Consider the following 226406-nt stretch of genomic DNA (forward strand, 5'->3'; position numbering starts at 1 on the left):
CTCCGGCGGCTGGTGATAACAATAATGAGCAGGCACTTCACGACATGGCATTACTGACTGAACACGAACAACGCAAGGTCGCCGAGGCCATCGCCCGGGTCGAGCGCGACACCGACGCCGAACTGGTGACGGTGCTCGCGGCCCGCGCCGACGACTACGCGTACATCCCGCTGCTGTGGGCCAGCCTGCTGGCGCTGGTGGTGCCGGGGATCGTGCATTACCTGACCGGCTGGCTGACCATGCACAGTCTGTTGCTGGTGCAGTGGGTCAGTTTTGTCGTGCTGTGCCTGGTGTTTCGCCTGCCCAGGGTCACCACTCATCTGATCCCGCGCCACGTCCGGCACTGGCGCGCCTCGAACCTGGCGCGGCGGCAGTTTCTCGAACAGAACCTGCATCACACGGTGGGCAGCACCGGCATGCTGATTTTCGTCTGCGAGGCGGAGCGGTATGTGGAGATTCTGGTGGACGAAGGGATTTCCAAAAAGCTGGATAACAAGAGCTGGGACTCGATTGTCGCGGCGTTTACCGAGCAGGTGCGGCAGGGGCAGACGTTGCAGGGCTTTGTTACCTGTATCGAGGCGTGCGGCGAGTTGCTCAAGGTGCATGTGCCGGTGACGCAGGTCAGGAATGAGTTGCCGAATCGGTTGGTCGTTTTGGGGTAGCTTTGATTTTTGCGTTCGGCTTGAAAACCACCCCTCACCCCAGCCCTCTCCCCAGAGGGGAGAGGGGGAAGGGAGCCGATTTTCTTGGGTTTCAAATCTTGAGTTCGACCCGGTATTTCAGGTCGGCGTAACTCAAGAAAACAACTCGGTCGGCTCCCTCTCCCTCCGGGAGAGGGTTGGGGTGAGGGCCGCTTTTAGAAGCCGTTCGGTAAATAAGAGCGTGTCCCCAACCCCCATCCCCCCTAAACTAGCGGCCATTCCCGATTTGCCCGTCCGAGGCCGCTTTTTCCCATGTCCGTTACCGCTCCTTCCGCATCCGCCAAACCGGCGCCCGATCACCACGCCCGGTTCATCGAGCTGCTGCAAACCAGCCTCGAACTGAATGGTTTCATCAAACTGGTGCTGGCCAAGTACGTCGGCGAAGAAGCGGATCTGCAGCGGATCATCATCAAACCGGTGACGGTCAAGGCGCAGCCGTGCCTGTCGTTCGTTTATCGCTACAAGACTCGCGACATCACCAAGAACCTGCCGCTGGACGAAGCGGTGGCGACGATTGCCGGGCTGCTGCCGGCGGCGTTCAAAAATGCGCATTTGCTGGCGCTGACGGACGAAGCCCAGCTCGAATACAGCAAAAAGGGCAAGAGCTCGCTGTTCATGAGCAAACCTCAGCAATTGCGTGAAGTGCCGTCCGCTGAGCACAACCGCGAGAAAAACCGCTTCCTCGATCTGAACCGGCCGTTCCTCAACGATCTGGGCGTGACCAACGCCCAGCACGAGCTGATCCCGGCGATGTCGCGCAAGTGGAAGCAGATCAACAAGTTCATCGAAGTCTTCAGCCACGCGCTGACCTCGTCGCCGCTGGCCCTGGACAAACCGGTGCGGGTGGCGGATTTCGGTTCGGGCAAGGGGTATCTGACGTTCGCCATTCATGACTATTTGCGCAACACCCTGAAGGCCGAAGGCGAAGTCACCGGCGTCGAGTTGCGTGAAGAAATGGTCAACCTGTGCAACACCGCCGCGCAGAAACTCGAACACCCGGGGCTGGTGTTCAAATGCGGTGATGTGCGCAGCGTGGCGCCGAGCGAGCTGGACGTGATGATCGCCCTGCATGCCTGCGACATCGCCACCGACTACGCGATCCACACCGGCATCCGCTCCGGCGCCTCGATCATCATGTGCTCGCCGTGCTGCCACAAACAGATCCGCTTGCAGATCCAGAGCCCGGCGCTGCTCAAGCCGATGCTGCAATACGGTCTGCACCTGGGCCAGCAGGCGGAAATGGTCACCGACAGCCTGCGCGCGCTGTTCCTGGAAGCCTGCGGTTACGAGACCAAGGTGTTCGAGTTCATCTCGCTGGACCACACCAACAAGAACAAGATGATCCTCGCCGTGAAGCGCGCCGAGCCGGTGGACCCGACTCAGTTGCTGGTGAAAATTCAGGAGTTGAAGGCGTTCTACCAGATCAGCGAGCACTGCCTCGAAACCCTGCTGCTCGCTGACGGTTTGCTGAAGCTCAAGGCTTGAGCTGAACCCCGGCCGGCAATGTGCCCGGTTGAGCCGGGCGCACCGCGGTCTTGCGCCCGAGCATCACTGTCGCGATCACCCCGCAGGCGAACAGCCAGGTGATCGGCTCCACGTGTTCCCCAAAGAACAGCGCGGAAAACGCGATGGTGAAGAAGATCTGCAGCAACTGGATCTGACTGACCCGGGCAATGCCACCCATGGCCAGCCCGGCGTACCAGGCGAAGAACCCCAGAAACTGCGAAAACAGCGCGACATAACCGAAGGCCCACCAGGTTTTTGCCGATACCGCGCCCTGATGCTGCAACGCCAGATACAGCACCGGGCCGATCAGCAGCGGCGTCGACAGCACCAGCGCCCAGCAGATCACCTGCCAGCCGCCCATCTCCCGGGCCAGACGCCCGCCCTCGGCGTAACCCAGACCGCCCACCGCAATCGCACCCAACATCAACAAATCCCCGGCCTGAATGCTGCCGGCACCGGTGTACAGCGCGTATCCCAGCACCAGCGCACTGCCCAGTGCGGCGCAGGCCCAGAAGGCTTTTGAGGGACGTTCATGGGACAACCACGCCGCATAAAGCGCCACGCACAACGGCTGCAAACCGTTGACCAGCGCGCCATGGGAGGCCGGCAGGGTCTGCATGGCCCACGCCGACAGCACCGGGAAACCTAGAATCACCCCGGCGATCACCAGGCTCAGGCCTTTGACTTGCTTCCAGGTCGGCCACTTTTCCCGTCGCCACAACAACAGCGCTGCTGCCGGAATCGCCGCGAACAACGCGCGGCCGAGGCCATTGAGCAGCGGGTGCAGTTCCTGCACCACGATGCGGGTGAAGGGCAGGGTGAGGCTGAAAATCACCACGCCGAGCAGGCCGAGGGCCATGCCGGTGTTTTCGCGCGAAGACATGAGGGCAACCAGATTCGAAGATGACAGGAAGGTGTCTTCATCTAGCCACAAACCACGGCAGTCGGGCTGTTACAGCTGAGCGCAGAGTTATCCATACAGTTTGCGAACGCCATCGCGGTCCTTGGGCTACTGTGAATATTCCTGCGCATTCACCAGAGGAGCCCTGCCCATGGCCGCGAAAAAGATTCTGATGCTGGTCGGCGATTACGTCGAAGACTACGAAGTGATGGTGCCGTTCCAGGCCCTGCAAATGGTCGGTCACACCGTGCATGCCGTGTGCCCGGACAAGGCCGCCGGCAAGACCGTGCGCACCGCAATTCATGACTTTGAAGGCGACCAGACCTACAGCGAGAAGCCCGGTCACCAGTTCGCCCTGAACTTCGATTTCGCCAAGGTCGATGCCAAGGATTACGACGCCTTGCTGGTGCCCGGCGGGCGTGCGCCGGAATACCTGCGGCTGAACGAAAAAGTCCTCGAACTGGTGCGTGCTTTCGACAAGGCCGGCAAGCCGATTGCCGCCGTCTGTCACGGCGCGCAACTGCTGGCGGCGGCGGGGATTCTCGAAGGTCGCGAGTGCAGCGCGTATCCGGCCTGCGCCCCGGAAGTGCGCCTGGCCGGCGGCACCTACATCGACATCCCGGTCACGGACGGCCATGTCCAGGGCAACCTGGCCACTGCGCCCGCCTGGCCGGCGCACCCGAAATGGCTGGCCGGTTTCCTCGGGTTGCTTGGAACCAGAATCACCCTGTGACACATCGAAAAGGAGAAACACCATGTCTGGATGGTATGAGTTGAGCAAAAGCAGCAACGGCCAGTACCGGTTCGTACTGAAAGCGGCGAACGCCGAAACCATTCTGACCAGCGAGCTGTACACCAGCCGCGCGGCTGCCGAAAACGGCATCGCCTCGGTGCAGGCCAACAGCCCGCTGGACGAATGCTACGAGAAAAAATCGACGAAGGACGGTCACCCCTACTTCAACCTCAAGGCGGCCAATCACCAGATCATCGGCAGCAGCGAATCCTATTCATCGGACGCGGCGTGTGACAAGGGCATCGCCAGCGTCAAGGCCAACGGGCCGTCCAAGGTGATCAAGGACAAAACCCTGCCGGTGCTTTGAACCACCCATGACGTTCAGTCGCCAAATCTTTGGCGACTGAATTCTGGCTATGTGCCATCATTTCGCTTATCCTCCGCCGCCAATCCAAGGAAGGGGCGCGAGATGACTCTTTCGCGGAATTTTTGAACAACTGCCGCCAGAGTTTTCCCACTGATGATCCGCCTTTTCGCTGTCCTGACCCTGCTGCTCGGCTTGAGCGGCTGCTATAGCCTGTCCCCGACCCAAATCGATGATGAACTCGCACCGAGTGCCGATTCCGGCACGGCTTATCTGGTGGGTGTGGTCGGCATCTGGCCAAAAGCATCCTATGCGGCCCAGGAACAGATGCTGCTGATACGCAAGAGTGGCAGTGACGAATTCGCCAGCGCGCGCCTGCACAACGAGTTCTATGCCCGTACCGCACGAGACGTGCGCGAGACAGGTCATGGCATCGGCACGCTGTTCGTGATGCCGCTTAAACCCGGTCGCTACGAGATCTACAACGTGCGATTCGATCGCGGCAGATCGGTGTCCTGGAGCCGTGAAGACTTCACCATCGGCATGCAGCTTGAAGCGGGCAAGGCTTACTACATCGGTGACTTCCGTGCCGGCTGCGTGTCCCCCAGCGACAGCACCTGCCTGTTTCTGCACAGCGATCATCTCGAACGCGACGCCGCGCTGGTCCGCGCCAGATATCCGCAAGTACCCGGCCTGCAACGACTGGACATGCCGAACCTGTACACCGCCACACCGTTTATTCGTGAAGAGAACGGCACCAGCGCCTCCGTCTACAAAGCCATGCTCTCGGGGAAATTCTAATGTTCATCAAACGTCTGCTTCTGGGCTTGCTTCTGCTGCTCGGTGGGTGCCAGGCCACTCATTCGCTGAAGGCGCCGGACGTCGATTACAGCAGCCAGCAATTGCCGGCCATCAACGTCAGTGTGATCGGCATGCCGAGCTGGATGCTGCGTGACGAATTGCGTCGGCGTGGCACCTTTGAAGAAGTGAAGGCCGGCCGCAGCGAAGACGGCTACAACGTTTTGGTGATTGCCAACAGCGATGTCGGCGGGATTCAGCCGCAGATGCTTCTGAGCGCCTTCACTCTGTTTCTGGTGCCGGTGCCGGTGAGTTTCGACAGCACGGTGGTGTTCAGCCTCAGCCATGGCAAGCAGATACTGGGCGTGTACACCGTGAAGAATCACACCGAATCCTGGCGCGGCGCATTCAATGCCTCGGGCGGTCAGTTCGAACACATGCGCTTGATCAGCGACACGTTCATCGCGCAGATTCTCAAGGATCAGCCGTTCCACCGCGAAGCCATGAAACGCGCCGCCAGCCTCTGATCGACGGCCACAAAAAATCCCGCCCGGCGTAAACCGGGCGGGATTTTTTTCGTTCAGCGCAAGGTGTTCAGCAAGGCCTGCAATTGCGTACGCCCGGCCTCAGCCAGCGGGAACACCGGCAAACGCGGATCGCCGACTTCCAGACCGGTCAGGCGCAGACCGGCCTTGATCGTCGCCGGCAAGCCGCCCTTGAGGATGAAGTCCAGCAGCGGCAACTGGCGGTAGAACAGCTCTCGCGCCTTACCGAGATCCCCCGCCAGCGTGGCTTCGTACAAATCCAGGTTGAGCTGCGGGATCAGGTTCGGTGCCGCCGTGCACCAGCCCTTGGCGCCGGCGGCGAACGCTTCCAGCGCCAGCGGGTTGCAGCCGTTGTAGAACGGCACCCGGCCTTCGCCCAGCAGTTGCAGCTTGTGCATGCGCTGGATGTCGCCGGTGCTCTCCTTGACCATGGTCACGTTTTCCACGCCGTTGACGATGCGTAGGATCAGCTCCACGGACATGTCGGTGCCGCTGGTGGCCGGGTTGTTGTAGAGCATGATCGGCACGCCGATGCTGTCGCCGATGGCGCGGTAGTGGGCGAGGATTTCCGCCTCGGTGAGTTTCCAGTAGGACGTCGGCAGCACCATCACCACGTCGGCGCCGTGAGCTTCGGCGAAACGGGCGCGGCGTACCGCTTTGGCGGTGGTCAGGTCGGACACGCTGACCACGGTCGGCACGCGTTTGGCGACGTGCTTGATGCTGAATTCGGCGATCTGGTCCCACTCCGCATCGCTCAGGTAGGCACCTTCGCCGGTGCTGCCCAATGGCGCGATGGCGTGGACGCCGCCGGCGATCAGACGGTCGATGGAGCGGCCGAGGGCCGGCAGGTCGACGCCTTCGCCATTGGCGCCGAACGGGGTGATGGTGTAGCCGATGATGCCGTGAATGTTGGACATGAGAGTGCTCCGCGAGGATGAGGTGTTCAGTTCAGGCAATCGGCGTACTGACGCAGGTTCTGCCGGGCGTAGTAGTTGAAGGCCGCGGCGTGGCGTTTGGGTTTCGACACCCAGTCATGCGCCTCGCGACCGAGCTCGGGAATGATCGGTTTGATCGTCCCGGCGGCCATTGCCAGCAGTTGCAGTTTGGCGGCGCGTTCGATCAGTTGCGCGATGACACAGGCTTCCTCGATGGTCGTGCCGGTCGACAGTTGCCCGTGGTGGGAAAGCAGGATCGCCCGTTTGTCGCCCAACGCCCCGGCAATCAGTTCGCCTTCTTCGTTACCCACCGGCACACCCGGCCAGCCTTCAAGGAACGCGCAATCGTCGTACAGCGGGCACAGGTCCATGTGGGAAATCTGCAGCGGCACTTCTAGCATCGACAGCGCGGCAATGTGTGTCGGGTGGGTGTGGATGATGCAGTTCACGTCCGGCCGGGCGCGGTACACCCAGCTGTGGAAACGGTTGGCCGGGTTGGCCATGCCGTGGCCTTCGAGTACTTCGAGGTCTTCGTTGACCAGCAGCAGATTGCTCGCGGTGATTTCATCGAAACCCAGTCCCAGTTGCTGAGTGTAGTAAGTGCCTGGCTGCGAGCCACGGGCGGTGATCTGCCCGGCGAGGCCCGAATCGTGGCCGTTCTCGAACAGGATCCGGCAGGTCAGGGCCAGCTTTTGCCGGTCTGTCCACGTATTATCCGCCAGGGTTTTTTGCATCTGGGTCAGCGCTTGCTTGACCAGTTCGTCTTTGGGTAGTGCTAATGTCTTCGCCATATCCGTGTCCTGTGGTGGTTGCCATGGATGACACTTAAAAGGCTATATGACACTTTGTGTCATTGGCAAGGACAAATCGTCTTTCCTTTGCTGGATTAATCGCTTCGCATGTCTATCCGTTTGAAATTATTGAGAAAAAAACTTGGCGTAACCCTTGAGGCGCTGGCCGAGAAATCCGGCATGACCAAGAGTTACCTGTCGAAGGTCGAGCGCGGGTTGAACACGCCGTCGATTGCCGCTGCGCTGAAACTGGCGAAGGCGCTGAACGTGAAAGTCGAGGAGCTGTTCTCCGAAGACAACGTCAGCCTCGACAGCTACAGCCTGGTGCGCAGCCATGAGCGCCAGTCGCTGGCGGCCAACGACCACAGCCCCGGCTACGCGGTGCTGGCCCATCAGGTCAGCGAGCGCAGCCTGCTGCCGTTCATCATTTATCCGCCGAGCGAATTCACCGACAAGACTTTCAAGGAACACTTGGGCGAGGAATTTCTGTTCGTCCACGAAGGCCAGGTCGAAGTGGACTTCGTGAACGAACGGGTGCTGCTGGAGCGGGGCGATGCGCTGCACTTCAATGCGCAGAAACCCCACCGCATCCGCTCAGTGGGCGAGGTGCAGGCGCAGTTGCTGGTGGTGGTGCACAGCGGCGAGGAGTGATCAGACCTCAACCGGTACCGACAGCTTCGGGTTGCCCAGCGCATGGCTCTTGGAATCAAAAAACCGCAACTCGACGGCCGTGCCCTCGAACACCTTGGCGTAGTGACGCTTCTGATGCTGGATGAACGCCGCGCTGCGCGGGTAGATCGAGATCGCCACGGTCTTCGGTTTCGCCAGGCGCAGAGCGCGCACGAGGTGGCTGTCCTGCTCGCCGAGGGCGTGGCCGAAGATGCACAGATTGTCGCCGTGGCCGAGTAACTGGTCGTAGCAGAACGACAGGTAATCGGAACTGCGGATGGTTTTGAGCTTGTCGGCGCTGGGTCCTTCATTGACGAACAGCGGCACGTCGTCGAGCGTCTTGATCGTGTTGTTGATCGCGAAACTGCCGAGCAGCGTGCCCTCGGTGGCGGTCAGTTTGCGCGCGGTGCCGTCCTGGTTGCGCACCAGATGCAGGCCACCGTGCAGGTACAGCAGACGCGGTTTTTCAGTGTTGCTGTCGCACAGATCGAAACTCGCATCCGGGCCGTTGAACAGGTCGTCGATCGCCTCGCCCTGATGTTGCAGAGCCCAGTAATTGAGCAAATCGTAATTGGTGGTGAACACCGTGCGATAACGCGCCAGTTCGCTGTTCAGGGTCGTCAGGGTCGAGGCTTCGATGAGCCGCCACGGGATGTGCACCGCGTGCACCGTGTTGATCAGCGCTTCCTTGATCGCGTAGTAGCGGTTGCGCGGCGCGGCCGAGCTGACGGCCAGCGCCTTGTTGACCCGACTGGTGGTTTTCAGCGCGCCGAGCACCTGCTCGAAACTGCGCGTTTGCAGGGCGTCGAACACGCTCAGTTCCGACGGGCTCAGGGGCTTTTCTTCCACCGTGCGGGCGTTTTCGAACAGCGAGTCGTAGCCGAAATCGTCCCACACCGCGCGACTGGCTCCGTTGCCCAGCAGCAGGCCGCTGAAATCGGTGGTGGCGCGCAACGCGTTCCAGTCTTCGAGGGTGGCGTCGACATCCAGAAAATCGCTCATTGCAGGGCACGTCTCAAAACAAAGGGGCAGATGGACGGCGACTTTATCACGAGCGGGCATTGAGCCAGATCAACATCCGCGGTGACCGATCGGTCGATCCTGTGTGCATCCGCCGAATTGCACGAGTCGATTCGGCTCCAGTCAGGAGACGCGCCATGAGCAGCACCTTTTTCATTCCCGCCGTAAACATCATGGGCAGCGGCTGCCTTGACGACGCCATGAACGCGATCCGCAACTACGGTTTTCGCAAGGCGCTGATCGTCACCGACGCCGGGCTGGCCAAGGCCGGGGTGGCGACGATGATTGCCGAGAAACTGGCGATGCAGGACATCGATTCGGTGATCTTCGACGGCGCCAAACCCAACCCGAGCATCGCCAACGTCGAGGCGGGGCTGGCGCTGCTCAAGGACAGTCGCTGCGACTTCGTGGTGTCGTTGGGCGGCGGTTCGCCCCACGACTGCGCCAAGGGCATTGCGTTGTGTGCCACCAACGGCGGGCAGATCCGCGACTACGAAGGCGTCGATCAATCGACCAAGCCACAACTGCCGCTGATCGCCATCAACACCACCGCCGGCACCGCCAGCGAGATGACCCGGTTCTGCATCATCACCGACGAAACCCGCCACGTGAAAATGGCCATCGTCGACCGCAACGTCACGCCGCTGCTGTCGGTCAACGACCCGGCACTGATGGTCGCCATGCCGAAAAGCCTGACCGCCGCCACCGGCATGGACGCGCTGACCCACGCGATCGAAGCCTACGTCTCCACCGCTGCCAACCCGATCACCGACGCCTGCGCGCTGAAGGCAATGACCCTGATCAGCAACAACCTGCGCCTGGCCGTTCGCGATGGCAGCGACCTGGCCGCGCGGGAAAACATGGCCTACGCGCAGTTCCTCGCGGGCATGGCGTTCAACAATGCGTCCCTCGGCTACGTGCATGCGATGGCGCACCAGTTGGGCGGTTTCTATGATCTGCCTCACGGGGTGTGCAACGCGGTATTGCTGCCGCATGTGCAGACATTCAACGCGCAGGTCTGCGCCGATCGTCTGACCGACGTGGCCCACGCCATGGGCGCCGACATTCGTGGTTTCAGCCCGGAGGAGGGCGCCAAAGCCGCGATCGATGCGATTCGTTGCCTGGCCAGGGACGTGGAGATTCCCGGTGGCCTGCGTGATCTGGGCGCCAAATGCACCGACATCCCGGTGCTCGCCGCCAACGCCCTGAAAGACGCCTGCGGCTTCACCAATCCACGGGCGGCGGATCAACGGCAGATCGAGGAGATTTTTCGCAGCGCGTTTTAAGCGGGCAGGCGAACGGGCGTGCCTCTCGTACAGAGCAGCGCGCCCATCGCCAGAATGCAGCACAGCAACGACAGCGGCCACGCTTGCGGACTGGCGAACAGACTGGCCACGGCGCCGATCAGCGCCGCCATCAATTGGTGGATGAACCCGCTCAGGGCCATCGCGTAGGCGCCGGCAATCGGCGCGCCATCGTTGGCCCGTGACAGGCTGATCGGATAGTTCAGCGACTGGCCGAACACGGCAACGCAATAAGGCAGCCAAAGCAGCCAGGCCATCGAGCTGGCCAACAGACTGCCAGCCAGCATCACGCCAGTGCCGGCCATCACCAACGCGACCCCCAGTGTCATCAACCGGTGCTGACCGATACGCAGTACAAAGCGATTGACCGCCAGCGCCCCCAGAAAATATGCGGCGCTGATCGGCCAGCCCAGCAACCCATATTCAGTCGCCGACCAGTTGAACGGGCCTTGCAGAATCAACGGCGCAGCGCTGTTAAATGCGATGATCACGCCATAACCCAGACCGCCCGCAAGCGCCGACAGCAGAAACGCCCGATGGATCAGGATCGTTCGATAGACCGCCCAGGGTGAAGCGGTTGTGGGCGCTTCGACGAGTTTCGGGAAACTCAGGCGCGAGACTATCGCGGCCATCAACAGACTGACCGCGCCCAGCAGATAAAAGATCGCCTGCCAGCCCAGCGTCACCTGAATGAGCGAACCGGCGTATTGCCCGATCCCGAGCGCGACAACGAATGAAATCGAAATCCACGACAACGCCTTCGCCAGCAGATCCCCCCGAAAGCTGTCACGAATCAGCACCCGCGCCATCACCGAAATGCCGCTGGCGCCGATCCCCTGAAGCAGTCGCAGCAGCAGGAACGACTCCAGCGTCGCACCCAGCGGCAGTGCCAGATTCGCCACGCCATAAATTCCCAATGCCGCCAGCAGCACCGGTTTGCGGCCGATGCGCTGGGCCAGACTGCCCCACAGCAGCATCGGCAGCGCCATGCCGATCAGGTACAGCGACAAACCCCAGGCCACTTGCGATGCATCGACCCGCAAATGCCCGGCGATCTGTGGCAGCGCCGGCAGATAAATGCTCATGCCCAACTGGGCGAGGAACACGGTGGAGCAAGTGATGAGCAGGATGAGGCTGGGGTTCATGAGTCGTCCGTAAAGGTTCAGCGGTGGCGAGGGTGACCGCGCGTCATTAACAGACCGGTGATCAAATCACAAAAGCGGTGGATCAGGGTCGATTCCATGTCGGCGCGCAGGGTCACGCGGATCGCGGCTTTGCCCTGGGCTACCACCGGGAAAAACACGGCGCTGGTGAAAAAACCGTGTTCGGCCAGTTCAACGGCGATTTGCGTGGCCAGGGCGGCCTCGCCGCAGTTGATCAAACGGATGGCCATGGAGCTGCCGTGCTGCTCGGTGCTCAAGAGGCTGTCGAACAGGTGGATGTTGGCCTGGAGCCGAACCTGCAGTGCCCTCAGTTCTGCGCTGCGATGCACCTGGATCGACGCCAGGCCCGCACCGATGGCCGCGCAATTGAGACTTTGCGACCAGTTGCTCGGGCCGCCGTAACGCTGGATCAGTTTCTTCTGTCGCGGATTGCCGAGCATGACCAGACCGCCGCTTGCCCCGAACGATTTGGCCAGCGAAGCGACGATCAGGCAGTCCTCCTCCAGCGCCGGCATTCTTGGTCGAACAAGACCTGCGCCGTTGCTGCCGACCGCTGACAACGCATGAGAATCATCCAGATAAAGGAACAGGCCGTAACGCTCCTTCAGATACAACAGACCGTCCAGATTGGCGACGCCCCCCATGCTGTAGGCGCCGTCGGCGATGTAGGCGACGGTGGAGTGGCGCTGGCACACCGATTCGAGAAAATCCATGTCGTTGTGGGGGCAGGTCAATACCTGGGTCTCGTCGGCGCAACTGGCCTTCAGGTGATTCATCGAGTAATGGGCCAGGCGATCAAACACCATCACCGGCGGGCGGTTCTGGGTGAACACGCCACTGGCCAGCAGTGGCAGGATACCGGCGCTCGCGGCGCTGCAGGACAGAGTGGTCAGACACACCGCGCCAAACAATTGCGACAACTCGCTTTCGTATTGCTCGAGCAGCGCCAGCTTGCAGCGGTTTTTCGAGTTGGCAACGCGCAACGTACCGGTTTCACGCAGCGCCGTGATGGCCCCCTCAAGCAGCGCGGGGTGGTGATCGAGGCCCAGATAGGAGGTGGTGCAGAAATGATGGAACTGGCGCCCGTGCTGATCGAGCAAGTGATTACAGCCTGTGACCTCGACGTTGAGGGCGGCGATTTTTCCAGCTTCCGCAGCCTCCCAATCGTGGTCTGCCAAAGCGATGACCTTGCGGTAATTGGAGAAAGTGTTGGCGGATTCCGACAGGTGATTCATAGGCAGCTCTCCTTGAGCAGGGCAATCCATGGGGTGTTGCAAATTGTGTGTGTTGCCAGACTTTACAGAGAGCTATGCAGGGTCAGAATAGGCTGCGTCCGATAGCATTGACGGCTGTTGGAGATTTGCTTGTAGGGCGAAGCCTTGCCCGGCTGTGAGGCGATGAAATGCCCGACAAGTCCGGTGCTGGAGAGCCTACGCTTGAACCCTTATCCAACGGCTGTGGCGCTCTTTTCCAGTGTCGGGGAGAACTGGATCAACGCCACTCCCGCCATCAACAAGACTGCGCCGAACAGGCGCGGCAATGTCAGGTGCTTCTCCACCAGCCCGAACAGGCCGAAGTGATCCAGCACGATTGACGTGATCATTTGCCCGGCCAGGGCCAGCGCCAGAAATCCCGAAGCCCCCAGCTTCGGCAGCAACACCACCGCCAATGCGACGAAGCACACCCCGAACGCCCCGCCGGTCCACATCCACAGCGGCAGCTTGCCGAGCGGGGCCAACGACGGCAGTGGCAAGCGCAGGACGATAATCACCGGCAACAACACCAGCACGCTCACCACCAGCGAGGTGAACGTCGCCCACAGCGGATGCCCCAACCCCCGCGCCAGATTGATATTGATCGCACTTTGAAACGGCACCACCGCCCCGGCAAATACCGCCAATAGCAGCAAACCGACCCACTGCATCGTTCCCATGATCGTTCTCCGGCAAGGTTTTGCTGGACTCTAGGGTATTCGTCGCGCAGATTTAAATTCTGTTTTGGTATTCGGAACATGCATCGAATGAATGATCTGCGCCGCATCGACCTCAATCTGCTGGTGATCCTCGACGCCTTGCTCGGTGAACAACACGTGACCCGCGCTGCCGAGCGCCTGCACCTGAGTCAACCGGCGGTCAGCCACGCGTTGGCGCGTCTGCGCGACTTTCTCGGTGATCCATTGTTGGTGCGTGCCGGTTCGGGGCTGGTGCCCACCGCGCGGGCGCTGGAGCTGGCGGCGCCGCTGGCCGAAATTCTGGCCCAGGTGCAATCGCTGCTGGCGCCGAACACCTTCGATCCTGCCAGCGCCCGTCGGACCTTTCGCCTCGCGATGTCGGACTACGGCGCGGCGATCATCCTGCCCGGGCTGATTCGTACTCTGCGCGCGGAAGCGCCGGGCATCGATCTGCAAATCAGCCATGCCAGCCGCGAAGGCATGGTCGAAGGCCTGCTCAACGGCGACATCGACCTCGCCGCCGGCGTGCTCCCCGAATTGCCCGGCGAACTGCGTAGCACGCCGCTGTTCGAGGAGCGCTACGTGTGTTTGCTGGATCGCCACAGCCTGCCGGCCGACGGCCAGCTCGACCTGCCAACCTATCTCTCCCGTCCCCATGTCTTGCTGGAAATGCGCGGCAGCGGCACCCCGGAAATCGAACGCACCCTGACCGCCCTGCGCGAACGCCGCCGCGTCGCCATCAGCCTGCCGCACTGGAGCGCCGCGCCACGTTTCATCAGCGGCACGGACCTGATCCTGACCGTCGCTTCGCGGGCGTTGAATGAGGTGGATGACCAATCGCTGATCGTCGTACCGCCACCGTTTGAAATTGCACCGTTCACGTTTGTCTCGGCATGGCACAAACGGCGGGGCGGGGATCAGGCGTTGAACTGGTTGAATCGGCGGATTGAGCAGGGGATAGTGCGCGGCTGAAAAACATCAAGGAGCGGGGCGTGACAGTGAAGTCTGGGATTGTTGTGGGGCTGGCGCTTTGTGGGGCGCTGATGGCGGGGCAGGTGTTGGCTGATTGTGTGCCTGCGCCGGTGGCGGGTGATCTGGATTTCTCCGTGTGCAAGGAGTGGCCGGCGTATCCGGGGTTGATCATCAGCGCGAATGCGAAATTTGAGCGCAGCTCCGTGCCGGATAGCACCGACACGAGCGGCACCTATGATTTCAATTTATCGGTCTTGAAAAGCGACCAAACGAAACCGGTTGCCACTTATCACCAACCCTCCGCTTTCTTCTCGGGTGGGGTGGCATTGCGAGATCTCTCGCTCGATACCGCGCGCTACAAACTAACCCCAGAAGTACGGGCGTTTGGCGTTCGCGTGCAATTCACCAATGCCTCTCGCCTCAACCCGCTTGAAGAAACGCACCTCTCTCTTTATGTGAGAGAGGGCGATAAGTTACGTCCCGTGCTCAGTCAATTAGTGGTTTATGAGTACGGCGGTGAATGGGACGGTGATTGCGCCGGCGAGCGATATGAGACGACCAGAACGGTAGAAATTGCCAAGACCAGCTCCCATGGTTATGCCGATCTGATCATCAAAACCAAGACGACAGGGACGACCAATGTCGTCGAAGGCGATACTTGTGAAGACAAAATCAGCGTCAGCAGCCCTGAACTGACAACCCTTCACTACGACGGAAAATCCTACGTCCTGCCTAAAGGTTTCAAAGCCATCGAGTGATACAGAGCCAACGCGACTTATTTCAAGGAAGAACAATGCTCATCCCAACCCGACTTTTCATCGCCCTCGGCTTGCTGGCCATCACCGCTCCAGCCCAGGCCCAGGTTTCCTGCGTCACCAAGGATTACGACGACCAGTCATTGGCCCGCTGCAAGGCATGGCCGGCGTTCAAGGATCAGGCGATTGCCCTCAAATCCACCTACGTGCCGGATGCTGGTAGTGACGATGCCGGTGTGTTTGATCTGGATCTGGCGATCATCGACACCAGCAACTGGAAGACGCTGGCGACGTATGCGAAACCCGGTGCCTACAATTCCGATGCCATTCGTTTCACCGATCTGCTGGTCGATACCGCTCGCTATCGGCTGGCCCCGGATGTTCGCGCGTTCGGGCTGCGGTCAAAGTTCTCGCACAATTCAAGCGCCATTCCCTACGAAAAAACCGACCTGACACTTTATGTGCGCGAGGGTAATAAACTGCGCCCGGTACTTGATGGCCTGGTGGTCTACAAAAACAACGGTGAGTGGCTGGAAAACTGTGTGGGTGAAGGTCAGCAAATTCGCCGAACCGTGGAAATCGGCCCGACCAGCCACAATGGTTATTCCGACCTGATCGTCACCTCAAGCGGCACGGCGATGAAAACCGTCAAGGCCGGCAAGGAGTGCGTTTCCCGGGATTCCCCACTGAAGAAAACCCAAATCACCCTGACCTACGACGGCAAGCAATACACCATTCCCGAAGACCTCAGAGGTTACTGACCGATGCTCACCGGCCTCAACCACCTGACCCTCGCCGTCACCGACCTGGACCGCAGCCTCGCGTTCTACCGAGACGTGTTGCAGCTGCGAGTCGAGGCCACGTGGGATGCCGGTGCCTACCTGTCGCTCCCGGGCCTGTGGTTGTGCCTGTCCCTCGATCCGAAGCGCCATCCCGAGCCCGCCGCCGACTACACCCACTACGCCTTCAGCATTGGCGCGGCGGATTTCCCGCGGTTCGTGCAACAGCTGCGCGCCGCCAACGTGCAGGAATGGCGCGACAACCGCAGCGAAGGCGCGTCGTTCTACTTCCTCGACCCGGACGGTCACAAGCTCGAAGCCCACGTCGGCGATCTGGCCTCGCGACTGGCCGCGTGTCGGCAAAAGCCCTACGCGGGCATGGGTTTTTTCAACGAGCCGTGAATATTCACAAACTGCTGGGATAGACTGGCGGCCACGTTTTCCGGGACTTGCAGGTTTTCCATGACTCCATCGTTGCTAATGGCCGTGCTGGCTTCGGGTTTCATTTACGGCATCACGCCGGGGCCGGGTGTGCTGGCGGTTTTCGGCATCGGCGCCGCACGTGGGCGGCGGGCCGGGGCGGGGTTTCTGTGCGGGCACCTGCTGGGCGATGTGATCTGGTGCAGCACCGCGCTGATCGCGATTGTCGGCGCCCGGGAAATCGGCAGCACCGCGTTCGATGTGCTCGGCGTACTCAGCGGCCTGTACCTGTTCTGGCTCGGCTGGCGTGCGGTGCGGGCCAAACGCAGCAACGGCGATCAACCCCAGGGCGCGGCGCGTCAGCCGTTCTGGCACGGCATCCTGTTCGGCCTGACCAACCCCAAGGCCTACCCGGTGGCGGTGGCGACCTTCACCGCGCTGCTGTCGAGCCGCGCCGAATTGCTCAACTGGTCGATGCTGCCGATGCTGATCGCCTTGAGCTTCCTCGGCGGATTGCTCGCCTACGCTATCCTCATTGGCATCGTCGGGGCGCGACAGGTGCGTACGTTGTACCAGCGCCATGAACTGGCGATCACCCGGTTGTGCGGGATTATGTTCATCGGTTTTGCCATCAACGCGCTGGTGCATGCGCTGCCAGGGTTGATGCCGAACAAGGCTTGAAAACATTCGCTGGGATGCGAGTTCGAGGTCACGGATGGTTGAACAGTGCTGCATTGTCCGGACACCTTTTCTGAACCATGGAAAGCCGAAATTCCGCGCCGCTGGCGAGTTACATCGATCTGTTGCTGGACGCCGTCTGTGCCGTGGACAAGCAGGGCCGTTTCGTTTTTGTCAGCGCAGCCTGCGAGCGGATTCTCGGCTACACGCCTGACGAGCTGATCGGCCAGTCGATGATCGACTACGTCTACCCGGCCGACCGTGAGCGCACCCTGGCTGCCGCGAACGACATCATGGGCGGCGAACCCAAGCACAATTTTGAAAACCGTTATGTACGCAAGGACGGCAGCGTCGTGCATATCCTGTGGTCGGCGCGTTGGTCGGAGGTCGACCAACTGCGCATCGCCGTGGCCCGGGACATCACCGAGCGCAAACTGGCCGAGTCGCGCCAGGCGGCGCTGTACGCCATCTCCGAAGCGGCCCATGCGGCGGAGGATCTGCTGGCGCTGTTCAAGCGCATTCACATGATTATTGGCGAGTGGCTGCCGGCGCTGAATTTCTCCGTGGCGCTGTACGACGAACATTGCGCGCAGCTGAATTTCCCCTATCACGTTGACGATGACGAGTTGCAACCGGAGCAACCCGGGACAGTCACCGGGCGTCTGTGCGCGGAAGTGATCCGCAGCCGCCAGCCAATCCTCCTGACCCCGGATTGCCCCCACGCGCCGCCGGAGTTCGCCGCGCTGGTGGCCGGGCAGCAATCGCCGTGCTGGCTTGGCGTACCGCTGAGCTCGAAAGACCGCACCATTGGCGCGCTGATCGTCAAAAGCCTGCCCGGCGGCGAGCGCTACACCGAACGCGACAAGGAACTGTTGCAATACGTCTGTGCCCAGGTCGCCACCGCCATCGAACGCCAGCAACTGCACGCCCGCCTGCGACGCATGGCGCAATATGACCAACTGACCCAGTTACCCAACCGTGAGCTGCTGCGCGAACGCCTCAAGGCTGCCCTGAACCATGCGCGGGAACAGTCCGGGCACATGGCGCTGCTGTACGTCGATCTGGACCGCTTCAAACAGGTCAACGACACCTTCGGACACACGGTCGGCGACATGCTGTTACAGGCGGTGGCCAACCGGCTCAAGGGCTGCGTGCGCGAGACCGACACCGTGGCGCGAATCGGTGGCGACGAATTCGTGGTGCTGCTGCACAGCGTCCACGCCGCCGACGATGCCGACAGCGTGGCGGAAAAGATCCGACAGGTATTGGTGCAACCCCTCCGCCTGGACGGGCACAACCTGCACATCGAACCGAGCATCGGTGTGGCGCGGTATCCCGAGCACGGACGTGAGGAACAGCAACTGTTCCGCCACGCCGACCAGGCCATGTACGCCGCCAAACGTTTGAATCATCGGGCGCTGGACCACTGACTGGCAGCTCACCGTTCGTCGCGGCGACGGCAACTTTTCTAAACCTTTGGCGGTCAGGAAATTCTCAATCTAGGCGGGCACCTGCTCGCCGCGATCAAATACCAAGGGGTAGAGAATCATGCCTAATTCAAGAAACTCGAACTCGGGAAACTTCGCCAACGATAAGACCAAGGCGTCTGAAGCCGGTCGCAAAGGTGGGAAAACCACCACCACGACGGTCGACAAAGAGCCTAAAACCGAGATGGGCCGCAAGCCTGCTCAAAAGTCGAAGTAGTCGGTGAAGGTTGTTTTGATTGAGAGGCGGGGGCGCAAGCTCCCGCTTGAATCTGCAAAGAAGGAGGGCGCGACCATGAGCCGGATGGCCACCCGAGTACGCCACATCAGTTTTGTCAGCCTGCTGGGGTTTTTCGCCAGCAGCGCGTTTGCCCAGTCGCCCGCCGACTTCATCAATGAGGCCTCGGCCAAAGGCATGGCCGACATCGAGGCCAGTCGTCTGGCGCACAGCAAGGCCGAGTCCAAAGAGGTCAAGGATTACACCATCGTCGTCATCAACGACCGCACCACCGCCAACCAGCATCTGGCGAAAATCGCCAAGAAACTGGACCTGCCGGTGGCGCCCCGCGAAGAAGTTGCCGACAAAGCCAAAGCGCTGATGCCCGAAGTTAAAGAAGGCGCCAGCTTCGATCAGGCCTACGCCGCCAGCCAGGTCAAAGCCACGGAAGAGGCCATTCAGCAGATCCAGCAGGAGGCTCAGACCACCGACGTGCCGGAGATCAAGGCGTTTGCCGACGAGACCCTGCCAAAACTGCAGAGTCATCTGGAAATGGCCCGAGCCCTTCAGGCCAGTCGCTGAATCCGCAGCAATGAAAACGGCGCTTTTTTTGCGCCGTTTTTTTTGCCTGTCAGCATTCATTCAGATCCTGCTTCGGCTTGCTCTTATCTCCCAGACCTTCCAGGTCAAACACCTCATTCTCACCCATCGCCCGGTAATGCCGACGCAGCGCCTCCAACTGCTTGAGATCCAGCGACTCCAGCCCGAGCATTGCGTTCTGTGCCTCCTTGTTCACCCGCAGCAGTTCATCAAGTTTCAAATGCAGGATGTCGGTGTCGCGGTTCTGGGTGTTCTGGATCAGGAACACCATCAGGAACGTGATGATCGTGGTCGAGGTGTTGATGATCAGTTGCCAGGTATCGTTGTAATCGAAAATCGGCCCGCTCAACCCCCAGAGCCCGATCAGAATCAACGCCCCCATGAACGTCTTGGGGCTGCCGGCCCAGAGGGCGAGCTTCTGGGAGATTTTTGCGAATTTCATGGTTGTGTTCCTTGTGGGGGGCGCTTGAAATTCAGACATCGGAGGGGGGCGGAAAATTCTACTTACAGTTTTCTGAGTCCCTGTAGGCACGGCCGAAGACAGCGTTCCCGGCGATATCGGACCTACGTAGGGGAAGGCAGATAAACACGATCGCTGTATCGTGACGGCAGCCGCTTTTCCACGTTTCGCCAGAACGTCCAAGACAGGAGAACGCAATGACCTGGTCCGCCAAGCAATACGTCACTTTCGAAGATGAACGCACCCGCCCGGCCCGCGACTTGCTGGCGGCGATTCCCACGCCCGAGGCACGTTCTGTGGTCGATATCGGATGTGGCCCCGGCAATTCGACCGAGTTGTTGGTGGAGCGTTTTCCGGGGGCGAAAGTGCAGGGGCTCGACAGTTCGCCTGACATGATCGATGCCGCGCGCAAGCGTCTGCCGCAGTTGCAGTTCGAGGTGGCGGACATCGATAAATGGGCCGATGAAGGGCCGTTCGATGTGATCTTCGCCAACGCGGTTTTGCAGTGGGTGCCGGATCACGCGACGTTGCTGCCGGCGCTGGCGGGCAAGTTGGCGCAGGGCGGCAGTCTGGCGATTCAGATGCCGGACAACCTCAACGAGCCGTCCCATCGGTTGATGCGTGAAGTGGCGGCCAACGGGCCGTGGGTCAGCAAACTGGCGGACGCGGCGGGGCAGCGGACCGAGATGGCGGGTGCCAGTGCCTATTTTTCGATGCTGCGGCCGCATTGCGCGCGGGTCGATGTGTGGCGCACGACGTATCACCATCAGTTGGCGGGCGGGGCTTCCGGCGTTGTCGAGTGGTTCAAGGGCAGCGGTCTGATTCCGTTCCTCAGTCCGTTGACGGAAGCGGAGCGGGCGGAGTATCTGGCGCACTATCTGGCGGAGGTCGCGAAGGCGTATCCGGCGCTGGCGGATGGTTCGGTGCTGTTGCCGTTTCCGCGACTATTTATTGTCGCGACTCGATGAACGCTAGTAGATTATTTGTTATGGGTATTCTTATTGGTGCTGGTGGAGAAGGGTGTGTGAGCAATATTGCGTTGAAGAAATTTGATTCCTTGGCAATAGAGTTTTCTAAGGTTTTTTTTCATCGATCGGTAAAAGGTGCATGGAGGTATCGGCACTTTAAATTCGCTATTTTTATGTTTGCTTGTATGTTGATTAGTTGTGCGCTTTTTTCATTTTCTGGCCTTTTTATAAAGCAAGGTTTGTTTGATTTTATATCGTTGATTTTTTTGTTTTTGATGGTATTTTTTGAGATTGTTGCAATTGTGATTCTTGAAAAGTGGTATGAACCAATATGGCGCTCGATAAGCCTTCGCAAGGCGGGTTTGCTTGGTTATGGGGCAATTTATAGTCGGCGAGACCTGCATCATTACAAAGAAAAGTGGTTGAAACGGGCGTTTTCTGTAACTCCTGACCGATATATCGAGTTGGTCAAGGCCGTTGTTGAGGCAGAGGAGCTGAGAAAAGCTTCTAAAGGACGTATGAAGCATTTAGGGGATAGGTTTTTGTCTGGATTTTTTAGCCTTAAACCACTAGGCGGGTTGTCGCTTTTCTCTATTCTGTTTGTGGTTGGAAGTGTGTTGTTAAAGGTTGCTGGCTCTAATTATAAGATGGTAGTGGAGAATGTTGAGTTGATTTTTTCAGAGTTTTGGGTTCGGTTTGCTGTTTGGGGGGTGATGTTTGTTTTGGGTGTGATGTGTGTTGGTATACTCCTAATGGTAGGAGGTGGAGTTTTGCAAATGATTTTAGAAAGAAAGATGGGTATCTGTTCTCCTACATCTAGAGAGCGCCTCATTTGGCAGTTGATCAATTCGTCTGTAGTGGTCCTTAAATAAATCGAGTTGTGGGTATGTATTCTTGACTGACACCACGTTTCGTGGTGTTCGAGAGTGAAAGGCTCATTTTTTTCTACGAAACTTTACGGAAAGGGGAGAGCACTATCGCAATTCTCCCCGTGACGGTTTAACGCTCCACGGAAATTAACATCATCATCGGCCGCTCACGCTCCTCGGAGAGCGCCGGTTGTGCGGCAACCTCGGCATCGCTCGGCCCCCATTCATTGACATGTTGAATCGAGAATCCGGCGTCGATCAACGCGTTGAGCAATGTCCCGACCGTGCGATGCTGCTTGATCACCCCGTCGGCCAGCCAGTTCGTAACTCGCTCGCCTTCCATCTGATAACTGTCCAGCGGCCATCGCTTGTTGCCTTCGCTGTCGACCAGCCAGCCCGGATTGCGCGGCGCCATGAAGATCGGGTGCTCGATGGAAAACACAAAGTGCGCGCCGGGTTTAAGCGCCGCATGCAGTTTGTTAAACAGCCCCGAAAGATCCTTGATGTAGTGCAGTGCCAGCGAGCTGTAGGCCAGATCGTAAGTGCACGAAGGCAAGTCGAGGTGTTCCAGGTCGGCGCGTTCGTAGCGGATGTTTGCAGCTGAGGTGGTTTCTTTCGCCCGCTCGAGCATTTTCTCCGAGACATCCAGACCCAGCACTTGGGCAGCGCCGTGTTCGCTGGCCCAGCGGCAGAACCAGCCATAGCCGCAGCCCAGGTCCACCACCTGCAAACCGTGCAGGGAGGGCAACAAGGCTTTCAGCGCCGGCCATTCTGGCGCGGCATCGAGGCCGCCGATGGAGCGGTTCATCTGGCTGTAGCCGTGGAAAAATTCGGGGTCGTCGTAGATGTTCTGGGTCATGGATTTGCTGCTCTTTTGAATTTGATTTGGGTGGCTCAACGGCCACGATTTGAATCCCTCGAAACGTGATGGCGCGTATTCGTCGATGGCCGCGCAGGGGGAGGGTGGTGGGCGATAGGGAAATGCTAGCGGGTCGTGGCGAGTGTGAGAACCGGGGGAGTGTTGGGGATCTGTAAACGCGGTTTTTCGCTACGGGATGTTTAAAGTATTAGCCCTGTTTACTGAACCTTCCCACAAGGTTTTCAGGTTGTCCGTCGGAAGTGCGGGCTCTAGCCTGTGAGTGTCGCTGATGAATCGGCGATCGGGATTGGAACCCCGGCGACTTCCCAAAAAAGCAAAAGCAGCTTTCATGACGTATGCTTGCCCGCCTTCATGGTGTGCACTCTGTTATGGCGGCTGTGCGCGAGAGACTTCGAGTCTGTCGGGCTTTTGGCTTTTTTCGCCCGGGTTCCAACTCGTGTACAGCTGCCACCTCTTCGATTGGAACCGAGTAGGTCAGCTCCACCTATCGACTAGAAAGAAGCCATTATGAAGAAGCCAACCCCGAATCCCCCCGAAGTCGAAACCGACCCAACATCCCCGTACGTCTCGATCGACTGCAGAAAACTCCACGACGCCGCCAACCGCGCCCTCGATCATTACCTCTGCCCCGGCGCCCATGTCATGGGCACGACCAACCAACCCGAACCGATGTACTTCGCCAACCCGGCCTACGACACCGAATCCCTGCTGGCCAACGCCAGCGAGTCCCTGGGCTCGGCCTGCGAGATGCTCAACAACTTCGCCGCCATCCTCGACCCCACCCACCGCAGAACCGCGATAGGCATTGCGCAGTTGGTGATGCTGGGGGAATTGGCGGTGAATCAGGCGCTGGATCATGTTGAGGTGAAGAGTTAACTGCGTTGATGCAATGTTTCAGAAGGCATAAAAAAAACCGGCTCATTGAGCCGGTTTTTCTTTACGAAGGTTGTCTCGTATAAATCTTCAAGGTGCGCAGGGCTCCAGCTGATCGACATCAGTGCCACTGCCAGCGCTACGGTCAACCTCGCCATTGTGCCCGATATGAATTTTAGTCGTGGGCCATTTCGGGGTGATCCTGATGCAATGGTTTTGCCCGGCATTACGCCAATCAAACTCCATAAAAAAGTCATCATCGGGAAACAGATGCCCTGGCCCGCCCGTAGACTCTCCGGGGGCAAGGTTTCCGCGAAAGATCTCATTTTGCGTATTCAGCACAAACCTCAAATCACCTGTGCCTTCTTTCGAGAAATCAATCTCGACGCGTGGCACTGCGACGTACCAAACCAGATACGTCAACACCACAAGAATAAGTAACCGCATAACGAGATAGAGCGGGCGTCGCTTACTTGCATTCGTGGACACTGACTCCATCTCCCCAATTTTCAGGTGCTACGGCGAGCACTTCATCCATGACGATTTTTGCTGTAATTCCACCGTGTGGGTATCGCTTGTACAACTTCACACCAATGCTGATGGAAACCCTGTCGGCGACGTCATCCCAAGCCCGCAGCCCTTCGACACCCGGTGACTGACGTGGCCCGGGTTTGTTCTTCCAGTCCTGGGCTTTACGAATCGAGTCAGATGCGATCTGTTCAAGTCCTGCGCCATCCAGCAAAAGGCTTTCGGATAATCCCCCAGCTCTGCCGACATAACCGTAATGGATGTTCGACCAGATGTCGTAGAAGTAATCGTATTTCCCGTGTTTGTAGTAATACGAGCCGAACCGCTTCTTGATAATCGGCTTGTGATCCCAAGGGCGATTCTGTCCAACCCGCTCCGTCCACAACGTCAATGCCGCTGCTTTCTTTCCCAGAGCCATGGTGTAGTAGTTCGGCGGTTCCCCGATTCGGGCATACCACGGCAGCTCCCGGTATTTCCTTGTCTCCGCTGCCGGATCGAAGCTGTTGGCATTTTTCATTTTCACGACCGACGGATGCAGAATGTTCCGGTTCATCTCATCGGCAATGTAAGCCGCCACGGGCTCCATGTTATCGGGGTGAGTGCAGGCGGCAGGTTTCTTTTCTTCCTCAGGTTTGGCCTTCTTGGCTGGCGGTTTTTTTGGGGCGTTAGGATCGACAAGGGCACCCACAGCCGTTGCCTTGGTTTTCAACTGAGGATCGGCCAGCAGTGTGGCCATTCGTTCCTCATCAACCTTTCCGTCAGGGCGAATCGCACCCATTAAGGCGAAATCGATAACAGGACTACCAACGGCGCTCCCAAGAACAAAACCACCAAAGGTGTCGTCACTGCCGGTGATGATCGTTCCACCGTGACTGGTGGGGCTGGAGAGGTGAGCCATTGGTCGGCCGTTAATCAGAATCGATGGAAAACCGGTGGTGATCACTGCGCCACAGCCGCACGTATCGCCAACGCGAGCGGCGCCCATGAAATTGATATTGGTATCAGCTGAGGCTGAGGCAATCGGGGTTGTGCCATGTCCTGGCAGCGGGCAAACGTGTTTATCGCCCAACCGTGCGGAAGAAAGCATGAGTCGTCCTTGTTGAATACATCCGTTAACCCCAAGCGTCCTCTTGGGTGTGCTAATGCTAGCGGAATCTCAAGGACTGGTCGCTGGGAAACGTCTGAAAACATGGCGAGCATCACGCCAATTTTGTGTGCGGCGAGAGATTACTCACGAACCCAACATACGCAACGCAGCCGAAGCCAAAAACGCGGAACGACACTTTTCCTCCGGATGCTGGCTGACGTGAAGGTCTATGGCAGGCATAAAAAAACCGATCATCGCGACTGGTTTTTCCATTTTTGGCGCTTTGGCAGAGCAATCTCAGCGAAGCCGCTCGACGTTTTCATCGATTCGTTTCTGGATGGTCTGCAACGTGTCCTGAGTGATGACGCCGGGGTACATCGTTTCTGCCATCGTCGCGAACTGATCAGCTACCTCGCAGAATCGGGCGATGATGCCGTCGGCCGTTTCAGCCGAAACCTCTGCTTCCTCTGCAAGATCGAGCATGGCTTTTCGGCCGATCTCCAAAGCTTCGCCCATAACGTCCATCTGGTGGTATCCGCCGGGACCCTCGCAGAAGGTCACATCGTAGGCTGGCGCCAGCGTCCACTGGCCGGATTTCGACATTATGTAGGCGAAGTTCTTCGGGTGGTCATCGCGATTGTTGAACGCGACGTTAAAAACTACACGCTCAAACGCGAGCGCTTTCTCCCGAACGTCATTAGTGCACAGGTGGGTCGCACGCAGGAAGTTGACGTAGTCCAGCGCACCGGCATTCTGGAAATCGGCGGCCGTGAAGGCTGCGAGACTTTGCATCGGCACGCGTAAGTCGTCTTCGCGATCAAAGCGTTTGGTAGCAAACGCTGCCAGCCCGTTCGGCAGGCTGAAGTACTGAGTGTCAGGTGTCTTTATTCCACACATCCGCAAGCATTCGGCGTAGACCATTTCGATGGCACATACCTCGGGATGCTCCTGCCGGGCGGGAAACTTGACCAGCCAGGCCTCGAAGCCTGATCTGGCTATGGTGGTAAAGGTGCCTGTTCGCGGATCGCGATAGACCAAGGCTTTTGGTCTGGCACCCTGCGGAGATCCACCCACCAGCAACAGCTGTTGCAAGAACTCGCCACCCTCACCCTTGAGGACTTCCTGCACCTCGGCAGCCAGCAGATCAATGGAGACCTCAACTTGCGGCTCCAGCGCCTCGGGTGCCACCGGCTCGAATGACATTGCGCCCATGGCATTGTTGCCGATGTAAGCGAGGCGCTCGAGCGGGCCGATGCGTGCAGAGTTAAGGCCGCGTCGCTTGAACAAGCGATCCATCAGAAGCATGCCCCACCCATCCGGCAGTGCATCGTAGACCGGTCCAGGCAAACCCAGTTGATGGAGCGGAAAGTCACGCCTTAACTTGGGGCCTTCCAATGGAAGTCTGTACGCCGACAATTCCAGGCCTCTACTCTTTGCCTCGTCGCTGTACTCGAACACGATCAATGGGCGACCGGTGATAGCCGTCGTGGAAACGAGCGTGCCCCACCGCCAGTGTTCACCCCAGCCGTCGTAGTAGACGTCCACTCGTTCAAGCATTTCCTGATTTCCTTTTTATGCGCTGACGCCTGGAGCTGTCTTCGTAACGAAGGATGTCGTCCAGGCTGTCCAGTTTTGGCAAGAACAGGTCTTCGATTTCCTGGACGCGCCCCACAACCATGGCCACTCGGACTACGGTTTCGAAACTGACATTCCGCCCGGCTTCAAGGTTGGCCACCGTATTGGTGCCGACACCGGCGCGAGCAGCCACATCGGCTTGTGTCATCTGCAGGGCTATCCGCTCTGTGCGCAGGCGTTGGCAGAGCCGTTTGACGATCTCGCTTGGTTTGCTGAAGCTTAATTCCAGCATGGTGTGCCTTATATCGCATAAAGGTCGGTTAATACCCAAAATTATAGAGTTAACCTTCATGCGTCAATTCAGTTAACTCCATTCTGATATGAGTTAACTGCAATTTATGTTTATAAGCCACAATAATGCAGAATTAAATTTTTGATGGTCAAACCGCTCCAGCCTGGCTTTACGTTGAGCACTCCATCGAAACCATTTCAATCTCATACCCTTGATCGTCTCCGGACGAGACGCAGCCGGGGAGGCATGCGGATCTCTCCCCGAATCTCTCCCTTGAGGCCGAACGCTTCGATAACGAGCGCTCACGACATGAGTGACTGACTGTCAGGAGCGTAAGCGCAGACGGAGGGAATTCAATCAACGTGTTGTTTCTGAATGGTTCAAAGCTGGCTGCTCGGTACCAAATCCCGGACACAAAAAAACCGGCCATCAAGGCCGGTTTTTTCTGTTTGCGCATCCCCCGTCAAACCACGACGCAGGACATAAATTCGATTGGAGCGGGTGAAGGGAATCGAACCCTCGTTATCAGCTTGGGAAGCTGGAGTAATGCCATTATACGACACCCGCTCAGAGCGGCTGACTTTGTACCAGACTCGGCCACGGATTTGAAGTTTTCTTTGCACGCGAACTACGGAAAGTCTTGAAACAGAGCCGAAGTCGGTCAATCGCGGGCAAGCGCTGCGGGCTGGAGGACGGCTGAATCTCAGCCTCGCAGGCTTGCTCGCGACGACACTGTTTCAAATGGCCAATGCATGGTGATCCTGGACAAACGGGTAACGCGTTCGGCTGGCCTGTTGCGCCGGTTTCAGGAAACCGAGCAGGGCGTTCTGGCTGTCCCGGCAGGCGGATTTGTGTTCCATGTCGAGGAAGTGCCCGGTGGCCTGCAGGGTAGTGAAGGTGCTCTGTGCGACATGGTTGCCGAACAGTCGGGCGTCTTCGGCGGCGGTGTATTCGTCCCATTCGCCGTTCAGGAACAGCACCGGTACGTTGATTTTCTTCGCCGCGTTCAAATAGCACTGACGGTCGCTGTGCAGCACGTCGTTGATGTGGAAATGCATCTGCCCGTATTCGTGCTCGGCCAGGCTGCTGACGTGGCGATAGTTGAAGCGCTTGAACAGTGACGGCAGGTGTTTGCCGATGGTGTCGTTGACGAGGTGCCCGACTCGGTCGCCGTCGCGTTTGCCGAGGCATTCGACGCCGCGTTCGAGGTAATCAAGCATGTGCGCGTTGATTACTGGCGAGAACGAGCTGATCACGGCTTTTTCAATGCGCCGAGGCTGATGCGCGAGGGCGACCATGGTCGCGGCGCCACCCCAGGAGAACGACAAAACGTGCTCGGCGGCGAAGTGATCGATCAGCTCCAGCAGGATCAGACCTTCGACTTCTTTCGTCAGATGTTTCTCGTGGCGGTTGTGGACTTTCGACTTGCCCGCGTAGGGCTGGTCGTAGCAGACCACGTTGAATTGCGGGTGCAGATTTTTCACGGTTTGTGCAAACGACGCAGTCGTGGCCATCGAGCCGTTGACCAGGATGATGGTCTTTTCTGCGGCGTCTGCGCGATAGAACTCCGTGTAAACCCGATACTGACCCTGTATATCCAGCACAGCGATTTCTGGCCTCATGTCATAAGACTCCTGGCAAGCAAGCGGGTATGCGCGCAAATGAGATTGCACGAGCTTTGTGACAGGTAGGCATATGCCTGGAATTTTGTGGCCCATGTCGATCCGGAACGGCAGGTCGACGGGTGTTGTTATTGGCGGGCAGTCTGCCGGCTGAGGCGCAGCCCTGATGGGCTGTCTACCGACAAAAAGTTTCTTGGATGTTATGTGTGACTCATCGGTCACAATTTGGCCGACGACCTGATTCAAGCAGGGGGATCCGGATCGCGCAAGTGCCGTTGGTAAATTGTTCGACAACTTCTGCTGAGCGGTCGGCTGCTTAGAACAAATGAATCTCTTCGGTGCGCAAAGCGCGGTACTCGCCCGGTTTTAGCGCGTGATCGAGCGGCAGCGGGCCCATGGATTCGCGGTGCAGGCGCAGCACTTTGTTGTTGAAGTGGCCGAACATGCGCTTCACCTGATGGTAACGACCTTCGACGATGCTCAACCGCGCAGTTCGCGGACCGAGCACTTGCAGCTGCGCCGGTTGGGTGGTCAGGTCTTCGAAGGCGAAGTAGATCCCCTCGGCGAACTTGATCGCATATTCCGGGCCGATCTCCTGTTCGGTCTCGACGTAATAGACCTTCGGCAGTTTGGTCTGCGGCTGGGTCAGGCGCCGCGACCAGCTGCCGTCGTTGGTGATCAGCATCAGCCCGGTGGTGTTGAAATCCAGCCGCCCGGCGATGTGCAGGTCGTCTTTGTCTGGCTCGTGGATCAGGTCGAGTACGGTCGGATGCTCGGGATCGCGGGTGGCGCTGACGCAGCCCTGCGGTTTGTACAGCATGAAGTAGCGCGCCGGTTTGCCGGGTTGCAGCACTTCGTCGTCGACCTCCACGCGGCTGAACTCAAGGACTTCGCTGTGGGGATCGCTGACGACTTTTCCGTCAATGCGCACGCGCTTTTCCACCAGCAACAGGCGAACCTGCTTGCGGTTGTAGCGGGGCAGGTTACTCAGGAAACGGTCGACACGCATGATCAGCAATCGGCAGGAAGCGGGGCGCGCATCTTACGGGATCGACGGCCTGGCCGCTTGCAGTTGCGCCTCGACCTGGGCGCAGCGCGGGCACAGGCAGGACTTGTCGCGCAGTTCCGGCGGCAGGGCTTCGAGCACTGCCGGATCGATGGAAACGCCGTAGCACCAGCAGGCACGGTCGGCGGTGCGCGGGTCGGCCAGGGTGCAGTCGTTGCGGGCGCCGCAGGCCGGGCAGAGGTCAGGTATGTTCTTGGCGTCAGGCATAGGTCGAGTGAGGCATTTCCACGCAGGTGCGGTTACGGCCGGTCTGTTTGGCCCGGTACATTGCATGATCGGCCCGGGACAGCAGACTGTGCAAGGTGTCATCCGGTTGCAGGGTGGTGGCGCCGATGCTGACGGTCAGATTCAGGGTGTGACCGTTGTACGCATATTCATGCTGTTCGACGTGCTGGCGGATCTTCTCGGCAATCTTCTGACCGGTTTCGCCGTCGGTGTCCTTCAGCAGCACGATAAATTCCTCACCGCCCCAACGGCAGACGATATCGGAATGCCGCAGACAACTTTGCAGGTCCCGGGCGAACCCGATCAGCACCTGATCGCCGGCCATGTGCCCGTAGGTGTCGTTCAAAGCCTTGAAGTGGTCCAGATCCAGCAGCAGCGCGGTCAGCGGTTTCGGCTCACGGTGCGCTTCGTGCAGCGCTTGCACGGCGAGCAGGTCGAAGCCGCGGCGGTTGGGCAGTTCGGTGAGGCTGTCAAGGGTGGCCTGGGCGTGGATCTTTTCCTGATAGCGGCGGATCAAGCGGTTGACCAGGGCCAGCACGATCAACGTCACCAGCAGGCAGATCAGCAGGTTGAGGTACAGCGACTGGCGGATTTCGCTCAGCGCGCCGTCTTCGCGTTTGTCGACGAACAGGTACCAGTTCAACTCCGGAATAAACCGCACGTTGAGGAAATGCCCCTGGCCGTGGGTGGAATATTCATAGCTGCCGCTGTGGGGTTTGGGCAATTGGCTGACCAGGCTTTTCATGCTGTCGAGGTCGGTCAGGCTTTTCCCGACCCGCGCACCTTCCGGCCCGCCCTCGGCGCCGGTCAGCACCAGTCGGCCGAAGGTGTCGACGAAGTACACACTGCGTTGATAGCGCTGCTGGTACTTGTCGATCAGCTTGATTACCGCGTCCACCGTCAGCCCTACGCCGGCGGCGCCGATGAAGCGTTCGTTGTAGTCGTAGACCTTGTAGTTGATGAAGAAGGTCATGTTGTCTTTGTTGGCCAGGTCCGGGTCGACGTTGATCTCGTACGGATCCTTCATGTCGCGCACGCGGAAGTACCAGGCGTCGCGTGGCTCGTCGATCTTCACCTGCTTGAGCACGCCCTTGGCGTGGTAGTAGGTGTGGGTGGTATTGGAGACGAAAAACGCGGTGTAGGCGCCGTAGTGGGTCATGACCTCGTCGAGGTAGCGGGTCATCTGGTCGCTGTCTTTCTCGCCGTTCACCACCCAGTCACGCATGAAGGTGTCGCGGGACATCATCGAGGAAATCAGGATCGGTCTGACAAGGTCTTTCTGGATTTCCGAGTACACCGTGTCGGATGTCAGCGGCAGTTCGGTGTTGACGATGTTGTCGCGGATCGACGCCCGCGAGGCGTAGTAGCTGAGCAGCGAAGTAGCAAGGAAACCTGCGCCGAGCAGGGCGACCAGGGTCAGGACCAGCGAACGTTGGGAGTGAAACGCAGATCTGAGCGGCATTGGCAATTCCGTTGACAGTGACCCGATGGGCAGCATTCTAGTGGCACGGCGGGGAAAAGACTGCGGGATTTGTGCCTGAAATGCGGGGGGATCAGCCGGGCAGGGGTGTCTGGAGAATGGCTCACTCATCCAGCCCCCTCCCGGAACGAGAGGGGGCGGTGTTCGGATCAGTTTCCGGTTTGCAGATATGCTCGCCACCCACCCAAATGGCTGATGTCGGTTGCACCTTCCAGGCCGTAGGGTTCGCAGATGAATCCGCTCTCCCAGCGGCCGTCCGCCAGTTGCACCTTGCCCAGTCCCAGCGGTGCCGGGATGCCGGTCAGGAACGAGCCCAGCTCACGGCTCGGCAATTCCCAGACTTCCACCTCGATGGCCACGCCACCTTCGGCCAAGCGCAGCATCCCCGGACGCAACGGAGGGCCGCCGGCCAGGGCATAGAGTTTGTAGTCCTTCGAGCTGTAGGTGGCCTCGATCAGGCGTGCGCCGCGCTGGCGCAGTTGCCAGTTCAGGGCCAGACCGTCCAGGTGCGCACCGCAGACCACCAGTCGTGCACGGTCATGGCGCGCCGGGTTGTTCGGCGTCGGCAGCGCGAGATCATGCTGGCGTTGCAAGGCATCGGCAACACCCAGCAGATACTGATCGGTAAACGCCCGGCCAAACAGCGTCACACCCCACGGCAGCCCGTTGGCCATGAAACCGCTGGGCACGGCGACGGCGGCGTAATCGAGCAGGTTCATGAAGTTGGTGTAGTAGCCCAGTTCGGAATTGCGCCGCACCGGTTCGGCGTCGAGTTCCGCCAGCGTCACCGGACGACCGATAGTGGGCGTGAGCACGCAGTCGAGTCCTTCCAGCGCTTTATCGCAAACGGCTTTCAGCGCTTGCAGTCGGTATTGCGCGCGGAACGTCTGCACGCCGCTGACGGCCGGTGCTTTGGCCAGCACCGCGCGGATCACCGGCAGCACTGCTTCGGGATTTTCTTCCATCAACTCGCCGGCCACGCTGTAGCGCTCGGCCACCCAGGGCCCTTCATAAAGTAACCGCGCCGCTTCGAGGAACGGCGACAAGTCCAGCTCGACCGCTTCACCGCCCAGAGCTTTCAGACGGTCGATGGCGTCGCCGAACAGCAGCGGGCCTTCCTCACAGCCGAAAAATTCCAGGTCTTGCGCACGCGGTACACCGAAGCGAAACGGCCGTGGCACACCGAACGCGGAGCCGTCGTTCCATAACGGATTGCTGCGGCTGTATTCGTCCCGTGGATCGAGGCGCGCGGTCAGTGCCAGTAGCTGACTGGCTTCCCGCGCCGTTGCGGTGAACGTGGTGACGCAATCGAGCGTGCGACAGGCCGGCAGCACGCCGGCGGTGGAGATCAGGCCTTTGCTGGCTTTCAGACCCACCAGGTTGTTCAGCGCCGCCGGCACCCGGCCGGAGCCGGCGGTGTCGGTGCCGAGGGCAAAACTGGCAACGCCGAGCGCCACCGCCAGCGACGAACCGGCGCTGGAGCCGCCGGACGGATATTCCGCCAACACGCTGTTCGGGCAGGCGCCGTAAGGCGAACGGCTGCCGTTGAGGCCGGTGGCGAACTGGTCGAGGTTGGTCTTGCCCAGCGGGATCGCCCCCAGCGCCAGCAGTTGCTCGACGATGGTCGCCGAACGCTCCGGCACATAGGCGAACGCCGGGCACGCGGCGGTGGTGGGAATGCCGGCGAGGTCGATGTTGTCCTTGATCGCGAACGGCACGCCATACAACGGCAGGCTGTCGAGGTCGCGACCGTCGAGGGCGGCCAGATACGGTTCCAATTCTTCGACGCTGAGCAAGTGGATGAACAGGTGGTAGTCCGGGTTCAGCGCCGCCGCCTTGTCCCGCAGCGCCAGCAGCAGTTGCCGCGGTGTGGTGTCGCCATTGCGGTAGGCCTGGCGCAGGGCATCGAGTTGCAGATTCATGGGTTGATCCTTTGGCAAATGGTTTCAGTCGAGTTCCAGCACCACGACCCGTTGTCCGGCACGCACCGCCGATCCCGGCTGCACGCGAATGTCCTGCACCACCCCGGCCATGGGCGCGAGCACGGGGATTTCCATCTTCATCGACTCCAGAATCACCAGCACATCACCGGCCGCCACGCGGCTGCCGACCTCGACCTGCACCTGCCAGAGGTTGCCGGCAATGTGGCTATCGATACTCTGCTGGCCGCTGGTCAGCGGTGTGTCTTCGCTGCTGTCCGGCACGGCTTCTTCGCTGTCGAAGTGCGCCTGGCCACTGGCGATCCAGCGTTCACGCTCAGCCTGGAAGGCACCCTGTTGCTGCGTCCGGAAGGCGTCGATGGTCTCGGCTTCGCGTTGCAGAAAGGCCTGGTAGTCGGCGAGGTTGAGCTGGCTCTGTTCGATGTCGAGGTCGAAGCGGCCGAGAGGAAAGTCGCGGCGGATGCGCAGCAGTTCTTCGGCGCTGACCGGGTAGAAACGGATCTGATCGAAAAACCGCAGCAGCCACGGTTTGCCGTCGAACGCGGCGACTTCGCGATAGCGGTTCCACATCTGCAAGGTGCGCCCGACAAACTGGTAACCGCCGGGGCCTTCCATGCCGTAGACGCACATGTAGGCGCCGCCGATGCCCACCGAGTTCTCGGCGGTCCAGGTGCGTGCCGGGTTGTACTTGGTGGTCACCAGCCGATGGCGCGGGTCGAGCGGGGTGGCGACCGGCGCACCAAGGTAGACATCACCGAGGCCCATCACCAGATAGCTCGCGTCGAACACCGTGCGTTGCACCTCGTCGAGGTTCGGCAGGTCGTTGATGCGGCGGATGAACTCCAGGTTGCTCGGGCACCACGGCGCGTCCTTGCGTACGGTGGTCATGTATTTCTCGATCGCCAACTGGCAGGCCGGATCGTCCCAGGACAGCGGCAGATGGACGATGCGCGACGGTACTTGCAAGTCCTGGGCGGCGCACACCGCATCCCATTCACCGGCGACGATGCCGAGCAGATCGGCCAGCGGCAATTGTTCGGGCTGGTAGTGGATCTGCAACGAACGAATGCCCGGTGTCAGGTCGATCACGCCGTGCAGGTTTTTGCCTTCCAGCGCTTGCATCAGGGCATGGGCGCGAAAGCGCAGGACCAGATCCAGTTCCGGCGCGCCGATTTCCAGCAGCAGATGGGTATCGCCGGACACACGCCCGACCAGCCGCTTGTCGTCCTGACCCAACTCCAGAACCACAGGCGAAACCAGACCCTGTGGGAGCTGGCTTGCCAGCGATGGGGCCCGAGCAGACACCGCGTCAACTTCATCGCTGGCAGGCCAGCTCCCGGAGGCATCCCATTTCAGGGCGAGATCGCGGGCAGTCTTGAGATCGACCGGTTCAAACTGCACCTTATCCCCGGCCTTCAGTTGCCCGAGCTGCCAGAGATCCGCTTCGATCACGGTCACCGGGCACACGAAACCGCCAAGGCTCGGGCCGTCCGGACCGAGAATCACTGGCATGTCGCCGGTGAAGTCCACCGCACCGATGGCATAGGGGTTGTCGTGAATGTTCGATGGATGCAGCCCGGCTTCACCGCCGTCGGCGCGCACCCATTCCGGCTTCGGTCCGATCAGGCGCACGCCGGTGCGGCTGGAGTTGAAGTGCACTTCCCAGTGCGTGGCGAAGAACGTATCGATGTAGTGTTCGGTGAAATATTCCGGCGCGCCGTGGGGGCCGTAGATCACCCGGATCCGGCGCACGGCGGGCAATTCGCTGACGTGATGCGGGGCCAGGGTCTGCCCGACGCTGCGGTCGCTCAGTGGGGCCAGGTGCAACACGTCCCCGGCGCGCAGAGCGCGCCCGCCATGACCGCCGAACTGACCGAGGGTGAAGGTGCTTTTGCTACCCAGATAATCCGGCACCTGCAAGCCGCCACGCAGGCACAGGTAGCTGCGGGCGCCAGCGTCGAGCAAACCGCCGAGATGTAACTGGCTGCCTGCTTCGATCAACAGCACGGTATTCATCGGCACCGCTTCGCCGTCGAGTGTCAGCGTCAACGGCGCCCCCGTCACCGCCACCACCGCGTCGCAATTGAAGCGCAGCAGCGGCCCGTTCATGGTGATTTCCAGTGCCGCTGCGCCTTCGTCATTGCCCAGCAAGCGATTGCCCAGACGCAACGCGCGGCTGTCCATCGGCCCCGAGGGTGGCACGCCCACCGCCCAGTAGCCGAGGCGACCGGGGTAGTCCTGGACGCTGGTCTGGGTGCCGGCGCTCAGCACTTCGAAGGTGTTGGCCCGGTACACCAGGCCTTCCAGGCAACGGGTCCACGGCTCGCCGCTGGCAAACGGCGCATCGAGCAGAATCTGCCGCAGGTAGTCGCGATTGGTTTCCACGCCGTACAGCAGGCTGTCGCCGAGGGCCTGATGCAGATCGGCGCGGGCCTGTTCGCGGGTCGGCGCCCAGCTGATGACTTTGGCGATCATCGGATCGAAGTAGGGCGGGATCTCGCAACCGGCCTCGACCCAGGTGTCGATGCGCAGTTGAATGCCGTTGGCCGCAGGAAACTCCACAGCGGTCAGCAGCCCTGGGCTCGGCTGGAAATCGCGCCCCGGATCCTCCGCGTACAGCCGCGCCTGAATCGCGTGGCCGTCCGGTTTCAGGCCCTCAAACAAAGTGCTCAGCGGCGGCAGATCTCCCGCCGCCAGTTCAATCATCCAGCGCACCAGATCAACGCCCCACACCTGTTCGGTGACGCCGTGTTCGACCTGCAGCCGGGTGTTCACTTCCAGAAAATAGAAGCGCTGCGCATCGCTGTCGAAGACGAATTCGACGGTGCCGGCGCTGCGGTAATTCACCGCTTTGGCCAGTTTGATCGCCGCCGCGCACAGCGCATCGGCCATGCCGTCGGGCAGGTTCGGCGCCGGGGTTTCCTCGAGGACTTTCTGATTGCGCCGCTGCACCGAGCAGTCGCGCACGCCGAGGGCGATCACTGCGCCTTGGCCGTCGCCGAACACCTGGACTTCCAGATGCCGCGCACGCTGGATGTACTTCTCGATGAACACTCCGGCGTCGCTGAAGTTGTTCTGGCCAAGGCGCTTCACCGCTTCGAACGACTCGCTCAGTTCGCTGGCGTTGCGGCACACGCGCATGCCGATGCCGCCACCGCCAGCGGTGCTTTTGAGCATCACCGGATAACCGACCTCTGCGCCGGCAGTCAGCGCGGCGTCGAGGCTGTCGAGCAGTTCGGTGCCTTCGAGCATCGGCACGCCGTGCTGTTTGGCCAAGGCGCGGGCGGTGTGCTTGAGGCCAAACACCCGCAGCTGTTCCGGAGTCGGGCCGATGAAGGCAACGCCGTGGTTGGCGCAGGCTTCGGCAAATGCGGCGTTTTCCGAGAGGAAGCCGTAGCCGGGATGGATCGCTGTGGCGCCAGTGGCTTTGGCGATGGCGAGGATCTTTTCGACGGCCAGATAAGTGCCGGCCGCTGCGCCTTCACCGAGGCTGTGGGCTTCGTCCGCTTGCAGGATGTGCAGGCTGGCGGCATCGGCTTCGGAGTACACCGCAACGCCTTCGACGTGCAGTTCACGCAAGGTGCGCAGAATGCGGCAGGCAATCGCGCCACGGTTGGCAATCAGGACTTTTTCGAACATGGCAAAACCCCTGAAGGGGATGCGGGCCGTCCCGCAGTTTTTCGATGAGCGCCGGGGTCGTCCCCGACGGCAAAATCACAATTTCGAAAGTCACCATTGACCTTGTGGGAGCGGGCTTGCCCGCGATGGCGGTGTGTCAGTCATCATCAATGTTGGCTATGCCGACGCCATCGCTGGCAAGCCAGCTCCCACAGGGTTTAGGGGTGTTTTGGGGATTTCAGGCACTGGCCGGAACGGGCCTGGCACAGGGCGAAAACCCAACGGCGCAGACGGGCGAATGTCAGTTCCATACCAGTAGCTCCGCAGGCGTCGGGTTGTAGGCGTTGCACGGGTTGTTCAATTGCGGGCAGTTGGAGATCAGCACGATCACGTCCATCTCCGCGCGCAGGTCGACGTATTTGCCGGGGGCGGAAATCCCGTCTTCGAAGGTCAGGCCACCCTCGGCAGTGACGGGCACGTTCATGAAGAAATTGATGTTCGGCCCGATGTCACCTTTGCTCAGGCGTCCGTCGTGGACGCAGGCACGCAGGTAATTATCGCGGCAGCTGTGCATGTAGCGTTTTTCCAGGGCGTAGCGCACGGTGTTGCTCTCCTGCGCGCAGGCGCCGCCGAGGGTGTCGTGGCGGCCGCAGGTGTCGGCGATGATGGTCAGCATCGGTTTGCCAAGGTTGGAATACAAAACGCTGCCGGTGCTCAGGTACACGCTGTTCTGCCGGCGCAAAGTGCGTTGCACGTCGTAGCGTTCACGGGGATTGGCGAGGCTGTAGAACAGCGTATCGACTGCCTGATTGCCCTCAAGATCGAGGATACGCAGAGTCTGGCCGGCCTTGACCTCCATCAGCCAGGGTTCGCCGGCGGGAATGGTGGCGCGGTACACCGCAGCGTCGGGTTGTTTTTGCGAAGTGGCGATAGCAACTGACATGGCGATGATCCTCAGGCGAACAAACGGTCGGTGTTGATAAAGCCGCGCTCGTTCTCCGGGCGCGAGGTACGGCAGTGTTCGGCGACGCTGGCGTCGGCGTTCATCCAGCTCAGCTTCAGTGGTTTTGGCGCGTAGTCGGGCGACGGATCCATCGGGTGTTGCAGGGCAGTGAGGACGACGAGGGTGTCCATCGGCGCGTACAGCTCGATGTAGTCGCCGGCCTTCGAATGGCCTTCGACGAAATGGAATCGCCCGGCTTCATCGACGTTGACCCGGCTGAACAGGTTGAGGGTCATCAGCAGGTCGGACAGGCCCAGGCCCCACTTGCCCAGTTCTACCAGCAGGTTGTCGGTGCCGTTGCGAAAGAAGCCGTTGCGCAGTTCCTGATAGCGGCCCTGGCCGTATTTTTCCGCGACCTCTTCAGCGCACAGCACACCGCCGAGGCTGTCGCTCCAGCCGCAGGTGTCGGCGGTGATTGCCGCCAGCACCCGACCCATGTCCGAGTACAGGCAATGGCCGGTGGTGAGCTTGGCGGTGTGTTGGCACTTGAGGCTGTCGGGCAGGTTCAGGCGCTCGGTTTTCTCGTTGGCGTTGAGCAGGGTCAGGCTGACGTTGGCACCGCCGCGCAGGTCGGTCAGGCGCAGCAACTGGCCGCGTTTAAGGACGAAGGAACGGTGACCGCCACCGGGCAGGGTTTCTTCGGCGAAGGGTGGAAACAGTTGGGTCGAATCAGTCATGGGAGCAGTCCTCTCAGGCAATACGAAGCGTGCCGGCCAACGCGGCGGGCAGGGCGTCGACGGCGGCGCGTTCGGCGCGGCGGTCGCTGTTCAAAGGGATGTCGTAGGTGATGCGGGCGCCATAGGCGCCGGGGGCGTGCGGGTCGAGGCGGACCTTGTCGAACACCAGCAGGCGGGTGCCGAGGCTGAAACCTTCGGACAGGTCGTGGGTGACCATGAACACGGTCAGTTGCGTTTCGCGCCAGAGCGCCAGCAGCAGCGCGTGCATGTCCTTGCGAATGCCCGGATCGAGCGCGCCGAACGGTTCGTCGAGCAGCAAAACCCGCGGTTTCATGATCAGCGCCTGGGCGATCGCCAGCCGCTGTTGCATGCCGCCGGAGAGCTGCGCGGGGTACTTGTCCAGCGCATGGCCGAGGCCGACTTTGTGCAGCAGCGCCGAGGCCTGTTCGCGGGCGTCTTTTTTCGCGCTTCCGAACAAGCGCCCGAGCAGCGGAGCGCGCGGCAATTCCAGGCCGATCGCAACATTGTCCAGCACGCTCAGATGCGGGAATACCGAGTAACGCTGGAACACCACGCCACGGCTGGCATCCGGCTCTCGGGCCAGCGGCTGGCCGTCGAGCAGAATTTCGCCGCGACTGGCAGTTTCCTGCCCCAGCAGCAGGCGCAGGAAGGTCGACTTTCCGCAGCCCGAAGCACCGACCAGCGTGCAGAACTCGCCCTCGTTGACGTTGAGGTTCAAGCCTTCGAGCACCACTTGGTCGGCGTATTGCTGCCAGACGTTTTTCACCGTGATGAAGCTCATTTGGCCGCCCCCTCATACCAAGGGAATGCCCGACGGGTCAGGTATTTGAGGCCCCAATCCATCAGCCAGGCGAGCAGGGTGATCCAGACCACGTACGGCAGGATCACGTCCATCGCCAGGTAGCGGCGCACGAGGAAAATCCGGTAGCCCAGACCGTCGGTGGAGGCGATGGCTTCGGCGGCGATCAGGAACAGCCACGCCGAACCGAGCATCAGCCGCAGCGAGATCAGCAGACGCGGCAACAGTTGCGGCAGCACCACACGCAGCATCAATGTCCAGGTCGAGGCGCCGAGAGTCTGCGCCTTGATCAGCAGTTCGACGGGGATGTCCCGGGCCCGCTGTTCCAGATCTCGGGCCAGAGCCGGGGTGATGCCGATCACGATCAGCATCACTTTCGACAGTTCGCCGAGGCCGAAGACGATGAACAGGATCGGCAGGATGGCCAGTGGCGGCACCATCGACAGCACCGTCAGCATCGGCGACAACGGTGCGCCGAACAGCGGCAGGGTGCCGGCGGCCATGCCCAGGCATAACCCGGCCAGTGCGGCGATGCCGAGGCCGATGGCCAGGCGTCGCAGGCTCGACGCGGTGTCTTGCCAGAGCAGGTATTCACCGGTGCGGCTGTCGGCGTTGAAGGCCAGGCGTTTCACCGCGTCGGTCATCTGCACCGCGCTGGGCAGCAGCTTGTCGTTGGGATTGTCCGCCAGGCGCTCGGCCGAGCCCATGAAATAGGCGAACAGCACCAGGGCGAACGGCAGGATCACCAGCAACAGGCGACTCGGGCGATCCGGGTGGCGATTGATCAGGCGCATGGCCAAATCCTCCGTATCTTACAGCTTGGCGTCAGCGGCCATCTGCACGTAGGTCGGATCGAAACGCAGCTTGAGGTTGCCGGTGTCGCCGCTGGTCACGCCGTTGGCGAATGCCATGCCGACCGCGCTGGTGTCTTTCGCGCCTTCACCGAGCAAACCGTGCTGGAACGAGAACTCGGCGACCCTGCGCATGGTTTCCGGCAGTTGCTTGCTGGTGGCGAACGCCAGGGCTTCTTTCGGTGTGGCGAACAGTTTGGTGGTGTCCAGTTGCGCCTGGAATCCGGCCAGGTCGGTGCCCGAGGCTTTGGCCATGTGCTCCAGCGCGGCTTTGCTCGCCGCGTTCTTCGCGTTCATCAACTCGACCACTTCGAACCACGCGCCGGTCAGCGCCTTGCCCAGGGCCGGGTTGTCTTTGAGGGTGGTGCTGTTGACCACCATCATGTCCATGATTTCGCCGGGGATCTGGCTGGAGTTGAAGACTTCGGTCACCCCGGGTTTGGCTTTGATGTCCGAGAGCATCGGGTTCCAGGTGGTGACGGCGTTGACCTGCTCGGTGTTGAAGGCGGCGGAAATGTCGGCGTCGGAGGTGTTGACCACTTTCAGGTCTTTCTCGGTCAGGTCGACCGAGTCCAGCGCGCGGGCCAGCAGGTAATGCGAGACCGACAGTTCGACCAGGTTGACGTCCATGCCTTTCAGGTCGGCGACTTTCTTGCCGTCACCCTTGAGGACGATGCCGTCGTTGCCGTTGGAGAAATCGCTGACGATCAGCGCGGTGCTGTCGACGCCGCCAGCGGCCGGAATGGTGAGGGCATCCATGTTGGTCATGGTGCAGCCGTCGAACTGGCCAGCGGTGTACTGGTTGATCGACTCGACGTAATCGTTGAGTTGCACGACATCAATCTTGATCCCGTACTTCTTCGCCCATTTATCGACGATGCCCTGGCTGCCGGCGTATTCCCATGGCATCCAGCCGGCATAGATCGTCCAGCAGACACTGAAGTGGTCTTTCTGCGCGGCGGGGGATTGAGTGCTGATGAGCGCGGCGAACGCGGCGGCGAGCAGGGCGGGCAAACGTGGTCGGGACATGGTGGCTTCTCCAGTTGATCGAGGGCGGACAGGAAGGCAACGCGGCACCGCGAACGGTGGCTTGTCTCCCGGGCTTTTGTCCCGCCGTGTAACCTCAACTGGAGGTCGCCAACTCTCGGACCAGCCACTCGCAGATGCGAGCCGGAACCCTAGTCAGCCATTGCAAATTGTGGTGCCGCGAACCTGTGATGACTCCTGCACGGGTTTGCTAAAGCGAGAGGCGTGCCAAGTCGGGTCGGGCGCTCTGTTACGGGCTTTCGTGACGTTACGGCGGATGGCGAACGCCTGTGGGCGCTTTGTGTTGGTGCGCGGTTGCACCGTCATGCAGCGTCCGCTGCCGCTGATCCGAAGCCCCTGAGGGTTGGGCACTCGGTAGCGGTCAGCCAGTCAAATCTGATGTCAGCCGGTCTGTGCCGACTGCTGTCACAGGTCTTTCAGGAGGCCGCCATGCGTATTTCAAAATTGCTACGTCGGGTGCTGCTGGGAGCAGTGCTCGGTCTAGGGCTGTCCGGCTGTTACTACTACGCCGGCGGCTACGATGTTTACTCCACGCCCTATTACTATCCCGGCTATTACTCGCCCTATTACTACGGTGGTTATTACGGTCCGCGCTACTACGGTGGCGCCCGCTATTACTACGGCGGCCATGGCTATCGCGGCGGCTACGGACGGGGTTATCACGGCGGCGGATACCACGGTGGGCACCACTAATCAGCGGCTGAATGACGGCGTTTCTGCATGAACAAGGTTTCATGAATCACTTGTTTCAAGTTGTTGCAGAAACGCACCGGATGCCGAAATCGCTGTCAGATATTCCGTCAGTCGCCGAATGAAAGACTGACGCCTGCCAGCGTCGCTGGTGTGGCTACCCGCGGTCCAGGAGGCCGCCATGTATCGCCGAATTCTTCTGTTTACCGTGATGCTTTTTTCCCTTGGCGGATGCGTCCCTTATTCCTACGGAGATGGCTACTACAGCTCAGAGGTCTACACATCGCAGGCACCTTCGTATTACAGCGGTGGCACTTATTACACCGGCGGCAGCACGTATTATTCGGCGCCGCGCTACTACCAGCCTGCACCACGCTATTACCAACCGGCTCCACGCTATTACTCGGCGCCTCGTTACTACCAACCGGCCCCGCGCTACTACGAGAACCGTCGCTGGCACGGTCATGATCGCGGACGCTGGGACGACCACCGTCGCAGTGGCTGGGATGACCGCCGGGGTCGTGGCAACTACGACCGTCACAGTGGACGCGGCGACTACAACCGACACGGCAACCGCTGGTAACCCCCCGCAAAAAAGCGGCGCATTGAGCGCCGCTTTTTTTGTGCCTGTTTTTTGCGTTGGTGTGGTTTCGCACCATCTCCTAGGGGGTTCTCGGAACCCTCCTACAGTTTTATTTCTGGGCATTTGTTAGCGTTTGTATGCACATGTTGATGTTGAAAAACTTCAATTTCATGGAGGTGTATAAGCGCGGGATATTGCTCGGATATGAATCTTCTTATCATTCATCAGAATTTTCCCGGTCAGTTTCGTCATGTGGCGTTGGACGCATTGCGCAGGCGTCTGGGCGTCATTGCAATTGGGCGCGATACAGCGCCAGGTATTGCCGGGGTAAAGTTATTTCGATATCGACCATCAAGGAAGATGATTAATGGCGTTCATAACTATTTGTACAGATATGAAGAGGCTGTTTCGGACGGGCAACAAGTTCAACGAATATTGAAGAGACTCAGCCAGGCAGGCTTTCGGCCTGATGTAGTTCTTGCCCATCCTGGGTGGGGTGAAACGCTATTCGTCAAAGATGTTTACCCCGATGTGCCGCTAGTTCATTTCTGTGAGTACTATTACCGAGCGCGTGAGGCAGACTCTGGTTTCGATCCTGAATTTCCCTGTGCGATGGATGCGTCTTCAAGGCTTAGAGTCTTGAATTCGATGCATCTTGTGAATGTCGAGCAGTGTGATGTCGGGATTGCACCTACACAATGGCAGCGCGGTCTTTTTCCGAAAGTATATCAGTCTAAAATTCGCGTCATTCATGAAGGGGTTGTTCAATTTGCAGAGTCGGAAAAGGTCGAATCTGTAACTCTGCCGAGTGGTCGCGTGTTAAGAACAGGTCAGCCTATCGTGACTTATGTCGCCAGAAACCTCGAGCCGTACCGAGGCTTTCATAGTTTTATGAGATCCATTCCCTATATTCAGGAAAAGTGCCCGAGCGAGCAGGTCATTGTAGTGGGTGGGGATGATGTCAGTTATGGGCGGATGCCCATTGGATACCCCAACTGGCGAAGCAAGATGGTCGCGGAGGTGGATATTGATATTTCCAATGTTCACTTTGTTGGGAAGTTGCCTTATCAAACATACAGATCGGTTCTGAGTCTTTCAAAAGCTCACGTGTATTTGACATATCCATTTGTTTTGTCCTGGTCTCTGTTGGAAGCAATGGCATCTGGCTGTGTTGTCGTAGGTTCAAATACCGCTCCCGTGCAGGAAGTTATCGAAGATGGATTTAACGGGATACTTGTGGGCTTTTTTGACGCTGAGGAAATCGCCACGGCAGTGTGCAGGGTTTTAAAGTCTTTCGGTGGTTTTGAGTCTATGAAGGATGCGGCGAGGTTGAAGGCAAGCGAATTCGATGTGGTTAAAGGAGTAAGCGGTTACTTTGAAGTGTTTAAGGAGTTGATGAGGTGAGTTGTTTCGAGTGATGTGATTGGTCATTTTAAAATGGAGATTTGAAATGCTTAAGATGTCTCGCAAGGAAGTTTTTCGCCAGTGCAGAAGGGGGATTAAATATGGAGTGTTACTAGCGATCTGTTATTGGGTCGTTGATTTCTGTATCCGATGGGAGGAGGCCGCAGAGGCGCGGGAGATTTATCAGAAGAAACAAGGGGAATGCAGCAGGAAGCTGGCGGGTATGGAGCAGGTCCCGATACTTGGCGGCAGCCTGCTGGATCGTACAAGGATTCCCGGGTTCTATTTTGGATCGACATTAAGGAGCGACGGTTCCTGTATTGCCGATCTTCTTGATGGGTCATTCTGGTGGACGGGAAAAGAACTGGTTCCTGTATATGAAACTCTTGGGGTAGAACCACCCACCAGCTGGACGCATTACCACGTTACCGCCAGGCTTTACACCAGAAGGGATACCACGGAACCGCACAATATGGGCGGACGGCATGGGGATTGGCCGGATGAGCTGGTTGTAAAGCTGAAGAACTACCCAGGCCTGGAACTTTGGCTTACCGCATCACCACCCAGTATCAAAAATGAATTCTCTGTTCGAACGTTTGTTATGCACGACTGGCGCCGGCGTGATGGAACACCACGGACGATAAATTGTGATGGTTTAAATTCGCCAGAATCTAAAGCTTCGGCCAGTGGTTTGAGTAAAGCATATCTTCTGAAAATGAATAAGGAACAGTTGGAGAATTTGGAGTTTGGCAGTTTGCGTGCGTACTGTACGGTCGAGTTGCATAGTTTTGACTTTGCAGGTGGGGATGGCCGTATACATTTGGGTACAGAAGGATTACGGGGTGCTCCTGAAGCGCTTAAGTCTGTTAGTGACTATCTTTCACGTTCAATTATTACAGGGAAGTAAATGTGACTTATATATTCAGCGATTTGGAAAAGACGGCAATTTTGCAGGCTGCAAATGTTTGTGATGGGATGGAATTCAATGTCGAGCGGCAAGAGTATCGTGCTGTGGCGGTAGAGGGGCGAAACTGTGCTGTACTTTACCGCGCATTGTCAAATATTTTGGGTGAAAAGTTTTTAGATTGTTCTGCGTTCGATGAGAACGTAATGGGCATTTTTAAAAATGCCAAACTCTGGCTCGATGTAGCAATTGATGCGAATGGCGGGGTGGGCGCTTACTCTACGTTGATCCGAGCCTACACCCTGCGGCAGGGGGAGTTGAGGCTAAATAAAAAGTTTAGCGATTTCAAGATGCAAGAGTCATCTAATCAGGTGGCTGTCAATTTCATGAACGCGCTGATAAAAGGGTCCGTTGAACATGATTTGGCGCCATGGGCTGTGCCCTCCATAAGCCAAATTGCAGCAATCGATGCGAGCGCTATTGGTAAAGTATTATTTCGTGAAGATGTTGGTGACATTGATACAGCTACCAGTCGTAATGCGGGATGGTCTGGAACAATCGGCTTTAGCCTGCTGGGTGGAGAAAGACCCTATGAAACCTGGCGATTGATCTCCGCCGGTGATCCGGATTCCCACATCAAAGGTAATCATGACCTCGCCAAGTTCAATAGGCTCGATGACCTAAAGAATATTCTGTTTTCCGTGGACTCATACAGTGTTGCATTGCAGGCAGTGATTAAAAACTTCGGGTCGAATATGGTTGAAAGCCTGTTTTCAGTCCTGCCCGAACAGATAAACATCGCTCTTGCCAGTGGCAGCATCAATCCGCTGATTCAGCATGTGGTGAAAGGTACGCCCATCTCACCTATTGTCAGCCTGATATTGCGATATAACCTGAATGATTTCTTTGACATGCTCAGGCGAACCTACGACGGAAACTCGGCCGCCACGCCTACCACCGACGAAACCTTCGCCTCCAATGCCTACACATTTTTCTCCGCACTTTCTCCGTCTCAATCGCAAAGCATCGTTACCAGAACCATTGGCGAGTATGGCAGTGCCAAGGACTGGGCAACGTTGGCCAGTCAGGCAACGCCAATCGGCGCCGCATTACGCAATTCCCTCAAGCAACTAAGCGAAATAGTGATTGAGCGGGCCGACGGTTTCTCCGGACGCGAACTGGAGCTTTACGATCCCGAAACGGGGGAGGGTTTCATCACTGAGCAGTGGCTTGCCGATCGTTCTGAAATGCTGGCCCGGCTGATTTCCCGAACCAATGGATCGTTCGGTCGAAACACTGTCCAGACCTTTTCCTATTCGGATTTGGCTTCAGGCAGACAGGCCCCGATGACCACAGGCGTCTCAAACCCTCTGGTCATGTTTGGTGATGACGGCGGACGATCATTTGGTGGCGGAACGAATACCGATCATCTTTACGGCGGTGGCGGCAACGATTCAATCAGCGGACTTTCCGGTAATGATTTTATCCAGGGGGCTCGCGGTAACGACTTTTTGAGTGGAGGCGATGGGAATGACGCGTTGCACGGGATGGTTGGTGATGATGTTTTGGTGGGTGGTAAGGGTAACGACTCTCTCACTGGCGGGCCGGGTAACGATCGATACGAGTTCTCCAGCGGAGATGGAGTCGACGAAATTTTTGATGCGGACGTTGGGGGCGCGTTGCTGATAAATGGACTTCCGATCCCACCTCTCGAACGCAGTGCTCCGCTCAGCAATATCTGGCTTACGGAAGATCGAGCCATCAGCTTGACGCTCATTGAAGATCTGGCTGAAAACACGCTGAACATTAAATACGGACTGAGTGATCTCATCGTCGTAAAGAATTTCAAGCCAGGGATGCTCGGCATTGATCTTCCTGATTACCAAAGCCAGACCCTCTCCGTCCCCGACCTGGTCCTTCAAGGCGACTGGAAAGTTAAAGATAACGACCCAAATGTTCGCGGAGATCAGCCTTCTTACGATGAGTTGGGCAACGCCGTGCATTTGCCCAATGTTAAGCAGAGGAACAAAGCCGACCTGCTTTATGGATCACCGAAGGATGACCTCATCGTTGGTCTTGGCGGGTCTGATCGATTGTTCGGCAAGTACGGCAATGACCGTTTATTCGGTGACAAGCAGTCGACGCTGGAAAATGCCTTTGCCGATGCAACAAAGGGAAAGGCCAGCCGTGGCGACTGGCTGGATGGTGGGCAGGGTGATGACCTGCTTGTCGGCACTGCCTCGCGAGACGTGCTGCTCGGCGGGATCGGTCGAGATACCTTGGTCGGGGGAGCTGGTGATGACAATTTATCCGGTGATGAAGCAACGGGCGCACATGAGCAAAATTGGGAATACAAGCAAATCAACGTTCAAATCCCCGGTGGAGTCACTAGCTTTCGTACCGTCTTCGAGAACTCCTCTTTGAACCAACCCTTGGAGGGGGGCAATGACGTTCTCTATGGCCAAGGGGGCCGGGACTTTATCAATGGAGGCTGGGGAGATGATCTGCTTGACGGCGGAAGTGAAGACGACACGTTGGCCGGGGAGGGAGGTAATGACACGCTGGCTGGCGGGAGTGGCGATGACACATTGTTTGGAGACAACCTCGATTGGGGTGGCGGTCTCCACGGCAGCCACCATGGCAACGATTTTTTGCAGGGCGGCGATGGCGATGACGCTCTAGCCGGCAACGGTGGTAACGACGTGCTGTACGGTGGCGCTGGCAATGATGTTCTGAACGGAGATGACAGCGTACTGCAAGGAATTTCGGGTGATGCGGCGCATTTTTTCGGGATTGATTTTCTGGATGGCGGCGCGGGGGACGATACCCTCTGGGGCGGAGGTGCGGATGACTTACTTTTCGGTGGCAGCGGTAACGACGAATTGGTTGGTGATTACCATGAGCACCCAATTCGTTACCACGGTGATGATTATCTCGATGGCGGTGCGGGTGACGACACACTCCGTGGCTTGGGTGGTTCGGACACTCTGATAGGCGGGACAGGCGCCGACGCTCTGGATGGCGATGAGCCCAACTTGAAAGCGGGCGGAACCAACGATGACCACATTCAAGGTAATTCAGGAAACGATACGCTCTGGGGAGGTTTGGGCGCCGATACGCTTTTGGGCGGTGCCGATGATGACTTTTTGATGGGGGACTACGAGCAAACATCCGAAGCAGAACATGGCGCTGATTATCTTGATGGCGGTTCAGGCAACGACACTTTGCTGGGCGGTGGCGGAAACGACACGCTGGTTGGCGGGGAGGGAGTCGATTATTTGCGCGGCGGCCCTGGCGATAACGTGTTTGAGGGTGGCGCCGGCAACGATTATCTGGAAGGGATGCAGGGCAACGATGTTTTCTACTTCGGAGTGGGCGATGGACTGGATGTTGTTACTGATACAGGTGGCAACAACGTCGTAAGTTTTGGCGATGGATTTTCTGCGGAGAACTTGCAAGCCAAGATCGTTAATCTTGATGCGGGCACGGCGTTGCGGCTGTCGAATGGTATTGGTGACGCGCTTCTGATTCGTCACCATGAGAAATGGGCAGGTTCGACGTTCAGGTTCAACGATGGCGTGATCCTGAATTTCCAGGATGTAATCAAATTAACGGTGCAACCGGTAGATGTAAGAGATCCGTCCGCGACAATTGCTACGGTGCCCGATGCCGGAAAAATGCAGGACATTGAGAGCGAAGCAGTCGTCCAGACACTGCCCGATGACTTAGCCGCTTCTACTGAGAGGGAAGGTAGTGAAACCAGTCGTCACATCGACTGGGATAGCCTTTTTCTTTCGGAACTGAAAGCAAAGCGCTCAGCGGACAGGCAGGCATCAGGATTTGCACTGAACGATCAGGGTGTTTGGGTTAGAAGTCATATTGCTACCGACGAAAGTGGTTATGCCATCAGCGCCGAATTGATCCATGAGGACGTTGAAGCCGGGGTCTTTTCCAAGACACCTGAGTGGATGGGAGCGATTGCCGCTGACGCCGTGGTGACTGAAAGGCAGTCAATTTCTGCAACGAAAACCACGTTCAAGTTTGTAAAAGCTGAAACTGCGCAATTACCGAAACAAAAGCCAAAATATTACCCATCTGGCTCCAGTTATTCGGGGTTCTCGTTCAACGTGGGAGATGCTGTAGTCGAAGATATAGACCACTCGGGCGCCATTAAGGGTTGGTATGTGTATCCCGCTGGCAGTTTTGAAAATCATGAAACTGTTCGTAAAGCGTTTCGCTGGGGCTCTACTACCCAAACGATCAAGCATAAAGTTGTTCATGGTAATGACGCTGGCGGCAGGGTAAATCTCGAAGTGGGAAATCTCTTTCATGGCGGTGCAGGAGATGACTTGGTGGTTACCCATGCTGGTTCAGTGCTTGATTACGGCGGGGTGAACGACAGGATCCCAGGCGCATTTTTATCAGCTGGCGCAGGCAACGACACACTGCTCGGCTCCGCGGGGGCCGATTATTTGATCAGTGGATCGGGAGAAGATTGGCTTTACGGTGAAAACGGCCCCGACACTTACATAGTTCAAGCGCAGGATGGTGCAACCACCATTATTGCGGACGTGCTTAACCCTGTTTTTTCGAGTCCTGAGGTTGGCGCTTCCGGGTGGAGTGAAGAGTTTGGTGCGCTTGATATTGATACCGTCGTTCTTCCGGAAGAGGCGAAACCAGATAAGTTGAAGCTAACCTGGGGCGCTGTGTTGGTTGAGACGGTAAATATCGAACTCTCACCCGCCCCACCACGTAGCGCTCATCGTCAACCGCCTCGGGCCCAGATGTTGTACACCACACTCGATATCGAATGGGGCGGAACTCAAAAAGTACGAATCGTTTTGCCCAATCCGGATGACATCGGTGGTTCCGGTATTGAACGGGTGAGGTTTTCTGACGGGTCGAGCATCAGTTTTAAAGATCTCGTTAGCCGATTAGGCATCGCTCCCGATACTTATCATCACGGCATCAACGTTCAGGACGCTACTCAGGTTAAGTCCTTTCGAGACAACCGTTTTCTCCCCCTCGTGGGCGGTCGCGGTAATGACACCCTCAGAGGCGCTGGTGAAATAAGAGGGATGCAAGGCGATGATCTGCTTTGCGGTGGCTCTGGCGATGATGTGCTTTACGGTGGGCAGGGCAATGACACTTTGTCCGGTGGCGGGGGTAATGATGTGTATAAATATGATGGTCTCGGACGAGATCTGGTAGTCAATGCCGGTGGCGGAACTGACGGTATAGACTTTTCAGAAGTCGGACTGTCCATTGACCATCTAAAGTTCCACCGTGAACGGGATGATCTCGTCATCGTAGTCAGTTATGGCATGTCGCCAAAGATTCGTGTCTCCGAACACTTTTCAGGAGGCGATGCCGCTATCAGCTTCATCAGCGTTCAAGGAGAAGAGGGAGCTGTTGAAAATTACACGGCGAATCAACTCGCTGAGCTTTTGCACCCTCTACCTCCGTTGCGGGACGTAGAGGATATCTTGCCGAGAAATGATGAAGAGGCGTTGCGGGCAATGAAGGAAATAATCGCGTTTTACGAGTTGAATGTTTGATCGCAGATAGTTTTGCAACTGGCTCAAACTTCCCGCGACAGAGCTCAAGAGACTGCCATCGCGGGCAATGATCGGTTTTAGTATTGCGACAGATCCGCCAACGGATGCCGCCCCTCCCAGACCTTGTGAAAGTGCGCCTCGACCACCGCGTCCGGCACCCGGGCGATGTCCGGCCAGTGCCAGTGCGGTTTTTGATCCTTGTCGATCAGCCGCGCCCGGACCCCTTCGCTGAATTCCGGATGCCGGCAGCAATTGAGGCTCAGGGTGTATTCCATCTGAAAGACTTCGGCCAGCGACATGTGGCGGGCGCGGATGATCTGTTCCCAGACCAGATGCGCGGTAAGCGGCGAACCTTCGCTCATGGTTTTCGCGGCACGGGCAATCAACGGGTCGCTGCTGTCGCGATGCAGGCTGATGGCTTTCCAGGCGCAGATCACGTCGCTGACATCCAGCCATTCATCGATCTGCTGCCGACGCGGCAGCCATTGCGCCTCAGGCATCTGCGCCACGGCTTCCTGCTGCAGTGCCTTGAGCAGGCTGTTGAGCTGCATGGCGGTCTGTTCCTGCCAGTTCAACTGCAACAAGCCGTCGATCAATTCCTGCTGCTGTTCGTCGAGCAGGAAGCGGTCGGCCAGGTCCAGATCAATCGCATCGCGACCGTTCATGTGCGCGCCGGTCAAGCCAAGGAACAAACCGAGCTTGCCCGGCAGCCGCGAGAGGAACCAACTGGCGCCGACATCCGGGTACAGGCCGATGCTGATTTCCGGCATCGCCAGACGACTGCTCGGCGTGACGATCCGGATGCTCGCGCCTTGCAAGAGGCCCATGCCACCGCCCAGCACATATCCGTGTCCCCAGCAGATCAACGGTTTCGGATAGGTGTGCAGGCTGTAGTCCAGGTGGTATTCAGCGTTGAAAAACTGGGCGGCCAGCGGCGGCACCTCGCCGGGATGGGCGCGACAGGCTTCCACCAGGCTGCGCACTTCGCCGCCAGCGCAGAAGGCCTTGGCGCCGTTGCCGCGCAGTAGCACGCAGACGATTTGCGGATCCTTGGCCCAGGCGTTCAGTCTGTCACTCAGGGCGTGGATCATCGGCAGGGACAGCGCATTGAGCGACTTTTCGGCATCCAGCGTGGCCACGCCGATGCGCGCGCCGTCGGTGCCGGTGAGTTCTTCGAAGTGCAGATTCATCGTGACCTCGATCGGGAATTTGAACGATCAGTATGATCGCTGTGTGGGAAAGTGCCGGATCTGCGTCAGATCAATTGACAAGCGTGGTCGGCTTTCCTAGGGTTCGCCCCATTGTTTTTGCCGGGTATGACCATGACTGCTGACGACCGTATCAAACTCGAACCGAGCTGGAAGGAGGCACTGCGTGCCGAATTCGACCAGCCCTACATGGCAGAGTTGCGCACTTTTCTGCAGCAGGAGCGGGCGGCCGGCAAGGAAATCTATCCGCCGGGCCCGATGATCTTCAACGCGCTGAACTCGACGCCGCTGGACAAGGTAAAAGTGGTCATCCTCGGCCAGGACCCATACCACGGCCCGGGCCAGGCCCACGGCTTGTGCTTCTCGGTGCAACCGGGCGTGCCGGCGCCGCCATCGCTGGTCAACATCTATAAAGAGTTGAAGCGCGACCTGAACATCGACATCCCTAATCACGGCTATCTGCAGAGCTGGGCCGATCAGGGCGTGTTGATGCTCAACACCACCATGACCGTCGAACGCGCCAACGCCAATGCGCATAAGGACAAGGGCTGGCAGTTCTTCACGGATCGGATCATTGAAGTGGTCAGCCAGAAACAACCGCATCTGGTGTTCATGCTCTGGGGCGCCCATGCGCAGAGCAAGCAGAAGCTGATCGATGCCACCAAACATCTGGTGCTGACCTCGGTGCACCCGTCGCCGCTGTCGGCCTATCGCGGCTTTCTCGGTTGCGGGCACTTCAGCCGCACCAATAAATTCCTGGAGCAGAACGGCGAAGCTCCGATCGAGTGGCGCCTGCCGTTGGTAGTCTGAAACTCAGGGCTGGCGGTTCCAGTATTTGAACAGCGGTTCCGCCAGAAACAGCACAAACAACAACCGCATCACCTGCATTGCCGTCACCAGCGGCACCGACAGTTGCAGGGTCTCTGCCGTCAGGCTCATCTCGGCGATCCCGCCGGGCATCATGCCCAACGTCAGCGAGCGCAGATCCAGATGGGTCAGCGCACTCAATCCCAACGCCGCCAGTGTCGCGATCAACATGGTCAGCGCCGTGCCGATCAATGTGCGCCCCATGAACGACGGGGCGCGGCGGAAGAACTGGCGGTTGAAGTGGCAACCCAGCCCACTGCCGATCAACCACTGGCCAATCTGACTGCCGCCATTGGGCAAACCGATGTGCAGATCCCAGCCGATGCTCACCGCCGCGCTGACCAGCAGCGGACCGAACAGCCAAGGGTTGGGTTGACGCAGACGTTGCCAGAGCCAGGCGAGCAAGCCACCCGCCGGAAAAAGAATCGCCAGCCAGCGCCAATCGACGCTGCCGGCGTGTGAAATCGGGGTGCCGTCACCCAGCAGATACTTGAACGCCGCCGGAACACACAACACCACCACCAATACCCGCAGACTCTGCCCGGCCGCGACATGGCTGAGCAGCGCGCCGTTGCGGGCGCCGAGGTTGACCATCTCGCCGGAGCCGCCGGGCATGCTGGAGAAAAATGCCGTGGCGCGATCCTCGCCGGTGCGGCGCATCAGCCACACGCCGACCACCGCCGAAAGGCTGGTGACCAGCGCGCCGAAGAAGATCAGGCCGAAGTGGCCGAGCACCTGCTCCATCACCAGCGGGGTGAAGTGCAGGCCGATGCCGATCCCGACGATCCACTGGCCGCACTTGCGGCCGCCAGGGATTTCAGCCAATTGCCACGGGGTCAGGCAGCGCACCAGGATGATCGCCAGCAACGAGCCGACCATCCACGGCAGCGGCCAGCCGATCTGGCTGGCGATGTAGCCGCCAAGCAGACCGACCAGCGGGGTTCCCCACCAGGTTTTGAGGGAGAGCCGATCAGACATCGGCAACGGCGCGTTGCGCGGCCGAGCGTTTGCGCCAGATGCGCAGCAGCGGCATCAGCAACATGATGGCAGTCAACACCCAGACGCCGAAGGTGATCGGACTCGACCAGAGGATTTCCAGCGCACCGTTGGAAATCGACAGCGCCCGGCGCAGGTTCTGCTCCATCAGCCCGCCGAGGATGAACCCCAGCAGGACTGGCGACAGCGGGAAATCCAGTTTGCGCAGGATGTAGCCAAAGATGCCGATGCCGACCATCAGGAACAGGTCGAATGTGGTCGCGTGTACGGCGTACACACCGATCCCGGTGATGATCGCGATGACCGGCACCAGAGCCCAATTCGGCACGGCGAGGATACGGGTGAAGATGCGGATCATCGGGATGTTCAGGATCACCAGCATGATGTTGGCGATGAACAGCGAAGCGATCAGGCCCCAGACGATGTCCGGCTGTTGCTGGAACAGCAGCGGGCCGGGGGTGATGTTGTACAGCGACAGGGCGCCGATCATCACCGCCGTGGTGCCCGAACCCGGAACGCCGAGGGTCAGCATCGGCACCAGCGCGCCGCAAGCGGAGGCACCGATGGCGGTTTCCGGTGCGGCGAGGCCGCGGGCGTCGCCCTGACCAAACTTGCCGCTGGCACCGGCGATGCGTTTTTCGGTCATGTAGGCCACGGCGCTGGCCAGGGTCGCGCCGGCACCCGGCAACACGCCCATGATGAAACCGAGCAGGCCGCAACGGATGTTCACCACGAACACCGACGCTGCTTCCTTGAAGTTGAACATCATCCGCCCGGTGGCTTTCACCGCTTCCTGGCCGCGATGGGTTTTTTCCAGCAGCAGGAGGATTTCGCTGACCGAGAACAGGCCTAGTACCAGCACCACGAACTGAATGCCGTCAGTCAGGTGAATGTTGTCGCCGGTGAAACGGTAAACACCGCTGTTGGCGTCGATGCCGACGCTGGACAGGAACAGACCGATCAATGCCGCGATAAAGGTTTTCACCGGTCGGTCACCGGCCATGCCGCCGAGGCAGACAATCGCGAACACCATCAGTACGAAATATTCCGCGGGTCCGAAGGCAATCGCCCATTTCGCGAGCAGCGGGGCGAACAGCACCATGCCGCAGGTGGCGATGAAGGCGCCGATGAACGAACTCCATGCCGACAACGACAATGCCACGCCGGCCAGGCCTTTGCGGGCCATCGGGTAACCGTCGAGGGTAGTCATCACGGTGGAGGCTTCGCCCGGAATGTTCAGCAGGATCGAGCTGATCCGGCCGCCGTATTCGCAGCCCAGATAGACCGCCGCCAGCAGGATCAGGGCAGATTCCGGCGGCAGTCCGAGGGCGAACGCGATCGGGATCAGCAACGCCACACCATTGATCGGGCCCAGGCCCGGCAACAGACCGACCACGGTGCCGATCAACGTGCCGGTCAGGGCCGTGACCAGGTTGTACGGACTCAGCGCGACGCCGAAGCCCTGACCCAAATAACCGAGAGTATCCATATCAGTTCTCCAGAACGTCGAGCAGGCCGAGGGGCAGCGGTACGTCCATCACGCGGTCGAACAACACGTACAAACCAATCGCCATCAGCGTCGTGACAATGACGCTGGGCACCCAGCGCCCGCCATACAGGCGCGCCATCGGGATGCCGATCAGAATGCTGCTGAGGATGAAGCCCAGCGGTTCGAACAAACCGGCGAACACCAGCAGCAAGGCGACGCAGATCGCGATCTTGGTCAGGGTTTCGCGATCCAGCGGCGGTTCGTCCTCGCTGTGTTTGATCGGTGCCGGGCGGAACACCATGTACAGCAGCGCCAGGCCCATCAGGCCGAGCATCAGCAATGGAAACGCCCGAGGGCCCACCGGTTCGTAGGAAAAAGCCGCCTGATACGGCCACGCCATCAGTGCCAGGCCGGCACAGGCCAGCAAAAGCACCGAGGCAAAAATGCGTTGAATAAGCATGAGGGAACTCCTGCCATGGCCCCGGTGAGAGGGCCATGGACGCTAGACAGAGACGATCACTGAATCAGGCCGAACTCTTTGGCCAGCACCTTGTAGTCCGCCACCTGTTTCTTGACGTAGGTGTCCAGCTCGGGACCGGTCATGGCGAACGGGAACAGCTCACGCTGATCGCGCAGCTTGGCGAAGTCGTCGGAGGCCAGGAGTTTGTCGAAGGAGTCTTTCCACCAGGCGTAGTCTTCATCGCTGACTTTTGGCCCGAGGTAGAAACCGCGCACCACTGGCCAGACGATGTCGTAGCCTTGCTCGCGCGCGGTAGGGATGTCCTTCATTTCCGGCTCGTCCAGGCGTTTCTCGGCAAACACGGCCAGCAGGCGCATGTCGCCGCTCTGGATATGCGGCATGGAGTCGGAAATGTCGGTACTGCCGACCTGGATATGACCGCCGAGCAGGGCGGTGGCGATCTCGCCGCCCCCTTCGAGGGCGACGTAGCGCAGGTCGCGCGGGTTGATCCCGGCGGCTTTGGCGATCAGCGCAGTCTGCATCCAGTCCTGGCTGCCAACGGTGCCGCCGGAGCCAATGACCACGGAACTCGGATCTTTCTTCAGCGCCTGCACGAGATCATCGAGGGTTTTGTAGGGCGAATCGCTTTTCACCGCGATGGCGCCGTAGCTGGTGCCGACTGCCGCCAGCCAGCGCACGTTGGTTTCATCGAACCGACCGAACTTGCCCTGGGCCAGGTTCAACAGCGATCCGCTGGACCACGCCACCAGCGTGCCGGCATCGGCCGGACGCTGCGCCACAACGGCGTTGTACGCCACCGCACCGACGCCACCGGGCATGTAGGTCACGCGCATCGGTTTGGTCAGCAGTTTTTCGTTGACCAGCGCGCTTTGCGCCAGTTTGCAGGTCAGGTCGAAACCGCCACCGGGGGAGGCCGGGGCAATGCATTCGGGGCGTTTCGGTTCGGCCATCAGTTGGCCGGCGAACAGCACGCAACCGGCAGCGAGGGCGAAACGGCGCAGGGATCGGTTCATGAGTGTCTCCACGGGAGTTGTTGTTTTTGGGGATGTTTCAGGTGCGGCGGTTTCGCGCGCGCAGGCTGACAGGCTCAGACCCGGACGGGTTGAACGCCGCGCAGCCGACGATGGCGCTGACAAGCGAAAACGGGGAAATTCGAAAGGAAGAATGAAACAGGTCAACCTGAAGCTGTGTGGACAGCATGGTGCAGTACCTCGTTATTGTTCTTATTGGCGAAAACGCATCGAGGCGTTTTTCGAGAGCTACGTTTTGAAACTACGGTGTATGAACAGGCAAAACGGCGAAGGTCGGCAGTCTGGACCTTCGGTGAAACGACTCTAACGGCCCAACCTTTCGCTAACCTTTCAGTATTCTTTCGCGTGTTTTCGGGCTTCACAGTGGCGGTTGCGGCTGTAAACTCCGCCGCAAAGAATGGCGTCGGCCATCCCTGAATGAGGTAGAGATCCATGCGTGTCCTGCTCGTCGAAGACCATTTGCCGCTGGCCGAAAGCGTCGCCCAGGCGCTCAAGAGCACCGGTCTGACCGTGGACGTCTTGCACGACGGCGTGGCTGCCGACCTGGCCTTGGGCAGCGAGGAGTACGCGGTGGCGATCCTCGATGTCGGCCTGCCGCGCATGGACGGTTTTGAGGTGCTGGCGCGCCTGCGGGCCCGGGGCAAGAATCTGCCGGTGCTGATGCTGACGGCCCGCAGCGACGTCAAGGATCGGGTCCATGGGCTCAATCTCGGCGCCGATGACTACCTGGCCAAGCCGTTCGAACTCACCGAGCTCGAAGCACGGGTCAAGGCGTTGCTGCGCCGCAGTGTGCTTGGCGGCGAACGCCAGCAGCGCTGCGGTGTGCTGGCCTATGACCTCGACACCCGACGCTTCACCCTCGGCGATGAATTGCTGACGCTGACTTCTCGCGAACAAGCGGTGCTCGAAGCGCTGATCGCCCGTCCGGGTCGAGTGATGAGCAAGGAGCAACTGGCTGCACAGGTGTTCGGTCTCGACGAAGAGGCCAGCCCCGATGCCATCGAAATCTACGTGCACCGCCTGCGCAAGAAGCTCGACGGCCATTCGGTGGCCATCGTGACGTTCCGCGGTCTGGGCTATTTGCTGGAAAGCCGCGATGCATAAGCCCAGCAGCCTGCGCTGGCGGTTGCTGTGGAACCTCGCACTGCTGCTGGTGGTGTTGATGCTCGCCAGCGGATTGAGTGCGTACTGGAACGGTCGCGAAGCTGCCGACACCGCCTACGACCGCACGCTGCTGGCCTCGGCGCGGACCATTGCTGCCGGTCTGTCGCAGCGCGATGGCAGTCTCAGTGCCGATGTGCCGTACGTGGCGCTCGATACCTTCGCTTACGACAGCGCCGGGCGCATCTATTACCAGGTCAACGACATCAACCAGAAGTTGATTTCCGGCTACGAAAATCTGCCGGGCCCGCCGCCGGGCACGCCGAGAACCGACAGTTATCCCGCCCTGGCGCGGTTTTACGACGCGAAATATCAGGGCCAGAACGTGCGTGTGGTCAGCCTGCTCAAAGCGGTCAGCGAGCCGAACATGAACGGCATGGCTGAAATCCGCGTTGCCGAAACCGATGAGGCGCGCGTCAGCATGGCCCGCAGTCTGGCGGCAGATACCTTGCTGCGGCTGGGCATGTTGGCGATTGGCGCGCTGTTGCTGGTGTGGTTTGCAGTGAGTGCTGCGCTACGGCCGATCGAACGTCTGCGCACGGCAGTGGAAGAGCGCCAACCTGACGACTTGCGTCCGTTGCCGCTGGTGGAAGTCCAGCATGAGTTGTCGCCGCTGGTGCGTGCGCTCAACCATTTCACCGAACGCCTGCGTGGCCAGTTCGAGCGGCAGGCGCAATTCATCGCCGATGCAGCCCATGAGCTGCGCACGCCACTGGCGGCGCTCAAGGCGCGACTTGAACTGGGCTTGCGCTCGAACGAGCCGCAGACCTGGCGCGAAACGCTGGAATCCTCGGCACAAAGCACGGATCGCCTGACCCATCTGGCCAATCAGTTGCTGTCGCTGGCTCGAGTGGAAAACGGCGCCCGGGCGATTGCCGAGGGCGGTGCGCAGTTGCTCGATCTGAGTCAGTTGGCGCGAGAACTGGGCATGGCCATGGCTCCACTGGCCCATGCGCGGGGTGTCGCGCTGGCGCTGGAAGCGGACGAGCCGGTATGGCTGCGTGGCGAGCCGACATTGCTCAACGAGTTGCTGAGCAATCTGGTGGACAACGCGCTGGCCCACACGCCGCCGGGCGGCAACGTGATTCTGCGGGTCAGGGCGCCGGCGGTGCTGGAGGTTGAAGACGATGGGCCGGGCATTCCGCTCGAAGAGCGGGATCGGGTTTTCGAGCGTTTTTACCGGCGCAACCAGCAGGTGGCCGGTTCCGGGCTGGGGTTGGCGATTGTCGGGGAAATCTGCCGCGCGCATCTGGCGCAGATCAGTCTGCACGATGGTGAGCAGGCGGGTTTGAAGGTACGGGTGAGTTTTGTCGCCGGTGATCAGTAGAACATCGACCGCGATTCTTCCAGATCGGCGCACAGCGCCTTGTTTTCCGGATCGATGCCGAGCTTGCGGAATGCTGGCACGCTGAATGGATCGATGCGGGCCAACGGATGGTCGGTGTCCTTGTGGCAATACAGGCTGGCCACTTGCACGATGTCGACGTAATCGATGTGCTGCGATTCGCGCTTGAGGTCCTGATACAGCCCCGGCAGCTCCACCAGGCGCTCCGGAAACTCCCAGACCCGCAGCAATTTGTCGCCGAGCAACGGGTGAATGTGATCGATCACATGGTTGAGGCTGACCGGGTCGGACAGCAATTCGTAGTGGTCTTCGGCGTAGGTCAGGATCGGCAGCACGCCGATCTGATGAACCAGTCCACCGAGCGCAGCCTGATCGGGCTTGAGCTGGGTGTAACGGCGGCACAGGGCGTAGCTGACGCCGGCGATTTCCAGGCTTTTGCGCCAGACTTCGCGCATCTTCTGTTCGACCACGTCGGAGCGGGCGTGGAAGATCTGCTCCATCACCAGACCGATCGCCAGGTTGCTGCTGTAGTTGACGCCGAGCCGGGTGATGGCGGTGTGCAGGTCGGTGACTTCCTGGGTGGCGCGCAGCAGCGGGCTGTTGACCACTTTGATGAGACGCGCCGACAGCGCCGTGTCACGGCCGATCACTTTGCTCAGGTCGCTGACGCTGATGTCCGGATCTTCCGCGGCCTTGCGAATCTGCAGGGCCACTTCCGGTAACGTTGGCAGAACCAGGTCATCGTTATCGATGGCCTCAACCAAATCCTGTTGGACCTTATCCGCCAGCTCACTCATGTCGTTTCTCTAGGGTGTTGCAACAAATGCTGCGATCAACGCTGGATTTCGCGGTCGCGATCCAGTTCGTATGGCAGGTCGAGCAAGTGCAGCGCCGGACCTTCGGCCGAGCCCAGATGCAAGTCGCCCGCTTCGGCAGCTTCGGCCTGCAACACCGCCAGCAGTTCAATATTCTTTTCGGTACGGGCGGCCAGCACCACTTCGCCGATGGAACTGCCGTGGCTCGGGGCGAACAGCGCGGTGCCGGGCTCCGGCAACTCAGCAGCGTCCAGTTGCACGCGATACAGGCGACGCTTGAGTTTGCCCAGGTATTGCATGCGCGCGACGATTTCCTGGCCGGTGTAGCAGCCTTTCTTGAAGCTCACGCCGCCGACGGCTTGCAGATTGAGCATCTGCGGGATGAACAGCTCGCGGGTGCTCGGCATGACCTGACCGATCCCGGCGCGAATCTGGCCCAGCAGCCATTGATTCAGTTCGCCTTCGCTCAATTGCGCGGACAGTTTGCCTTTGACGGTGTCGGCCTGATCGGCGGGCACCCAGAGTTCGGCACGGTTCGGGGAGACGCGAATTGCGATCAGCCCTTCGTGGCGGGCCACGCTGTCGGTTTCTGCCGGCAGTTCCAGACCCAGGTTGCTCAGGGCCGCATTGTCATGATCGAGGCCGAAGCGCACCCAGGAGGCGCTTTCGTCGGTCAGTTTCGATTTGGAGAACACCGCGTACTTTTTCAGGTCCGCCAGTTGCGGCTCCAGCAGTTCACCCGCCATCGCCAGCAGCACGCCGTCGCCTTCAAGCACGATGCGGAAGCTCGACTGCATCCGGCCTTTCTGCGTGCAGCGGGCGCCGAGGCTGGCTTGGGTATCGCTCAGGTAATTGATGTTGCAGGTCAACTGGCCTTGCAGGAATTTGCCGGCATCCGCGCCGCGAACCGCGAGAACGCCTTCATGAGACAGGGTGCAGAAAAAAGCAGAATCGGCCATGGGTCATCGCAGGGTAAATAGACTGGGGCACATCATAAGGGGGTGGTGTTGAAATGGGTAGTTCATAAAGGATCTATGGTGCCCGACCAAAGCCGACTGTTCGGGCCGCTTCGGGCCTGTATACTTGCGGCCTATTTGAGGAGGGCTCCATGGTCGAACAAGTTGAACTGAATCGCCTCTTTTGGCACAGCCGTCGCGGCATGCTGGAACTCGACGTGTTGCTGGTGCCGTTCGTGAAAGAGGTCTACGCCAATCTGAACGAGGTGGATCGCGCGCTGTATGTCCGCCTGCTCGAGTGCGAGGATCAGGACATGTTCGGTTGGTTCATGGAGCGCAGCGAATCGGAAGATCCCGAGCTGCAACGCATGGTTCGCATGATTCTGGACCGTGTCCAGCCCAAGTAATACGTTCGAGTGCCGCTGGCATGCCTCACGGCAGTTGCTGGCGGCGTATCTGCTGGCCCAGGCATTCGCGCTGGGTTCTCTGTTTCTATTGTCGATTCCGTTCTGGACCGTTTTGCTCGGGGCGTTCGCGTGTCTCGGCCATGCGGCCTGGGTGTTGCCACGGCAGATTCTGCTGAGTCATCCCAAGGCATTTTGCCGATTGCGCCGGGACGCCGATGGCTGGCAATTGTGGAACCGGGCCGATGGCTGGCAAGCGGTGCAATTGCGCCCGGACAGCCTGGCGCTGCCGCTGATCGTGGTGCTGCGCTTTCGATTGCGTGGTGAGCGGCGAGTCAGATCGATCTGCGTGCCGCGGGATGCGCAGGCGGCGGATCTGCACCGGCGCCTGCGGGTTCGCCTGAAGTTCAGCCGGCGTAGGTGGGCGGCACCAGAATAGTGTCGAGCGCTTCGGGCAGCAGGTTCGGGTAGTCGAGGGTGTAATGCAGGCCTCGGCTTTCCTTGCGTTCCATGGCCGAACGGATCATCAGTTCCGCCACTTGCGCCAGGTTGCGCAGCTCGATCAGATCGCGACTGACTTTATAGTTGCTGTAGAACTCGTCGATTTCGTCCAGCAGCAGACGCACCCGATGCTGTGCCCGTTGCAGGCGCTTGTTGGTGCGCACGATGCCCACGTAGTCCCACATGAAACGCCGCAATTCGTCCCAGTTGTGGGCGATGATCACGTCTTCGTCGGAGTCGGTCACCTGGCTGGCGTCCCAGGCCGGCAGGGCGTGTGGAATCGCCACATCGGGAAGTTGCTCGAGAATGTCCGCCGCTGCCGAGCGGGCGTAGACGAAGCATTCGAGCAGCGAGTTGCTGGCCATGCGGTTGGCACCGTGCAGACCGGTGAAGCTGGTTTCGCCGATGGCGTACAGGCCGGGCACATCGGTGCGGCCCTGTTGATCGACCATCACGCCGCCGCAGGTGTAATGCGCGGCCGGGACGACCGGGATCGGTTGTTTGGTGATGTCGATGCCGAATCCGAGGCAGCGCTCGTAGACGGTCGGGAAGTGCGATTTGATGAAGGCTTCGGGTTTGTGGCTGATGTCGAGGTAGACGCAATCGACACCCAGACGCTTCATCTCATGGTCAATGGCGCGGGCGACGATGTCCCGTGGCGCCAGTTCTGCACGTGAGTCGAAGCGCTGCATGAAGCGTTCGCCATTCGGCAACTTCAAATGGGCGCCTTCGCCACGCAGAGCTTCAGTTACCAGAAAACTCTTGGCTTGTGGATGATAGAGGCAGGTGGGGTGGAACTGGTTGAACTCCAGGTTCGCCACCCGGCAGCCCGAACGCCACGCCATGGCGATGCCATCACCGCAGGCGCCGTCGGGGTTGCTTGTATATAGATAGACTTTGGCAGCGCCGCCGGACGCCAGGATCACGAAGCGTGCGCCGAAGGTATCGACTTCGCCGGTTTTGCGGTTGAGCACGTAGGCGCCCAGGCAACGTTCGCCCTCCAGCCCCAGCCGGCGTTCGGTAATCAGATCGACCGCTACCCGCTGTTCGAGCAACTCGATGTTCGGGCGTTCTTTGGCCTGGGCCAGCAGGGTCGTGAAAATCGCGGCGCCGGTGGCGTCGGCGGCGTGGATGATGCGGCGATGGCTGTGGCCGCCTTCGCGGGTCAGGTGAAATTCGAAACCGCCGTCTTCAGTGCCGGACTGATCGTCGCGAGTGAAGGGTACGCCTTGATCGATCAACCACTGGATCGCTTCCTTGCTGTGCTCGACGGTGAAACGCACCGCGTCTTCGTGGCACAGGCCGCCGCCGGCATTCAAGGTGTCATCGACATGGGATTCGACGGTGTCGGTGTCGTCCAGCACGGCCGCGACGCCACCCTGGGCCCAATAGGTCGAGCCGTTGGCGAGGTCGCCTTTGCTCAGTACGGCGATGCGCAAGTGACCGGGCAGGGTCAGCGCGAGACTCAAACCGGCAGCGCCGCTGCCAATCACCAGGACATCGTGTTGAAACTGTTGGCTCATTTCAGGATTCCGCTCAAAGCGACCCGGGTCGGGGTTGGCGCAGGACAGGCGAATGGGCGAGTCGAGACAGCCACACAGCCCACTAGTATATAGAGGGGTTGGGCGGCACAATAGCCGGGCCGATATGGCATTGTGAAACTACCGTGACGGAAATATACGGACGCTTTGTCGGGAAGTTTTCTTCACCGGTTTTGGGGAAAAGCGACTGTATCGCAGATGAAACACGCTTTTTCCGCTCACGGTTGCACAATGTCGGCGCGGCACGTCTATAAATATTTGGAACTTTTGCCAGAGGCTCAAGATCAATAGACAGTTGCCCGAAACAAGGGACAGTGTCGGCTTCAATGCGGAACCTGCGATTGGGTTCTTGCCGGCGAGCCGATGACAAGATTATTCGCGCAGCCGGTTCATCCCGCGCTGCGTTTTTCGTGCGTGCCAAATCAGAGCCCGCAGGAAACTTGCTTGGAGGGGGAGAACTTTTGCGAAAAGCCCGAGTCTATGTTTGCAAGTCCGGTCGTTTGGTCATGCAAGCCTCCTTCGAGTTTATCGAGGAGTGTTCATGCTAACCCAGGAAGAGGATCAGCAGCTGGTCGAACGCGTTCAGCGTGGCGACAAGCGAGCTTTCGATCTGCTGGTGCTGAAGTATCAGCACAAAATTCTCGGGTTGATCGTGCGTTTTGTGCACGACACCCATGAAGCCCAGGACGTCGCACAAGAAGCCTTTATCAAGGCGTATCGAGCGCTTGGAAATTTCCGCGGCGACAGTGCGTTTTATACGTGGCTGTACCGCATCGCCATTAACACGGCGAAGAACTATCTGGTTTCACGCGGCCGCCGGCCGCCGGATAGCGATGTAAGTTCCGAAGATGCAGAGTTCTATGACGGCGATCACGGCCTGAAAGATCTCGAGTCTCCTGAACGGGCATTACTGCGGGATGAGATCGAAGGCACCGTCCATCGAACCATTCAGCAACTGCCGGAGGATTTGCGCACAGCGTTAACTTTGCGCGAATTTGATGGTCTGAGTTACGAGGACATCGCGAGCGTCATGCAATGTCCGGTTGGTACCGTGCGCTCCCGGATTTTCCGCGCCCGGGAGGCCATCGATAAAGCCCTGCAGCCGTTGTTGCAGGAAAACTAAAGACAGCGGCGACAGCCAAGAGAGGAACGCCATGAGTCGTGAAGCCCTGCAGGAATCGCTGTCCGCAGTGATGGATAACGAAGCGGACGAACTGGAACTGCGTCGAGTGCTCAATGCACTGGACGATGTTGAAACCCGTGAAACCTGGGCTCGTTACCAGATCGCTCGGGCAGCCATGCACAAGGATCTGTTGCTTCCACGTCTGGATCTCGCTGCGGCGGTTTCTGCTGCACTGGAAGATGAAGCCACCCCGGCCAAAGTGTCTCGTGGCCCATGGCGCAGCCTCGGTCGTCTGGCCGTAGCCGCTTCGGTGACTGTTGCCGTTCTGGCGGGTGTTCGCCTGTACAACCAGGACGAAATCGCCGGCGTCGAACTCGCTCAGCAATCCAATCAGCCAGTGTTGGCCACACCTCAGGTGAAAGGCCCGGCGGTATTGGCAGGCTATAGTGAGAGTTCGGAAGCTACTGGCCCAATGGCCAATGGTGTATTGCAAGGTCAGCCAGGCTGGCACGATCAGCGTCTGCCAGGTTACCTGCGTCAACACGCTCAACAGGCTGCCTTGAAAGGCACCGAGAGCGCGCTGCCTTATGCACGTGCAGCAAGCCTGGAAAACCGTTAAGGGGGATCATGCGCGCCATACCTCTACTTTCGCTTCTGCTCAGCGGCTGGTTCATCGTTCCAGCCCACGCCGACGAGGCTCAGGACTGGTTGACCCGCCTGGGCCAGGCCGAGCAGCAGCAAAGCTTTCACGGCACATTCGTTTACGAGCGTAACGGTAGTTTTTCTACCCACAACATCTGGCATCGCGTCCAGAATGGCCAGGTCCGCGAGCGTTTGCTTCAGCTCGATGGTTCGGCTCAGGAAGTCGTGCGCATTGATGGACATACTCAATGCGTCAGCGGCACCCTGATTGCGGGTCTGGGAGATTCTCCCAATTCCGCCGCTCGGCCTCTCGATCCTCAAAAGCTGAAGAACTGGTATGAGCTTGCCGTCATTGGCAAGTCGCGTGTGGCCGGGCGTGAAGCGGTGATCGTATCGCTGACGCCACGGGATCAGCACCGCTACGGTTTCGAACTGCATCTGGACAAGGAAACGGGGCTGCCGCTCAAGTCGCTGCTGTTGAACGACAAGGGGCAGTTACTCGAGAGATTCCAGTTCACGCGACTGGATACCTCTGAAATTCCATCCGACAAAGACCTGCAAGCCAACTCCGATTGCAAGACAGTCACCCTCGACAGCGACAAGGCTTCTGCGGTCAAGACCGCACAGGTCTGGCGTTCCGACTGGCTGCCTCCTGGCTTCGAGCTCACCAGCAGCTCCTCGCACAAAGATCCGGAAACCAAGACCCAGGTCAACAGCCTGATGTATGACGATGGTCTTGCCCGCTTCTCCGTGTTTCTCGAGCCGCTGAACGGCGCAACCGTCACCGATACCCGGACTCAGTTGGGCCCGACCGTTGCCGTATCCCGCCGTTTGACTACGCCTCAAGGCGAAATGATGGTTACGGTAGTTGGCGAGATTCCAATCGGGACCGCCGAACGGATTGCCCTGTCGATGCGCAATGATGGCGCTGCAACCAGCAAGCAGTGAGCTGATTCCAGCTATCTCCACTTCGTCTTCGAGACGTGAAATGTTTGCTGAGCATTTTCATTTGCAAAACAGCCAAAAATTTTTTATAGGTCAGAGCCTCTCGGCTCTGGCCTTGTTTGTTGTTCCCGGAACAAAAATGCCGGCCTGTGGTTCCCGGTGTTCCTTGCTCCATATCGCTTAACCCTGCTCGTCGTAACGGGAGCTGTATGTCGATACCAAGCTTGAAGTCTTATCTCTCCATTTTCGCCACGGTGCTGGTGCTCGGTCAGGCTGTTCCTGCAGCCATGGCGGCTGAAGCGGTCAGCCCGGCCAGCCTGCCTGATTTCACCCAACTGGTCGAACAGGCCTCGCCTGCGGTGGTGAATATCAGTACCACGCAAAAGCTGCCGGATCGCAAAGTGAACCAGCAGATGCCTGACCTTGAAGGCTTGCCACCGATGCTGCGCGAGTTCTTTGAGCGCGGCATGCCGCCGCAACAGCGTTCTCCGCGTGGTGATCGCCAGCGTGAAGCGCAATCGTTGGGTTCGGGCTTCATCATTTCGCCGGATGGCTACATTCTGACCAACAACCACGTGATCGCCGATGCCGACGAAATCCTAGTGCGTCTGGCAGATCGCAGTGAAATGAAGGCCAAACTGATCGGCACCGACCCACGTTCCGACGTCGCGCTGCTGAAAATCGAAGGCAAGGATCTGCCAGTGCTGAAGCTTGGCAAATCCCAGGACCTGAAGGCGGGCCAGTGGGTCGTGGCAATCGGTTCGCCATTCGGCTTTGATCACACCGTGACCCAAGGCATCGTCAGTGCCGTCGGCCGTAGCCTGCCGAATGAAAACTACGTGCCATTCATCCAGACCGACGTGCCGATCAACCCGGGCAACTCCGGTGGCCCGCTGTTCAACCTGAACGGTGAAGTGGTCGGGATCAACTCGCAGATCTACACCCGTTCCGGTGGCTTCATGGGCGTGTCGTTCGCCATTCCGATCGACGTGGCCATGGACGTTTCCAACCAGCTGAAAAGCGGTGGCAAGGTCAGCCGTGGCTGGTTGGGCGTTGTCATCCAGGAAGTGAACAAGGATCTGGCCGAGTCGTTCGGTCTGGACAAACCGGCCGGTGCGCTGGTTGCACAGATTCAGGATGACGGCCCGGCTGCCAAGGGCGGCCTGCAAGTGGGTGACGTGATCCTGAGCATGAACGGTCAACCGATCGTCATGTCCGCTGACCTGCCACATCTGGTGGGTGCGTTGAAGGCCGGCGCCAAAGCCAATCTCGAAGTGATTCGTGACGGCAAACGCAAGAATGTCGAGCTGACTGTCGGCGCCATCCCGGACGAAGACAAGGAGCTGGATGCGCTGCCCAAATCCGGTGCCGAGACCAACAGCAATCGCCTGGGTGTATCGGTCGCCGAACTGACCGCCGAGCAGAAGAAAACCTACGACCTGAAAGGTGGTGTGGTAATCAAGGAGGTGCAGGACGGCCCTGCGGCTCTGATCGGTCTGCAACCGGGCGACATCATCACGCACCTGAACAATCAGGCCATTGGTTCTTCCAAGGAGTTTGCCGAGATTGCCAAGGCGCTGCCGAAGAACCGTTCGGTGTCGATGCGCGTTCTGCGTCAGGGTCGTGCCAGCTTCATTACCTTCAAACTGGCTGAATGATCCGATTGTTGAAGTAAAAAAAACCGCCTTGAAAGAGGCGGTTTTTTTGTGTCCGGAATTTGTCTCGGCGCGAACTTAACCCATCATGTCCTTCACCATGCGCTCCTGCTCCATCAGTTCGCGCTGGCGGGCATCGATGCGTGAGGACAGCGGGAAGTTGCTGCCGGCCTTGCGCTTGGCGAAGTCCAATTGCTGGATCGCCTGGCGGTAATCGCCGACCAGCGCGAAATACTCGGCACGGGCCTGATGCAGGCCAATGATGTTGCCGGACAGCCCGCGAGTTTCTGCGACCTGATACCAGACGTCCGGATCGTCCGGACGCGATTTCAACAAGCCCTCCAGCGCTTTCTCTGCATCGGCGGTACGGTTCTGTTTCAGCAGCAGATCGACGCGCACCTGATTCAGCGGGTAATTGCCGGGGTACTGACCGAGCATCCGGTCAACCCGGGACTGGGCATCGGCCAGCTTGTTGTTGGTGATGTCCAGATCGACCTGCGCCAGGTTGTAGATGATCTCGTTCGGTGATTTGGCCAGCAGTTGCTTGAGATTTTCTCGGGCTTCATTCAACTGACCGCCCTTGATCTGGGCGATCGCCAATCCGTAACGGGCCACATCGTTGTTCGGATTATCGTCCAGTTGCGCGCGAAAGCGCTTGGCGCCGAGCCCCGGCGTTTCTTCGTAGGTCAACTGCACCCGCGCGCGGATCAGTTGATAGCGCTTGCTGTCTTCGATACCGCCGGGTTTTGCCTGCTCGGCGCGGTTGCGGGTGTCGGCGATCCGCGATTCGGTGACCGGGTGAGTCAGCAGGAATTCCGGCGGTTTGGCATCAAAGCGATACTGGCGCATCAAACGCTCGAACATGGTCGGCATCGAGCGCGGATCGTAGCCGGCCTTTTCCAGGTTGAGGATGCCGATGCGGTCGGCTTCCTGTTCGTTTTGGCGCGAGAAACGCCGTTGTTCCTGGATCGCCGCGGCTTGGGTACCGGCTATTGCTGCAATGCCGGCGTCACCGGCGCCGGCAGCGGCGATCACGATGCCGGCCAGCAGCGCCGCCATCATTGGCACCTGCATCCGCTGCGAAGCCTCGACGCCACGGGCGAAGTGGCGCTGGGACAAGTGAGCCAGTTCGTGGGCCAGTACCGAGGCATATTCGCCCTCGGTCTGGGCATTGAGGAACAAGCCGCCATTGACCCCGACAATCCCGCCCGGTGCCGCAAAGGCGTTGAGCTGCGGGCTGTTGATCAGGATGAATTCCAGGCGTCGGTCATTGACCTGGCTGGTTTCCACCAGCTTATAGACACTGGACTCGACGTAGTCCTTGAGTTGTGGATCGTTGAGCTGGGAAACCTGGCTGCGCAGCAATGCCAGCCAGGCGCGACCCAGTTGATATTCCTGTTGTGGCGAGACGATGGCAGAGCTGGCGTCACCGAGTGACGGCAGGTCGTCGGCGAAGCCCGGTGAGGCGAGCAGGCAAGCGAGCGTCAGCAGGGTAGGGCGCAGAAATGTCATGCACAAAGCCTTAGTCGACAAAGACCTTACTGTAGCCGGACACCGGGCCTGCGACCAGATATTCTAGGCAGCCTGACCACCTGATCCGGAGTGACGCATGACCGACGCTGTAGCCCATGACTGTGAACTGGACGCCAGTGGCCTGAATTGTCCGTTGCCGTTGCTCAAGGCCAAAATGGAGCTGAACAAGCTGCCCAGTGGCGCAGTACTCAAGGTGATTGCCACGGATGCTGGCTCGCAACGCGACTTTCGCACCTTTGCCAAATTGGCCGGTCATACGCTGCTGCGTGAAGAGGACGAGGCGGGTGTCTACCGTTACTGGCTGAAAAAAGCCTGAAACCGACCGCGTAAATGACCTAAGGAAAATTGATGTTCAAAGTGTTGCGCGACTGGATTCAGCGCTACTTCTCCGATGAAGAAGCCGTGGTGCTGGCGGTGCTGCTGTTTCTCGCCTTCACCGCGGTACTGACGCTTGGCGGAATGCTCGCGCCGGTGCTGGCCGGGATGGTGCTGGCGTATCTGATGCAGGGGCTGGTGCTCACGCTTGAACGTCTGCGCGTGCCCGGTGGGGCGGCGGTCGGTCTGGTGTTTGCACTGTTCATGGGCGTGCTGATGGTGTTCATCGTCGTGGTGCTGCCGCTACTCTGGCATCAGTTGATCACGCTGTTCAACGAGCTGCCGGGCATGCTCGCCAAGTGGCAATCGCTGCTGTTGTTGCTGCCGGAGCGCTATCCGCATCTGGTCTCCGATGAGCAGGTGCTTCAAGCCATCGAAGCGGCGCGAGGCGAGATCGGCAAGTTCGGCCAGTGGGCGTTGACGTTCTCGTTGTCGAGCCTGCCGCTGCTGGTGAACATCATGATCTATTTGGTGCTGGTGCCGATCCTGGTGTTCTTCTTCCTCAAGGACCGGGCGATGATCGGCGAGTGGGTGCGCGGCTATTTGCCGCGTGAGCGGGCATTGATCACCCGGGTCGCCGAGGAAATGAACCGGCAGATCGCCAACTACATTCGCGGCAAGGTCATCGAGATCGTGATTTGTGGCGGCGTGACCTACATCGCCTTCGTCGCCCTCGGATTGAACTACGCAGCACTGTTGGCGTTACTGGTGGGCGTGTCGGTGGTGGTGCCGTATGTCGGGGCGGTGGTGGTAACCGTGCCGGTGCTGCTGATTGCGCTGTTCCAGTGGGGCTGGAGCGATCAGTTCATCTATTTGATGGCGGTCTACGGGATCATTCAGACCCTGGACGGCAACGTGCTGGTGCCGTTGCTGTTTTCCGAGGCGGTCAACCTGCACCCGGTGGCAATCATCTGCGCGGTGCTGTTGTTCGGCGGGTTGTGGGGATTCTGGGGCGTGTTCTTCGCGATTCCGCTGGCGACGTTGTTCAAGGCTGTGCTCGATGCGTGGCCGCGCAAGGAGCCGGTGGTGGCGCCACTGCTCTAGAAACCGGATTATTCGTTGGCTCTTATGGCCCCTTCGCGAGCAAGCCCGCTCCCACATTAGACCTAGGTCAACTGTGGGAGCGGGCTTGCTCGCGAAGGCGTCAGTGAAGTCGACGCAGAAATATCAGGCCTTGTTCAGCGCCTGAGCAGCAGCCAGTACTGCATCCACGTGTCCTGGCACTTTCACGCCGCGCCATTCCTGACGCAGTACGCCGTTCTTGTCGATGAGGAAGGTGCTGCGATCAACGCCCAGGTATTCCTTGCCGTAGAGCTTTTTCAGCTTGATCACGTCGAACAGCTGGCAGACGGCCTCGTCCTTGTCGCTGATCAGCTCGAACGGAAACTCCTGCTTGCACTTGAAGTTCTCGTGGGATTTCAGGCTGTCGCGGGAAATGCCGAAGATTTCCGTGTTGGCAGCCTTGAATGCTGCGTATTGATCACGAAAGCCCTGGCCTTCGGTGGTGCAGCCCGGGGTGCTGTCCTTCGGATAGAAGTAGATCACCACTTGCTTGCCCTTGAGGGCCGACAGGCTGACAGTCTGCCCGCTGGTGGCAGGTGCTTCGAAATCCGTAACCGGTTGGTCGATGACAACGGCCATGAAAGCTTCCTTACATTGGGTTCTGTGGGCGCCACGGTTCGATCAGTGCATCCAGGTTCATGGCGTCGGCGAAATCCAGGAACTGGTCGCGCAGCCAACTGATCTGGGTGCCGGCGGGCAGGGTCACGGTGAACGTGGCGTTCAGCATGGTGCCGCCGGTCTGCGGTGCCTGATAGGTATCGCAGGTCAGGTTTTCCAGCTCGACATTGTGATCCATGAAGAACTGGCACAGCTCGTTGATGATGTCCGGGCGGTACGCCGAAGACACGTAAGCTACGTACGGCAGGGCTTGCGGACGATTTTCCAGGGCGGCGCTGCGCACCACATTGACGGTGAACGCATGACGCTTGGCCAGCACTGGCAGGCTGCCTTCCAGGCGGGCCAGGGCGTCCCAGCTGCCGGAGACTTCGAGCACCAGCGCGCTGCACTCGCCGTGGCGGGTCAGGCGCGAGGTGACGACCGCACAGCGGTTTTCATGGCTGGCGCGGCACAGGACGTTGGTCAGCTCCATGGGATTGGCGCCGAGGGCACTGATGACAAGGAATTGTTCGCGAACTGTGGGGGTGGACATGCAGCATTCCTAAAGCGATGAGCGGTCGGTAGGGAGAGGGCGTTGATTGCCGGGGCAATGCCTGTCCGGAAGACCCGATTCGTGTGGCGCTACGGCTCCATGAACAAGCAAGCGTACGGCAACGACACTGGAACGGGGCCTGGGAGGCCGAAACGGGAGACTGGAACCCGGCGTACAAGCTGATCAGTACCGATCAAAGTCTGAAGGGTAGCGAAAAGCGGCGCCAAGGGGAATGGCGGCACAGTACTTCGCTTGTGCAAGCATCTTGGCGCCAGTACCATTACCGCTCTCTTTTTCCGGCAGGAGCGGTTTCATGATTGCGGGCAGTATGGTGGCACTGGTCACACCCATGGATGCACAAGGGCGTCTTGACTGGGACAGCCTCAGCAAACTCGTGGACTTCCATCTCAAGAACGGCACCCATGCCATTGTCGCGGTCGGCACCACCGGCGAGTCGGCAACCCTTGATGTAGAAGAACACATCGCCGTCATCAAAGCCGTGGTCAAACAGGTTGCCGGTCGTATTCCGGTGATCGCCGGTACTGGCGCCAACTCGACCCGCGAAGCGGTCGAGCTGACCCGCAATGCCAAAGAAGCCGGTGCCGATGCCTGCCTGTTGGTCGTTCCGTACTACAACAAGCCGACCCAGGAAGGCCTGTACCAGCACTTCAAGCACATCGCCGAAGCGGTCGACATCCCACAGATTCTCTACAACGTTCCTGGCCGCACCTCCTGCGACATGCAGGCCGAGACCGTGATCCGCCTGTCCACCGTGCCGAACATCATCGGCATCAAGGAAGCGACCGGCGACCTGAAGCGCGCCAAGGCGATCATCGACGGTGTGAGCAAGGACTTCATCGTGCTGTCCGGCGATGATCCGACCGCCGTCGAGCTGATCCTGCTGGGCGGCAAGGGCAACATCTCCGTCACCGCCAACGTCGCCCCGCGCGAAATGGCCGACCTGTGTGAGGCCGCGCTCAAGGGCGACGCCGAGACCGCACGGGCCATCAACGAAAAACTGATGCCGCTGCACAAGGACCTGTTCATCGAAGCCAACCCGATTCCGGTGAAGTGGGCTTTGGTCGAAATGGGCCTGATGCACCAAGGCATCCGCCTGCCGCTGACCTGGCTGAGCGCTCCTTGTCATGAAACGCTGCGCTCGGCCCTGCGCCAGTGCAACGTCCTGGTTTAATTGAGGAAGTACAACGCATGAAGCGAATGGCCGGACTTTCCGCACTTGCCTTGATTATCTCCAGCACCAGTGGCTGCGGATGGATCTGGGGCCCGGAAGGTTATTTCCGTGACCGTGGTAGCGATTACCTGGAAGCGCAACAGACTGCACCGATGCAACTGCCACCGGACGTCAGCACCTCCAAGCGCCTGGATCCGCTGCTGCCGATCCCGCGCAACGTGGCCGACGACACCGCCAAGGGTGAGTACATCGTTCCGCGTCCTCAACCACTGTCGACCGTGGCCGACGCCAGCGACTACTCGCTGCAGAAGAGCGGTGATTCGCGTTGGGTCATGGCCCAGCACCCACCGGCCGAAGTCTGGCCAGTGGCGGTGCAGTACTTCCAGGACAACGGTTTCCGTCTGGATGAACAGCGCCCGCAAACCGGTGAATTCACCACTACCTGGCAGCATTCCGACGAACTGTCCGCCGCCATGGCCAAGCGCCTGAGCGCCGCCGGCGTCAGCACCGACAGCGAAACCCGCGTGCGGGTGCGCATCGAACCTGGCGTGCAGCGCAACACCAGTGAAGTCTATGTGGTCAGCGCCGAGCGTCCTGCCGGCAGCACCGCCAATGTCGATTTCACCAACCGTTCGGTCAACACCGGCCTCGACGCCGCGCTGGTCGACGACATGCTCGCGAGCATGAGCCGTACCTCCGAGAAGGGTGGTTCGGTGTCGATGCTGGCTTCGCGTGATTTCGATACCCCGAGCCGTGTCAGCCTGAGCGAAGACGGCAGCGGCAACCCGGTACTGAACGTCGGTACGGACCTGGATCGTGCCTGGTCGAGCGTCGGTCGTGCGCTGGAGCAGGGCGAATGGCGCGTTGAAGACATCAACCGAAGCCTGGGTCTCTACTACATCAACTTGTCCGAGAAGGCCGAGAAGAAAGACGAGAAGCCTGGTTTCTTCAGCAGCCTGTTCGGCAGCGCGCCGACCAAGGAAGAAGTTGAAGCCCGCGCCGAGCGTTATCAGGTTCGCCTGAGCAAGGTCGGCGAGAACGTTCAGGTGACCGTCGAGAAAAACATCAACACCGTTGCGCCAGCCGATGTGGCCCGCAAAGTGTTGAGCGTGATTCAGGACAACCTGGGCTGATCCAATGCGTTTTGCCGTTCTCGGCAGCGGTAGCCAAGGGAACGGCACGCTGATCGCCAGTGCTGATACGTATGTGCTGGTGGATTGTGGTTTTTCCCTGCGGGAAACCGAAAAACGCCTGTTGCGCCTGGGTGTGAACCCGGCGCAACTGAGCGCGATACTCGTAACCCACGAACATGCCGACCACGTGCATGGCGTGGGTTTGCTGTCTCGGCGCTACAATCTGCCTGTCTACCTCAGTCGCGGCACACTGCGCGGGATGCGCAAACCGATTGAACCTGCCGGTTTCGTGACCGGTGGCGAGCAGTTGCAGATCGGTGCTCTGAACATCGGGGTCATTGCCGTGGCCCATGATGCACAGGAACCGACCCAGTACGTATTCAGCGATCAAGAGCAGCGGCGCTTCGGCCTGCTGACCGACCTGGGTTCATACTGCGAGCGGGTGCTGGACGGCTATCGGGATCTCGATGCGTTGATGATCGAGTCCAACCATTGTCGCGACATGTTGGCCCGTGGTCATTACCCGTACTTTCTCAAGCAGCGGGTCGGCGGCGAGCTAGGACATTTGAACAACCATCAGGCGGCATTCCTGGTGGCCGAGTTGGGCTGGCAAGGCCTGCAACACCTGGTCCTGGCCCATCTGAGCAGCAAGAACAACCTGCCGCAGCTGGCCCGGCAATGTTTTGTCGACACCCTCGGGTGCGACCCGGACTGGCTGCAACTGGCCGATCAAGATTCAGGGCTCGACTGGCGCCACATCGCCTAGCCCATCTACTTAGCAAGCGGAGCCCATCATGGAAAAACGTGAAGAACTCTACCGCGGCAAAGCCAAATCGGTTTACAAGACCGACGACGCTGACCGCTTGATCCTGCTGTTTCGCAACGACACTTCGGCGTTCGACGGCAAGCGCATCGAGCAGCTCGACCGCAAAGGCATGGTGAACAACAAGTTCAACGCCTTCATCATGCAGAAACTCGAAGCGGCCGGCATTCCGACCCAATTCGACAAACTGCTGGCCGACAACGAAGTGCTGGTGAAAAAACTCGACATGATCCCGGTCGAGTGCGTCGTGCGTAACTACGCCGCCGGTAGCCTGGTCAAGCGTCTGGGCGTCGAGGAGGGCATGAAGCTCAACCCGTACACCTTCGAACTGTTCCTGAAGGACGACGCCAAGGGCGACCCGTTCATCAACGAATCCCACGTCGTTGCCTTCGGTTGGGGCACCGCCGAGCAACTGGCGCGCATGAAAGAACTGTCGCTCAAGGTCAACGAAGTCCTGAGCAAATTGTTCGACGACGCAGGCCTCTTGCTGGTGGACTTCAAGCTTGAATTCGGCGTGTTCAGTGACGGCTCCATTGTCCTGGGTGACGAGTTCAGCCCGGACGGCTGCCGTCTGTGGGACAAGGACACCAAGAAGAAGATGGACAAGGACCGCTTCCGTCAGGGCCTCGGTGACGTCATCGAAGCCTACGAAGAAGTCGCCAACCGTCTGGGCGTACCGCTTTAATCGACGCAAGCATCTGATAGCACGGAAAAAATTTCGTCTGGGGGTTTCCCATTCAGCGAAAGTGTTGTTATGATGCGCGCCGTTGGAGAGATGCCAGAGTGGCCGAATGGGACGGATTCGAAATCCGTTGTACCTTCACCGGTACCTAGGGTTCGAATCCCTATCTCTCCGCCAAACATAGAAAAGCCCCGTAGCTGAGAAGCTGCGGGGCTTTTTCGTTTCTGATCCGGCGCAATTCGACACCCCAACTACTTCTGCCCCAAATCCACCACCTCCCAACTATCATCCGGATCAAACCGCGTCATCGCCTTCGCCACCTTCTCCCCATCCGGCCCCAGATCCTTCTGAAAAACCTGGCCCTCATGGCTGATCATGAAGCTCATCACCCCGGTGTCGGCATACTTCGCTGGCCAGGCGATCAAGGCGAATCCGCGGCTCATCTTGTCTCCAATCAGATAGCTGTAGGCGCCGCCCGGGGCTGACGGGCCTTGGGCGTCGAGGATGCGGAAGTGGTAGCCGTGCCAGTCTTCGTCGTTGATGGCCTGGCCGAAGGCGGGGCCGAGGGGGCTGATCTGGCCGCTGTCGTCTTCTGGCCAATAGAGGCCGTCGTGTTTGCCGGGGGAACTGAAGATTTTCTGTGCGTATTCGAGGGCGCCGTCGCCGTCGCGGTCTTCCGAGGCGTAGTCCATTTGCGCGTCGTGGTAGGCCAGCGCCGATTGCACTGCCGCCAGTTCGTTGCGGCCGATGCGACGGGCACGGATTTCGACCTGCGCGGCTTTCATGTCGAAGCGCCAACCGGTTTTGTCTTTGATGAGGGGGATGGGCAGCGTCCAGTGATCGGGCCCGACGGAGAGTACGGCCTTGTTGTCGCCGGTCTTTTCCAGGGTGTGCTGTTCGCGGTATTGCTGCAGGAAGGCATCGACATCGCTGCGCTGCACGCCTTCACGGGGGATGAAACTGTGCCATTCCTCGCCCAGCAGTTCGGTCAGGCGTTTTTGGTCGGCGTGTTGCGTGCCGAGGGCTTCGACGAAGGCGTCCGCGGCTTTTTCCGGGGTTGGAAATACCTGCTGGGCCGAGGCGAAGGTCGACAATGCGAGGCCGGCCGCGAGGGTCAGGCAGTTTTTGACCAGAGAATGGATGTTCATCGACGGCCACCTCCTCTCTGACGCATGCCCCCGCCGGATGGCCGGCTGATCTGATGTCCGGCGGCGCGGGAGGTATTGGGACGTTGCGCAGAAATCTGGCTGGCCCGGCCGCGATCGGCCTGGACGCGGGTCTGGGACGGAGAGCGCGCGCCGGCGAAGGCGTTGTTTCGCGCACTGCCCGCGGCGGGTCGGTTTTGATTCGCACGGGTTTCACGTTGATTGACGCCGGGCTGGCGCGCCTCCCGCGTGTTGCCTTGAGCGCGGTCGGCGGCTCGGGGCCTGTCCGCACCGCCCTGCATCCGGTTGCCGGTATTGGCAGATTGCGCTTCGCGGACTTGATTGCGGGCTTCCCGATTGCTGGAGGCGGGGCGTTCGAAACCGGCTCTGTCCATCGAACTGCGCGCCCGTTCCCGCGCCTGCGTCCGCTGCGCGTTGTCCCCGCGATAGGCATCACGCTGAGCCGCGCCATCCAGCTGCCGGCCATATTGCGTACGGCTGCGGTTGTCACGATAGGGCACGCCATCGCGATGCACGGTGTTGTGCTGCCACTTGTTCTGGTTGTTGGTGATCCGGTTGTTGGCGTTGATGTTGTTGTAACGGTTTACATCGATGTCGATATCGTTATTGCTCCAATCGCAGTCGCCCCACAACGACGCGACGACCGCCACGCCCGTACCGAAAGCCAATCCTGCCACCAGTGCCTGACCCGGGTAATAAGCGGGCGGCGGTGGGTAATACACCGGCGGCGAGGCCGGATAAGGCCAGGTGCCGTAAGTGGTCGTCGGGTTATAGGTCGGAACGTAGACCACCTGCGGATCGGCGGGCTGAATGATGATGGTCGTGTTGTCGGCCGGCTTGGTTGTCCCGGCAGAGATGGGCGGCGTTACGTTCTGCACTGTCACATTCTGATATTGATTGCTCTGCAGATTGCCCGCCGCCTGCGCCTGACGCCGCAAGCGCTGAACGCCGGCCATGAGTTCGTCAGGCTGGGCCAGGAAGGCATCCCCCAGACGCTGCACCCAGACCGGATCCTGCCCCAGTGTCGCCAATACCTGCGGAAACGCCACCAAGGCCTGCACGCTCGGGTCCCACGTCTGGCTGGCCACTTGCTTGACCGCGTCATCGCCCTTGGCATCCGGATGGGCCTTGGACCAGGTCACGGCTTCGGCGACTTCTCCCGGATAGGTGGCGGCCATCAGCACTTGAGCGAGCAGTGGATCGGGATACAGCGCAATCGACGCGAGCATCTGGTCGAGCTGCTCCGTGGTAAACACGGCATCTTTGGCCGGAACGGTAGCCGCCGCTTGGGCCTCAGGCGCATCCGCGGCCTGCACCAGGACCGGTGCAGCGCTCAAGGCGAGCATGAGCGACGCGGCACCCAAGAGCGAACTGTGCATGACCTCTTCCCCACATCCAGATGGCAGGTTTGCAACACGCGAGGCATCAACGGCCGACATCGGAAGCTGCGCCGTGATGGAGAATGGTTGGCGATTGGCGTTCCGTCAAAAACTGCACAGGCTTTTTCGCAATAAGCACGTTGCCTGAGCGTTACCGCCCGTTTGCTTGCGTTTTGCGATAAATGACTAAACTTTCCGGTTCCAGGTCATGCATTGCCGACGAGCCTGGCTGTCGTTCCAACCCGAGAGGTCTGGTCATGGCAAAGGGAAAGAAGAAAGACTCGCCCCGAGAAAAACCTGACGAACATATAAAACTGTCGAACAAGGACTACCTTGCCGAGTTGCGCCGCCTGCATATCGAACTGGTGAAAATGCAGGAGTGGGTGAAGGCCGAAGGCATCAAGATCTGCATCATCTTCGAAGGCCGCGACGGTGCAGGCAAGGGAGGCACCATCAAGGCGCTGACCGAGCGGGTCAGCCCGCGAGTCTTTCGCGTCATCGCGTTGCCGGCCCCGACCGATCGCGAGAAGAGCCAGATGTACCTGCAGCGCTATCTGCCGCATTTGCCGGCGGCCGGCGAAGTGGTGATCTTCGATCGCAGTTGGTACAACCGCGCCGGCGTCGAGCGGGTGATGGGTTTTTGCACGGACAAACAGGTCGACAAGTTTCTCAAGACCGTGCCGCTGGTGGAGCGCGCAGTTGTCGGTTCGGGGGTGATCCTGCTCAAGTACTGGCTGAATGTCAGTCAGGAAGAACAGACCCGGCGCCTGGAGGCGCGCATTGTCGACGGTCGCAAGATCTGGAAGCTGTCGCCGATGGACCTCAAGTCCTACAGCCGCTGGTATGACTACTCCCGGGCGCGGGACGACATGATCGAAGCGACCGACACCGATTACGCACCGTGGCTTGTGGCCAACTCGAACGACAAACGTCGGGCGCGGCTCAATATCATCTCGGATCTGCTCAGTCGCATCCCCTACAAGGAGGTGCCGCGAGAGAAGGTGACCTTGCCCAAACGGCAGAAACCGGGCGGTTATAAAGAGTCGGATTATCCGTTCAGGCACATTCCCGAGAGGTTCTGAAACCGCATTCGTTCAGTCGCCGGAGCTGCCAATACAGGCAGCCCGGCGTTTTGGGTTTTCCTCAGATCTCCTTGACCGGTGTCTCACCCTTCACACCTTTGATCAACTCGATCACATGCAGACAATCCGCCTTGTTCACGTACGATTCGCCACTGGCGACCGTCTCGTGATTCCCCGCCCTTAATCTCCAGCGCCATTGGCCTTTACCGGTGCTCGGGGTGCCTTTGGATTGCCTGTAAATCTCGAAATACATTCAATTCGCTCCATGCGATGCGTTTGTGCGACAACCTGTCGCTTCGACGCAAGCCTAGCGGAGCGCGGTTTTTTGGCTATCGAGGATTTGTTTCCAATCGTTGGAGAATGTTTCCGTCAGGTGCGGGGCAGAGCGTCGGGATCGACCTTTGGATTGGCAGGTACGTCCTCGCTGCGCCCTTGCGTGACCTGGTTGGGTGCTGCTTAATACGGCGAGGCTCATGGCGTCGAATCCGTTTCGGCGACCCACCAACACTATAAGAAAAGAGCACTCCATTGACCCATCCGCACGGAACGCAACACGCGGGCCCGGTGACGCTGTCGCTGGTAGTGCCCGTATTCAATGAAGAGGACAGCCTCGACGGTTTTCTCCTGCGCATTCGGCAGGTTTTCGAGCAAGAGACGCTGGTCGAGCTGGAACTGGTGTTCGTCAATGACGGCAGTTCCGATACAACGCTGGAGCGCTTGCTGCACTGCCAGCAGAGCGACTCGCGCATCCGTATCGTCGATCTGAGCCGTAACTTCGGCAAGGAGGCGGCGCTGTCCGCCGGTTTGCAGACGGCCACCGGGCAAGTCGTGGTGCCAATCGATGTCGATCTGCAGGACCCGCCCGAGGTCATCCTGCAAATGATCGAGCGCTGGCGCGAAGGTTTTGAAGTGGTGCTTGGCCACCGCATCAGCCGGCGCAACGACTCCTGGGCCAAGCAGACTTCCGCCGGTTGGTTCTATCGCCTGCACAACAAAATTGCCGAACAGGCATTACCGGAAAACGTCGGTGATTTCCGGCTGATGGATCGCTGCGTGGTCGACGCGCTGCTGACGCTGCCCGAATCCCGGCGCTTCATGAAAGGTCTGTTCGCCTGGGTCGGATTTCGCACCACCCAGGTCGAGTACGAACGCGCGGAGCGGGCGGTGGGGCAGAGCAAGTTCAATGGCTGGCGGCTGTGGAATTTCGCCCTGGAGGGCATCACCAGTTTCAGCACCGAACCGTTGCGGATCTGGACGTATCTGGGGGCGCTGGTCTCTCTGGTGTCGTTCGCCTTTGCGATGTTCATTGTGCTGCGCACGCTGATTCATGGCGTTGACTTGCCCGGTTACGCCTCGCTGATGGTGGCCGTGACGTTTCTCGGCGGTTTGCAGTTGATTGGCATCGGCGTGCTCGGCGAGTACCTGGGCCGCACTTATATCGAAGCGAAGCGCCGGCCGGTTTTCCTGGTGCGCCGCATCTACGAATCCAAGGACTGACAGATGGACCTCAAGGAAACCGACATCCTCGGCGACAGCATCGGCGAGCATTGGTATTACTGCTCCAAAGCGGCCGCCACCCGCCGCTTGCTGGGTGAAACGCCGATCAAACGAATTCTCGACGTCGGCGCCGGTTCAGGATTCTTCTCCCATCATTTGTTGAGCCACACGGCGGCGCGCGAAGCGTGGTGCGTGGACATCAGCTATCCGGCCGATTCGAGCGCCACCACCGCCGGTAAACCGGTGCATTACCGTCGCTCGATCGACAACGTCGACGCTGATCTGGTGTTGCTGATGGATGTGTTGGAGCACGTCGATGACGACCTCGGCCTGCTCAAGTCCTACGTCGATAAAGTGCCATCCGGCAGCCGCTTTCTGATGACCGTGCCGGCGTTCCAGTTCATGTGGAGCGGGCACGATGATTTCCTCGAACACAAGCGTCGCTACACACTGACGCAGTTCGAAAACCTGGCCGCCGATGCCGGGTTGCAGGTTGAACGAGGTGCCTACTATTTCGGCGCGGTGTTCCCCATTGCGCTTGCCTCCCGTCTGTTGCCTGGTACTGCCCATGGCTCGGCCCCCCGTTCGCAGCTCAAGCGCCATCATCCGCTGGTCAATTCCGTCCTGAAGACGCTGTGCCGACTTGAGCTGCCTTTGATGGGCACGAACCGTCTGGCGGGTCTGAGTGTCTTCGTGCTGGCGCGCAAACCGTGACATCCACCGAAAGATCCGCCTTGATTCAGCGCGGCTTGCGCTTTGCCGTGACCGGTCTGTTTGTCACCGCATTGCATGCGTTGGTGGCGGTGCAGTTCATCAACTTTGTCAGCCCCCTGCCTCCGTTGGCCAACGGTGTGGCTTTTATTGTGGCGACGTTGGTGTCCTACGTGATCAACACCACCTGGAGTTTTTCGGCCCGACTGCACGGTAAAACCCTGCTGCGTTTCATGCTGGTTTCGGCGGGCGGTTTCCTGTTGGCGATGTTCGTGGCCTGGGCGGCACAGATGGCCGGGCTGCACTATCTCGCCGGAATCGGTGCCGTGGCGCTGACGATTCCGGCATTCACCTTCGTACTGCATAACTTCTGGACGTATCGATGAAGGACTCACAGGAGCACCCGGCACTTTCCCTGTTGCCATTGTTTTTGGGTGCTCTGGTGTTTTTTCTGGTGGTCGGACCGCAAGCGCTGAACCCGCAGAACATCGCCTGGCTGGAGCAGGGCGATCCGGCCACGCATTATCTGGGCTGGGCGTTTTTCCGACATTCGCCGTGGACTTTCCCGCTCGGGCTCAATCCGTCATATGGATTGGAACTGGGTAGCGCGATCATTTTTTCCGACTCCAATCCACTACTGGCGCTGTTGTTCAAACCATTCAGTGCCTGGTTGCCGGACACCTTTCAGTATTTCGGATTGTGGCTGCTGGCCTGCTGTGTCCTGCAGGCCTGGTTTGGCTGGAAACTGATGGGGCTGATGACGGCCAATCCCGTGATTCGACTACTGGGTGCCGGGCTGCTGGTGTTCTCGCCAGCGATGTTCTTGCGCATGGGCGGGCATCTTTCACTGGCCGGCCATTTCCTGATCCTGGCTGCGTTATACCTCGCGCTGCTGCCGAACCTGCGCCGACGGCGCTTGGCCTGGGGCACCTTGCTGGCGGTGACGGCATGGGTGCACGCCTATCTGCTGGCCATGGTTGCGCTGATCTGGGTGTTGGATCTGCTGGGCAAGACTTTCATTCATTCTTTGAGTCGGCGTCAGGGTTTGATCGAGGGCGGCATGCTTTTCGCCCTGGTGAGCATGTGTTGCTGGCAGGCCGGGTACTTCAGCATTGCCGATGGTGCGGCCTCGGGCGGTTTTGGTTTGTACCGGATGAATCTGCTGTCGCCCCTCGACCCGGCCGGCTGGTCATTGATCCTGCCCGACCTGCCGAAGGCTGACGGAGATTACGAAGGTTTCAACTACTTTGGCCTGGGCGTTCTGTTGCTGGTGCCGCCGGCTTTTTTGGCCTGGCTGCGCAACCGGCATTCCTTGAAGGATGAAGTACGTGCTCGTCCATGGCTGTTGCTGGTCATGCTCGGTTTATGGCTTTTCGCGCTGTCGAACCGAATAGGCATTGGGGCGTTGACGTTCGAGTATCCGCTGCCGGATGGCGTCATTGCCCTGGCCAGTATTTTTCGGGCCTCGGGGCGGATGTTCTGGCCGGTGTTGTATGCCTGCATCCTGACCATGATTTTTCTGGTGATACGCGGTTACCGGCCACGCATCGCCATCGCTCTGCTTGCCGTCGCGTTGTTGATCCAGGTTGCCGACACCCGCAGCGGATGGATGGCTATCAGGCAGGGGAAAATGCTCGCGCCGTCATCGGTCTGGAGTAGCCCGATGGTTGATTCCTTCTGGGCCAGTGCTGCTGCGCGTTACGCCAATGTGCGCAGCCTGATGCCGCAGAATCAGAGCGATCGCTGGCAGATGATCGCCGGTTTCGCAGCGACCCACGGGATGAAAACCGATGCGGTGTATCTGGGACGCATGAGCACTTCGGCGCTGACGCAAGCACAACAGAAAGCACGCGCGATGTTCGATTCGGGGCAGTACGACGCGGACTCCTTGTACGTTCTTGATGACGACGCTCTGGTCGATGCCGCATGGAGCATCAGCAGTGAAACCGATCTGTTGACGCGCGTGGACGGGGTAGCGTTACTGGCGCCTGGCTGGAAGCGCTGCAGGGAATGCCTGCAGATGCCTGATGAAGGGCAGCAGATATTGCTCACGCCGCTCACTCGTCCAGGGCAAACGCTCACCTTCAACTATCGCAACCGACAACTGACCGGCGGCTGGTCGAAGCCGGAAAGCTGGGGGACGTGGACGGAAGGACAACAGGCGAAAATCCAATTGAGAGTATCGCCACCGGCACGCTCGATCGTGATCGACGCATTGGCATTCATTCAGCCCGGGCACCCCGGCCAGCGGGTGATCGTCAGCCTGAATGGCCAACGGGTACTGGAGACCCGTTTGACGCAGTTTCAAGGCAACCGCCTGGAGATTCCGATCAGTGCCGCGCTCAACCAGCGCCTCGGGAGGGATGACCGGCTCGACATCGAATTGCAGCTGCCGGATGCCGTCAGCCCTCGGCAGCTGGGTATCAACGACGATTCGCGGATTATGGGCCTGGGGCTGAAGACGTTAACGGTGCAATGATGCAGCGTTTCGATGGACGCCGCCCCCACGGCCTTTCTACACTGCCGCCATCTGGGGATCGGGGGGCAATGGATGAACCGCAATGAACTTCGCAAGGCCGACATCAACCTGATGGTGGTGTTCGAGACCTTGATGCTCGAACGCAACGTGACGCGGGCCGCCGAGAAGCTGTTTCTCGGCCAGCCGACGATCAGCTCGGCGCTCAACCGTCTGCGCACCCTGCTTAACGATCCGTTGTTCATTCGCGTTGGCCATCGCATGGAGCCGACTGCCCGTGCCGAAGACATTTATCGCCATCTCAAGCCCGCGCTCGATTCTCTGTCGGTGGCGCTGAGCCTGACTCGTGATTTCGACCCCGCCGTCAGCACCATGACGTTTCGCATCGGCCTGTCGGACGACGTCGAATTCGGCCTGCTGCCGCCGCTGTTGCGCGCCTTGCGTCAGGAGGCGCCGAGCGTGGTGTTCGTCGTACAGCATGTCGATTACTGGCGGATTCCCGACTTGCTGGCGGCGGGCGATATCACCGTCGGCATCAGCCAGACCCGCGGCCTTCCGGCCAATGCCAAGCGCAAATTGTTGCGACACATTCAGCCGAGCATCCTGCGTGCCGACAAGTCCGACACGCCGCTGACCCTCGATGAATATTGCGCACGTCCTCACGTGCTGGTTTCCCACACCGCCAATGTCAGTGGCTACGCCGATGAGTGGCTGGCGGACATCGGTCGCACCCGTCAGGTGGTGCTGTCGGTGCCGCAGTACAGTTCGTTGCCGGCGCTGTTGGCCGGCACCGACCTGATCGCCAGCCTGCCGGATTACACCGCCGACGCCATGGCCGCTTCCGGGTTCTTGTTCAAGGAGCCGTTCCCGTTCAAGACCCCGACCCTCGACCTGTCGATGGTCTGGCTCAGCCACGTCGACAGCGATCCGGCGGAGCGCTGGCTGCGTTCGCGGCTGGAGCAATTCATGAGTGAGCGGCCGGTGATGTCGTCGTTGGAGTGAGTCAGACGATGCTGTGTTATATGTACGACCTTTCTGCCGAACCGCTGGAGCACCGAGATGCCACATCTGCACCTGGAATACACCGCCAACCTGCCGCAACTGAACGCCGACGTGGCGTTGATCCGGCTCAACAACACGCTGGTGGGTTCCGGTCAATTCTCGGCGGAGTTCGATATCAAGAGTCGTGCCACCAAGGTTGAAACCTTCAAGGTCGGTACCGCCATGAACGAGCGCGCCTTTGTGGCGGTAAGGCTGGCGCTGCTCAGCGGTCGTTCCTCGGAGATCAAGACGCAACTGTCGCAGAGCCTGTTGGCGGTATTGCAGGATCTGTGTGAATGGCCGGCCGGGGTTGAGGTGCAGTTGAGTGTGGAGCTGCTCGACATTGACCGCGGGGGCTACAACAAGATCGCCATCGGCGTGTAGAACTCAGGCCGTTTCCAGTTCCGCGCAGGTCTTGATGACCTGCTCGCGCAGCCAGAGGTTGGCGCTGTCCTGATCGACGTTGTGGCTCCACTGCATGTCGAGGGTGAACCCAGGCAGGCCGTTCGGCGCCTCGCAGTGATTGAACACCGCGTCGTTGGTCAGTAAACGCTGAATGCGCCGGGGCAGGGTCAGGATGAAATCGGTGCCGGTGATCATCTTCAACGCCGCGCTGTAACTGTTGGAGCGGGCGACGATCTGGCGTTTCTGCGCCTGGCGCGCCAGCCAGCCATCGACCATGTTGGTGGTCGACGTCCACGGTGTCGGGAACACATGCCGGCGTTCGGTGAAGGCTTGCAGGCTCAGGCGCGGTTCCAGCGGCGTGGCGCGTTTGTCGAACACGCAGACCAGGTCATCTTCCAGCAGCATGCGTGATTTCAGATCGGCGTGGCTGCGATGGAAGTGCGGGCCGAAGCAGATCACCAGATCGAGGCTGCCGTCGCGCAACTCTTCGACCGGCACGTCGGTTTCGAACTTGTGCATGTTGACCATCACCGGCAAGTCATCGAAGTCGAAGCGCTTCAACATTCGCGGCAGGATCAGTTGTTCGAAGTATTCCGGGGCGCAGATGTTGAAGGTCACCGGTTGCGCCATCGGGTCGAAGGTCGGGGCGCCGGCGTGGCACAGGTTGATGCTTTCGAGGATTTTCTGCACATGGCCATACATGCTGCTGGCCTTGTAGGTCGGGCGCATGCCCGTGCGGGTGTTGACGAACAATTCGTCTTCGAAGCTGGTGCGCAGTTTTTTCAGGCAGTAACTGACAGTGGACTGACTGACGAACAGCGCCTCCGAGACGTCGGTGACGCTGCTTTGCTCATACACGGCGACAAACACCATGAGATCCTGCATGTCGAGCTTTCTAAGCAAGTTACTGTTCAGCATCCGTTCTGTCTCGCTGTGCTCCTTGCGCCGAATCCGCGCAAACGTGTGCGCATGATCGTAACGGAACGATGGTGCCAGGAGAAAGCCCTGTAGGACGTTTCACGGTCAGTTGTGGGACAGAAAGTTTTAGTAACACGACGTGCCCAATCAAACCCGGCAAAGATGGCCAGAAGCCTTTATCCAGACGGGTCTGCCAGATTAACCCATGTGCCGCGCGTAATGCCGCGGGTTGAAACGCAGCACCATCAGCAGCATCAGCGCCATCACTGCCGTCAGTGACCACCACGCCCACTCGAAGCTGCCCAGTCGATCGCGAACCACGCCGGCCATCAGGGGCGAGAGCCCGGCAATCAGATAGCCGATGCCTTGTACAAATGCGGTCAGCCCGCCGGCTCGTTGCGGTTCGTCGAGGTGATCGAGGGATACGATCAGGCTCATCGGGAACAGTCCGCCGATGCCCAGCCCGAGCAGGCAGGGCCACAGCAGGCTCAGGTGCTGCGGGCTGAGGATCAGACCCAGGAATCCGGCGATGATCAATCCGAGCAGAGCGCCGAGCACCAGGCGTCGGTCACGGCTGCGATTGGCGATGGCGGGCACCACCAGCCCGGAAATCACCTCCATGGCCGTCAGAAAACCCAGCATCAGGCCGGCGTTTTGTTCGCTCCAGCCTTTTTCCACGTAGTACGGCGCCAACCAGGCGAGCACGCAGGTGTAGGACGCGGTGCCCAGACCGAAGAAGATCGCGAGCAACCAGGCGCGGGAATTCGTGAAGAAAGATTCTTTTCTGACGACGGTCCGGATGGTGTCCGGTGACGTGGCGCGGGTTGTCCACCACACAGGAATGGCGAGCAGTGCCAAAACCGCCCAGACCGCCAGACCTGCCCGCCAGTTGCCGGTCTCCACCATCACCCACGGTGCGAACGATGCGGCCAGCGCCGCGCCGCCCATGATCGAAGTGACGTAAAGCCCCATGCACAGCGCCACGTTGTCGGGAAACCGCGATTTGATCAGCGCTGGCATCAAGGCCTGGATCAGTGCAATGCCGATCCCGGCCAGCACGGCGCTGGCGATCAATTCCCCCGCCGAGTCGAGAAACCACCGCGACAGCGTTGCCACGCCAATGATCAGCAACGACAGCAGCACCGTGCGTTGTTCACCAAGGCGCTGGCTGACCGCCATGCCGAAGAACATCGCCAGCCCCATCGCCATCACCGGCAGCAGCGTCAGCAACGCTGCGAGGCTGAAACTCAGCGGCATATCGCCGCGAATGGCCGAGAGCAAAGGACCCACCGCCGCCATCGACGGGCGCAAATTGAGGGCGACCAGGATGATGCTGAGCATCAGCCAGAGGGCGGGGCGGGCAGCGGCGCGAACGTTTTCCATCTTCAAACCTTTGAACCAGAGACTGTCGATTAGGCGGGCAGGCGAGCGGGGCGGCAAATCAGAAAGTCGGGAGCGCTATCGAGAAATTCGATACGGCGTTTTCGTTGCCCGCGACTGAACCACAGCTGAATCATTCTCAAATACGCTGCAAGTTTCATGGTTATTTCATGTGCCAACTAATCGTTGGCTTCTTTTTCACAAAAAATTGATGGTTGCCTGCATAAAGTTTGTGTGGTCTGAGTCAATGAAATTTTCACAATTGACGACGGCACTTATTTCAAGGAAATCGCCCCTCGCCATGTTCAAGTTAAAAGCCGTGCGCCCGGAATGGGTGACGTTGTTTGCCAGCGCCTTTCTTTTGACCGGATTCAATTTCGTTCTCTGGCAACACCTGTTCGACATCACCGCTGCGGACGGCAAGGGCATTGCCATGCGTATTGCGTTCGGGGTGATGATCTTCGCGGCATATAACATCGTGTTGACGTTGCTGGCGTTTCGACCCGTATTGAAACCCGTATTGACGTTGTTGTTCATGGTCAGTGCCGGCGTGGCGTATTTCATGAGCCAATACGGGGTCATGATCGATGCCGGCATGTTTCGCAACTTTGCCGAAACCAATGCCACGGAAGTTCGCGACCTGCTGTCTTTGAAGTTGCTGGCTTATATCGTTTTTCTGGGTGTCTTGCCGTCCTGGTTGTTATGGAAAGTTCCAGTCAACTATCGTCGCTGGCATCGCGAGTTATTAAGCAAAGTTGTGGTGAGTGTCGCGTCGGTTGCCGTCATTGGCGGCGTGGCGCTGGCCAACTATCAGGGGTTGTCCTCGCTGTTTCGCAATCACCACGAAATTCGCCTGATGCTGGTGCCGAGCAACTACATCGGTGCTTCGGCCGGTTATCTGCGCGAGCAGGTGGCTTCGGCGCAGCAACCGTTTGTCACGATCGGCGAAGACGCCCAGCGCAATGCCGCCGTGCAGAATCATCCGCGCAAATCCCTGACGGTGCTGGTGGTGGGGGAGAGTGCCCGGGCGGAAAACTTCGGCATCCTCGGTTATGGCCGCGACACCACGCCGAAACTGGACAAGGAAGCCGGCCTGATCGCTTTCACCGATGTGCATTCCTGCGGCACGGAAACCGCCGTGTCGGTGCCGTGCATGTTCTCCAACATGGGCCGCAAGGACTACGACGCCAGCAAGGCGAAGAATGAGGAAGGGCTGCTGGACGTACTGAAACGGGCCGGGATCGACGTGATCTGGCGCGACAACCAGTCCGGCTGCAAAGGCACCTGCGATCGCGTCACCCTGCAGGACGTCAGCAACCTCAAGGATCCGGCGCTGTGCGCCAACAGCGAATGCCGCGACGAAATCCTGTTGCAGGGCCTGCAAAGCTTCATCGATCACCTGGACAAGGACACCGTGCTGGTCCTGCACCAGATGGGCAGCCACGGCCCGGAGTATTTCAAGCGTTATCCAAAGGAATACGAGCACTTCACCCCGGTATGTGAAAGCAATGCGCTGAACAATTGCAGCCGCGAGAGCATCGTCAACGGGTACGACAATACGCTGGTGTACACCGACCATGTGTTGTCGAGCCTGATCGACGTACTGCGCAGCAATCAGGACAAGGTCGATACCGCCATGCTGTACCTGTCCGACCATGGCGAATCCCTGGGCGAATACAACCTGTTCCTCCACGGCACACCGTACATGCTGGCGCCGGAGCAACAGAAACACGTAGCGATGCTGGCGTGGTTCTCCGACAGCTATCAGAAGTCCTACTCGGTCGACACCCATTGCCTGCAAATGAGCCGCGACAAGCCGCTGAGCCAGGACAATCTGTTCCACTCGATGCTCGGTCTGCTGGAAGTGCAGAGCAAGGTCTACCAGCAGGATCTCGACCTGTTTGCCGGCTGCCGGGGCGCGGTGATCGATGGCGTGTTGGCCAAGGACTGAGCCGGCAGACTCACTCTGTAAGACTATTCTTTCCCTCAGGCAGGAGATTTCATCAAGCTCTTGCCCTGTAGAGGCGCGGAAAGCGCCGGTGGCGATATATACTGCGCGCCATTCTTGAAGGGAGAGCCGTGTGGCCATCGATATTCACTGGATTCGCGACAACGATAGCCTCGCGCAGTTTTGCGCCGAGTGGCAGCAGCTGCCGTTCGTTGCCCTCGACACCGAATTCATGCGGGTCGACACCTTCTACCCGATTGCCGGGCTGTTGCAGGTCGGCGACGGCAAACGCGCCTACCTGATCGACCCGCTGACCATCAACGCCTGGCAACCCTTGGCCGCGTTGCTGGAAAACCCGGCGGTGCTCAAAGTCCTGCATGCCTGCAGCGAAGACCTTGAAGTCCTGCTGCGCCTGACCGGCAGCCTGCCGGCGCCGCTGTTCGACACGCAACTGGCCGCTGCCTACCTGAACCTCGGGTTCTCGATGGGCTATTCGCGTCTGGTGCAGGAAGTGCTCGGCATCGAACTGCCGAAGGGTGAAACCCGTTCCGACTGGCTGCAGCGTCCGTTGTCCGACACGCAAATCAGCTATGCCGCCGAAGACGCCGTGCATCTGGCGGAGGTTTTCGTACAACTGCGTCCGAAACTGTCCGACGACAAATACGCCTGGGTGCTGGAGGACGGCGCCGAACTGGTCGCCAACCTGCGCCGCGAAACCGATCCGTACGAGGTGTATCGCGAGGCCAAACTGGCGTGGAAACTGTCCCGCGCCCAACTGGCCGTGCTGCGTGAGCTGTGTGCCTGGCGTGAACGCGAAGCCCGCGCCCGCGACTTGCCGCGCAACCGCATCGTGCGTGAGCATTCCCTGTGGCCGCTGGCCCGGACCCAACCGGACAACCTCAGCGCGCTGGGCAAGATCGAAGACATGCACCCGCGTACCGTGCGTCAGGACGGCGAGTTTCTGCTTGATCTGATCAAGCGCTCTGGCAGTGTGGGGCCTGATCAATGGCCGCCAGCCGTGCCGGAGCCGTTGCCGATCGAAGCCGCCGCGCTGATCAAACAGCTGCGGGCGCTCGGTCAGGCTGAAGCGGAACGTCTGGGCATCGCGCCGGAACTGATGCTGCGCAAGAAAACCCTCGAAGCGCTGGTCAAAAGCGGCTTCCCCGAGGGCCCTTACCAATTGCCTGATTCGCTGCGTGGCTGGCGCCGCGAATTGATGGGCCAGAAGCTGCTCGACAGCCTGGCCACCGCCGGAGAACAGCCTTGAAACGTATTTGTTCCATTTATCAAAGTTCGAAGAAAAGCGGCATGTACCTGTACGTGCTCAAAAGCGATGCGCTGGAGCGCGTGCCGGAAGGCCTGATGGCGGCGTTCGGCAAGGCCAAGCATTCCTTCGATCTGGTGCTGACCCCCGAGCGCAAGCTGGCCAGCGAAGACATCGCCGTGGTCCTGGAAAACCTCGAAAAGCAGGGCTATCACCTGCAAATGCCACCGGCCGAGGAAGAGTACATCGAACACTTGCCCGAAGAGTTGCTGCGACGCAACGATCCGGTCTGATCCGCGAGGCCCTGTCCTGGGCCTCTGGTAACCCCTGGAACGGTTTTTACGGCGACGGCTGCCACGAAGTGGACGGCCGCCTGCACGGTTTGCGAAAGGTTTGAAGATGCGCGTTCTGATTGCTGAACACGACCACGCGATATACGCCCGACTGCTGCGTCAGGCGGCCCCCGAGCTTGAAGTGCTGACCAGCGGCGACTCCGCCGAACTGGCCCGCCAGGCTGCCGATTGCCCGGTGTGGCTGGGCCAGCCGGATCTGTTGGCGACCCTGTTGCGTCAGGGCTACGAGCCACAATGGCTGCAATCGACCTGGGCGGGCATCACGCCGCTGCTGGCCGACGGCCTGCGCCGGGATTACCGCCTGACCCGGGCGGTCGGCATTTTCGGTCAGGTCATGGCCGAGTACGTGCTGACCTACATGCTCGGCCACGAGCGCGAAGTGCTGGCGCGGCTGGTCAGCCAGGTCGAGCGCAAGTGGGACAACCGCACCGGCCAGAGTCTGGTCGGACGCAAGGTGCTGATCGTCGGCACCGGTGACATCGGCCAGAGCGTGGCGCAGTTCCTGCTGCCGTTCGGCGTCGAGTTGTATGGCATCGCCAGCGGCGCCCGCGAACAGGCGCCGTTTGTCGAAGTCGGTTCGATGGCGGACTTGCCGCGTCTGGTCGGCGAGGTGGATTACGTGGTCAATCTGCTGCCCAACACCGAGCACACCCACGATATCTACGACGCTGCGCTGTTCAAGCAATTCAAGCCGACCGGGTTGTTCATCAACGCCGGGCGCGGTGTGGCGGTGGTCGATGCAGATCTGGTCGAAGCGTTGAAGGAAGGCCATCTGGCCGGCGCGGTGATCGACGTTTGCCGTCAGGAACCGCTACCGCAACGGCACCCATTCTGGACCGCGTGGGGCTTGCTGCTGACCGGGCACAGCTCGGCGCCGACCTCGCCGCCGATGATGGTGCAGTTGTTTCTGGACAACTTGCGGGCGTATCAGGCGGGAGAGGCGTTGCGCGGGGAAGTGGATTTCGCACGCGGTTACTGATTCACCGCAGTGAAAAATGTGGGAGCGGGCTTGCTCGCGAAAGCGGATTATCAGTCAGCCAAGTCGTCGACTGGTAAGCCCTCTTCGCGAGCAAGCCCGCTCCCACAGTTCGTTTTGCAGTGTGGCTTAGAGGGTGAAGTCGCCTTCAGCCGCCAGTTCGCTCAGCGGACGACGCGGGCTCGGCGTTTCCCGTGCTTGCAGGTAATCCGCCAGGGTTGCCTTGTCACCCAGCTTGCCCACCGCAACAGCGGCGTGCAGCGCATAACCCTCCGGAATGTTCAGCTCCTTGCGGGTCAGCTCCTGATCGAAGCCGGCCATGCCGTGGGTGTGCCAGCCGCTCAGGCTCGCTTGCAGCGCCAGATGGCCCCAGGCCGAACCGGTGTCGAAGGTGTGCCACAGCGCTGGCGTTTCCTCGGTCGCACCCGGTGCGGTGAAGGTGGTTTTCGAAATCACGATCACCAGCGCCGAAGCGTGCTGTGCCCAGCTGCGGTTGAATTCATTGAGCAGGCCCAGGTAACGCTCCCAGTTGGGCGTGTCGCGACGGGCGTAGAGAAAACGCCACGGCTGCGAGTTGTATGCCGATGGCGCCCAGCGTGCAGCTTCGAAGAAGCTCAGCAGGGTTTCTTCCGGGATCGCTTCGCCGGTGAAGGCGCGGGGCGACCAGCGATCGGTGAACTGCGGGTGAATGGCGTATTCGGCAACGCGAGGGTTGGCACTCATCGAAAGATTCCTTGCTACGTTTGAGGACAGGTTGGAAGCGAAACCCGGCGGGATCAGTTGGGCTGAACGATGGGGTTGTGGCGCAAGCCTGCAGTTCACCGGATGCGACGCGGTCGAGCGTTAATGGCATCCGGCAAAGGCCTGGTGTGACCGGCAAAGCTACTTGGCCGTGCAAAAACTGACAAGCCCCGCACAACCGGTAGTCGCCAGCGCTTGGATCACGGGGCCTTGGGCACTAGACTGGCGGCCTTTTCACCACCTGATGTTGATGCTTGAGCCATGGCCGCCAAAGTCGAACCGTTCTGGATACGCAAAACCCTCGATCAACTCGATCACGAGGAATGGGAATCGCTGTGCGACGGTTGCGGTCTGTGCTGCCTGCAAAAGCTCGAGGATGAAGAAGACAACAGCGTCTATTACACGCGCATCGCCTGCAAACTGCTGGACCTGAAAACCTGCCAGTGCAGCGATTACCCGAACCGCATGCAGTTTGTGCCGGACTGCATTCAGCTCACTCCGGGCCAGGCCGAAGCGTTCAAATGGCTGCCGCCGACCTGCGGTTATCGGCTGGTCAGCGAAGGCAAGGACCTGCCGCTGTGGCATCACCTGGTCTGCGGTGATCGCGACGCGGTGCACCACGAACGGATTTCCCAGTCCGGGCGCATGCTCGCCGAAGGCAGCGTGCCGGAAGACGACTGGGAAGATCACCTGATTTTCCGCGCAGGTTAACGATTGACCAAGGAGCAGGTATGGCGACGGGATTGCGCCGGGCGCTGATCGTCACGCTGCTGGCGCTGAGTGCGCCGGTGTGGGCGGCGAAGAAAGTCGATCTGGATTATCAGGTACGCCTGCTGCCGCAGAGCGATCAGGCCGAAGTGCGCCTGACCCTCGCCAAGGGCGAAGCGGTGCGCAGCCTGGATTTCGACCTCGGCGATGGCAGCCACTACAGCGACTTCAAGGCCGACGGCCAGTGGCAACTGACGCCGGGCAAACCGGCGCGCGGGGTCTGGCGCCCGACGGCGGACAAGGCCAGCCTGACCTACCGCGTACGCATCAGCCACGGCCGCAAGAACGGCAGCTTCGACACGCGCATGACCCCGACCTGGGCGCTGATGCGTGGCGATGAACTGGTGCCGCCAGCCAGGCTCGATCAGCAGGACGGCATCGAGCTGGTCGCGCGCCTGCACTTCGAATTGCCCGACGGCTGGAAGAGCGTCGAAACCGCCTGGCCGCGCATCGGCAAGAACAAATTCCGTATCGACAATCCGTCACGCCTGTTCGACCGCCCGACCGGCTGGATGCTCGCCGGCCACCTCGGCAGCCGCCGCACGCGGTTGGGGGAAACCGAAGTCACCGTGGCCTCGCCGCAAGGGCAGGGCATGCGCCGGATGGACGTGCTGACGCTGCTGACGTTCGTTTGGCCACAGGTGCAGGCGGTGTTTCCCCGCCATCCGAGCAAACTGCTGATTGTCGGCGCCAACGACCCGATGTGGCGCGGCAGTCTGGCGGCGCGGGAGTCGATCTACCTCAACACACGGTTGCCGCTGGTCAGCGAAAGCGGCAGCAGCGCACTGGTGCGCGAGCTGGCGCAGGTGTTCGGACGGATCAACGACGAGCAGCGCAGCGACTGGATCAGCGAAGGGTTCGCCGAGTATTACGCCATTGAACTGGTGCGCCGTGCCGGCGGCATGAGTGACGAGCGTTATCAGAGCTTGCAGGCGAAACTGACCAAGGACAGTCAGAAAGTCACGACCCTGCGCGGCGAGCAGATCAGCCCGGCGCAGCTGTCGAAAGCGGTGTTGCTATTGCAGGAGCTGGACGGCGAGATTCGCCTGAAGACCCGCAACAAGCGCTCGCTGGACGACGTGCTGCGCGGGGCGATGCATCTGGGGACGGTGGACACCAAAGAGTTTGTGCAACTCGCCGAAAGCGTTCTCGGCGAGTCGTCCAAGGTCCTTGATAGCGGGTTGCTTCGGTAGCGGTCAAACCCCGGCTTTCGGCGATTTCACCGAGTCATTGCCGGTCACGGTGACGGTGTTGGTCGCCGCCTCGGCATTGGCCTTGAGCTTGCTCAGCTCTTCACCGGCCCGCTCGATCTTCGCCCGCACGTTGTTCATGTCCTGACGGCTTTTCTCCAGCAGGCTTTTCACCGAGCTGTGGCCGGTGATGCCGCGGGCCATGGCCACGCCGCCAATCGCCACCTGAATCAGCCCGAATACGCCGCCACGGCGCAGGCCCTTGCCGACCATGATCACGCCGCCGGCCAGCGAACCGATGCGCTCCCAGCCTTCGACGTTCTGCTCAGGACGGCTCTGAAACGGGGTGGATTCGATACGTTCGACACGTTTGAGCTCGGTCATGATCTTTCTCCAGGCAATGAGTAATGGATAAACAAGCTGACTGCGCAGGCGGTCAGCTCGTTCCATCGGATGTGCGGCGTTTCAGCGGAATTTCGGTCCGGAGCGGGTGTTCAGGCCTTTGGCCATGCGGTCGTAGAGCACGACGTTGACCGTGGCGGCGAGATTCATGCAGCCGGTGGTCGGGATGTACACGACGTCTTCGCACCAGTCGCGGATCTCCTGATCCAGCGAGCCGTCTTCGGGGCCGAAGATGTACAGGGCGCGATCCGGGTGGGTGTATTCCGGCAGCGGGCGGGCGCCGTCGACCAGTTCCACGGCAACCGGGACGCAGTTGAGCGGCAGGATCTTTTTCAGGTCGTCGATGCCGATCAGCGGGATGTCGTAGTGCACGCGCTTGGTATCGGTGACGAAATCGGCGGCGCGCTCATAGCGCTTGCCGGTGTAGAACACGGTCGACACGCCGTAGCAGCCTGCGGCGCGCATCACCGAACCGACGTTTTCCGGTGATTTGGGGTTATACAAACCAATGCAGCTGTACCGTTTGTCTGCCACGAGCGGGGTGCCTTCGGGAAAAAGAGGGCGATTATACGGGGATTGGGGGAGGGCGGGCAGATTCAAGACTTTTAGTGCCTGTCCCGGCCCATTCGCGGGCAAGCCCGCTCCCACAGGTTTCTCTGGTGTACTCAGAATTTGTGATCGGCTGAGATCACTGTGGGAGCGGGCTTGCCCGCGAAGAGGCCGGTGTGGCCAATGAAGATCTTCAGTCTTCTTTCTTCATCAACCCCGCCAGCGCCGCAAACGGATTGTGCGTGGCCTTGGCGATTTTCGGCGTGCTCAGCGAGCCTTCGCCGAAGTACTGCTGGTCGGTGTAGCGCGAGTGTTCGTTGTCGTGGCAGTACAGGCACAGCAGCTCCCAGTTGGAACCGTCCTGCGGGTTGTTGTCGTGGTTGTGGTCGCGGTGATGCACGGTCAGCTCGCTCAGGCGCTTGCCGGAAAACTCACGAGCGCAGCGGCCGCACACGTGCGGGTACATCTTCAGGGCCTTGTCGCGGTAGCCCATTTCCTTGTCGCGCTGGTTGTCGGCGAGGATGCGATCCAGCTTCGAGGTGTTGGTCGGGGTGGACGAACTCATGGGTTCACCTTTGCAGAAGACTAATGACGGTTATGACGCAAGTTTAGCTCAGCCCTTGAGCTTCTCGGCAATCCAGATTGTGTGGCGCGTGCCCTTGTTGCCGTGGGCGAAGACCTGGACTTCCTCGGCCTTGAAACCGGCCTTCTTCAATTTGTCGGAAAACTGCCGGTCGGCACTGGCCGACCACACCGCCAGCACGCCTTTGGGCCGCATCGCTTTGGCGCAGGCGGCCAGGCCTGCGGCGGAATACAGCCAGCTATTGGCCTTCTGGGTCAGGCCTTCGGGGCCATTGTCGACATCGAGCATGATCGCGTCGAAGCCGTTCGGCTCACTTTGCAGCACCTTGGCTACGTCTTCCTGACGGATCACCGTGCGCGGGTCGAGCAGCGGGCGCCCGGACTTTTCACCGAGCGGGCCGCGATTCCACTCGACCACGCCGGGTACCAGCTCGGCGACCACCACTTCGGCGCTCTTGCCCAGATGCTTGAGCGCGGAGGCGAGGGTGAAACCCATGCCCAGGCCACCGATCAGCACGCGCGAGTTCGGCCGGCCGGCGACCTTGCGACACGGGATCTCGGCCAGCGCGTCTTCGGAACCGTGCATGCGGGTGTTCATCAATTGGCCGCCGTCGCCGCCCTGGATCTTGATGACGAAGTCCTCGCCATACTCGAACAGGCACAGGGCGCCACCGTTGTCAGGGATCGGCGTGGTGTCGAGCAGAACGAAACGTTTCATGGAAATCTCTACAGGGGGGAAGGCAAGCCGGCGCGTTGGGAGTAGCCTGAAGGCAGACTTCAGGCCAACGGAGCCCTTGATGAAGCGCACCATTCTAACGGTCATTACCCTGGCCGCGCTCTCGATAACTGCCGTACAGGCGCAACAGACGATTCCCGTCAGCCCGACACCGCAACCGGGCTCGCCCGGCACGGCGACGCCAACCCCGTATCCGCAGATCAGCCCGGTGCCGATTCCCAAGGCCGGCCCCGGCAGTGGCGGCCCGCCACTGGTGCCGATCGAAATGCCCAGCCCGCCGACCAAGGATCAGCCATTGCCGGGCCTGGAACAGAACGACAGCAAACCCAAATCCCCGGGGGGCTAGATCTGTTGGGCGGCGAGCTGGCCGTCGGCCATGCGCAGGCGTTTGGACAGGGAGACGGCGAGGGCGCGGATGATCTTGGCGGCGATCTTCGGCGCGTCGTTGAGCATTTTTTCCAGCGAGTCCTTGCCGAGGTTGAGCAACTGACAGTTGCTCGCCGCCACGCAAGTCGCTGAACGGCGTTCGCCGTCGAGCACGGCCATTTCACCGAACGCCCGGCCGCTGCGCAGGGTGGCCATGGTCACGACCTGGCCGTCGCCGCCGGTTTTCTGCACGGCCACCTGGCCGGTGTGGATGATGCACATGAAACTGCCGGCATCGCCTTCGCGAAAGATCGCTTCGCCTTCAGCCACGGTGCTGATGCTGAAGTAACCCGAAGCGGCGGCGAAATCCGCCAGTTGCAATTGATCGAACAGGCCGCAGTCCATCAGCCAGTCGCGGATTTCGTTGTTCAGTAGGGTTGGTTCTGACATGTCATGCGGTCTTTTTGTTGTGTCGGGTGGCAGGCTCGCCACCGGGGGCCGATCTGCTTATCGGCTCCCGGTGCCCGGAATTAAGACCTGACTGACCGGCGGAGTTCCTCAGGCAATGCCCAGAACCTTGAAAACAAATGCATATTCGAGCGCTACGTCACGTAATCCCTGATAACGCCCGCTCATGCCGCCGTGGCCGGCGCCCAGTTCGGTCTTGAGCAGCAATGGATTGTCATCGGTCTTGGTCGCACGCAACTTCGCCACCCACTTGGCCGCTTCCCAATACTGCACGCGGCTGTCGTTATAGCCGGCGATCACCAGTGTTGCGGGATACGCCTGTGCAGTGACGTTTTCGTACGGCGCATAGGCCTTGATCCGCTCGTAGACCTCCGGCTCTTCGGGATTGCCCCACTCGTCGTATTCAGTGACGGTCAGCGGCAGATCCGGATCGAGCATGGTGTTGAGCACGTCGACGAACGGCACTTCGGCAATCGCCACACCGAACAGGTCCGGACGCTGGTTGAGCACCGCGCCGATCAGCAGGCCACCGGCGCTGCCGCCGCTGATCGCCAGTTGTGGCGCGGTGGTGATGCCGTTGAGGATCAGGAATTCGGCGCAGGCAATGAAGTCGCTGAACGTGTTGTGCTTGTGCTCCTGCTTGCCGGCGCGGTACCAGGCTTCGCCCAGTTCACCGCCACCGCGCACGTGGGCGATGGCGAACGCCATGCCGCGATCCAGCAGGCTCAGGCGAGCGTGGGAGAACCACGGGTCGAGGCTCGAACCGTAGGCGCCGTAACCGTACAGGTACAGCGGGACTGGTTTGCCAACCATTTCCCGTTTCATCACCAGGCTGATCGGCACCTGGGTGCCATCCGGCGCGGTCGCCCACAGGCGCTGGCTGACGTAGGCGTCGGCGTCGAACGGGCCGAGCACCGGGGTTTCCTTGAGCACAGTCTGTTCGCCGGTGGCGAGGATCAGTTGCCGAACCTGGGCTGGACGGTTCAGCGCTTCATAGCGCAGGCGAATGCGGTCGCTTTCGAATTCCAGGCTGTTTTGCACATAGAGGCTGTAGGCCGCGTCCGGCAATTGCACGCGATAAGGCGCCAGACCGTGTGGGCGAACTTCGATGATCGGCAGACCACCTTCGCGCAGGCTCAGCGTCAGGGCTTCGGCGTTGAGGGTCACGCCATCGAGCATCACCGAATCGCTGTGCGGGATCAGGTTCTGCCAGTCGGCTTCGCTCGGTGCAATGCCGGTGTCCGGCGCCTGATACAGGGCGAAGTTGATGCCGTCGCGGTTGGTGCGGATGAACCAGGTCCATTCGCCATCGAGCTTGCCGTGATCGACGTCGTATTCGTGATCCTCGACCCGTGGCGCCAGGCAAGTGAATGGCTGGTGCGGCTGATGGGCGTCCAGCGCCCAGACTTCGCTGGTGGTCTTGCTGCTCAGCGACAGCAGCAATTGCTGCTCGGAGCTGGCGCGGTAGCAATGCAGGAAGAAACGCCCGTCTGGCTCGTGGAACACCTCTTCGGCGGCCGTGCCGTCGAGGCGATAGCGGAACAGCTTGTGCGGGCGATGGGTGTCGTCGAGCACGCCGAAGAACAGGGTCAGGCTGTCATTGGCCCAGGTCATGCTGCCGTCGCAGTCCTGGAATTCCAGTTCGCTGACACGCTCGCTGGACAATTCCTTCACGAACAGCGTGTAAATCTCATCGCCCGAGGCGTCGACGCTGTAGGCCAGACGCTGGTGATCCGGGCTGATGCTGAAGGCGCCGAGGGAGAAAAAGCCGCCGTTGGCCAGAGCGTTCGGATCGAGCAGCAGTTGTTCGCGGCTTTCGTCGAGGGTCAGGCTGTCGTCGGCCGGACGCGGGCAGCGGTAGTGACGGGCATATTCGTCACCCGCTGTGGTGCGGGTGTAATACAGGTACGGGCCCCATGGCGAGGGAAGGGAAAGGTCGGTTTCGAGGATCCGGCCCTTGATCTCTTCGAACAGGGTTTCGCGCAGTTCGGCCTGATCGGCGGTCTGTGCCTGCTGGTAGTCGTTTTCAGCCTTGAGGTAGTCGAGCACCGCGTCGGTGTCGCGTTCCTGCAGCCAGGCGTACGGGTCGTGACCGGCGGCCTTGTGGGCAATCGGGGCGCTGCTGACGTTGGCGGATACGGGCATGGAAAGCTCTCGGACATGACAAATAAGGGCCGCACGGACGGCGGGGAAGCCTGACGTGCGAAAAGTCGTTACTATAAGCGCCTCTTTGCCTGCCTTGCCATGGACACCATGACCGAGAACGACTATCTGATCGCCTGGGGCCTTTACGCCTTTGCCGCCGTGGGCTGCCTGCTGGTGTGGATGCGCATGACCCGCTGGATGTGGCGCTGGCTGCGCGAGCCGCTGCGTGTGTTGATGGCGGTGTTGCTGTTCAGCCCGACCATCATTGACCCGGTGAAGGAAAAATTCGCCCCGGCCATCGCCATCACGGCGCTGGATCTGGCGTTCAAGGTCGGCAATAACGCCTGGCGCGCGATCTCCGAACTGCTCATGTACGCCATGATCGCATTCGGCCTGTACCTGATTTTCGTGCTGATCCGCCTGCCGATCGAACGCGCCTCCAAGGCCCGCCGGGAGCAGGCTGAAGCCGCCCGCGCAGCGGCCCGTGCCGATGACGAGCGCGACGCCGATCAACCGTTCGGCGGTGCCGGCGATGACCGCTACGGTCGCCCGCCGGTGCCGAGCAATCCGCAGCGCATGCGGGTCGAGCCGCGTCTGTAATCACGAGAGTCCGCACATGTGTGAATTACTGGGCATGAGTGCCAACGTGCCGACCGACATCGTGTTCAGCTTCACCGGGCTGATGCAGCGCGGTGGTCGCACCGGGCCACATCGCGACGGCTGGGGCATTGCCTTCTACGAAGGGCGCGGGTTGCGCCTGTTCCAGGACCCGGCGGCCAGCAGCGAATCGGAAGTGGCCAATCTGGTGCAGCGCTATCCGATCAAGAGCGAAGTGGTCATCGGCCATATCCGTCAGGCCAACGTCGGCAAGGTCTGCCTGTCCAACACCCACCCGTTCGTCCGCGAACTGTGGGGGCGCAACTGGTGCTTCGCGCACAACGGTCAACTCGCCGATTTCACCCCGATCAAGAGTTTCTACCGTCCGGTCGGCGATACCGACAGCGAAGCGGCGTTCTGCGATTTGCTCAATCGGGTACGTGCAGCGTTTCCGGAACCGGTCGATATAGAAGTGCTGCTGCCGGATCTGGTCGCGGCCTGCGCCGAATATCGCAGCAAAGGCGTGTTCAACTGCTTGCTCAGCGACGGCGACTGGCTGTTCTGCTATTGCTCGACCAAACTGGCGCAGATCACCCGACGCGCACCGTTTGGTCCGGCACGGCTCAAGGACGTCGATGTGATTGTCGACTTCCAGGCCGAAACCACGCCCAACGACGTGGTCACGGTGATTGCCACCGAACCCTTGACCGAAAACGAAACCTGGACCCGCTACGAACCGGGCCAATGGAGCCTGTGGCGACGCGGCGAATGCGTCAGCCAAGGCACGACCGAATAAGGATTGCACCCCCATGTTGCTCAGTTATCTACGGCTGGTGTTGTTTGCGGCGGGCCTGTTGATCGGTGTCCAGGTGCCGGGCTTCATCAACGATTACGCCAAGCGGGTCGAAGCGCACCTGATCGAGGCGCAGACCGGTCTGCGCGGCTTCCAGGGCACCGCCGAGCAGTTTTTCAAGGGTGATATCCAGGCGCTGGTCGCCCACTATCGAGCCAGCGAAGATCCGGTGTTTCGCAGCGATGCCGACAGCCTGAGCACCTTGCTCAACCGTCAGCTGGCGCTGGACAAGCAATTCCAGGCGATGCAGGGCCCGTGGTACATCCGCTTCCTGCAAGTGGTGCTGGCCGCCGACCCGGACATCCGCAAGGAAACCTGGAATGGCTACAGCTACCAGATCCTGCTGACGCCGGAAGCGATGATCTGGGGCATGAGCGGCGCGATGTTGCTGTCGTTCGGCCTTGAATGCCTGTTCCGTCTGATCGACTGGGTGGTGCTGGGCGGCAAGCGCCTGCGCCAGAGCCGGCCGATCGAAGACCGGGATGTGCGCGGGCTCTGAGCCTCAACGGATACTCCGCGCTGGGCTTGCGAGGGACGCGGAGCGTCCCGGGCTGCATTCCCACGCAGAGCGTGGGAACGATCAAGGGGCGAGCACGACGTAGTTCTCGCCCACCTTGCGCGCATATTCCTCCAGCACCTGCTGACACAGCGTCACAATCTCCTCGACCCATTCCACGCCGACCCGCCACGACACCACCACCTGCAGGTTCGGCGGACGCTGTTCGATGTCAAGCAGGGTCAATTCCCCTCGCGCCAGTTCCTCGGCCACCAGTACCGGCGGCAACGCGCCAATACCGAAGCCGTCGCGCAACAGACGGGTGATCGCCGATACCGAATTCACACAGTTCAACCGTGGCGCCAGCACGCCCTGGGCCTGCATCAGCGCCAGAATGTCCTGATGCGGCCGGGAGTTTTTCGAGTAGGTGATGATCCGTTCCTGCGCCAGGTCGGCGAGGCTTTGGTAGTCGCGGTTGTAGATCGAATGGCTGGCGACGATCCAGCCGATCGGGTGGCTGGCCAGCTCCAGGCTGCGCACGCTTTCCTGGCGCACCAGGTCGGTTTGCAGGATCAAATCGAGAAAGCCTTTTTGCAGCTGATCGCAGAGGTTCAGCGAGGTATCCGCCACCAGCTCGATTTCCACCCGAGGGTACAGATCGGTCATCTGCGCCACCAGCGGGCTGAGCCAGGTGTGGATCACCGTGTCCATCACGCCGATACGTACCCGGCCGACCTTGCTCGATCGGGTCTCGATCGACTGCTTCAGCGCCTGCATCGTGTCGAGCATCTGCTCGGCATAATCCAGCACTTTCAAACCTTCGGGCGTCAGACTAACGCCGCGTGAATCACGCAGGAACAGCTTCACCCCGAGCTCGCCTTCGAGCACCGCGATCCGGCTGGAAATCGAAGCCTGGGTGGTGAACAGCTTGTCGGCGGTCAGGCGAAAACTTTTCAGCCGGGCGACCCAGACGAAGGTTTCGAGAAACTTCAGGTTCATGGCAACAAATTTTTCTTATGTCTTGGGCGGGTTTTTATTCGTTGGACGCGACCGGGTGACGCACCCAAGAATCGACGCATCCGGTTCCCACGATAGGCGTCGTCGGAGCTTCGAACAAGACCAATAAAAGCCTGCGGAGACATGCCATGAGTGCGCCCGACACCCTCGACCTCCCCAAGACTGCGGCCCGTCCCGGCCCGTTCGACTGGTATCGCAACATCAATCAGCAGGAGCGCCGGACCTTCTGGAGCTGCAAGATCGGCTACGGTCTGGACGGCATGGACACCCAGATGCTCAGCTTCGTGGTGCCGACCCTGATCGCGATGTGGGGCATCACCACCGGCGAAGCCGGCCTGATTCACACCAGTACCCTGATCGCTTCGGCCATCGGCGGCTGGGTGGCGGGGATTCTCTCCGACCGCATCGGCCGCGTGCGCACCCTGCAACTGACGGTGCTGTGGTTTGCCTTCTTCACTTTTCTCTGCGGCTTCGCTCAAAACTACGAACAGCTGCTGATCGCCCGCACACTGATGGGCTTCGGTTTCGGCGGCGAGTGGACGGCTGGCGCCGTGCTGATCGGTGAAGTGATCCGCGCCAAGGATCGCGGCAAAGCGGTGGGCATGGTGCAATCCGGCTGGGCGCTGGGTTGGGGGCTGACGGCGATTCTCTATGCGCTGCTGTTCTCGGTACTGCCGCCGGAGGATGCCTGGCGCGCACTGTTTATCCTCGGCATCGTGCCGGCGGTGTTCGTGATTTTTGTCCGGCGTCTGGTGAAAGATCCGGAGATTTATCGCGAAGCCAAAGCCAAGCAAACCCCGGACAGCCCGTCGAAGTTCTACGAGATCTTCGCCCCCGGCATGCTCTTCACCACAATTCGCGCCTCGTTGCTGACCACCGGCGCCCTCGGTGGTTATTACGCGATCACCTCCTGGCTGCCGACTTTTCTGAAGAACGAACGCGGCTTGAGCGTACTCGGCACCGGCGGTTATCTGGCGATGGTGATCATCGGTTCCTACGTCGGTTATGTGATCAGCGCCTATTTGACCGACCTGTTGGGCCGCAAGAAGAACTTCATCCTGTTCGCGGTCGGCTCGTTCACCATCGTTCTGCTCTACACCCAATTACCGGTCAGCAATGGCGTGATGCTGTGGTTGGGTTTCCCGCTGGGCTTCTTCGCCTCGGGGATTTTCAGTGGCATGGGAGCGTTTCTCACCGAACTGTTCCCGACCCGGATTCGCGGCTCGGGGCAGGGCTTCTGCTACAACATCGGCCGGGCACTGGCGGCGTTGTTCCCGCTGTTGATCGGGTTGCTCAGCCAGAAAGTGCCGCTGAGTGTAGGCATCGGTGCCTTTGCGGCAGTGTCCTACGGCGTGGTGATCCTCGCGGCATTGAGCCTGCCGGAAACCCGTGGCAAACAACTGGACGCGCAGTAACTGATAACCTGCGGGACACTGCCTGTCCCACAGCAAAAAAAGAAAAGAACTACAGGAGTGTTCACCGTGAGCCGCCTGCTATTGAACTGTGACATCGGCGAGAGCTTCGGCAGCTGGACCATGGGTCTGGATGCGGAAGTCATGCCCTTCATCGACTGCGCCAACATTGCCTGCGGTTTCCACGCCGGCGACCCGAGCATCATGCGCAAGACCGTCAGCCTGGCCCTGAGCCACGGCGTGCAGATCGGCGCGCATCCGGCCTATCAGGATCTGGTGGGGTTCGGCCGACGTTCCATGGCCTACACCGCCCAGGAGCTGCAAGACCTCCTGCATTACCAGATCGGCGCCCTCGACGGCATTTGCCGTGCCCAGGGTGGCAAAGTCAGTTACGTCAAACCCCACGGCGCGATGTACAACGACATGATGGCCAACCCGGCGCAGTTGCGGGCGGTGATCCAGGCCGTCGCGGCTTACGATCGCAGCCTGCCGCTGATGCTGATGGCCATCCGCGATAACACGGCCGCGCAACAGCTTGGCGACGAATACGGCGTGAGCCTGTGGTTCGAAGCCTTCGCCGACCGCGCCTACGACAGCGCCGGCCGACTGGTTTCGCGACAACTGCCGGGCGCGGTGCATCACGATTCCGAAACCATTATCGGGCAGGCGCTGACCATCGCCCGTGGTGACAACCTCACCGCCAGCGACGGCAGCGCGCTGCACCTGCAAGCCAACACGCTGTGCGTACATGGCGACAACGCCAGTTCTGTGGCGGCCGTGCAGCGCATTCGTCAGGCTTTGAACGAGCAGAGCGCGCCATGAATCCGCGAGTGGAAGTGGTGGCACTGGATTGCCTGATGCTGCGCCTGTTCGATGAAATCGCCGAAGCCAACATGCCGTGGATGCTCGCCGCCAGCGAGCGGCTGCGCGCGGTGTTCGGCGAGCATTTGATCGATCTGGTGCCGTCGTACACCACGTTGATGGTGCATTACGATCTGACCGCGTTGAGCCCGAATCAGGCGCGGGAGTTGATCGCCGAAGCGCTGATCGACCTGTCGCCGAACGCGCGCACCGGCGGCCAGTGTCATGTGCTACCGGTGTGGTACGACCTGAGCGTCGGACCGGAATTGAGTCTGCTGTCACAACGCAGCGGTTTGGCGGTGGAAGAAGTGATCCGCCGTCACAGTGCTCGTGAATATCAGGTGTTCGCCCTAGGCTTTGCGCCGGGTTTCGCGTTCATGGGGCTGGTGGAAGAAATTCTGGCAGCACCACGTCTGAATACCCCGCGCAAGAAAGTCGCCGCCGGCAGCGTCGGCATCGCCGAGCGGCAGACAGCGGCGTATCCGGTGCTGTCCCCCGGTGGCTGGAATCTGATCGGTCGCACACCGGCAAAACTGTTCGACCGTGAACGCGATGGCTACAGCCTCATGCAGCCCGGCGATACCGTGCGTTTCGAAGCGGTGAGTCATGCCGAATTCATCCGCCTCGGCGGTGACGACACGCCTCTGGAGGCCCTGGCATGAGCCGACTGACGATTGAAGCGAGTACGCCGCTGTGCCTGTTGCAGGATGCCGGGCGGTTTGGCGTGCGCCATCTGGGCGTGACTCAGGGCGGCGCGGCGGACTGGCGGTCGATGGCCTGGGCCAACTGGCTGCTGGGCAATGGCCTGGACTTGCCGGTGATCGAAATCACCCTCGGCGGGTTTACGGTGGTGGCGCAAGAGGATTGTCTGCTGGCAATGGCTGGCGCGGATCTTGGCGCGCAGATCGACGGTGAGGGGTTGGCGCCGTGGCGCAGTTTCAAACTGCGCAAAGGGCAGACCTTTAAGTTCACTCAGCCGTTGCTGGGCGCGCGGGCCTATCTGGCGGCGCCCGGCGGTTTCAGTGCGCCGAAAGTGCTGGGCAGCAGTGCTACGGTGGTGCGTGAGGAGCTTGGCGGCCTTGATGGTTTTGGCTTGCCGCTGGCCAAGGGCGCTTCGCTGAGTTATCAGGGCGAAACCCTGTTGGTGCGTGAAGTCCCGGCGGAGCATCGACCGGACCTGCGCCTTGACGCGCCGCTCGATCTGGTGCTGGGCGCGCAGATCGGTCAGTTCAGCGGGCAGAGCCTGTTCGATGCCTTCAACCGTGCCTGGACGCTGGACAGTCGTGCGGACCGAATGGGCATTCGCTTGCTGGGGACGGCGTTGCAATATCAGGGCAAACCGATGATTTCCGAGGGCATTCCGCTGGGTGCGGTGCAGGTGCCGCCAGACGGGCAGCCGATTGTGTTGCTCAATGATCGGCAGACGATTGGCGGCTATCCGCGATTGGGCGCGTTGACGCCGTTGGCGCTGGCTCGACTGGCACAGTGTCTGCCGGGGGCGAAGGTCAGATTGCGCCCGGTGGTACAAGAAGTTGCACACCGGGAGCATGTCGAATATCTGAAGCGCTTTTGATTGTTTCCCCCGCCGCTGGCGGGGGAGCCATTGCGGATTACTTGGACAGAAACCGCATCCCTTCTTCCAGCCCGCGCAACGTCAACGGATACATCTGGTCCTCGATCAGATCCCGCACGATGTTGGTCGACGAGGTGTAACCCCACGTATCTTTGGGGTACGGATTGATCCAGATAAGCTTCTTGTACTTCTCCATGAAGCGCTGCATCCACACGTAACCCGGCTCTTCGTTCCAGTGCTCGACGCTGCCGCCGGCCTGGGTGATTTCATAAGGTGCCATTGCGGCGTCACCGATGAAGATCACTTTGTAGTCGGCACCGTACTTGTGCAGCAGGTCCTGGGTCGAGGTGCGCTCCGAGGTGCGGCGCATGTTGTTCTTCCACACCGATTCATAAATGAAGTTGTGGAAGTAGAAGTACTCCAGATGCTTGAACTCGGTCTTGCAGGCCGAGAACAGTTCCTCGCAGATCTTCACGTGGGCGTCCATCGAGCCGCCGATGTCGAACAGCAGCAACAGCTTCACCGTGTTGCGCCGTTCCGGGCGCATCTGGATGTTCAGCAGGCCGGCGTCCTTGGCGGTGTGGTCGATGGTGCCGTCGATATCCAGCTCTTCCGCCGCGCCCTGACGAGCGAATTTGCGCAGGCGACGCAGGGCGACCTTGATGTTGCGGGTGCCCAGCTCCACGGAATCGTCGAGGTTCTTGTACTCGCGCTGATCCCAGACTTTCACCGCTTTGCCCTGGCGCTTGCCGGCATCGCCGACCCGGATGCCTTCCGGGTTGAAACCACCGGAGCCGAACGGGCTGGTGCCGCCGGTGCCGATCCATTTGTTGCCGCCGGCGTGGCGTTCCTTCTGTTCTTCCAGACGTTTCTTGAACTCTTCGATCAGCTTGTCCAGACCGCCGAGGGACTGGATCTGCGCGCGTTCCTCGTCGCTCAGCGAACGCTCGAATTCCTTGCGCAGCCAGTCTTCGGGGATCAGCGCCTGCAAGTGATCGTCGAGCTTTTCCAGGCCATTGAAGTAGGCGCCGAACGCACGGTCGAACTTGTCGAAATGCCGTTCGTCCTTCACCAGAATCGCCCGCGACAAGTAGTAGAACTCGTCCATGTCGGCGAAGGTCACGCGCTGTTTCAGCGCGTTGATCAGGTCGAGCAGCTCACGCACCGACACCGGCACCTTGGCTGCACGCATTTCATTGAACAGGTTGAGCAACATGGCGTCAGCCTCTTAGCGGGTGCCGCGACGGCTCATGAACGCCAGGCGCTCAAGCAGTTGCACGTCCTGTTCGTTCTTCACCAGCGCACCGGCCAGCGGCGGGATGGCTTTGGTCGGATCGCGTTCGCGCAGCACCGCTTCGCCAATATTGTCGGCCATCAGCAGTTTCAGCCAGTCGACCAGTTCCGAGGTCGACGGCTTCTTCTTCAGGCCCGGCACCTTGCGCACGTCGAAGAACACGTCCAGCGCTTCGCTGACCAGATCCTTCTTGATGTCCGGGTAGTGAACATCGACGATTTTCTGCAGGGTGGTGCGGTCGGGGAAGGCGATGTAGTGGAAGAAGCAGCGGCGCAGGAAGGCGTCCGGCAGCTCTTTCTCGTTGTTGGAGGTAATGATGATGATCGGACGTTTCTTGGCCTTGATGGTCTCGTCGATCTCGTAAACGTAGAACTCCATCTTGTCGAGTTCCTGCAACAGGTCGTTGGGGAACTCGATGTCGGCCTTGTCGATTTCGTCGATCAGCAGAATGACCCGCTCTTCGGACTCGAACGCTTCCCAGAGCTTGCCCTTCTTCAGGTAGTTGCGTACGTCGTGGACTTTTTCATTGCCCAGTTGCGAGTCGCGCAGACGGCTGACCGCATCGTACTCGTACAGGCCCTGATGGGCCTTGGTGGTGGACTTGATGTGCCAGGTGATCAGCTTCGCGCCGAACGATTCGGCCAGTTGCTCGGCGAGCATGGTCTTGCCGGTGCCCGGTTCGCCCTTGACCAGCAGCGGCCGCTCCAGGGTGATGGCGGCGTTGACCGCCAGCTTCAGGTCATCGGTGGCGACGTAGGCCTGGGTGCCTTCGAACTTCATCTGCTAATCCTCGAACGGTAACGCCGACCTGAACGGGCAGGGCGGGGGCGAAATAATCGGATGCCCGACTATAACGCGGGGCCCGGTCGACTGTGAACGCAGACGGCTTATTCAGTCTCTGAATGGGGCGTCACATGTTGACTCAGTTTCGGCACGAGGCCAGTATTCCAGGTATCGCCGATTTGGCGATAGCCTTCGGGCATGACTACCAAATACCGATTTCGCGAAAAATACCGCATTCAGTTGCGCGAGAAGGATCACCCGCCACCCCATGTTCACCTGACCGGTGGTGGAGTGGATGTGATGCTGAGCCTGGAAACCGTCGAGGTCATGATGGGCAAGGCACCGCCACTGATCGTCAAGGAAGCGTTGGCGTGGGTTTCGGCCCATCAGACGCAATTGCTGGAGGACTGGAAACGATGTTACCCATGAAGCGGCCACGATTGGCCGCAGTGCAGGCTGTTGGCGATGCTTGCCTGTCGCTGACCTTTATTGATGGCCAACGGCTGAACCTGGACTTGAGCCGCGATCTGCAAACCTATCCGGGGCTCGCTCCGCTACTGGACGCTGAAGTGTTTGCAACCGCTGAGTTGGGTGACGACGGCTGGAGCGTGGAGTGGCTGGAACCGGATATCCAGATTGGTGCCGATACCTTGTATCGGGACGCGCTCGCGCAAAATGCACCGGACGAAAACACACGGATTTTCATGGATTGGCGCGCTCGCACCGGACTACCGTTGAATGAGGCGGCCGAAGCATTGGGTGTCAGCGCCCGCAGCATCAGTCGCTACAGTAATGGTCGGGAAGCGGTGCCGCGATCATTGGCCCTGGCCTGTCTGGGTTGGGATTCGTTGCAAGAGAAGCCTGCACTGATCGCGGCAGAGGTTAACGGGCGTTACATCGTCAACCGTAAAACTTAGCCCGCGTCCGGCTTCGGCCGTTCATACCGGGCATTGAAGGCCTGGATGAATCCGTTGCGCAAAATCTGCAAAAACGCTTCGAACGCGTTGATATCTTGCTGGTGCACGCTGCCGCTGAGTTCGACTCGGGTGGCAAACTGGTTTTTGCCCTGGTTTTTCAGCACGGTTTCCGTGCCGCCGACCAGTGCTTCCCAGATCGAGCGGAAGATCCCCTTGTTCTTGTTCTCGACATCTTGCTGCCAGTTGAACACGTCCACGTCGCGCAGCAGCGGTTTGATGTAGCCCTTGAGCTGGCCCTTGTTGGCGGCGGCTTCGATGACCACGTCGCCGTGGCCGGCGTTGAAGTCGAATTTGCCGTAGGCCGAGGCGAAATCGTTCATGCGCTTGAGTTCGATGTCGCGGGCCCGCAGGCGAAATTCGAAGTCTTCGAAATTGCTCAAGGGGTCGAAGGTGGCTGTGGTTTCCAGCGGGGCATGCCCCAGCAGCAGAGCCTTGCCTTCGAAGCGAGCATCGCGTTTGCCCTCCTTGTCGACCACGTTGGTCAGGTTGTAAATGCTGGCGTCGACGTTGGTTGCATTCATGTTTACCGGTGGTTTGGAGTTGAAGTTGCGAAAGCTGATCCGCCCATCGCTGATCTGCACTTCGTCGAGCGTGATAGGCAACAGTTTGCCCAGTTGCTCACGCCAGTCGGTGCCCTGACCGGTCTGGGAGTTCTGCTTGTTGGCACCACCATCGACGAAGTTCACCTGAGGTTTAAAGAATTTCACCTGTGCTACGACAGCATGGTCGTACCAAAGCGAGTGCCAACTGACAGACAGGTCGATAACCGGCGCATCGACGAACGGCACCGGCACCTTGCCGTCGGCCTTGACGATTTTCAGGCCATTGATCTTGTAGGCCCCGCGCCAGAGCGCCAGGTCCACGTCGGTGATCTGGCCGCGGTAGTCGCCCATGTTGGCCAGCTTGTCATTCAGATAGTCGCGCACGAGGTAGGGCAGGGCGATGTGCAGGGCGACCAGTAATACAACGAGAGTGGCGAAAATCCACAATGGCCAACGGTAGCGACGCTTCATGGCAGCAAATTCCGAACGGTATAAAGCGATTGACTGCCGCCTGGCGCAGACGTTCGGCCCGACTGGACTGACAAGAGCAACAGGCTTACCTTGGAGAGCTGAATTCAACGCTGCACAAGGACCCAGCCATGAGCCGTATTTTTGCTGACAACGCCCATTCCATCGGCAACACGCCGCTGGTGCAGATCAACCGCATCGCGCCCCGTGGCGTGACCATTCTGGCCAAGATCGAAGGTCGCAACCCGGGCTACTCGGTCAAGTGCCGGATCGGCGCCAACATGATCTGGGACGCCGAAAGCAGCGGCAAACTCAAGCCGGGCATGACCATTGTCGAGCCGACCTCCGGCAACACCGGCATCGGCCTGGCCTTCGTGGCGGCCGCGCGCGGCTACAAGTTGCTGCTGACCATGCCGGCCTCGATGAGCATCGAGCGGCGCAAAGTGCTCAAGGCGCTGGGCGCCGAGCTGGTGCTGACCGAGCCAGCCAAGGGCATGAAAGGCGCTATCGAAAAGGCCAACGAAATCGTAGCCAGTGACGCGGGCAAATACTTCATGCCGGCCCAGTTCGATAACCCGGCCAACCCGGCCATTCATGAAAAGACCACCGGCCCGGAAATCTGGAATGACACCGATGGCGCCATCGATGTGCTGGTGGCGGGCGTCGGCACCGGCGGAACCATTACCGGCGTGTCGCGGTATATCAAGAATACGGCGGGCAAACCAATTCTGTCGGTGGCGGTGGAACCGGTGTCGTCGCCGGTGATTACCCAGGCGTTGGCGGGTGAAGAGATCAAGCCGAGCCCGCACAAGATTCAGGGCATCGGCGCCGGTTTTGTGCCGAAGAACCTTGATCTGTCGATGGTTGACCGGGTCGAGCTGGTGACGGATGACGAGTCCAAGGCCATGGCCCTGCGCCTGATGCAGGAAGAGGGGATCCTGTGCGGGATTTCCTGCGGTGCGGCCATGTCGGTGGCGGTGCGTCTGGCGGAGACCCCGGAAATGCAGGGCAAGACCATTGTGGTGGTGCTGCCCGACTCCGGTGAGCGTTATCTGTCGAGCATGCTGTTCAGTGATCTGTTCACCGATCAGGAGAACCAGCAGTAAGGGGGCGCGTTGATTCAGGTCAGCCAGGGTTCAGGATCGTTATGTTAATAAGTGCTTTGTTGCGCAATTCTTAACACTGAATGTTGGGTCGGGCGGGTTTTTCCCGGAGCCGGTAGTGTTTATCATGGCCGGCCGCCATCTCGGGTAAATGGCATGGCGTGGCGTTGTCTTATTTCAAGGAGTTGTTGATGACCTTTTCGTTAGCCGCCAAGGTGTCGGTGTTGCTGCTGTTTGTGGGCAGCATCCTCTACGTGCATTTGCGCGGCAAGGCGCGTTTGCCGGTGCTGCGGCAGTTCGTCAACCACTCGGCGCTGTTCGCCCCGTATAACGCCTTGATGTACCTGTTCTCGGGCGTGCCGTCCAAGCCGTATCTGGATCGCAGCAAGTTTCCGGAGCTGGACGTGTTGCGCGATAACTGGGAAACCATTCGCGACGAAGCCATGCATCTGTTCGACGAGGGTTATATTCGTGCCGCCGAGAAGAACAACGACGCCGGTTTCGGCTCGTTCTTCAAGAAAGGCTGGAAGCGTTTCTACCTCAAGTGGTACGACAAACCGCTGCCATCGGCCGAAACCCTGTGCCCGAAAACCGTGGCGTTGGTCAGTGCCATCCCCAACGTCAAAGGCGCGATGTTCGCGCTGTTGCCGGGCGGCAGCCATTTGAACCCGCACCGCGATCCGTTCGCCGGCTCCCTGCGTTATCACCTGGGTCTGTCAACGCCAAACTCCGACGATTGCCGAATCTTCGTCGACGGTCAGGTCTACGCGTGGCGCGACGGTGAAGACGTGATGTTCGACGAGACCTACGTGCATTGGGTCAAGAACGAAACCGAACAGACCCGCGTCATCCTGTTCTGCGACATCGAGCGGCCGCTGAGCAGCCGCCTGATGACCCGCATCAACCGCTTCATCAGCGCCTGGCTGGGCCGTGCCACGGCACCGCAGAACCTCGACGACGAGCGTGTCGGCGGGATCAACCAGGCTTACGCCTGGAGCAAGAACTTCAGCGACAGGTTCAGTGGTGCGGTCAAACAGTGGAAACGCCGCAACCCGAAGGCCTACCGTGTGCTGCGGCCGGTGCTGGCGGTGGTGGTGTTGACGTTGCTGGGGTATTGGCTGTTTGGTTGAGGCTGGAAGCAGAAACAAAAAACCGCTCCTTGTGAGCGGTTTTTTTATGCGGGGAAGGTAAAGGATGCGCCGGCGAGAACACCTCCCGGCTCTTCCGCTGCTGGATTAGCCAATGCCTCTCTAATTCGGAGTAACTCCTTTTCAGATAATTCTCCAGCAGAGCGCTTTCCTTTGGCCCTCATCGATTTGGCGCCTGGCGCTTTGTTCTCGGCGACAGTTTTCATGGCGTCTCCACTATGGTCGTTGCAATTGCAAACGAGCCTATGCGCCTGCCTCCTGCCTGTCGCTACTGGCCCTTTGTCCAAGTCGTTGCAATCCATGTCGCGGGCTGGTTATAGTCGGCGCTCGTGAGTCGCACGACTCATTGTCCAACCCTTCAAAAAAGATCAGCCCAGATGCCTGCATCCCTCATCAACGCGGTAGTCGATTCAGCGGTCAACGCTGGCGTCGTGCCGTGCGGGAATCAGCAGCCTGTGCAGATCAGTCATTACCCTCCACCTGTCAGTAGCACGCCGGTGTGCGCAGTCGTATCACCGCCGGGCGTTGGTGTTTCGGGCTGATCAGCGTTTGCTGCTGACCCCTGTGCCCGCCTGAAAAAACCTACTGAATTTCAGCTTCGGCTGAGTTGGCTATTTGCCTGACTACAGGTGGTATTCATGTTTGTCCTTTCGAAAAAGTCCGCGCTCGCGGCGGCGTCCACGAGCCTGTTCGTTCTGCTGTGGAGCAGCGGGGCGATCTTCTCCAAGTGGGGGCTGGCCCACGCTTCACCCTTCGCCTTTCTGCTGATCCGGTTTGTGATTGCCCTGTGCGGGCTGGTGCTGCTGGTGCCGTTGCTCAAGTTGAAGTTGCCCAAGGGCGGCAAGCCGATGCTGTACGCGATGGCCACCGGGGTGGTGTTGTTAGGGGCTTATCAGATCTTCTATCTGCTGGCGCTGGATCTGAAGGTCACGCCCGGGGTGATGGCGACCATCATGGGCGTGCAACCGATCCTGACGGTGGTGCTCATGGAGCGGCAGCGTTCGGCGAGCCGAATGTTTGGGCTGGCGTTGGGACTGGCCGGTCTGATCATGGTGGTTTACCAGGGCATCGGTCTGGCCGGAATGTCGCTGGCGGGGATGTTGTTCGGGCTGCTGGCGCTGGCGAGCATGACCTTCGGCTCGATCATGCAGAAGCGCATCACCGACAATCCCCTCGGCACGCTGCCGGTGCAGTATCTGGCCGGTCTGCTGCTGTGCGGGATTTTCGTGCCGTTCCAGCCGTTTCACTTCGAGCACAGCGCCGGTTTCATTGTGCCGGTGCTGTGGATGGGACTGGTGGTTTCCGTGCTGGCGACGTTGCTGCTGTACCGGCTGATCGCCCGGGGCAATCTGGTCAATGTCACCAGCCTGTTCTATCTGGTGCCGGCCGTGACGGCGGTGATGGACTACCTGATCTTTGGCAATCGCCTGGCGGCGTTGAGCGTGCTGGGGATGCTGCTGATCATCGTCGGTCTGGTATTCGTATTCCGTAAATCGGCGTAACAGCCGCGCATGAAAAAGGCCCGGGAGGAAACTCCCGGGCCTTTGTGCATCTGCCAATCAGCGGGCGGTGGCTTCTGCCGGCTTCACCACAGCGGGTTTCAGCACCAGCCACAGCGCAATGGCGATCAATACCCCGCCATACACGTGGGCCATCGACAGCGGCTCATCGAGAAAAAGCGCCCCCCACAACACGCCGAATGGCGGAATCATGAAGGTCACGGTCATCGATTTCACCGGCCCGATGGAACTCAGCAGGCGGAAGTAAATGATGTAGGCAAACGCAGTGCAGCCCAGCCCAAGGCCCAGCAGCGACAGCCAGACATTCCAGCCACCCCAGCTCACCGGCGGCGCAGTGATGACGCTGTAACCGAACAGCGGCAACAGAAACAGGGTTGCACCGAGCATGCTGCCCAGCGCCGACAGACGACTGTCGAGGCCGCCGGCCTGATCCAGCCAGCGTCGGGCGAGGAACCCGGCGAAGCCATAACAGGTGGTTGCGAGCAGGCAGGCCACCGCGCCCATCAGCAAGTGCAGATCGAACGCGACCGGGCCGGCGCGGGTCAGCACCCCCACCCCGAGCAGGCCGAGGAACACCCCGGCGAGTTTGGCCAGCGTGAGTTTTTCACTGAAGAACAAACCGCCGATCAACACGCCCATCAATGGCGTGGTGGCATTGAAGATCGCCGAATAACCGGCCGGCAGCACCTGGGCGGCGACCGAATACAGCGTCGCCGGCACGCCGGAGTTGATCACGCCGAGCAACATCACAGTCTTGAGCTTGCCTTTGAAATCCCAGCTGATGCGCATCAGCCCGAGGATCACCAGCAAGCCGACGGTGGCGATTGAAACGCGGAAGAATCCGGTCGGAACCGTACCGATCGCGGGAGCGATGATGCGCATGAACAGGAAGCTCGCGCCCCAGATGGCAGCCAGCGACAACATGCGGAAAATATCGACAGGGCTCACGGGCCACTCCTTCCTTGATCGGGACGAGAGTGTTGCCGAGGGCCCCGGCGATGGCAACCGCTAATCGGGCATTTAATTGTCTGATCAGATCACGAAGCGCGTGACCAGTGCGTTCAGGTCGACGGCCAGCCGTGACAGTTCCTGACTGGCGGCAGAGGTCTGGGTGGCACCTGCTGCGGTTTGTGTCGACAGATCACGGATGGTCACCAGGTTCTGATCGACCTCCCGAGCCACCAGCGCCTGTTGCTCGGCGGCGCTGGCGATTACCAGGTTGCGCTGGTTGATCTGCGAAATCGACGCGGTGATTTTCTCCAGTGCATGGCCGGCACTGTTGGCGCGACGCAGGGTATGGCTGGCCTGCTCGGCGCTGTTTTGCAAGGCGCCGACGGTGGCACTGGTGCCTTGCTGAATGCTGCTGATCATCAGCTCGATTTCTTCGGTGGAGTTCTGCGTGCGCTGGGCCAGCGAACGGACTTCATCGGCAACCACTGCAAACCCACGTCCGGCCTCGCCGGCTCGCGCGGCTTCAATCGCAGCGTTCAGGGCCAGCAGGTTGGTCTGCCCGGCGATGCCGCGAATCACCTCCAGCACCTTGCTGATGTCCTGGGCCTGGGTCGCAAGGCCCTCGGCCTGTTCGGACGCGCCCAGCACCGCGCTGACCAGTTCCTGAATCGAACTGATGGTCTCGCTGACCTGCACATGCCCGTGCTTGCTGTCCTCGTTCGAGGCTTCGGAGGCTTCGGCACTGGATACCGCATTGGCGGCGACTTCATCGACCGCCGTGCTCATCTCGGTGACCGCCGTGGCGGCCTGCTCGATCTGGTCATTTTGCTGCTGCAACCCGCGAGTACTTTGTTCCATCACCGAACTCATTTCCTCGGCAGCGGAGGCCAGTTGCTGGGCCGACTCGCTGATGCCGCGAATGGTCGAACGCAGATTGCCCTGCATCTGCGCCAGCGCCGTGAGCAATTGCGCCGCTTCATCACGACCCTCACTGTCGATGCGACCGCTGAGGTCTCCCGAGGCAATCTGCCGCGCCGCGTTCAGCGCCTGATTGATCGGCGTGATGATGCTGCGGGTCAGCAACCAGGCCAGCAACAACGTGGCAATCAGGGCGATGACGATGATCGCGGCGACGATCCACAGCGCCTGCTGGTACATCGCCGCCGCGGACTTGGCGGCGGCATCCGCGCCTTGCTGATTGAGGCTGATCATTTGCTCAAGGGTCTTGTCGAGCACCGTGCCCTGGGGCGCCAGTTCAGTGGTCAGGCGCGCGTAGGCTTGTTCGTTTTGTCCGGCATCGATCTGTTTGATGATCTGGTCGAGGATGCTCAGGTACTTGGCCGTGTCGGCGCTCAAACCTTCCAGCATCGCTCGCTCCTGGTCATTGGCGATCAGGGCCTTGTGGTCGTCGAGGCGCTTGAGCAATTCCTGACGTTGCGCCGTGAGAATGCCTTTGCTGCGTTCGCGAACGGCCATCTGGGTGCTGGTGATCAGGCGCAGGGATTCAAGACGGATGCTGGCGATATTCGCCGCTGCGTCATGGATGCTTTCGATGCTGGGCATCCACGATTCCTCGATCACCGCCGCGCTCTCGCGCAGGGTTTTCATCTGGCCCAGACCGAACAGGCCGACCACCACCAGCAGACTGGCCAGAACGGCAAAACACAAACTGGCGCGCAAACCTATGCGCAGATTCCGGATAGACATCAATGTGCTCCTTGGGGATTGGGGGAGAGGTCGTCCTCGTGGACCGAGGATCTTGTTGTAAGGCGGGTGATGGCGGGCTGTATATCAAAGTGCCACTATCTTGGTAAGGCCATTTTTAACCGGGATGGCACGCGATGGACGAGAAGGAACTAGCCGGGAAAAGCGCGGATTAGAGACGTCGCTACCGGGTTGGATCCGAAACCCAGAAGAAACGCGGGCTGGCGTTCAGCGATAGGGAGAAGCCGAAGGGACGTTTATTGACCGAACGGTCGATTAAAAAAACTTTGATAAAAACTGTGTCGTTGTACAACCCGCAAGAGGATTTGGCCGAAATTGCGCTTCTCCTGCGCCTGCTTCCGTGGCTAAGCTCAGGCCTTCGAGCACAGATTCTCCAATTCCCGCAGAGGTCTCATCTATGCCGCAGCAATGGCCAGCCACCGACATCGCCCGCCTGATCCTCGATGGCTTTGACGATTACCGCGAGCATTTCCGGCGGATCACCGACGGCGCCCGGGAGCGCTTCGAGCAGGCCCGCTGGCAGGACACGCAAACCGCGTCGGCGGCGCGGATCAACCTCTACGAAGAAAAGGTCGGTGAAACCGTCGCCCGTCTGCGCGAGTACTTCGAGCCGGACACCTTGATGGATGTCACCTGCTGGCCACTGGTGAAAAGCGCCTACATCAGCATCATCGACCTGCGCTTCGACGATGAGCTGTCCGAGACCTGGTACAACTCGATTTTCTGCAGCCTGTTCAGCCACGACCTGATCAGCGACGGCTGCATGTTCATCCACACCACGCGCCCGAGCCTGCGTCGGGCACGGGCCGCGCAAACCCGCACCTACAAGCCCCAAGGGCAGATCTCGGGCATGCTTGCGAGCATCTTTGCCGATTACCGCTTCAGCGAGGCCTACGCCGATTTGCCCGGCGACTTGCTGCGTCTGGAAGCGCAACTGCGCGAGAACCTGCCGGACTGGGTGTGCAAGGACCCGGAGCTGAGCGTCGAGCTGTTTTCCTCGGTGCTGTACCGCAACAAGGGCGCGTACCTGGTGGGGCGCATCTACACCAACGACGATCAGTGGCCGTTGGTGATTCCGTTGCTGCACCGCGAAGGGCGCGGGATTCAGATCGACGCATTGATCACCGACGAAGCGGAGGTGTCGATCATCTTCTCCTTCACCCGTTCGTATTTCATGGTGGATGTGCCGGTGCCGGCGGAGTTCATCGGTTTCCTCAAACGCATCCTGCCGGGCAAGCACATCGCCGAGCTGTACACCTCGATCGGTTTCTACAAGCACGGTAAATCGGAGTTCTACCGCGCCCTGATCAATCACCTGGCCAACACCGATGACCAGTTCATCATGGCGCCGGGCGTGCGCGGCATGGTCATGAGCGTGTTCACGCTGCCGGGCTTCAACACCGTGTTCAAGATCATCAAGGACCGTTTCTCCCCATCGAAAAACGTCGACCGCGCCACGGTGATCGAGAAGTACCGACTGGTGAAAAGCGTCGACCGCGTCGGGCGCATGGCCGATACCCAGGAATTCGCCGACTTTCGTTTTCCCCTGAGCAAATTCGAGCCGGCGTGCCTGGCGGAGCTGCTGGAAGTCGCGCCGTCCACGGTGTCGCTGGAAGGCGAAACCGTGCTGATCCGCCACTGCTGGACCGAGCGCCGAATGACGCCGCTTAATCTCTATCTGGATAACGCCAACGAAGCCCAGGTGCGCGAAGCGCTGGAGGATTACGGCCTGGCGATCAAGCAACTGGCGGCGGCCAACATCTTTCCCGGCGACATGCTGCTGAAGAACTTCGGCGTCACCCGCCATGGCCGGGTGGTGTTCTACGACTACGACGAGATCTGCTTTCTCACCGAAGCCAACTTCCGCCACATTCCGGCACCGCGTACGCCGGAGGACGAAATGGCCTCCGAACCGTGGTATTCGATCGGGCCACTGGATGTGTTTCCCGAGGAATTTCCGCCGTTCCTGTTTGCCGATGCAGCGCAGCGCAAGCTGTTCGATCAGTTGCATGGCGAGTTGTACAACGCCGATTACTGGAAGGGGCTACAGGAAGCGATTCGGGCGGGAAAAGTCATTGATGTCTTTCCGTATCGGCGCAAAGGCCTGGATAACGAATAAAGCAGCCGCAAGCAGCAAGCTACAAGCCTCAAGTCAAACGCCGCTTTCAACTTGCGGCTTGTAGCTTGCCGCTTGTAGCTGCTTTTCTGCGACAATCGCGTCCTTGCGCCACTAGACGACCGAATTGCGTACCCGATGACCGACGAATCGCCCTCCATCGACAAACTGCTGAAAAACCTCGATCACGCCATGCTCGCCGACCGCCACCGGCTGCGGCGGCAGTTGCTTGAGCTGCGCAAGAAACCCGACGAGGCCAAGCTGGCCCAGTGGGTGGTGCGCATGCAGACGTCCTGCGACCAGGTGCTGGCACGCAAGGCCAGCCTGCCGGTGATCCGTTACGACGACAGCCTGCCGATTGCAGCCAAGCGTGACGAAATCAAGAAGGCCCTGGAAAAGCATCAGGTGCTGATCATCGCCGGTGAAACCGGCTCGGGTAAAACCACTCAGCTGCCGAAAATCTGCCTGGAGATCGGTCGCGGCCAGCATGGCCTGATCGGACACACCCAGCCTCGGCGGATCGCGGCGCGCAGCGTGGCCAGCCGGGTTGCCGAAGAACTCGGTACACCGCTGGGCGCGCTGGTCGGTTATCAGGTGCGCTTCGAAGACCAAAGCGATTCGAACACCCTGATCAAACTGATGACCGACGGCATCCTGCTGGCGGAAACCCAGAACGACCGCTACCTCGAACGCTACGACACGATCATCGTCGACGAAGCCCACGAACGCAGCCTCAACATCGACTTCCTGCTCGGTTACCTGAAAACCCTGCTGCCGCGTCGTCCGGACCTGAAAGTCATCATTACCTCCGCGACCATCGATCTGGAGCGCTTCTCCAAACATTTCGACGATGCGCCGATTGTCGAAGTGTCCGGCCGCACCTTCCCGGTGGAAACCTGGTATCGCCCGCTGACGCTGGAGCAGGACGAAGAAGGCAACCGCGTCGAGGATGACCTGACCGTGGATCAGGCGATTCTCGCCACCCTCGACGAAATCGCCGCCTATGAGCGCAGCGAGCGCCGCAGTCCCGGTGATGTGCTGGTGTTCCTGCCCGGCGAGCGCGAGATTCGCGACGCCGCCGACATGCTGCGCAAGGCCCAGCTCAAACACACCGAAATCCTGCCGTTGTACGCGCGCCTGTCGCCGGCCGAGCAGCAGCGGATCTTTCAGTCCCATCCGGGGCGTCGTGTGGTGCTGGCGACCAACGTTGCGGAAACCTCGCTGACCGTGCCAGGAATCCGTTATGTGATCGACAGCGGCACCGCGCGCATCAGCCGCTACAGCTATCGCGCCAAGGTCCAGCGGCTGCCGATCGAAGCGATTTCCCAGGCCAGCGCCAACCAGCGTAAAGGTCGCTGCGGCCGGGTCGAGCCGGGTATCTGCGTGCGCCTGTACAGCGAAGAGGATTTCCTTGGTCGTCCGGAATTTACCGACCCGGAAATCCTGCGCACCAACCTCGCGGCGGTGATTTTGCAGATGCTCCATCTGCGCCTCGGTGAGATCACCGATTTCCCGTTCATCGAGCCGCCGGACGGCAAGGCGATCAGCGACGGTTTCAACCTGCTGCAAGAACTCTCGGCGGTGGATCGCAACAGTCAGTTGACCCCGCTCGGCCGTCAGCTGGCGCGTCTGCCGGTGGACCCGCGCATGGGCCGCATGCTGCTGGAAGCGGCGAAACTTGGCAGCTTGCAGGAGGTGCTGATCGTCGCCAGTGCCATGTCGATTCAGGATCCGCGCGAGCGTCCGCCGGAGCGTCAGCAGGCCGCTGACCAGGCCCACGCTCAGTGGAAGGACGCCGATTCGGACTTCGCCGGGCTGGTCAATCTGTGGCGCGGTTTTGAAGAGCAGCGCCAGGCGCTGACCGCCAGCCCGCTGCGCAACTGGTGCCGCAAGAATTTCCTCAACTACCTGCGCCTGCGCGAGTGGCGCGATTCCCACCGTCAGTTGAGCCTGATCTGCCGCGACTTGCAGCTGAGTCTGAACAAAGAGCCGGCGGATTATCCGAAATTGCACAAAGCGGTGCTGGTCGGCCTGCTCAGCCAGATTGGTCAGAAAACCGAGGACGGCGATTACCTTGGCGCCCGTCAGCGGCGGTTCTGGATTCACCCGTCATCGGGTATCGGCAAGAAACGCCCGCAGTGGGTGATGACCGCCGAACTGGTGGAAACCACCAAGCTCTACGCGCGGATGGTGGCGAAGATCGACGCCGACTGGATCGAACCGCTGGCCGGGCATCTGATCAAGAAGAACCACTTCGAACCGCACTGGGAGAAGAAGCGCGGCCAGGTCGTCGCGTTCGAACAGATCACTCTGTTTGGCCTGATCGTGGTCGGTCGCCGGCCGGTGCATTACGGCCCGGTGGATCCGGTGGTTTCGCGAGAGCTGTTTATCCGCGAAGGCCTGGTGCGCGGCGAGATTCAGTCCCGGGCCAAATGCCTGACTGCCAACAAGCAATTGCTCGAACAACTCGACGAACTGGAAGCCAAGGCTCGTCGTCGGGACATTCTGGCCGACGAGGAAACCCTCTACGCGTTCTACGACGCGCGTTTGCCGGCGGAGATTCACCAGACCGCGACGTTCGATAGCTGGTACCGCGTCAACAGCCAGAAAGATCCGCAACTGCTGATCATGCGCGAGGAGGACGTGCTGGCGCGCGAAGCCAGCGAAGTCACCGCCCAGCATTACCCGGACACGCTGCACATCGGCGATCTGGAACTGGCGCTGAGTTACCACTTCGAACCGAATCACCCGCGTGACGGCGTGACCCTGCGTGTGCCGGCGCCGCTGTTGCCGATGCTGCCACCGGAGCGTCTGGAATGGCTGGTGCCGGGACTGATCGAGGCCAAGTGCATCGCGCTGGTGCGCAACCTGCCCAAGGCTTTGCGAAAAAACTTCGTGCCGGTGCCGGATTTCATCAAGGCCGCGCTGCAACGCATGACCTTCGCCGAAGGCTCGTTGCCGCAAGCGCTGGGTCGCGAACTGCTGCGCATGACCGGTGCGCGGGTCAGCGATGAAGCCTGGGCCGAAGCGGCGCAGCAGGTTGAAAGCCACCTGCGGATGAACCTGGAAATCGTCGACGGCCAGGGCAAGTTCCTCGGCGAGGGCCGGGATCTGGCCGAGCTGACCGCACGTTTCGCCGAAGCCAGCCAGGCCGCACTGGCGGTGCCGCAAAGTGCGAAAAGCCAGCAACCGGTGGAGGCCAAGGTCTTTGCGCCGGTGGCGGAAAAGACCCAACAGAAGATCGCCGGGCTGTCGATGACGGTGTATCCGGCGCTGGTGGAAGAGGGCGGTACGGTCAAGGAAGGGCGATTTTCTACCCCGGCGGAAGCCGAATTCCAGCACCGCCGCGCCTTGCAACGTCTGCTGCTGCAGCAACTGGCCGAACCGGCGAAGTTCCTGCGCGGCAAGTTGCCGGGCCTGACCGAACTGGGCCTGCTGTACCGCGAACTGGGGCGGGTTGATGCGCTGGTCGAAGACATTCTGCTGGCCAGCCTCGACAGCTGCATTCTTGACGGTGAAGACCCGTTGCCCCGTGACGGCGCAGGGCTGGCGGCACTGGCCGAGCGCAAGCGCGGCAGCTGGACCGAGCACGCCGAACGGGTGGCACGCCTGACTCTGGAAATCCTCAAGCTCTGGCACGGTCTGCAAAAGCGCTTCAAGGGCAAGATCGACCTGGCTCAGGCGGTGGCGCTTAACGATATCAAGCAGCAGCTCAGTCATCTGGTGTATCCGGGCTTCGTCCGGGAAACGCCGATGCTCTGGCTCAAGGAGTTGCCGCGTTACCTGAAAGCGGTCGAGCAGCGTTTCGAGAAGCTGGGCGCGCAAGTGCAGAAGGATCGGGTCTGGAGCGGCGAGCTTGCCGGGCTCTGGACGCAATACCAGACCCGTGCCGCCAAACATGCCCAGGAAGGCAAGCGCGATCCGCAGCTCGAGCTGTATCGCTGGTGGCTGGAGGAGTACCGGGTTTCGCTGTTCGCCCAGCAGTTGGGGACGAAGGTGCCGATCTCCGACAAACGCCTCAACAAGCAGTGGACGCAGGTAGAACCCTAGCGAGTGCCTGATCGCTCCGTGGGAACGATCACAAATTCCCCTTGTGGGAGCAAGGTCGCTCCCACATTGGGAAGGTCGTGACGCTTGGGAAAGGCGCCAAAACCTCGGGTTTATGGCAAACTTCGCCACCATAAATGCCGTTTTCGCGTCCCAGAGCCTTTGCCGGGCCGCGTAACGGAATAAAGCGATGCCAGGTTTTTGCGTCCCTGATACGGGAATGGACCCTTTGCGTGTTGGCACGTCGGTGCCAGCACTTTCTGCCTGAACAGATTAGAGAAACGACCATGCATAACGTCGTCATCAGCGGCACCGGCCTGTACACTCCGGCCAACAGCATCTCCAACGAAGAGCTGGTGCAGTCTTTCAATACCTACGTCGCCCAGTTCAACGCGGACAACGCCGACGCCATCGCCAGCGGCGAAGTCCAGGCCCTGACCGAGTCCAGCGCCGCGTTCATCGAAAAAGCTTCCGGCATCAAGAGCCGCTTTGTCATGGACAAGGACGGCATCCTCGACCCTGCGCGCATGGCGCCACGGCTGCCGGAGCGTTCCAACGACGAATGGTCGGTACTCTGCCAGATGGCCATCGGCGCTGCCGAACAAGCTCTGCAACGTGCCGGCAAGACCGCCGCCGACATCGACGGCGTGATTGTCGCCTGCTCCAACCTGCAGCGCGCCTACCCGGCCATCGCCATCGAAGTCCAGGAAGCGCTGGGCATCCAGGGTTTCGGTTTCGACATGAACGTGGCCTGCTCGTCGGCGACCTTCGGCATCCAGCAAGCGGCCAACACCGTGCAACTGGGCCAGGCCCGGGCGATCCTGATGGTCAACCCGGAAGTCTGCACCGGTCACCTGAACTTCCGTGACCGCGACAGCCACTTCATCTTCGGTGACGCCGCCACGGCGGTGATCATCGAGCGCGCCGATCTGGCGACGTCGAAACACCAGTTCGATGTGGTCAGCACCAAACTGCTGACCAAGTTTTCCAACAACATCCGCAACAACTTCGGCTTCCTCAACCGCGCGGCGGAAGAGGGCATCGGCGCCCGCGACAAACTGTTCGTGCAGGAAGGCCGCAAGGTGTTCAAGGATGTCTGCCCGATGGTGGCCGAGCTGATCGGCGAGCATCTGGAAGAGAACAAGCTCAACGTCGGTGACGTGAAGCGCTTCTGGCTGCACCAGGCCAACCTGAGCATGAACCACCTGATCGTGCGCAAGCTGCTGGGCCGCGAGGCCACCGAAGAAGAAGCCCCGGTGATTCTCGACACCTACGCCAACACCAGCTCCGCCGGTTCCGTGATCGCGTTCCACAAATATCAGGACGATCTGGCGGCCGGTTCGCTGGCGGTGCTGAGTTCGTTCGGTGCCGGTTACTCGATTGGTAGCGTGATTCTGCGTAAACGCTAAGAGCGAGTTCATTTCCTCTTAATCGCGCTGACGTTTCCTACATCCGAATCGGCGCGAGCGCTGTAATTTTCGAAACTGGCGGCAGGAGAGATCCTGCCGCTATCATTTTCGGAGTCAGGAAAAGGGGATTGATGGATGGCGGTTGACGACACACAACTGCTCGAGCGGTTGTTGGCAGGCGAACAGAAAGCCTTCAAGGAACTGGTCAGCACCTATCAAAGCCCCATGCGCGCGGTCGCCTACGCGATTGTCGGCCAGCGCCATGTCGAGGAAGTGGTGCAGGACGCGTGGCTGTCGGTGGTGCGTAATATCGGCCGTTTCGAGGGGCGCTCCAGTCTCAAGACCTGGCTGCTGACCATCACCGCCAACTCGGCCAAGAGCCGCTACAAACTCAATCGTCGCGAAGTGTTGCTGGATGATCTGCCGTCCCCCCACGGCACCATCGACGACAATCGCTTCTCTCCCGGCGACGGTCACTGGCTGGTCGCACCGTTCGCCTGGCACCAGGACACGCCCGAAGCGTTGCTGACAGAAGGCGAGCTGCGTGAATGCCTGGAGCATACGTTGCTCAGTCTCTCCGAACTTCAGAGCAGTGTGCTCACGCTGCGCGAGCGTCAGGGTCTGGAGCTGGAGGACATCTGTAATCTTCTGGAGATCTCGCTCTCCAATGTCCGCGTGTTGCTGCACAGGGCACGCTTGAAGGTCTTCGCGACCGTGGAGCATTTTGAGGAGACGGGAGAATGTTGACCTGCAAGGAGCAAGTGGCGCGATCCAGCGATTATCTCGATGGCCAGTTGAGCTTTCGCGAGAAGTTGATGGTGCGTCATCACCTGATGTTCTGCCGCAATTGCCGGCGTTTCATTCGCCAGATGCGTTTGATGCAGGCGACATTGCGAGCGATGCCGCAAAAGCCTGAAGAGGGCGTGGACGCGTTGGCCGAGCAGCTGGCAGCGCTGCGGCGCAAGGATCGATCCTGAAATCACAGACTGGCGCGGCCGCAGCGAACGGATGATGGGGATCGCTGCGGCCGCGCCAGTCTGTTGAAGCCTCTTCAAACGATGGAACCGGATGTAAACCCATCGTTTGAAGTCTGTTGCCGGGTTGCTTAGAACTTCGCTTCCGCGTCCAGCTGCAGGGTGTTGGTGTCTGCATCACGCTGGGTACGGCTGGAGAAGTCGGCCTTGGTCAGGAAGTAAGTCGCACCAATGGCGAAGTTTTTGTCGATGTCGTAGCCGACCTTGAACTTGTGGCCACGGGAACCGGTGGTGCCGTTGGCGAAGTCCGAATCGGTGAAGGCGCCGACCACAGCGTTACGCTGCACGTCACGATAGTTGTAGTCGAGGTTCAGGCCGAAGACCTTCGACTTGGCACCTACCAGCCACGCGGTGTCCTGATCGGTCACTGCATCGTTGTTCTTCACGTACTGACCGTAGAACGACAGCGGCATTGGCAGGCCGCCGATGTCGACCTGGCTGAAGCCTTCGTACAGACGGAATTCGTTGTCGGCCGAGTTGCCGTTGACGGCCAGGGCGCACGGCGTGGAGGTGCCGGTGCAACGGCTGTCTTCGTCGTTCTGGTAGGCGTAGACGCTGCCGCCCAGGGTCAGTTTCAGGTTGTCGGTGATGGCGAAGCGGCTGCCCAATTGGCCGGCGGTCAGGCGCAGGTCGTGACGGAACTGCACGCCGTCGCCATCGACGTTGTCCTTGAGGTTGTAGTTACCCAGGCTGCCGAACAGTTCGACGCTGCTGCCCAATGGATACTTGTAGGTAACGGCCAGACCTTCCGGGTTGATGTCGCTGTCCCAGATCACGTCGCCCATGCTCACCCACGGTTGCAGCATCTTGCCGCCGATGATGTGCAGGTTCTTGATCTGGTCCGGGTGGTAGTCGATGTAGCCCAGGTCGAGCCAGATCTGCTTCTTGTCGAAGTAGTTGTCCTGGTCCTGGTTGGTCGAACGGGCGTCGTCGCCGCCGCCGGTGGCGATACGGATGCCGGTGTCGACTTGCGGGTTGATCTCGGTGTACGCACCCAGACGGGCACGGATGCGCTGGCGATCCTTGTCGCGGCCGCCGTTGTTCGGCTCGCCGTCGATCTTGATGGTTTCCTGACGGATACGCACGTCACCCTTGAACTGGGTCTTGGCGGCCCAGGCCAGTTTCTGGTCGAAACTGGTGAGCTCGTTGGTTTTCTTCGCGGTCGCCGCGATTTGCTCGTTGGTCTCTTGCTGCGCTTGTTGCGCGATCTGCTGGGCCTTCTGATCCTTGGCCAGTTCAGTTTGCAGTTCAACGTACTGCGCCTGGGAAATAGAACCGTTAGCCTTGAGCATGTCGAGCAGTTTGGCGTCGACTGCGGCACTGGCCGGAACACTCATGGCCAGCAACAGGCCACCGCACAGGGCCGCCGCAGTTTTCGTGGAAGCAAGACGCATAGCAATCTCCGAAGATGAAAAGGGGATGGCTGAACCATCCTGGGCACAACCGACGGTTTGACGGTCGGAAAACAGTGTCCGGGGTAGAACCCGGCGCTCTAAAAACAGGCGCCAGTATCGCGATGGTTTATGACAGAGCAGTGGCACGATGATGGCAGGTTGATGACGATACAAAACTGCCGTGAACTATTGATTTAGAGCGCTGTCGCGTAATCGGACGTGGGCAACGCCCCGCCGATCAGCGATACTCGCCGGGCGTTCACGCCCGAAAGTGGAGAGGAAAATGCCGCTGCAACGTCTGCATAAACTGTCGGAAATTCCAGCGTCCGACTGGGATGTTCTGGTCCCGCAAAACCAGCCGTTTCTGCGCCACGCCTTCCTGGCTTCGCTGGAGGACAGCGGCAGCGTCGGCCCGCACACCGGCTGGCAAGCGGAGCATTTGCTGCACGTCGAAGCGGGGCGCGTGATCGCCGCGTTGCCCGGTTATCGCAAGTGGCACTCCTACGGGGAATACGTGTTCGATCACGGCTGGGCCGATGCCTGCGCCCGGGCCGGCATCGATTACTACCCCAAGTTCCTCAGCGCCGTGCCGTTCAGCCCGGTCAGCGGCCCACGGTTGTTGGCAGCGAATGTCGAAGATGGATTTGAACTGCTCAAGAGCCTGCCGGGGTATCTGGAAATCGAAGAGCTCTCCAGTGCTCACATCAACTTCACCGACGCGTTTACCGATGCCGCGATGGCCGAGCAGCCGGGCTGGCTGCAACGCATCGGCTGTCAGTACCACTGGCAGAATCGCGGCTACCGCGACTTTCAGGACTTCCTCGACGTGCTCGCCTCACGCAAGCGCAAGCAGATGCGCAAGGAGCGCGAACAAGTGACGGGACAGGGCTTCGAGTTCGAATGGCTGGAAGGCCGCGAACTGGACGAGGCGCAGTGGGATTTCGTCTTTGCCTGTTACGCCAATACATACGCGGTGCGTCGGCAGGCGCCGTATCTGACCCGGGAATTCTTCAGCCTGCTGGCCGAGCGCATGCCGGAATCGATTCGCGTGGTACTGGCCCGGCAGGGCTCACGGCCGGTGGCGATGGCGTTCAGCCTGGTGGGCGGCGACAGCTTTTACGGGCGTTATTGGGGATGCCTGGCCGAGTTCGACCGGCTGCACTTCGAGACCTGTTTCTATCAGGGGATGGATTATGCGATTGCCCAGGGTTTTCAGCGCTTCGATGCCGGTGCCCAGGGCGAGCACAAACTGATTCGCGGCTTTGAACCGGTGATCACCCATTCCTGGCATTACCTGCGTCATCCCGGTTTGAAAGCCGCGGTCAAAGACTTCCTGCACCAGGAGCGCGCCGGTGTACTGGCTTATGCGGAAGAGGCGAGGAGCGCCTTGCCTTATCGGCAAGTCTGATCCTCGCCGACTCCCTCAGTTGTCTTCCTTGCCTAACCAGCGATAGATCACGCCACCAACCACCGCACCGAGCAGCGGCGCGACCCAGAACATCCACAACTGCGCGATGGCCCAGCCGCCGACCATCAGCGCCGGGCCGGTGCTGCGGGCGGGGTTGACCGAGGTGTTGGTCACCGGAATCGAGATCAGGTGGATCAGCGTCAGGGCCAGGCCAATGGCGATAGGTGCCAGTCCCGCCGGAGCGCGTTTGTCGGTGGCGCCGAGGATGATCACCACGAACATGGCGGTCATCACCAGCTCGGTGACGAAGCCGGCGGCCATCGAATATTTGCCCGGCGAGTGCTCGCCATAACCGTTGGAGGCCAGGCCGGCGGCGATGTCGAAGCCTTCCTTGCCGCTAGCGATGTGGTAGAGCAGTGCCGCTGCCAGAATCCCGCCGATCACCTGGGCGATGACGTAGGCAGGCAGTTCCTTGGCCGGGAACCGACCGCCGACGACCAGACCGACCGACACGGCCGGGTTGAGGTGACAGCCGCTGATGTGGCCTATGGCAAACGCCATCGTCAGCACCGTCAGACCAAACGCCAGGGCGACCCCCAGCACGCCGATTCCCAAGGGTGAAGACGCGGCAATTACGGCACTGCCGCAACCGCCCAACACTAACCAGAACGTACCCAACAACTCAGTGACTGAACGTTTGAACAGAGACATGAGAGTGTCCTTGATAGACGTACTATCGAGACTGGATCGAGTGGTGCTTCCTTGCAGATTTACGACAGGTTCCGTTCCGGAGCCTTGGGTCAGTACAGCAGGGTTCATGCGAATTTCCAGCAGGCGATAAAAAACCGCCAGAGCCCGTAGTTAAAGGGCTGTGGCGGTTTTATCTCACATTGATCATTCCCACGCTCCGCGTGGGAACGATCAGAAGCGCGGTTCAATCGATGCCGACAAACCCTCCGGTCTGGTGCGCCCACAACCGCGCATACAACCCGCCATGGGCCAGCAGTTCGGCATGGTTGCCGCTTTCGGCGATCTTGCCGTTCTCCAGCACCACCAGCCGGTCCATCCGGGCAATGGTCGAGAGGCGGTGGGCGATGGCGATCACGGTCTTGCCCTGCATCAGGGTTTCCAGGCTTTCCTGAATCGCCGCTTCCACTTCCGAGTCCAGCGCCGAGGTCGCTTCGTCCATGATCAGGATCGGCGCGTCCTTGAGTAGCACCCGCGCAATGGCGATCCGCTGACGCTGACCGCCGGACAGTTTCACCCCGCGTTCGCCGACATGGGCGTCGAATCCGGTGCGTCCTTCGGCGTCCGACAGCAGCGGAATGAACTCGTCGGCGCGGGCCTTGCGCACCGCTTCCCAGAGCTCGGCGTCGGTGGCGTCGGGCTTGCCGTACAGCAAGTTGTCGCGGATCGAGCGGTGCAGCAGCGAGGTGTCCTGGGTGATCATGCCGATCCGCGCACGCAGGCTTTCCTGGCCGACTTCGGCGATGTCCTGGCCGTCGATCAGGATCCGCCCACCCTCGACGTCGTACAGGCGCAACAGCAGGTTGACCAGGGTCGACTTGCCGGCGCCGGACGGGCCGATCAGACCGATCTTCTCGCCGGGTTTGATGGTCAGGTTGAGGTCGCCGATGATGCCTTTCTTCTTGCCGTAGTGAAAATCGACGTGCTCGAAACGCACTTCGCCACGGGCCACGGCCAGCGGTTTGGCCTGCTCCCGGTCGGTGACGCTGACCGGTTGCGAGATGGTCTGCAGACCATCCTGGACCATGCCGATGTTTTCGAAGATGCCGGTGACCACCCACATGATCCAGCCGGACATGTTGACGATGCGGATCACCAGGCCGGTTGCCAGGGCGATCGCGCCGACGCTGATCAGCGATTGCGTCCACAGCCACAGCGCCAGCGCGGTGGTGCCGACGATCAGCAGGCCGTTCATGGTGGTAATGACCACGTCCATGCTGGTGACCACGCGACCGGCCAACTGGGCTTTTTCGGTCTGTTCCTGAATCGCCTCGCGGGCGTAGTGCTGTTCGAAGTTGGTGTGGGCGAACAGCTTCAGGGTGGCGATGTTGGTGTAGCCGTCGACGATCCGGCCCATCAACTTAGAGCGCGCATCGGAAGCCTCCACCGAGCGGTCCTTGACCCGTGGCACGAAGTAATAGAGCGCGCCGATGTAGGCGGCGATCCACGTCAGCAGCGGGATCATCAGACGCCAGTCGGCCTCGGCGAACAGCACCAGCGAACTGATCGCGTAGATCAGCACGTGCCACAGCGCATCCACCGCTTGCACGGCGGAATCGCGCAGCGAGTTGCCGGTCTGCATGATGCGCTGGGCAATGCGCCCGGCGAAGTCGTTCTGGAAGAAATTCAGGCTCTGCTTGAGCACGTAACTGTGGTTCTGCCAGCGAATCAGGCTGGTCATGCTCGGGCTCAGGGTCTGGTGCACCAGCATGTCGTGCAGCGCCAGGAACAGCGGGCGCAGCAGTAACGCTACCACCGCCATCCACGCCAGTTCGACGCCGTGCACCTTGAAGAAGTCGACGTTCGGCGTGCCCTGGGCGAGGTCGATGATGCGGCTCAGGTAGCTGAACAGGGCCACTTCGATCAACGCGCCGAACAGGCCGACGATCAGCAGGGCGACGAAACTCGGCCAGACCTGCTTCAGGTAATAGGTATAGAAGGGCAGAACGCGGTCCGGCGGAGACGCCGTCGGGGCGTCGCGGAATATGTCGATCAGTTGTTCGAAACGGCGATAGAGCATCAGATAACCGCCCGGAGCACGGGCTCTCCTTTTATCAGTGTGAGCGGCGTGACATCAGGTCAGCGCCGCTCGATATGCCCTGTAAAGCTTAGTCGATGCGCTTGGCCGACTTGATGATCACAGGGTCGACCGGCACGTTTTGCATGCCCTGTTTGGTGGTGGTCTGGGAGTTGACGATGATGTCGACCACGTCCATGCCCTTGACCACTTTGGCGAACACCGCGTAACCGGCGTCACGGCCCGGATCGAGGAAGGCGTTGTCGGCGACGTTGATGAAGAACTGGCTGGTGGCCGAATCCGGGTTGGAAGTACGGGCCATCGACAGGGTGCCACGAACGTTATGCAGACCGTTGCTGGCTTCGTTCTTGATCGGGGCCTTGGTGTCTTTCTGTTGCATCTGCTGGGTGAAGCCGCCGCCCTGGGCCATGAAGCCCGGGATCACGCGGTGAAAAATCGTGTTGTTGTAAAAGCCGCTGTCGACGTACTCGAGGAAATTCTTGGTACTGATCGGCGCCTTGACCGGATCCAGCTCGATTTCGATCTGGCCGTTGGTGGTGTCCAGCAGCACGTGCGGTGCTTTTGCCGGCGTGGCAGCCATCAGGTTGGCAGCGAACAGCACGGTGCCGGCGGCGAGGGCGAGTTTTTTCAGCATGGGTCAGTGATCCTGAGGGTGATTTTCGGCTGTGGCGAGGAACTCCAGCAGCGTTTGATTGAAGCGTTCGGGCTGGTCGAGCGGGGTGGCGTGGCGCGAATCGGCGATCACCACCAGCCGCGCATCGGGCAGCAGTCTGACATAGGTTTCTTTCAGCGAAACGGGGGTGTAGTCCCGGTCGGCGCTGACGACGAGGGTTGGACAGGTGACCCGGGAAAGTCGTTCCTGGACCCCCCAGCCAACAATCGCATCGAAGCTGGCGAGATAAGCACGTTTGTCGTTTTTTGCCCAGCGTTCGGCCATCTTCTGACGCAAATCCGCCTGCTCCGGTTTGGGGAACAGCTTGGCGCCAAGGGCCTTGCCGATGGTGGCGAGGCTGAGCACACGCATCAGGCTCCAGCGCTTGAACCACTGCCAGTAATCGTCGCGGGTACGCACCTTGACCTCGGGCGCGCTGTTGACGATGGTCAGGCTCTTGAGCATCCGCGGCTGATCGACGGCGAGCTGAAAGCCGATCATGCCGCCCATGGACAACCCGGCGTAGTGCACCGGGCCGAGTTTCAAATGCTCGATCAGGGCGACGATGTCGGCGCTGAACCCGGCGATGCTGTAGCGCTCGCGGGGCTTGTCGGAGCGGCCGTGACCGCGCACGTCCGGGACGATCACCCGGTAATGCGCGGCCAGGGCGGGAATCTGCATTTCCCAGTCCAGGGTGCTGGAGCCCAGACCGTGAACCAGCAGCAACGGATCGCCGTGGCCATATTCCTCGTAGTGCAGGTTGCAACCTTCATGCTCGAAATACGCCATCGGTGAACTCCATGTCAGGCTTGTTCGGGGGCGGCGAACGGTGCGTCCAGCGGCAGGGTGTCGAAGGTGCGCAGCAGTTCGATGAGGATTTGCGTGGCTGGGCCCAAGGGTTTGTCCTTGTTCGAATACAGATAGAAACTGGAGTTGCGGTTGCCGCCTCTGTCCAACGGTAGCAGCTTGAGCGAGCCGTCTTTCAGTTCCCGCTCGATCATGTGGCGTGGCAGCCAGGCGAATCCCAGGCCACTGCTGACGAACGTCGCAGCCGTGGCGAGACTGCCGACGGTCCAGCGCTGCTCGGCGCCGAGCCAGCCGACGTCCCGAGGTTGCTGGCGGCCGGAGTCGCGGATCACCACTTGCATCTGGGTTTCCAGGTCCTGAAAGCTCAGCTCGCGGTTGAGCCGATGCAGCGCATGATCAGGATGGGCGACGGCGACGAATTCGACATCACTCAATTCCGCGCCAAGGTAACCGGGAATGCTCAGCCCGGTGATGGCCAGATCGGCCACGCCTTCGAGCAGCACTTCTTCGACGCCCGACAGCACTTCCTCACGCAGACGCACCCGGCAGCCACGGCTCTGCGGCATGAACGCGGTCAATGCGCGCACGATACGGGCGCTGGGGTAGGCGGCGTCCACCACCAGCCGCACTTCGGCTTCCCAACCCTGCTCCATATGATGGGCGAGGTCTTCCAGTTGGCTGGCCTGTTTCACCAGTTGTCGCGAGCGGCGCAGCAACACGCCGCCGGCTTCGGTCAGCACAGCCTTGCGGCCGTCGATGCGCAACAGCGGCACGCCGAGCTGATCCTGCATGCGGGCGACGGTGTAACTCACCGACGATTGCGAGCGGTGCAGGGCCTCGGCGGCCTGGGCGAATCCGCCGTGGTCGACCACGGCCTGCAACGTTCGCCATTGATCAAGGGTCACGCGGGGCGCTTTCATCAATAGCTCCTCTTGTCCTAAGCTGGCGGTCCCTCATGGAGACTGCCGAATGAAAAAATTCTGTTGTGTGTTGCTGGCGCTGCTTCCGCTGACTGCGTTCGCGTACCCGATCGATGTGGAGAAAGATCTCAACGGCCTGAAGATCGACTACAACGCGTTCGACACCGATAACGACATCGGCTCCATCCAGGTCAACAACTACGGCGACGTCGACGCAACCTGCAAGGTGGTATTCACCAACGGCCCGGAGGCGCCGCGCACGCGCAATATCGAGGTGGCGGCGGGCAAGCATAAAAACGCCACGGCCAAGTTCACCCGGACCATCATCAAGCTGCGCATCAAGCTGAGCTGCACCCCGAAATAGCGTCATGGGCCTGTGGGAGCGGGCTTCCACAGGCTAAGGCTTGCATCTAAACGAATTTTTCGATGCTTTGCAGCAATTATTTGCGCTTTTTCATCGATACGACACTGTTTAACCTTCACTCCATCGACTTACAACATTCTCGGATGGAGGCTACACAACATGTCCCGCGTTCTGATCATCGAAAGCAGCGCCCGCCAGCAAGACTCGGTTTCCCGTCAACTGACCCAGACCTTCATCAGTCAGTGGAAAGCGGCGCATCCGGCCGATCAGATCACCGTACGTGACCTCGCCGTGAATCCGGTGCCGCACCTGGACATCAACCTGCTGGGCGGCTGGATGAAATCCGCCGAGCAGCGCAACGACAGCGAGCAGGCCTCGCTGGACCGTTCCAACGAATTGACCGATGAATTGCTGGCTGCCGACGTGCTGGTGATGGCGGCGCCGATGTACAACTTCGCCATTCCGAGCACCCTGAAGGCCTGGCTCGACCACGTACTGCGTGCCGGCGTGACCTTCAAGTACACCGAAACCGGCCCGCAAGGCCTGCTCAGCGGCAAGCGTGCCTACGTGCTGACCGCTCGCGGCGGGATCTACGCTGGCGGCCCGGCGGATCATCAGGAACCGTACCTGCGTCAGGTGATGGGCTTCATCGGCATTAACGACGTGACCTTCATCCACGCCGAAGGCATGAACCTGGGCGGCGACTTCCAGGAGAAAGGCCTCAACCAGGCCAACGCCAAACTGTCCCAGGTCGCTTGATATGTTAATCGCCAGATAATCGCCGATTGTTCTAGTGACCTGGCGCAACCCCTTCAAGGCTCTACGCGCATCGAACCTCCCTTTGCACTTGTTGCTCCTGAGTGCTGCAGCCCGATTGAACGCTTTAGCGAGATCGGGCTTTTTTTTGCCCGGGATTTAGCGATGGCTGGCAAAAAACGCTATCGTCGCCGCCATTCGAAATCGAGGCGAGCATGGGCTATCTACTTTTTGTCACGCTGATCCAGGCGTTTTCCTTCAGTCTGATCGGCGAATACCTGGCCGGTCATGTCGACAGCTACTTCGCGGTGCTGGTGCGGGTCGTGCTGGCCGGGCTGGTGTTCATTCCGCTGACCCGCTGGCGATCGGTGGAACCGGCGTTCATGCGCGGCATGCTGCTGATCGGCGCATTGCAGTTCGGCGTGACCTACGTCTGCCTGTATCTGAGCTTCCGCGTGCTGACGGTGCCGGAAGTGCTGCTGTTCACCATCCTCACGCCGTTGCATGTGACGCTGATCGAAGACGCGCTCAACCGACGCTTCAATCCGTGGGCGCTGATCGCCGCACTGGTGGCGGTCGCAGGCGCGGCGGTGATTCGCTATGACCGGATCAACCCGGATTTCTTCATGGGCTTTTTGCTGCTGCAACTGGCCAACTTCACCTACGCCGCCGGGCAGGTGCTGTACAAACATCTGGTGGCGAAACACCCGAGCGATCTGCCGCACTACCGACGTTTCGGCTTCTTCTACCTCGGTGCACTGGCGGTGGCGTTGCCGGCGTTCCTGCTGTTCGGTAAATCCAACTTCCTGCCCGAAGCGCCGCTGCAATGGGGCGTGCTGGTGTTCCTTGGTCTGGTCTCCACCGCACTCGGTTTGTACTGGTGGAACAAGGGCGCCTGCCTGGTCAACGGCGGCACCCTGGCGGTGATGAACAACCTGCACGTGCCGGTGGGGCTGCTGCTGAACCTGCTGATCTGGAATCAGCATGAAGAGCTCGGGCGGTTGTTCCTCGGTGGCAGCGTGATTCTGGCGGCGGTGTGGATCAGCCGGTTGGGGATTCGCAAGCCGGCGCCAGTTGCCCCACCAGAAACTCGATAAACGCCCGGGTCTTCTGCGGCACCCGTCGCGCCGACGAATACACCGCGTTGATGGTGATCGCCGGGGCTTGCCATTCGCACAGCACCGGCACCAGCCGCCCGGCCGCCAATGCCTCTTCGACGATGAAGTCCGGCAGCAGCGCAATGCCCATGCCGGCCTCGGCCGCTTGCGCCAGCAGGTCGCCGTTGTTGGCGTGCAGCGGCCCGGTCACGTTGACGCGCTGGGTCTCCTTGCCGTTGCACAGTTGCAGGCTGACACCGCTCTGCAGATAGCCGTAGTTCAAGCATTGATGTGAGCGCAGATCCTGCGGGGATTGCGGCGTGCCCGCGCGTTCGAGGTAAGCGGGGGAGGCGACCATGATTCGTGGGGCCGGCGCCAGTTGCCGGGCGATCATGGTCGAGTCGGGCAGGCTGGCGATGCGGATGGTCACGTCGAACCCGCCGCGCACCGGATCGACCTGCTGGTCGCTGAGCACCAGTTGCAGCTCGATGTTCGGGTGCTGCTCGTGGAACAGCGGAATCAGCTTGCCCAGCCGTCGCAGGCCGAACGACATCGGTGCGTTGACCCGCAACACCCCGCGCAATTCGCCCACCCCGTCCCGCGCTCGCTGCTCGGCCTCGTCCAGTGCCGCAATCACTTCCCGCGCCGCTTCGAAATATTCGGCACCGGCTTCGGTCAGGTGCAGGCTGCGGGTGGTGCGTTGCAGCAGCTGCACACCGATGGCTTCTTCCAACGCCTGAATCTGTTTGCTGACTTTCGAGCGGGGCACGTCCATGGCCCGGGCGGCGGCTGCAAAGCCGTTTTCGCCGACCGTCACCACGAACGCGCGCATGCATTCGATGCGATCCATGATTGTCCCTATTTTAGAATCAATGATTCTCGATTTTAGGGAATTGTCCCTTTATAGGCTAGCCCCTAAAGTGACATCCAAGCCGAGACAACAACGCCGCAGACGGCAAAACGCCTCGACTCACCAATACCTAATCGAAACTTTGAATCGACATCAAAAGGAACGCGCCATGTCTATCCGTGAACTGCTGAACCCAACCAACTCCGCCCTGATCCTGATCGACCACCAGCCGCAAATGGCTTTCGGCGTACAGTCGATCGACCGTCAGACCCTGAAGAACAACACCGTTGGCCTGGCCAAGGCTGCCAAGATCTTCAACGTGCCGACCATTTACACCTCGGTCGAAACCGAAAGCTTCAGCGGCTACATCTGGCCGGAATTGCTGGCAGTACACCCTGAGCAGAAACCGATCGAGCGCACCTCGATGAACTCCTGGGAAGACAAGGCGCTGGTTGACGCCGTGAAGGCCACCGGGCGCAAAAAGCTGATTATCGCCGCGCTGTGGACCGAGGTCTGCCTGACCTTTCCGGCCCTGGAAGCCCTGGCTGAAGGCTACGAGGTGTACATCGTCACCGACGCGTCCGGCGGCACTACCAAAGAAGCCCACGACATGTCGGTACAGCGGATGATTCAGGCGGGCGCAGTACCGGTGACCTGGCAGCAAGTGCTGCTCGAGTACCAGCGTGACTGGGCGCACAAAGACACTTATCAGGCAGTGATGGACCTGGTGCTGGAACACAGCGGAGCGTACGGCATGGGCGTCGATTACGCCTACACCATGGTGCACAAGGCGCCGCAGCGGCAGGCCTGATACATCGGCGGGACAAAAAAAGACGCAACCGGGGTTGCGTCTTTTTTTGCGTTTGAAGAAAGCGTTACATCAGATGTTTTTCGGCTTCCGGAATATGGCTCGCGCCAAGGACTGCCGGCAATATCCCGGAACGCAAATCCCCACCACTCGGCTGCTGATACAGACTCAACCCAAACTCCGGCAGCACCGCCAGCAGGTAATCGAAAATATCCCCCTGGATCCGCTCGTAATCGGCCCACACCGTGGTGGTGGTAAAGCAGTAGATTTCCAGCGGAATGCCCTGGGCGGTGGTCTGCATCTGGCGGACCATGCAGGTCATGTTCGGCTGGATCTCCGGATGACTCTTCAAGTAAGCCAAGGCATAGGCGCGGAAGGTGCCGATGTTGGTCATGCGCCGGCGGTTGGCCGACATCGCCGCGACGTTGCCCTGCGCCTCGTTCCAGGCCTTGAGCTCGGCTTTCTTGCGGCCCATGTAGGCGGTCAGCAGGTGCACCTGGGACAGTTTTTCTTCTTCGTCGTCGCGGATGAAGCGCACACCGCTGGCATCAATGAACAGGCTGCGCTTGATTCGTCGACCGCCGGACTGCTGCATGCCGCGCCAGTTTCTGAACGACTCGGACATCAGGCGCCAGGTCGGGATGGAAACGATGGTCTTGTCGAAGTTCTGCACCTTGACTGTGTGCAGGGTGATGTCGACCACGTCGCCATCGGCGCCGACCTGCGGCATTTCGATCCAGTCGCCGACCCGCAGCATGTCGTTGCTGGTCAGTTGCACGCTGGCGACGAACGACAGCAGGGTGTCCTTGTAGACCAACAGAATCACCGCCGACATCGCACCCAGACCCGACAGCAGCAACAGCGGCGAACGGTCGATCAGGGTGGCGACGATGATGATCGCGCCGAACACGTACAAGACCATTTTCGCCAGTTGCACATAACCCTTGATCGAGCGGGTGCGGGCGTGTTCGGTGCGGGCGTAGATGTCCAGCAGTGCGTTGAGCAGGGCGCTGACCGACAGCAGCAGGAACAGAATGGTGAACGCCAGGGCCACGTTGCCGAGGAACACCATGGCGGTCTTGCTCAGTTCCGGCACCAGGTGCAGGCCGAACTGGATCACCAGCGATGGCGTCATCTGCGCCAGACGCTGAAACACCTTGTTATGGCGAAAGTCGTTGATCCAGTGCAACGCGGGCTGGCGACCGAGCATGCGGCTGGCATGCAGGATGAGGTAGCGCGCCACTCGTCCGAGGACCAGCGCGATCACCAACAACAGGAGCAGCGCCAGGCCGGCGTGCAGGAGCGGGTGCTGATCGAGGGCACCCCAGAGGTCTTGGGCGTTGAGCCAGAGCTGTTTGAAATCCATGAGCGAAACGATTCTTCTGTAAGACGCGACGGGCGATTAGAGCATTTAAGACGCTGTGTATTACCGTTGGAGACAAATCGAGCAACAAAAAAGCCACTGATTACCGTGGATTTCACAAAGAAACTCGGCCTGAGCGCTCGAAACCGGTAACCTATGCAGCTGATTTTTTGCATATCTTCGAGGTAGCACCCGTGTTTTCCCAATTCGCCCTGCACGAACGCCTGCTCAAAGCCGTGGCCGAGCTGAAATTTGTCGAGCCAACGCCTGTGCAAGCCGCGGCCATTCCGCTGGCGCTTCAGGGGCGTGACCTGCGGGTGACGGCGCAAACCGGTAGCGGCAAGACCGCCGCTTTTGTCCTGCCGATCCTCAACCGCCTGATCGGCCCGGCCAAGGTTCGCGTCAGCATCAAGACCCTGATCCTGCTGCCGACCCGCGAGCTGGCCCAGCAGACCCTGAAGGAAGTCGAGCGCTTTTCGCAGTTCACTTTCATCAAGTCCGGCCTGATCACCGGCGGTGAAGACTTCAAGGTCCAGGCCGCCATGCTGCGCAAGGTGCCGGACATCCTGATCGGCACCCCGGGCCGGATGATCGAGCAACTCAACGCCGGCAACCTCGACCTGAAAGAAGTCGAAGTGCTGGTGCTCGACGAAGCCGACCGCATGCTCGACATGGGTTTCGCCGAAGACGTGCAGCGTCTGGTCGATGAATGTCCGAACCGTCAGCAGACCATGCTGTTCTCCGCCACCACCGGCGGTTCCGGCCTGCGCGAGATGATCGCCAAGGTGCTGAACAACCCCGAGCACCTGCAGCTCAACGCGGTCAGTCAGCTGAACGACACCACCCGTCAGCAGATCATCACCGCCGACCACAATCAGCACAAAGAACAGATCGTCAACTGGCTGCTGGCCAACGAGACTTATCAGAAGGCCATCGTCTTCACCAACACCCGGGCCATGGCCGACCGCATCTACGGTCGCCTCGTCGCCCAGGAATACAAAGCGTTCGTGCTGCACGGCGAGAAAGACCAGAAGGATCGCAAACTGGCGATCGACCGTCTGAAGCAGGGCGGCGTGAAGATTCTGGTGGCCACCGATGTGGCGGCCCGTGGTCTGGACGTTGACGGCCTGGATCTGGTGATCAACTTCGACATGCCACGCAGCGGCGACGAATACGTGCACCGCATCGGTCGTACCGGCCGTGCCGGCAACGACGGTCTGGCGATCTCGCTGATCTGCCACGGCGACTGGAACCTGATGTCGAGCATCGAGCGTTATCTGAAGCAGAGCTTCGAGCGCCGCACCATCAAGGAAGTCAAAGGCACCTACGGCGGACCGAAAAAGGTCAAGGCCTCGGGCAAAGCCGTCGGCGTGAAGAAGAAAAAGACCGACGCCAAGGGCGACAAGAAGAAAACTGCCGCCAAAACCCCGACCAAGCGCAAGAGCGCCAACCGTCCGAAACCGGACGCTCTGGTGAGCAGCGACGGCATGGCCCCACTGAAACGCCGCAAACCGGCAGCGCCAGCGGCTGAGTAAGCCGTTTCAGGCAGACAAAGAAAAACCCGGACATGGTCCGGGTTTTTTATTGCCAGCGTTTATTAGCTGCCCAGCAGGCCAGTGGTGTCGGCATCAAAGCGCCGCTTGGCCTGATCGGCTGCCGGTTTGAGCTGTGCGAGCAGGGCGGCCTCGCTGTACAGCCCGGTCAGTGCCAGTTCTTTTGGCGTTGGCTCAATCGGAATCAAAACGTCTTCACCCGCCGCATGCAGCCAGATCGCCACAAAGTGCAGCGCCGACACAAACAGCATCCGCAGCTCAACGGTTTTGCCCTTCAACTGCGGCGATTGCTCCGCCAGTTTCAGCGCATCGACCGTGGCGGCCGCCAGGTTGCCGTGGTTCAGCGAGGCGAACTCGACGTGACCGCGTACTTCGGCCAATTGCGCATCGGCAATCGACACCCCGCCGGAAAACACCAGGTAATGCCAGTCGCCCACTCGGGCGTTTTTCAGGCCTTTGCCCTGGCTCAAGTCGTCCAGACTGAGCGAGTAGCCGCGATAGGCCTCGCTGAGGCTGATCCCGGCGGGCGCGGCGCTGGCGAACTGGCGATTGACGCCAAAGCCCTGGGTCTGCAACGCGGCCTGCAGGGCCGGACGCAAAGTCTGCACGCCGTTGGAAGGCGCCTTTGGATAAGTCAGTTTCATGATGCCGCCCCCTGGTTTTTCGCCGTGAAGTAGGTGTGGGTCCAGTTGCCGCCGCCGTTGTAGGAGCCGGGGAACGAGTTCAGGGCGCGGGTCGAATAGCCGTAGATCGAATCCGCAACCAGCACGTAATTGCCGTTGGTGCCGTAGATCGCCAGAAAGTGCGCACCGCCGCCGTACCAGGCGCAACGCAGGCCGATCGGGCGGCCCATGTTGATCTGGTTCTGGATGGCCGACATTTGCAGCGAGCCCGAATTCATACCGTTGAAACTGCGGGTGATCTTCAGCGCAACGTCCAGATAGCCGTAGACGTTGCACGGCCCCGGTTGATTGCAGCAGTTGCGGTCCAGTGCGGCGCTGGCAACGGCGCATTGGGTCCAGGACCCGGGGCCGTAATAATTGCCGACCGAGGCGGAAGCGGCGGCCCAGCACCAGTTGGTCTGGGTCTGTTGCTGCATCATGAAGTTCAGGCTGGCGGCCGCGAGGGCGCGTTGTTGTACAGCCGCCTCGACCTCGACCAGTTGCGGGTCGAGCAGATGGCTGATCAGACATTCGGGCAGGGTGTTGCCGGTGAATGCCGTTGTTTCAGTGGTTAACATTTTTCAATCCTCCATGAATGAAAACAAACGTTCCGCGTTTGCGGGATAACGGTACTACCGAGCGATCGGTGGGTAAGGGTTGCCATCTCCGATGGCGGGTTCCGATCAGGCTCGGGGTAACCCTAGGTGTGAATATGCATTTGTGCAAATAACAAAATGCACTAATGCAAATTTCCGAACAAAAGGAAGCAGGCTTTGGTATCGATCCAGCCCGATCGATGCCAAAGCCTGCCGTTGTCTGAGCGGGTGTTATCCCTCGGTTTTCTTCTCCGCCGAACCCAGTTCCTTCAAGCGCTGATCGATCAACTGGCATTTGTCCGGCAGATCGGCGGAGGCAGTGCCCAGGTCCATTTTCTGCAACTCGGCGTTGATCTCCTTGGCCTTGGTCGGGTTTTGCTCGGTGAGCTTCGCGACTTCCTTGGCCAGTTGGTCGCGTTTGGCGGTGGCTTCTTCCGGCGTACAGGCCCAGACGGGCAGGGCGCAGGCAAGCGTGGCGGCGAGGGTGAGCTTGAGCAGGGTTTTCATGGGAGCAGGCCTCAGTTCCGGTTAAGGCGGGTTAACCGGTTGAGGGTTTTCAACCGTGAAAAGTTCAGTGTGTTAGCGGCTCAGTCTCCATGGCAGCAACTGGATTTTGCGGCGCCATCGTAGCGGTCATGATGCCGCACCCATTCCATGATCTCGTCCTCGTTCCGGCCCTTGGGCGTGAGGTCGAGGTAGTTGTAGGCGCCGACCAGCATGTCCAGGCCGCGGGCATAGGTTGAGTAGGTGTGGAAAATCTCGCCGTTGTCAGCGCGATAGAACACGCTCAGCCCGGGCATTTCTTCCTCGGCGCTGTCGGTCTTTTCGTAGTTGTACGTAGCCTTGCCTGCTTCGACATCCTCAGCGCGGGCACACACGCCAAAGTCGTAGTTGAAATCGCAGCCGTCCGACGACACCCAGTCGAATGTCCAGCCCATCCGGCGCTTGAAGGCCTGGAATTCGGCGAACGGTGCGTGGGACACCGCCACCAGCGCAATGTCGTGATGGGCCAGGTGTTGGTTGGCGCCGTCGATGTGGTCACTGAGGAATGAACAGCCCGGGCAGCCTTCCTCCCAGCCCTTGGCGAACATGAAGTGGTAAACGACGAGCTGGCTGTGTTTGCCGAACAGGTCGGCAAGTTTCAATTCGCCGTTCGGGCCCATGAAGCGGTAATCCTTGTCGACCTTCACCCAAGGCAGGGCGCGGCGTTTGGCGCTGAGGCGGTCGCGTTCCCTGGTGAAGGCCTTTTCATCGGCCAGATGCTGCTTGCGGGCGGCGAGCCATGCTTCGCGCGACACCACCGGATGATTCTCAACGTTCATGATGATTTCTCCTGCGGGGTTGAAACCGTCTGTCTCAGACTAGTCGTTCAACACCCCACGAAATCGACAGACCGCCGGTCGGTCGGGGCGCGGAATAATCCTGAACGCTGACGCAGCGCTCCGGTCACAACCTGTGAACGCGCCAAAAAATCACGCGCACCGGAGGTTGAATCAGGATGACGACTTATAACTGGGATTTGATTGAGCGCCTGCTGCATGAAGTGCAGAACGGCGCGGGCCACAGCTTCGCGCCACGGTCATTCGCCGAAGACTATGCGGCAGAAAAAGCGGCAGCGGGCGAGCCGATCGAGAATCTGGATCACCTGAAAACACTCGCCTGCGACTACGAAAAGCTGCTGCTGGAGCGCGGCTACATCGAGCCCCGTGGCGAAGATGAAGGCAGTACCGGCAACAACTTCAGCCTGACCCCGCGTGGCTCCAGCCTGTTGAGCCTGATCGACAGCAGCATTCCCGGCAACGATCATCCGCGTCAGGTGCTCGATGAGCAGGAAGATGCTCTGGATGAGCTGACATTCGATGAGGTGGCCTCCAAGGCGCAGATTGCCTGAGGCTTTGCACAAAAAAATGTGGGAGCGATCTTGCTCGCTCCCACATGGGTTTTTCAGTGATCTCAGCTTTTTTGCGCAGCCTTCAGGCACTTCAAATCATTGAAGTCCTTGCGCACCCCCTCGATTTTTTTCAACAGGCGCTGCCTTTGCTGCGGCGTGCTCTCTGCCATCAGATCGACGAAAAGCGAACGGGCCTGCGCCTCGGTATTGGCGTAGGCCTTTTGGTAATCCGGGGTCCATAAACGCTCGCGATTGACCAGAAGGGTCTCGATCCGTTGTGGGAATTCAGGACTTTTGCGTTGCGCGACTGCCGCGCTGAACTGCTTTTGCCAGTGGGCGCGGTTGGCGATCCACTGGGTGTTCTGATCGCCCAGGGAAGTCGACCAGGCCATCACGCGCTGTTCCTGCTTGGCGCTCAACGGGCCGAGCCAATCGTTGAGACGCTTGTCCATGCGCGCGCCTCGTTCGGCAATCTGCTGCGCCAGTGGTGGCTTGAGGTATTCCTGCTGGCGCTTTTGCAGATCCTTGGCAAAGGCGTCGTTCATTTCAGCGACCTGCCGATCATCCAGCCCTTGCAGCAATTCAATCGCCGACGGGGTGATTTCCCGGGCGGTTTCGGCGATCGCCTGCTTGGCTTCTGCGGTGCGGGCCTGGAGCGCGGCCTCGGTGACCTGATTGGTCTCGACCATGGTTTGCAAGCGATCCAGCCAATCGAGATAACCCGGCAATTGCGTGGTGCAATGCCAGTTCAAGTGTTCCTTGAGTCGCTCGTTGAACCAGTCCTTCTGCTCGCCGTTCATGTCCAGGTAGTCGCTGAGCGTCCACGGAATGATCACGTCGAGGTTGCGATAAGCCAGGCCGACACGGCTGCAGGCGCCGAGGGCAAGGGTCAGGATCAGTAGAATCGCGATGCGTTTGAACCAGCTAGACATGGGCGAGTCCTTGCGAAAGCCAGCCTTGAGGGTCTGATGCTCATGTGAACACAGGATGGCCCCGGCAGTTCAGCCCATCAAAAGAACGGGCGTTCGGCCTTGAGCGTGACCAGCCCGTCACACTGACTGTTATGCCCGGAATAGGCCGAGCAATCGCTGCCGCTGAGGCTCGAATTGCTGTAGATCAGGTCGAGGTCGATGCCCATGAACGGCCGGGAAAGTTTCACCGACCAATCGGTAAAACTGCTGACATAACCCCCGTCCACCGAGACCGGCGTGTTGAGTTGATGGGTGGTGTATTTCATGCTGATCCCGATGCCGAACGGCTGATTGCCGCCCAGGTCGGCAAACAGGGTGTTGTTCTGTTTATCCGGATCGTTGCTCAGGGCGATGCCGATCCGGCTGCCGAGCAGGGTCAGGCCACCGAACAGTTCCTGGCTGTCGAGGGTGTCGACCTTGGGGTAGCTGTAATGGATCATCCCGACTTCGTAGCCGAGGGTCTGATCGAAAGGTTGTTTAAAACCGACGTAGGAGTCGATTTCGAGATTCTTCCCCGGCGTGAGGCCCATGCTCGGTGCGTACTGGCCAACATACAGGCCGCTGTCATGGCTAAGATCCAGACCGCCGTGGAACGAGCCGACTGCCGAAGGTTTGACCAGCCCCTGGGCCATGCTGCGGCTGGGCGTGGTGCCGAGCTTGAGGTCGAAGTCACCGAGTTCACGCTGGAAAATCTGCGCGTGCGCGGCCGTGCTCGCCAACAGGCCTACAAGCAATAAACAGGATGATTTGAGCATGCGTCACTCCTTGAGCAGCGAGCGCAGGGCGATAAAGCCTGCTGAAACGCTTGATCCAGACGCGTGCAAGGATACCGGCGAATGATCGGCATCGAGGGCCGTTCGTCGATTTCTGCTGTTTTGAATGTTTGATTAAACGCGAGAGAGGTCTTGCGAGGGATCCGGTCCAGACGCTTCGAAACTCAAAGCGCCTTTGGACTGGTGTGCTGCGGGGGTGTTACTTCTTGCCCAGGCTGATCTGCTTGGACGGGCCGAACGTCTGGCCGCTGACGCCCTTGGCAATTTGCTGGATTTCGCCGCCGGACTTGAGGAATGCCGCGATCTGATCGTTGATCGATTCGCTGGTTTCAACGGCTGGAGCTGGCTTTGCTTTGCTGGAGGATGCTTTTACACGCATGGCGGCCATTAACCTGTAGAAAAGTAACTCGGCCAGGCATCGTACAGGAATAACTTGACAATTGCTTGGTAAATATCCCCCGGAATAACCCAGTGGGCAGGTGGATTATTCGTGATTAATTATTCGAAATACCCAGCTAACCTGCTGTTTTAAATAACAACATTTAAACGATTCCATGATGTTCGGCGCTGTCGGGATCGCGTGAAAGCCGTCACGCTGGCCTGACGAGCGGCGCCCATCCAACGCGAAATCCAGGAAAATCAAGGCTTCCCACAGATTTTCGCGCGGCCGGCCGATCGGACGGCCAACCAGCACGGCAAAACCGGGTAGAATGCCGCCCACGCAATGAGGGTATTGGAAATGGCTTTAGTCGGGCGTTACAACAGTTTGCAAGTGGTTAAACACACTAACTTCGGTTTATATCTGGACGGCGGTGCCGACGGCGAAATTCTTTTGCCCAACCGTTATATCCCCAAAGATATTCCCAGCGAAGATGAAGACTGGCTCAATGTTTTCATTTATCTGGACAGTGATGACAAACTTATTGCCACCACTGAAAAACCAAAAGTTCAGGTCGGTGAATTTGCCAGTTTGAAAGTTGTTGAAGTCAACAGCATCGGTGTGTTCCTTGATTGGGGCCTGCCGAAGGATCTGCTGCTGCCTTACTCCGAAGAAAAACGCCAGTTGACCGCCGGCGAGTACTGCGTGGTGCATGTCTACCTCGACAAGCACACCCGCCGCATCACCGCCACCGCGCGCCTGGATCGTTATCTGGACAAGACCCCGGCCAACTATAGCGCTGGGCAGGAAGTTGATCTGCTGGTCGCCGAAGCCACCGACATGGGCTTCAAGGCGATCATCAACAACAAGCACTGGGGTCTGATTCACAAGAATGAAATCTTCAAGTTCATGCGGGCCGGCATGCGCGAGAAAGGCTTCATCAAGGAAGTGCGCGCCGACGGCAAGATCAGCCTGAGCCTGCAACCGGTAGGGCAGGAAGCAGCCAGCAGCCTGAACTCGAAGATCCTCGCCAAGTTGCGCGAAAACGATGGCACCCTGGCCGTCAGCGACAAGAGCGATCCGGCACTGATCAGCAGCCTGTTCGGTGTCAGCAAGGGCAACTTCAAGAAGGCCATCGGTTCGTTGTACAAGAACGGTCAGATCGTCATTCATGCCGATCGCATTGAACTAACCTGAGTCTTGCGTGGCCCATGTTGCATGGGCTTACTTGAGATCGGCAGATGAAAAAAGCGTTGATTGCCTACGTTGCCACACTGCTGGCGTTTCTTCTGCTCGACGGGCTCTGGCTCGGCGTGCTGATGGCGCCGACCTATCGCGAACTGCTCGGTTCGCTGATGCTCGAAAAACCGTTGCTGGTCCCGGCAGCGGTTTTTTATTGCCTGTACGTTTTCGGCTGCGTGGTGTTTGTGGTGCTGCCGTCGCTGACCTGGCAACGCGCCGCCCGCTTGGGCGCGCTGCTCGGGCTGGTGGCTTATGGCACCTATGACCTGACCAACTGGGCGACGTTGCGCGGCTGGTCGGCGCAGGTGTCACTGATGGATTGGGCCTGGGGGACGTTTGCCACGGCGCTGGCCTGTACGGTCGGGTTTCGGGTCGCTCGCCGAAGCTGACGGCGGGCATGACGCAAGAGGGCAATTGCATGTCTTTGCCGGGCGGCAATTTCTGTCCGACTGGTTGATAATCCCTGCCATCCTTTTTCGCCCCGGACAAAGAGCCGGGGCTTTGTTTGACCATTGGAAAAACTGCCATGTCGTGTGTGTTCGAGGTGTCGAGGTGAGCGTCAGTCGGCGCAGTGCCGACGGGTTTGCCCTGCAAGTGATGATCGGCCTGTGCCTGATCTGGGGCGTGCAGCAGGTGATGATCAAATGGGCGGCGACCGACATTGCGCCGGTGATGCAGGCGGCGGGGCGGTCGGGAATTTCCGCGTTGCTGGTAGGACTGCTCATCTGCTGGAAGGGTGGCTGGGATCAGGTCGGTGCTACCTGGCGCGGCGGCTTGCTGGCCGGTGCCTTGTTCGGTCTGGAGTTCCTGTTCATCTCCGAAGGCTTGCAGTTGACCACGGCGGCGCACATGTCGGTGTTCCTCTACACCGCGCCGATCTTCACTGCGCTGGGCGTGCATTTTCTGTTGCCGAGCGAGCGTCTAAGACCGGTGCAATGGCTGGGGATCTTCATGGCGTTCGTCGGGATTGCCGTGGCGTTTGCCGGTGGCGTGTCGTGGGACAACCTCGACCGCCGCATGTTGATGGGCGATGCTCTCGGCGTGCTGGCCGGTGCCAGTTGGGGCGCGACCACCGTGGTGGTGCGCGCTTCGCGTCTGTCGGAGGCGCCGGTGACCCTGACCCTGTTCTACCAGTTGATTGTAGGTTTCATCGGCCTGTTGCTGATCGCACTGCTCAGCGGCCAGATCACCCACGTCAGCCTGACCGCCGTGGCGGTGGGCAGCGTGCTGTTCCAGGGGCTGGTGGTGTCTTTCTTCAGTTACCTGACCTGGTTCTGGCTGCTGCGCCGTTATCTGGCGGCCAACCTTGCGGTGTTTTCCTTCATGACGCCGTTGTTTGGCGTGACCTTCGGCGTGGTGCTGCTCGGCGAAGAACTGAGCCTGAACTTCATCATCGGTGCCGTGCTGGTGTTGCTCGGCATCACCTTCGTCAGCGCGGAACAGTGGGTGCGTCGGCGTTTGCGCAAAGCCCTCGGCCAGCCGTAACGGATTTGCACGCCAGACCGCCGGCAATCAGCAGGCCGCTGCCGGCGATCACCAGCGCCGGTTGCAGGCCACCGCTGAAGTGGCTGCTGACCGCCGCCAGCAACGGCCCGCTGAGCTGACCGACGGCGAAGCATGCGGTGAGCAGGCCGGCGTTGCGCTGGGTGGCGTGGGGTGCCAGTTCCCGGGAGCGTTGCATCACCAGTTGCATGCAGGCCAGGAACGGCGTGCCGCACAGGATCACACCCAGTGCCAGACCGAGGCCGCTGCCCAGCAGGCAAGCGAAAACTCCCGCAGCCTGCAGCCACAAAGTCGCCATCAACCAGTGCCGGGTGGTTTCCGGATCGTGCCGACGCAAACTCACCAGCAGCACACCAATCGCGGCGCCGAGGCCGAAGCACGGCCAGAACAGATCCGCCTGCCATTGCCCGTGGAACTGCGCGTTGGCCATCTGCGACAGGAACGTGGCCGGAATGATGTAGCCCACGCCGTACAAGGCATACACCAGCGCCAAACGTCCAATGCCACGATTTGACGAACCGACCGCAGTCGGTGCGACCGGCACACCGACACCCGGTTGCGGCAGGATCCGCACGATCCCCAGCAGCATCACCAGCGCCACGGCGGCATAGATCAGCCACAAGGTGGCGGAAGTCTGCTGCGCCAGATGTGAGAACAGCGCCAACAGCCCCGTCAGAAAAATCCCCAACCCCGGCCCGGCAAACACCAGCGCCCCCAACCGTGGACGACCCGCCGCCGCAGCCAGCGGCTGACTCAACGCAGTAATCATCACCAGCACCCAGGCGCTGGCCACTCCGGTGCCGAACCGCAGCAACAGATGCGACCAGAAACCGTTGGCCCAGAACGACGCCAGGGTCAGCAACACACACAACCACAAGCCACCATGCAGGCGCCGCTGCACCTGATCCGGCCGCCGGGAAAACATCGCATCCACCGCACCGAGCAAATAACCGAGGTAGTTAGCCGCCGCAATCAGACCGGCGGCGGTCAGGTCGATCTGGCCTTCGCTGAGCAGGTGCGGCAGTTGCGGGGTGAGGGCGAAACGCCCGATGCCCATGGCCATCATCAGGGCGATGAAACAGGCGGATAAGCGAATCAGCGGTGACATGGTCTGAATTCCGTTGGAGGATCAATGACCGTCAGGCTAGGACTGATTGACTTTCTTTAAAATTGAATAATAGTGAGTAACTTGTTCTGTTCAGGAGAAAGGTTGTGGAGTTCAGCCAATTGCGGATCTTTCAGGCCGTGGCGGAGGAGGGCTCGATCACCCGCGCCGCCGAACGTTTGCACCGCGTGCCGTCGAACCTGTCGACCCGGCTTAAACAGCTGGAGGAGCAACTGGGTGTCGAATTGTTCGTCCGTGAGCGTCAGCGTTTGCAGTTGTCGCCTGCGGGAAAAGTCCTGCTGGACTACACCGGCAAACTGTTCGCCCTGCGCGATCAGGCCTGCGCGGCGGTGATGGGCGGGCAGCCGGCGGGGGATTTCGTGCTCGGCACGCTGTACAGCACCGCCGCGATCCATTTGCCGGCGCTGCTGGCGCGCTATCACAAGCAATATCCGGCGGTGAATCTTCAGGTGCAGTCCGGGCCCAGTGGCGAGTTGCTCGAAGGCCTGCTCACCGGCCGCCTCGACGCCGCGCTGGTGGACGGCCCGCCGCAACTGGCCGGGATTGACGGTGTGCCGTTGTGCAACGAGCGACTGGTGCTGATCAGCGAGGCCGATCACCCGCCGGTGCGCAGCGCCAAGGATGTGGAAGGGCGGGCAGTGTTCACCTTCCGCCATGGCTGCGCCTATCGCGCACGGCTGGAAGCGTGGTTCGCCCACTATCAGGCGGCGATGGGTCGGGCGATGGAGATCGAGTCCTATCAGGGCATGCTCGCCTGTGTGATTGCCGGCAGCGGTGTGGCGCTGATGTCGGAGTCGATGCTCGCCAGCCTGCCGGGGCGCGAAAGCGTGGCGGTGCATCCGCTGGCCGAACCTTTTGCCAGTGCGACAACATGGCTCATGTGGCGTCGGGGCATGGTCGGTGCCAACCTCAACGCGTGGATTGAACAGCAGCAGGCGCTCTATCCCGTGGCTGGCGAGGACGTGCGGGAAACGGCTTGAACGAACGGTCAGGGATTTGGATCAATTCAGTAACAGATCATTGCGGATTTGGCCGAGCATTGCGTAGGACTTCGGACTATTATCAGTGCGAAGCGGCCTCAGAATTCCGGACGCTCAGCACCACCCTGAAGGGGGCATGACGATGAAAGAGAAAATTCAAAACTGGCTGCACGATTTGGGTGTTGCCCTCGGCTTGATCGAACCGCCTCTGCAACCGGTCCCGATTCGCACCGATGACGAACAGCGTCGGCGTCAGCCACGTCGGCGGTAATGCCCCGCTTTGAAGGATCAAAGGATTTAAACGCCAAAAGATCGCACCCGGCCGTCGCTCCATGGAGTGGCGGCCGGGTGCGATCTTTTGTTCAGTGACGCCCGATTTCCATCAGAAACCGGCTCAGGTCATTCACGGTTTTCGCAGTCTTGAGCATCCGGTCCTCTTCGGCGGTGAAGGCCGTCAGCCCGAATTCATCTTCCAGATGGAAGATCAGATCCTCGATATCCGCTTTTTCCAGCCCCAGTTGCGCGAGGCTGGTGTGGTCGTCGAATTCACGATTTTCCAGCAGGCGCAGGATGAATCGGTGCACGGCAGCGCGCACGGCAGCTCTTCTCATGGCAGATATTTATTGTGGTTGATCTGACTGAAGTACAGCAGGCCTCAGGCGTGCCGGCGCAACCATTCGTCAATCATCCCGCGCAAATGCGCCCCGGAAAAACTGCCGAAGTGCCCGCCATGCACCGTGCGGATCTTCAGCCCCTGCAAGCGCCGCAGGCTGGCGGCGTAGTCGTCGAGGTTGGAATGGTAGGCGTCTTCGATCAACGGCCCGTCGTAAATGATGTCGCCGCTGAACAGGGTTTCGCTGGCCGCTTCATAGAGGCTGATCCCGCCCGGTGAATGCCCCGGCGTGTGCAGCACCTGCAGCGTGCGATTGCCCAGGTCCAGCACATCGCCGTCCTCGACAAAACCAGTGGCCGGCGCCGCCTTGACCCGATATTCGGCGTAGCACAACGGGCAATCCGGGTGCGCTTCGAACATGTCGTCGCCGACGAAGGCCCGGCTCAGATCGTTCTCGCCATCCGGCGCTGCCAGAATGTCCGCCTCGGCGGGATGCACCAGCCGTTCGGCAAATTCGTGATGCCCGGCGATGTGGTCGAAATGGCAATGACTGGCCACCGCCACCAGCGGCCGCTCGGTCAGCCACGGCAGTTGTTCGCGCAGGCTCACCAGCCCGGAACCGCTGTCGAGCAACAGATCCTTGTCCCGGCCCTGAACGTGCCACAGGTTGCAGCGATAGAAGGGGCGGATGAACGGCTCGTGAATCAGCCGAATGCCGTCGCTCAGGTGCTGCACTTCGAACCACTGATCGCGAGAAACAATCTTCATAAGCACTTTCCTTGAGACGAAAAAAACGGGTGTGGCAACCGACGCCACACCCGCCGAAGAAAGTTGTTGCTACCGCTTCAGCTTAGATCGCGCTGGCCACCACGTTTGGGCGGCGGGACATCAGGCTGACCACCACAAAACTCACCAGACCCACAGCCAGGCTGTAGTAGATCGGCGTGTTGGCATCCAGACCATCCTTGAACATGAACAGCAGGGCGGTGGCGAAACCCAGGCCCATGCTGGCGATGGCGCCGGCAGTGGTCGCGCGTTTCCAGAAGATCGCACCGATCAGCGGGATCAGCATGCCGCCCACCAACAGGTTGTACGCGAGGGTCAGGGCGCTGATCACGTCGTTGACCACCAGCGCGATGCCCAGCACCACGACACCGGTCAGCAGGGTGAACAGGCGGTTTACCCCCAGGCTCGACTGTTTGCCGCCACGCAGTTTCGGCAGCAGGTCTTCGGTCAGGGTGGTGGCAGCGGCGAGCAGGCCGGCGCTGGCGGTGGACATCATCGCGGCCAGGGCAGCAGCGATCACCAGGCCACGGATGCCATCCGGGAGCGACAGTTTGACGATGGCGGCGAAGGCGTTGTTGACGTTGTCCAGATCCGGGATCAGCACGTGTGCCGCCATGCCGATCAGGGCGCAGGCCAGACCGTAGAGGATGCAGTAGATGCCTGCGAAGCTACCGGCGTACTGAGCCACTTTTTCGTTCTTGACGGTGAACACCCGTTGCCAGATGTCCTGACCGATCAGGATGCCGAAGAAGTAAATCATGAAGTAGGTGATGATCGTGTCCCAGCCGATGGTGGTGAAGCTGAAGGCGGTGGCCGGCAGTTTCAGCACCAGTTCGTCCCAGCCGCCGACGCGGTACAGGCAGATTGGCAACAGGATGAACATCAGGCCGACGGTCTTGATGATGAACTGGACGATGTCGGTCAGGGTCAGCGACCACATGCCGCCGATGGCCGAGTAGATCACCACCACGCCACCGCCGAGCAGTACCGAGATCCAGAACGGCAGGCCGAACAGCACTTGCAGCACGGTGCCGATGGCGAGGATCGAGGTCACGCCGATCATCAGCGCGTAGGCCAGCATGATCGCCGCGCTCGCCGAGCGGGCCATCGGGTTGTAGCGTTTTTCCAGGACCTGGGTAACGGTGTAGATCTTCAGTTTCAGCAGCGGCTTGGCCAGGAACAGGTTCAGCGCAACGATGCCGCAACCCAGTGCCGCGCACAGCCAGAAACCGGAAATGCCGTGCACGTAGCCCAGGCGCACAGTGCCGACGGTGGACGCGCCGCCGAGAACGGTCGCCGCCATGGTGCCCATGTACAGGCTCGGGCCGAGGTTACGCCCAGCGACCAGGAAGTCCTCGTTGGTCTTGGCCTTGCGCATGCCGAAGTAGCCGAGCAAGAGCATGCCGGCGGCGTAGATGAGGACGACGAATAAATCCAAAGCCATGATGGCGTGTCTCCGATTGTCTTTTTTATGGTGAAACAAATTGGTTCTATGAGGCTGCCCTTGTGGGAGCAAGCCCGCTCCCACAGGGTTGATCAGGCAGCCTGACGCAGCGCCGCTTCAGCCGGCGCATGGGCGCCTTTGCTGCGGGGATCCTTCGGGCCGTAGACCAGCGCCGGCTCCGGGAACAGGCTCAGCAGCATCAGGTACATCACCGAGGCCAGACCGAGGGTCACCAGCAGGCTGATGTCGATGCCGCCGGCCAGTTCACCGAGCGGGCCGACAAACTGCCCCGGCAAATTGACGAAGCACAGGCCGACCGCCGCGCTCGGGATCCACGCGCCCAGGCCGCGCCAGTTCCAGCCGTGGCTGAACCAGTAGCGTCCGCCTTGCTCGCCGCGCGTGAAAACTTGCAGGTCGTCCGGGCAGTAGAAGCCGCGACGCACCACCAGGCCGATGATCATGATCACCATCCACGGGGTGGTGCAGGTGATGATCAGCACCGCGAAGGTCGACACGCTCTGCACCAGATTCGCCGCAAAGCGCCCGATGAAGATGAAGGCAATCGACAGCACGCCGATCAGCAACGTCGCCTTGACCCGTGAAAGCAGACGCGGGAACACGCTCGACATGTCCAGCCCTGTGCCATACAGCGACGTGGTGCCGGTGGACATGCCGCCGATCACCGCAATCAGGCACACCGGCAGGAAGAACCAGCTCGGCGACACCGCCAGCAGACCGCCGACGTAGTTGTTGGCCGCGATGTAGTCCGGCGCCTGGATCGCCACGATGGTCGCGGTGGTCAGGCCGAACAGGAACGGGATGAAGGTGGCGATCTGCGACAGAACCACCGCCGCCATGATCCGCTGGCGCGAGGTTTCACGCGGGATGTAGCGGGCCCAGTCGCCGAGGAACGCGCCGAAGGAAATCGGGTTGCTCATGGCCACCAGTGCGGCGCCGATGAACGCAGCCCAGAAGCCCGGCTGGCCGAGGCTGACAGTGCCGGCGTAGTGCGAATCGAAGGGACCGGCGAAGGCAAAGATGCCCAGCAGGAACAGCAGGCTCGCGCTCCACACCGCGACCTTGTTCACCCACAGCAGGAAGCGGAAGCCGTAGATGCACACGGTCAGCACCAGAATCGCGAACAGACCGTAGGCCAGGCCCAGGGTCAGGTCGGTTTCCGGCAGGCCGATCAGGCGTTTCGCACCACCGATCAACGCATCTCCCGAACTCCACACCGAGAGCGAGAAGAAGGCGATGGCGGTCAACAGCGACAGGAACGAACCGACGATCCGCCCGTGCACGCCGAAGTGCGCACCGGACGACACGGCATTGTTGGTGCCGTTGAGCGGGCCAAACAGGCCCATCGGCGCAAGGATCAGCGAGCCGAGCAGCACGCCCGAGACAATCGCCCAGACGCCCGCCTGAAAGGACAGGCCGAACAGCACCGGGAAACTGCCGAGCACGGCGGTGGCAAAGGTATTCGCGCCGCCAAAGATCATGCGGAACAAGTCCACGGGACCGGCGGTGCGTTCGTTGTCCGGGATCTGTTCGACCCCGTGGGTTTCAATCTGCGTAAGGCTTTGGTCTTTGTTGTTGTTATTCATGATCTGCTCCGATCATAAAGGCGCGCTCATCGTGCGTGAGCGTCACCTGTCTTGGCTAAGGGGATGGCAGCCCTTCCGGCATTGCGGACAAATGTTCGTGGCAGGCCAGCCAATGGCCTTGTTGTTCTAGGCTCGACGCTTGTTTTCTGAAAACAATCGTCTCGCGCTCCTGGCTGAAGTGTTGCTCCCCTTGCATGCGCAGCTCGGTGGCCACGTCATGGATGAAAATCGCCACGTCACCCTGCAGGCTGACGAAGGCGTTGCTCGAGGTGCAGGACAGCACCTCGAAGCCATCCTCGGCGCGCCAGCTGTCCCACAACGCCTGATAGGCATCGCGCGACAGCAGGGGCTGTTCGAGGGTGTAGAACACAAAGCTCGCATCGGCGCTGAACGCGCCGAAGTAGGCTTCGCGATCGTTGCGGGCGAAGGCGGACACCAGATCGGCGGCCGCTTTCAGAACCTGATCACGTTCGTTCATGACCCGACCCTCAGCGGTGGACCACGCCCGGCAGTACGCAGAGCATTTCGTACAGCAGGTTGGCGGCCAGCAGCGAGGTGTTGCCGGTGGTGTCATAAGCGGGCGAGACTTCTACCAGATCGCAGCCGATCAGGTCGAGGCCCTGGCAGCCGCGAACGATTTCAATCGCCTGAATGGTCGTCAGACCACCGATTTCCGGGGTGCCGGTGCCTGGCGCCCAAGCCGGGTCGATGCCGTCGATGTCAAAGCTCAGGTACACCGGGCCGCCACCGACTTTCTCGCGCACTTCGGCCATCAGCGGCGCCAGCGACTTGTGCCAGCACTCTTCGGCCTGAACGACGCGGAAGCCCTGATCGCGGCTCCAGTTGAAGTCGTCGGCGGTGTAACCCTGCGCCCGCAGACCGATCTGCACCACACGGTCGCAGTCCAGAAGACCTTCCTCGACCGCACGACGGAAGGTCGTACCGTGGGCGATCTTCTCGCCGAACATGTGATCGTTGACGTCAGCGTGGGCATCGATGTGCACCAGACCGACCTTGCCGTGCTTTTTGTGGATCGCACGCAGGATCGGCAGGGTGATGGTGTGGTCGCCACCCAGGGTCATCGGGATCACGTTGTGCTCGAGGATGTTGTCGTAGGCTTCTTCAATGATGCGCACGGCGTCGAGCAGGTTGAAGGTGTTGATCGCCACGTCACCGATGTCGGCAACCGACAGCGAGTCGAACGGCGCAGCGCCGGTGGCCATGTTGTACGGGCGGATCATCACCGATTCGGTGCGGATGTCGCGCGGCCCGAAGCGGGTGCCGGGGCGCAGCGAAGTACCGATGTCCAGCGGCACGCCAACGAAAGCGGCGTCCAGACCGGCAGCGGTCGGTACATGGGGGAGTCGGAGCATGGTGGCGATGCCGCCGAAGCGCGGCATTTCGTTGCCGCCCAGTGGTTGGTGAAGAATCTTGTCCACGGGTAGGGCCTCATCGTCTTTGTTTTATTTATGTCGGCGCACCGCATTCGCAAGGTCACGGGCACCGCTGTGGGCCGATTCTGCGAAATGTAGTGGGGCGGAAGAATCGCTACGGGCAAATACTTAGTTCAGATTTTTCTAAACTAATGGTGAGGCTGAAGATAGACTCGTTGTCGTTCACCGGGGTGAACATGGCGCCTCTGTGGGAGCGGGCTTGCTCGCGAATACGGTGTGTCAGGCAACGTGGATGTCGGCTGGCCCGACGCTTTCGCGAGCAAGCCCGCTCCCACATTTACGGTGTTTCGACAGAAACATGGAGTAGACATGGCCAACGCTTTACCCGACCTGAAACTGTTGCGCATCTTCGTCAGCGTCGTGCGTCATCAGGGGTTTGCCAACGCGCAGCAGGAACTCAACCTGTCGACCTCGGCGATCAGCACCTACATGAGCCAGCTCGAAGCCGCGCTGGGTCTGGTGCTGTGCCATCGCGGGCGCGGCGGTTTCAGCCTGACCAGCAAGGGCGAACTGTTCCATCAGGAAACCCTGCGCCTGCTAGCCGAACTCGAAGGTTTCGAGCAATACGCCGCCGCGCTCAAGGGCGAACTGCGTGGCACCCTCAACCTTGGGGTGATCGACTCCACGGTCAGCGACAAGGCCCTGCCGTTCGCCGAAGCCATCGGCGCCTACAGCCAGGAACACCCGGCAGTGCATTTGCATTTATCGGTGATGAGCCCGTATGAGCTGCAACTCGGCGTGCAGGACAACCGCCTCGACCTGGCCATCGGCGCGTTTTCCACGCGCATGAGCGGCCTGGTGTACATGCCGCTGTACCGCGAGCAGCACTGGCTGTATTGCAGCAACAGGCACCCGCTGTTCAACGAACGGCGGATTCCCGAACAGGTCATCACCCAGCAACGCATGGTCGGACGCGGTTACTGGAGCCAGGCCGAACTGGCCCGTCACGGTTTCAAACACAGCGCCGCGACCGTGGAAAGTATGGAAGCGCAGCTGATACTGGTGCTGTCCGGGGCCTACATCGGTTACCTGCCGGAGCACTACGCCCAGGCCTGGGCCGACAAGGGCGACCTGCGGGTGCTGCTGCCGGCAACCTTCGGCTATCAGGCGCCGTTTTCCATGATCATGCGCCGTGGCCGCAGCCGCGAGCCGCTGATCCAGACCTTCCGCGATCTGCTCAAAGCGCAGCTCAATCAGGCATAAAGAACATGTCCAGACCCCAATGCCCGCGCTGCCTGCGCCCACAAACTCATTGCCTGTGCCCGCTGATCCCCAGCCTCGACAGCCGCACTCGGGTGTTGCTGTTGCAGCACCCGAGCGAGGTCAATCACGCGCTCAACACCGCACGGCTGGCAGCGCTCGGGTTGAACAATGCCGAGCTGATTGTCGGCGAAGTGTTCGAGGATTTGCCCGCGCTGCTGAACCGGCCGGGGTATCGGGCACGGTTGTTGTTCCCGGCGGATGATGCGCAGCCGATGCAGGCTTACGCCGCGTCCGATGAACCGCTGTTGCTGGTGGTGCCGGATGGCACATGGCGCAAGGCGCGCAAGATGCTGCACCTCAATCCCTTGCTGGCGGCGTTGCCACGGGTGACGCTGGCCGAGGGCGGGGTTTCCCGGTATCGGCTGCGCAAGGCACCGGGGCCGGGGGCGTTGTCGACGATTGAGGCGATTGTGCAGGCGTTGCAGACGCTGGAGGCGCCGGCCTCGTTTGAGCCGTTGCTCAGGCCGTTTGAAGCGCTGATCGAGGGGCAGATTGCGGCGATGGGCGAGGAGACCTTTAAGAAGAATCATGGCGAAAGATAGGTGTTGGTAATGCCGGACTCTTCGCGAGCAAGCCCGCTCCCACAGGGAGAACGCATTCCAAATGTGGGAGCGGGCTTGCTCGCGAAGGGGTCAGATTATTCACCGCAAAGTCCGGATCATCACTAGCGTTCGCGCATCGCCTCGGTCCGGGCTTTCAGCACCGGTTTCAGCAGGTAATCCAGCACACTTTTCTCCCCGGTAATGATGTCCACCGTCGCCACCATCCCCGGAATGATCAGCAGCGGTTTCACATCCCCGCCCAGATGGTTTTTGTCGGTGCGCACCTGGATCAGGTAGAAGCTGTTGCCCTTGTCATCGGTAATCGTATCGGCGCCGATCAGCTCAAGCTTCGCGCTCAGCCCGCCGTAGATCGTGTAGTCGTAGGCGCTGAACTTGACCATGGCTTTCTGGCCCGGATGCAGGAACGCCACGTCCTGAGGGCGGACCTTGGCTTCGATCAGCAGGTTGTCTTCCAGCGGCACGATTTCCACCATGTCACTGCCCGGCTGCACCACGCCGCCGATGGTGTTGACCTTCATTTGCTTGATCACCCCATGCACCGGCGAAGTCACGGTGGTGCGGCTGACACGGTCGTCGATGGCGATGCTCGACGCGGTGATTTTCGACAGGTCGGTGCGTTTCTCGTTGAGCTCCTTGGCCGCTTCGGAGCGGAAGGTCTGTTCCGATTCGTCGATCTTGCTGCGGATCTCGGCGATGGCCGATTCGGCGCGGGGAATGGCCAGGGTCGTGGCGTTCAGGGAACCGCGGATTTCCACCGCACTGCGCTTGAGCCGCAAGATCTCCACCGGCGACACTGCACCGGTCTTGACCAGCGGTTCGGACATGTTCATTTCCTGATTGACCAGCGCCAGGCTCGAACTGTATTGCCCCTGTTTCGAGCGAAACTCCGCCAGCTCCTGAGTCTTCTGCCGCAGCTGTTCGCTGAGGGTTCTCTGTTCGCTGGCCAGCCGCCGCTGCCGTTGCTCGTACAGCGAACGCTCGTCCTCGGCCACTTGCGGCGCCTTGGCGATCACTTCGTCCGACAGCTTGAACGGCCGGCCTTCGGCTTCAGCGGACAAGCGTTCGACCTGCGCGGTCAAGGCATAACGATCGGCCTCGCTCTCACCCTTGTTCGACAGAAACCGCGTGTCGTCCAGGCGCAGCAGTTTGTCGCCCTTATCGACCATTTGTCCTTCGCGCACGAAGATCTCGGTGACGATCCCGCCCTCGAGGTTCTGGATCACCTGGACCTTGCTCGACGGAATCGCCTTGCCTTCGCCCATGGTCACTTCCTGGAGTACGGCGAACTTGGCCCAGACCAGCGCACTGATCAGCAGCGCCGCCGCCAGCCACACGGTGATGCGCGACCAGCGTGGCGAATCCTGCAGCGAGGCGCCGGCGGTTTCCGGCATGAATTCGGCTTCGGCGCTTTTACCGAAGCTGTCGAAATAACCGCGGGGTTTTGAAGGTGAGGAAGCCGACATGGGGTAACTCCTAGACCGCTGCCGAGCCGACCCGGCCCTTGCGCAGCGCATCGATGACCGCTTCTTTCGGACCGTCGGCGACGATCCGGCCGTTGTCCAGCACCAGCAACCGGTCCACCAAGCTCAGCATTGAAGTGCGGTGGGTGACCAGCAACAAGGTTTTGCCCTGCACCCAGCCGTGCAGCTTCTGGCGCAGGACGTCTTCGCTGCTGTTGTCCATGGCGCTGGTGGGTTCGTCGAGCAGCATGATCGGCGGGTCGAGCAACAGCGCCCGCGCCAGCAACACTGCCTGGCGCTGGCCGCCGGAGAGCAATTGACCGCGCTCGCCCACCGGCCGGTCGAAGCCTTGCGGGTGCTGGCGGGCGAGCTCGGTGACGCCGGTCAGTTCAGCCACTTCGAGCATCCGTGAATCGCTGATGTAGCGGGCGCCGAGGGTCAGGTTGTCGCGCAGGCTGCCGGCCAGCAGCGGCAGGTCATGGGCGACGTAGCCGATCTGCTGGCGCAGGTCGGCGACATCCAGTTGCCGCAGGTCGAGGCCGTCGAGCAGCAACTGGCCTTCGTCCGGTTCGTAGAAGCCCATCACCAGTCGCGCCAGGGTGCTTTTGCCCGAGCCGCTGCGGCCGATGATGCCGATCCGTTCGCCGGGTCTGACGCTGAAACTGACGTTGCTCAGGGCCGGGGCGTTCTGACCGTTGTAGTGGAAGGTCACCGCGTTGGCGTCCAGCGCACCTTGCAGTTGCGTGCGCTCCAGCGGCCGCTGTTTGCCGTCGCGTTCCTGAGGCAGGGACATCAGCGCATCGGTGCTTTTCATGGTCAGTTGCGCTTGCTGGTAGCGGGTGATCAGCCCGGCGATCTGGCCCAGCGGCGCCAGCACGCGGCTGCCGAGCATGTAAGTCGCCACCAGTGCGCCGACGCTGAGATTGCCGGCGATGATGCTGTAGACCCCGGCCACAATTGTCGCCATCCCCGAAAACTGCTGGATGAACAGCGTGCCGTTGGTGGCCAGCGCCGAGAGATTACGCGCGTGGCTGTCGAGGCGGGTGAGGGCGCCGTGGGTGCTTTCCCATTTGTGTTGGCGCTCGCTTTCGGCGCTGCACGCCTTGAGGGTTTCCAGGCCGCCGAGGGTTTCGATCAGCAACGCCTGACGCTCGGCGCCGAGGCTGAGGCTTTTCTGCACGGTGTCGCGCAGACGGGCCTGAATGATCATTGCGAAAACAATGGTGATCGGAAACGCCAGCAACGGAATCACCACCAGCCAGCCGCCGAGCAAGCCGATCACCACCAGCATCAACACCACGAAGGGCAGGTCGATCAGGCTGGTCAGGGTCACGGCGGTGAGGAATTCGCGCAGGCCCTGGAAGTCGTGAATGCTCTGGGCGAAGCCGCCGATGGTCGCCGGCCGGGCCTTCATCGCCATGCCGGTGATGCGTTCGAATAAAGTCGCGGAAAGGATCACGTCGGTTTTCTTGCCGGCGGTGTCCAGCAGGTGCGCGCGCACCACCCGCAGCACCAGTTCGAAACCGGTGCCGATCAGCAGCCCGATCGCCAGCACCCACAGGGTCGACGTGGCCTGGTTCGGCACCACGCGGTCGTAGGTCTGCATGACGAACAGCGGCACCATCAGGCCCAGCAGGTTGATCAGGAAACTGGCGAGGATCGCGTCGCTGTACAGCCATTTCGACAGCTTCAGGGTGTCGCGAAACCACGCCTGCACCCGTGGCACCAGCGGTGAACGCAGGTCTTCCAGTTCATGCCGTGGCCGGGCGAACAAGGCCTGACCGCTGTAGTGTTCGGTGAGTTCTTCACGGCTGACCCATTGCTCGCCGCCGTCGGCTTCGCTGGGCAGGATCAGCGCCTTGCCGTCTTCGCTAAAACGCCGCAGCACTGCCGTGCGCCCGTTGCCCAGCAGTAACAGCACCGGCAGATTCAGCGGTGAGATGTCTTTCAGCTCTCGGCGCAGTAACCGCGCCTGCAACCCGGCCCGGGCTGCGGCGCGGGGCAGCAGGTCGAGGCTCAGGCGTTGTTTGTCCAGGGGCAGCCCGGCGCTCAGGCTGGCGCGACTGACCGTCGCGCCATGGAGTTTGCAGAGGATCAACAGACCGTCGAGCAACGGGTCATCGAAGCTCAGCCGCGGATCGATCCCGGTGTTACCGGGTTGCATGCTGGTCATATTGATCGCTCCCCTGGCACTACATCATCGGGACTACTTCAGTTCAGGCAAGCGCGCTTCGTTTTTCACCTCGGTCGCGGCAATCGCATCGGCCGGCAGCACCACCCGCTGCTTGCTCAACAACTGGCCCATGTTCGCCAGCACGCGGTACATCGAGTATTCCTCGGTGTAGCGGATTTCGGTGTAGCGACGGTTGGCGTTGTACAGCTCGTTTTCACTGTCGAGCACGTCCAGCAGGGTGCGCTGGCCGAGGCCGAACTGATCCTGATACGCGGCGCGCACACGCTTGGTGGTCTCGGCGTATTCGCGGGCGGTCGGGGTCTGTTTCTTGGCGTTGAGCATGGCGTTCCACGCCAGGTGAATGTTCTCGTTGAGCTGGCGCAGGGCGTTGTTGCGGATGTCCATCGCCTGGTTGATCTGGTGCGCGTCGGAGGCCAGTCGCGCCTTGTCGCTGCCGCCACGGAACAGGTTGTAGTTCATCACCACGCCGACCCGCCATTCGTTGTCGTGGCCCTCGTCACCCTGCACGTTGTTGTTGGCGCCGACGGCGGCTTCCGCGTCGAAGCGCGGGTAGAACGGCGACTTGGCGACTTCGTACTGGCTCTCCGCCGATTGCACGTCAGCCTGGGCGGATTTCAGATACGGGTTGTTCTCGACCATGCTCTGCTGGGCTTCAGGCAAGGTGGCGGGCAATTCGCCGCGGGTCGAGGCTGGGGTTTCCAGCTCATCCGGCATGCGCCCGACCACGCTGTAGAAGTTGGATTCGGCATCCGCCAGATCGACTTCGGCGGTGTCGAGGTTGTTCTGCGCCAGCGCCTTCCGGGCCACCGATTGATCGGAGTCGGCGGTGCTGCCCACCCCGCGCTCGGTGCGCAGGCCAATCTGGTCGTTGACCCGCAAGTGCGCCTGCAGGTTGTTCTTGGCCAGGGTCACCAGTTCGCGACGCTTGAGCACTTCGAGGTAGACCTCGATGGTGCGCAGGGCCAGATCCTGGGCGGTGCCTTGCGCGTAATAGGCGCGTGAGTTGGAAACGCCCTTGGTGCGTTCGACTTCGTTGGCGGTGTTGAAACCGTCGAACAGCATCTGCCGCAGCCGCAGCTCGGACTGGGTGTAATTGAGGATTTCGGTGTGGTGGTTACCGAAGGCCCGGGTGTTGGTGTTGTCGCTGTAGCCGCGCCCGTAAGCAGCGTTCAGATCCACCGACGGATAGAAGCCGCCCTTGGCGACCTTCACCTGTTCATCAGCCGACAGGCGCGCATCTACGCGCGAGGCCAGTTCGGGGTGGGTAGCGATGGTGCTCTGGATCGCTTCGGTGAGGTTCATGGCCTGGGCTTGGGAAGTGCAAGCCATGGCCAGCAAAACCGCGCTGCAGAGGGGGGTTAGTACGCGCATGGGTGCATCTCCCTGAGTCCTGATGGTGTTTCGCTGTCGCCAATTTATTGACGATATTTTTAGTAAAAAGCGTTTCATGCCTGTAACAACAGAGCTAAGAACATCCTGAAGCGTAGCTAAGAAAAAATTTTCATAAGGGTTATGCCAAAAAAAACTTATGCGGTTCGCCAAATCCAGCACATTGTTCCACTCGAAAGCCTTTGTTTTATGCGCTTTAGGGAGCACAGAAAGGCTTGAGGAAAGTTCCACTCACTTTGCGACATACGGCGAAGTACTGCTAAAGGGGAGGGACGCGTAGCGGCTGATGAGCGACAGATTTTTGTCACTCGGGTGATTCACCACCGTTACGTAGCGCTAGTGGGCCTGCTGCAGCGAACAGAGATTCCAAGTGCTTGATTTCGCTGGAGTTTATGAACCTGCACAACCTGCGAAACGAACTGTCGAGGTGCGAGCGTCGCCCCGACAACCCGCTTGAGCCATGGGCTGCTTCGCAAACCAGCGCCGACGGTGGTCGGCAGCGGAGGAATGCACATGGCAACGCTCATCGGGATCGTCACTAAAGTCATTGGTCAGGTTTTCGCTCAGTCGGCGGACGGCACTCGTCGCGCACTGGTCGAAGGCGATCGTCTGTTTGCAGGGGATCAATTGATCACCGGGGCGCAGGGGGCGGTTGCCGTTCATCTGCAAAACGGCCAGGAACTGACCCTCGGCCGCGACAGCAGCCTGACCATGACCGGCCAATTGCTCGCCGATCAGGCGGCTCACGTCAATGCACCGGAAGCGGTGACCCCGAGCGAGTCGCAACTGACCGACGTCGAACAGATCCAGAAAGCCATTGCCGCCGGCGATGACCCGACCCAATCCGCCGAAGCGACAGCGGCCGGCCCCGGCGCCACCGGTGGTGCGCCGGGCGCGCTGGGTGGCGGCCACAGTTTCGTGTTGTTGACTGAAGTGGCGGGCCGGGTCGATCCGGTCATTGGTTTCCCCACCGCCGGTTTCAATGGCATTCCCGAGTTTCCCGAAGAACGCCACAACGCGGTGATCGACAACGGTGACGACACTGCGCCGATCGCTCCACCACCACCGCCAGTCAACAATCCGGTAACACTCACCGGGCTGTCTGTTGCCGGTGGCGAATTGAATCTTAACGAAGCCAATCTGCCCGACGGTTCCGCGGCCAACCCTGGCGCGCTGACCCAGACCGGCAGCTTCACGGTGTCGGCGCCGGACGGCCTGAGCAGCCTGAGCATCGGCGGCATCAACGTGATCGTCGGAGGCGTGCCGATCGGTTTCCCGCAATCGATCACCACACAATTGGGCAACACCCTGACCATCACCGGCTACAACCCGGCCACCGGCACGGTCAGTTACAGCTACACCCTCAACGGCAACGAAACGCACGCAGCGGGCGACGGGACGAACAACCTCAGCGAACAGTTCACTGTGATTGCCGGCGACAGCAATGGCGACACCGCGACTGGCACGCTCGATGTCAACATTACCGACGACGTCCCGAAAGCGTTCGATGACAACAATGGCACGGCGTCAGAGACCCAACTGACCCTGACCGGCAACGTCCTGACCAACGACGTGCAAGGCGCCGACCGTGTACCTGTCGGCGAAAACGCCGGCCCGATCACCCCCGGCACCTTCATCGGCACTTACGGCACGTTGGTGCTCAACGCCAACGGCACCTACACCTACACGCTCAATACCAGTGATGCTGATTTCAAGAATCTGCATGGCGGTGGCAATGGCACCGAGACTTTCACTTACACCCTGACCGATGCCGACGGTGACACCAGCACCGCCAACCTCGTGTTGCAGATCCACAACAACGACGATCCTGTGGTCATCAACGGGTTGAACGTCGAGGGCGGCGAACTCACCGTCTACGAGAAAAACCTCGGCGACGGCAGCAACCCCGATGCTCCAGCGCTGACCCAAAGCGGCACCTTCACCATCACCGCACTGGACGGCGTCACCACGCTGACCATCGGCGGCATCGCCGTAGTCACCAATGGCGTGGCGGCTGGCTTCCCGCAATCGGTAACCACGCCACTGGGCAGCACGCTGACCATCACCGGTTTCAACGCCGCCACCGGCGTTGTCAGCTACAGCTACACCCTGGTCGACAACGAAGCGCACCCGAATGCCAACGGCGCCAACGTGCTCAACGAGCAGTTCGCCGTGACCGTGGTCGATGACAACGGCACCACCGCCAATGCGACGCTGGACGTGAACATCGTCGACGACCTGCCAAAAGGCGTGGACGACAGCAACGCCGGCACCGCTTCGGAATCCAACCTCACCTTGAGCGGCAACGTCCTCACCAACGACGTGCAGGGCGCCGACCGCGTACCGACCGGCCCCAATGCCGGCCCGATCACGGCGGGCACTTTCACCGGGACTTACGGGACTCTGGTACTGAACGCCAACGGTACTTACACCTACACCCTCAACACCAGCGACGCCGATTTCAAAGCGCTGCACGGCGGCGGCAACGGCACTGAAACCTTCACCTACACCATCACCGATGCCGACGGCGATACCAGCACCGCGAATCTCGTGCTGCAAATCCACAACAACGACGACCCGGTAATCATCAACGGCCTCGACGTGAATGGCGGCGAGCTCACCGTCTACGAGAAAAACCTCGGCGACGGCAGCAACCCCGATGCTCCAGCGCTGACCCAAAGCGGCACCTTCACCATCACCGCGCTGGACGGCGTCACCACACTGACCATCGGCGGCATTGCCGTGGTCACCAACGGCGTGGCGGCAGGCTTCCCACAATCGGTGACTACGCCACTGGGCAGCACGCTGACCATCACCGGTTTCAACGCCGCCACCGGCGTTGTCAGCTACAGCTACACCCTGGTCGACAACGAAGCGCACCCGAATGCCAACGGCGCCAACGTGCTGAACGAGCAGTTCGCCGTGACCGTAGTCGATGACAACGGCACCACTGCCAACGGCACGCTGGACGTGAACATCGTCGACGACCTGCCAAAAGGCGTGGACGACAGCAACGCCGGCACCGCTTCGGAATCCAACCTCACCTTGGCCGGCAACGTCCTCACCAACGACGTGCAGGGCGCCGACCGCGTACCGACCGGCCCCAACGCCGGCCCGATCACGGCGGGTACGTTCACCGGGACTTACGGGACTTTGGTGCTGAACGCCAACGGCACGTACACCTACACGCTGAACACCAACGATGCAGACTTCAAAAACCTGCACGGCGGCGGCAACGGCACCGAGACCTTCACCTACACCATCACCGATGCCGACGGCGATATCAGCACCGCGAACCTCGTGCTGCAGATTCACAACAACGACGATCCGGTGATCATCAACGGCCTCGACGTGAATGGCGGCGAACTCACCGTCTACGAAAAAAATCTCGGCGACGGCAGCAACCCCGATGCTCCAGCGCTGACCCAAAGCGGCACCTTCACCATCACCGCGCTGGACGGCGTCACCACACTGACCATCGGCGGCATTGCCGTGGTCACCAACGGTGTGGCGGCTGGCTTCCCACAATCGGTGACTACGCCACTGGGCAGCACGCTAACCATCACCGGCTTCAACGCGGTGACTGGCGTCGTCAGCTACAGCTACACCCTGGTCGACAACGAAGCGCACCCGACTGCCAACGGCGCCAATGTCCTGAACGAGCAGTTCGCCGTGACCGTGGTCGATGACAACGGCACCACCGCCAACGCCACGCTGGACGTGAACATCGTCGACGACCTGCCAAAAGGCGTGGACGACAGCAACGCCGGCACCGCTTCGGAAACCAATCTCACACTGAGCGGCAACGTCCTGACCAATGACGTGCAAGGCGCCGACCGTGTACCGACGGGCCCCAATGCCGGCCCGATCACGGCGGGTACGTTCACCGGGACTTACGGCACCCTGGTGCTGAACGCCAACGGCACGTACACCTACACGCTGAACACCAACGATGCAGACTTCAAAAACCTGCACGGCGGCGGCAACGGCACCGAGACCTTCACCTACACCATCACCGATGCCGACGGCGACACCAGTACCGCCAACCTGGTGCTGAACATCCACAACAACGACGATCAGGTGTACCTCAACGGCCTCGACGTCAACGGCGGCGAACTCACCGTCTACGAGAAAAACCTCAGCGACGGCACCAGCCCCAACACCCCGGCACTGACCCAGAGCGGCACTTTCACCGTCACCGCGCTCGACGGTCTGCAAACCCTGACCGTGGGTGGCATTGCCGTGATCACCAACGGTGTCGCGGCCGGCTTCCCGCAATCGACCGTCACCCCGCTGGGCAGCACGCTGACCATCACTGGATACGACCCGGCCACGGGCGTGGTCAGCTACAGCTACACCCTGGTGGATAACGAAACCCATCCGACCGCCAACGGCGCCAACAGCATCACCGAGAACTTCAACGTGGTGGCGACGGACACCGACGGCAGCACCGCCACCGGACAGATCAACGTCAACATCATCGACGACCTGCCGACCGCCAAACCCGACGCGACGTCGGTGCAGGAGGGCGGCACCGTCAGCGGCAACGTGCTGGACAACGACATCGGCGGCGCCGACGGCCCGGCAGCCAGTGGCGCGGTAGTGGGCGTGCGCGCCGGCTCCGACACCTCGACCTCGGCCATCGGCGGCCTCAACAGCAACATCAACGGCACTTACGGCTACCTGACCCTCGACGCCAACGGCAACGCGGTCTATCACAGCAACCCGAATGCCGTGAGCGGCCCGGGTGCGGTGGATGTGTTCGTGTACACCGTGCGCGATTCCGACGGCGATGAAAGCACCACCACCATCACCATCGACGTCTACAACAGCTGCCTCAAAGCCGTCAGCGACACCGACGTCACCGTGTACGAAAAAGCCCTCGACCTGACCAAGGACGGCCAGGATCTGGCCGCTGGCACGGTCACCGGCAGCGATCCGACCAGCACTGGCGAAACCGCGTCGGGCACGCTGGTCGGCTCGGTCACCGGCGCGGTCGGTGCGATCAGCTACGCGCTGGTCGGCAGCGCCACCGGCAACTACGGGCAAATCGTGCTCAACCCCGACGGCACATACACCTACACCCTGACCTCTCCGGCCAGCACCACCCCGCACGCCGATGACGGCGCCAACACCCTGACCGAAACCTTCACCTACCAGGCCACCGATTCGCTGGGCAACGTCGTCACCAGCACCCTCGTGGTCAGCATCGTCGATGACGTGCCGAAGGCGATCAACGACAGCAACGCCAGCACCGCGTCGGAAAACCAGTTGACCCTCAACGGCAACGTGCTGACCAACGACGTGCAAGGCGCCGACGTGGTGGCGACCGGCCCGAATGCCGGCCCGATCACCCCCGGCACCTTCACTGGCACTTACGGCACCCTGGTGCTGAACGCCAACGGCACTTACACCTACACGCTGAACACCAACGATGCAGACTTCAAAAACCTGCACGGCGGTGGCAACGGCACCGAGACCTTCACCTACACCCTGACCGATGCCGACGGCGACACCAGCACCGCCAACCTGGTGCTGAACATTCACAACAACGACGATCCGGTGGTCCTCAACGGCCTCGACGTGAATGGTGGCGAACTCACCGTCTACGAGAAAAACCTCAGCGACGGCACCAGCCCCGACACCCCGGCGCTGACCCAGAGCGGCACCTTCACCGTGACGGCCCTCGACGGTCTGCAAACCCTGACCGTGGGCGGCATCGCCGTGATGACCAACGGCGTGGCCGCCGGCTTCCCGCAATCGACCGTCACCCCGCTGGGCAGCACGTTGACCATCACCGGATACGACCCGGCCACGGGCGTGGTCAGCTACAGCTACACCCTGGTGGATAACGAAACCCATCCGACCGCCAACGGCGCCAACAGCCTCACCGAGAACTTCAACGTGGTGGCGACGGACACCGACGGCAGCACCGCGACCGGGCAGATCAACGTCAACATCATCGATGACTTGCCGACCGCCAAGGCCGACACCGGCTCGGTGGCGGAGGGCGGCACGGTCAACATCAGCGTGCTGGGCAATGACATCAGTGGCGCGGATGGCGCGGCGATCGTGGTCGGCGTGCGCGCCGGCGGCAACACTGCGACCTCGGCCATCGGCGGCCTCAACAGCAACATCAACGGCAACTACGGCTACCTGACCCTCGATGCGGCGGGCAATGCGGTCTATCACAGCAACCCGAACTCCGTGAGCCCGCCGGGCGCCACCGACACATTCACCTACACCATCCGCGACAGTGACGGCGATGAAAGCACCACCACCATCACCGTCAACGTCGCCGACAGCAAGCTTGTGGCCTCGACCGATCAGGACGTCACCGTCTACGAGAAAGCCCTCGACCTGACCAAGGACGGGCAAGACCTGGCCCCCGGCACGGTCACCGGCAGTGACCCGGGCAACACTGGCGAAACCGCCACCGGCACGCTGGTCGGTTCAGTCAGCGGCGGCAGCGGGGCGATCACCTACACCCTGGTCGGCAGCGCCACCGGCACTTACGGGCAGATCCAGCTCAACGCCGACGGCACCTACACTTACACCCTGACCTCGGCGCCGAAAACCACGCCGAACGCCAACGACGGGCCGAACACCCTGAGCGAAAGCTTTACCTACAAAGCCACCGATGCGCTGGGCAACAGCACCACCAGCACCATCGTGGTCAACATCGTCGACGACGTGCCAAAAGCGGTGGCGTCGGATCGTTCGGTGGCGGCGGTGGAGATCGACTCCAACATCCTCATCGTTCTCGACATCTCCGGCAGCATGGCCGACGCCTCCGGCGTACCGGGCCTGTCGCGGCTGGAACTGGCCAAGCAGGCGATCAGCGCCTTGCTCGACAAGTACGATGATCTGGGCGATGTGAAAGTGCAGCTCGTCACCTTCAGCAGCAACGCCACCGACCGCACTTCGGTGTGGGTCGATATCGCCACGGCCAAGACCCTTCTGGCCAGCCTCAGCGCGGGCGGCGGCACCAACTACGACGCCGCTGTGGCGACCATGTACAACGCGTTCAACACCTCGGGCAAACTCACCGGGGCGCAGAACGTCGGCTACTTCTTCTCCGACGGCAAACCCAACGAGGGTGACATCGGCACCGCCGACGAAGCGACGCTCAAGGCGTTCCTCGATGCCAACAACATCAAGAACTACGCGATCGGCCTGGGCAGCGGCGTGAGCAACGCCAACCTCGATCCGCTGGCGTACGACGGCATCACGCACACCAACACCAACGCGGTGGTGGTCACCGACCTCAATCAACTGAACTCGGTCTTGTCCGGCACGGTGCAGGGCGCGCCGGTCACCGGTTCGTTTATCGGCGAGGGCGGCACGTTCGGCGCCGATGGCGGGTTCATCAAATCCATCGTGGTCGACGGCACCACCTACACCTATGACCCGAAAGCCAACGGCGGTCAGGGTTCACTGGTCGCCAGCGGCGGCGCCAACCACGGCACGTTCAACACGGTGAACAACACCCTGAGCATCGCCACCAACAACAGCGGCACCCTGGTGGTCAACCTCGACACCGGCGACTACAGCTACACCTCGCAAAAAACCACCGCCGTGGTGATCACCGAAAACATCGGCTTCACCCTCAGCGACAACGATGGCGACCTCGCCAGCTCGACGCTGACCGTGAAAGTGATCCCCAACGCGCCTCCGGTGGCGGCGGACGACCACATCATCACCAACGTGCTGTCGGGCAACATCGTGGTGCCGGGCGAGCTGTTGCTGGCCAACGACACCGACCTCAACGGCGACACCCTCAACGCCACGCCGACCTCGTTCAACACCGGCTGGATCTCCAGATCGGCAGACTTCACCGGCAGCGGCGCGATCAGCTTCACCGGCACCAACGCCAACACCGCCGCCAATCAGAACCTGGCCAACGTGCGTAACTCGTTCAGCGCCAACGCCGCCACCATGACCGCCGTGCTGGTGGTCAGCGGCTACCTCGGCGCGGTGACCAACACCAACGCCAACGATGAAGACCGCATCACCGTCAACCTGCGCCAGGGCGAAACCCTCAACCTGGACCACAACCTGGCGGCCGGTCACATCACCATGGAGTACTCGATCAACGGCGGCGCTTACATTGCCCTCGCGGACGGCCAGACCCTGACCGCGACGTCCGACGGCGTCTACCAGATCCACATCACCAACATCAGCAACACCACGGGCAGCAACGCCAACGCGGCGGAGAACTACCAGCTGACCATGACCCTCAACTACGCCGGGGCCCACGACATCACCCCGGACTACCACGGCACCTACACCGCCAACGACAACCACGGCGGCAGCGACACGGCAAACGTGACCATCAGCTATCAGGACGGCCACACCCTCACTGGGACCTCGGGCGATGACGTACTGGTGGCGGGCACCGGCGACAACATCATCAATGCCGGCGACGGCAACGACGTGCTCACCGCTGGCTCCGGCAACAACGAACTGCACGGCGGCGCCGGCAACGACTTGCTCTACAGCGGCCGGGGCAACGATTTGCTCGACGGTGGCACTGGCATCGACACCGCCAGCTACGCCCACGCGACCGCCGGGGTGACGGTCAACCTCGGCCTGCTCGGTGCGCAAAACACCATTGGCGCCGGCACAGACACCCTGACCGGCATCGAAAACCTCGTCGGCTCGAACTTCAACGACACCCTCACCGGCGACAACAATAACAACGTGATCAACGGCGGCCTGGGCAACGATATCCTCAACGGCGGCGGGGGCGATGACCTGCTGATCGGCGGGATGGGCAACAACACCCTGACCGGCGGACCGGGTGCCGACACCTTCCAGTGGCTCAAGGGCAACAGCGGTCACGACCTCGTCACCGACTTCACCCCCGGCACCGACAAGCTCGACCTGTCGCAACTGCTGCAAGGTGAAAACGGCACGTCGGCGTCACTGGATGACTACCTGCACTTCACCGTCACCGGCAGCGGCGCCTCGGTCATGACCAGCATCGACGTCAGCGCCATGGCCGGCGCCACGCCGAACCAGACCATCGACCTGGCCGGCGTCAACCTCGCCAGCCACTACGGTGTGACGCCGGGGGCGGGTGGGTTGATCGCCAGCGGGCACGACACGGCGACCATCATCAACGGCATGCTCAATGATCATTCGTTGAAGGTGGATACGGTTTGATCTGAACGCTGAAACGACAAAACCCGCCGCCCCGATCAAACGGGACGGCGGGTTTTTCATGCCGCAAGTGATGTGTTGCCTGGGAGTGAGCCTTCGTCGGATCGCCGCCCGGAGCAAGGTCATGCGTCTAGCACACCTTTAAACCACGCCGCCGTACCTGTGGGAGCGGGCTTGCCCCGGGCGGCGATCCGACGAAGGCGTCATGTCTGTCACGCATTATTCGCGACAGTGCATTTACCTTCTTTACACCGCTGCTTCGGTTTTCAACTCCAGATTATCCAGCACCCGATTCACCGCCAGCTCACCCAGCATGATCAGCTGCGCAATCCCCAACAACACATGCCGATGCGAGCCATCCACCAACCCGGCGAAGTCATTGGCCATGGTCTTGGCCGAAGTCAGGGTTTCGCAGGCGTCGGCCAGCAGTTCTTCGCTGTCGATGCCGGGGGCGATGAGGTAGCGGGTGTTGGGTTTGAGCAGCGGTTTTCGGGGGAGGAGGGGATTGAGGTAGTGATCGAGCGCGCGCTCGGCGGCTTCGTGGAATTTCTTGGAGTCGAGGGTTTCGTAGGGGGAAGTCGAATCGACTTCGGGCGGGTTTGGCGTTGGTTTGATCATGGCGAATCTCCGTGATTGGATTTGGCCGCCACGACTCATCGCTAAACAAGTAAAGGTGGCGGCTGTACGCAGGTTAGCGATCCGGGTCACAGAAACCCCGGGTAGACCCGAAGGTCTCCCACGCACAGCCACCATTACGCCAAGTGCAGAGAAGAGACTGCAATCGGGATTGGGCGTTGTTGCGTCTGTGGGGAGCCGGATCGCTAAACCCGATCGCTGCTGTTCAGCGACCGGCAAACAATAGAACCCGCCCCCAAGGCGCACAAGCCGGCGGAGTCTGGCGGATGCGTAGGCAAAGGCGCAAGGTTGCGTGGCCTTGCGGACATGTTCTTAAACATGATTCAACTGGGTGTCAGGTTGAAAGGACTGAGTTGCGCCATCGCCCCTTGTCAGGATTTGCGCAACGTCTTCTGCCGCAAGATATAAACCGTCACCAGCACCGCGCTGGTCAACATGAACCCCCGGGCCCAAGGCAGCGGCACCAGGTAGCACGAGAACAGAATGCTCGCCCACATCAGCCCGATCGCGTAGACCTTGCCCTTGAGCGGAATGCCGTTGCCATCCAGGTAATCGCGGATCCATGGTCCGAGCCGGGGATGCTCGACCAGCCATTGATAGAAACGCGGAGAGCTGCGGGCGAAGCAGGCGGCTGCCAGCAGGAGGAAGGGGGTGGTGGGGAGAACAGGCAGGAAAATCCCGATCACCCCCAATGCCACGCTCAGCCAGCCGATGGCCAGCAGGATGTAGCGCAACATCAGGGGGCGGTTGCCTATGGGATTGTCCATAGGCCGGATCTTAGTGGTGACGTGGCTTGAGGATCGCCGGTTTTTCGTCGGGCGCCTGGCACAGCAGGTACAGCGCGGTCAGGGCTTCCGGGATCTGCACGATCATGTCGTCCATCAGGTTGGCGTCCTTGGCGATGTCTTCGAACTCAGGCTGTTCGTCGAACAGGCCCGAACCGACCATGATCGGCAGGAGCATTTCGCTGACTTCTTCTTCGGCGGTTTCGAACCAGGCCGCTTCGCGCAGGAACACCCCTTCCATGAAGCCGATGCACCAGCCGCGCAGTTCGGAATCGTCCGGGTCGTCGCCCAGGTCCAGCTCGCATGGCAGCTCGAACTCTTCGTCCGACGCCAGTTGGCGGGCGATGTGGGCCTTGAGGCCGATCAGCGTGGCTTCGATCTCTTCACGCTGCGCTTCGCTGCTGTAATGCGGCTCTTCGGCGAACAGGGCGTCGATCCATTCACGCTCCGGCACCACGTCGGCGCAGATCGACAGCGCAGTCAGGTAACCGTGAGCGGCCACGTAGTCCAGCGCCTCTTCATGCAGCTCGTCGGCGTCGAGGAAGACTTGCAGGCGGGTTAGTTGCTCGGCGAAGGACATTAAAGGGCTACCTTGGGGGAATAAACAATGCGGGAATTCTAGGCCTTCTTGAGCCCTCAAGCCAGCCGCACGGCAGATTTGCCCGAACAAGCTTCTTATCGGCGGTGCCCTCTGCCGAGGAGGGCTCGGGTATACTGCCGCGCTTTGCGATCCCTGCCGGTGTCGCGGCTGATTGTGTAGGGCGCGATGCAATGCGCGCTTACGTTTTGTTTAAAGCAGCCTCGGCTGTCTTGAACCAGCCTGTGCAGGGATGTTTCGGTGGATTTTTGGAGTTTTTATGCTCGAACAGGCTCAACGCGTCCTCAAGGACATCTTCGGCTACGACAGTTTCCGTGGCCGTCAGGGTGCAATCATTGAGCGCGTGGCCAGTGGCGGTGATGCCCTTGTCCTGATGCCGACCGGCGGCGGTAAATCCCTGTGCTTCCAGGTGCCGGCGCTGTTGCGCGACGGTCTGGCGGTGGTGGTCTCGCCGCTGATCGCGTTGATGGACGATCAGGTCGCCACCCTCGAAGAGCTGGGCGTGGCCGCCGCCGCGTTGAACTCCACCCTGAGCGCCGAACAGCAGCGCGACCTCGCCAACCGGATCAAGCGCGGCGAAGTGAAGATGCTTTATCTGGCGCCGGAGCGGCTGGTGCAGCCGCGCATGCTGTCGTTCCTGCAAGGCTTGAACATTGCGCTGTTCGCCATCGACGAAGCGCACTGCGTATCACAATGGGGCCATGACTTCCGCCCGGAATACCTGCAACTGGGGCAGTTGGCGGAAATGTTCCCCGACGTGCCGCGCATTGCCCTGACCGCCACCGCCGACAAGCGTACCCGCGAAGAAATCGTCACCCGCCTGCACCTGCAGAATGCCGAGCGTTTCCTCTCGAGTTTCGACCGGCCGAACATCTTCTACCGCATCGTGCCCAAGGAGCAGCCGCGCAAGCAGTTGCTGGCGTTCCTTGCCGAGCGGCGCAGTGACGCCGGCATCGTCTACTGCCTGTCGCGCAAGAAAGTGGAGGAGGTGGCCGCGTTTCTCACCGAGCAGGGCTTCCCGGCGCTGCCGTATCACGCCGGTCTGCCCAACGATCTGCGCGCCTATCACCAGAAGCGCTTCCTCAACGAGGAAGGCCTGATCATGGTCGCCACCGTGGCGTTCGGCATGGGCATCGACAAACCCAACGTGCGCTTCGTCGCTCACCTCGACCTGCCGAAATCCCTTGAAGCCTATTACCAGGAAACCGGACGCGGTGGCCGTGATGGCCTGCCGGCGGACGCCTGGATGGCCTACGGTCTGCAAGACGTGGTGATGCTCAAGCAGATGCTGCAGAACTCCGAGGGCGACGAGCGCCACAAGCGTCTGGAGCAGCACAAGCTCGATGCCATGCTCTCGCTCTGCGAAGAAACCCGCTGCCGCCGTCAGGCGCTGCTGGCGTATTTCGATGAAGACATGCCGGAGCCGTGCGGTCACTGCGACAACTGCACCGACGGCGTGCAGACCTGGGACGCCACCGAGCCTGCGCGTCAGGCGCTGTCGGCGATCTATCGCACCGGCCAGCGTTACGGCGTCGGCCATCTGGTGGACGTGCTGCTGGGCAAGGACAACGAAAAGGTCCGCAGCTTCGGCCATCAGCACCTGTCGGTGTACGGCGTCGGCAAGGCGCTGGGGGAGAGCGAATGGCGCTCGCTGTTCCGCCAGTTGGTGGCCCGTGGTCTGGCGGATGTCGATCACGAAGGCTATGGCGGCCTGCGATTGAGCGATACCTGCCGGCCTTTGCTCAAGGGCGAAGTGACCCTTGAACTGCGCCGCGACCTCAAACCACAAATCACCGCCAAGAGCGGCAGCAAGAGCCAGGCCAGTCAATTGGTGCGTGGCGAAGAGCGCGAACAGTGGGAAGCCTTGCGCGCCCTGCGGCGCAAACTGGCGGAAGAACACGGCGTGCCGCCGTACGTCATCTTCCCCGACTCGACCCTGCTGGAAATGCTCCGCAGCCAGCCGACCTCGCTGGCGGACATGGCCCGGGTCAGCGGCGTCGGCGCGCGCAAGCTGGAGCGTTACGGCGAGGCCTTCCTCGAAGTGCTCGGCGGCGAGGCCGAGGCGCCGAAAGTGGTGGCCGACGTGCGTCACGAACTGATCACCCTGGCCCGCGCCGGCATGACGCCGTTGCAGATCTCCGGTCAGTTGCAGTGCTCGGAAAAGAATGTCTACACCATGCTCGCCGAAGCCATTGGCAAGCAGCAACTGTCGCTGGAACAGGCGCTGGACCTGCCGGAAGACCTGATGGGCGAAGTACAGGATGCTTTCCTCGACGGCGAAGGCGAGTTGCCGTCGGTCGCCGAAGTGGCCGAGCTGTTTGCCGGTCGTGTTCCGGAAGGCGTGCTGTATTGCGTAAGGGCTGCGCTGCAATCCGAGTTTGAATTGTAAGAGGGCGTTTGTGCCAACCGTTATACGGTTGTAACGATTCAGTACAGGACGCCTCTTGCCTATAGCCAAATGTCATGCTTAGCTGACTAATAATTAGTTTTTCTCTATTTGTTCAGTCTAATCATGAGTGTTTTATGCCGTTAACCGATCAACACCGTTTTGGCATGCAATTGGCCCAGATGTCCCGTGGCTGGCGTGCCGAACTCGATCGCCGGCTGGCCGGCCTGGGCTTGTCCCAGGCGCGCTGGCTGGTGCTGCTGCATCTGGCGCGCTTCGAAGAGGCGCCGACCCAGCGGGAGCTGGCGCAAAGCGTCGGCGTCGAAGGGCCGACCCTGGCCCGTCTGCTCGACAGCCTGGAAAGCCAGGGCCTGGTGCAACGCCAGTCCGTGATGGAAGACCGCCGGGCGAAAAAAATCGTGCTGTGTGCTCCGGCCTTGCCGCTGATCGAACAGATCGAAACCATCGCCACGCAACTGCGCAAGGAATTGTTCGAGGGCGTCGACGAAGCGGATTTGAAGGTGTGCATGCGGGTTCACGGGCACATTCTGGCTAACCTGGAAAAGTCTTGAGGCATAACCGCGTGCCGTTTTTTTGAGAGATCGCGCTGGGCGGACTATAAGAACTACTGGGCAATATCGTGTTCGTACCGGATGTGCGAACGCATAGAAGTCGGTTTTGCTTATTCAAGGGATGCTCATGCTCGGAAGTCGGCACGTGGTACTGCGTTGCGCCAACTCGCTGTTGGTGGCCGGTGTTCTCACCTGGTCCACCGCCTCATTGGCGCTGGGGCTCGGTGACATCACCGTGCATTCAGCCCTCAATCAGCCGCTCAAGGCTGACATCGCGCTGGTGGATGTCGGGGGCGTCAGTGAAAGCGAACTGGCGGTCCGTCTGGCCTCGGCGGACGAGTTTGGCCGCGCCGGTATCGAGCGCGTGTTTTTTCTCAATGACCTCAAGTTCACCCCGATCCTGCGCGCCAATCGCAACATGATCCGGGTGACTTCGACCAAACCGGTCAACGAACCCTTTCTGAATTTCCTGGTGCAGCTCGATCAGCCCAACGGCCACCTGCTGCGCGAATACACCGTGCTGATCGACCCGCCGGGCTCACCGGGAATTGTCCCGGCCACCGACGAGCCAACGGCGCGCGCGCAATCCTCGGAATTCCCGATCCCCGAGACTCCCACCGCAACTACGCCGGCCAAACCTGCTGCGCCGGTGCAGCCACCGGCTCCGGTCGCCGCCGCGCAGGCCGAGCAACTGGCGGCGAGCATTCTGCAGAACCAGCAACTGCAAAAAACCATCGATGCATTGAACGTGAAGCTTCAGGCGCAGGAAGTGCTGATCGCTGACGGCAAGAAACAGCTCGGTGATTTGCAGGCCCGTCTGATTGAAGTGCAACAGGCACCCCCAGTGACCGCAGCGCCCGTGGCACCTGTGCCGGCGCCGGTCATTGCCCCGGTTGAGTCCCAAGAGGATTCACTCAACTGGCCGCTGCTCGGCGGATTGTTGCTGGTATTGGGGTTGCTGGTGGCGGGGTTGTATGTGCGCCGGCAACGCCAGCAGGCGCAAGGGACTGCTGCGCCGTTGCCGTTCCTGCCGGTACGAAACGAACCCCCGGTCGACGACGCCGAACCGATGCAGCCGAGTGCCGGTCACAGTGCTGTCGAACATCGCGAGGAACACGCCAACGGCGATGTGCTGGAAGCGGTCGGCATTTATCTGGCCTACGGACGCTTGGGCGAGGCTGCCGGTCTGTTGCGCGATGCGTTGCAGCGGGAACCGGAGCGCATCGACCTTGGCGTGCAGTTGCTTGAAGTGCTGGGGCGGCAGGGCGACACGCCGATCTATGACGAGCAGGAAAACCGCCTGCGCCAGCTCGGGGTCGAGGATCAGCGCTTGCAGGAGATTCGCGCCCGCTACCCGAAACTGGCCAGCGCCGCACCTCTGGCGGCAGCGCCTCCGGTGATTGCTGCGCTGCCGATCGAACCCCCTGTGGAGCCGGAACCCGAAGACAATTTCGAACTGAACCTGGATCAGCTCTCGATGGCGTCGAGTTGGGATCTTGAGGAGACTCGCTCCACCACCGACGCACCTGAACAGGCGCCATCAACGCTCGGCTCCGATCTGCAGGTACTGCCACAGGATTTCGAATTGCCGGAAACCCTGCCCGACGATACCGAAACCGCCGAACTGGAATGGATCGCCGAGCCGGAAGCGCAGCCGCTGGATGAGGACTTTCTCAACGAGTTTGGCGATCCCGGTTCGTCGCTCTCGTTGGAACCACTGGAGCTACATGCTCCTGAACTGGAGCCCGAACCCTCAGACGCCGCCAACGCCGGCAAACTCGAACAGGCCCAGACCTGCATCGACGACGGCGATATCGACAGCGCCATTGCCTTGCTCAACGAACTGCTCAAGGAAGCCGACGAACCCCTCAAGCAAACGGCGCGCACGCTGTTGGCGGGGATTCGCTGACCGCTGTCAGAAGGTCTGCCCGAGGTTCAGGTACACCGCCTGCTCATCCGCATCGTTCAGTCCATAGCTGAAGTTCAGCGGCCCCAGCGGCGTATCGAAGCCGATGAACACGCTGGCGGCGTTGATGTAGCCACTGTCGAACTCGTTGTCGTTGTTCCACGCCCGGCCGCGTTCCAGCGAGGCGCCGGCGTACAGCGGGAAGTCCAGCGGCAGGTACGAGCGCGGGGTGAGGCGGCGGTAATACACCGCACGCATCAGACTGACGTTCTGCCCGGAGATGGCGTCCTCGCGGAAACCGGACAGTTGCCGGGCACCGCCGAGCAGGAAACTGGAGGTCACCACGTTGGCATCGTCCAGCGTTCGACCGTAACGACCGCCGAGAATCAGCGTATCCGGGCCACTGCTCATGGCCTTGTCCAGTTTGAACTCCCACTGTCGGTAGCGCGTGTCGGAACCCAGGCTTGGCTCGAACTGCACCAGCGTCAGGCCGATGTCTTCGCCTTCATGGGGGTAGTAGACGTTGTCCAGCGAGTCAAAGGAGTACTTCAGCGCATAGAACCCTTCGTTGAAGTTTTCGCTCGGCAGGTCCTGATCGCCGATCCGTACATCGGCCTTGCCCCAAGCCTCGCCGACGCCGAAACGCACTTCGCCGCTGTTGCCGATCTGCCGGCCGACATTCAGGCCGAAGCCGTAGCGCTCGACGCGATACTGGGCGATCGGATCGTTGTCCAGCACCGAGTCGACGTTTTGTGCGGCGAACGACGCATAAGGCGCCACGAAGTAGCGAGAGCCCACGTCCAGCGGCTGGTAGAACTCGCTGTACAACTCTTGTTTATCGCCGATCTGCGCCCGGGTCAGCCATTCCGCGCCGAGCCGGTTGATGCCGTTCATGCGGTAACTGGCGCCGAGGTTGAAGGCGCTGTCGCCACGCATGTCGTCCGACAGGCTGAGGCCGACCCGCAGGTAATCGGTGCCGGTGCGTTTGCCGCGCGCGCTGATCACCAGCGTGTGATCCTTGCCCTTGTGCACCACGCGGTATTGCACCTGCTCGAAATAATCGAGGCCGTACAGGGTGCCCATGTCGGTTTGCAGGCGACCCAGGTCCAGCGGTTCGCCGATGTGCTGGCGGATGTAGTAGCGGATCACGTCATCGCCGACTTTCGAGTCGTTCTCGACCTTGATCGCAGTGATGATCGGCGTGCGCTGGCCCGGCGCGCGGGCGGCGTTGAGCTCAGCGTCCTGAGACTGCACGGGTTTGAGGCGGGCAAGGCGTACGTCCAGGGCCTGGGTCGCTCGGTAGCCGGCGTCGATCATTTCCTGGCCACGGCCGAAGTCGGTGGAACCGAAGCTCGCCAGCGGCGGCTGGATCAGCACGTCATTGGGGTGCAGGGTCGCCAGTTGCTCTTCGGAGTTGCGTCGGGTCATCAGGGTGATCGACTGGTTCAGCACATCGACCACGGTCACCAGTTGCTTGCGGTTGCGCAGCGGGGTGCCGATGTCGACCACGATGGCCACGTCGACGCCCATTTCCCGGGCCACGTCGAGGGGAATGTTGTCGGTCATGCCGCCATCCACCAGCAGTCTGCCGTCGAGTTCGACCGGGGCGAACACTGCCGGGATCGACATGCTGGCGCGGATCACCTGGGGCAGATGGCCCTTGCGGAACACCACTTTTTCGCCGTTGGCGATGTCGGTGGTCACGGCGCGGAACGGGATCGGTAGCTTGTCGAAATCCCGGGTGTCGCTGGTATGGGCCAACAGGCTTTCGAGCAGCAGCGCGAGGTTCTGGCCTTGAATCACGCCCAAGGGCAGGCCGAGGCTGCCGTCGTCGCGAAAGCTCAGCTTCTGTTTCACCAGAAAATCGCGGTCGTCCTGCTTGCGCCGGAACGGTACGTCTTTGCGGGGCGGGGCGTCGGACAATGCCTGCTGCCAGTCGATGGTCAGGGCGAGTTTTTCCAGCTCGTCAATCTTGTAGCCCGAGGCGTACAACCCGCCGACCACCGCGCCCATGCTGGTGCCGGCAATCGCATCGATCTTGATACCTTGCTCTTCCAGCGCCTTGAGCACACCGATGTGCGCCAGGCCACGGGCCGCGCCGCCGGACAGCACCAGGCCGACTTTCGGGCGTGTGGTCTCACTGGCATGGGCGCTGACACCAGCGAACAGGGGTAGGAAACCAAGCAACAGGCAGATCAGCAGACGACGCATCGTGAGTCTCGGGGCGAGCGATAAAGCCGGCTATTATAGCGGCGCCCTCTGGCTCAGGAGTTTCAGCAATCATGACCGTCACAAAACCGGAAATCGTCATCACCTATTGCACGCAATGCCAGTGGCTGTTGCGCGCCGCGTGGCTGGCGCAAGAGCTGCTCAGCACCTTCGGCGACGACCTCGGCAAAGTGTCCCTGGTGCCGGGCACCGGCGGGATATTCCACATCACCTGCAACGACGTGCAGATCTGGGAGCGCAAGGCCGACGGCGGCTTCCCCGAGGCCAAGGTGCTCAAGCAGCGGGTGCGCGACCGGATCGACCCTGACCGCGACCTCGGCCACAACGACCGTACTCAGTGAGAGGCCGCCTCAGCCGCGACGGTTTTCTTGTCGCTGCTGCCTGACATCCGGCTCGACACCACGATGGCAACGATGATCAGCGCGCCGCCGATCAGCATGCGCAGGGTCGGATCTTCATCGAACAGCAGCCAGGCCACGGTAATTCCGTACACCGGCTCCATGGCGAACACCACCGCGGCGGTGCGCGCCTTGATTACCGCGAGGCTGGCGACGAACAGACTGTGGGCGACGCCGGTGCAGAACACCCCGAGCAGACCGATCCACAACCAGTCGATGGCCCGCACTTCGCTCAGTTGCGGCGCCGCCACCGGCAGCAGACACAACGCCACCACCACGTTCTGACACAGCGCTGCCTGCACCGCCGGGATGCGCCCGGAGCTGGCGCGGTTGGTCAGGGACAACAGGGAAAACAGCAGGCCGGACAGAATCGCCCAGAGCAGGCCGGTGGTCGCGCCGCTGGCCAGATCGAACGCCGGCGTCACCAGTACCAGCCCGACACTGACCAGCACCACCAGCACGATTTCATTGATGCGGATGCGTTCGCGAAAGATCAGCCCTTCGAGGATCACCGTGAAGGCCGGGAAACTGGCGAAACCCAGGGTCGCGATGGCAACGCCCGCGACCTTGACCGCAATGAAGAAACTCACCCAGTGCCCGGCCAGCAGCACACCGCTCAGGGCCAGTCGCCGCCAGTCGACGGCCTGCAGTTTCTGCCAGCCGCCCTGTTGGGCGAAGCGGGCGAAGAACGCCAGGGCCAGCACGGCAAACGCGGCGCGCCCGAACACGATGACGGCGGGCGTTGCGGCCGCGAGTTTGCCGAAGACGCCGGTCAGGCCGAACATCAGTGCGCCGATATGCAGGGCGCCGAGGGCGGTACGGGGAGTCATTGCAGTCCTTTTTCCAAACACCATTACAGGCACACATTGAAGCGTGTAACGGCGCAAAAGTCTGTCGGCAGGCTATCGACTTTTGTCGTCAGCCTCGCGTCGCAATTGTGTAGGAGACGTACCGAACTCACGCAGGACGGCGGCCGAGAACGCGCTTTGCGAGTTGTAGCCGACCCGGCTGGCCACTTCACCGACGGGCAGCGTGGTGTTGCGCAACAGCGCCACGGCTTTGTGCAGCCGGCGGCTGCGAATGTAGTCCATCGGTGTCTGCCCGCATTCGGCGACGAACCGCGCATGCAACCGGGCGCTGGACAATCCGGCGATGCGCGCCAGATCCGCGACTTGCAACGGATAGGCCGCGTACTGCTCGATGTGCGCGTCGAGTGCTGCGTAGGGCAGGCGGCGCGCGACGATCTCGCCGGGTGGCACGTGGTTCAGGCTTGCCAGCAACAACACCGCGCCCTGTTGCGCAATCAGCGGATCGTCCACCGGACTGTTCGCCAGCCAGTTGACCAATTGACCTTGCCCGGCATCCAGCGACAACCGCGCGGCGTTGTCCAGCAGGCGACGACTGGCATCGGCGTGATCGCCCAGCGAGCGCGCCAGCCATTGTTCGTCCGGCACATCCAGCACCAGACAACGGCTGCCCTTGGGACTGCCGCACGCGTGATGCGCGCCGGCGGGGATCACCACGAAGCTCTGCTGCAAGACCTGGCTGCCACGCCCTTCGACTTCGAAATCCAGCGCGCCGGACAGGCCGAACACCAGTTGCGCGTGGTCGTGGCTGTGGGCGATCAGGTCGTGGCTGTAATGGCGCAGGGTCAGGATCGGTTGCATGGTGGTCTCCGGGCGAGCCGCCAGTCTACACCGGCGCAGGGGCGACGCGTTTGTCACACGACTGACGCACACCTGTCATGGTCGATTAACCGGGCGCGCGCACAGTGGCGAAAACATCGCAGAGGGTTGCCCATGACCAGCGCCGAGCTCGCCAGACCCAGCCGTAAACAACGGGTTCGCACCCTGTGGATCTCCGACGTGCACCTGGGCACGCGGGATTGCCAGGCCGAGCATCTGTCGCAATTTCTCAAGGGCTATCACGCCGACAAGATCTACCTGGTCGGTGACATCATCGACGGCTGGAAACTGCGCGGCGGCATGTACTGGCCCCAGGCGCACACCAACGTGATCCGCCGTTTGCTGACCATGAGCAAACGCGGCACCGAGGTGATCTACGTCACCGGTAACCACGACGAATTCCTGCGCCGCTATTCGAAACTGATTCTGGGCAACATCCAGTTGGTGGACGAAGCGGTGCACGTCACCGCCGATGGCCGGCATCTGCTGGTGATTCACGGCGACCAGTTCGACGTGATCACCCGTTACCACCGCTGGCTCGCGTTCCTCGGCGATTCGGCCTACGAGTTCACCCTGACCCTCAACCGCTGGCTCAATCACTGGCGGGCGAAATACGGTTACGGCTACTGGTCGCTGTCGGCCTATCTCAAGCACAAGGTGAAGACCGCGGTCAGCTTCATCAGCGACTTCGAAGAAGCCATCGCCCACGAATGCGTGAAGCGCGAGTTGCACGGAGTGGTCTGCGGACACATTCACCACGCCGAGATCCGCAAGGTCGGCGAGGTGGATTACCTCAATTGTGGCGATTGGGTGGAGTCGTGTACGGCGCTGATCGAGCACTGGGACGGCACGATCGAGCTGTATCGCCTGGCCGATGCGCAGGCGCGGGAGGCCGAACTGAAAGCGGCGAAGGTTGCCGAACTGGCTTAGGATCTCTGGTGGTTTCGATGGCCTCTTCGCGGGCAAGCCCGCTCCCACAGACCGCGTCGCTCATAGATTCTGTGTACGGCGCGAAACCTTTGGGAGCGGGCTTGCTCCGGGCGGCGATCCGACGAAGAGGCCGGCACAGCCGACATCACATTCAGACCGGGCTGTGCTCTTCCATTGCCGCCTTGTAGATCGAGTTTTTCGGCTGGGCGAACAGCCTTTCCATCATCGGCTCGAAGAAGCTCAGCGGCAGGGTGTCGTACTCGGGGTCGAATGCCGCTGCGTCGTATTTGGCGCAGAACTCCGCGGTCGCCAGAAACTGCGGGTGGTCGCTGAACTGCTCGCGCAGGTGCCGATCCATGCCCAGGTGATGGAAGAAGTAGTAGCCCTGGAAGATCCCGTGCTTTTCCACCATCCACAGGTTTTCGGCACTGACGAACGGCTTGAGGATGGCGGCGGCAATGTCCGGGTGATTATAGGAGCCGAGGGTGTCACCGATGTCGTGGAGCAGGGCGCAGACCACGTATTCCTCGTCGCGCCCGTCGCGAAAGGCGCGGGTCGCGGTTTGCAGCGAGTGGGTCAGGCGATCCACCGGGAAACCGCCGAAATCGCCTTCGAGCAGTTTCAGGTGGGCCATGATCCGGCCCGGCAGTTGGCGGGCGTAGGCGCTGAAATCCGCCGCAATGATCGCCCAGTCTTCCTGCGTGCCGTCCTTCATGTGGGTGAAACGGGCATTGGCATTCATCGGCAGTCCTCTTGGTCGGAATTTCTAGAACGGCACGCGGCCCAGGATCATGTCGCGGTACATGACGAAGTCGCCGAGCAGGCTGTAGAACGGGTGCTGGAAGGTGGCCGGGCGGTTTTTCTCGAAAAAGAAATGGCCGACCCAGGCAAAGCTGTAGCCGGCCAGCGGCAACGCAAGTAAAAGCAGCCAGGCGCCCTTGGCGATGGTCAGGGCGAGAATGAAGATCACCAGCGTCGTGCCGATGAAATGCAGGCGACGGCAGGTGCTGTTGCTGTGCTCGCTGAGGTAATACGGATAGAACTCGGCGAAGCTGTTGAAAGGCTTGAGGGTTTCCACGACTGCGATCTCTGTGGCTATTGTTCTGATTGCAAGTTGTTCGGCGGGTAGCTTATTTGAGTCTAGAGTGATCATTGGCGTCGGCCAGTGACAATCGGCGCCACTTTACTATCCTTGGGAAATCGGCCGTAGTATGCGGCTTACCATGTCATCCAAGAAAAAACGCCATGAGCGAACGAACGACTTCTGCAAGCTGGGCGATGGGGATTGTCAAAGCACTGGAAATGGACGGCCTGGATTGCCGGGTTCTGTTCAGACAGCTGGGGCTCGACTACGCGGCGCTGGAGGATCCGGACGCACGCTTCCCACAGGATTCCATGACCCGACTCTGGCAACGGGCGGTCGAGCTGTCCGGCAATCCGGCGATCGGCCTGAACATGGGCAAGGTGGTGCGGCCGGCTTCGTTCCATGTCGCGGGCTACGCGCTGATGTCCAGTAATACGCTGGCGGAAGGTTTTCAGCGTCTGGTGCGTTATCAGCGGATCATCGCCGAAAGTGCCGACCTGAGTTTTCGTCTGCTCGACGAGGGTTATGCGCTGATCCTGACGGTGCACGGCGATCATCTGCCACCGACCCGCCAGAGTGCCGAAGCCTCGCTGGCCTGCGCACTCGCGCTGTGCGGCTGGCTGACCGGACGCACGCTGCACCCGCGCAAAGTGCTGGTGCAGGGTGACGAGCCGGATGATCTTGAACCCTACAAACAGGCCTTCCATGCACCGCTGGTGTTCAACGCACCGTATGACGCGCTGATCTTCGAACGGGCCGACATGGAAGCGCCGCTGCCCACGGCCAACGAGGCGATGGCGCTGCTGCATGACCGGTTCGCCGGGGAATATCTGGCGCGTTTTTCCGAAAGCCGCGTGACCCACAAGGCGCGTCAGGTGTTGTGCCGCCTGCTGCCGCAGGGCGAACCCAAGCGCGATACGGTGGCGCAGACCCTTCATCTGTCGCAGCGAACCTTGCAGCGACGCTTGCAGGAGGAGGGCACCAGTTTTCAGCAGTTGCTCGATGACACCCGCCGCGAACTCGCCGAGCAATACCTGGCGCAGCCGAGCATGACCCTGCTGGAGATTGCTTACCTGTTGGGGTTTGCCGATCCGAGCAATTTCTTCCGCGCCTTCCGCCGCTGGTTCGACACCACGCCCGGCGATTACCGGGCGCGCTTGCTCGAGGCGCCGAAGGCAATCAGTGACGCCAGAACGCCGGAATACACAGTACAAACACCGTAATGATCTCCAGTCGGCCGAGCAGCATGCCGAACGACAGAATCCACTTGGCCGCATCCGGCAGGCTGGCGAAGTTGCCGGCCGGGCCGATGGTCTCGCCCAGGCCCGGGCCTACGCCGGACACGGTGCTGGCGGCGCCGGTCAACGCGGTCATCCAGTCCACGCCCAGCAGCGACAGCAGCAGGGCGATCACGCAGATGGTGATGGCGAAGAAGAACGAAAAGGTCAGGATCGAACGAACGATTTCCTCGTCGAGGCGATGACCGTTGTACTTCTGCTTGATCACCGCTCGTGGGTGAATCAATTGGTTAAGGTTGGCCTTGAGCAGGATGTAGGCGACCTGGAAACGGAAGATCTTGATCCCGCCCGCCGTCGAACCGGAACAGCCACCGACGAAGCCCAGATAGAAGAACAGCATCAGCGAGAAGTTGCCCCACAGGCTGTAGTCCCCCAGCGCAAACCCCGTGGTAGTGACCACCGACGTCACGTTCAGCGCCACGTGGCGCAGCGCGTCCAGCCAGTGCAGGTTGGTGGTCCACCAGTACCAGGTGCCGAGCACCAGCCAGGTCGCCAGCAACATGCCGAGCAAACCCTGCACCTGTTGATCCTTGATCAGCGCCCGGCGGTTGCCGCGCAGTGTCGCTACGTACAGGGTGAACGGCAGGCTGCCGAGAATCATCACCACCACGGCCACCCAGTGCACCGCCGGTTGCGTCCACTTGGCCAGGGACTGGTCGGAGGTCGAGAACCCGCCGGTGGAAATCGCTGACATCGCGTGGTTGATCGCATCGAACGGGCTCATTCCGGCCCACCAGAACGCCAGGCTGCCGAGAATCGTGATGCCGACGTAGGCCGCCACGATCAGCCGCGCCACCATGTGCGAGCGAGGCATGACCTTTTCCGAGCGGTCCGAGGATTCGGTCTGGAACAGCCGCATGCCACCGATGCGCAGCAGCGGCAGGATCGCCACCGCCATGCCGATGAAGCCGATACCGCCGATCCAGTGCAGCAGCGAGCGCCACATCAGGATGCCGGGGGACATGTCGTCCAGATGGTTGAGCACGGTCGACCCGGTGGCCGTGATGCCGGACATGCTTTCGAAGAATGAGTCGGTGTAGCTGATGTGCTGGGTCAGCAAAAACGGCAGCGCGGCGAAAATGCACACCACCAGCCAGCTGCTGACGGTCAGCAGGTACATGTCCCGGGGGCGCAGGTGAATGTGTTCCGGGCGGCCGGGAATGACCAGCGCGAGGCCGGCGACAAAGGTGATCATGCTCGCCCAGAGGAACGACGGCAGATCGCCGGTGCGCTCGAAAATCACCAGGGTGGCCATGGGCACGACCATGGCGACGGCCAGGGTGATCAGGAAGATGCCGATGATGAAACCAATGATCCGTAAGGTCGGCAACGCCATGAAGTCCGCTCGGGCTGATGTGGGAAGGGCGCCATTCTACCTGCGGTGCAAGGCATGTAAACCGACGCGTCTGGATCACTTGCAGCTAGAATAGCCGGACATTTTTTTCAGGAGGTGGCCGATGCAGGCTCTCGACGCTTTGCTCAACCGTGTTTCCGTTCCACGACTGATCGATCCGGCCCCCACTGCCGCACAGCGCGAAGTGCTGTTTACCGCCGCGACCCGTGCACCGGACCACGGCCATTTGCAGCCGTATCGCTTCCTGACCGTCGAAGGTGCGGCGCGTGAGCAGATGGGCGAGTTGCTGGCCGAAGCTGCACAGATGCAGGAAGGCGAAGTCACCGAAGCGATGATCGACAAGGCACGCAACGGCCCGCTGCGGGCGCCGCTGGTGGTCGTGGTCATCGCCAAGTTGCAGGATCACGTCAAATACCCAAAGGCCGAGCAATTGCTGGCAGCGGGCTGTGCGGCGCACGGGATTCTGCTGGCGGCTTACGCGCAGGGGATTGGCGCGGTGTGGCGCACCGGTGATCTGGCTTATTCGAAACATGTCGCCAAAGGCCTGGGCCTGACGGATGACGAAGAGGTGATTGCGTTCCTGTACCTAGGCACGCCGCAGAAAGAACCGCGGGTGGCCGAGAAGGTTGATTTGGCGGAGTTTGTCAGCGCGTGGCCGGGTAAAGCCTGACTCCATCAGGGCTGAACAACGGCCCCCGGCTCCAGCGGTAACTCAAGACTGGCCACAAACCCGCCCTGCGGGTGATTGGCGAGCACCAGCGTCCCGCCATGCCGCTCCGCCGCCCGCCGGGCAATTGCCAGCCCCAGGCCGTGACCCGCAGCGGTCTGCCCCGGTGCCCGATAAAACGGTTCGCCCAACTGGCTCAGATGCTCGGCCTGCACCCCGGGCCCATGGTCACGCACGCTGACCACGATCCGCTCGCCCTGACGTGACGCCTGCATTTCAATCGACTGCCCGACCGGGTTGAAGCGCTGGGCATTGCGCAGCAGGTTGTCCACGGCGCGTTCGATCATGGTCGGCCAGCCTGTCAGATTGAGCGCCGGCTCGGCCTCCAGATGCACGGTCTGCTCTGGCGAGCCCAATTGAGCGTCTTTTTGCAGGGTGGCGAGCAGGGCATTCAAATCCACCTCTTCGGCGCTGGCGTTGTCGGCATCGACTCGCGCCAGCACCAGAATTTCACTGATCAGCGCTTCCAGGCGATCACACTCGCGGGTCAGGCGCGGCCAGAGTTTTTCCCGTTCTTCGGGGCTTGCACGTTCGGCCAAAGCCAGGGCGATACGCAGCCTGGCCAGCGGTGAGCGCAATTCGTGAGACACGTCGCGCAACAGTTGGCGCTGACTGCCGATCAGACTTTGCAGGCGTGCGCCCATGCGGTTGAAGTCATTGGCCAGCACGCCGAATTCATCACGACGGTTGGCCAGTTGCGCCAGGCTGTTCTGCTGATAGGTGGTCTGGCCGAGGTCATGCACCGCGCCGCGCAAACGGCTGAGCGGACGGGTGATGGAAAAGGTCACCAGCAGGCTGAACAGGGTCAGCACCACCAGCGCGATGCCCAGCGCACTCAACGGCCAGAGCAGGCTTTCGCGGTGCCAGGCGTCGAGTTCCGGGTGCGGGATGCGGTAGATGAAGAGGTAGGTGTCGCCGCTTTTGTCGCTGGTGAATTCGTCGGTCAGACGGCGCCAGGGCAGGCGTCGGTCATCGTTGTTCTGCCGCGCCTCGAAGGCGGCCGCGCGCCGGGGGAAGGTGCCGCGCACCACCGGATCGCCGCTTTCGTTGAGCACCTGCACGTCGATGTGGTACTGGCGTTTGCGCTGTTCGAGGATGTCCTGGGCGGCGTCTTCGCCCTGGGCTTCGTAGGTCTGCGTCCATTCGGCAGCCAGGGTGTTGAGGCCCGGATGGCGGCTGAGGATCCAGGCGTCCTGGTTGAGCATGTGCCCCAGCAGAATGGAAAGCCCTGCAACCAGAGCGATGGCCAGCCAGAAGCTGGCGAGGATACGCCAGAACAATGAACGCACAGAAAATCCTCAAACAAAAACAAATCTAATGTGGGAGCGGGCTTGCTCGCGAATGCGGGGTGTCAGTCACTGATGATGTCGACTGAAACTCCCTCTTCGCGAGCAAGCCCGCTCCCACATTTGAATTGAGTGGCAACAGATCCGACGGCGTTTAGCCGTCGGGTCCGGGGTTACTGCATTATTGCGCCTTTTGCGGCTGTTGCGCTTTCCAGGCTTTGAACTCGGCCCATTCGGCGCGACGTTCGGCCCGTTTCTTCTGGATCTCGTCGAATTTCTTCTGTTGATCCGGTTTCAGCACGGCGCGAACATCGGATTCGGCTTTCTTGTGGTTGGCCGCCATCTCGTCCTTCATGGCTTTCTGGTCGGCTGGCGAGAGTTTCTCCAGGTATTTTTCGACCGTCTGTTTACGCTCGTGCATCTGCTCGCCCATGATCTTGCGGATCTGCTCGCGCTGTTCGCGGGACAAGTCGAGCTGGCTGTACGGGCCTTTGCCGTGCATGCCGTGCATCTGACCGCCATGGCGCGGGCCGTCCAGCGGGCCACCCATCGGGCCGCCATCCTGTGGCATGGCCATGGCGACGGTCGGCAGGGCAGCGGCGAACATCAGAGCGATAAGAGTCTTGCGCATGGTGAATCTCCTTTGTCTCGTTCCCGGTACGTTCCGGATGAGTACAGATTACGGAGATCAAGGTCAGCGGCGGTCAGCGCTGTGTAAAGCTTGGGTAAACACGTTTTCGCGCCGACCTGACAAAACTGACAGACGATCAGAGGCTGTAGTAGTAGCCACGGCTGCGCAGGGCCACGATGCGCGGGCGGCCGTCGGGGTGCGGGCCGATCTTTTTGCGCAGGTTGCTGACGTGCATGTCCAGGCTGCGGTCGTACAGGGTCAGCTTGCGGCCGAGGGCGATCTGCGCCAGTTCCTGTTTGTCCAGCGGCTCGCCCGGTTGCTTGAGCAGGGCTTCAAGCAGACGGCTTTCGGAGACGGTGAGGGTGAATTCCTTTTCGTCGATGCTGACCACGCCGCGCACCGGGCTGAAGCTCAGGTCGCCCAGTTCGAGCTGGGTCGACACGGCGGCCGGGTGGCTGCGGCGCAGCACGGCGCGGAGGCGGGCGGTCAGTTCGCGTGGATCGCAAGGTTTGGCCAGGTAATCGTCGGCGCCCAGTTCCAGGCCGAGAATCCGGTCCAGCGGCTCGCCCCGGGCCGAAAGCATCAGCACCGGCAGGTCGGCATGATCGCTACGCAGTTGCTTGAGCAGTTCCAGACCGCTGCCGTCGGGCAGCATCACGTCCAGCACCACGGCCGCCGGCGCGGTTTCGGCCAGCGCCTTGCGGGCACTCTGACCATCGTGGCAGGCCCGGACCTGAAAGCCTTCCTGGCTCAGCCAGCTACTCAGGAGTTCACACAACTCCTGGTCATCATCAATCAGTAACAGCTCGCTCATGACTCACTCAATTTAGCCATTGCCGACGTTTTCGGCTTGCTCCACTGGCAAAGATACCGCAGAGCAGCGCCAATAGCGCTACCCCGGCCCCGGTGACGAACCATTGCTGCTGTTCGGTCAACAGGCGCGGCAGCGGGCTGGCCTGGGCTTCCTTGAGTTGCAGCTTCAGACGCTGGTTCTCCTGGCGCAACCGGGCGAGCTGGGCGCTTTCGCGGGTGTTGTCGGCATTTTGCAGTTGTTTGCTCAGTTCTTCCCGTTGCTGCTCGCTGGCCTTCAGGCGCTGCTGCAACTCGGTGATCTGGCTGCCGACGCTCAATGAAAGCGGCGTGGAGCTGTTGCCTTCGGTGCTTTCTTCACCATGGGCGGGCGCCATGATCGACAACGTGACCAACATCAGACACAACGGACCCTTGCGCATCGCGACTCCTGTTTCCAAATGGATATTGGGCAGGTTGTCGGCCGGCAAACGAGAATAATGAGCGATTGAGAACGCGATGAACCGACAAGGTTCATCGCGCTGAGGGCTTTTGCGGGGGAGGTTACGGCAGGACTTGCTTGAACGGCTTCACGACAACATTGGCGTAGACGCCGGCGGCGACGTACGGGTCGGCATCGGCCCAGGCTTGCGCCGCGCTCAGGGAGTCGAATTCGGCGACGATCAGGCTGCCGCTGAAACCTGCTGCGCCCGGATCATTGCTGTCGACCGCCGGGTGCGGGCCGGCCAGCACGATGCGGCCTTCGCCCTTGAGCACTTGCAGGCGTTCAAGGTGTGCCGGGCGCGCAGCGAGGCGGGCTTCCAGGGAGTTGGCGACGTCGGTGGCAATGATGGCGTAGAGCATGTCAGTCCTCGGTTTTTGGCGTTGTGGTATCGGCGTCGTGCAGGTGACGGGACAGGTAGATGCCCTGACCGACCAGGAACAGCACGGTCATGCCCAGGCTGCCGAACACCTTGAAGTCCACCCAGATGCTCTGGAAGGTGAAGGCGACGAACAGGTTGGCGGCCCCGCAGAACAGGAAAAAGGCGATCCAGGCGATGTTAAGGCGGGTCCAGACCGGATCCGGCAGAGTCAACGCGTGACCCATGATGCGCTTGATCAGCAGGCGGTCACCGATGAAATGGCTGCCGATGAAGGCCAGGGCGAACAGCCAGTTGACCACCGGGGCTTTCCATTTCAGGAAGGTTTCGCTGTGAAAGGCCAGGGTCAGGCTGCCGAACACCAGGCAGGCGATCAGGGTCAGCCATTGGCTCTTCTCCAGCTTGCGCTGCTTGATGAACAGCGCGCCGTACACCACCAGGGAGCTGATGATCAGCATGGCGGTGGCACTGTAAATGCCGCCTACCGTCAGTTCATGGCCGGCAACGTCGACGGTGCGTGGATCGAGTTTGTAGACGATGAAGAACAGCAGAAGCGGGATGAAATCGATGAATTGTTTCACAGTGAGAGCCAGAAGCTGGATGTGGCGGCATAATAACAAACATATGGGCGCGCGATAGCGCCAGCTGATTTGAGGTAACACATCCCCGTGAATGTTGATTTGCACTGCCACAGCACGGCCTCCGATGGCGCCCTGGCGCCTGCGGCACTGGTTGCGCGTGCGTTCGAGAACGGCGTGCGAGTCCTGGCCCTGACCGACCACGACACCCTCGAAGGCCTCGCCGAAGCGCGCACGGCCGCCGAGGCGCTGGGCATGCAACTGGTCAACGGCGTCGAATTGTCCTGCACTTGGGGCGGGGCGACCATTCACGTGCTCGGCTATGGTTTTGACGTCAATGCCGCGCCGTTGGTCGAGGCGATTGCGAAGTTGCACGACGGCCGCTGGCTGCGGTCTGAAGAAATAAGCCGCAAGCTCGCCCTCAAGGGCATGCCGAATGCGCTCGACGGCGCGCGGCAGATCCAGCAGGAATTGGGCGACAGCGGCAACGCGCCGGCCCGCCCGCATTTCGCCGACTGGATGGTGCGTGAAGGTTTTGTAAAGGATCGCGCCGAGGCGTTTCGTAAATGGCTCGGCGCCGGCAAGCTGGGGGACGTCAAGCAGCATTGGCCGACCCTGGAAGACACCGTCGGCACGTTGCGCGCCGCCGGCGCCTGGGTCAGCCTGGCGCATCCGTGGCACTACGATTTCACCCGCAGCAAGCGCCGAAAGCTGATTGCCGACTATATTCAAGCGGGCGGGCATGCGATCGAAGTGGTCAACGGTCATCAGCCTGCGGAACAGGTGGGCAGCCTTGCCATCCTTGCCCGTGAGTTCGGTCTGCTGGTCAGCGCCGGCAGTGATTTCCATGGCCCTGGTGGCTGGTCCGAGATCGGCCAGTACCGGCCGGTGCCGGAGGACCTTCCACCCCTGTGGGGTCGGTTCAAACATGACCCAGTTATTGCCGCCGTCTGAACAGGTAGAGAATGTGAGTCAATTTTTCCAGATTCATCCGGAAAACCCGCAAGCGCGCCTGATCAAACAGGCGGTCGAGATCATCCGCAAGGGCGGAGTGGTGGTCTATCCCACGGACTCTTCCTACGCAATCGGCTGCCAGATCGGCGACAAGAACGCCATCGAGCGCGTTCGACGCCTGCGTCAGCTCGACGAAAAGCACAACTTCGCACTGATCTGCAGCGACCTGTCGCAACTGGGCAATTACGCCAAGATCGACACCGGGACCTTTCGAATCCTCAAAGCCCACCTGCCGGGGCCGTACACCTTCATTCTTAACGCCACCCGCGAAGTGCCGCGCCTGTTGCTGTATCCGAAGAAGCGCACCATCGGTCTGCGGGTGCCGAGCCATCCGATCGCGCTGGCGCTGCTGGCCGAACTGGGCGAGCCGTTGATGAGCGTGACCCTGATCATGCCGGGCGATGAAGACCCGTTGAGCGACCCGTACGAAATGCGCCAGTTGCTCGAACATCAGGTGGATCTGATCATCGACGGCGGTTCCGGCGGTATCAAGGCCTCCACCGTGATCGACCTCACGGGCGACGATCCGGAAGTGATCCGCGTCGGTTGCGGCGATCCCGCGCCATTCATGGTCGAGGCCTGAATGTCCGCAGTGGAAACCGTTGATCCCCAGGCCGGTGCCCAGCAGGAACTGCCGTTTGCCATGGTCTACGGCCAGGCCGTCACGGAAATGCCGCTGGACCTGTACATCCCGCCGGATGCGCTGGAAGTCTTCCTCGAAGCCTTCGAAGGCCCGCTCGACCTGTTGCTGTACCTGATCCGCAAACAGAACATCAACATCCTCGACATCCCCGTGGCGGAAATTACCCGCCAGTACATGGGCTATGTCGAGCTGATGCAGTCGGTGCGCCTGGAACTGGCCGCCGAGTACCTGGTGATGGCCGCGATGCTGGCCGAGATCAAGTCGCGGATGCTGCTGCCCCGGGCCGAAACCGTCGAGGACGAAGAGGACGACCCGCGCGCCGAACTGATTCGCCGTCTGCAGGAGTACGAACGGTTCAAGGCTGCCGCTGAAGGCATCGATGGCCTGAGCCGGGTCGGTCGCGACGTGATCGTGCCCAAGCTCGATGCCCCGGAAGCCCGCGCGCGCAAGCTGTTGCCGGACGTGGCGCTGGAAGAAATCCTGATGTCCATGGCCGAAGTGCTGCGCCGCGGCGACATGTTCGAAAGCCATCAGGTCAGCCGCGAGGCGCTATCCACCCGCGAGCGCATGAGTGACGTGCTGGAGCGGCTCAAGGGCGGCGGTTTTGTGCCGTTCGTCGAGCTGTTCACCGCCGAGGAGGGCAAGCTCGGGGTGGTAGTGACCTTCATGGCGATCCTTGAACTGGTCAAGGAATCCCTGATCGAGCTGGTGCAGAATGAGCCGTTCGCCGCGATCCACGTGCGAGCCCGAGCCGAATAACGAGTCCCGATATGAACCTGACTGAACCCCGCGAGCTGGCGTCCCTGCTTGAAGCCTTTCTGTTGGCCTCGGGAAAGCCGCAATCCCTCGAGCGCCTGTATGAACTGTTCGAAGAGGGCGAGCGCCCGGAACCGCCGGTCTTCAAGAAAGCCCTGACTCTGCTTGGCAAGTCCTGCGAGGGCCGGGCGTTCGAGCTCAAGGAAGTCGCCTCCGGCTATCGCCTGCAAATCCGTGAAAAGTTCGCACCGTGGGTCGGTCGCTTGTGGGAGGAGCGTCCGCAGCGCTATTCCCGCGCACTGCTGGAAACCATGGCGCTGATCGCCTACCGCCAGCCGATCACTCGGGGCGAAATCGAGGACGTGCGGGGCGTGGCGGTCAACACCAACATCGTCAAGACGCTGATCGAGCGCGAGTGGATTCGCATCGTCGGTTACCGCGACGTGCCGGGCAAACCGGCGATGTTCGCCACCACCAAGGCGTTTCTCGACCACTTCAACCTGAAGAACCTCGACGATCTGCCGCCGCTGGCCGAGCTGCGCGAGATCGAGGCGGAACCGGTGCTCGACTTCGACGACGCTCCGGTGCCACCGGGCTTGCAGGAACTGGCCGACGCCAGCGCCGAGCCGGAAGAACCGAAGGATGAAACCAGTTTCCACACCCTGCTGCTGGAACTGGACAGCATGGAGGAGGGGATCAAGACCGACTTCGACGACTTGCTGCGTGACGGGGTGGGCGGCGAATCGCTGCCGACCGAGTTTGAATCCGATCCGGTCGAGCCGCCGCACGAGGGTGAGCCAGAACCTGAGTTCGAGCCTGAATTTGAGACTGAGAGTGAGTCTGAATTTGAGCCGGAGCCCGAGCAGGAAGACGATGTACTCGGCGTGGCCGAAGCCCGGGAAAAACTGCTGGCTGCCGTCGCCCGGCTGGAACAGCCCGCGCCGGAACCCGCCGCTGAGGAAGAACTGAGCGAAGAAGAGGCCGAGGCCCGCGCCCTGGCCGAAGCCATTGAAGCCGAACGCCGCGAGTTCGAGGATTGAGCATGAGCTCGACCAAGGACCCGTGCATCAGCGTCTGCAAGTTCAGCGACGACATCTGCCTCGGCTGCGGCCGCAGCAAGCGCGAGATCCGGGCCTGGAAGAAACTCGACAAGGACGACAAGCGCACTGTATTGGCCGAAGCCGCGCTGCGTCTGATCAAGCTCGGGGCCACCGGTCGGCGGAAAAAGAAATAACCTTGGCCTGATCGACTAGTCTCTGATGCGCGCGCGGCCACATCCGCGTATGATTCGCGACCCTTCGGCGATCCCTTCGCCCGAAAACCCAGATTTCAACGTTTCAGCGGCTCAATTCAGCGCCGCTGAACAGACCACACCGGGAGGTGCCCAGATGAGTGACATCAATCAGAAAGACGACCAGGAAATCGGCCCAGCAGGCGAAAAGCTGCAGAAAGTTCTCGCCCGTATCGGCGTCGGCTCGCGCCGTGACGTCGAATCCTGGATCGCTGCCGGCCGGATCAAGGTCAATGGCAAAGACGCCACCTTGGGCCTGCGCGTCGACATGCACGACGCCATCACCATTGACGGCAAGGTCATCAAGCGCGAAGAAGCCGCCGAGTCGGTTCGCCGCGTGATCATGTACAACAAGCCCGATGGCGAGATCTGCACCCGTGACGACCCGGAAGGCCGTCCGACCGTGTTCGACAAGCTGCCGCGTCCGAAAGAAGGCCGCTGGATCAACATCGGTCGTCTCGACATCAACACCACCGGTCTGCTGATGTTCACCACCGACGGTGAACTGGCCAACCGCCTGATGCACCCGTCCTACGAGATGGACCGTGAATACGCGGTGCGTGTGCGCGGCGAAGTCGATGACGAGATGATCGAACGCCTGAAGGCCGGCGTGGTGCTGGAAGACGGCCCGGCGCGGTTCACCGACATCCAACAGGCACCGGGCGGCGAAGGCTTCAACCACTGGTATCACTGCGTGGTGATGGAAGGCCGCAACCGTGAAGTGCGTCGCCTGTGGGAATCCCAGGGCCTGGTGGTCAGCCGCCTGAAGCGCGTGCGTTTCGGTCCGGTGTTCCTCAACTCCGACCTGCCGATGGGCCGCTGGCGCGAAATGAGCCAGTACGAAGTCGACGTGCTGAGCGCCGAAGTCGGCCTGACCCCGGTGGCGATGCCGCAACTGAATGCCAAGAGCAAAGACAAGCTCGACCGCATGCAGCGCAAGTCGTCGCGTCCGATGGCCCGTACCGAGCGCGTGCGTACCCTGCGTCCGGCCAACGGTGCGCCGATTGGCGCCGGTCCGCGTCCGGTTCGCGAGCCGCAGATCGAAGGCGAGCGTCCAGGTCGCAAACCGGCAGCGCGTCCGGATGGCGAACGCGGTCCACGCACGCCGCGTCCGGCCAATGGCCGTACCGAGCGTGGCGAAGGTCGCGGTACGCCGGTGGCGGATCGTCCAGTCGACACCAAGCGTCCGTCCAAGCCATCGCCGAAGCGTCCAGGCATCAAGCTGGCTGATGATGACAAGCCGTCGGGCAAGCGCCGTGGCGCACCGGCCGGTTCCGGCCAGCGTCCGGGTTTCGGTCGCAAGAAGCCGGAATAACGCGGTTGTAAGCTTCGAGCGGCAAGCTTCAAGCTGAAAACAGAAACGCCAACCTCAGGGTTGGCGTTTTTTTTTGGACTTTTTATTTCTTTTTTTGGCGTGTTTTTCTTGGTTTAAAACAAAAAACTTAACGCCTTTCAAATAGTTAGCCAGCTAACGTCAATGACCGGACGCCGCTTCGATGGGTCTGGAGTGGAAACTTTACGTTACGCACTGTCAGTGAATGTTTACGAAAAAGCCGCCGCAGTCCCGTGAACCGGCTGCCTTTGTCAGGCTGTAAGGAAAATCTGCCGCAGCCACGCCCGCCGGGCCTTGCGCAGCGCTCTGGCGTGCTTGTTTCAGCGTCGTTTGGAGGGTGAGATGCGCGGCATGCCTGTCGTGCAGGTGCATAACAAGAAGGAGGCGCAATGAACGCCGTAATCCATTTTCACTTCTCCACGTGGGGCCGATTTTCCATCGTCCACGCCGATGGCCTGCAAAGGCCTGACTCAATTTTTGCAGCCGCCCGGGCTTCCCGGGGTGGACACATGCAATCCCGGCAACCGACACGCTGATCCGGCGAGGTCTGGCAGCAGGGGGTTAGCGGTGTACAATGCGCCGCGTTTTAACTGTGACCCTCTGCGTAATCGCGCAAACCTCAAGGTTTATCCGCCTTGTTCACTCCGCCGCGTCACAAGCGTGTCGGGTTCGATTTCGTCACAGATAAAAACAAACAGGTGACGCATGACCGTTGTAAAAAAGCTGAATTCCTGGTGCCTGCGCTGGGGTTTGATCAAGGTTGGCTGAAATCGCAACCTTGCAGCAACGTCTACTGAACATCATCAAACCTTGCGTGAGACCTTTTTCATGAGTGGACAAAACTCGCAATCAGGCGAGCTGAAACGCGGCCTGAAAAATCGCCATATTCAACTGATCGCCCTCGGTGGCGCGATCGGTACCGGACTGTTCCTCGGCTCGGCCGGGGTGCTGAAATCCGCCGGCCCGTCGATGATCCTCGGCTATGCCATCTGCGGCTTCATCGCCTTCATGATCATGCGCCAGCTCGGCGAAATGATCGTCGAAGAGCCGGTGGCCGGCTCCTTCAGCCACTTTGCGCACAAATACTGGGGCGGTTTCGCCGGTTTCCTGTCGGGCTGGAACTGCTGGATCCTGTACATCCTGGTGGGCATGTCGGAGCTGACCGCGGTCGGCAAATACATCCACTACTGGGCGCCGGAGATCCCGAGCTGGGTCACTGCCGCTGCGTTCTTCGTGCTGATCAACGCGATCAACCTGGCCAACGTCAAAGTCTTCGGTGAAGCCGAATTCTGGTTCGCGATCATCAAGGTCGTGGCAATCGTCGGCATGATCGCCCTGGGCAGTTACCTGCTGGTCAGCGGCCATGGCGGCCCGCAAGCCTCGGTCAGCAACCTGTGGTCCCATGGTGGCTTCTTCCCGAACGGCGTCAGCGGTCTGGTGATGGCCATGGCGATCATCATGTTTTCCTTCGGCGGTCTGGAAATGCTCGGTTTCACCGCAGCCGAAGCCGACAAGCCGAAAACCGTGATCCCGAAAGCGATCAACCAGGTGATCTACCGGATCCTGATTTTCTACATCGGCGCACTGGTGATCCTGCTGTCGCTGACCCCATGGGACAGCCTGCTTGAAACCCTCAACGCTTCGGGCGATTCCTACAGCGGCAGCCCGTTCGTGCAGGTGTTCTCGATGCTTGGCAGCAACACCGCCGCGCACATCCTCAACTTCGTGGTTCTGACCGCGGCATTGTCGGTGTACAACAGCGGCACCTATTGCAACAGCCGCATGCTGCTGGGCATGGCCGAGCAGGGCGACGCGCCGAAAGCGCTGGCGAAGATCGACAAGCGCGGCGTGCCGGTGCGTTCGATCCTGGCGTCGGCGGCGGTGACTCTGGTGGCGGTGCTGCTCAACTACCTGATCCCGCAACACGCGCTGGAACTGCTGATGTCGCTGGTGGTTGCAACGCTGGTGATCAACTGGGCGATGATCAGCTTCTCGCACTTCAAGTTCCGCCAGCACATGAACAAGACCCACCAGAAGCCGTTGTTCAAGGCGCTGTGGTACCCGTACGGCAACTACATCTGCCTGGCGTTTGTCCTGTTCATCCTCGGCGTGATGCTGCTGATCCCGGGCATTCAGATATCGGTGTACGCGATTCCGGTGTGGGTGGTGTTCATGTGGGTCTGCTACGTGATCAAGAACAAGCGTGGTGCGCAACAGGCACTGCACGCAGCGAGCGCAGCCAAGTAAGCGTCGTTGCAAAAACAACAAACCCGGCCAAGTGCCGGGTTTTTTGTGCTTTCGCGGTATCCTGCGGGTTCTGATCAGGGACGTTTTTCCATGCTGGTGATTTCAAACAACGTGCATCTGCCGGATGCCGAGATCGAACTGACGTACATCCGCGCCCAGGGCGCCGGTGGGCAGAACGTCAACAAGGTCTCCAGCGCCGTGCACCTGCGCTTCGACATTCCGGCCTCATCCTTGCCCGAGTTCTACAAGGAGCGGCTGCTGGCGCTGCGCGACAGTCGCATCACCGGCGACGGCGTGCTGATCATCAAGGCCCAGCAGTACCGCACGCAGGAACAGAACCGCGCCGATGCGCTGGAGCGTCTGACCGAGTTGATCCTCAGTGCCACCAAGGTTGAGAAGAAGCGGCGGCCGACCAAGCCGACGCTGGGTTCCAAGAAGCGTCGGCTCGAATCGAAGACCAAGCGCGGCAGCATCAAGGCCGGGCGCGGCAAGGTGGATTTCTAGTCTTCGCGGTACTTCGCCGTGTGGCGGTAGAGATAGACGCTCAGTGCCAGGCCGCTCAGCGCGGCGAGGGCGGCGAACAGGAAGATCGAGGCAAATCCGAAGCCCGCTGCAATCGCCCCTGCCAGCGGCCCGGTGATGCCCAGCGACAAGTCGATGAACAACGAATAAGCCCCGACCGCCGCGCCACGGCTGGAGGCCGGCACCAGGTTCACGGCTTCCACGCCCAGCGCCGGGAACACCAGCGAGAAACCGAAGCCGCTCAATGCCGCGCCGGCCAGTGCCCAGTGCGCGTCCGGCGCCAGCCACAACAACAGCAGGCCCAAGGTTTCCACTGACAGGCAGGCAATCGCCACTCGAAAGCCGCCGAGGCGGTTGATCAGGTTGCCGAACAGCAGGCGTGCGCCGATGAAGCTGGCGCCGAACAGGCTGAGGCACAGCACCGCGTTATCCCAATGCTGCGTGGCGTAATACAGGGTGATGAAGGTGGCGATGGTGCCGAAACCGATCGAGCCCAAGGCCAGTCCACAGCCGTGCGGGAAGACGCGACCGAGAACGTGCATGAACGGCAGGCGCTCGCCGGCCACGATCGGCGCGGCGGTTTTCGGCCAGGCCAGCAGCAGCCCCAGCGTGGCGAGCAACAGAATGCTCACACCCATGCTCCACAGACCGAAACGGCTGACCAGCCACACCCCCAGCGGCGCACCGACCGCCAGCGCGCCGTAACTGGCGATGCCGTTCCACGAGATGACCTTGGCGGTGTTGGCGGCACCGACGCGGCCGATGCCCCAGCCGATCGATCCCGAGCCGACAAGACTTTCCGCGCTGCCCAGCACCAGGCGGCCGACGAACAGGCTGATCAGGCTCAGCAGCGGCAGGTTGGGCGTCCACGCCGAAATCAGCATGAACACGCCGCTCAAACCACAACCGGCCAGACCGATCATCACCGCACGTTTGCTGCCCTGGTTGTCGATGATCTTCCCGGCATACGGGCGGCTGAGCAGGGTGGCGAGGTATTGCACGCTGATCACCAGCCCGGCGATGACCGCGCCGAAGCCTAGGTCGCTGTGCACATAACCGGGCAGCACCGCCAACGGAATGCCGATGTTCAGGTAGCCGATGAAGGTGAACAGGACGATGGAAACGACTTGCAGCGTGACCGCCAGGGGGCGCTGGGGTTCTGGCATAGAGGACGACATGAATTACGATCCACGGGAAGAGCAGAATAGATAGGCTGCTCATGATACCGATGCGGACGCGTCCGGGGCGGGGAAAAGTAAAACTATTTGGCCGGGGCGACCAATTGCGTGGTGACCAGGGCGGCCAGCGCGTTTTCTTCGCTGCCGAAACGGGCGAGCAGGGCGGCCTGTTTCTCGGGCGAGAGACGGCTCCAGATCTCGATCATCTTCTCGGTGGCACCGATCAGGGTCTCGGCCTGTTGTTCATCGAATTCTTTGGACATGGCAACTCAGGTTTCAGGCAGTGTGGAAAGCGCATGTTAGCGCTTTCCACACGGTCTGTACGGCGGGTGTTGCTTACTCTTCGCTGTCGGCCGGACGGCTCTCGGCGGCTTCTTTCGGCTCGGGCTGTTGGGCACCGGCTTGTTGCGTGGTCGTCTGCTCAGTTTCGTGCAGGCTTGGGAAGGGGAGATTCGGAATCTCGTGCATGGTTGCGCTCCTCGCTAAGTCTGTTGATAGATCTGGTAGATCCGCGCTTTCAGAAAGCTTGCGCAGGATACAGCAAGAAAAATGACAATCAGACTTTTAAATCCATTTGATTCGACGGGCGGGATTGTCTAGACAATTGCGACAGGGTGACGCAGGGCAGATGTGGGAGCGAGCCTGCTCGCGATGAGTGCTTGTCAGTCGACATTTGTGCTGACTGATGCACCGCTATCGCGAGCAGGCTCGCTCCCACAGTTGGGACTATTTGCAGACGTTGGCGATCGCTTCGGCCAGCAGGTCGAGACGCGTCGCATCAATCCCGGCAACGTTGGCCCGGCCCGAGCTGACCATGTACACGCTGTGATGCTCACGCAGGTTCTTCACCTGTTCCGGCGACAGCCCGGTGTAGGAGAACATCCCGCGTTGCACGCCGATGTGCGCAAAACGCTCGCGCAGGCCGTGCGGTTCCAGCGCTTCCACCAGTCCGCTGCGCAACTGGGCGATGCGCAGACGCATGGCTTCCACTTCGTCGGCCCAGCGGCGTTTCAGCTCCGGGTCGGCGAGGATCGTGGCGACCACAGCGGCACCGTGATCTGGTGGCGTCGACCACAGGTTGCGAGCGATGTGCGCCAGCTGGCTGCGGATGTCGATCAGCTTGTCAGCAGTTTTCGCGCTGACGATCAGCGCACCGGTGCGGTCGCGGTACAGGCCGAAGTTCTTCGAGCAGGAACTGGTGATCAGCAGCTCGGGCAACTCGGCGGCGAACAGCCGGGTCGACCATGCATCCTGCTCCAGACCGTCGCCAAAGCCCTGGTAGGCAAAGTCGATCAGCGGCAGCAGGTCACGGCGGCGTACCACCTCCAGCACTCGCTGCCAGTCGTCGTGGCTCAGGTCGAAACCGGTCGGGTTGTGGCAGCACGCGTGCAGCAGCACCACATCGCCTTTCGGCACTTCGTTGAGCACGGCGAGCATCGCATCGACGTCGAGGCGGTTGTCGCTGCCGACGTACGGGTAATGGCTGATCTTGACCCCGGCGGCCGCGAAAATCGTTTCGTGGATCGGCCAGGTCGGGTTGCTCAGCCATATGCCTTTGCCCGGCAGGCATTGGGCGATAAAGTCCGCCGCCAGACGCAGGGCACCCGTGCCGCCCGGCGTCTGGGTGGCGCCGGCGCGTTGCTCGGCGATCAGCTTCGAATCGACGCCAAGCACCAGCTCATTGATCACCTTGCCGAACAGCGGATTGCCGTGGCCACCGATGTAGGTCTTGGTGTCCTGGCTCTCGACCAGACGCGCCTCGGCGATTTTCACCGCCTCGGGGATCGGCGTCAGGCCCTGGGCATCCTTGTAGACGCCCACGCCAAGGTCGAACTTGCGCGGGTTGGAATCCTGCGCGTAGGCCTCCATCAGACCGAGGATCGGGTCGCCGGGCACTCGGCCGATGGCGTCGAAGTGCATTACTTGCGTCCTTCTGCGGTCTTGGCCACTTCGTCAGTGCGCGCGGCCATGATGAAGTCGTTGCGATGCAGGCCTTTGATGGAGTGGCTCCACCAGGTCACGGTGACTTTGCCCCACTCGGTCAGCAGGCCCGGGTGGTGACCCTCGGCCTCGGAGATCTCGCCGACGGCGTTGGTGAACGCCAGCGCGTGTTTGAAGTTCTTGAACAGGAAGACTTTTTCCAGCTGCATGATGCTGTCGCGCACTTCGATGTTCCAGTCAGGGATCTGCTTGATCAGGATCGGCAGTTCTTCATCGCTGACTTGTGGGGCATCGGCACGGCAGGCTTCGCAATGGGCTTGGTTCAAAGTGGACATGGTTTGATTCCTGAGATCGGATGTCTTTTTTATAAGAGCTGTTACGGTCGTCAATGTCGCCACGCTAAACCAAAGTGGCGACGACGGACAGACTCACTTGTAAGCAAAAGTCGCGGGTCACGCGGCTTTCGGTTTTGGCGGAAACTTCGGTGCGTGCAGACCCAGCTGCATGCCTTGCTTGACCATGGCCATGATGTCTTCGTGGGCCAGGTCGAACAGGCGCTTGAGGTTCGGCAGGACAAAATACAGCGGTTGCAGGATGTCGATGCGATACGGCGTGCGCATGGCTTCCAGCGGATCGAAGGCCTGATGCTCGGGTTCGTCCGACAGCGAATAAACGGTTTCTTTCGGCGAAGACAGGATGCCGCCGCCGTAGATGCGTTTGCCTTGCGGGGTGTCGACCAGGCCGAACTCGATGGTCATCCAGTACAGACGCGCCAGATAAACGCGTTCTTCCTTGGTCGCCTGCAGGCCGAGTTTGCCGTAGGTGTGGGTGAATTCGGCGAACCACGGGTTGGTCAGCAGCGGGCAGTGGCCAAAGATCTCGTGGAAAATGTCCGGCTCCTGCAGGTAGTCCAGTTCTTCACGGGTACGAATGAACGTGGCCACCGGAAACTGCTTGCTGGCGAGCAATTCGAAAAAGGTCTGGAAAGGGATCAGCGCCGGGACGCGGGCAACCTGCCAACCGGTGGTCTCGCCGAGCACCTTGTTGATCTCGCCCAGTTGCGGAATGCGGTCGTGGGGCAGACCGAGTTTTTCGATACCGTCCAGGTATTCCTGGCACGCACGACCCTCGATCACTTTCAACTGGCGGGTGATCAGCGTGTTCCACACCGCGTGTTCTTCGGCGGGGTAGTCGATAAAACCTTGCGCATCGGGCTCGCGGGCCACGTATTGCGTCTGCTTCATACTGCTCTCCTGCGAGGGGAATTTCGTTCTTGTTATGTCCTGCGATGGACTGAGAAATACCCCGGAATGTTCGTTGTTGCAGCAGGTTGAAGACTGGTCGAGTAGGAAAACTCCCTTAAATTCGTAAAATTTTCGTTACGCTTCGTGCGATAAGTCGTGTTTGCGGTGACTGTCGGGTTTGAAAAGGCCAATGGCTGTCACATAATCTTGACGACTATCTTGCGCACTGCGCAGAAAATTCCGGCGTCAGACCGGCTCTTCACCTGTTTCGGGCCTTTATATGCGTATCAAAGTCCATTGTCAGAACCGCATCGGCATCCTGCGCGACATTCTCAATCTGTTGGTGGAGTACGGGATCAACGTCGCCCGTGGCGAGGTGGGCGGTGAGCATGGCAACGCGATCTACCTGCATTGCCCGAACCTGATCAACATTCAGTTCCAGGCGCTGCGACCCAAGTTCGAGGCGATTGCCGGGGTGTTCGGCGTCAAGCGGGTAGGGTTGATGCCCAGCGAGCGGCGGCACATGGAGTTGAATGCGCTGCTCGGCGCGCTGGAGTTTCCGGTGCTGTCGATCGACATGGGCGGCTCCATCGTTGCCGCCAACCGTGCGGCAGCGCAGTTGCTCGGGGTACGGGTGGACGAGGTGCCGGGGATTCCGTTGTCGCGTTACGCCGAGGATTTCGATCTGCCGGAACTGGTGCGCGCCAACAAATCGCGAATCAACGGCATGCGGGTCAAGGTCAAGGGCGACATCTTTCTGGCCGACATCGCGCCGCTGCAATCGGAACACGACGACAGCGAGGCCATGGCTGGTGCTGTGCTGACGCTGCACCGCGCGGACCGGGTCGGCGAGCGCATCTATAACGTGCGCAAACAAGAGTTGCGTGGCTTCGACAGCATCTTCCAGAGCTCCAAGGTGATGGCGGCGGTGGTGCGCGAAGCGCGACGCATGGCACCGCTGGATGCGCCGTTGTTGATTGAGGGCGAAACCGGCACCGGCAAGGAATTGCTGGCACGGGCCTGCCATTTGGCGAGCCCGCGCGGTCAGTCACCGTTGATGGCGCTCAACTGCGCGGGGTTGCCGGAGTCGATGGCCGAGACCGAACTGTTCGGCTACGGCCCCGGTGCCTTTGAAGGCGCTCGGGCCGAAGGCAAGCTCGGGCTGCTGGAGCTGACGGCGGGCGGCACGCTGTTCCTCGATGGTGTCGGCGAAATGAGCCCGCGCTTGCAGGTGAAACTGCTGCGATTCCTGCAGGACGGCTGCTTTCGGCGGGTGGGCAGTGATGAAGAGGTTTACCTCGATGTGCGGGTGATCTGCGCAACCCAGGTCGACCTGTCGGAGCTGTGCGCGCGCGGCGAATTTCGCCAGGATCTGTATCACCGCTTGAACGTGCTTTCGCTGCACATCCCGCCACTGCGCGAATGCCTCGACGGTTTGACGCCGCTGGTGGAGCACTTTCTTGATCAGGCCAGTCGGCAGATCGGCTGCCCGCTGCCGAAACTGGCGCCGGCGGCGATGGATCGGCTCAGTCACTACCACTGGCCGGGCAACGTGCGGCAACTGGAGAACGTGCTGTTCCAGGCGGTTTCGCTGTGCGACGGCGGCACGGTCAAGGCCGAGCACATTCGCCTGCCGGATTACGGTGTGCGTCAGCCGCTTGGCGATTTTTCCCTCGAAGGCGGGCTGGACGAGATTGTCGGGCGCTTCGAAAAAGCGGTGCTGGAACGCTTGTATTCCGAACATCCAAGCAGTCGGCAACTGGGCAAGCGGCTTGGGGTTTCCCATACGACCATCGCCAACAAGTTGCGTGAGTACGAAGTCGGCAAGGACGCGTCGGAGTGATCACGGCCGGATCGGGTGTTTGCCGCCAAGCGGCATGACACCGCCGGTTTTTCGTCTTCGATACATTTCCCTTCTCCCCGCAAAATCCCTCAAGTCCTTTGTTTACCGGGTCGTGGGCCGCCAGAAAAAAGTTGGTCTGCAAATTGCTTATGGCTCAGCAGTACAGCGGTGGGCGGCAAACGTCCGGCATGCAGAGGAAAGAGTGTGGACAAGTACCTTTATGTGGCAATGACCGGCGCCAGCCAGAACGCACTGGCGCAAAAGGCTCATGCCAACAACCTGGCGAACATCTCCACCAACGGTTTTCAGCGCGACCTGGAGCAGGCGCGTTCGATGCCGGTGTTCGGTGACAGCTTTCCGGCGCGTGCGTTTGCCATGAGCGAACGGCCCGCCACCGACTTCACGCCGGGCTCGCTGGTGCAGACCGGTCGTGACCTCGACGTCGCCGTGTCGGGTAACGGCTGGATCGCCGTGCAGAACCCCAATGGCGGTGAAAGTTACGTGCGCACCGGCAGCCTCAATATCGATGCCCTCGGCGTGTTGCGTGCCGGCAACGGCATGCCGGTCATGGGCAATGGCGGGCCGATCGCGGTGCCGCCGGAGCAGCAGGTGGAAGTCGGCGAAGACGGCACCATCAGTATTCGAGCGATGGGCGAGGGCCCGCGCGTCATGGCCGAAGTCGACCGCATCAAGCTGGTCAATCCGGACATCAAGAACATGAACAAGGGCCTGGACGGTTCGATTTACACCAAGGACGGCCAGCCTGCGCCGGCCGATGCCAACGTCAAACTGGTGTCGGGTTTCCTGGAATCGAGCAACGTCAATGCCGTGGAAGAAATGACGTCGGTGCTGGCCCTGGCCAAGCAATTCGAATTGCACGTCAAGATGATGAACACCGCCAAAGACGACGACCAGGCCATGGCTCGGGTCTTGCAGATCAGCTAATTATCAGAACGTCGCGCCGTAAAACAGGCGCACGAGGAGAATCGAATGCTTCCGGCTCTATGGGTTGCCAAAACCGGTCTGTCCGCCCAGGACACCAACCTGACCACCATTTCCAACAACCTGGCGAACGTGTCGACCACGGGTTTCAAACGTGACCGCGCCGAGTTCCAGGACCTGCTGTACCAGATCAAGCGTCAGCCAGGCGCTCAGTCGACCCAAGACAGCGAACTGCCGTCGGGTCTGCAAGTGGGTACCGGTGTGCGCATCGTCGGCACCCAGAAAAACTTCACCGCCGGCAGCCTGCAAACCACCGAGCAGCCGCTGGACATGGCCATCGACGGTCGCGGTTTCTTCCAGATCCTGCAGCCGGACGGCACCACGTCCTACACCCGTGACGGTACTTTCCACCTCGACTCCAACGGCCAGATCGTCAACGCCAGCGGTTTCGCCCTGGAACCGGCCATCGTCATCCCGAACAACGCCCAGACCTTCACCGTGGGTCGTGACGGCACCGTGTCGATCACCACCGCCGGCAACGCCGCATCGCAAGTGATCGGCAACCTGCAAACCGCCGACTTCATCAACCCGGCCGGTCTGCAAGCGGTGGGCAACAACCTGTTCCTGGAAACCGCCGCTTCCGGTGCACCGCAAGTCGGTACGCCGGGCCTGAACGGTTTCGGTACCACCCTGCAGAACACCCTGGAAACCTCCAACGTCAGCACCGTGGAAGAGATGGTCAACATGATCACCACCCAGCGCGCGTACGAGATGAACTCCAAGGTGATCTCCACCGCCGACCAGATGCTCTCGTTCGTAACGCAGAATCTGTAATCAAGTCTATGAGGCGGCCATGAGGCTGCCTGCAACACCGTGAGGTAAGGGTCATGAAGCGCTTTGTATCTGTTGTGGCATTGAGCGGGGTCGTCTCGCTCGCGGGCTGCGTCGCTCCGACGCCCAAGCCCAATGATCCTTACTACGCCCCGGTGTTGCCGCGCACACCGTTGCCGTCGGCCGCCAACAACGGCTCGATCTATCAGGCCGGTTTCGAGCAGAACCTGTACAGCGACCGCAAGGCGTTCCGGGTCGGTGACATCATCACCATCACCCTGAACGAGAGAACCCAGGCCAGCAAGAACGCCAACTCTCAGGTGGCCAAGAACAGCAAGACCGGCATCGGCCTGACGTCGCTGTTCGGCAGCAGTGCAACCACCAACAACCCGATCGGCGGCAATGACCTGAGCCTGAGTGCCAGCTACGAAGGCGACCGCGCGACCAAGGGTGACAGCAAGGCCGCCCAGGGCAACACCCTGACCGGCTCGATCACCGTGACCGTCGCCGACGTGTTGCCCAACGGCATCATCGCCGTGCGTGGCGAGAAGTGGATGACCCTCAACACCGGCGACGAGCTGGTGCGGATCGCCGGTCTCGTGCGTGCCGACGACATCGCCACCGACAACACCGTGTCCTCGACCCGGGTCGCCGATGCGCGCATCACCTACTCGGGCACCGGTTCGTTCGCCGATGCGAGTCAGCCAGGCTGGTTCGACCGTTTCTTCCTCAGCCCGCTGTTCCCTTTCTAGGTGGCTACGTTGAATTTCAGAAGTCTCATGGTGGCCGCGTTCCTGTTGTCGGCGGCCTTCAATGCACAAGCCGAACGGTTGAAGGACATCGCCAGCATTTCCGGCGTGCGTTCCAACCAGTTGATCGGCTACGGCCTGGTGGTCGGTCTTAACGGCACCGGCGACCAGACCACGCAGACCCCGTTTACCCTGCAGACCTTCAACAACATGCTCTCGCAGTTCGGCATCAAGGTGCCGCCGGGATCGGGCAACGTGCAGCTGAAAAACGTTGCGGCAGTGTCGGTGAGTGCCGATCTGCCGGCGTTCGCCAAACCGGGTCAGCAGGTCGATATCACCGTGTCGTCCATCGGTAACTCCAAGAGCCTGCGCGGCGGCACCCTGTTGCTGACCCCGCTCAAGGGTATCGACGGCAACGTCTACGCCATCGCCCAGGGCAACCTGGTGGTCGGCGGTTTCGATGCTGAAGGTCGTGACGGTTCGAAGATCACCGTCAACGTTCCGTCGGCCGGTCGCATCCCTGGCGGTGCGTCGGTCGAGCGTTCGGTGCCGAGCGGTTTCAACCAGGGCAACAGCCTGACGCTGAACCTCAACCGTTCCGACTTCACCACCGCCAAGCGCATCGTCGACAAGATCAACGACATGCTCGGCCCAGGCGTGGCCCAGGCCATCGACGGCGGTTCGATCCGTGTGACCGCGCCGCTCGATCCGAGCCAGCGCGTCGACTATCTGTCGATCCTGGAAAACCTCGAAGTCGATCCCGGTCAGGCCGTGGCGAAAGTCATCATCAACTCGCGTACCGGCACCATCGTCATCGGCCAGAACGTGAAGGTCTCGCCGGCCGCTGTGACTCACGGCAGCCTGACCGTGACCATCACCGAGGACCCGATCGTCAGCCAGCCGGGCCCGCTGTCCAACGGCCAGACCGCCGTAGTGCCGCGCTCGCGGGTGAATGCCGAACAGGAAGCCAAGCCGATGTTCAAGTTCGGCCCGGGTACCACCCTCGACGAGATCGTCCGTGCGGTGAACCAGGTCGGCGCCGCGCCGGGTGACCTGATGGCCATCCTTGAAGCACTGAAGCAGGCCGGCGCGTTGCAAGCCGACCTGATCGTGATCTGAGGACGCCGACCATGGATATGCGCAAAAGCGGTCTGGTCAGCAGCAGCGATTCGGGTTCGTACTCCGACCTCAATCGTCTGAACCAGCTCAAGGTCGGCGACAAGAACAGCGATGCGAACATGCGCAAGGTCGCGCAGGAATTCGAATCGCTGTTCCTCGGTGAAATGCTCAAGTCGATGCGCTCGGCCACCGAAGCGCTGGGCCAGGACAACCCGCTCAACACGCCGGCAGCCAAGCAGTATCAGGAAATGTACGACCAGCAACTGGCGGTCTCCATGTCCCGCGAGGGCGGGGGTATCGGCCTGGCCGACGTGCTGATGCGCCAGATGTCGAAGAACAAACCGATGGCGCCGGGCGAGGCTGCGGCCGCATCCGCCGCCAAGCAGGAAGAAGCCAGGGTCAAGGCCGCTGCCGTGGCCACGCCGATTGCCGCCGGCACCGTGGCCACCAATGGCCCGTTGTCGCGACTCAGTGGTGAGCGTCCGCTGTGGGCATCGCGTTCGGTGCATGCGCCGAACACCGAGCTGACCCATCGCAACGACATGGAAATGATCAACCAGCGTCGTCTGGCGTTGCCGCCGAAACTGGCGGACCGCTTGCTCGCAGGTCTGGTGCCTTCGGCCACGCCGGCGGCGGCCACTCAACTGCCGCAACGCGCCACGACCGCCGCTGTCACCGGTTCCGGCCCGCTGTACAACGGCGACTGGCTGGACCGCGCCGAGGCAGATAAAGCTTCGGGCGGGCAGATGCAGATTTACGGTCGCGCCATGGCGCAGATCCCGCTGGCACCGGCGAAGAAAGCGTTCGGCAACGCCGACGAATTCGTCAACACCATGCTGCCGATGGCGCAGGAAGCCGCCGCGCGAATTGGCGTCGATCCGCGTTATCTGGTGGCTCAGGCTGCGCTGGAAACCGGCTGGGGCAAATCGGTCATGCGCGCCCAGGACGGCAGCAGCAGTCACAACCTGTTCGGCATCAAGGCGAGCAGCAACTGGAAGGGCGATTCGGCCCGGGCGATCACCAGCGAATTCCGCAACGGGCAGATGGTCAAGGAGACGGCCGAGTTCCGTTCCTATGCCTCGTACAAGGACAGCTTCCACGATCTGGTGACGTTGCTGCAGAGCAATAATCGCTATCAAGATGTGCTGAAGTCGGCCGATAACCCAGAACAGTTTGTACGCGAATTGCAGAAGGCCGGTTACGCGACCGACCCGAACTACGCGACGAAGATTTCGCAGATTGCCAGGCAGATGACGGTCAATCAGAACTACGCTGCGGCCGGCGTTTCAACAACGCCCTTATAAACACAAGGTAAGGTTTGAATCATGAGTTTGCTCAATATCGGGATGTCGGGGTTGGCCGCGAGTTCATCCTCTCTGGCTGTGACGGGTAACAACATTGCCAACGTCGACACCGCCGGTTATTCGCGTCAGCAAACCGTGCAGGGCACCAAGTCCTCGATTCAATACGGTAACGTGTTCATCGGTACCGGTACGACCCTGGCCGACGTGCGCCGGGTGTACAACTCCTACCTTGAATCTCAACTGCGTACCGCCACGTCGCTCAATAGCGAAGCCGCCGCTTTCGGTGCGCAGGCGACCGCACTGGACGGCTCGCTGTCCGACACCAACACCGGCCTGACCGGCGTGCTGCAGAAATTCTTCACCTCGATGCAAGGCGTATCGACCTCGGCCACCGACGACACTTCCCGTCAGTCGGTACTGACCGGCGCGCAGGCCCTGACCAGTCGCTTCAACGCGCTGGCCAAGCAGATGAACGATCAGAACGCTACGCTCAATGGCAACCTGTCCGACATGGCGTCCCAGGTGAACAAGCTGGCGACCTCGATTGCCACGCTGAACCAGAAGATCGGCGAGATCTCCACCAGCGGCGGCCAGCCGAACGATCTGCTCGACAGCCGTAACGAAGCCGTGCGTCAGCTCTCCGAGCTGACCGGCGCGCAAGTCGTTGAGCGTGGCACCAGCTTCGACATCTACATCGGCAGCGGCCAACCGTTGGTCATCGGCAATACCACCAATACCCTGAGCACCGTGCCGCTCAAGGGTGACCCATCGCGCATGGGCATCCAGATGGATCGTGGTTCGAGCACCATCGACATCACCTCGGCGATGACCGGTGGTGAAATCGGCGGTCTGCTGACTTATCGCAAGGAAGTGCTCGATCCTGCACTCAACGAGCTGGGCCGTGTGGCACTGGTCGTTGCCGACCAGATCAACCGCCAGCAAGCCCAGGGCATCGACAAGAACGGTGACTTCGGCGCGGCGATTTTCAACGACATCAACAGTGCCGCCCTGATCAGCCAGCGCAGTATTGCCCAGTCCGGCAACAGCGCAGGTTCGGGCAACCTTGATGTCACCATCAAGGACACCGGCAAGCTGACCACCAGCGACTACCAGGTCACCTTCACCAGCGCGACCAATTACACGGTCAAGCGCTCCGACGGCACCGACATGGGTTCGTTCAGCACCACGACCACGCCGCCACCAGTGATCGACGGCTTTACCCTGGCCCTCAACGGTGGTGCCCTGAGTGCCGGCGACACGTTCAAGGTCACCCCGACCCGCAACGCGGCGGCCAGCATCCAGACCGTGCTCACCGACCCGAAGAAAATCGCGGCAGCCGCACCGTTGACCGGCGTGGCCAGTGCCAACAACTCAGGCACCTACACCCAACCGACGCTGACTGACGTTGTCGATATCTACAACCCGGCGTCCCAGGCGGAGCTGCAGAACGCGCTCAAGTATTCGACCCCGGTCAAACTGGTATTCGGTGCCACCACCAGCGGCAGCCAGACTTACAACATGGTTGATGCCAAGGGTGCCACGATCGGTTCCGGCGTCATCGTTCCCGGTCAGGCGAACACCCTGAACCTGAAGATCGGCATGGTCGACTCCACCGGTGCCCCGGTGATGGACACCACGGTCATCCCGAACGTGCAAAAGACCTTCACCGTGCAGACCACCGTGGGCGCGACGCCGAAGTCCGGCGAAACCTTCACCATCAACCTGACCGGCGCAGCTTCTTCGGACAACCGCAACGCCCAGGCACTGGTCGGTTTGCAGACCAAACAGACCGTCGACACCGGCACGGCGAGCAAGGGCATCAGCCTGACCGACGCCTACAACAAACTGGTGACCAACGTCGGTACCCAGGCGGCCCAGAGCAAGTCCGACGGTGCGGCCACCACGGTGATCCTGGATCAGGCCCAGGGTGCGCGGGACTCGCTGTCCCAGGTCAACCTGGATGAAGAGACCGGCAACCTGGTCAAGTATCAGCAGTACTACACAGCGTCTTCGCAGATCATCAAAGCTGCGCAGGAAACCTTCGCCACGCTGATCAACAGCCTTTAAGGAGCCGTAATTCATGCGCATTTCCACCGCCCAGTATTACGCGACACAAGCTGCCCAATATCAGCGCAACTACAGCAAGACGGTCGCGACCGCCAACGAAGCCAGCAGCCTGCAGCGCATCAACACCGCCGCCGACGATCCGATCGGGGCTGGTCGTTTGCTGCGCCTGGGTCAGCAGGCCGCGATGCTCGATCAGTACAAAGGCAACATCGACACCACCAAGAGCTCGCTGACTGTTCAGGAATCTACGCTGACGGCCATCACCGACGCCTTGCAGCGCGCCAAGGAGATCGGGCTGGCAGCCAACAACGGCATCGCCACCGACAAGGACCGCCAGGCTTACGCCGCCGAGCTGAGCCAGATCCAGCAACAAGTGCTGGGCCTGATGAACTCCAAGGACGCCAACGGCAATTACCTGTTTTCCGGTTCGAAAACCGATACCGCGCCGTACTCGCAGAACGCCGATGGCACCTACACCTACAACGGTGACCAGACCCAGATCAACCTGGGCATTGGCGATGGTTTGTCGGTGGCCACTAACACCACCGGTTGGGATGCTTTCCAGCAGACCATCAATACTGCGCGCACCCAGACCAACATGACGGCTCCGGCCGTTGATGACGGTCGCGTTGTGCTGACCAACGGTGTCGTTGGCAGCGCGGCGACTTACAACTCCAAGTTCACGGCCGGCCAGCCGTACACCGTGGACTTCATCAGCAGCACTCAGCTGAAGATTACCGATGCCTTGGGCAACGATGTGACGGCCGAAGCCAGCCAGAACGGTCTGATCAGCAACAGCAACGGCGCGAACCAGACGGTCAGCTTCCGTGGCGTCGACATGAAGTTGAACATCAACCTCAAGGCCGGCGACACCAACCCGGACGCGGTCATTGCCGGCCACAGCTTCCAGCTGTCGGCTTCGCCGGACTCGTTCACCACTTCGCGCAGCCCGGGCAACCCGTCGACCGCGGTCATCACCGGTTCCAGCGTGACCAACCAGGCAGCCTACGACGCGGCCTTCCCGTCGGGCGGCGGCGCAGTCCTGAAGTTCACCAGCGCCACTGCGTTCGACCTGTACGCGGCGCCTGTCACTGCCGACAGCAAGCCGATCTCGTCGGGTACCGTGGCTGGCGGCAACGCCACGGCAGCGGGTGTGACCTTCGCCCTCGGCGGCACGCCCGCGGCCGGTGACCAGTTCTCGATCCAGTCCAACAACCACCAGACCCAGAACGTGCTCGACACCCTGGGCCAGATGGTCACGGCGCTGAACACCCCGATCGACGGTGATCCGGTGGCCAAGCAGAAATTCCAGGGGGCAATGGAGTCGGCACTGGGCAACATCGACAGTGCCGCCAACCAGATCGGCAGTGCGGTGACGTCCATCGGTGCCCGCGGGCAGTCGCTGGATGACCAGAGCACCACCAACCAGAGCCTGCAACTGGCGAACGCCACCACCCAGGGCACGATCCGTGATTCGGATCCGGCCGAAGTGATGACCCGTCTGACCTTGCAGCAGACCATGCTGCAGGCCTCGCAACTGGCGTTCAGCAAAATCTCTCAGTTGGGCCTGTTCAACAAGATCTGATCCTGAACGGGCGCGCAAGCGCCCGTTTGCTCTGACCGCTCTGTATCAATCGTCTTTTTTTGCGGTTTCAAAGGGCTCGCTGTTCCGGGCGGGTTCCCGCCGCTTGCGAGTCCGCCGTGAATTCACTTCCCCTTGTCAGCCTCGTCATTCCTGCCTTCAATCCGCGCTTCTTCGAGCGGACATTGAACAGTGCTGTCAGCCAGACTTACAGCCCTCTGGAAATCATCGTCTGCGATGACAGTCGGGGTTCCGAGATCGAACGCATCGTCGCGTCGGTCATCGAGCAGTCCGGCGTCGAGGTGCGCTACGTGCGCAATCCGCGCACCCTGGGAATGATCGGCAACCTCAAGGCGTGCCTGAGTCAGGCGCAGGGCGAGTTCATCAAGTTCCTGTGCGACGACGATCACTTGTATGCCGACTGCATCCGGCAGCAGGCCCAGGAGATGATGCGTGAAGAGGTCAGGCTGGTACTGGCCCAGCGACTGTTCTGGGATGCGCAGGACATCATCCTGCCCGCGCGCCTGGAAAACACATCGTTGTCGCCGCACAGCGGTCTGTTCAAGGGCGACGATCTGCTGGGCATCTTCGAGAAATTCCCGGTCAACGTCCTCGGTGGATTCACCAACGCACTGTTCCGGCGTGCCGACGTTGAAGAGCTGTTGCCGGCGCTGACTCAGGAAGGTCACTGCTTCGTCGCGTCGCTGGATTTTGCCCTGTACGTCTGCCTGCTGCGGCGCGGCAATCTGGCCGTCTCCAACAACGTGCTCAGCGCCGAGCGGCTCTACCCGGAACGTCTGAGTGCGCAACAGCCGATGAAAGACGCGCTCGAGGTCGAGCGTGAGTGGATGCTGCAGATGCTCAAATCGCGCAGCGGCGAAGCCGCGCCGGCGCCGGGATGGGTTCGCTATGTTCCGCTGAGCAAGGCCGATGAGTCTCCGCGGGTCTGGGAAGAGCTGCCGCTGAGTCGCACCCTGGGCTCCAAACAGAGCCGTCAGGAGTGGAGTGTCGGCATCGACAGCTGGAGTTTTGCCGAGCTCTACGCTCAGTGGCTCAATTGCCGAGTGCTGACTGAAGGTCAGCGCACGTTGCTGCCGGAAACCCTGGCCGGCTGGTCGCATCAACCACGGATCGTGCCGATTGTCATCGACGGGCAGGGCAGTCGTGACAGTGTCGAACGCACACTGGCATCGCTTGCCGCTCAGGATTATCCGCCGGAGCTGATCCTTGTCCTGTCCGCCTCGTGTACCGAAACCGAGCTGGACGGGCGGGTGTTCCGCATGCCTTTGCAAGACGACGGCATGGAGCAGATCAATACGCTGCTGCCGCAACTGGCGGGAGCCGACTGGTTCTACCTGTTGCAGGCGGGTGATCGGCTGGTGGCGCCGGCGTTGCTGGTCATGGCCGAGCGCATCGTGCATTGCCCGTCACTGAAATGTCTGTACAGCGACGAGGGCAGCTTGCGTGACGGGGAGTCGGCAGAACCTGCGTTCAAGCCGGATTTCAACCTCGACCTGATGCGCAGCTACCCTTATGTGGGCCGGGCACTGGCTTTCGAGCGTGAGCGTTTTCTGGCGCTCGGTGGTTTTGCACCTGACTTCGCTCAGCTCGCGCCGCACGATGTGTTGTGGCGTCTGGTCGAGAGCGATAGCACACAGGTTGTCGGCCACATTGCCGAGGTCATGCTGGAGTCGCCTTTCGACCTGTCGAAGTGGCTGGCGGCCCCGGGCGTCCTCGAACAGAATCCGCGCGTGCTTGAAGCGCATCTGCAGCGTCTGGGTCTGGCCCACGACATTCGCCGTGGCAGCTGCGAGCTGCTCAATCGTGTCGACTATCATCACGCCCGGCGTCCGCTGGTGTCGGTCATCATTGTGACCCGGGACCAGACCGCCGCCTTGCAGCGTTGCGTCGAGACGCTGCTGGAAAAAACCGCCTACACCGAGTACGAGCTGCTCCTGGTCGATAACGGCAGCACCAGTGCCGAAGCGCTGGCCTGGCTGGACGGCATGGCGCAACTGGGCAGCGACCGGGTTCGCGTGCTGAGCTTCGCGCAACAGGGCAATGCAGCCGCCACGCACAACTTTGCGGTAGGGCAGGCCCGCGGCGAATACGTGCTGATGCTCAATACCTTTGCGGTGATCACCCAGTCCGACTGGCTGGACGAACTGCTCAATCATGCGCAGCGTCCGGAAGTCGGGGTCGTCGGCGCCAAGTTGTACAATCCGGACGGTTGCGTACTGCATGCCGGCCTGATTCTGGGCATGCAAGGCGCCGTGGGATTGCCTTTCTATGGTCAGTCGTTGCAGGCGGACGGGTACATGTTCCGCTTGCAGGCGGTGCATGACCTGAGTGCGGTCGGCGGTGATTGCCTGATGATTCGCAAGTCTGTCTACGAAGCTGTCAACGGGCTCGACGAACAGGATCTGGCGCAGGCCCTCAATGTGGCGGATCTGTGTCTGCGCGTCGGCCGGGAAGGTTACCTGGTGGTCTGGACTCCTTATGCCATGCTGGCCCTGGGCGCGCGGCCGACGGCCGAGGCCACGGCAGAAGAAGAGCAACTGCAGATTCAGGAGCACGAAACGTTCTACAAGCGCTGGTTGCCACTGATTGCGCGCGATCCTGCGTTCAACGTCAATCTGGCGGTGCAGGGTGTCGGTGCGACCAGCTTCAGTCTGGAGCCGGGCCTGCGTACCGGCTGGAGTCCGTTTTCGCGCAAACAGTTGCCGAATGTGCTGGCGGTGCCCATCAACGCTTCCGCCATTGGTCACTATCGCATCAGCCAACCGATGATCGAACTGGAGGCGGCCAACCGTGCCGAGGGGCGGATCTGCTACGGTTTGCCTTCGATCATCGACATCGAGCGGCAGGCCCCCGATGTGATCGTATTGCAGGGGCGCTATTCGGAAAGTGCCATCGATGAAATTCCACCGCTGAAAAACTTTTTCAACGCCCGGCGGATCTACGAGCTCGATGACTATGTCATCGATGTCCCTCATCGCAACGCGCACATTCGCAACATGCCGAACAAGCAGGAAATGGAGCGGCTGGTGCGGCGGGCGATCGGTCTGTGCGATCGGGTGGTGGTGTCTACCCAACCGCTGGCCAACGTTCTGTCGGACATGCATCACGACATCCGGGTCGTACCGAACATGTTGTCGCGGCACTTGTGGACCGACTTGCGCAGCCAGCGTCGCACCTCGAAAAAGCCGCGGGTCGGCTGGGGCGGCGGCACCAGCCACCACGGTGATCTGGCGGTGATTGCCGATGTGGTCCGTGAACTGGCAAACGAGGTCGACTGGGTGTTCTTCGGCATGTGCCCGGATGACTTGCTTCCGTACATGCACGAGTTCCACGGCGTGATCCCGCTGGATGTGTATCCGGCGAAACTGGCCAGCCTCAACCTCGACCTGGCCCTGGCACCGCTGGAGTTCCACATCTTCAACGACTGCAAGAGCAACCTGCGCCTGCTGGAGTACGGCGCGTGCGGTTATCCGGTGGTCTGCACCGATACCGAGGCCTATCAGGGTTACCTGCCGTGCACCCGGGTCAAGACCAACTCCACCGAGGAGTGGCTGCAAGCGATCCGCATGCACCTGGCCGACCCGGATGCCAGTTACCGCATGGGTGATCAGCTGCGTGAAGTCGTACTGCGCGACTACGTGCTGCGCGGCGACAACCTGCGGTACTGGGAAAACGGCTGGCTGGCCGACTGACCGGCACTGCTGAAAAAAAGGCGACTTTCGAGTCGCCTTTTTTGCGTCTTCAAGATTCTGTTTGTATCGGTATCGATACTTTTTTCACCGCAGAGCCTCAAGAATCGGAATTTTCCTGTCGATACTTCTCTATTCGCTGACCTCGGACGGTTGCTGCTGGCGTGATCGGCTTGTGCCCGGGAGGCAGGTTTCCCGATTCAACAACAACGCAAGGAAGACGCAAATGTCAGTAATCAATGGAACAAGTGACGCGGACATCCTGTTGGGCACCGATGGCAATGACGAACTCTACGGACTGGAGTCGGATGATCAGTTGATGGCGACCGACGGATCGGATCTGCTCGATGGTGGGGAAGGCTTTGATACGGCGGACTACAGCGGGCTTCCTTCGGCGGTAAATGTCGAGATCGGCGCGGGTGCGTCGACTGTCACGGGTGTCGACGGCAAGAGCGATACTTTGCTCAATATCGAAAAAGTCATCGGTACCAATCTAAACGACACCTTCACCGCCAACCTCTCCGGTGTGACGCTGGACGGAGGCTGGGGCGACGATGTGTACATCGTCGGCAGCGAAGGCGTGACCATCCTCGAAGATGACCACGAGGGCTACGGCGGCCACGACGAAGTGCGTACCAGCCTCAATACCATCAAGATTAATGCCTCTATCGAGCAGTTGACCTTCACCGGAACCGGGGATTTCAAGGCCTACGGCAGTGACACCGACAACGAGATCGTCGGTGGCGCCGGCAACGACTGGCTGTGGGGCGGCGACGGGGCCGACCACTTCGTGGGCGGCGATGGTTTCGACACCGTCAGCTACAGCGATAGCCCGGAGGGCGTGAGATTCAATGACTACACCAACTTCGACTGGCTGACCTTCGCTTATGGGGACACCTTCACCGGTATCGAAGCCATTCAGGGCTCGGCCTTTGACGACGTGTTCTATTTCAATCAGCCTGAGGACCAGGCGTTTATCCTCGATGGTGGCGAGGGTTACGACACGGTCAGCTATCAATACTCCTATCCGGTGGATATCGAGATCGGCGGTAACTCCAGGTTGTTGAATATCGAAAAAATCATTGGCTCCGGTTTGGCCGATCACTTCACAGCCAGCATCGGTGGTGTGACTTTGGCGGGTGGCGGGGGGGATGATGTCTACACCATCAATAGTGCCGGCGTAATCATCGAAGAAATCGAGGGTTACTTGGGTGGCACCGATCACGTTTACACCAGCCTGTCGACGATGCATCTGGAGTCGTTCGTTGAAAATCTGACCTACACCGGGACCGGTGATTTCACCGGCTACGGCAACGACACCTGGAACTTCATCGTCGGCGGCAGTGGCAATGACGTGCTGTATGGCGGTGGTAACGGCGACAGCTTTGACGGTGGCGACGGTATCGATGTGCTCAGCTACGGTGACAGCAAAGTTGCCATGACGCTGAACTGGGCGACCCGAGAGTTCTCCGGGATTGCCGAAGGCGATATGTACATGAACATCGAAATCATCCGTGGCAGTGACTTCGGCGACACTTTCTACGCCAGTGGCAGGGTTTGGGAACTCGGCCTGGATGGCGGAGCGGGTCAGGATTTGCTCAGCTACAAATACGCCTACATGCCGATAGTTTTCGACCTCAGTGGTGCTGCCTACCAGCCATGGAATCCCGTACCTGTTTTTAACGGGATCGAGTTGATCGAGGGCAGTCAGTATTTCGATTATTTCATCGGTTCCGCCGGCAATGACACCTTCATCGGTGGGGGTGGTGGGGACGTGGTCGATGGCCGCGATGGTCACGACAGTCTCTGGTATCTCACCAGCGCGACAGCGGTCGAAGTCAACCTGCAAACCGGCATTAACATCGGTGGCGATGCGCAGGATGACCAGTTGACCAATATCGAAGGCGTGATGGGCAGCCATTTCAACGACACGCTGATCGGCAATGAGGTCGACAACTACCTGGAGGGCGGACGCGGCAGCGATCTGATCAATGGCGGTGACGGCAACGACACGCTCTACGGCGGACTGGTGTCGGACATCGGACCGTTCAGCCTTGAAGGCGGGGCCGACGATGCGCAGGCCGATCAGTTATATGGCGGTTTGGGAAATGACGTGATTGTCAGCGCTGAAAACGACCTTGGCACCCAGGCTTTCGGTGAGGCTGGCAACGACACCCTGACCGTGGTCAACGGCGTCGCCGATGGCGGCGTCGGCGACGACGTATTGACTGGCAAGGGCAGCACCTATTCGCTGTTCGGTGGTGAGGGGGACGACCGGTTGATTCTCAACCTTTTCGGCCAGCAAGAGTCCGGTGGCGTTGCTGATGGTGGTGAAGGGGATGACGCCTATGTGGTGAACACCTCTGGCCTGGTGACGATCAAGGATGGTGGCATCAGTCTGAATGACACCCTGATTCTGAACACCATCGCCAACGCCAGCCAATTGAACGTTACCCGCGTCGGCGACGACGTCTATCTCCACAGCGCCAACGACGGCAGCACCGGTGTCCCTGACAACGGCGTGAAGCTGGCGGACTGGTATGCGGGCTTCAACACCATCGAACACATTCAGACTGCCGACGGCCAGACCTACGATCTGGCGACGTCCGGTGATGCGTTCGCGATGTTCGGCTGACAGCAGAACCAGGCAGCTGTAATCGCAATGCGGTTGCAGGTGTGTGCTCTGCGGCCGAGAGGGCGAACCCGGTTTTCAACCACGCAAGGAAGTAGCAAATGTCAGTGTTTTATGGAACGAGTGAAGCCGATGTCATGGGCGGCAGTGAAGGCAATGACGAACTCTACGGACTGGAGTCGGATGATCAGATCTGGGGGACCACGGGGTCCGATCTGCTGGATGGCGGGGAAGGGTTTGATTCGGTGAGTTATCAGCCGATGTCGCAAAGCGTCAGCGTCGATTTCCGCGAGGGACTGGCCACTGTCACCAAGGCGGATGGCTCCGTCGATACCCTGGTCGGCATCGAAAAAGTCATCGGCAGCGCCCACAATGACACCCTCGCCAGTTCGATCGCCGGCGTCACGCTGGCAGGCGATAACGGCGATGATGTGTACATCGTCGGCAGCGAAGGCGTGTCGATTATCGAAGACGAGTACGGCGGTTATGACGAGCTGCGCACCAGCGTCAATACTCAGAAGATGGACCCGTTCCTCGAGAAGATGACCTTCACCGGCACCGGCGACTTCAAGGGCTACGGCAATGCCGGGGCGAACGTGATTATCGCAGGTGCCGGCAATGACGTTCTCTGGGGTGGTGACGGTGGTGACCAGTTCTTTGGCGGTGAGGGATTCGACACCGTCAGCTACACCGACAGCCTTGAAGGCGTCAGTATCGAGCTCTCCAGCATTTGGGGCGCCACCGGCATTGCATGGGGCGATACCTACTCGAGCATCGAGGCCGTGCAGGGTTCGAACTTCAACGACGTGATCTTCGCCGGCGCAAGCGCGATGGCCATGGACGGTGCCGATGGCTTTGACGCCGTCGATTACAGCCCTTCCAACGATGCGGTCAGCATCGAGTTTCGTGATGGCAAGGGCTTCGGTTCCGGCGGTTACGCCGAGGGCGACACCTTGATCAATGTAGAAAAGGTTGTGGGGACGAACCTGGACGATCACTTCACCGCCAACTCCGGTGGCGTGACCTTCGAAGGTGGCTGGGGCAGCGACGTCTACACGATCAACAGCGAGGGGGTGACCATCATCGAGTCAGACTCAGGCATGGGTTATGACGAGCTGTACACCAGCCTGTCGGTCATGAAGATGGACCCGTTCATCGAGAAAATGACCTACACCGGCACGGCCGATTTCACCGGTTATGGCAACGATTCCGACAACCACATCTTCGGCGGCAGCGGCAATGACCTGTTCTACGGTGGCGCCGGGCGGGATGTCTTCATCGGTGGCGCGGGAACGGACATCGTCAGCTATGACGACAGCGATACGGGTGTGGTGGTCAATCTGTGGAGGATTGGCCAGAACGGTACAGCTGAAGGGGACATGTATTACGACGTCGAAGGTCTGCGCGGCAGTCGTTTCAATGACGTGATGGATGCCGGCCGCGAGGACGCGATCCTGGAAGGTGGAAGCGGCGACGATGTGATCAACGGCAACGATGGCAACGATCACCTCTACGGCGGACTGAAATCCGGTCTCGACGGAGATGTCGCGCAGGCCGACATGCTGTCTGGCGGCTCGGGCGATGATGTTATCGTCAGCGCTGTGAATGACCTGGGTACAGTGGCCCACGGTGACCAGGGCAGTGACACCATCACGGTTCACAACGGCAGTGCCTTTGGTGATGACGGTTTTGATGTGCTCACCGGTACCGGCAACCATTATCTGTTGTCCGGTGGCAGCGGCAGCGACGTGCTGAACCTCAATCTCCCGGGGCAATCGGGCACTGGCGGCATCGCACTGGGCGGTATGGGTGACGATACCTACATCGTGAACACCACCGGGCTGGTATCGATTCAGGACGAGGGCTGGGATATCAATGACACCCTGATCCTGAACACCCTCGCCAATATCAGCCAGTTGAACGTCACCCGCATCGGTGACGACGCCTATCTGCATAGCGCCAATGACGGCAGCACTGGCGTTCCTGACAGCGGCGTGAAGCTGCAGGGCTGGTACGCCGGTTTCAACAACATCGAACACCTGCAGACCGCTGACGGCCAGGTCTACGATCTGCCGGCGACTGTCGACGGATTTGCGATGTTTGGCTGATCCATTCGCGTCATTGACGTAATGCGGTGAAAGGGATGAATCCGGCAACGGATTCATCCCTTTTTTCATGCCCGGATTTTCCCGCCGACGCCGGGCCTGTGGAGCTGGCGCGTTTCCTGCAAGTCCCCCTCAAATCGCCATAAAACGAGCGCTCGCGGTCATTCACCTGCGCCCGGACTGGCAAAGGTTCAGCCGCAAAGGCCTGCAACAGCGAGGCCAAGCCCTGTGACGTAGAAGAGGGGAGACGATGAAGGCAGTTATTTTGGCGGGTGGCCTCGGCACGCGCATCAGTGAAGAGTCGCACCTCAAGCCCAAGCCAATGATCGAGATCGGCGGCAAGCCAATTCTCTGGCACATCATGAAGCAGTATTCCGCCCACGGAATCCACGACTTCGTGATCTGCCTCGGCTACAAGGGCTACGCGATCAAGGACTTCTTCGCCAACTACTTCCTGCACACCTCCGACGTCACGTTCGACATGCGCAACAACCGCATGGACGTTCACCAGAACTACAGCGAGCCGTGGAGCGTCACCCTGATCGACACCGGCGAGGAAACCATGACCGGCGGCCGTCTGCTGCGTGCCGGCCGTTACCTCAAGGATGAAGAGGCGTTCTGCTTCACCTACGGCGACGGCGTCTCCGACATCAACATTGCTCAACTGGTCGACTACCACAAGGCTCATGGCCGTCTGGCGACCGTCACCGCCGTGCAGCCGCCGGGCCGCTACGGCGCCCTTGAGCGGCATGGCGATCAGGTCCTTGGCTTCACCGAAAAACCGCGCGGCGACGGTGGCTGGATCAATGGCGGCTTCTTCGTGCTGTCGCCTAAAGTGCTGTCGTACATCGCTGGCGACGAAACCACCTGGGAAGCGGAGCCGCTGGCTCGCCTGGCCCAGGACGAACAACTGAAAGCCTTCGAGCATGAAGGCTTCTGGCATCCGATGGACACCCTGCGCGACAAGAACCACCTCGAAGCGCTGTGGCAGAGCGGGGAGGCCCCATGGAAGCAATGGGACTGAGTCCGGAATTCTGGCGCGGCAAGCGGGTTCTGGTCACCGGTCACACCGGTTTCAAGGGCAGCTGGCTGACCCTGTGGCTGCAAAGCCTCGGTGCGCAAGTCAGCGGTTTTTCCCTCGACCCGTCGACCGAGCCAAGCCTGTTCGAACTGGCGCGTGTGAGCGAAGGCATCAACGACCAGCGCGGCGACCTGCGTGACCTCGGCGCCTTGCTCGAGATCATCGCCGACACCGAGCCGGAGATCGTCCTGCACCTGGCGGCCCAGCCGCTGGTGCGCGAAGGTTATCGCGATCCGCTCGGCACTTATTCCAGCAACGTCATGGGCACCCTCAACCTGCTCGAAGCGATTCGTCAGGTTGGTTGCGTGCGGGCCTGCGTGCTGGTGACCACCGACAAGGTCTACGCCAACAAGGAATGGCTGTGGCCGTACCGCGAGGACGAAGCCCTCGGTGGCCACGATCCTTACAGCAGCAGCAAGGCCTGCTGCGAGTTGCTGGCGCAGTCTTACGCGGCATCGTTTTTCCCGGCCGACAAGTACGCCGAGCACGGTCTGGCCCTGGCCACTGCGCGCGCCGGCAATGTGTTGGGCGGCGGTGATTTCGCCCCAGAACGCCTGATTCCCGATGTCCTGAAAGCCTGGTCGGCAGACGAGCCGGTGACCCTGCGTTACCCGCAAGCCGTGCGCCCGTGGCAGCACGCGCTGGAGCCGCTGGCCGGCTACCTGCAATTGGCCGCCGGGCTCTACGAACAAGGCCCGGAATACGCCGGAGCGTGGAACTTCGGCCCGGGTGAAGCGGACATGTGCAGCGTCGGCGAAGTGGTCGAACTGCTCTCCAACCGCTGGCCTCAGGCCCGTGGCCTGCGCCTCGAAAAGAGCG

At 60.7% G+C, this 226406-nt stretch carries 214 protein-coding genes, 2 tRNA genes and 1 riboswitch (1 of these 217 running past the window's edge); of the genes, 115 read left to right on the forward strand and 101 right to left on the reverse strand.

What is annotated here, in order from left to right:
• The first annotated feature begins 44 nt into the window (after positions 1-44).
• Positions 45-662, forward strand: coding sequence for a TPM domain-containing protein (locus CAG25_RS11530; protein WP_039772747.1), 618 nt, complete (start codon positions 45-47; stop codon positions 660-662).
• A gap of 291 nt (positions 663-953) precedes the next feature.
• Entirely contained in the window at positions 954-2186 is a 1233-nt protein-coding gene (locus CAG25_RS11535; RefSeq protein WP_085611653.1) for an SAM-dependent methyltransferase, read from the forward strand.
• Here CAG25_RS11535 and CAG25_RS11540 read toward each other — a convergent pair.
• Positions 2176-3090 carry a DMT family transporter gene (locus tag CAG25_RS11540; RefSeq protein WP_064383007.1) on the reverse strand — a complete coding sequence of 305 codons (915 nt, stop codon included), beginning with the start codon at positions 3088-3090 and terminating at the stop codon, positions 2176-2178. The genes CAG25_RS11535 and CAG25_RS11540 overlap by 11 nt on opposite strands.
• Before the next feature lie 169 nt (positions 3091-3259).
• On the opposite strand from CAG25_RS11540, the gene CAG25_RS11545 reads away from it, so the two are divergent.
• The 4 genes from CAG25_RS11545 to CAG25_RS11560 all read left to right on the forward strand — a co-directional run bounded on the left by CAG25_RS11545 (position 3260) and on the right by CAG25_RS11560 (position 5530).
• Positions 3260-3841: a DJ-1/PfpI family protein gene (locus tag CAG25_RS11545; RefSeq protein WP_064594029.1), complete on the forward strand. Its 582-nt coding sequence runs from the start codon at positions 3260-3262 to the stop codon at positions 3839-3841.
• A 22-nt stretch (positions 3842-3863) separates the two neighbouring features.
• Positions 3864-4208, forward strand: a complete 345-nt coding sequence (locus CAG25_RS11550) for a YegP family protein (protein ID WP_085611652.1) — start codon at positions 3864-3866, stop codon at positions 4206-4208.
• A 153-nt stretch (positions 4209-4361) separates the two neighbouring features.
• The gene (locus CAG25_RS11555) at positions 4362-5006 is read left to right on the forward strand and encodes a hypothetical protein (protein ID WP_085611651.1); all 645 of its coding nucleotides are present in this window, start codon (positions 4362-4364) and stop codon (positions 5004-5006) included.
• Positions 5006-5530: a hypothetical protein gene (locus CAG25_RS11560; protein ID WP_085611650.1), complete on the forward strand. Its 525-nt coding sequence runs from the start codon at positions 5006-5008 to the stop codon at positions 5528-5530. Before CAG25_RS11555 ends, CAG25_RS11560 begins: the two co-directional genes overlap by 1 nt.
• 53 nt (positions 5531-5583) lie before the next feature.
• Here the strand turns inward: CAG25_RS11560 and CAG25_RS11565 are convergent, their stop codons facing one another.
• Together CAG25_RS11565 and CAG25_RS11570 are read right to left on the reverse strand one after the other, a co-directional pair.
• Positions 5584-6465 carry a dihydrodipicolinate synthase family protein gene (locus CAG25_RS11565; RefSeq protein WP_085611649.1) on the reverse strand — a complete coding sequence of 294 codons (882 nt, stop codon included), beginning with the start codon at positions 6463-6465 and terminating at the stop codon, positions 5584-5586.
• A gap of 26 nt (positions 6466-6491) precedes the next feature.
• Complete coding sequence (locus tag CAG25_RS11570; RefSeq protein ID WP_085611648.1) at positions 6492-7274, reverse strand: aldolase; 783 nt, start codon at positions 7272-7274, stop codon at positions 6492-6494.
• Positions 7275-7382: 108 nt separating this feature from the next.
• Between CAG25_RS11570 and CAG25_RS11575 the strand changes: the two genes are divergently transcribed.
• The gene (locus CAG25_RS11575; protein ID WP_085611647.1) at positions 7383-7925 is read left to right on the forward strand and encodes a helix-turn-helix domain-containing protein; all 543 of its coding nucleotides are present in this window, start codon (positions 7383-7385) and stop codon (positions 7923-7925) included.
• Here CAG25_RS11575 and CAG25_RS11580 read toward each other — a convergent pair whose 3' ends face one another.
• On the reverse strand, positions 7926-8945 hold the full coding sequence (locus CAG25_RS11580; protein WP_085611646.1) for a DUF4917 family protein: 1020 nt from the start codon (positions 8943-8945) through the stop codon (positions 7926-7928).
• Positions 8946-9100: 155 nt separating this feature from the next.
• On the opposite strand from CAG25_RS11580, the gene yiaY reads away from it, so the two are divergent.
• The gene (yiaY, locus tag CAG25_RS11585; protein ID WP_064594040.1) at positions 9101-10249 is read left to right on the forward strand and encodes an L-threonine dehydrogenase; all 1149 of its coding nucleotides are present in this window, start codon (positions 9101-9103) and stop codon (positions 10247-10249) included.
• Here the strand turns inward: yiaY and CAG25_RS11590 are convergent.
• The 3 genes from CAG25_RS11590 to CAG25_RS11600 form a co-directional block, all read right to left on the reverse strand.
• Positions 10246-11412 carry an MFS transporter gene (locus tag CAG25_RS11590; protein WP_085611645.1) on the reverse strand — a complete coding sequence of 389 codons (1167 nt, stop codon included), beginning with the start codon at positions 11410-11412 and terminating at the stop codon, positions 10246-10248. The genes yiaY and CAG25_RS11590 overlap by 4 nt on opposite strands.
• A 17-nt stretch (positions 11413-11429) precedes the next feature.
• Positions 11430-12665, reverse strand: coding sequence for an aminotransferase class I/II-fold pyridoxal phosphate-dependent enzyme (locus CAG25_RS11595; RefSeq protein ID WP_085611644.1), 1236 nt, complete (start codon positions 12663-12665; stop codon positions 11430-11432).
• Between the two features lie 209 nt (positions 12666-12874).
• Entirely contained in the window at positions 12875-13363 is a 489-nt protein-coding gene (locus tag CAG25_RS11600; protein ID WP_064594046.1) for a DMT family transporter, read from the reverse strand.
• A 78-nt stretch (positions 13364-13441) separates the two neighbouring features.
• On the opposite strand from CAG25_RS11600, the gene CAG25_RS11605 reads away from it, so the two are divergent.
• The 8 genes from CAG25_RS11605 (at position 13442) to CAG25_RS11640 (ending at position 19268) form a co-directional block, all read left to right on the forward strand.
• The gene (locus CAG25_RS11605; protein ID WP_178076461.1) at positions 13442-14353 is read left to right on the forward strand and encodes a LysR family transcriptional regulator; all 912 of its coding nucleotides are present in this window, start codon (positions 13442-13444) and stop codon (positions 14351-14353) included.
• A 20-nt stretch (positions 14354-14373) separates the two neighbouring features.
• On the forward strand, positions 14374-15111 hold the full coding sequence (locus CAG25_RS11610) for a hypothetical protein (RefSeq protein WP_085611642.1): 738 nt from the start codon (positions 14374-14376) through the stop codon (positions 15109-15111).
• A gap of 35 nt (positions 15112-15146) precedes the next feature.
• Entirely contained in the window at positions 15147-15869 is a 723-nt protein-coding gene (locus tag CAG25_RS11615) for a hypothetical protein (RefSeq protein ID WP_085611641.1), read from the forward strand.
• Between the two features lie 3 nt (positions 15870-15872).
• Positions 15873-16289: a fosfomycin resistance glutathione transferase gene (gene fos, locus CAG25_RS11620; protein ID WP_085611640.1), complete on the forward strand. Its 417-nt coding sequence runs from the start codon at positions 15873-15875 to the stop codon at positions 16287-16289.
• Between the two features lie 60 nt (positions 16290-16349).
• Complete coding sequence (locus tag CAG25_RS11625) at positions 16350-16988, forward strand: LysE family translocator (RefSeq protein WP_039772730.1); 639 nt, start codon at positions 16350-16352, stop codon at positions 16986-16988.
• Positions 16989-17065: 77 nt separating this feature from the next.
• Positions 17066-18415 carry a bifunctional diguanylate cyclase/phosphodiesterase gene (locus CAG25_RS11630; protein ID WP_085611639.1) on the forward strand — a complete coding sequence of 450 codons (1350 nt, stop codon included), beginning with the start codon at positions 17066-17068 and terminating at the stop codon, positions 18413-18415.
• 118 nt (positions 18416-18533) lie between these two features.
• Positions 18534-18689, forward strand: coding sequence for a KGG domain-containing protein (locus CAG25_RS11635; protein WP_074691067.1), 156 nt, complete (start codon positions 18534-18536; stop codon positions 18687-18689).
• A 75-nt stretch (positions 18690-18764) separates the two neighbouring features.
• Complete coding sequence (locus CAG25_RS11640) at positions 18765-19268, forward strand: DUF4142 domain-containing protein (RefSeq protein WP_085611638.1); 504 nt, start codon at positions 18765-18767, stop codon at positions 19266-19268.
• A gap of 49 nt (positions 19269-19317) precedes the next feature.
• On the opposite strand, the gene CAG25_RS11645 is transcribed toward CAG25_RS11640, so the two are convergent.
• Positions 19318-19728 (reverse strand): low affinity iron permease family protein, encoded by a 411-nt coding sequence (locus CAG25_RS11645; RefSeq protein ID WP_039772727.1) that lies wholly within the window; start codon positions 19726-19728, stop codon positions 19318-19320.
• A gap of 215 nt (positions 19729-19943) precedes the next feature.
• Here CAG25_RS11645 and tam point away from each other — a divergent pair, with 215 nt between their 5' ends.
• Positions 19944-20714: a trans-aconitate 2-methyltransferase gene (tam, locus tag CAG25_RS11650; protein ID WP_085611637.1), complete on the forward strand. Its 771-nt coding sequence runs from the start codon at positions 19944-19946 to the stop codon at positions 20712-20714.
• Positions 20715-20734: 20 nt separating this feature from the next.
• Positions 20735-21586 carry a hypothetical protein gene (locus CAG25_RS11655; RefSeq protein WP_143492909.1) on the forward strand — a complete coding sequence of 284 codons (852 nt, stop codon included), beginning with the start codon at positions 20735-20737 and terminating at the stop codon, positions 21584-21586.
• Between the two features lie 127 nt (positions 21587-21713).
• Here the strand turns inward: CAG25_RS11655 and CAG25_RS11660 are convergent, their stop codons facing one another.
• Positions 21714-22442: a bifunctional 2-polyprenyl-6-hydroxyphenol methylase/3-demethylubiquinol 3-O-methyltransferase UbiG gene (locus CAG25_RS11660; RefSeq protein WP_085611635.1), complete on the reverse strand. Its 729-nt coding sequence runs from the start codon at positions 22440-22442 to the stop codon at positions 21714-21716.
• A gap of 528 nt (positions 22443-22970) precedes the next feature.
• On the opposite strand from CAG25_RS11660, the gene CAG25_RS11665 reads away from it, so the two are divergent.
• On the forward strand, positions 22971-23339 hold the full coding sequence (locus CAG25_RS11665) for a DUF6124 family protein (RefSeq protein WP_085611634.1): 369 nt from the start codon (positions 22971-22973) through the stop codon (positions 23337-23339).
• 87 nt (positions 23340-23426) lie between these two features.
• Here CAG25_RS11665 and CAG25_RS11670 read toward each other — a convergent pair whose 3' ends face one another.
• The 16 genes from CAG25_RS11670 to CAG25_RS11745 all read right to left on the reverse strand — a co-directional run bounded on the left by CAG25_RS11670 (position 23427) and on the right by CAG25_RS11745 (position 41149).
• Complete coding sequence (locus CAG25_RS11670; RefSeq protein ID WP_256575345.1) at positions 23427-23825, reverse strand: hypothetical protein; 399 nt, start codon at positions 23823-23825, stop codon at positions 23427-23429.
• A complete protein-coding gene (locus CAG25_RS11675; protein ID WP_085611632.1) occupies positions 23806-24951 on the reverse strand; it encodes a polymorphic toxin type 44 domain-containing protein in 1146 nt (381 codons plus the stop codon). The genes CAG25_RS11670 and CAG25_RS11675 overlap by 20 nt, the downstream gene beginning before the upstream one ends.
• Positions 24952-25248: 297 nt before the next feature.
• Positions 25249-26508 (reverse strand): type II toxin-antitoxin system HipA family toxin, encoded by a 1260-nt coding sequence (locus CAG25_RS11680; RefSeq protein WP_085611631.1) that lies wholly within the window; start codon positions 26506-26508, stop codon positions 25249-25251.
• Positions 26501-26818, reverse strand: coding sequence for a helix-turn-helix transcriptional regulator (locus CAG25_RS11685; protein WP_085611660.1), 318 nt, complete (start codon positions 26816-26818; stop codon positions 26501-26503). The genes CAG25_RS11680 and CAG25_RS11685 overlap by 8 nt, the downstream gene beginning before the upstream one ends.
• A 493-nt stretch (positions 26819-27311) precedes the next feature.
• A tRNA-Gly gene (locus CAG25_RS11690) sits at positions 27312-27385 on the reverse strand.
• Positions 27386-27555: 170 nt separating this feature from the next.
• Complete coding sequence (locus tag CAG25_RS11695; RefSeq protein WP_085611630.1) at positions 27556-28440, reverse strand: alpha/beta fold hydrolase; 885 nt, start codon at positions 28438-28440, stop codon at positions 27556-27558.
• A gap of 316 nt (positions 28441-28756) precedes the next feature.
• Entirely contained in the window at positions 28757-29449 is a 693-nt protein-coding gene (locus tag CAG25_RS11700; RefSeq protein WP_064600709.1) for a pseudouridine synthase, read from the reverse strand.
• 33 nt (positions 29450-29482) lie between these two features.
• The gene (locus CAG25_RS11705) at positions 29483-29713 is read right to left on the reverse strand and encodes a cysteine-rich CWC family protein (RefSeq protein ID WP_085611629.1); all 231 of its coding nucleotides are present in this window, start codon (positions 29711-29713) and stop codon (positions 29483-29485) included.
• Complete coding sequence (locus tag CAG25_RS11710; RefSeq protein WP_085611628.1) at positions 29706-31193, reverse strand: sensor domain-containing diguanylate cyclase; 1488 nt, start codon at positions 31191-31193, stop codon at positions 29706-29708. The genes CAG25_RS11705 and CAG25_RS11710 overlap by 8 nt, the downstream gene beginning before the upstream one ends.
• A gap of 167 nt (positions 31194-31360) precedes the next feature.
• On the reverse strand, positions 31361-33133 hold the full coding sequence (gene atzF / locus CAG25_RS11715; RefSeq protein WP_085611627.1) for an allophanate hydrolase: 1773 nt from the start codon (positions 33131-33133) through the stop codon (positions 31361-31363).
• A 24-nt stretch (positions 33134-33157) separates the two neighbouring features.
• A complete protein-coding gene (gene uca, locus CAG25_RS11720; RefSeq protein WP_085611626.1) occupies positions 33158-36790 on the reverse strand; it encodes an urea carboxylase in 3633 nt (1210 codons plus the stop codon).
• Between the two features lie 280 nt (positions 36791-37070).
• Complete coding sequence (locus tag CAG25_RS11725) at positions 37071-37712, reverse strand: urea amidolyase associated protein UAAP2 (RefSeq protein ID WP_085611625.1); 642 nt, start codon at positions 37710-37712, stop codon at positions 37071-37073.
• 11 nt (positions 37713-37723) lie between these two features.
• Positions 37724-38449, reverse strand: coding sequence for an urea amidolyase associated protein UAAP1 (locus CAG25_RS11730; RefSeq protein ID WP_074691078.1), 726 nt, complete (start codon positions 38447-38449; stop codon positions 37724-37726).
• Positions 38450-38462: 13 nt separating this feature from the next.
• Positions 38463-39251 (reverse strand): ABC transporter ATP-binding protein, encoded by a 789-nt coding sequence (locus CAG25_RS11735; RefSeq protein WP_085611624.1) that lies wholly within the window; start codon positions 39249-39251, stop codon positions 38463-38465.
• Positions 39248-40063: an ABC transporter permease gene (locus CAG25_RS11740; RefSeq protein ID WP_085611623.1), complete on the reverse strand. Its 816-nt coding sequence runs from the start codon at positions 40061-40063 to the stop codon at positions 39248-39250. Before CAG25_RS11740 ends, CAG25_RS11735 begins: the two co-directional genes overlap by 4 nt.
• 18 nt (positions 40064-40081) lie before the next feature.
• Entirely contained in the window at positions 40082-41149 is a 1068-nt protein-coding gene (locus tag CAG25_RS11745) for a putative urea ABC transporter substrate-binding protein (RefSeq protein WP_085611622.1), read from the reverse strand.
• 63 nt (positions 41150-41212) lie between these two features.
• A riboswitch (guanidine-I (ykkC/yxkD leader) is annotated at positions 41213-41313 on the reverse strand.
• 283 nt (positions 41314-41596) lie between these two features.
• Here CAG25_RS11745 and CAG25_RS11750 point away from each other — a divergent pair.
• From CAG25_RS11750 to CAG25_RS11770, 5 genes are all read left to right on the forward strand, one after another.
• Entirely contained in the window at positions 41597-41860 is a 264-nt protein-coding gene (locus CAG25_RS11750) for a hypothetical protein (protein WP_064383076.1), read from the forward strand.
• Positions 41861-42038: 178 nt separating this feature from the next.
• Positions 42039-42440, forward strand: a complete 402-nt coding sequence (locus CAG25_RS11755; protein WP_085611621.1) for a hypothetical protein — start codon at positions 42039-42041, stop codon at positions 42438-42440.
• A gap of 204 nt (positions 42441-42644) precedes the next feature.
• Positions 42645-43844 carry a glycosyltransferase family 4 protein gene (locus CAG25_RS11760; RefSeq protein WP_085611620.1) on the forward strand — a complete coding sequence of 400 codons (1200 nt, stop codon included), beginning with the start codon at positions 42645-42647 and terminating at the stop codon, positions 43842-43844.
• 46 nt (positions 43845-43890) lie between these two features.
• Entirely contained in the window at positions 43891-44751 is an 861-nt protein-coding gene (locus CAG25_RS11765) for a hypothetical protein (protein WP_085611619.1), read from the forward strand.
• Positions 44752-44753: 2 nt separating this feature from the next.
• Complete coding sequence (locus tag CAG25_RS11770; RefSeq protein ID WP_085611618.1) at positions 44754-50306, forward strand: calcium-binding protein; 5553 nt, start codon at positions 44754-44756, stop codon at positions 50304-50306.
• A gap of 77 nt (positions 50307-50383) precedes the next feature.
• On the opposite strand, the gene CAG25_RS11775 is transcribed toward CAG25_RS11770, so the two are convergent.
• Positions 50384-51496 (reverse strand): enoyl-CoA hydratase/isomerase family protein, encoded by a 1113-nt coding sequence (locus tag CAG25_RS11775; RefSeq protein WP_085611617.1) that lies wholly within the window; start codon positions 51494-51496, stop codon positions 50384-50386.
• 132 nt (positions 51497-51628) lie between these two features.
• Here CAG25_RS11775 and ung point away from each other — a divergent pair, with 132 nt between their 5' ends.
• Positions 51629-52324, forward strand: a complete 696-nt coding sequence (ung, locus tag CAG25_RS11780) for a uracil-DNA glycosylase (RefSeq protein WP_085611659.1) — start codon at positions 51629-51631, stop codon at positions 52322-52324.
• 3 nt (positions 52325-52327) lie between these two features.
• Here the strand turns inward: ung and CAG25_RS11785 are convergent, their stop codons facing one another.
• The 4 genes from CAG25_RS11785 to CAG25_RS11800 are packed head-to-tail and all read right to left on the reverse strand — an operon-like array spanning position 52328 to position 56360.
• On the reverse strand, positions 52328-53359 hold the full coding sequence (locus CAG25_RS11785; RefSeq protein WP_085611616.1) for an AbrB family transcriptional regulator: 1032 nt from the start codon (positions 53357-53359) through the stop codon (positions 52328-52330).
• Positions 53352-54866: a tripartite tricarboxylate transporter permease gene (locus tag CAG25_RS11790; protein ID WP_011332894.1), complete on the reverse strand. Its 1515-nt coding sequence runs from the start codon at positions 54864-54866 to the stop codon at positions 53352-53354. Before CAG25_RS11790 ends, CAG25_RS11785 begins: the two co-directional genes overlap by 8 nt.
• Position 54867: 1 nt before the next feature.
• Positions 54868-55326 (reverse strand): tripartite tricarboxylate transporter TctB family protein, encoded by a 459-nt coding sequence (locus CAG25_RS11795; protein WP_039772692.1) that lies wholly within the window; start codon positions 55324-55326, stop codon positions 54868-54870.
• Between the two features lie 56 nt (positions 55327-55382).
• Positions 55383-56360 carry a tripartite tricarboxylate transporter substrate binding protein gene (locus CAG25_RS11800; RefSeq protein WP_039772690.1) on the reverse strand — a complete coding sequence of 326 codons (978 nt, stop codon included), beginning with the start codon at positions 56358-56360 and terminating at the stop codon, positions 55383-55385.
• Between CAG25_RS11800 and CAG25_RS28580 the strand changes: the two genes are divergently transcribed.
• From CAG25_RS28580 to CAG25_RS11810, 3 genes are all read left to right on the forward strand, one after another.
• Positions 56359-56685 (forward strand): hypothetical protein, encoded by a 327-nt coding sequence (locus CAG25_RS28580; protein ID WP_158090089.1) that lies wholly within the window; start codon positions 56359-56361, stop codon positions 56683-56685. The two genes, CAG25_RS11800 and CAG25_RS28580, sit on opposite strands and share 2 nt — an antisense overlap.
• Positions 56686-56810: 125 nt before the next feature.
• The gene (locus tag CAG25_RS11805; protein WP_007957980.1) at positions 56811-57482 is read left to right on the forward strand and encodes a response regulator; all 672 of its coding nucleotides are present in this window, start codon (positions 56811-56813) and stop codon (positions 57480-57482) included.
• The gene (locus CAG25_RS11810; protein ID WP_064594105.1) at positions 57475-58866 is read left to right on the forward strand and encodes a sensor histidine kinase; all 1392 of its coding nucleotides are present in this window, start codon (positions 57475-57477) and stop codon (positions 58864-58866) included. Before CAG25_RS11805 ends, CAG25_RS11810 begins: the two co-directional genes overlap by 8 nt.
• Here CAG25_RS11810 and CAG25_RS11815 read toward each other — a convergent pair.
• Together CAG25_RS11815 and CAG25_RS11820 are read right to left on the reverse strand one after the other, a co-directional pair.
• The gene (locus tag CAG25_RS11815) at positions 58860-59681 is read right to left on the reverse strand and encodes an HDOD domain-containing protein (RefSeq protein WP_085611615.1); all 822 of its coding nucleotides are present in this window, start codon (positions 59679-59681) and stop codon (positions 58860-58862) included. The two genes, CAG25_RS11810 and CAG25_RS11815, sit on opposite strands and share 7 nt — an antisense overlap.
• 35 nt (positions 59682-59716) lie before the next feature.
• Positions 59717-60658 (reverse strand): folate-binding protein YgfZ, encoded by a 942-nt coding sequence (locus CAG25_RS11820; RefSeq protein ID WP_085611614.1) that lies wholly within the window; start codon positions 60656-60658, stop codon positions 59717-59719.
• Between the two features lie 149 nt (positions 60659-60807).
• Between CAG25_RS11820 and CAG25_RS11825 the strand changes: the two genes are divergently transcribed.
• Together CAG25_RS11825 and CAG25_RS11830 are read left to right on the forward strand one after the other, a co-directional pair.
• Entirely contained in the window at positions 60808-61062 is a 255-nt protein-coding gene (locus CAG25_RS11825; protein ID WP_007957989.1) for a succinate dehydrogenase assembly factor 2, read from the forward strand.
• The gene (locus CAG25_RS11830; protein ID WP_064594109.1) at positions 61046-61498 is read left to right on the forward strand and encodes a protein YgfX; all 453 of its coding nucleotides are present in this window, start codon (positions 61046-61048) and stop codon (positions 61496-61498) included. The genes CAG25_RS11825 and CAG25_RS11830 overlap by 17 nt, the downstream gene beginning before the upstream one ends.
• Here the strand turns inward: CAG25_RS11830 and nadB are convergent.
• Entirely contained in the window at positions 61467-63083 is a 1617-nt protein-coding gene (nadB, locus tag CAG25_RS11835; RefSeq protein WP_064594112.1) for an L-aspartate oxidase, read from the reverse strand. The genes CAG25_RS11830 and nadB overlap by 32 nt on opposite strands.
• Positions 63084-63642: 559 nt before the next feature.
• On the opposite strand from nadB, the gene rpoE reads away from it, so the two are divergent.
• The 4 genes from rpoE (at position 63643) to CAG25_RS11860 (ending at position 67469) form a co-directional block, all read left to right on the forward strand.
• Positions 63643-64224, forward strand: a complete 582-nt coding sequence (gene rpoE / locus CAG25_RS11840) for an RNA polymerase sigma factor RpoE (RefSeq protein WP_003172477.1) — start codon at positions 63643-63645, stop codon at positions 64222-64224.
• Between the two features lie 31 nt (positions 64225-64255).
• On the forward strand, positions 64256-64843 hold the full coding sequence (locus tag CAG25_RS11845) for a sigma-E factor negative regulatory protein (RefSeq protein WP_039772679.1): 588 nt from the start codon (positions 64256-64258) through the stop codon (positions 64841-64843).
• 8 nt (positions 64844-64851) lie between these two features.
• Entirely contained in the window at positions 64852-65814 is a 963-nt protein-coding gene (locus CAG25_RS11850) for a MucB/RseB C-terminal domain-containing protein (RefSeq protein ID WP_011332904.1), read from the forward strand.
• A gap of 284 nt (positions 65815-66098) precedes the next feature.
• Positions 66099-67469 (forward strand): DegQ family serine endoprotease, encoded by a 1371-nt coding sequence (locus CAG25_RS11860; RefSeq protein ID WP_236189711.1) that lies wholly within the window; start codon positions 66099-66101, stop codon positions 67467-67469.
• Positions 67470-67544: 75 nt separating this feature from the next.
• Here the strand turns inward: CAG25_RS11860 and CAG25_RS11865 are convergent, their stop codons facing one another.
• Complete coding sequence (locus tag CAG25_RS11865) at positions 67545-68978, reverse strand: M48 family metalloprotease (RefSeq protein ID WP_085611612.1); 1434 nt, start codon at positions 68976-68978, stop codon at positions 67545-67547.
• 97 nt (positions 68979-69075) lie between these two features.
• Here CAG25_RS11865 and CAG25_RS11870 point away from each other — a divergent pair, with 97 nt between their 5' ends.
• Both CAG25_RS11870 and CAG25_RS11875 read left to right on the forward strand, forming a co-directional pair.
• Positions 69076-69315 (forward strand): sulfurtransferase TusA family protein, encoded by a 240-nt coding sequence (locus CAG25_RS11870; RefSeq protein ID WP_007958011.1) that lies wholly within the window; start codon positions 69076-69078, stop codon positions 69313-69315.
• A 32-nt stretch (positions 69316-69347) separates the two neighbouring features.
• On the forward strand, positions 69348-70418 hold the full coding sequence (locus tag CAG25_RS11875) for an AI-2E family transporter (protein WP_039772670.1): 1071 nt from the start codon (positions 69348-69350) through the stop codon (positions 70416-70418).
• 123 nt (positions 70419-70541) lie between these two features.
• Here CAG25_RS11875 and CAG25_RS11880 read toward each other — a convergent pair whose 3' ends face one another.
• Entirely contained in the window at positions 70542-71015 is a 474-nt protein-coding gene (locus CAG25_RS11880; RefSeq protein ID WP_064594118.1) for a peroxiredoxin, read from the reverse strand.
• Positions 71016-71025: 10 nt separating this feature from the next.
• Positions 71026-71586: a glycine cleavage system protein R gene (locus CAG25_RS11885; RefSeq protein WP_007958014.1), complete on the reverse strand. Its 561-nt coding sequence runs from the start codon at positions 71584-71586 to the stop codon at positions 71026-71028.
• 313 nt (positions 71587-71899) lie between these two features.
• Here CAG25_RS11885 and dapA point away from each other — a divergent pair, with 313 nt between their 5' ends.
• The 5 genes from dapA to CAG25_RS11915 all read left to right on the forward strand — a co-directional run bounded on the left by dapA (position 71900) and on the right by CAG25_RS11915 (position 75593).
• Entirely contained in the window at positions 71900-72778 is an 879-nt protein-coding gene (gene dapA / locus CAG25_RS11895) for a 4-hydroxy-tetrahydrodipicolinate synthase (RefSeq protein WP_007958015.1), read from the forward strand.
• 17 nt (positions 72779-72795) lie between these two features.
• Positions 72796-73911 carry an outer membrane protein assembly factor BamC gene (gene bamC, locus CAG25_RS11900; RefSeq protein WP_011332910.1) on the forward strand — a complete coding sequence of 372 codons (1116 nt, stop codon included), beginning with the start codon at positions 72796-72798 and terminating at the stop codon, positions 73909-73911.
• A 4-nt stretch (positions 73912-73915) separates the two neighbouring features.
• A complete protein-coding gene (locus CAG25_RS11905; RefSeq protein WP_011332911.1) occupies positions 73916-74677 on the forward strand; it encodes an MBL fold metallo-hydrolase in 762 nt (253 codons plus the stop codon).
• A gap of 28 nt (positions 74678-74705) precedes the next feature.
• Positions 74706-75419: a phosphoribosylaminoimidazolesuccinocarboxamide synthase gene (gene purC / locus CAG25_RS11910; RefSeq protein WP_007958019.1), complete on the forward strand. Its 714-nt coding sequence runs from the start codon at positions 74706-74708 to the stop codon at positions 75417-75419.
• A gap of 84 nt (positions 75420-75503) precedes the next feature.
• Positions 75504-75593: transfer RNA gene (locus CAG25_RS11915), tRNA-Ser, on the forward strand.
• 74 nt (positions 75594-75667) lie between these two features.
• Here CAG25_RS11915 and CAG25_RS11920 read toward each other — a convergent pair.
• Together CAG25_RS11920 and CAG25_RS11925 are read right to left on the reverse strand one after the other, a co-directional pair.
• Positions 75668-76564, reverse strand: coding sequence for a DUF2950 domain-containing protein (locus CAG25_RS11920; protein ID WP_085611611.1), 897 nt, complete (start codon positions 76562-76564; stop codon positions 75668-75670).
• Complete coding sequence (locus CAG25_RS11925; RefSeq protein WP_085611610.1) at positions 76561-77961, reverse strand: DUF3300 domain-containing protein; 1401 nt, start codon at positions 77959-77961, stop codon at positions 76561-76563. The genes CAG25_RS11920 and CAG25_RS11925 overlap by 4 nt, the downstream gene beginning before the upstream one ends.
• Positions 77962-78218: 257 nt before the next feature.
• Between CAG25_RS11925 and ppk2 the strand changes: the two genes are divergently transcribed.
• The gene (gene ppk2 / locus CAG25_RS11930; RefSeq protein ID WP_085611609.1) at positions 78219-79043 is read left to right on the forward strand and encodes a polyphosphate kinase 2; all 825 of its coding nucleotides are present in this window, start codon (positions 78219-78221) and stop codon (positions 79041-79043) included.
• Between the two features lie 61 nt (positions 79044-79104).
• Here the strand turns inward: ppk2 and CAG25_RS11935 are convergent, their stop codons facing one another.
• Complete coding sequence (locus tag CAG25_RS11935; RefSeq protein ID WP_039772660.1) at positions 79105-79296, reverse strand: DUF1508 domain-containing protein; 192 nt, start codon at positions 79294-79296, stop codon at positions 79105-79107.
• 275 nt (positions 79297-79571) lie between these two features.
• Between CAG25_RS11935 and CAG25_RS11940 the strand changes: the two genes are divergently transcribed.
• The 6 genes from CAG25_RS11940 to CAG25_RS11965 all read left to right on the forward strand — a co-directional run bounded on the left by CAG25_RS11940 (position 79572) and on the right by CAG25_RS11965 (position 85152).
• Complete coding sequence (locus CAG25_RS11940) at positions 79572-80540, forward strand: glycosyltransferase family 2 protein (RefSeq protein ID WP_085611608.1); 969 nt, start codon at positions 79572-79574, stop codon at positions 80538-80540.
• 3 nt (positions 80541-80543) lie between these two features.
• Complete coding sequence (locus CAG25_RS11945) at positions 80544-81254, forward strand: bifunctional 2-polyprenyl-6-hydroxyphenol methylase/3-demethylubiquinol 3-O-methyltransferase UbiG (protein WP_085611607.1); 711 nt, start codon at positions 80544-80546, stop codon at positions 81252-81254.
• A complete protein-coding gene (locus tag CAG25_RS11950; RefSeq protein ID WP_085611606.1) occupies positions 81251-81637 on the forward strand; it encodes a GtrA family protein in 387 nt (128 codons plus the stop codon). Before CAG25_RS11945 ends, CAG25_RS11950 begins: the two co-directional genes overlap by 4 nt.
• A complete protein-coding gene (locus CAG25_RS11955; RefSeq protein WP_085611605.1) occupies positions 81634-83730 on the forward strand; it encodes a DUF6311 domain-containing protein in 2097 nt (698 codons plus the stop codon). The genes CAG25_RS11950 and CAG25_RS11955 overlap by 4 nt, the downstream gene beginning before the upstream one ends.
• A gap of 72 nt (positions 83731-83802) precedes the next feature.
• Positions 83803-84729, forward strand: a complete 927-nt coding sequence (locus tag CAG25_RS11960) for a LysR substrate-binding domain-containing protein (protein WP_085611604.1) — start codon at positions 83803-83805, stop codon at positions 84727-84729.
• A 57-nt stretch (positions 84730-84786) separates the two neighbouring features.
• A complete protein-coding gene (locus CAG25_RS11965; protein WP_085611603.1) occupies positions 84787-85152 on the forward strand; it encodes a 5-carboxymethyl-2-hydroxymuconate Delta-isomerase in 366 nt (121 codons plus the stop codon).
• 3 nt (positions 85153-85155) lie between these two features.
• Here CAG25_RS11965 and CAG25_RS11970 read toward each other — a convergent pair whose 3' ends face one another.
• Complete coding sequence (locus CAG25_RS11970) at positions 85156-86091, reverse strand: LysR family transcriptional regulator (RefSeq protein WP_064594151.1); 936 nt, start codon at positions 86089-86091, stop codon at positions 85156-85158.
• Between the two features lie 198 nt (positions 86092-86289).
• Positions 86290-87474 carry a cyanate transporter gene (locus CAG25_RS11975; protein WP_085611602.1) on the reverse strand — a complete coding sequence of 395 codons (1185 nt, stop codon included), beginning with the start codon at positions 87472-87474 and terminating at the stop codon, positions 86290-86292.
• Positions 87475-87772: 298 nt separating this feature from the next.
• Between CAG25_RS11975 and CAG25_RS11980 the strand changes: the two genes are divergently transcribed.
• From CAG25_RS11980 to CAG25_RS11995, 4 genes are all read left to right on the forward strand, one after another.
• Positions 87773-89422: a phosphoethanolamine transferase gene (locus CAG25_RS11980; protein WP_085611601.1), complete on the forward strand. Its 1650-nt coding sequence runs from the start codon at positions 87773-87775 to the stop codon at positions 89420-89422.
• 130 nt (positions 89423-89552) lie between these two features.
• Positions 89553-90686 (forward strand): ribonuclease D, encoded by a 1134-nt coding sequence (rnd, locus tag CAG25_RS11985; RefSeq protein WP_039772643.1) that lies wholly within the window; start codon positions 89553-89555, stop codon positions 90684-90686.
• The gene (locus CAG25_RS11990; RefSeq protein WP_007958052.1) at positions 90683-90976 is read left to right on the forward strand and encodes a YcgL domain-containing protein; all 294 of its coding nucleotides are present in this window, start codon (positions 90683-90685) and stop codon (positions 90974-90976) included. The genes rnd and CAG25_RS11990 overlap by 4 nt, the downstream gene beginning before the upstream one ends.
• A gap of 106 nt (positions 90977-91082) precedes the next feature.
• Positions 91083-92015 carry a D-2-hydroxyacid dehydrogenase gene (locus CAG25_RS11995; protein ID WP_085611600.1) on the forward strand — a complete coding sequence of 311 codons (933 nt, stop codon included), beginning with the start codon at positions 91083-91085 and terminating at the stop codon, positions 92013-92015.
• Positions 92016-92141: 126 nt separating this feature from the next.
• On the opposite strand, the gene CAG25_RS12000 is transcribed toward CAG25_RS11995, so the two are convergent.
• On the reverse strand, positions 92142-92735 hold the full coding sequence (locus CAG25_RS12000; RefSeq protein ID WP_011332926.1) for a nitroreductase family protein: 594 nt from the start codon (positions 92733-92735) through the stop codon (positions 92142-92144).
• 279 nt (positions 92736-93014) lie between these two features.
• On the opposite strand from CAG25_RS12000, the gene CAG25_RS12005 reads away from it, so the two are divergent.
• Together CAG25_RS12005 and CAG25_RS12010 are read left to right on the forward strand one after the other, a co-directional pair.
• A complete protein-coding gene (locus CAG25_RS12005; protein ID WP_085611599.1) occupies positions 93015-93464 on the forward strand; it encodes a YcgN family cysteine cluster protein in 450 nt (149 codons plus the stop codon).
• A gap of 20 nt (positions 93465-93484) precedes the next feature.
• Positions 93485-94714 (forward strand): hypothetical protein, encoded by a 1230-nt coding sequence (locus tag CAG25_RS12010; RefSeq protein WP_085611598.1) that lies wholly within the window; start codon positions 93485-93487, stop codon positions 94712-94714.
• A gap of 3 nt (positions 94715-94717) precedes the next feature.
• Here CAG25_RS12010 and CAG25_RS12015 read toward each other — a convergent pair whose 3' ends face one another.
• The 4 genes from CAG25_RS12015 to CAG25_RS12030 all read right to left on the reverse strand — a co-directional run bounded on the left by CAG25_RS12015 (position 94718) and on the right by CAG25_RS12030 (position 96962).
• Positions 94718-95095, reverse strand: a complete 378-nt coding sequence (locus tag CAG25_RS12015; protein ID WP_085611597.1) for a DUF2892 domain-containing protein — start codon at positions 95093-95095, stop codon at positions 94718-94720.
• Positions 95096-95176: 81 nt separating this feature from the next.
• Positions 95177-95647, reverse strand: coding sequence for an RNA methyltransferase (locus CAG25_RS12020; protein ID WP_007958066.1), 471 nt, complete (start codon positions 95645-95647; stop codon positions 95177-95179).
• A 208-nt stretch (positions 95648-95855) separates the two neighbouring features.
• On the reverse strand, positions 95856-96227 hold the full coding sequence (locus CAG25_RS12025; protein WP_007944009.1) for a YajD family HNH nuclease: 372 nt from the start codon (positions 96225-96227) through the stop codon (positions 95856-95858).
• Positions 96228-96275: 48 nt separating this feature from the next.
• Positions 96276-96962 (reverse strand): hypothetical protein, encoded by a 687-nt coding sequence (locus CAG25_RS12030; protein WP_011332930.1) that lies wholly within the window; start codon positions 96960-96962, stop codon positions 96276-96278.
• A 79-nt stretch (positions 96963-97041) separates the two neighbouring features.
• Here CAG25_RS12030 and CAG25_RS12035 point away from each other — a divergent pair, with 79 nt between their 5' ends.
• Entirely contained in the window at positions 97042-97326 is a 285-nt protein-coding gene (locus tag CAG25_RS12035) for a hypothetical protein (RefSeq protein WP_039772629.1), read from the forward strand.
• On the opposite strand, the gene CAG25_RS12040 is transcribed toward CAG25_RS12035, so the two are convergent.
• Positions 97323-97796 (reverse strand): cyclic nucleotide-binding domain-containing protein, encoded by a 474-nt coding sequence (locus CAG25_RS12040; RefSeq protein ID WP_007956482.1) that lies wholly within the window; start codon positions 97794-97796, stop codon positions 97323-97325. The genes CAG25_RS12035 and CAG25_RS12040 overlap by 4 nt on opposite strands.
• A 108-nt stretch (positions 97797-97904) precedes the next feature.
• Positions 97905-99959 carry a S9 family peptidase gene (locus tag CAG25_RS12045; protein ID WP_085611596.1) on the reverse strand — a complete coding sequence of 685 codons (2055 nt, stop codon included), beginning with the start codon at positions 99957-99959 and terminating at the stop codon, positions 97905-97907.
• A 99-nt stretch (positions 99960-100058) separates the two neighbouring features.
• Between CAG25_RS12045 and CAG25_RS12050 the strand changes: the two genes are divergently transcribed.
• The 3 genes from CAG25_RS12050 to CAG25_RS12060 are packed head-to-tail and all read left to right on the forward strand — an operon-like array spanning position 100059 to position 101908.
• Complete coding sequence (locus tag CAG25_RS12050; protein ID WP_039772625.1) at positions 100059-100559, forward strand: hypothetical protein; 501 nt, start codon at positions 100059-100061, stop codon at positions 100557-100559.
• A 16-nt stretch (positions 100560-100575) separates the two neighbouring features.
• A complete protein-coding gene (locus CAG25_RS12055; RefSeq protein WP_025110635.1) occupies positions 100576-101352 on the forward strand; it encodes a class II glutamine amidotransferase in 777 nt (258 codons plus the stop codon).
• 13 nt (positions 101353-101365) lie between these two features.
• Positions 101366-101908 (forward strand): DUF2937 family protein, encoded by a 543-nt coding sequence (locus CAG25_RS12060; RefSeq protein WP_011332934.1) that lies wholly within the window; start codon positions 101366-101368, stop codon positions 101906-101908.
• Positions 101909-101989: 81 nt separating this feature from the next.
• On the opposite strand, the gene CAG25_RS12065 is transcribed toward CAG25_RS12060, so the two are convergent.
• Complete coding sequence (locus CAG25_RS12065) at positions 101990-102904, reverse strand: LysR family transcriptional regulator (protein WP_085611595.1); 915 nt, start codon at positions 102902-102904, stop codon at positions 101990-101992.
• 146 nt (positions 102905-103050) lie between these two features.
• Here CAG25_RS12065 and CAG25_RS12070 point away from each other — a divergent pair, with 146 nt between their 5' ends.
• From CAG25_RS12070 to CAG25_RS12085, 4 genes are all read left to right on the forward strand, one after another.
• Positions 103051-104337: an MFS transporter gene (locus tag CAG25_RS12070; protein WP_064594172.1), complete on the forward strand. Its 1287-nt coding sequence runs from the start codon at positions 103051-103053 to the stop codon at positions 104335-104337.
• A gap of 66 nt (positions 104338-104403) precedes the next feature.
• Positions 104404-105156 (forward strand): 5-oxoprolinase subunit PxpA, encoded by a 753-nt coding sequence (locus CAG25_RS12075; protein WP_085611658.1) that lies wholly within the window; start codon positions 104404-104406, stop codon positions 105154-105156.
• Positions 105153-105857, forward strand: a complete 705-nt coding sequence (locus tag CAG25_RS12080; protein WP_085611594.1) for an allophanate hydrolase subunit 1 — start codon at positions 105153-105155, stop codon at positions 105855-105857. The genes CAG25_RS12075 and CAG25_RS12080 overlap by 4 nt, the downstream gene beginning before the upstream one ends.
• Positions 105854-106768: a biotin-dependent carboxyltransferase family protein gene (locus tag CAG25_RS12085; protein WP_085611593.1), complete on the forward strand. Its 915-nt coding sequence runs from the start codon at positions 105854-105856 to the stop codon at positions 106766-106768. Before CAG25_RS12080 ends, CAG25_RS12085 begins: the two co-directional genes overlap by 4 nt.
• Before the next feature lie 37 nt (positions 106769-106805).
• On the opposite strand, the gene CAG25_RS12090 is transcribed toward CAG25_RS12085, so the two are convergent.
• Together CAG25_RS12090 and CAG25_RS12095 are read right to left on the reverse strand one after the other, a co-directional pair.
• The gene (locus CAG25_RS12090; RefSeq protein WP_016771218.1) at positions 106806-107984 is read right to left on the reverse strand and encodes a VWA domain-containing protein; all 1179 of its coding nucleotides are present in this window, start codon (positions 107982-107984) and stop codon (positions 106806-106808) included.
• Between the two features lie 12 nt (positions 107985-107996).
• On the reverse strand, positions 107997-108842 hold the full coding sequence (locus CAG25_RS12095) for a MoxR family ATPase (RefSeq protein WP_007911294.1): 846 nt from the start codon (positions 108840-108842) through the stop codon (positions 107997-107999).
• Between the two features lie 201 nt (positions 108843-109043).
• On the opposite strand from CAG25_RS12095, the gene CAG25_RS12100 reads away from it, so the two are divergent.
• Both CAG25_RS12100 and CAG25_RS12105 read left to right on the forward strand, forming a co-directional pair.
• On the forward strand, positions 109044-109274 hold the full coding sequence (locus CAG25_RS12100; RefSeq protein ID WP_064594177.1) for a DUF4160 domain-containing protein: 231 nt from the start codon (positions 109044-109046) through the stop codon (positions 109272-109274).
• Entirely contained in the window at positions 109262-109762 is a 501-nt protein-coding gene (locus tag CAG25_RS12105) for a helix-turn-helix domain-containing protein (protein WP_085611592.1), read from the forward strand. The genes CAG25_RS12100 and CAG25_RS12105 overlap by 13 nt, the downstream gene beginning before the upstream one ends.
• Here CAG25_RS12105 and CAG25_RS12110 read toward each other — a convergent pair.
• A complete protein-coding gene (locus CAG25_RS12110; RefSeq protein WP_085611591.1) occupies positions 109759-110835 on the reverse strand; it encodes a DUF748 domain-containing protein in 1077 nt (358 codons plus the stop codon). The two genes, CAG25_RS12105 and CAG25_RS12110, sit on opposite strands and share 4 nt — an antisense overlap.
• A 128-nt stretch (positions 110836-110963) precedes the next feature.
• On the opposite strand from CAG25_RS12110, the gene cysK reads away from it, so the two are divergent.
• Together cysK and CAG25_RS12120 are read left to right on the forward strand one after the other, a co-directional pair.
• Positions 110964-111938: a cysteine synthase A gene (cysK, locus tag CAG25_RS12115; protein WP_085605613.1), complete on the forward strand. Its 975-nt coding sequence runs from the start codon at positions 110964-110966 to the stop codon at positions 111936-111938.
• Between the two features lie 188 nt (positions 111939-112126).
• A complete protein-coding gene (locus tag CAG25_RS12120; RefSeq protein WP_064594184.1) occupies positions 112127-113065 on the forward strand; it encodes an aspartyl/asparaginyl beta-hydroxylase domain-containing protein in 939 nt (312 codons plus the stop codon).
• A gap of 44 nt (positions 113066-113109) precedes the next feature.
• Here the strand turns inward: CAG25_RS12120 and CAG25_RS28350 are convergent, their stop codons facing one another.
• Complete coding sequence (locus CAG25_RS28350) at positions 113110-113289, reverse strand: hypothetical protein (RefSeq protein ID WP_143492905.1); 180 nt, start codon at positions 113287-113289, stop codon at positions 113110-113112.
• A gap of 432 nt (positions 113290-113721) precedes the next feature.
• Between CAG25_RS28350 and CAG25_RS12125 the strand changes: the two genes are divergently transcribed.
• On the forward strand, positions 113722-114585 hold the full coding sequence (locus CAG25_RS12125) for a DMT family transporter (protein WP_085611590.1): 864 nt from the start codon (positions 113722-113724) through the stop codon (positions 114583-114585).
• Positions 114586-114642: 57 nt separating this feature from the next.
• Here CAG25_RS12125 and CAG25_RS12130 read toward each other — a convergent pair whose 3' ends face one another.
• Positions 114643-115551 (reverse strand): DMT family transporter, encoded by a 909-nt coding sequence (locus tag CAG25_RS12130; RefSeq protein WP_085611589.1) that lies wholly within the window; start codon positions 115549-115551, stop codon positions 114643-114645.
• Positions 115552-115635: 84 nt separating this feature from the next.
• Positions 115636-117261: a methyl-accepting chemotaxis protein gene (locus tag CAG25_RS12135; protein ID WP_085611588.1), complete on the reverse strand. Its 1626-nt coding sequence runs from the start codon at positions 117259-117261 to the stop codon at positions 115636-115638.
• Positions 117262-117676: 415 nt separating this feature from the next.
• On the opposite strand from CAG25_RS12135, the gene aceK reads away from it, so the two are divergent.
• From aceK to CAG25_RS12160, 5 genes are all read left to right on the forward strand, one after another.
• Positions 117677-119398, forward strand: a complete 1722-nt coding sequence (gene aceK / locus CAG25_RS12140) for a bifunctional isocitrate dehydrogenase kinase/phosphatase (RefSeq protein ID WP_011332949.1) — start codon at positions 117677-117679, stop codon at positions 119396-119398.
• A 135-nt stretch (positions 119399-119533) separates the two neighbouring features.
• A complete protein-coding gene (gene hrpA, locus CAG25_RS12145) occupies positions 119534-123445 on the forward strand; it encodes an ATP-dependent RNA helicase HrpA (protein WP_085611587.1) in 3912 nt (1303 codons plus the stop codon).
• A gap of 284 nt (positions 123446-123729) precedes the next feature.
• The gene (locus CAG25_RS12150) at positions 123730-124851 is read left to right on the forward strand and encodes a beta-ketoacyl-ACP synthase III (protein ID WP_064594196.1); all 1122 of its coding nucleotides are present in this window, start codon (positions 123730-123732) and stop codon (positions 124849-124851) included.
• Positions 124852-124986: 135 nt separating this feature from the next.
• Entirely contained in the window at positions 124987-125598 is a 612-nt protein-coding gene (locus CAG25_RS12155) for an RNA polymerase sigma factor (RefSeq protein WP_085611586.1), read from the forward strand.
• Positions 125592-125828, forward strand: coding sequence for an anti-sigma factor (locus tag CAG25_RS12160; RefSeq protein WP_085611585.1), 237 nt, complete (start codon positions 125592-125594; stop codon positions 125826-125828). The genes CAG25_RS12155 and CAG25_RS12160 overlap by 7 nt, the downstream gene beginning before the upstream one ends.
• Positions 125829-125956: 128 nt before the next feature.
• On the opposite strand, the gene CAG25_RS12165 is transcribed toward CAG25_RS12160, so the two are convergent.
• On the reverse strand, positions 125957-127279 hold the full coding sequence (locus tag CAG25_RS12165) for a putative porin (RefSeq protein WP_085611584.1): 1323 nt from the start codon (positions 127277-127279) through the stop codon (positions 125957-125959).
• A gap of 283 nt (positions 127280-127562) precedes the next feature.
• Here CAG25_RS12165 and CAG25_RS12170 point away from each other — a divergent pair, with 283 nt between their 5' ends.
• Positions 127563-128687: a GNAT family N-acetyltransferase gene (locus CAG25_RS12170; RefSeq protein ID WP_085611583.1), complete on the forward strand. Its 1125-nt coding sequence runs from the start codon at positions 127563-127565 to the stop codon at positions 128685-128687.
• Positions 128688-128702: 15 nt separating this feature from the next.
• Here the strand turns inward: CAG25_RS12170 and aqpZ are convergent, their stop codons facing one another.
• The 5 genes from aqpZ to CAG25_RS12195 all read right to left on the reverse strand — a co-directional run bounded on the left by aqpZ (position 128703) and on the right by CAG25_RS12195 (position 133851).
• Positions 128703-129398: an aquaporin Z gene (gene aqpZ, locus CAG25_RS12175; protein ID WP_085611582.1), complete on the reverse strand. Its 696-nt coding sequence runs from the start codon at positions 129396-129398 to the stop codon at positions 128703-128705.
• A 223-nt stretch (positions 129399-129621) separates the two neighbouring features.
• Positions 129622-131454, reverse strand: a complete 1833-nt coding sequence (locus CAG25_RS12180; RefSeq protein WP_085611581.1) for an ABC transporter ATP-binding protein — start codon at positions 131452-131454, stop codon at positions 129622-129624.
• 88 nt (positions 131455-131542) lie between these two features.
• Positions 131543-132106, reverse strand: coding sequence for a peptidylprolyl isomerase A (locus tag CAG25_RS12185; RefSeq protein WP_011332958.1), 564 nt, complete (start codon positions 132104-132106; stop codon positions 131543-131545).
• Between the two features lie 3 nt (positions 132107-132109).
• Complete coding sequence (locus tag CAG25_RS12190) at positions 132110-132913, reverse strand: alpha/beta fold hydrolase (protein WP_085611580.1); 804 nt, start codon at positions 132911-132913, stop codon at positions 132110-132112.
• 14 nt (positions 132914-132927) lie between these two features.
• Positions 132928-133851, reverse strand: coding sequence for a LysR family transcriptional regulator (locus tag CAG25_RS12195; RefSeq protein WP_011332960.1), 924 nt, complete (start codon positions 133849-133851; stop codon positions 132928-132930).
• Between the two features lie 49 nt (positions 133852-133900).
• On the opposite strand from CAG25_RS12195, the gene CAG25_RS12200 reads away from it, so the two are divergent.
• The 3 genes from CAG25_RS12200 (at position 133901) to CAG25_RS12210 (ending at position 136068) form a co-directional block, all read left to right on the forward strand.
• Positions 133901-134215, forward strand: coding sequence for a hypothetical protein (locus CAG25_RS12200; protein WP_011332961.1), 315 nt, complete (start codon positions 133901-133903; stop codon positions 134213-134215).
• A gap of 159 nt (positions 134216-134374) precedes the next feature.
• Positions 134375-134974: an FMN-dependent NADH-azoreductase gene (locus CAG25_RS12205; RefSeq protein ID WP_011332962.1), complete on the forward strand. Its 600-nt coding sequence runs from the start codon at positions 134375-134377 to the stop codon at positions 134972-134974.
• 212 nt (positions 134975-135186) lie between these two features.
• A complete protein-coding gene (locus CAG25_RS12210) occupies positions 135187-136068 on the forward strand; it encodes a carboxylate/amino acid/amine transporter (RefSeq protein WP_085611579.1) in 882 nt (293 codons plus the stop codon).
• Here CAG25_RS12210 and CAG25_RS12215 read toward each other — a convergent pair.
• Positions 136013-136918: a LysR family transcriptional regulator gene (locus CAG25_RS12215; protein WP_007956547.1), complete on the reverse strand. Its 906-nt coding sequence runs from the start codon at positions 136916-136918 to the stop codon at positions 136013-136015. The genes CAG25_RS12210 and CAG25_RS12215 overlap by 56 nt on opposite strands.
• Before the next feature lie 169 nt (positions 136919-137087).
• Here CAG25_RS12215 and CAG25_RS12220 point away from each other — a divergent pair, with 169 nt between their 5' ends.
• Positions 137088-137729 (forward strand): hydrolase, encoded by a 642-nt coding sequence (locus CAG25_RS12220; protein ID WP_007956548.1) that lies wholly within the window; start codon positions 137088-137090, stop codon positions 137727-137729.
• 64 nt (positions 137730-137793) lie between these two features.
• Here the strand turns inward: CAG25_RS12220 and CAG25_RS12225 are convergent, their stop codons facing one another.
• Positions 137794-139092: a mechanosensitive ion channel family protein gene (locus tag CAG25_RS12225; RefSeq protein WP_064594211.1), complete on the reverse strand. Its 1299-nt coding sequence runs from the start codon at positions 139090-139092 to the stop codon at positions 137794-137796.
• 191 nt (positions 139093-139283) lie between these two features.
• Between CAG25_RS12225 and CAG25_RS12230 the strand changes: the two genes are divergently transcribed.
• A complete protein-coding gene (locus CAG25_RS12230) occupies positions 139284-140624 on the forward strand; it encodes a DEAD/DEAH box helicase (protein WP_011332966.1) in 1341 nt (446 codons plus the stop codon).
• 62 nt (positions 140625-140686) lie between these two features.
• On the opposite strand, the gene CAG25_RS12235 is transcribed toward CAG25_RS12230, so the two are convergent.
• The 4 genes from CAG25_RS12235 to CAG25_RS12250 form a co-directional block, all read right to left on the reverse strand.
• Entirely contained in the window at positions 140687-141286 is a 600-nt protein-coding gene (locus CAG25_RS12235; protein WP_085611578.1) for a hypothetical protein, read from the reverse strand.
• Positions 141283-141882 carry a papain-like cysteine protease family protein gene (locus CAG25_RS12240; protein WP_085611577.1) on the reverse strand — a complete coding sequence of 200 codons (600 nt, stop codon included), beginning with the start codon at positions 141880-141882 and terminating at the stop codon, positions 141283-141285. The genes CAG25_RS12235 and CAG25_RS12240 overlap by 4 nt, the downstream gene beginning before the upstream one ends.
• A gap of 249 nt (positions 141883-142131) precedes the next feature.
• Entirely contained in the window at positions 142132-142407 is a 276-nt protein-coding gene (locus CAG25_RS12245; RefSeq protein ID WP_085611576.1) for a hypothetical protein, read from the reverse strand.
• An 80-nt stretch (positions 142408-142487) separates the two neighbouring features.
• The gene (locus CAG25_RS12250) at positions 142488-143222 is read right to left on the reverse strand and encodes a thioredoxin family protein (RefSeq protein WP_085611575.1); all 735 of its coding nucleotides are present in this window, start codon (positions 143220-143222) and stop codon (positions 142488-142490) included.
• Positions 143223-143398: 176 nt separating this feature from the next.
• On the opposite strand from CAG25_RS12250, the gene CAG25_RS12255 reads away from it, so the two are divergent.
• Entirely contained in the window at positions 143399-143791 is a 393-nt protein-coding gene (locus tag CAG25_RS12255; protein ID WP_039772548.1) for a hypothetical protein, read from the forward strand.
• A 62-nt stretch (positions 143792-143853) separates the two neighbouring features.
• Here the strand turns inward: CAG25_RS12255 and CAG25_RS12260 are convergent, their stop codons facing one another.
• From CAG25_RS12260 to CAG25_RS12270, 3 genes are all read right to left on the reverse strand, one after another.
• The gene (locus CAG25_RS12260; protein WP_085611574.1) at positions 143854-144723 is read right to left on the reverse strand and encodes a DUF6279 family lipoprotein; all 870 of its coding nucleotides are present in this window, start codon (positions 144721-144723) and stop codon (positions 143854-143856) included.
• A 77-nt stretch (positions 144724-144800) separates the two neighbouring features.
• Positions 144801-145517, reverse strand: a complete 717-nt coding sequence (locus tag CAG25_RS12265) for a TorF family putative porin (protein WP_039772546.1) — start codon at positions 145515-145517, stop codon at positions 144801-144803.
• 217 nt (positions 145518-145734) lie between these two features.
• The gene (locus tag CAG25_RS12270) at positions 145735-145923 is read right to left on the reverse strand and encodes a hypothetical protein (RefSeq protein WP_170844885.1); all 189 of its coding nucleotides are present in this window, start codon (positions 145921-145923) and stop codon (positions 145735-145737) included.
• Between the two features lie 351 nt (positions 145924-146274).
• Here CAG25_RS12270 and CAG25_RS12275 point away from each other — a divergent pair, with 351 nt between their 5' ends.
• The 3 genes from CAG25_RS12275 to CAG25_RS12285 all read left to right on the forward strand — a co-directional run bounded on the left by CAG25_RS12275 (position 146275) and on the right by CAG25_RS12285 (position 148641).
• The gene (locus tag CAG25_RS12275; protein WP_074691138.1) at positions 146275-147111 is read left to right on the forward strand and encodes a S1 RNA-binding domain-containing protein; all 837 of its coding nucleotides are present in this window, start codon (positions 146275-146277) and stop codon (positions 147109-147111) included.
• 44 nt (positions 147112-147155) lie between these two features.
• Positions 147156-147545 (forward strand): DUF2177 family protein, encoded by a 390-nt coding sequence (locus tag CAG25_RS12280; RefSeq protein ID WP_085611573.1) that lies wholly within the window; start codon positions 147156-147158, stop codon positions 147543-147545.
• 163 nt (positions 147546-147708) lie between these two features.
• A complete protein-coding gene (locus CAG25_RS12285; protein WP_064594237.1) occupies positions 147709-148641 on the forward strand; it encodes a DMT family transporter in 933 nt (310 codons plus the stop codon).
• On the opposite strand, the gene CAG25_RS12290 is transcribed toward CAG25_RS12285, so the two are convergent.
• On the reverse strand, positions 148586-149767 hold the full coding sequence (locus tag CAG25_RS12290; protein WP_085611572.1) for an MFS transporter: 1182 nt from the start codon (positions 149765-149767) through the stop codon (positions 148586-148588). The two genes, CAG25_RS12285 and CAG25_RS12290, sit on opposite strands and share 56 nt — an antisense overlap.
• Positions 149768-149871: 104 nt before the next feature.
• On the opposite strand from CAG25_RS12290, the gene CAG25_RS12295 reads away from it, so the two are divergent.
• Positions 149872-150765: a LysR family transcriptional regulator gene (locus CAG25_RS12295; protein ID WP_074691146.1), complete on the forward strand. Its 894-nt coding sequence runs from the start codon at positions 149872-149874 to the stop codon at positions 150763-150765.
• Positions 150766-150907: 142 nt separating this feature from the next.
• A complete protein-coding gene (locus tag CAG25_RS28830; RefSeq protein WP_003184145.1) occupies positions 150908-151036 on the forward strand; it encodes a PA1414 family protein in 129 nt (42 codons plus the stop codon).
• A 91-nt stretch (positions 151037-151127) separates the two neighbouring features.
• Here the strand turns inward: CAG25_RS28830 and CAG25_RS12300 are convergent, their stop codons facing one another.
• The 6 genes from CAG25_RS12300 to speB all read right to left on the reverse strand — a co-directional run bounded on the left by CAG25_RS12300 (position 151128) and on the right by speB (position 156651).
• Positions 151128-151376: a phosphopantetheine-containing protein gene (locus tag CAG25_RS12300; protein ID WP_039772540.1), complete on the reverse strand. Its 249-nt coding sequence runs from the start codon at positions 151374-151376 to the stop codon at positions 151128-151130.
• Positions 151377-151420: 44 nt separating this feature from the next.
• Positions 151421-152146, reverse strand: a complete 726-nt coding sequence (locus tag CAG25_RS12305; protein ID WP_085611571.1) for an MBL fold metallo-hydrolase — start codon at positions 152144-152146, stop codon at positions 151421-151423.
• An 82-nt stretch (positions 152147-152228) separates the two neighbouring features.
• Positions 152229-153608, reverse strand: coding sequence for a sodium:solute symporter (locus CAG25_RS12310; protein WP_039772536.1), 1380 nt, complete (start codon positions 153606-153608; stop codon positions 152229-152231).
• Between the two features lie 92 nt (positions 153609-153700).
• On the reverse strand, positions 153701-155212 hold the full coding sequence (locus CAG25_RS12315; protein WP_007956582.1) for a cytosine permease: 1512 nt from the start codon (positions 155210-155212) through the stop codon (positions 153701-153703).
• A gap of 55 nt (positions 155213-155267) precedes the next feature.
• Entirely contained in the window at positions 155268-155690 is a 423-nt protein-coding gene (locus tag CAG25_RS12320; protein ID WP_007956584.1) for a nuclear transport factor 2 family protein, read from the reverse strand.
• Between the two features lie 10 nt (positions 155691-155700).
• Positions 155701-156651, reverse strand: a complete 951-nt coding sequence (gene speB / locus CAG25_RS12325) for an agmatinase (RefSeq protein ID WP_003222717.1) — start codon at positions 156649-156651, stop codon at positions 155701-155703.
• Positions 156652-156975: 324 nt separating this feature from the next.
• Between speB and CAG25_RS12330 the strand changes: the two genes are divergently transcribed.
• Together CAG25_RS12330 and CAG25_RS12335 are read left to right on the forward strand one after the other, a co-directional pair.
• Positions 156976-157869 (forward strand): LysR family transcriptional regulator, encoded by an 894-nt coding sequence (locus CAG25_RS12330; protein WP_039772530.1) that lies wholly within the window; start codon positions 156976-156978, stop codon positions 157867-157869.
• 5 nt (positions 157870-157874) lie between these two features.
• Complete coding sequence (locus CAG25_RS12335; RefSeq protein WP_085611570.1) at positions 157875-158471, forward strand: tRNA-uridine aminocarboxypropyltransferase; 597 nt, start codon at positions 157875-157877, stop codon at positions 158469-158471.
• A 122-nt stretch (positions 158472-158593) separates the two neighbouring features.
• Here CAG25_RS12335 and CAG25_RS12340 read toward each other — a convergent pair whose 3' ends face one another.
• From CAG25_RS12340 to CAG25_RS12350, 3 genes are read right to left on the reverse strand one after another with little or no spacing between them, the layout of a single operon-like run.
• Entirely contained in the window at positions 158594-159955 is a 1362-nt protein-coding gene (locus CAG25_RS12340) for an HlyD family type I secretion periplasmic adaptor subunit (protein WP_039772526.1), read from the reverse strand.
• A gap of 10 nt (positions 159956-159965) precedes the next feature.
• Entirely contained in the window at positions 159966-162125 is a 2160-nt protein-coding gene (locus tag CAG25_RS12345) for a type I secretion system permease/ATPase (protein WP_085611569.1), read from the reverse strand.
• A 33-nt stretch (positions 162126-162158) separates the two neighbouring features.
• Complete coding sequence (locus CAG25_RS12350) at positions 162159-163517, reverse strand: TolC family outer membrane protein (RefSeq protein ID WP_064383226.1); 1359 nt, start codon at positions 163515-163517, stop codon at positions 162159-162161.
• A 531-nt stretch (positions 163518-164048) separates the two neighbouring features.
• Between CAG25_RS12350 and CAG25_RS12355 the strand changes: the two genes are divergently transcribed.
• Positions 164049-172703 carry a retention module-containing protein gene (locus CAG25_RS12355; protein WP_085611568.1) on the forward strand — a complete coding sequence of 2885 codons (8655 nt, stop codon included), beginning with the start codon at positions 164049-164051 and terminating at the stop codon, positions 172701-172703.
• 243 nt (positions 172704-172946) lie between these two features.
• Here CAG25_RS12355 and CAG25_RS12360 read toward each other — a convergent pair whose 3' ends face one another.
• The 3 genes from CAG25_RS12360 to CAG25_RS12370 all read right to left on the reverse strand — a co-directional run bounded on the left by CAG25_RS12360 (position 172947) and on the right by CAG25_RS12370 (position 174701).
• Entirely contained in the window at positions 172947-173318 is a 372-nt protein-coding gene (locus tag CAG25_RS12360) for a DUF6124 family protein (RefSeq protein WP_085611567.1), read from the reverse strand.
• A 389-nt stretch (positions 173319-173707) separates the two neighbouring features.
• On the reverse strand, positions 173708-174103 hold the full coding sequence (locus tag CAG25_RS12365) for a YbaN family protein (RefSeq protein ID WP_065260960.1): 396 nt from the start codon (positions 174101-174103) through the stop codon (positions 173708-173710).
• A gap of 10 nt (positions 174104-174113) precedes the next feature.
• The gene (locus tag CAG25_RS12370; protein WP_064594261.1) at positions 174114-174701 is read right to left on the reverse strand and encodes a YecA family protein; all 588 of its coding nucleotides are present in this window, start codon (positions 174699-174701) and stop codon (positions 174114-174116) included.
• Between the two features lie 277 nt (positions 174702-174978).
• Between CAG25_RS12370 and recQ the strand changes: the two genes are divergently transcribed.
• The 3 genes from recQ to CAG25_RS12385 all read left to right on the forward strand — a co-directional run bounded on the left by recQ (position 174979) and on the right by CAG25_RS12385 (position 179586).
• Positions 174979-177108 carry a DNA helicase RecQ gene (gene recQ, locus CAG25_RS12375; protein WP_085611566.1) on the forward strand — a complete coding sequence of 710 codons (2130 nt, stop codon included), beginning with the start codon at positions 174979-174981 and terminating at the stop codon, positions 177106-177108.
• 134 nt (positions 177109-177242) lie between these two features.
• Entirely contained in the window at positions 177243-177677 is a 435-nt protein-coding gene (locus CAG25_RS12380) for a MarR family transcriptional regulator (RefSeq protein ID WP_039765478.1), read from the forward strand.
• A gap of 127 nt (positions 177678-177804) precedes the next feature.
• Positions 177805-179586 carry a FimV/HubP family polar landmark protein gene (locus tag CAG25_RS12385; protein WP_085611565.1) on the forward strand — a complete coding sequence of 594 codons (1782 nt, stop codon included), beginning with the start codon at positions 177805-177807 and terminating at the stop codon, positions 179584-179586.
• 6 nt (positions 179587-179592) lie between these two features.
• Here the strand turns inward: CAG25_RS12385 and CAG25_RS12390 are convergent, their stop codons facing one another.
• Positions 179593-181794 (reverse strand): patatin-like phospholipase family protein, encoded by a 2202-nt coding sequence (locus CAG25_RS12390; protein ID WP_085611564.1) that lies wholly within the window; start codon positions 181792-181794, stop codon positions 179593-179595.
• Between the two features lie 71 nt (positions 181795-181865).
• Here CAG25_RS12390 and CAG25_RS12395 point away from each other — a divergent pair, with 71 nt between their 5' ends.
• Complete coding sequence (locus tag CAG25_RS12395; protein WP_039765482.1) at positions 181866-182153, forward strand: SelT/SelW/SelH family protein; 288 nt, start codon at positions 181866-181868, stop codon at positions 182151-182153.
• Here CAG25_RS12395 and CAG25_RS12400 read toward each other — a convergent pair.
• Together CAG25_RS12400 and CAG25_RS12405 are read right to left on the reverse strand one after the other, a co-directional pair.
• On the reverse strand, positions 182147-183040 hold the full coding sequence (locus CAG25_RS12400) for a DMT family transporter (protein WP_007958389.1): 894 nt from the start codon (positions 183038-183040) through the stop codon (positions 182147-182149). The genes CAG25_RS12395 and CAG25_RS12400 overlap by 7 nt on opposite strands.
• 72 nt (positions 183041-183112) lie before the next feature.
• Positions 183113-183877, reverse strand: coding sequence for an AraC family transcriptional regulator (locus tag CAG25_RS12405; protein WP_085611563.1), 765 nt, complete (start codon positions 183875-183877; stop codon positions 183113-183115).
• A gap of 132 nt (positions 183878-184009) precedes the next feature.
• On the opposite strand from CAG25_RS12405, the gene CAG25_RS12410 reads away from it, so the two are divergent.
• The gene (locus CAG25_RS12410) at positions 184010-184825 is read left to right on the forward strand and encodes a UDP-2,3-diacylglucosamine diphosphatase (RefSeq protein ID WP_007958385.1); all 816 of its coding nucleotides are present in this window, start codon (positions 184010-184012) and stop codon (positions 184823-184825) included.
• Between the two features lie 151 nt (positions 184826-184976).
• Here the strand turns inward: CAG25_RS12410 and CAG25_RS12415 are convergent, their stop codons facing one another.
• Both CAG25_RS12415 and CAG25_RS12420 read right to left on the reverse strand, forming a co-directional pair.
• Entirely contained in the window at positions 184977-185567 is a 591-nt protein-coding gene (locus CAG25_RS12415) for an HD domain-containing protein (RefSeq protein ID WP_085611562.1), read from the reverse strand.
• A gap of 24 nt (positions 185568-185591) precedes the next feature.
• Positions 185592-185903: a DUF962 domain-containing protein gene (locus tag CAG25_RS12420; RefSeq protein ID WP_041475173.1), complete on the reverse strand. Its 312-nt coding sequence runs from the start codon at positions 185901-185903 to the stop codon at positions 185592-185594.
• A gap of 167 nt (positions 185904-186070) precedes the next feature.
• Here CAG25_RS12420 and CAG25_RS12425 point away from each other — a divergent pair, with 167 nt between their 5' ends.
• Positions 186071-187132 carry an AraC family transcriptional regulator gene (locus CAG25_RS12425; protein WP_011332998.1) on the forward strand — a complete coding sequence of 354 codons (1062 nt, stop codon included), beginning with the start codon at positions 186071-186073 and terminating at the stop codon, positions 187130-187132.
• Here CAG25_RS12425 and CAG25_RS12430 read toward each other — a convergent pair.
• Positions 187089-188543 carry a TrkH family potassium uptake protein gene (locus tag CAG25_RS12430; protein WP_039765494.1) on the reverse strand — a complete coding sequence of 485 codons (1455 nt, stop codon included), beginning with the start codon at positions 188541-188543 and terminating at the stop codon, positions 187089-187091. The two genes, CAG25_RS12425 and CAG25_RS12430, sit on opposite strands and share 44 nt — an antisense overlap.
• A 121-nt stretch (positions 188544-188664) precedes the next feature.
• Here CAG25_RS12430 and CAG25_RS12435 point away from each other — a divergent pair, with 121 nt between their 5' ends.
• Positions 188665-189231 carry a nitroreductase family protein gene (locus CAG25_RS12435; protein ID WP_085611561.1) on the forward strand — a complete coding sequence of 189 codons (567 nt, stop codon included), beginning with the start codon at positions 188665-188667 and terminating at the stop codon, positions 189229-189231.
• Positions 189232-189236: 5 nt separating this feature from the next.
• Here the strand turns inward: CAG25_RS12435 and CAG25_RS12440 are convergent, their stop codons facing one another.
• From CAG25_RS12440 to CAG25_RS12465, 6 genes are all read right to left on the reverse strand, one after another.
• The gene (locus CAG25_RS12440) at positions 189237-190577 is read right to left on the reverse strand and encodes a HAMP domain-containing sensor histidine kinase (RefSeq protein WP_085611560.1); all 1341 of its coding nucleotides are present in this window, start codon (positions 190575-190577) and stop codon (positions 189237-189239) included.
• Positions 190578-190755: 178 nt separating this feature from the next.
• Complete coding sequence (locus CAG25_RS12445; RefSeq protein WP_085611559.1) at positions 190756-191205, reverse strand: Spy/CpxP family protein refolding chaperone; 450 nt, start codon at positions 191203-191205, stop codon at positions 190756-190758.
• Positions 191206-191341: 136 nt separating this feature from the next.
• Positions 191342-192019, reverse strand: a complete 678-nt coding sequence (locus CAG25_RS12450; RefSeq protein ID WP_007958370.1) for a response regulator transcription factor — start codon at positions 192017-192019, stop codon at positions 191342-191344.
• A 7-nt stretch (positions 192020-192026) separates the two neighbouring features.
• Complete coding sequence (locus tag CAG25_RS12455) at positions 192027-192437, reverse strand: translation initiation factor 2 (protein ID WP_085611558.1); 411 nt, start codon at positions 192435-192437, stop codon at positions 192027-192029.
• Between the two features lie 121 nt (positions 192438-192558).
• Positions 192559-192858: a YciI family protein gene (locus CAG25_RS12460; protein WP_039765503.1), complete on the reverse strand. Its 300-nt coding sequence runs from the start codon at positions 192856-192858 to the stop codon at positions 192559-192561.
• A 1-nt stretch (position 192859) separates the two neighbouring features.
• The gene (locus CAG25_RS12465) at positions 192860-193456 is read right to left on the reverse strand and encodes a septation protein A (RefSeq protein ID WP_011333003.1); all 597 of its coding nucleotides are present in this window, start codon (positions 193454-193456) and stop codon (positions 192860-192862) included.
• Between the two features lie 87 nt (positions 193457-193543).
• Between CAG25_RS12465 and CAG25_RS12470 the strand changes: the two genes are divergently transcribed.
• From CAG25_RS12470 to arfB, 8 genes are all read left to right on the forward strand, one after another.
• Positions 193544-194407, forward strand: a complete 864-nt coding sequence (locus tag CAG25_RS12470; protein ID WP_085611557.1) for a PHP domain-containing protein — start codon at positions 193544-193546, stop codon at positions 194405-194407.
• A gap of 13 nt (positions 194408-194420) precedes the next feature.
• Positions 194421-195050 (forward strand): L-threonylcarbamoyladenylate synthase, encoded by a 630-nt coding sequence (locus tag CAG25_RS12475; RefSeq protein ID WP_143492903.1) that lies wholly within the window; start codon positions 194421-194423, stop codon positions 195048-195050.
• Between the two features lie 120 nt (positions 195051-195170).
• Positions 195171-195869: a ScpA family protein gene (locus CAG25_RS12480; RefSeq protein ID WP_170844946.1), complete on the forward strand. Its 699-nt coding sequence runs from the start codon at positions 195171-195173 to the stop codon at positions 195867-195869.
• Between the two features lie 11 nt (positions 195870-195880).
• A complete protein-coding gene (gene scpB / locus CAG25_RS12485) occupies positions 195881-196906 on the forward strand; it encodes an SMC-Scp complex subunit ScpB (RefSeq protein WP_085611555.1) in 1026 nt (341 codons plus the stop codon).
• Positions 196907-196908: 2 nt separating this feature from the next.
• On the forward strand, positions 196909-197100 hold the full coding sequence (locus CAG25_RS12490; RefSeq protein ID WP_007958358.1) for a DUF1289 domain-containing protein: 192 nt from the start codon (positions 196909-196911) through the stop codon (positions 197098-197100).
• Positions 197101-197254: 154 nt separating this feature from the next.
• Positions 197255-198472 carry a 23S rRNA pseudouridine(2605) synthase RluB gene (gene rluB, locus CAG25_RS12495; RefSeq protein WP_007958356.1) on the forward strand — a complete coding sequence of 406 codons (1218 nt, stop codon included), beginning with the start codon at positions 197255-197257 and terminating at the stop codon, positions 198470-198472.
• Positions 198473-199318: 846 nt separating this feature from the next.
• Complete coding sequence (locus tag CAG25_RS12500) at positions 199319-200737, forward strand: amino acid permease (protein ID WP_064378594.1); 1419 nt, start codon at positions 199319-199321, stop codon at positions 200735-200737.
• Between the two features lie 90 nt (positions 200738-200827).
• Positions 200828-201241 (forward strand): alternative ribosome rescue aminoacyl-tRNA hydrolase ArfB, encoded by a 414-nt coding sequence (gene arfB, locus CAG25_RS12505; RefSeq protein WP_011333010.1) that lies wholly within the window; start codon positions 200828-200830, stop codon positions 201239-201241.
• Here the strand turns inward: arfB and CAG25_RS12510 are convergent.
• From CAG25_RS12510 to phhA, 6 genes are all read right to left on the reverse strand, one after another.
• The gene (locus tag CAG25_RS12510; RefSeq protein ID WP_172829517.1) at positions 201238-202425 is read right to left on the reverse strand and encodes an MFS transporter; all 1188 of its coding nucleotides are present in this window, start codon (positions 202423-202425) and stop codon (positions 201238-201240) included. The two genes, arfB and CAG25_RS12510, sit on opposite strands and share 4 nt — an antisense overlap.
• A 95-nt stretch (positions 202426-202520) precedes the next feature.
• Complete coding sequence (locus CAG25_RS12515; protein WP_011333012.1) at positions 202521-202700, reverse strand: hypothetical protein; 180 nt, start codon at positions 202698-202700, stop codon at positions 202521-202523.
• Positions 202701-202773: 73 nt separating this feature from the next.
• Entirely contained in the window at positions 202774-202905 is a 132-nt protein-coding gene (locus tag CAG25_RS28845) for a hypothetical protein (protein ID WP_007958347.1), read from the reverse strand.
• 258 nt (positions 202906-203163) lie between these two features.
• Positions 203164-204357: an amino acid aminotransferase gene (locus CAG25_RS12520; RefSeq protein ID WP_085611554.1), complete on the reverse strand. Its 1194-nt coding sequence runs from the start codon at positions 204355-204357 to the stop codon at positions 203164-203166.
• On the reverse strand, positions 204357-204713 hold the full coding sequence (locus CAG25_RS12525) for a 4a-hydroxytetrahydrobiopterin dehydratase (RefSeq protein WP_003222798.1): 357 nt from the start codon (positions 204711-204713) through the stop codon (positions 204357-204359). Before CAG25_RS12525 ends, CAG25_RS12520 begins: the two co-directional genes overlap by 1 nt.
• A gap of 117 nt (positions 204714-204830) precedes the next feature.
• The gene (gene phhA / locus CAG25_RS12530; protein ID WP_011333014.1) at positions 204831-205622 is read right to left on the reverse strand and encodes a phenylalanine 4-monooxygenase; all 792 of its coding nucleotides are present in this window, start codon (positions 205620-205622) and stop codon (positions 204831-204833) included.
• Positions 205623-205902: 280 nt separating this feature from the next.
• Between phhA and CAG25_RS12535 the strand changes: the two genes are divergently transcribed.
• From CAG25_RS12535 to rfbG, 13 genes are all read left to right on the forward strand, one after another.
• Entirely contained in the window at positions 205903-207465 is a 1563-nt protein-coding gene (locus CAG25_RS12535) for a sigma-54-dependent phenylalanine hydroxylase transcriptional regulator PhhR (RefSeq protein WP_011333015.1), read from the forward strand.
• Positions 207466-207669: 204 nt separating this feature from the next.
• Positions 207670-208410 carry a flagellar basal body rod protein FlgF gene (locus tag CAG25_RS12540; protein WP_007958343.1) on the forward strand — a complete coding sequence of 247 codons (741 nt, stop codon included), beginning with the start codon at positions 207670-207672 and terminating at the stop codon, positions 208408-208410.
• A 45-nt stretch (positions 208411-208455) separates the two neighbouring features.
• Positions 208456-209241, forward strand: a complete 786-nt coding sequence (flgG, locus tag CAG25_RS12545; protein WP_039765524.1) for a flagellar basal-body rod protein FlgG — start codon at positions 208456-208458, stop codon at positions 209239-209241.
• A gap of 53 nt (positions 209242-209294) precedes the next feature.
• Positions 209295-209990 (forward strand): flagellar basal body L-ring protein FlgH, encoded by a 696-nt coding sequence (flgH, locus tag CAG25_RS12550; protein WP_039765527.1) that lies wholly within the window; start codon positions 209295-209297, stop codon positions 209988-209990.
• A 27-nt stretch (positions 209991-210017) separates the two neighbouring features.
• A complete protein-coding gene (locus CAG25_RS12555; protein ID WP_039765528.1) occupies positions 210018-211106 on the forward strand; it encodes a flagellar basal body P-ring protein FlgI in 1089 nt (362 codons plus the stop codon).
• A gap of 11 nt (positions 211107-211117) precedes the next feature.
• Positions 211118-212410, forward strand: coding sequence for a flagellar assembly peptidoglycan hydrolase FlgJ (gene flgJ / locus CAG25_RS12560; protein ID WP_085611553.1), 1293 nt, complete (start codon positions 211118-211120; stop codon positions 212408-212410).
• Between the two features lie 21 nt (positions 212411-212431).
• Entirely contained in the window at positions 212432-214477 is a 2046-nt protein-coding gene (gene flgK / locus CAG25_RS12565) for a flagellar hook-associated protein FlgK (protein ID WP_085611552.1), read from the forward strand.
• A 13-nt stretch (positions 214478-214490) separates the two neighbouring features.
• Positions 214491-216062, forward strand: a complete 1572-nt coding sequence (locus CAG25_RS12570; protein WP_085611551.1) for a flagellar hook-associated protein 3 — start codon at positions 214491-214493, stop codon at positions 216060-216062.
• A 116-nt stretch (positions 216063-216178) separates the two neighbouring features.
• On the forward strand, positions 216179-219772 hold the full coding sequence (locus CAG25_RS12575; protein ID WP_085611550.1) for a glycosyltransferase: 3594 nt from the start codon (positions 216179-216181) through the stop codon (positions 219770-219772).
• A gap of 223 nt (positions 219773-219995) precedes the next feature.
• Positions 219996-222404 carry a calcium-binding protein gene (locus CAG25_RS28585; protein WP_085611549.1) on the forward strand — a complete coding sequence of 803 codons (2409 nt, stop codon included), beginning with the start codon at positions 219996-219998 and terminating at the stop codon, positions 222402-222404.
• A 98-nt stretch (positions 222405-222502) separates the two neighbouring features.
• Positions 222503-224509 (forward strand): calcium-binding protein, encoded by a 2007-nt coding sequence (locus tag CAG25_RS12585; RefSeq protein ID WP_085611548.1) that lies wholly within the window; start codon positions 222503-222505, stop codon positions 224507-224509.
• A gap of 247 nt (positions 224510-224756) precedes the next feature.
• On the forward strand, positions 224757-225530 hold the full coding sequence (rfbF, locus tag CAG25_RS12590; protein WP_085611547.1) for a glucose-1-phosphate cytidylyltransferase: 774 nt from the start codon (positions 224757-224759) through the stop codon (positions 225528-225530).
• Positions 225512-226406 carry the 5' portion of a CDP-glucose 4,6-dehydratase gene (gene rfbG, locus CAG25_RS12595; RefSeq protein WP_011333026.1) on the forward strand. It continues 188 nt past the right edge of the window, so the window shows 895 of its 1083 coding nt (coding positions 1-895); its start codon is at positions 225512-225514; its stop codon lies off the right edge, out of view. Before rfbF ends, rfbG begins: the two co-directional genes overlap by 19 nt.

It is taken from the genome of Pseudomonas sp. B16(2017) (assembly GCF_002113205.1).
GTDB classification, from domain to species: domain Bacteria; phylum Pseudomonadota; class Gammaproteobacteria; order Pseudomonadales; family Pseudomonadaceae; genus Aquipseudomonas; species Aquipseudomonas pharyngis.

Excerpts from the sequence above, each read along its gene's own strand:
- CAG25_RS11530 (WP_039772747.1), top strand. The coding sequence starts at position 45 with ATGGCATTACTGACTGAACACGAACAACGCAAGGTCGCCGAGGCCATC.
- CAG25_RS11535 (WP_085611653.1), top strand. The coding sequence starts at position 954 with ATGTCCGTTACCGCTCCTTCCGCATCCGCCAAACCGGCGCCCGATCAC.
- CAG25_RS11540 (WP_064383007.1), bottom strand. The coding sequence starts at position 3,090 with ATGTCTTCGCGCGAAAACACCGGCATGGCCCTCGGCCTGCTCGGCGTG.
- CAG25_RS11545 (WP_064594029.1), top strand. The coding sequence starts at position 3,260 with ATGGCCGCGAAAAAGATTCTGATGCTGGTCGGCGATTACGTCGAAGAC.
- CAG25_RS11550 (WP_085611652.1), top strand. The coding sequence starts at position 3,864 with ATGTCTGGATGGTATGAGTTGAGCAAAAGCAGCAACGGCCAGTACCGG.
- CAG25_RS11555 (WP_085611651.1), top strand. The coding sequence starts at position 4,362 with ATGATCCGCCTTTTCGCTGTCCTGACCCTGCTGCTCGGCTTGAGCGGC.
- CAG25_RS11560 (WP_085611650.1), top strand. The coding sequence starts at position 5,006 with ATGTTCATCAAACGTCTGCTTCTGGGCTTGCTTCTGCTGCTCGGTGGG.
- CAG25_RS11565 (WP_085611649.1), bottom strand. The coding sequence starts at position 6,465 with ATGTCCAACATTCACGGCATCATCGGCTACACCATCACCCCGTTCGGC.
- CAG25_RS11570 (WP_085611648.1), bottom strand. The coding sequence starts at position 7,274 with ATGGCGAAGACATTAGCACTACCCAAAGACGAACTGGTCAAGCAAGCG.
- CAG25_RS11575 (WP_085611647.1), top strand. The coding sequence starts at position 7,383 with ATGTCTATCCGTTTGAAATTATTGAGAAAAAAACTTGGCGTAACCCTT.
- CAG25_RS11580 (WP_085611646.1), bottom strand. The coding sequence starts at position 8,945 with ATGAGCGATTTTCTGGATGTCGACGCCACCCTCGAAGACTGGAACGCG.
- yiaY (WP_064594040.1), top strand. The coding sequence starts at position 9,101 with ATGAGCAGCACCTTTTTCATTCCCGCCGTAAACATCATGGGCAGCGGC.
- CAG25_RS11590 (WP_085611645.1), bottom strand. The coding sequence starts at position 11,412 with ATGAACCCCAGCCTCATCCTGCTCATCACTTGCTCCACCGTGTTCCTC.
- CAG25_RS11595 (WP_085611644.1), bottom strand. The coding sequence starts at position 12,665 with ATGAATCACCTGTCGGAATCCGCCAACACTTTCTCCAATTACCGCAAG.
- CAG25_RS11600 (WP_064594046.1), bottom strand. The coding sequence starts at position 13,363 with ATGGGAACGATGCAGTGGGTCGGTTTGCTGCTATTGGCGGTATTTGCC.
- CAG25_RS11605 (WP_178076461.1), top strand. The coding sequence starts at position 13,442 with ATGCATCGAATGAATGATCTGCGCCGCATCGACCTCAATCTGCTGGTG.
- CAG25_RS11615 (WP_085611641.1), top strand. The coding sequence starts at position 15,147 with ATGCTCATCCCAACCCGACTTTTCATCGCCCTCGGCTTGCTGGCCATC.
- fos (WP_085611640.1), top strand. The coding sequence starts at position 15,873 with ATGCTCACCGGCCTCAACCACCTGACCCTCGCCGTCACCGACCTGGAC.
- CAG25_RS11625 (WP_039772730.1), top strand. The coding sequence starts at position 16,350 with ATGACTCCATCGTTGCTAATGGCCGTGCTGGCTTCGGGTTTCATTTAC.
- CAG25_RS11630 (WP_085611639.1), top strand. The coding sequence starts at position 17,066 with ATGGAAAGCCGAAATTCCGCGCCGCTGGCGAGTTACATCGATCTGTTG.
- CAG25_RS11635 (WP_074691067.1), top strand. The coding sequence starts at position 18,534 with ATGCCTAATTCAAGAAACTCGAACTCGGGAAACTTCGCCAACGATAAG.
- CAG25_RS11640 (WP_085611638.1), top strand. The coding sequence starts at position 18,765 with ATGAGCCGGATGGCCACCCGAGTACGCCACATCAGTTTTGTCAGCCTG.
- CAG25_RS11645 (WP_039772727.1), bottom strand. The coding sequence starts at position 19,728 with ATGAAATTCGCAAAAATCTCCCAGAAGCTCGCCCTCTGGGCCGGCAGC.
- tam (WP_085611637.1), top strand. The coding sequence starts at position 19,944 with ATGACCTGGTCCGCCAAGCAATACGTCACTTTCGAAGATGAACGCACC.
- CAG25_RS11655 (WP_143492909.1), top strand. The coding sequence starts at position 20,735 with ATGGGTATTCTTATTGGTGCTGGTGGAGAAGGGTGTGTGAGCAATATT.
- CAG25_RS11660 (WP_085611635.1), bottom strand. The coding sequence starts at position 22,442 with ATGACCCAGAACATCTACGACGACCCCGAATTTTTCCACGGCTACAGC.
- CAG25_RS11665 (WP_085611634.1), top strand. The coding sequence starts at position 22,971 with ATGAAGAAGCCAACCCCGAATCCCCCCGAAGTCGAAACCGACCCAACA.
- CAG25_RS11675 (WP_085611632.1), bottom strand. The coding sequence starts at position 24,951 with ATGCTTTCTTCCGCACGGTTGGGCGATAAACACGTTTGCCCGCTGCCA.
- CAG25_RS11680 (WP_085611631.1), bottom strand. The coding sequence starts at position 26,508 with ATGCTTGAACGAGTGGACGTCTACTACGACGGCTGGGGTGAACACTGG.
- CAG25_RS11685 (WP_085611660.1), bottom strand. The coding sequence starts at position 26,818 with ATGCTGGAATTAAGCTTCAGCAAACCAAGCGAGATCGTCAAACGGCTC.
- CAG25_RS11695 (WP_085611630.1), bottom strand. The coding sequence starts at position 28,440 with ATGAGGCCAGAAATCGCTGTGCTGGATATACAGGGTCAGTATCGGGTT.
- CAG25_RS11700 (WP_064600709.1), bottom strand. The coding sequence starts at position 29,449 with ATGCGTGTCGACCGTTTCCTGAGTAACCTGCCCCGCTACAACCGCAAG.
- CAG25_RS11705 (WP_085611629.1), bottom strand. The coding sequence starts at position 29,713 with ATGCCTGACGCCAAGAACATACCTGACCTCTGCCCGGCCTGCGGCGCC.
- CAG25_RS11710 (WP_085611628.1), bottom strand. The coding sequence starts at position 31,193 with ATGCCGCTCAGATCTGCGTTTCACTCCCAACGTTCGCTGGTCCTGACC.
- atzF (WP_085611627.1), bottom strand. The coding sequence starts at position 33,133 with ATGAATCTGCAACTCGATGCCCTGCGCCAGGCCTACCGCAATGGCGAC.
- uca (WP_085611626.1), bottom strand. The coding sequence starts at position 36,790 with ATGTTCGAAAAAGTCCTGATTGCCAACCGTGGCGCGATTGCCTGCCGC.
- CAG25_RS11725 (WP_085611625.1), bottom strand. The coding sequence starts at position 37,712 with ATGTCAGTTGCTATCGCCACTTCGCAAAAACAACCCGACGCTGCGGTG.
- CAG25_RS11730 (WP_074691078.1), bottom strand. The coding sequence starts at position 38,449 with ATGACTGATTCGACCCAACTGTTTCCACCCTTCGCCGAAGAAACCCTG.
- CAG25_RS11735 (WP_085611624.1), bottom strand. The coding sequence starts at position 39,251 with ATGAGCTTCATCACGGTGAAAAACGTCTGGCAGCAATACGCCGACCAA.
- CAG25_RS11740 (WP_085611623.1), bottom strand. The coding sequence starts at position 40,063 with ATGCGCCTGATCAATCGCCACCCGGATCGCCCGAGTCGCCTGTTGCTG.
- CAG25_RS11745 (WP_085611622.1), bottom strand. The coding sequence starts at position 41,149 with ATGTCCCGACCACGTTTGCCCGCCCTGCTCGCCGCCGCGTTCGCCGCG.
- CAG25_RS11750 (WP_064383076.1), top strand. The coding sequence starts at position 41,597 with ATGCGTATTTCAAAATTGCTACGTCGGGTGCTGCTGGGAGCAGTGCTC.
- CAG25_RS11755 (WP_085611621.1), top strand. The coding sequence starts at position 42,039 with ATGTATCGCCGAATTCTTCTGTTTACCGTGATGCTTTTTTCCCTTGGC.
- CAG25_RS11760 (WP_085611620.1), top strand. The coding sequence starts at position 42,645 with ATGAATCTTCTTATCATTCATCAGAATTTTCCCGGTCAGTTTCGTCAT.
- CAG25_RS11765 (WP_085611619.1), top strand. The coding sequence starts at position 43,891 with ATGCTTAAGATGTCTCGCAAGGAAGTTTTTCGCCAGTGCAGAAGGGGG.
- CAG25_RS11775 (WP_085611617.1), bottom strand. The coding sequence starts at position 51,496 with ATGAATCTGCACTTCGAAGAACTCACCGGCACCGACGGCGCGCGCATC.
- ung (WP_085611659.1), top strand. The coding sequence starts at position 51,629 with ATGACTGCTGACGACCGTATCAAACTCGAACCGAGCTGGAAGGAGGCA.
- CAG25_RS11785 (WP_085611616.1), bottom strand. The coding sequence starts at position 53,359 with ATGTCTGATCGGCTCTCCCTCAAAACCTGGTGGGGAACCCCGCTGGTC.
- CAG25_RS11790 (WP_011332894.1), bottom strand. The coding sequence starts at position 54,866 with ATGGATACTCTCGGTTATTTGGGTCAGGGCTTCGGCGTCGCGCTGAGT.
- CAG25_RS11795 (WP_039772692.1), bottom strand. The coding sequence starts at position 55,326 with ATGCTTATTCAACGCATTTTTGCCTCGGTGCTTTTGCTGGCCTGTGCC.
- CAG25_RS28580 (WP_158090089.1), top strand. The coding sequence starts at position 56,359 with ATGAGTGTCTCCACGGGAGTTGTTGTTTTTGGGGATGTTTCAGGTGCG.
- CAG25_RS11800 (WP_039772690.1), bottom strand. The coding sequence starts at position 56,360 with ATGAACCGATCCCTGCGCCGTTTCGCCCTCGCTGCCGGTTGCGTGCTG.
- CAG25_RS11805 (WP_007957980.1), top strand. The coding sequence starts at position 56,811 with ATGCGTGTCCTGCTCGTCGAAGACCATTTGCCGCTGGCCGAAAGCGTC.
- CAG25_RS11810 (WP_064594105.1), top strand. The coding sequence starts at position 57,475 with ATGCATAAGCCCAGCAGCCTGCGCTGGCGGTTGCTGTGGAACCTCGCA.
- CAG25_RS11815 (WP_085611615.1), bottom strand. The coding sequence starts at position 59,681 with ATGAGTGAGCTGGCGGATAAGGTCCAACAGGATTTGGTTGAGGCCATC.
- CAG25_RS11820 (WP_085611614.1), bottom strand. The coding sequence starts at position 60,658 with ATGGCCGATTCTGCTTTTTTCTGCACCCTGTCTCATGAAGGCGTTCTC.
- CAG25_RS11825 (WP_007957989.1), top strand. The coding sequence starts at position 60,808 with ATGGTCGAACAAGTTGAACTGAATCGCCTCTTTTGGCACAGCCGTCGC.
- nadB (WP_064594112.1), bottom strand. The coding sequence starts at position 63,083 with ATGAGCCAACAGTTTCAACACGATGTCCTGGTGATTGGCAGCGGCGCT.
- rpoE (WP_003172477.1), top strand. The coding sequence starts at position 63,643 with ATGCTAACCCAGGAAGAGGATCAGCAGCTGGTCGAACGCGTTCAGCGT.
- CAG25_RS11845 (WP_039772679.1), top strand. The coding sequence starts at position 64,256 with ATGAGTCGTGAAGCCCTGCAGGAATCGCTGTCCGCAGTGATGGATAAC.
- CAG25_RS11850 (WP_011332904.1), top strand. The coding sequence starts at position 64,852 with ATGCGCGCCATACCTCTACTTTCGCTTCTGCTCAGCGGCTGGTTCATC.
- CAG25_RS11860 (WP_236189711.1), top strand. The coding sequence starts at position 66,099 with ATGGCGGCTGAAGCGGTCAGCCCGGCCAGCCTGCCTGATTTCACCCAA.
- CAG25_RS11865 (WP_085611612.1), bottom strand. The coding sequence starts at position 68,978 with ATGACATTTCTGCGCCCTACCCTGCTGACGCTCGCTTGCCTGCTCGCC.
- CAG25_RS11870 (WP_007958011.1), top strand. The coding sequence starts at position 69,076 with ATGACCGACGCTGTAGCCCATGACTGTGAACTGGACGCCAGTGGCCTG.
- CAG25_RS11875 (WP_039772670.1), top strand. The coding sequence starts at position 69,348 with ATGTTCAAAGTGTTGCGCGACTGGATTCAGCGCTACTTCTCCGATGAA.
- CAG25_RS11880 (WP_064594118.1), bottom strand. The coding sequence starts at position 71,015 with ATGGCCGTTGTCATCGACCAACCGGTTACGGATTTCGAAGCACCTGCC.
- CAG25_RS11885 (WP_007958014.1), bottom strand. The coding sequence starts at position 71,586 with ATGTCCACCCCCACAGTTCGCGAACAATTCCTTGTCATCAGTGCCCTC.
- dapA (WP_007958015.1), top strand. The coding sequence starts at position 71,900 with ATGATTGCGGGCAGTATGGTGGCACTGGTCACACCCATGGATGCACAA.
- bamC (WP_011332910.1), top strand. The coding sequence starts at position 72,796 with ATGAAGCGAATGGCCGGACTTTCCGCACTTGCCTTGATTATCTCCAGC.
- CAG25_RS11905 (WP_011332911.1), top strand. The coding sequence starts at position 73,916 with ATGCGTTTTGCCGTTCTCGGCAGCGGTAGCCAAGGGAACGGCACGCTG.
- purC (WP_007958019.1), top strand. The coding sequence starts at position 74,706 with ATGGAAAAACGTGAAGAACTCTACCGCGGCAAAGCCAAATCGGTTTAC.
- CAG25_RS11920 (WP_085611611.1), bottom strand. The coding sequence starts at position 76,564 with ATGAACATCCATTCTCTGGTCAAAAACTGCCTGACCCTCGCGGCCGGC.
- CAG25_RS11925 (WP_085611610.1), bottom strand. The coding sequence starts at position 77,961 with ATGCACAGTTCGCTCTTGGGTGCCGCGTCGCTCATGCTCGCCTTGAGC.
- ppk2 (WP_085611609.1), top strand. The coding sequence starts at position 78,219 with ATGGCAAAGGGAAAGAAGAAAGACTCGCCCCGAGAAAAACCTGACGAA.
- CAG25_RS11935 (WP_039772660.1), bottom strand. The coding sequence starts at position 79,296 with ATGTATTTCGAGATTTACAGGCAATCCAAAGGCACCCCGAGCACCGGT.
- CAG25_RS11945 (WP_085611607.1), top strand. The coding sequence starts at position 80,544 with ATGGACCTCAAGGAAACCGACATCCTCGGCGACAGCATCGGCGAGCAT.
- CAG25_RS11955 (WP_085611605.1), top strand. The coding sequence starts at position 81,634 with ATGAAGGACTCACAGGAGCACCCGGCACTTTCCCTGTTGCCATTGTTT.
- CAG25_RS11960 (WP_085611604.1), top strand. The coding sequence starts at position 83,803 with ATGAACCGCAATGAACTTCGCAAGGCCGACATCAACCTGATGGTGGTG.
- CAG25_RS11965 (WP_085611603.1), top strand. The coding sequence starts at position 84,787 with ATGCCACATCTGCACCTGGAATACACCGCCAACCTGCCGCAACTGAAC.
- CAG25_RS11970 (WP_064594151.1), bottom strand. The coding sequence starts at position 86,091 with ATGCTGAACAGTAACTTGCTTAGAAAGCTCGACATGCAGGATCTCATG.
- CAG25_RS11975 (WP_085611602.1), bottom strand. The coding sequence starts at position 87,474 with ATGGAAAACGTTCGCGCCGCTGCCCGCCCCGCCCTCTGGCTGATGCTC.
- CAG25_RS11980 (WP_085611601.1), top strand. The coding sequence starts at position 87,773 with ATGTTCAAGTTAAAAGCCGTGCGCCCGGAATGGGTGACGTTGTTTGCC.
- CAG25_RS11995 (WP_085611600.1), top strand. The coding sequence starts at position 91,083 with ATGCGCGTTCTGATTGCTGAACACGACCACGCGATATACGCCCGACTG.
- CAG25_RS12000 (WP_011332926.1), bottom strand. The coding sequence starts at position 92,735 with ATGAGTGCCAACCCTCGCGTTGCCGAATACGCCATTCACCCGCAGTTC.
- CAG25_RS12005 (WP_085611599.1), top strand. The coding sequence starts at position 93,015 with ATGGCCGCCAAAGTCGAACCGTTCTGGATACGCAAAACCCTCGATCAA.
- CAG25_RS12010 (WP_085611598.1), top strand. The coding sequence starts at position 93,485 with ATGGCGACGGGATTGCGCCGGGCGCTGATCGTCACGCTGCTGGCGCTG.
- CAG25_RS12015 (WP_085611597.1), bottom strand. The coding sequence starts at position 95,095 with ATGACCGAGCTCAAACGTGTCGAACGTATCGAATCCACCCCGTTTCAG.
- CAG25_RS12025 (WP_007944009.1), bottom strand. The coding sequence starts at position 96,227 with ATGAGTTCGTCCACCCCGACCAACACCTCGAAGCTGGATCGCATCCTC.
- CAG25_RS12030 (WP_011332930.1), bottom strand. The coding sequence starts at position 96,962 with ATGAAACGTTTCGTTCTGCTCGACACCACGCCGATCCCTGACAACGGT.
- CAG25_RS12035 (WP_039772629.1), top strand. The coding sequence starts at position 97,042 with ATGAAGCGCACCATTCTAACGGTCATTACCCTGGCCGCGCTCTCGATA.
- CAG25_RS12040 (WP_007956482.1), bottom strand. The coding sequence starts at position 97,796 with ATGTCAGAACCAACCCTACTGAACAACGAAATCCGCGACTGGCTGATG.
- CAG25_RS12045 (WP_085611596.1), bottom strand. The coding sequence starts at position 99,959 with ATGCCCGTATCCGCCAACGTCAGCAGCGCCCCGATTGCCCACAAGGCC.
- CAG25_RS12050 (WP_039772625.1), top strand. The coding sequence starts at position 100,059 with ATGGACACCATGACCGAGAACGACTATCTGATCGCCTGGGGCCTTTAC.
- CAG25_RS12055 (WP_025110635.1), top strand. The coding sequence starts at position 100,576 with ATGTGTGAATTACTGGGCATGAGTGCCAACGTGCCGACCGACATCGTG.
- CAG25_RS12060 (WP_011332934.1), top strand. The coding sequence starts at position 101,366 with ATGTTGCTCAGTTATCTACGGCTGGTGTTGTTTGCGGCGGGCCTGTTG.
- CAG25_RS12065 (WP_085611595.1), bottom strand. The coding sequence starts at position 102,904 with ATGAACCTGAAGTTTCTCGAAACCTTCGTCTGGGTCGCCCGGCTGAAA.
- CAG25_RS12070 (WP_064594172.1), top strand. The coding sequence starts at position 103,051 with ATGAGTGCGCCCGACACCCTCGACCTCCCCAAGACTGCGGCCCGTCCC.
- CAG25_RS12080 (WP_085611594.1), top strand. The coding sequence starts at position 105,153 with ATGAATCCGCGAGTGGAAGTGGTGGCACTGGATTGCCTGATGCTGCGC.
- CAG25_RS12085 (WP_085611593.1), top strand. The coding sequence starts at position 105,854 with ATGAGCCGACTGACGATTGAAGCGAGTACGCCGCTGTGCCTGTTGCAG.
- CAG25_RS12090 (WP_016771218.1), bottom strand. The coding sequence starts at position 107,984 with ATGTTGCTCAACCTGTTCAATGAAATGCGTGCAGCCAAGGTGCCGGTG.
- CAG25_RS12095 (WP_007911294.1), bottom strand. The coding sequence starts at position 108,842 with ATGAAGTTCGAAGGCACCCAGGCCTACGTCGCCACCGATGACCTGAAG.
- CAG25_RS12100 (WP_064594177.1), top strand. The coding sequence starts at position 109,044 with ATGACTACCAAATACCGATTTCGCGAAAAATACCGCATTCAGTTGCGC.
- CAG25_RS12105 (WP_085611592.1), top strand. The coding sequence starts at position 109,262 with ATGTTACCCATGAAGCGGCCACGATTGGCCGCAGTGCAGGCTGTTGGC.
- CAG25_RS12110 (WP_085611591.1), bottom strand. The coding sequence starts at position 110,835 with ATGAAGCGTCGCTACCGTTGGCCATTGTGGATTTTCGCCACTCTCGTT.
- cysK (WP_085605613.1), top strand. The coding sequence starts at position 110,964 with ATGAGCCGTATTTTTGCTGACAACGCCCATTCCATCGGCAACACGCCG.
- CAG25_RS12120 (WP_064594184.1), top strand. The coding sequence starts at position 112,127 with ATGACCTTTTCGTTAGCCGCCAAGGTGTCGGTGTTGCTGCTGTTTGTG.
- CAG25_RS28350 (WP_143492905.1), bottom strand. The coding sequence starts at position 113,289 with ATGAAAACTGTCGCCGAGAACAAAGCGCCAGGCGCCAAATCGATGAGG.
- CAG25_RS12125 (WP_085611590.1), top strand. The coding sequence starts at position 113,722 with ATGTTTGTCCTTTCGAAAAAGTCCGCGCTCGCGGCGGCGTCCACGAGC.
- CAG25_RS12135 (WP_085611588.1), bottom strand. The coding sequence starts at position 117,261 with ATGTCTATCCGGAATCTGCGCATAGGTTTGCGCGCCAGTTTGTGTTTT.
- aceK (WP_011332949.1), top strand. The coding sequence starts at position 117,677 with ATGCCGCAGCAATGGCCAGCCACCGACATCGCCCGCCTGATCCTCGAT.
- hrpA (WP_085611587.1), top strand. The coding sequence starts at position 119,534 with ATGACCGACGAATCGCCCTCCATCGACAAACTGCTGAAAAACCTCGAT.
- CAG25_RS12150 (WP_064594196.1), top strand. The coding sequence starts at position 123,730 with ATGCATAACGTCGTCATCAGCGGCACCGGCCTGTACACTCCGGCCAAC.
- CAG25_RS12155 (WP_085611586.1), top strand. The coding sequence starts at position 124,987 with ATGGCGGTTGACGACACACAACTGCTCGAGCGGTTGTTGGCAGGCGAA.
- CAG25_RS12160 (WP_085611585.1), top strand. The coding sequence starts at position 125,592 with ATGTTGACCTGCAAGGAGCAAGTGGCGCGATCCAGCGATTATCTCGAT.
- CAG25_RS12165 (WP_085611584.1), bottom strand. The coding sequence starts at position 127,279 with ATGCGTCTTGCTTCCACGAAAACTGCGGCGGCCCTGTGCGGTGGCCTG.
- CAG25_RS12170 (WP_085611583.1), top strand. The coding sequence starts at position 127,563 with ATGCCGCTGCAACGTCTGCATAAACTGTCGGAAATTCCAGCGTCCGAC.
- aqpZ (WP_085611582.1), bottom strand. The coding sequence starts at position 129,398 with ATGTCTCTGTTCAAACGTTCAGTCACTGAGTTGTTGGGTACGTTCTGG.
- CAG25_RS12180 (WP_085611581.1), bottom strand. The coding sequence starts at position 131,454 with ATGCTCTATCGCCGTTTCGAACAACTGATCGACATATTCCGCGACGCC.
- CAG25_RS12185 (WP_011332958.1), bottom strand. The coding sequence starts at position 132,106 with ATGCTGAAAAAACTCGCCCTCGCCGCCGGCACCGTGCTGTTCGCTGCC.
- CAG25_RS12190 (WP_085611580.1), bottom strand. The coding sequence starts at position 132,913 with ATGGCGTATTTCGAGCATGAAGGTTGCAACCTGCACTACGAGGAATAT.
- CAG25_RS12195 (WP_011332960.1), bottom strand. The coding sequence starts at position 133,851 with ATGAAAGCGCCCCGCGTGACCCTTGATCAATGGCGAACGTTGCAGGCC.
- CAG25_RS12200 (WP_011332961.1), top strand. The coding sequence starts at position 133,901 with ATGAAAAAATTCTGTTGTGTGTTGCTGGCGCTGCTTCCGCTGACTGCG.
- CAG25_RS12205 (WP_011332962.1), top strand. The coding sequence starts at position 134,375 with ATGTCCCGCGTTCTGATCATCGAAAGCAGCGCCCGCCAGCAAGACTCG.
- CAG25_RS12210 (WP_085611579.1), top strand. The coding sequence starts at position 135,187 with ATGGGCTATCTACTTTTTGTCACGCTGATCCAGGCGTTTTCCTTCAGT.
- CAG25_RS12215 (WP_007956547.1), bottom strand. The coding sequence starts at position 136,918 with ATGGATCGCATCGAATGCATGCGCGCGTTCGTGGTGACGGTCGGCGAA.
- CAG25_RS12220 (WP_007956548.1), top strand. The coding sequence starts at position 137,088 with ATGTCTATCCGTGAACTGCTGAACCCAACCAACTCCGCCCTGATCCTG.
- CAG25_RS12225 (WP_064594211.1), bottom strand. The coding sequence starts at position 139,092 with ATGGATTTCAAACAGCTCTGGCTCAACGCCCAAGACCTCTGGGGTGCC.
- CAG25_RS12235 (WP_085611578.1), bottom strand. The coding sequence starts at position 141,286 with ATGAAACTGACTTATCCAAAGGCGCCTTCCAACGGCGTGCAGACTTTG.
- CAG25_RS12240 (WP_085611577.1), bottom strand. The coding sequence starts at position 141,882 with ATGTTAACCACTGAAACAACGGCATTCACCGGCAACACCCTGCCCGAA.
- CAG25_RS12245 (WP_085611576.1), bottom strand. The coding sequence starts at position 142,407 with ATGAAAACCCTGCTCAAGCTCACCCTCGCCGCCACGCTTGCCTGCGCC.
- CAG25_RS12250 (WP_085611575.1), bottom strand. The coding sequence starts at position 143,222 with ATGAACGTTGAGAATCATCCGGTGGTGTCGCGCGAAGCATGGCTCGCC.
- CAG25_RS12255 (WP_039772548.1), top strand. The coding sequence starts at position 143,399 with ATGACGACTTATAACTGGGATTTGATTGAGCGCCTGCTGCATGAAGTG.
- CAG25_RS12260 (WP_085611574.1), bottom strand. The coding sequence starts at position 144,723 with ATGTCTAGCTGGTTCAAACGCATCGCGATTCTACTGATCCTGACCCTT.
- CAG25_RS12265 (WP_039772546.1), bottom strand. The coding sequence starts at position 145,517 with ATGCTCAAATCATCCTGTTTATTGCTTGTAGGCCTGTTGGCGAGCACG.
- CAG25_RS12270 (WP_170844885.1), bottom strand. The coding sequence starts at position 145,923 with ATGGCCGCCATGCGTGTAAAAGCATCCTCCAGCAAAGCAAAGCCAGCT.
- CAG25_RS12275 (WP_074691138.1), top strand. The coding sequence starts at position 146,275 with ATGGCTTTAGTCGGGCGTTACAACAGTTTGCAAGTGGTTAAACACACT.
- CAG25_RS12280 (WP_085611573.1), top strand. The coding sequence starts at position 147,156 with ATGAAAAAAGCGTTGATTGCCTACGTTGCCACACTGCTGGCGTTTCTT.
- CAG25_RS12290 (WP_085611572.1), bottom strand. The coding sequence starts at position 149,767 with ATGTCACCGCTGATTCGCTTATCCGCCTGTTTCATCGCCCTGATGATG.
- CAG25_RS28830 (WP_003184145.1), top strand. The coding sequence starts at position 150,908 with ATGAAAGAGAAAATTCAAAACTGGCTGCACGATTTGGGTGTTGCCCTC.
- CAG25_RS12300 (WP_039772540.1), bottom strand. The coding sequence starts at position 151,376 with ATGAGAAGAGCTGCCGTGCGCGCTGCCGTGCACCGATTCATCCTGCGC.
- CAG25_RS12305 (WP_085611571.1), bottom strand. The coding sequence starts at position 152,146 with ATGAAGATTGTTTCTCGCGATCAGTGGTTCGAAGTGCAGCACCTGAGC.
- CAG25_RS12310 (WP_039772536.1), bottom strand. The coding sequence starts at position 153,608 with ATGGCTTTGGATTTATTCGTCGTCCTCATCTACGCCGCCGGCATGCTC.
- CAG25_RS12315 (WP_007956582.1), bottom strand. The coding sequence starts at position 155,212 with ATGAATAACAACAACAAAGACCAAAGCCTTACGCAGATTGAAACCCAC.
- CAG25_RS12320 (WP_007956584.1), bottom strand. The coding sequence starts at position 155,690 with ATGAACGAACGTGATCAGGTTCTGAAAGCGGCCGCCGATCTGGTGTCC.
- CAG25_RS12330 (WP_039772530.1), top strand. The coding sequence starts at position 156,976 with ATGGCCAACGCTTTACCCGACCTGAAACTGTTGCGCATCTTCGTCAGC.
- CAG25_RS12335 (WP_085611570.1), top strand. The coding sequence starts at position 157,875 with ATGTCCAGACCCCAATGCCCGCGCTGCCTGCGCCCACAAACTCATTGC.
- CAG25_RS12340 (WP_039772526.1), bottom strand. The coding sequence starts at position 159,955 with ATGTCGGCTTCCTCACCTTCAAAACCCCGCGGTTATTTCGACAGCTTC.
- CAG25_RS12345 (WP_085611569.1), bottom strand. The coding sequence starts at position 162,125 with ATGACCAGCATGCAACCCGGTAACACCGGGATCGATCCGCGGCTGAGC.
- CAG25_RS12350 (WP_064383226.1), bottom strand. The coding sequence starts at position 163,517 with ATGCGCGTACTAACCCCCCTCTGCAGCGCGGTTTTGCTGGCCATGGCT.
- CAG25_RS12355 (WP_085611568.1), top strand. The coding sequence starts at position 164,049 with ATGGCAACGCTCATCGGGATCGTCACTAAAGTCATTGGTCAGGTTTTC.
- CAG25_RS12360 (WP_085611567.1), bottom strand. The coding sequence starts at position 173,318 with ATGATCAAACCAACGCCAAACCCGCCCGAAGTCGATTCGACTTCCCCC.
- CAG25_RS12365 (WP_065260960.1), bottom strand. The coding sequence starts at position 174,103 with ATGGACAATCCCATAGGCAACCGCCCCCTGATGTTGCGCTACATCCTG.
- CAG25_RS12370 (WP_064594261.1), bottom strand. The coding sequence starts at position 174,701 with ATGTCCTTCGCCGAGCAACTAACCCGCCTGCAAGTCTTCCTCGACGCC.
- recQ (WP_085611566.1), top strand. The coding sequence starts at position 174,979 with ATGCTCGAACAGGCTCAACGCGTCCTCAAGGACATCTTCGGCTACGAC.
- CAG25_RS12380 (WP_039765478.1), top strand. The coding sequence starts at position 177,243 with ATGCCGTTAACCGATCAACACCGTTTTGGCATGCAATTGGCCCAGATG.
- CAG25_RS12385 (WP_085611565.1), top strand. The coding sequence starts at position 177,805 with ATGCTCGGAAGTCGGCACGTGGTACTGCGTTGCGCCAACTCGCTGTTG.
- CAG25_RS12390 (WP_085611564.1), bottom strand. The coding sequence starts at position 181,794 with ATGCGTCGTCTGCTGATCTGCCTGTTGCTTGGTTTCCTACCCCTGTTC.
- CAG25_RS12395 (WP_039765482.1), top strand. The coding sequence starts at position 181,866 with ATGACCGTCACAAAACCGGAAATCGTCATCACCTATTGCACGCAATGC.
- CAG25_RS12400 (WP_007958389.1), bottom strand. The coding sequence starts at position 183,040 with ATGACTCCCCGTACCGCCCTCGGCGCCCTGCATATCGGCGCACTGATG.
- CAG25_RS12405 (WP_085611563.1), bottom strand. The coding sequence starts at position 183,877 with ATGCAACCGATCCTGACCCTGCGCCATTACAGCCACGACCTGATCGCC.
- CAG25_RS12410 (WP_007958385.1), top strand. The coding sequence starts at position 184,010 with ATGACCAGCGCCGAGCTCGCCAGACCCAGCCGTAAACAACGGGTTCGC.
- CAG25_RS12415 (WP_085611562.1), bottom strand. The coding sequence starts at position 185,567 with ATGAATGCCAATGCCCGTTTCACCCACATGAAGGACGGCACGCAGGAA.
- CAG25_RS12425 (WP_011332998.1), top strand. The coding sequence starts at position 186,071 with ATGAGCGAACGAACGACTTCTGCAAGCTGGGCGATGGGGATTGTCAAA.
- CAG25_RS12430 (WP_039765494.1), bottom strand. The coding sequence starts at position 188,543 with ATGGCGTTGCCGACCTTACGGATCATTGGTTTCATCATCGGCATCTTC.
- CAG25_RS12435 (WP_085611561.1), top strand. The coding sequence starts at position 188,665 with ATGCAGGCTCTCGACGCTTTGCTCAACCGTGTTTCCGTTCCACGACTG.
- CAG25_RS12445 (WP_085611559.1), bottom strand. The coding sequence starts at position 191,205 with ATGCGCAAGACTCTTATCGCTCTGATGTTCGCCGCTGCCCTGCCGACC.
- CAG25_RS12450 (WP_007958370.1), bottom strand. The coding sequence starts at position 192,019 with ATGAGCGAGCTGTTACTGATTGATGATGACCAGGAGTTGTGTGAACTC.
- CAG25_RS12455 (WP_085611558.1), bottom strand. The coding sequence starts at position 192,437 with ATGCGCAAGGGTCCGTTGTGTCTGATGTTGGTCACGTTGTCGATCATG.
- CAG25_RS12460 (WP_039765503.1), bottom strand. The coding sequence starts at position 192,858 with ATGCTCTACGCCATCATTGCCACCGACGTCGCCAACTCCCTGGAAGCC.
- scpB (WP_085611555.1), top strand. The coding sequence starts at position 195,881 with ATGAACCTGACTGAACCCCGCGAGCTGGCGTCCCTGCTTGAAGCCTTT.
- CAG25_RS12490 (WP_007958358.1), top strand. The coding sequence starts at position 196,909 with ATGAGCTCGACCAAGGACCCGTGCATCAGCGTCTGCAAGTTCAGCGAC.
- rluB (WP_007958356.1), top strand. The coding sequence starts at position 197,255 with ATGAGTGACATCAATCAGAAAGACGACCAGGAAATCGGCCCAGCAGGC.
- CAG25_RS12500 (WP_064378594.1), top strand. The coding sequence starts at position 199,319 with ATGAGTGGACAAAACTCGCAATCAGGCGAGCTGAAACGCGGCCTGAAA.
- arfB (WP_011333010.1), top strand. The coding sequence starts at position 200,828 with ATGCTGGTGATTTCAAACAACGTGCATCTGCCGGATGCCGAGATCGAA.
- CAG25_RS12510 (WP_172829517.1), bottom strand. The coding sequence starts at position 202,425 with ATGCCAGAACCCCAGCGCCCCCTGGCGGTCACGCTGCAAGTCGTTTCC.
- CAG25_RS12515 (WP_011333012.1), bottom strand. The coding sequence starts at position 202,700 with ATGTCCAAAGAATTCGATGAACAACAGGCCGAGACCCTGATCGGTGCC.
- CAG25_RS28845 (WP_007958347.1), bottom strand. The coding sequence starts at position 202,905 with ATGCACGAGATTCCGAATCTCCCCTTCCCAAGCCTGCACGAAACTGAG.
- CAG25_RS12520 (WP_085611554.1), bottom strand. The coding sequence starts at position 204,357 with ATGCACTTCGACGCCATCGGCCGAGTGCCCGGCGACCCGATCCTCGGT.
- CAG25_RS12525 (WP_003222798.1), bottom strand. The coding sequence starts at position 204,713 with ATGTCCACTTTGAACCAAGCCCATTGCGAAGCCTGCCGTGCCGATGCC.
- phhA (WP_011333014.1), bottom strand. The coding sequence starts at position 205,622 with ATGAAGCAGACGCAATACGTGGCCCGCGAGCCCGATGCGCAAGGTTTT.
- CAG25_RS12535 (WP_011333015.1), top strand. The coding sequence starts at position 205,903 with ATGCGTATCAAAGTCCATTGTCAGAACCGCATCGGCATCCTGCGCGAC.
- flgG (WP_039765524.1), top strand. The coding sequence starts at position 208,456 with ATGCTTCCGGCTCTATGGGTTGCCAAAACCGGTCTGTCCGCCCAGGAC.
- flgH (WP_039765527.1), top strand. The coding sequence starts at position 209,295 with ATGAAGCGCTTTGTATCTGTTGTGGCATTGAGCGGGGTCGTCTCGCTC.
- CAG25_RS12555 (WP_039765528.1), top strand. The coding sequence starts at position 210,018 with ATGGTGGCCGCGTTCCTGTTGTCGGCGGCCTTCAATGCACAAGCCGAA.
- flgJ (WP_085611553.1), top strand. The coding sequence starts at position 211,118 with ATGGATATGCGCAAAAGCGGTCTGGTCAGCAGCAGCGATTCGGGTTCG.
- flgK (WP_085611552.1), top strand. The coding sequence starts at position 212,432 with ATGAGTTTGCTCAATATCGGGATGTCGGGGTTGGCCGCGAGTTCATCC.
- CAG25_RS12570 (WP_085611551.1), top strand. The coding sequence starts at position 214,491 with ATGCGCATTTCCACCGCCCAGTATTACGCGACACAAGCTGCCCAATAT.
- CAG25_RS28585 (WP_085611549.1), top strand. The coding sequence starts at position 219,996 with ATGTCAGTAATCAATGGAACAAGTGACGCGGACATCCTGTTGGGCACC.
- CAG25_RS12585 (WP_085611548.1), top strand. The coding sequence starts at position 222,503 with ATGTCAGTGTTTTATGGAACGAGTGAAGCCGATGTCATGGGCGGCAGT.
- rfbF (WP_085611547.1), top strand. The coding sequence starts at position 224,757 with ATGAAGGCAGTTATTTTGGCGGGTGGCCTCGGCACGCGCATCAGTGAA.